Genomic DNA, 230686 nt, shown 5'->3' with positions numbered 1-230686 from the left:
TTGATCGTGTCATTCATACGGCGGCGATGTCACACCCTGACTTGTCCATAGAACTTCCGATCACCACGGTGGCGGCGAATATCGACGGCACCATTCATTTGCTTGAAGCGATGCGCATGGCGGGGATCAAGAAGCTCGTTAATTTCTCTTCCGAGGCTGTCTATGGACATGTCGAGGGTGTGGTTAACGAACAAACCCCAGCCAATCCAACGACACCTTATGGTGTGACCAAGCTTGCCACCGAACATTTTGGCCGGGTCTATAACGATCTCTATGGTATGGAGGTGGTCTCGTTGCGGATTGCGGAAGTGTACGGCCCTGAAAATAAAATGCCACAAGTTCTCAGGGATATACTCAAAACGGTTCATCGTGGTGAAAAATTCACACTGCCCTCCGGTGGCGACCACCGTTTCCATTATATTCATGTAGAAGATGTTGTACGTGCTGTATTGATAGCGGCTGAAGCTAAAGATATCAAGGGCAGCGTGTTTAATATCGCCGGTGATCGTCCATGGAAGTTGCATGAAGCCGTCGATATCATCAGGAAACTGATGCCGGATGCCAATATTGAAATCGGTGGTGGCTATTGGCATCTGGATCGGCAGGGGGAGTGGGATCTCAGTGCTGCGGAACGCGAGTTGGGGTATCGGGCGCAATGGTCGCTTGAACAAGGAATGTCACATTATTCCGATTGGCTAATCGATCACGAATATTGATACCAGTCCTCGGCAACTTGTGGCATGGGCTTTTTTGGTGATTATTGCAGGCAGGAGTGATCAAGCATGATTAGCAACCCGATTGTTTGGCCAAATGGCGCGCGTTGTGCCGTAGCCTTTACATTTGATATGGATGCAGACAGCATTCTGCATGTGGCACACCCCAAAGACTCGGCGACACGGGTTGCCAGTATTTCCATGCTGCAGTACGGTCCTGACGTGGCGGTTCCAAGGATTGTGGAAACTTATCGACGTTTTGAGATCAAGCAGACGTTTTTTATTCCGGCCTGGTGCATCGAGCACTATCCCAAAGCCATTGAGGCCATCGTCGAAGGTGGTCATGAAATTGCCCATCATGGCTACATACATGAACATCCAAACGAACTGAGCCGAGAAGAGGAGGCTTATTGGCTTGATCGCGGCTGCGACACCATCAAGCGCTTCACTGGCCAGGCTCCGCGCGGATGGCGGGCACCGCTCTACAACATGTCAGAGCACTCTGCCGACTTGTTGATTGAACGAGGTTTCAGTTATGACGCTTCTTTGATGGGGGATGATGTTCCTTATCTGTTGCGTACCTCGGCTGGCGAACTGGTGGAACTGCCTTCAAGCTGGGCCCTGGATGACTGGCCGCAGTATATGCATAGCATCGACCTTGATTTTCAGATGCCGATTCAATCGCCTCAACGAGCTGTCGAGGTGTTCAAGGCCGAGTTTGATGCGGCGTGGGAGTATGGCGGTCTATTCATACCGGTTTGGCACCCGTTCCTTTCAGGTCGTCTGGCACGATGGCGTGAGGTGACCAAACTGATCGAATACATGAGGTCAAAAGGCGATGTCTGGTTTGCTCGTCTTGATGAAATCGCGGCTCATGTTCAGAAAAGTGTCGCTGAGGGGGTCTACACACCGCGCATTGACCAGTTGCCTTACTATCAAGGGCTGGTGAGGGCAAGTAGATAGCCTGTTCCAGGATTAGGTTGTTGTGTATTGAAAGCGGCCATCCATGGATGGCCGCCACTCTTGTTGAGAGACTCGAAAAGCGCTGGTCATCTCCGACGTTGACATCGCTATCCACCGGCGCGGTCAAATTGATCAGGCGTTCGCGGCGCAGCAGGGTGTTGGGATGTTCGCTTTAACTCAACCTGCCAGCACGTCCCGAAAAACATCAGGACGAAGTGCTGCGATATGCAGCAATGATCTGGCGGCACCAGACGGAGAGCGTCGCCCTTGCTCCCACTCCTGCAGCGTTCGCACCGATACGCCCAACAGTTCGGCAAATTTGGGTTGTGACAGCCCTGTCTTGCTACGTGCTTCGGCGGCCTCGGTCACTTCTACATGGTGGGCGTCGCCATGACGGCCAGCCTTTACATCGATGATGGCGGCCAGCAATTCCTCGCCGAGGTTGCGCTTGGCATCACGTGCCAAGAGCTCTTTTTCAGTCAGGACCATGATTCATCTCCTTTGCGATTGTGCGCAGGATATGCGCTGGTATGTTCTCGGTAGCGCCTTTGCCGTAGCAGCAGGGCAACCAATGCTCCGCTAGCGAGTTGCGCGGTGTAGATAACCCTCACGGCACCGCTTTGCCACGGCCATCCATGCTCCTGCGCACTTTGCGGCAACCCTCGGAGCCGGGTATCACCGCTCCCGCATCCGGGTTGTTGGCCAAGTAGGACATGAAGGCACCACACTCTTCTTCTGTCCAGTAGTCAGGCCAAAGTTTGCTAAACAGCGGAGATTCGATAATTGTGAGCATGGGCGAATCATACGTCTTTGACGTATATTGCAAGCACCTCCCTTGTGAGTCAGTCAGTAGTGCTTGTTTGAAAATTACTACATAAGGTTTTTTAAAGAGAGCAATACCCGATGAATATCGGGCATAAAATGACTAGTCCGCCCAATCCAACGGCCCGGAAAGGAACAGTATTTTGTCCGCAGGCCAAGACGGTCACCCTGGAGCAACCGCCGCGCAACGCTACTTGAAACGTGCTTGAAACTCAGGAACCTGTCCAGGCGTGATCAGCTCATAGGGCACCCATATTTCCGATTCCACGGGCTGGCCCTTGATCATCTTGAGAGCAGTCTGGAGGGCGCTCGTGGCTTGTTCATGGGGGTTCTGGAAAACCGAGGCGGCCAATAGTCCGCGCTTGATGGCTGCCAGGCCATCCGGCAGGCCGTCCACGCCCACCACCGGAATCTCCCCCTTGGTCTTGCCAGCCTGTTGCAGCGCCATGGCTGCGCCGATGGCCATCTCGTCGTTATTTCCGATCCTGGTTCCGCGAGCACCAGCCGGGTTATCAAGTACTGGACCCGGTGCTGACCCTGGAGTGCGTCGATCGCGCCCGCGAAGTCACCCAATCGCTGCTTGAGGCTCACAGCGACCTGGTCGGGCTGTATGTGAGTGGCGGCGGGGTAGAGGGGGTCATCGAGGCGCTTCGGCATAGCGAAAGGAAAAAAGACATCGTGGTGGTGTGCACCGATCTGACCGAGGTGACTCGCGCAGCCCTGGTCGACGAGGTCGTCGACGTCGTGCTTTCGCATCCCCGCGAGGTGCTCGCCCGGGCAATGATCGAAGCGATGGCGGAGCATCTTCACTGCGGGTCAGGCGGCGGTACTCAGGTGCACCTGCTGCCCTTTGAGATAGTGACCATTGAAAGTCTCTGAGGTCCCCGGGATTTAGCGGCCTGCGGATGCACTGCAGAGACTAAACGCTTTCAGGTACATCAATCTGAAGTGCAAGCATGACTTTCGTGGCGATATCCGCCGAGGGATCGATCGCCGCATCCACCATGACTTTGACGGTAGTCTGCGCCAGTGCCACGACTGGATGTGAAAGCACGCATTGAACAACGCCGTCACGCAAGGCTGCCTGGGTGATCGGTGTCAGGTCGTGGCACACCACGATGGGCAGCGCGGTCTTGCGGGCTTTCAGTTCACGCAGGGCGTTGATGACGCCCTCGATGCCGCCGCCTGCCACGTACAGACCGACAAGGTCGGGCTGACTGCTCAGCAGGTCGAGCGTGCCGGCATAGGCAAATTCCTGGTCCTCCAGGGTGAGGCGCGTCGCCAGTAATTCCCAGTCCTGGGATTGCTCCGAAAGGAAGGAGCGGAAACTCATTTCGCAGAGTTCCTGACACTGAAAACGCTGGGTCCCCAGCATCACTGCCACAGGTCCCGCCCGGGGCGCCAGGTTCTTGATGAACCAGCCGGCAGTGCGGCCCATTGACCTATTGTCGACACCGACATAGCTGGCGCCGGCCGACGCACTCAGTTCGGATACCAGGGCGACAACGGGAATGCCGGCAGCACGCAGCTCAGCCATCGCATTGCGCACGGCCGGATGGTCTGCCGCCACCACAGCCAGCGCGTCGACCTCGCCTTGTAGCTTGAGGATGCGTTGTGCGGTGGCGTCCGGGGCGAGGTCATCGATGTAATGGATCATCACCCGAACCTGGGCACGGACGCTGGACGCTGCAGCCTCGGCCAGGGCTTTGGCCAGGCCCTGATAAAACGCCACGCCACGCTTTTGCAACAGAAATCCCAAACGCACGGTAGGGCGCTGCTGAAGCAGGCGCTGCTCGATCACATTGCGACCGTAGAAACCCAGTCGCGCAGCGGCCTCGGCAATGCGCCGCGCAGTATCGCCGCGCACGTTGGCACGCAGATTCATCACCCGATCCACGGTGGACAGGCTGACTCCCGCGGCCTCGGCGACATCCTCCATGGTTGAACGGCGGCCGGGCGGCTGGCTTTGCTCTGACATGAAATGAAAGGCTCTCTAAGGTATTTGACGGGTTCTGACAGATATGACGCAAGGACTATAGCAGCCGAGGACCTCGGCAACTTAGGCTTTCTGCGAGCGAACAGTGCCACTCACAACAACAATCATCGGAGCCTGAAATGACCCTCCATATCTCTACCGCGCCTTGTTGCTGGGGCGTAGACGATGTCAACAACCCTCATTTACCGGCTTGGCGGCAGGTGCTCAGTGAAGCCGCGCAAGCGGGCTATCGCGGCATTGAACTGGGGCCTTACGGTTACCTCCCGCTCGACGCCCAGGAGCTAGGCCAGGTGCTGGCTGAACACCAGTTGAATGTCGTAGCCGGAACCATTTTTGACAATCTGGTCGATCCCGCCAACCTGCCGAATCTGCTGGAACAAACCCGAAATATCTGTGCCTTGCTCAAGCAACTGCCAGAGGTGCCGCAGGAGCCGGGGCAACGTTTCGCCATGCCCTGTCTGGTGGTCATCGATTGGGGACATGAAGAGCGTGACTATGCAGCCGGACACTCCGAGCGCGCACCCCGTCTGACGTCCGATGCCTGGCTGGGCATGATGAGCCACATCCGAGCCATCGCTGATCTGGCCTGGTCGGAGTTCGGCGTGCGCACGGTGATTCATCCCCATGCCGGGGGGCACCTCGAATTCGCCGACGAACTGGCGCAATTGGTCGCAGATATTCCCTACGAAGTGGCCGGCCTGTGCCTCGACACCGGCCATCTCCACTACGCCGGCATGGACCCGGTTCAGACCCTGCGCCAGTACGCGGATCGCCTGGATTACCTGCATTTCAAAGACATCGATCAGGCGGTGTTTGATCAGGTGCTGGGTGAACACATCAGCTTTTTCGCAGCCTGCGCCAAGGGCGTGATGTGCCCGATCGGCCAGGGTGTCATCGACTATCGCGCCTTGCGTGAACTGATCACCGAGCTCGGTTACCAGGGCTACATCACGGTCGAGCAGGAACGTGATCCACGTAACGCCCATGGCAGTCTGCGCGACGTTGCAGCCAGCCGCACCTACCTCGCTAAGGCAGGTTTCTGATTTCTCTCACGCGAAAGGACTTACTGATGATCAACGGCAGCAAGCGTATTCCAAAACCACTTCGTTGGGCCATGGTGGGGGCGGACGCGACAGTCAGATCGGCTACATCCATCGCTGCGCGGCGTTGCGTGACCAGTCGTTTGTGCTGGTCGCCGGCGCCTTCGACCTGAACCCGGAGCGCGGCCGGGCCTTCGGCGTGGAACTGGGGGTTGATCCCGAACGCTGCTATGCAGACTATCGCAGCCTGTTTGCCGGGGAGGCCGAACGCCCGGATGGCATCCAGGCCGTTTCCGTGGCAACGCCCAATGGCACCCATTTCGCAATCACCAAGGCCGCCCTGGAAGCGGGGCTGCATGTCGTCTGTGAAAAGCCGTTGTGCTTCACCCTCGAGGAGGCGCGAACCCTGCGGGAAATTGCCTTGTCCAGAAACAGAGTGGTGGGGGTTACCTACGGCTACGCCGGGCATCAACTGATCGAGCAGGCCCGGCAAATGATTGCCCAGGGTGAATTGGGCGACATTCGCATGGTGCACATGCAGTTTGCCCACGGTTTCCACTGCGAGCCGGTGGAGGCGCAGAGTGAGGCGACCAAATGGCGAGTCGATCCGCGCCTCGCCGGCCCCAGTTATGTACTGGGAGATGTCGGCACTCATCCGCTGTACCTGTCGGAAGTCATGCTGCCCGAGCTCAAGATCAAGCGGTTGATGTGCAGTCGGCAAAGCTTCGTCGCAAGCCGCGCGCCGCTGGAGGATAACGCCTACACCTTGATGGAATACGAGGGCGGAGCGATGGGCATGGTTTGGTCGAGTGCGGTCAATGCAGGCTCCATGCACGGCCAGAAGATTCGCGTGATCGGCTCCAGGGCCAGTCTTGAATGGTGGGATGAACGACCGAACCAACTGTCATTCGAAGTCCAGGACAAACCCGCCCAGGTGCTGGAGCGCGGGATGGGCTATTTGCACCCCCATGCCTTGCTCGACGACCGGATTGGCGCAGGACACCCGGAAGGACTCTTCGAGGCCTGGTCGAACCTTTACTACCGTTTCGCCCTGGCCATGGATGCGGCAGACCGTGGCGACGTCGAGGCCTTGGCATCGGTGCGCTATCCAGACATTCATGCGGGCGTCGCAGGCGTACGGTGGGTGGAACGTTGCGTGCAGTCAGCAGATCTGGGTGGCGTCTGGATCGAGTATTGAGGCTCTGGACTATTGCTCTACAGGGAGCCTGGGGCCCTAACGACAGAGCGCTGACCGCCATGACCGTAGTCATGGCGTGCGCATTGTCGTCAATCCCTCATAGCGACGCCCGGACCACCAATGGACAGTCAACTGGCTGGGCTCCCGATATTTCGAGGGCCTCGATCAGGTGCCGGGTAGCATTGCGACCGATCTCGTAGTACGGCAGCTGCACTGTGGTCAGCGGCGGGATGAACAGTTCGGCGATGCCGATCATGTTGTCGTAACCGAGCACGGCGACATCGTCAGGAATTTTCAGACCACGGCCCAACAACACCTGATAGGCACAAAAAGCAATGCGGTCGTTACCACAGATCAGAACGTCGAATTGGGGGCGACCATCAATGATGTGCCGGTCGAGGATGGTTGCGGTTTCACCATAGGCATCGTGATCGGAAAGGTCGTATTGCAGGAGTGCATCAGGGGCCAGCCCGAATGACTGACAGGCGCGTTGCAGGCCTTTTTGTCGCAGACCCCAGGCCAGACTCTGTTTGGGCAGATTGATAAACAGAGGGCGCCGATAGCCTTGGTTCAATGCGTAATGTACGGCTCGATACTGCCCCGTTTCGTCGTCCGGTACATAACTGACGAGGCGACTGTCATCTGCCAGGCAATTGGCAAGCACCAGGGGTTTGCTCTTCAAACGCTCGGGAATGCTCACCTGGCGTAACCCCATGGCGCTGAAGATCAACCCGTCGGGACGGTGGGATAACATCAGGTCGATGTTCTGGTCGGTGGGCGGGTTGCTTAACAGGTTGAGGATAAATACATTCCAGCCGGCTTGCTGCGCGGTCTGTTCGATGGACAGCAGCAGCTCGACGGCGAACGGTGTGGTCGCGGTGTCCAGAGCGAACACACCGATGGTTCGCGTCTGGAGGTTGTCGCCGCGAATCCTGCGCGCCGACAGGCTCGGCACGAATTGCAGTTCGTCAATGGCGCGACGCACCCGCTGATAGGTTTCGGGGCTCAGTTTTTCCGGATTGTTGAGCGCTCGAGAAACCGTCATCAGGGACACGCCGGCCAGCTGTGCAACGTCTTTCACTGAAGTCATGCGAGGCGAGGCCGGTCAGGTTGACGCAGAATCATGACACATGGCCCGGGCTTCTCGCGACTCGAATGATGCAGCTCACAGCCATCCCGAGGCGAGAGGCCATGCCTTGGGAATGGAGACACGCCCGCCACTCCCGCTTGCAAGGAGCTTAACGCCCAGGCTGTCGGACTGCGGATAGAGGCGACTGCTGAGGCTGAAGCGCCCGTTTTCGTCGAACACCTCGATGGACGAGCGATCGAGAAACACGCGCAGTTCCAGTCGCTCTTGCTTTCGGTCTATCGGAACGCTGCGTTGACCTGTGACTTGCGCACCCGAGCGGCTACGGTCAAGCACCAGACGCTGCAGCGACGCATCGTAGTAGAGCAGGGTTTCTTCGTGGCCATCGTCGCTGCAACGCAAGGCGATTCCCACTTGGCCGCCAGTGCAGCCGCGCAGATCCAGATGCACATGGATTTCGAGCATATCGCCATTCACTTCCGGCACCCACCGGGTTCCCGACTCATCCCACCAAGGCGTGCTCGGCAATGGTGCCTTGCGCAGTGCGGCGAGCTCCCGTGCCGGATACACGCAAAGGCGATCTGCGCACAGTTCAAGTTCGCGCGGCAAACCGAGCATGCCGCACCAGTGATGGGCCTTGCTCGGCGACGGGCTGTCCCACATGTCGAGCCACGCCCACACAAGGCGCCGACCATCGGCGGCCAATAGCGTTTGCGCTGCATAGAAATCGTGGCCGTTATCCAGCTCGATAAAAGGTCCGCCAGTGAAGTGCCATTTGCTGTCGAGTTGGCCCACTCGATAACCGGTCTGGTACTTGTTGAGTCGTTCGTAACCCTGGGGTTGCATGCCCTGGGGGGAGTACAGCAGCACATCGCATCCGTTCAGTCGGAACAGATCCGGGCACTCCCACATATATCCATCGCCCTCGCTACCGCTGGACACATAATCGACGAACTCCCAGGCGTGCAGATCCGTGGAGCGGTACAGCGGGAGCAATGGCACATCGCCCAGACGTGCGGCGGCAATCAGGTACCAACAGTCATCCTCCTTCCATACCTTGGGGTCACGGAAGTGCATGATGGTGTCTTGCGGCGCGGTCTCGATGACGGCGCCATGCTTGACGAACCGGATGCCGTCGATGCTGGTGGCCAGGCACTGGACTTGACGGATCGAGCGTTCGTCACCCACTTCCCCCAGCCAGGTGTGCCCGGTGTAGATTAGTGCCAGGGTATCTCCACACACCACTGCGCTACCGGAAAAACAACCGTCACGGTCGAAGTCATCGCCGGGCGCCAGCGCAATGGGCAGATACTGCCAATGCACCAGATCGGCACTCTTGGCATGCCCCCAGTACATCGGGCCCCATTTCGCTTCGAAGGGATAGTGTTGATAGAAAACGTGATATTCGCCACGAAAGTACACCACCCCGTTAGGGTCGTTCATCCAGCCCGCTTGGGGGGCAAGATGGTAACCGGGTCGATAATCGTGGATGACGCGAGACAGACCGTCACTCAGCGCACGCTGCGCGAGGTCAAGGGAGGAAGGCATTGGATCGCTCATGGAATTCAAAGGCAAGGTCATAGGGCGCGTGCTCGTACCGAGCGCAGAGAGGCGCCATCCGGCAGGGTTTCAATGGCTTGTGGGTGGCGTTTCAAGGCCGTGCCATCGGCGTCGAACACATGCAGATTGCCGATCTCCAGTTGCAGTTCGACCCGATCGCCCACCTGCCATCCGGCGTTGACCTCACAACGACAGATCAGTGGCTCGTCCTGACCTGTGTCGAGGTGCACATAGGTTTCGCTGCCCAGGTATTCGACCCCGGTCACGACGACGCCGGCGGTACCATTGGCAATCTTGAGTGACAGGTGTTCCGGGCGAATCCCCAGGCTCAGCAGCGTGTCCGCCGCGAGGTTCGAGCTGTCGAAGGGCAGGGACGTCATACCCAATACGGGGCTATCGACCAGGCTGTTTTCGCCTGGGGCATGCAAGCGCGCCGGCAGAAAGTTCATTCTGGGCGAACCCAGAAAGCCGGCGACAAAGCGGCTGGCCGGGCGCTCATAGAGTTCGCGCGGTGAGCCGACCTGCTCTACGCGACCGCCATTGAGCACGACAATTTTGTCGGCCAGGGTCATCGCTTCCACCTGATCGTGAGTGACGTAGATCATGGTCGAGCCCAGTCGAGCATGCAGCCGGGCGATTTCGTTGCGCATCTGCACCCGCAAGGATGCATCCAGGTTGGAGAGCGGCTCATCGAACAACAAAATGTCCGGTTCCCGCGCCATGGCTCTGCCCATTGCCACACGCTGACGCTGCCCTCCGGACAGTTCCTTTGGCTTGCGTTGCAGCAGTTTGTCCAATTGCAGGATTTGCGCCGTTTTCAGCACGCGCTCGCGCAGGCTGCTTTTTTCAGTCTTGGCCAGTTTGAGACCAAAACTGATGTTGTCGTAGACGCTCATGTGCGGGTACAGCGCATAAGACTGAAACACCATGCCGACGCCACGCTCGCGCGGCTCCAGGTCGTTGACCCGTCGCCCGTCGATCAGCAGATCGCCGCCGCAGATCGAATCCAGTCCGGCGATCAGTCGCAGCAGGGTCGACTTTCCGCAGCCCGAAGGGCCAACGAACACCACGAATTCACCCGCAGCGATCTCCAGGTTGACGTCGCGAAGAATCCGCATGCCGCCCAATTGTTTGTTCACGTTGTCTAGCTTCAACTTGATCACGATGCTGTTCCTTGTAGTTGTTGGGCATCAACCCTTTAACGCGCCAGTAGTGAGACCGGAAACGATTCGGCGCTGGAAGATCAGCACCAGAATCACCAGTGGGACGGTGACCAGCACCGATGCAGCCATTAACAGCCCCCAGGGCAGCTCATGGGGACTCCCGCCGGAAATCAACGCGATGGCGACCGGCACCGTACGTTGCGTGTCTGTCAGGGTGAAAGTCAGGGCAAACAGGAACTCATTCCAGGCGGCGATGAAGGCCAATAAGCCAGTGGTGACCAGTGCGGGCCAGAGCAACGGCAACAGCACCTTGGTAAGCGTGACCCAGGGCGAAGCGCCATCCATGATTGCCGCTTCTTCCAGCTCATGGGGCAGTTGCCCCATGAACGTGGTCAGCACCCAGACAGTGAAGGGCAGGGTGAAAATGGTGTAGCTCAGGATCAACGCCCAGGAAGTGTTGTAGAGACCCAGGGCGCGGATCACCTCGAACAGCCCCGACAGCACAGCGACCTGGGGAAACATCGACACGCCAAGGACCATCATCAATACCGTGCCACGCCCGCGGAATTTCACCCTGCCCAAGGCATAGGCGGCGGTCACGCTGAGGAACAACGCCAGCGTCACCACGCTAAGCGCAACTACCAGCGAGTTACCGATAGCCCGCAGGAATGAGGATTGGTGGAGCACCGCCGCATAGTTGGAGAAATCGACGCTATCGATCCAGTAGCTCACCTCGAACAATTCGCTGGACGGCTTCAACGAAGTCACGATGGCGTAGTAGAAAGGGAAGACCGCATACAGCAGCAAAACCCCGATCAGGCACCAGAATCCGAGGCGCAACAGTGCTTTTTTCAGTAGTCGCGGGCTCATGACCGGACCTCCAGTTGACGGCGTCCGAGGTAGAGATAAAGCATGGCGATCACCGCCACGACCAGAAACAGCAGAGTCGAGGCCGCGCTGCCGTAGCCAACGTCCTGGAACTCCACCAGGTGCTGGCGGGCATAGACCGACATACTCATGGTGCTCGAAGAGTTCGAGGTCAGCACATAGATGACGTCGAATACCCGCAGCGAGTCGAGGATGCGGAAGATCGCCGCCACCAGCAATGCAGGCATCAACAGGGGAAGCGTGACACGCCAGAACACCTTCAGCGGGTGAATGCCATCGACCCTGGCGGCTTCGTAACAATCGCTCGGCAACATCTGCAAGGCAGCCAGCATCAGCAGCGTGACAAAAGGGACGGTCTTCCAGACGTCGACGATGATCACCGCCCACATCGACAGGTCCGCATCTGCCGTCCAGGCCAGGGGCGCGTCAATCAGGCCGAGGCTCAGCATCATGTGATTGATGATGCCGAACTGGTCGTTAAGCATCCATGACCAGATCTTCGCTGAGACAATGGTAGGAATCGCCCAGGGAATCAGAATCAACGCACGTACCAGGGAGCGTCCGGTGAACTTGATGTTCAACAGTAACGCCACCAGCAGTCCCAGTACGACTTCCAGTCCCACCGAAACCACAGTGAAATGCAAGGTGTTGCGCACAGCATTCCACCATTGTGGATCGACCAGGATGCCCGACCAGTTGGTACCGTCGTGGAACAGATAATTGCTCAAGCCTACGAAGGAACCGCCACTCGTGTCTGCGAGGCTGGCGTCGGTCAGGCTGAACCAGAATGTACGCAGTAGCGGCCAGGCGGCCACCAGAGCCAGACACACCAGCATCGGTGTCAAAAACAGCCACGCGGCGCGTACTCGGCGACGCTGTACAGGTGTTTCCCTGGCGAGGAGGTGCTCGTCACAGGGGGCATGGGTAGAAGAGACAGACATGGTGATTTCCTTCCTTGTGGCTTACCAGTTCCGGCGTTTGATGCGCGTGAGTTCGCTTTCCAGCTCGGCCAGTGCCTGATCGACGGGCAGCTCGCCCGCCAGCACGCCATGCACTCGATCAAAGAACGCATTGGAGACCCGTGGATAGCGATCGGCGGTTATTGATGCGGGGCGCATGACCCCATCGCTGAGAATGCTATGAAGCTGACTGTAATAAGGCATTGCCGCGAGCAGTTCGGGATCTTGATAGAGCGACTCGATAACCGGGTTATAGGCGCTTGCCAGAGCACGATGTTTCTGCTGCCGGGCACTGCTCAGATAGCTCACCAGCTCTGCGGCAAGTTTTGGATTGGCGCTGTAACGCGAAACCGCCAGGCCCCAACCGCCGAGGGTGGATGCGTGGGTGCCGGCCTCGCCGCCTCGGGGCAGGGGAGCGACCCCGACCTTGTCTTTTACGGCACTGTCCTGGCTTTGCACCAGAGCCCAGACATAAGGCCAGTTACGCATGAACAGCGCATTTCCCGACTGGAATACGCCACGTCCTTCCTCCTCGGTGTAATTGAGTACGCCACGCGGGGAGATGTCTCCCACCCAGCTTTTCGCCAGGGTCAAAGCAGTTCTTGAGGCTTGGCTGTTGACCACGATTTCTCCTCGTGGATTGACCAGTCCGCCGTCCGGTTGGCTGCTGATCCACTCCAGTGCATTACACGTCAGGCCCTCGTAGGCGCGCCCCTGAAATATGTAGCCCCACACATTGGGGTTTCCGGCGTTGCGCTCGGCCTGTTGAACATCCCTGGCGGTGGAGGTCATTTCCTCCCAGGTCTGAGGGACCTGCTTGTTGTACTTCTCGAGCAAGTCCTTGCGGTAATACAGCAGACCCGAGTCGGTGAACCACGGCATCGTCACCAGTCGCCCATTCACTGTGGCGTTATCCACCTGTGACTGGAAGTAGCCTTGGGTCGCGTTGGCTGGAAGCACCTCGCGCAGATCGATCAGATGATTGGCCAGCATCCCCGGCCACACCATATCGATTTGAATGATGTCGATGTCGGCGGACTGCGCGCTGAGGATCTGTTGGTAGAAGGACAACCTCTCGGTCGCCGAGTTAGGCGTGGAAACCACCTCGACGTTATTGCCGGTCTGTTTCGACCACGCCTCGACAGCCTCCTTGCAGAGCTGTAACTCCGCGCCCACCGCACCGCACGAGATCGTCAAATCGGCCGCGGTCGAGAGGGATGGAAGTCCGACACAGATGGTGAGTAGCGCTGCTGGAAGGAGAGATTTCAGCTGTTTCATAAAGCCCTCTTTATTTTTGTTTTTAGAAAAGTTAACGTTAACATCGCCAATGTAGCAGCGTATTTGCGATGAGGCATCCTTTATTTTGTCGATTCGGACAATTCACGAATGACGAAAAAAGGTCTGCCGCGGGAACAAAACAATAAAAACAAAACAGGAAATCCACATGCACAAAGCATCAAGCTGGCTACTCGCAGGCGTGCTCAGCACATCGGCGGCAACCTCTCAGGCCGCCACTCTGGAAGAACGCATGGCCGCGTTTGAAGCCCGCGCAAGCGCAGCGGAGAAGCGTGCGGCCGCAGCCGAACAGCAAACTCAGGCGCTCGCCAGGGAATTGCAGCAGATCAAACTCGCCACTCCCGCCTTGCAGCCCGCGGCGTCTACTGCGGCAGCAATTTCAGCGCCTGCTTTGGACACCCGGCTGGCAAAACTCGAAGCCCGTCAGCAAAGCATGGAGAAAGAGGGCAGTACCGGACACCTTACTGACGGGTTCAGCTTCAAAGGCTACGCCCGCTCCGGATTGTTGATTGGTGATGGGCTTGGGGGTGGCCGTGGAGGCCCTTATACAACTCCTGCCGGTTCAGTCGGTGGTGCAGTCGGGCGACTGGGTAACGAAGACGACACCTACATGCGCATAGACCTGTCGAAAGAAGCCTATGCGCAGAACGGCACCCGTTCCAAATTCACGGTTTCCATCGCCGACGGCGTGGAAAGTTCCAATGACTGGACGGCCGACGAAAGCAACTTGAACGTGCGTCAGGTATTTACCGAACTCGATCATCTCGCCGCGTTCAAGGGCAATTCAGTGTTCGAGAACTCCACCCTGTGGGCAGGCAAGCGATTCGATAGAGATAATTTCGATATCCACTGGCTTGACTCGGACGTCGTCTTTCTGGCCGGCACCGGGGGTGGTATCTACGATGTGCAAATGAACAAGGATTGGCGCTCGAATTACTCCTTGATCGGGCGTAACTATGGGGATTTCAGTGAAGGCGGTATCAATGCCGATGTGGAAAGCTACATCCTGACCTCCAACCAGTTCTTCGATAGTGGTCAGTGGCAGTGGATGTTCAATGGTATTGGCTCAAAGAAAAACGACATCGGTACCCGCAGCAATGAAGCGGGTCTGACGCCTGCGGATTCCGGCTTGCACAGCATGCTGGCCAATCACCAGAAAGACTTTTTCGGCAGGGAAGGCTTCTTCAAAACGGTGCTGCTCTATGGGCAAGGTCTGGGGGCAGAGGTCAAGAATATTGGCTCGGATGGCGAACTGATCGACGACGCCCGCGCTCTGCGTCTGGCGCTTTACGGCGAGACGCCCCTTGCGCCTGGCTGGCGCATCGGCCCCAGTTTGCTGGCCGAACAGAGCAAGAATCGATACGTTAATGGTGACGACTACCGCTGGCTGACCCTGAACGTGCGTCTGGCCAACGAAATCAACAGCAATTTCGAGATGGCTTACGAAGTGAGCTGGCAAACCATGAACCTCGACCCCAAGGGCTACCTGCAACGTAATGCGGTCGACGGTAACTTCTGGAAATTCACGGTCGCCCCGACATTCAAACCCGACTTTGGAGACCTTCTCACACGTCCCGAATTGCGAGTGTTCGCAAGCCTCATGAACTGGTCTTCGGACCTGGACAGATACAGCACCTCAGACAACTTCGGCAAGACGGACTTCAACGCCGGGGGTGTATGGCAGTACGGCATACAGATGGAAACCTGGTTCTGATATCCGCTTCATCTGCGACAATCAGTCTTCGGGCAAGTGCAGCTGGACCTCCATGGCGTCATGCAGGAGTCTGACGCAATGCGGTGAGGATCAATGCCTGGTATCACTGCCGAAATCCACCCCTCAACCCAACCCTCTCCCCACGGGGGAGAGGGAGCAAAATGTGGGTTTCTGAGGATGTGCTGCGACCTGAACGTCATACGTTGAATCCATAGTCGACTCGGTTTCACAGGTCGCAGCAGCTCGGCGGATACCAGAGATCAGTTCCCTCTCCCCCGTGGGGAATCCCTACAGTGAGGGGTGGTTCCTGAGCCTGGTGAACAATCTGAAGCGCTCTTCGCAAAAAATCCGCTTAACTGACCGGCATTACGGCAAGGGGTATCTGTAAATGATGAGTTGCATCCGGTTAGGGGGCGTTGCTATGAACAGGGGTATGGGACTTGAAACTTATAAGCGTTCACTATGTATGAGTAATCAACCAAATATCGAAGCGGTGTCTCGGGTTGAAATACCCGACGTTTTAAATTTTGTCATCCAGGCACGCTCCGAGCTCTTCCCCAACCTGGACACTGCCGGCTTGCCCGCCGACCTGGCAAATTTTGACGAGATTTACCTTCGGGGCGAAGGACGGTTTCTGGTAGCCCGTGATAAAGGACGGATCATCGCCTCGATCGGATATCTTGCATATGACTATCGCTTTCCACAAATTGATTATCGTGGGTTCAAGGTAGTAGAGGTCGTGCGGTTGTTCGTCCTGCCCGAGTTCCGTCGCTCGGGTGTGGCTGGCGAGCTTTACAGATCATTGAAGGGGTTGGCGATGGAGGCCCGGGTCGAAGTGATCTATCTGCACACCCATCCGTTCCTGCCCGGTGCAATAGACTTCTGGCGTAAGCAAGATTTTGAGGTGATCAATGTAGAGGCCGAACCGGTTTGGCAAACGACCCATATGGAGTGCCGTCTGCCAGTGGCTTGAGGGGTGAGAACCCCCCTGTAAGCGGGTACTCGACGGCCAGGCGTATCAATACCCATGATCAAGTATCCGTAAACAAATCAAGCAGAACGAAAGCGCAGAATCCGCGCACCGTCGAAAGGGTCGACAAGGTAATGCGCCTGCACGCCGAAGGTGTCCTGCAGGCGTTTGGGCGTCAGCACCTCAAGCGGCTTGCCGAGGGCGACTAATCGCCCCCGTTCCAGTACCGCTAAACGATCACAGGTCAGCGCCTGGTTGAGGTCGTGCAGAGCTATCAGCGTCGTCACAGGCAGGGCCTGCACAACCTGTAGAATTGCCAGCTGATGCTGGATATCCAAGTGATTGGTCGGCTCGTCCAGCAACAGGATTTTAGGGCGCTGGGCCAAGGCACGAGCGATGTGCACGCGTTGACGTTCGCCACCGGAGAGACTGCGCCAGGAGCGGCTGCAAAGGTGAACCGCATCGACGTCACACAAGGCCTGCTGGACGATGTCATGGTCCTTGCTCGACCAAGGGCTTAACGCTGACAACCAAGGTGTTCGACCCAAGGCGACGGCATCGAACACACTGATCCCATCATCGGTGTCGGCCTGTTGTTCGACCACCGCCAGCGTCTGCGCGATAGTTCGGCGAGGCAGTTCCTTGAGGCGCTGTCCGTCCAGGCGAGCTTCGCCTCGGGTGGGTACCCGCAACCCGGCCAGCAGTTTGAGCAGCGTCGATTTTCCCGAACCATTCGGCCCAACGATGCCGAGGGTCTCGCCGCGACGAATGTCCAGGTTGATGTCATGCAGCAGTTCAACGTCGCGGACATGGAAACCAAGGCCGGAACAACTCAGCACGGATTCACCGATAACAGGCGTGGCAGCATTCATCGGGCATTCCTCCGGCCGATCAGGATCAAAGCGAACACCGGAGCACCGACCAATGCAGTGATGACGCCGACAGGGATCACCTGTCCTTTGATCAGAGTCCGGGAAAGGACGTCAGCGGCGATCAGGAACAGTGCCCCGCCCAGCGCACTGGCCGGCAGCAGACGCGCATGCCGGGTACCCAGCAACAGGCGCACGGCATGGGGAATGACCAGCCCGACGAAACCGATGGAGCCGACAATCGACACCATCACCGCGGTCACCAGTGCGGCGCAACTGATCAGCAGAAATTGCACCCGGCGCACCGCAATGCCGAGCGAGGCGGCCGAGTCGGCGCCAAAGGCGAAGGCATCCAGCGCCCGGCGGTGCCACAGGCAAACCGCGAGACCGGTCAATGCCACGGGCACCGCCAGCCACACCGATGGCCAGCGCACGCCACTGAGATTGCCCAGCAACCAGAACATGATGCCGCGGGCCTGTTCGGAACTGGCCGACTTAGTGATCAGAAACGCAGTGAGCGCATTGAACAATTGCGAACCGGCAATCCCGGCCAGGATGATCTGCCCGGTGCCGCCGGGTGAGCCGCTGGCACGGGCCAGCAAAACAACCACGGCGAAGGCGGCAACGGCCCCGGCAAACGCGCCGACCGACAGCGAAATAAGCCCCGCCCCCAGGCCCAGCAACGCCACCAGCACCGCGCCCGTCGAGGCGCCGGCGGAGATGCCGAGCAGGTAAGGATCGGCCAGCGGGTTACGCAACAGCGATTGCAGGATCACCCCGCAGGTCGCCAGACCCGCACCGCAGGCCGCGGCCACCAGAGCGCGGGTCAGGCGGTAATTCCAGACGATGCCTTCGTCGATCGGGTCGAGGACATAACCGGCAGCCCACAGTTTGTTGGCCAGCACCTGGAACACCACGCCCGGCTCGATCGGCGTCTCACCGATGGCCACACCGGCAATCACGGCAAGAAACAGTGTCACCAATGCCAGCAGAGTACGAATCAGCGTCACGGTCATTTCGGCAGGTCGTAGCCGTTGATGGCCGTTGCCAGTGTTTCAAGACCGTCGAACATTCTCACGCTGGCCTGCATGGCCATTGCGTCGAGGATGATGATGCGATTGTTTTTCACCGCGTCCATGTTGCGGGTCACCGGGTCGCTGCGCAGGAATTCCAGTTTCTTTTGATGGTCGTCAGCGGGGAAGCGACGGCGATCCATACGCGCGATGACCAGGAAAGTCGGGTTGGCCTTAGCGATGGTTTCCCAGCCGACGGTTGGCCATTCCTCGTCGGACTCCACCACGTTACGCACACCCAAAGTGTTGAGCATGAAGTCGGGAATGCCCTTGTGCCCGGCGACATAGGGGTCGATATCCAGACTGGCACTGGAGAACCAGAACAGCGCGCTGGTGTGCTGCAGATCCTTGTTCTGCACGGTGGCAATGGACGTTGCCAGGCTGGCCTTGAGTGTGGCGTTCAGCTGCTGGCCACGTTCCTGCACATCGAAGATTTCAGCCAGTTGGCTGATGCTTTTGTAGAGGCTGTCAATGCGAAACGCCTCCAGACGTGTGCCGTCGGCACCGACCAGGTTGTCCTTGGCTTCACAGTCGGAGGGCATCAGGTAGGTCGGGATCTGCAGCTCGTGGAACTGCTCGCGGGTACCGACCACGCCTTGCGGGCCGACCATCCATTCCAGTTCCACCGCCACCAGTTCCGGACGCTTGCCGATCACCGCCTCGAAACTCGGCTCGTTATTGGCCAGGCGCTCGATCTTGTCGTTCCCTGCCTTGTACTTGGCCAGTACATCGTTGAACCACAGCGAAGTGCCGACCACCCTGTCGTCGAGGCCCATGGCGTAGAGCATTTCGGTGCCGGCCTGGCCGATCGTCACGGCGCGGCCAGGTGCCTGCTCAAAGGTCAGCGTGCTGCCGCAGTTCTCGACAGTCAGGGGGTAATGGGTAGGGGCCGCATGGGCGAGGGCGCAAAAACTCAAGCCCGTGATGAGGGTGGCAAAGCGGGGCAGCAGCATGACGCAATCTCCATTTGAATCGTACACGGAGCAGAGGTGTACGGTCTGGAAACACATCATCGAACGCTGCCAAAAAAGAGCAGTGCAAGGCCGATCACTCAAGTGACCCACGCGGCAAGGATGTCCTTCCCGGACACCCCGCCGGTTAGTGATTTTGCTTGGCCGGCAGGTCTCCTGACTGATGCGTCATCGCCTGGCTCCAGCCTTCCCGGGAGTGATCCCAGTGGCAGTTCAGGAGCAGGCTCAGCACCTACAGTTGCGGGGGCAGTTCCGTTTGATGCTGAGTCAGCACCACGGATTCCCTATTAATCCCATGTGGAAACCGGCGGCGGCATGGTAGTCGATCATGCCGCTCAGCGCGATCCTATGTCTCGAAAGCTGCAAGTCCGGCGAGGTCTCTGCATCGGGATCGAAGATCCGGGACCTGAGCCAGTTCAGCGCTTACGATCAGACGGAACAACTTGTCCGCGCTCTTGCAGACGGGAAAATCCCTGCTTAACTCTGATTCTATGGTCAGTTAGTGACTCTATGGTCACGATAGCCATCCAGGCACCCTCGCATTGTCGTTGCTTGTACTTGCTGCCAGGTTAAACCGGCGCAGGGGTCTGTGTTGACGCATGAAAATCGCCTTAAGTTATTAATGTGTTTGCCTGGCACTTCACTGTCAGGTCCACGTGTCCTGCTTTCTGCGATATGGCCTTGTGGGCAGTTGCTCACGCTGTGCGTTTAGTCCAATTTGTTCCAGGAAGATAATGACATGATGCCCGAAACTGCCATCGTCGAGGTTTGCAAGAAATACAAGGTTTATACCGAGCACTATCTCAACGCCGCCGCTGACAAGACCATCATTCTGGTCAACGGCTCGCTGACAACCACCGCATCCTTTGCCCAAACGGTGCGTTATCTGCAGCCGCGATTCAATGTGGTTCTCTACGACCAGCCCTACGCCGGTCAGTCGAGACTACATAACCTCCAGGACCAACCGATCCATAAGGAAGACGAGGCACAGATACTGCTGGAACTGATCGAACACTTTTGTGTGCACCATGTGCTGTCCTTTTCCTGGGGCGGGGCGGCTACCTTGCTGGCGCTGGCTCAGCGGCCGCGACGAATCGAGAAGGCGGTGATCAATTCATTCGCGGCGCGGATCAGTACACCGATGCGCGATTATCTGGAGAGCGGCCTGAACTTTCTCCATGCCTCTGATCGCGCCAATGTCGGGCGCTTGATCAACAGCACTATTGGCAAGCACCTGCCATCGCTGTTCAAACGCTTTAATCACCGCCATGTCAGCAGCCTGGCCGAGCACGAATACAGGCAGATGCATTTCCACGTCAATGAGGTGCTGACCCACGACATCCACTGCTACATCGCCTGTGCCGATGCCATCGAAATCCCGCTGCTGTTTGTCAACGGCGAATGGGATGAGTACACCTCGGTGGAGGACGCCCGGCTGTTTGCCGATCATGCCCCTCAGTCCCGGTTCCATACCATCAAGAACGCCGGGCACTTCCTCGATATGGAACACCAGGCGGCCTTGCATGACACCCAGCAGGCCTTGCTCGACTTTCTGCAGCCGGCTTCCAGGATCGCGCTGGCGCAGGAGAGCGGGCAACACTGCGCCGCAGGTCAGCTGATACTCCAGTGAGTCTATGGGATCGCACTGATAAGAGGCGGTCAATAGCCCTCGCTCGTGAACGATGGAGACAAGACCATCACGCTGTGCACGATTGGCGGGTACGACTAGCCGATTCCACCATTCGAAGGACCCGCGTCTGCAACGGGGGGTTTGGAGGAGGTAAAGCATGGCACTTTCGCAGAATCATATTTCCCCGACTACCCCGATGGGCGCGAACCTGACCGCGGGCGGAGCGACGTTTCGCGTGTGGGCTCCGCGCGCCCGGGAAGTCCATGTATGTGGCGATTTCAACGGTTGGGTCAGGAACGACTCCACGCAGTTGATGCGCCAGACTGATGGACGTTGGACGGGCTTTGTCACCGGCGCGACTGACGGGAACAAGTACAAGTTCTATATCGTGGGTGAAGGCTCGGAGGGCTTCAAACGCGATCCCTATGCTCGCGAGCTGACAGCGGAATGGCCGAATCCTTCCTGCATAATCCGCTCGGCGCTCAGCTTCCCCTGGCAGGACTGGAACTGGCAAATGCCGGAGTTCAGCGACCTCATCATCTATCAGTTACATGTAGGTACCTGGTACGGCCCTGGGCTGCCGAACCGCGTCGCAACTTTCCTCGACGTGCTTGCCCGGATCGAATACCTGGCCGATTTAGGCATCAACGCTATCGAACCGCTACCGATCGGTGAGTACAGCACGCCGCGCAGCATGGGCTATAACGGATCGGATCTGTTCTCGCCGGAAATGGACTACTTTGTCAGCGCAGCAGAACTGGATCCGTACCTGGCACTCGCAAATCGCCTGCTTGTTCAGAAGGGGAAGTCTCCCCTGACGCGAGGGATACTTGAGGTCGGTATCAATCAGCTGAAAGTACTGATCGATATCTGTCATCACTACAACATCGCTGTGATTTTTGACCTGGTTTACAACCACGCGTCCGGGGATATCCGCGGCCAGGCTGAGTCCATTTACTTCTTCGATCGCGCCGCCGGCATGAACCCGAACGACAGCCTTTACTTCTCTGACCGCGACCACACGGGGCCGGTATTCGCGATGTGGAGCAGTGATGTCAGACAGTTCCTGATCGATAATGCGGCATTCTTTGCCGATGAATACCATGTCGACGGCTTTCGCTACGATCAGGTGACGGTGATCGACCAGGAAAATATCGGCAGCGGATGGCTGTTCTGCCAGCATCTCAACCAGACAATCCGCAGCCGCGATCCTGCGGTAATCAACATCGCAGAGTATTGGGGGCCGGATCCCGCTGTTGTACGGCCTATGGAACACGCTGGCGCTGACTTCGATGCAAGCTGGCATAACGGCCTGCGACTCGCGATTCGTGACCTTATCAAGCAAGCAGCGGCGGGAAGGAACGCACCGCTGGACTGGCAGGGGGTAGTTGATCAAATTCGTGCGCCGGGCTTTCGTGATGCGTGGCGAGCGGTACAGTGCGTGGAAAACCACGATGAGGTCTATCGTGACAGGTCCGAGCGAATCCCATTGCTCGCTGCGGGCGGTGGGAATACGCGAACCTGGCATGCCACGAGCCGTTCCCGCGTCGCGACCGGATTGCTTCTGACCATGCCGGGTATCCCGATGATCTTCATGGGCCAGGAGTTTTATGAGGACAAAAAATGGGCTGATGATCCCGTCAATCATCCGGACACCCTTATATTCTGGGGTGGCCTGGATTCAGACCGGACCATGCGCGATTTCCATCGCTTCACCAGGGAGCTCATAGGGTTGAGGCGAAAGCAGCCTGCTCTTCGCGGTGAGCAGACTAACGTCCTGATGATGGACAATTTCCAACGCGTCCTGGTGTTTCATCGGTGGCTGGAACGAGTTGGCAGAGACGTAGTAGTCATCGCAAGCCTGAATGAGCAGACGATGAACAATTTTCGCGTACCTATGCCTGGCGCGGGCCCCTGGTTGGAAATCTTCAACAGCGATGCATACGAGAGCTGGATCAACCCTGCCATCGCGGGCAATGGAGGCATGGTTTCAGCGACAGAAGAACCGATGAACGACATGTCCTGCTCCGCAACTATTACCATTCCGGCCAATGGGATATTGGTATTTTCTCGTGATTATGGTGACTAGTTTCTTTGGTTCTGGTGGCCGTGCGTTGCTGGTTTCACTGCCGGGGACTTCCCGTTCACGCACGCCTTCATCACGCAGACCAGTGCCGTCGACGATGCAAAAGGCGACGATATCTTGAATAGAATTCAGCGCGCGCGTGAGGCAATGGCCTCACAGGCTGATGGGCAGATTATGTCGAGAACAGCACACTAGCGCGGTATAGAACGCCGTAGTGAGACAGCCATAGGAACCAGTTTCGGATCAGTCGCCGCCAAACCGCCAGCCACTCCGCTGGTTGTACCCATCAATCCACCGAAAATCACCCCGCTACGTGGATTACTGAGGCCGATAATCGGTGTCATGAACGGCGTCATCACCATCACCAGAATCGCCTTGATCAAGCCTGCGGCAATGGAGAAGGCCATGACCTAATATCCCGTTGCGTCATGTCCTGTTTGAGGGAAGGGCGAGGTCGGTCGTTATTCTCACCATAGATAACGTTTAAATGTTGCTTATGGATTCGCTGAATAATGGCGTTGAACTTCGCAGGAGGCGTACTGCAATTAGTAAGTGATGGGGAGTAATTGGTTGGGTTGTAGGAATAGGCTTACAGATCCTTAGGATGAGTATTGCCATTTCTTGGGGTAGGTGTTTGAAACTTCCGTAAGTAGCTTCTGGTTTTTTTTTGAATTCTTGACGAATTATCTCAGTTCGAACTAGGTTTGTAGCGTCACCGCTCTTGGTAACAGAATGTCTCATCGCGCTTCTAGGTTCCGAACGTTAAGTCTCAGTGAACTTGCTAGTGTCCTGAGCGGTTAGTTTGATATCTAAAGGCAGCCAGGAGCAGCCAGAACAGGAATAGGCGTCTATAAAGTTGTAATTAATAAACTAATTAGCCAATGAGGCCATTAAATGGATATTTTTGAGCTTTCTGGGGGGGGCCGGTTCGGGATGGTCGTCACCAAGGCGTGATGCGACGGTTAAATGATTCCGGGTATTCTTTAGTCGTGGGGCTTGGTGGGCAGAGCAAAGCGATTTCGCTTAGGGCTGAGGTGATGTGCTGAATGGCTAATACTCCGTTTAACCGTCCAATATTGATCGGGTTTCTGTTGGCCGTCATTTCAGCCGTTTGCTTTGGCAGCGCGGGGCCTGTGACCAAGGCCTTAGCCATGGCAGGACTCTCTGCATTGCAGATCACGCAGGCGCGCATGACCCTTGCCGCGCTTATCATGTTGCTGGTGGCTTTGTCTAGAAATCCCAGGCACTTGCTAGTGAAAATGTCGGAGTGGCCACTGATTGTTGGCTTTGGCGTGCTTGCCTTCTGCATGAATCAAAGTTTGTACACGGTCGCTGTATCGAGGCTACCTGTGGGCGTCGCTCTGCTGCTCGAGTATTTAGCACCGGTAATGATTGTGCTTTGGATAAGGCTGGTGCGCAGGGCACCGCTTCCTCCCGCGATTTGGTTAGGGTGCGTCGCGGTACTCGTGGGTTTGGCTTTAGTGGGTGAGGTGTGGGCAGCGTTCAGCTTCGATGTGCTTGGAGTCATCGCAGGTGTGGGAACGGCAGTCGCGCTGGCCGCACGCTTTTTGCTCACTGAACGGGGTCTTCTCACTCGTGATCCAATAGCCTTGTCTGCGTTGGGAGCAACGATCGGCGCAATTGCGCTTAGCGTCCTTGCACCACCAAGCGAATTCCCCTGGCGTAATGCAATGGTCGAAACTGCTCAACTTGGAAGTACAGAGATACCGTTGTGGGTATTGATCGCCTGGCTATCCGTAGTGTCTACCGTTGTCGCCTATTTTACAGGGGTCTCCGCCCAGCGCTCCTTGCCTTCGTCAACGATGAGCCAATTGGCGACGCTCGAAGTTCTCTTTGCTGCCGCTTTCGCATCTTTGCTACTCGGCGAGCGTCTGACAGCCATTCAAGTAACGGGAGGGCTGATTATGCTGGCAGGTATCATCACAGCGCAGGTTATGATCGCTAGATATAAATTACGACGCAGCCTCACTGACTCCATATCCGTAACGGATACGTCAAAAGCCTCGACAAGTGAGTTCATTACCACCAGACATTAAGAAGCAATTTGCCCACGATTCAGGCTGCTCCATATTCGTTCTCCATCATTTACTAAGTATAGGGTGGGGTTTGTGGCGCGGTTTCTTTAGTCGAGTCCAGACGCTCCTACCAACACAACTCGAAGGCACTTTTCGCGCCCGGCCGGATGCTGCTGCCCAAGCGTGCGCACTCGCGAGAAAGGGTGTCGTGCAGCCATTGACGATCATCCGCTTCGGCGCGACAGAGGCGAAAGCGACGCAGGCGGGTGGGTATCAGGTCCAGCGACTGCAGGTGCCCGCTTGGGGTCAACGAGGCAAAGTATAAAAGCCCCAGGTCGCCGCGAAAGGCTGCGTGGCCCTCGATGCCTTCGTAATCGTTCAGCAGATCGCCGCAGCCATAGAGAATCAGGCGTTCGCGGTACACCTCGATGCCCTTGACGTGGTGCGAGGAATGCCCGTGCACCAGGTCAACTCCGGCCTCGTCGATCAAGGCATGGGCGAACCGGACCTGCTCTTGCGGGATATCGAACCCCCAGTTGCCGCCCCAGTGAATGGAAGCGACCACCAGATCCCCAGGATTTTTGCCCTCCAGAATCCGTTTGGCCACAGGGCGCAGGGTTTGCATCGACAGATTCTCCAGCCGCGCGACGCCCGCGCGGCTATCCGTGGCGGCCCAGTCCGGCGCGATGCCGCTGTCGGGTGCGCCGAGGCCAAACACCAGCAAGCGCCGTCCGCCAGGCTGCGGCAGCACCGCGGGCGCTTCGGCGGATTGCCGGTTGTGCCCGGCGCCGGCGCTGCACATACCATTGCTCGATAGGGTATCCAGCGTATCGGCCAGGCCGGCTGCCCCCCAGTCCAGCACATGGTTGTTGGCCAGCACGCAACAGTCGATGCCGGCTGCGCTGATGACCGGGAAGTTCTCCGGGTTCATGCGGTAATTGATGCCCTTTGGCTCCGGTCGTCCGCGGCGGGACACCGCGGTTTCCAGATTGATGATGCGTGCGTGGGGCTGGCGAAGTTCGAACTCATCCAGCGCAGCGCCCCAGACATAGGTGAAATCGACTGGGCGGGGAATCGAGCCATTGAGTCTTTCAGCCAGCCGGACGTAATCGCCGGCATCCTTGACGTAAGCTTCGTAAAGCCGCGGATCGCCAGGATGCGGCAGTACTGAGTCGATGCCACGGGCGGTCATGACGTCGCCGGCGAGAAACAGCTTCAGCGTATCGGTAACAACTGCCATGGCACCCTCCCGAATAACCTGAACCGGGGACAGCCCGCTTAGCTCACCCCATTTATCGTCACCCCGTCAACAGCGGCTCATCTGCTACCCCAAAAAGACGGCGAGGGTAATGGACGACGATACCGGCAGCAAATGAGCACACCCCCTGGCGACTCCAAGTGATCAATGTTGCAGGATCTTGGAGAGGAAGTCCTTGGCGCGGGGGGAGCGTGCTTCGGGGGTGCCGAAGAACTCTTCCTTTTTACAATCTTCAATGATTTTCCCCTGGTCCATGAAAATCACCCGATCACTGACCTTCCTGGCAAAGCCCATTTCGTGGGTGACGCACATCATGGTCATGCCCTCGTTTGCCAGCTTTATCATGACGTCCAGAACCTCTCCGACCATCTCCGGGTCCAGGGCCGAGGTGGGTTCGTCAAACAGCATCACGATCGGGTCCATTGATAACGCACGAGCAATCGCCACACGCTGCTGCTGGCCACCGGAGAGTTCTTTTTTGTATAGCGGTAGTGCCGTCGCTCAGCACCTGAAAATTGCCGTACCACTTGGAAACATTTTCTATGTTGATCACGGTGGTTGTCCTGATGTGGCGCTTGAACCCTTTCAGAAAGGCGAGATTGTCGTCGACGGCATCAGCCTCTAGGAGCGAGCTTGCTCGCGATGGACGTTAACGATACCGCGTGTTCTCTGAATAAACGCGCCGCCTTTGAGTCCATCGCGAGCAAGCTCGCTCCTACAGTATTAGTCCTTATTTGGACTTCAACACCTTCGGATTCGAGTTGCCCCAGATTGTGTAGAGGTCCGCCAACAACGCGCCGTTAATGGTCTCAAGCTCAGTCTGGGTAATCTCTTCATCGCCCTGTTTGCCATACAGAACCACTTCATCTCCCGCCTGCACGCCCTTGATACCACTGACGTCGACCATCAGCGTATTCATGGTGACCTTGCCGATCACCGGTGCGCGTTGACCGCGAATCAGCACCGAGGCCTTGTTGGAGAATGCTCTTCGATAGCCGTCGGAGTAACCGGCCGGGATGTTGGCGATCAACGAGTCTTTGCTCAGGGTAAAGGTGCGGTCGTAGCTGATGGTGCTGCCCGCCGGGTAGGCGCTGACCGCCGCGACTCGTGACTTGAACTGCATCACCCGTTGAAACTCGTTATGCCCGCCTACCGGATAACCGTAGAGCGCAGCCCCCGGGCGAACCATGTCCAGCCAAGCCTCAGGCACCTCAAGGGTGGTGAAGGTATTGGCGCAGTGCAGGGTGATCTTGCTGCGGTCCAGTTTTGCGTGTTCGATCAGCCAGCCGGACTGCTCCTTGAATCTGGCCAGCCCCTGGAGAACATCCTCGCGTTCTTCAACGGGGAAGTGAGTCATGATCCCGACGATATTCAGGTGCTCCAGCCGGGTCAGATCCACCGCCTGTTGTTGCCCCTGGGCCGTGCTCATTTCCAGGCCATTGCGGCTCATGCCTGCCGAATTCAATGCCAGGTGAACGGGCAGTTTCACACCCTTGCGGGTCGCCAGTTCATTGAGCTGGCGGGCAACCTCCAGGTTACCGACCAGTTCTTCGATGTTGTAGCGCAGCGCATTCTCGACTTCATCAACGGTCGTGCTGCGCAAACGCATCAGGCGGCCCTTGAAGCCTTTTGCCCGTGCAACACGCGCCTCCTCGTTGCTCGCCACGCCGATACAGGTGATGCCCATCCTGATGGCGGAAGGGATCAGTAAAGCAATGCCGTTGCCATAAGCGTCGGCTTTCATCACGGCGCAGATCTGGCTTTTGCCCGCCACTCGTTGCTGGATCCTGGTGATGTTCCCTTCGAAGGCGGCCTGATCAATCTCCAGCCAGGTGTTGGCCTGGCCTGATCGATTGTCGGCGCGCGGGTGTTCTGGTGTGGGATCGAGCAGGGGGGCGGCATTGACCACGGGCATCATTGCCGTAAAAGCCAGTGCGAGTGTCAGCGTGCTGAGCATAAAACGTGGCATATCTAGTCTTCCATACTGGATGAGGAAAGGCCCCATGCGCGCGTGGATTTGGCATCAGCCAGGTCCATATGGCATCGAGCGAACAGCCATGGAATTTTTAAGGAAAGTCGTCGTTTGTTTATGTGGAGTGACAGGCCTGGAGCAGCGGATGACGCTGTAAAACGAGGCTAAACAACCGAGAATCGATTTGCACACTGGCAAGAGCGGAATCGGCTGCCGAGGTGAAGCTTTCAGCATTCTGAGTCGAGAGCCAATTGGATAACAGCCGAGTCGGTCGCTTGAGTGGGGGGAGAATAACCGCACTCACTTCCCTGTCTTGAAAGGCTCCCATGCAAACGACTAATACGGTGTTGATGATTCGTCCTTCGCGGTTCTCCTTCAACCTTGATACCGCCGCGAATAATCGGTTTCAGACGTGTTCATTGCCGCAGGATCAGGCACAGGCTCATGCCCTTGTGGAGTTTGATGGCTATGTAGCTGCATTGCGCGAGCAGGGGGTCGAAGTGCTGGTGGCCCAGGACAGTGCGTCCCCGCATACACCAGACTCGATTTTTCCTAACAACTGGTGGAGCAGCCATGCCGATGGCACGCTTGTGCTGTATCCCATGCAGGGACAGAACCGTCGCCTGGAGCGTGAGAAGGGTGTACTGGAAGGGTTGCTGCAGGACTATTCGATTGAACAGGTGCTCGACTTTACCGAACTGGAACAGCAGGAGCTTTTCCTCGAAGGCACCGGCAGTATGGTGCTCGATCGCGTTCAGCGAATCTGTTACGCAGGTTATTCGGCTCGCACTCATGTCGATGCACTGCGCAAGTTTGTCGAGAATCTTGGGTACCGTTTGTGTGCCTTTAGTGCCGTTGACCGTGAAGGGGTGGCGATCTATCACACCAACGTGATGATGAGCGTCGGCACTCGTCTTGCGGTGGTCTGCCTGGAAGCACTCAGTGATCATCGGGAGCGCGCCGAGCTTGAGGCTCAGCTGCGATACAGTGGCAAGGAAATTCTGGCACTGACCTGGGAGCAGCTCGAGTCGTTTGCAGGCAACATGCTCGAAGTTCATAACCGCAAGGGCGAGCCGATCCTGGTGATGTCGCGGACCGCCTGGTTCTCCCTGGATACCGAGCAACGCCAACTTATCGAGCGACATGCCAAGCCATTGCCGGTGAACATCGACACGATCGAACTGATCGGCGGCGGTAGTGCGCGCTGCATGTTGGCCGAAGTGCATCTGCCAAAACAAACCAGGCAGGAGGGCATTCAAGCTCGCACGACGGGTCGCTCATGACCGTTACGGCGAGGAAAAATATGAAATCATCGCCGCATTGAACAGTTCCATGGCAGAACACTATTCACCGTGTGTGTTGGTGGCCAACCTAAATACTCCGACGGCTTCGGCCCGAGAATCGAAGGGATCAGCCATGTACCGTTCAATGATCTGGCTGCACTGCAGAACGCGATCTCGGATAGAACCAGCGCGGTAGTCCTTGAGCCGATACAGGGCGAGGGCGGTGTAGTGCCCGCCGACCGTTCTTACCTGGAAGGTGCCCGCAAGTCTGTTGCAGGCCGGTCCCGATGTACTGCGCTTCGCCCCGAGTTTGATTGTGTCCGAGGCGGATAGGGTCGAAGGGCTGGCCCGGTTCGAGCGCACGCTGGTGCTTCTGACCCGGGCTGCAGATTAACGATGCTGCCCTTGAAGCCGCCCGCGCCGGCGAGGTCGGGCGCAGTTTTGCAGTGGTCGCCGATGAGGTCCAAGAATGCCCGCCAGGCCCGAGGACTTGAGTAAGCGGCTTTTCCTGATCAAGCCATGCTCTGGTCCCGCGAGCGCTGGATTTCGAGGCGCCATTTCAACACATCATCTGCTGCCTCGGCGGCGCGTACGTGATGTTGATCTCGGGTTATTGGCGTTCCGGTATGAGCATCGGTTAGCGTCAACTCGACAGGCTCGCCGCTGGCATCGTCGGCAAGTACAACGCTTATGCCTTCAGGGGAGAAGTTTTTATTGCCCCAATCCATGAGCGTCAACAGGACGGGTCTGAAGCTTCGTCCGCGTTCAGTGAGTACGTAATCATGGCGTGGCGGTTTTTCGCAATATAAGCGACGTTCGAGCAACCCGGCGTCGATAAGGCCATTGAGTCTGCGGGTCAGTGTACTGGCGGAAATTCCCAGGCTTTTTTCGAACTCGTCGAAACGACTCAAGTTGTAAAACGCATCGCGCAATATCAGGATGTTCCACCAGTCACCGACGTGCTCGAGGCTGCGAGCAATGGGGCAGCGCATGTCCTTAAAACTGGTTCTATTCAAGGAAGGATCTCCAGCGGTTTGACTAGGGGTTGAACGCCTCGATATTGCGGCGGATGAATTCGCTCACTTTCATCGGCTGGGCACCTGTGAGTTTATGGAAGTCATCGGTCATTCGGGCATAACGTCCAGCCCGGTGCAGATCGGCCATCGTTGAGAGATGATTAAGCACATGATCGGACAAGCCAGCCTTGCTCATGCTTTCGCGCCAGGCAGGGACGGTGGTATCGACGTATTTGATGGTTCGTCCCAATGCCTGGGTAAACTCATTGGCATAAAACGCCATGTTTTGCGACTCGGGGCCGGTCAAATGGTAAGTCGAGCCGATATGCTGCGCCGGATCCAGCAAAATGGCGCTGACCGCTCTGGCCACATCTTGCGCTGCAATCGGTGAGGTTTCGCCCTCTCCAAATGGCACTCGAATTTCGTTCCGGGCCTTGATGGTGCTTGCAGTAAATTTAAGGAAAAAGCCGTCCATGAACACCGTCGGCCTGACATGAACCACCGGTAACCCAGACCAGTCGAGTACCTGCTCCGCGAGCCAGTGCAGCTTATGTTGCGGGCTGTCGGTGGTCTCGGTAATGCTCATTTGCGAGACGGTCATCTGGGACATATTGATGAATGCTTCGACGCCATGGTGCCTGGCCACCGCGGCCACATTCACGGTGGCTTCCAGGTAGGCGGGAGACACCGACATACCGAAATAAATGGATCCGCAACCCTCGATAATCCGGTGCATATCCTCAAGGTCCAGCAGGTCACCAATGACCACCTCGGCACCCATGCCACGCAACGCCTGAGCACGCTCATCCTCGCGGTGGACCATGGCGCGGACGGTTTTTCCGCCGGCCAGCAACAGTTCGGTCAGGGTTCTGCCGACGGCACCGATGTTGCCCGCGGCGCCAGTGACAAGAATTGGTTTTTCAATGGACATGATATGCACCTTTAATTGAAACCTTTCAGATGGAGCTGCGGCGAAAGATCAGTAATTTTGCGACTGAGCGTTGACGCAACTCACCGTGCTGGTTGAGCGTGTCGGTTTGGAAAGTAACGAGACCGCGATCAGGCCTGGACGTCGAAGGATTGATGGCCAGGACGGAGGTCTCGACCCGCAGCTCGTCTCCAGCTCGAGTAGCGGTGGGCCATTTCACCTCGCTGCCCGCGCCGATAAGACCGGCGTCCAAAGGCAGGCATGAGACAAGCAGACGCATGGTGATGGCCGCCGTGTGCCAGCCGCTTGCGGCGAGCCCGGCAAAAAAGCTGTGCTCGGCCGCCTGGTTATCCAGATGAAAAGGCTGGGGATCGAATTGCAGTGCAAAACTCTTTATTTGCTGTTCATCGACCAGGTACGTGCCGCTGCGGAACGTGTCGCCAACGGATAAGTCGTCAAGGAACAGCTTGTGAGGGGCGGCTGCATCATTCATGGGATCAACTCCGACTGGATGGCTTTTTTATGTATTATTACAGTCATAATATTGTCTTGCTGGTTGCATGATGCAAGTCGCTATTCCTGTAACGCTGAAAAAAGGGACGAATGGTGGAGGGGAGGGGAGGGGGCGCAGAATCGTCAGTGAGCCGTTACTTCAGGCAGTGCCTTTGTGCATAGGCTGCTTTTACAAAGCGCTGGGCGGCGTAGGTGTGTTATCTCGTTTTCACTCTCCGGGAATCTCGCCATGGCTGACAGCTGCCTGTCGCCCGCGTTCGAGATTGACGCCGGCCAGGATCAGCAGGCCGGCCACGAAATAGCTGCCGGTGATCAACATCGCCAGGCGGTGATCGCCGCCGGAGAGCCAGTTGGTCAGGCCGTAAGTCATGGGGCCGAGGATTGCCGACAGTTTGACCGCCAGCCCCCAGAGGCCGAAGAACTCCGCCAGGCGCGTCGGCGGCGCCAGCAGACCGACTATCGCGCGGCCGGCCGATTGGCTGGCGCCCATGCACAGACCGGCGAGGTTGGCCGCCAGCCAGAATAGCGCGGGGCCGCGCGCGACCCAGACCAGGCCGACCATGCCGAGCCAGCCCAGCAGGGTCAGCGCCAGCGTGGCGCGATGGCCGAGACGATCCTGCAACCAACCGAACAGCACGGCACCGATGGAGGCAGTGATATTCACCACGAAGATCAGCAGCAGCGTGTCCTGGGTACTGAAGCCCATGACCTGATTGGCATAGATGGCAGCCAGGGCGATCACCGCCGAGATACCGGCCTGGTAGCAGACGGTGCAAGCCAGGAAGCGCAACAGGTCGCGATAGCGGTCGGCTTCGCGCAGTGTTTGCACGAAGCGCGCTAGCGCCGCTTGCGCGATAGGCGTGTCGCCGCGCCCTGGCTGCGGCTGGCTGCGTTCGCGCAGGAACAGGAAGGTCGGCACGCTGGCTACGGCGAACAACGCCGCGGTGATCAGCATGCACACCGGCACGAACTGCGCCGCAGTCTGGCCCTGCGCCTGGGCCCAGCTGACGAAGGCCAGGCAGGCGCCCAGGCTGACCAGGCCACCGATATAGCCCAACCCCCAGCCCCAGCCGGACACCTTGCCCAAGGCATCTGCACGGGCAAGTTGGGGCAGGAAGGCGGCGATCAGGTTCTCGCCGCTGCCGAAGCAGAAGTTCGATAGCACGATGAACAGGATCGCGATACCGAGCTCCCCCGGCCCGGCCAGCGCGAGTCCCGAGGTAAAGACGACGCAACCGATCGTGCTGAACAGCAGCAGACGCTTCTTGCACGCGTAGGCGTCGGCGTAGGCACCGATCAGCGGCGCGGTCAGGATGATCAGGACATAGGAGATCGCGGTGGCGCTGGTCCAGGCCAGCGTACCCCAGGCTTCGCCATTGGCGACCACGGCGACGAAATAGGCGTTGAACACGGCGGTGATCACCACAGTCGTGTAGCCGGAGTTGGCGAAATCGAACATCGCCCAGGACCAGATTTCTCGACGTGTCACTCCGGGGGCAAGAATGGCGGGCATGGCGATCTCTCTGTAGACGCTGGGTCCTTAGGAGCCTAGCTGCAATGCCAGTAGGAGCGAGCTTGCTCGCGATATAGGTAACGATAACGCGTGTTTACTGGATAAACGCGGCGCCCTCGGGCTTATCGCGAGCAAGCTCGCTCCTACATAGAGCCCCCTGTGCCTCAGCCATCCAGCGAGCGATGGCATTCCCGGTCGCCGCCATAGGCGCATAATGGCAATTGGCAAGGATCTACACACTGCATGTCCTGTCATGAGGGGCCGCCGATGTCTCGTCCGCCTCCAGAAACCCGCGCCGTTCCCCATTCCGATGGGGACGCTGAAAAATTGCTCGAAATCGTTCGGCGTACCGTGGTCGAGTTGCGCCCGCAGGCGGTAGAAGGTTTGCACGTCACCTTGCACAGCGTGCTGGATCGGGACCTGGGCGTAGACAGCCTGGCCCGGGTCGAGCTCTGGTCACGCATCGAGCACGAATTCGCTGTGCGCTTACCGGAATCCCTGTTCGCCTCGGCGGACACCCCCGCCGATGTACTGCGCGTGTTGCGCAGCAGACACGGCGCCGAAGCGGTGCGCCCGCTGCCCTCCAGCGATTCCAGCGAGACCCTGACAGCAACGGAGCAGACGCCGGACGCCGCACGGACCTTGATCGAGGTGCTGGAATGGCATGTGCGCCATCAGCCGCAGTATCCCCACGTCCGGCTGCTGGGTGAAAATGACCAGCCGGAAGACATCAGCTATGGCGCCTTGCACCAGGGCGCCCAGGCCGTTGCCGCAGGGCTGCAACGCAGTGGCTTGCAGACCGGTCAGACCGTGGCTTTGATGCTGCCCACAGGGCGCGACTTTCTCTATGGCTTTTTCGGCATCCTGTTGGCCGGTGGTGTGCCGGTGCCCATCTACCCACCGCTGCGCCTGTCGCAGATAGAAGATCATCTGCGCCGCCAGGCCGGCATCCTGCGCAACGCCGAAGCCAAGGTGCTGATAACCGTGACGCAAGCGAAGCTGCTCGCCCGGCTGCTCCGGCCGCAGGTCCCGAGCCTGACGCGCATTGCCAGCGTGGCCGAGCTGACAGGCGAGGGGGACGAGTGCATCACACCGCCGCGGCAACCGGATGACATCGCCTTCCTGCAGTACACCTCGGGCAGCACTGGCCAGCCCAAGGGCGTGATGGTCAGCCACGCCAATCTGCTGGCCAATCTGCGCGCCATGGGTGGGGTGCTGAAAGTGGGACCGCAGGACGTGTTCGTCAGCTGGCTGCCCATGTACCACGACATGGGCCTGATCGGTGCATGGTTGGGCTGTCTGTATTACGGCTACAGCCTGGTGCTGATGTCGCCGCTGGCTTTCCTCGCGCGGCCGGCGCATTGGCTATGGGCTATAGACCGCTTTCACGGCACCTTGTCGGCGGCGCCCAATTTCGCCTACGAACTGTGCCTGAGCAAACTCGCTGACGACGACCTCGAGGGCCTGGACCTGAGCAGCTGGCGCGTGGCCTTCAACGGTGCCGAGCCGGTCAGCCCGGATACCTTGCAGCGCTTCGCCGAACGTTTCGTTCGCTACGGCTTTGCGCCCACCACACTGGCACCCGTCTATGGGTTGGCCGAGGCTACGTTAGGCGTGGCCTTTCCTCCCTTGGGCCGAGGACCGCTGATCGACCGGGTGCAGCGCGAGGCGTTCCAGGTGAGAGGCAATGCACTGCCCGCCGCAGCAGACGCCAGCGCAACGCTGCGCTTCGTCTCCAGCGGCCGGCCGCTGCCGGGCCATCAGATCCGCATCGTCGATGGCAGCGGGGTCGAACTCCCCGAGCGCAGCGAAGGTCACCTGCAATTTCGCGGGCCGTCCACTACCGGCGGCTACTACCGTAACCCCGAAGAGACCCGCCGGGTGCTGCGCGATGGCTGGTTCGACTCGCTCGACTTCGCCTACATGGCCGGCGGTGAGGTCTACCTGACCGGCCGCGCCAAGGACCTGATCATCCGTGCCGGGCGCAATATCTACCCCTACGATGTGGAAGCTGCGGTCGGCAATATGCCTGGCCTGCGCAAAGGCTGCATCGCGGTGTTCGGCAGCCTTGACCCGGTCACCGGTACCGAGCGCCTGGTGGTATTGGCGGAAAGCAACGAGAAGGAAGCCGCCGCGCGGCAACGCTTGCAGCAGGAGGTCAACCGCATTGTGGTCGACCTTACCGGTGTGGCGCCCGACGATATCGTATTGGCGCCACCCCATAGCGTACTGAAGACCTCCAGCGGCAAGATTCGCCGTGCCGCCAGCCGCGAACTGTATGAGCGCGGTGAAGTGGGGCGGCCGCACCTCGCCGTGTGGCGCCAATTACTGCGCCTGGTGCTGCAAGCCGTACGCGGGCATTTCGGCCGCAGCTGGCGGACCTGCCGCGCCGCGCTGTATGCCGCTTATGTCTGGCTGCTGTTCTGGCTGGTCACACCGCTGACCTGGCTGGGCGTCGCGCTCCTGCCGCGCCAGCGTTGGTGCCGCAGTTTTACCCGCGCGGCCGCACGGCTGTTCTTGCGCTTGGCAGGGGTGCCGTTCAGTGTTACGGGGCTGGAACGCCTGCCTGAGACAGGGGTGAGCGTGCTGGCTGTAAACCATGCCAGCTACCTCGACGGCGTCATTCTCTGCGCGGCCCTGCCGCCGCGGTTCAGCTTCGTTGCCAAGCACGAACTGGCTGACCAGCGGATCGCCGGGCTGTTCCTGCGCAAGCTCGGCGCCCGCTTCGTCGAACGCTTCGACCTGCAGCGCAGCGCCGCAGACACCGAGTCCCTGGCCGAGGCGCTCCAGGCTGGCCAGCCCCTGGTGTTCTTCCCCGAGGGGACCTTTAGCCGCGAGCCAGGCTTGCGCACCTTTCACATGGGCGCCTTCGTGCTCGCCGGCCGTGCCGGCGTGCCGCTGCTGCCGGTCGCAATCCGCGGCACACGCAGGGTGCTGCGCGACGGTCAGTGGTTCCCGCGCCACGGAGCAATCCACGTCAATGTCTGCTCCCCGCTGTTGGCGCAAGGACCGGGATGGATGGAGGCAATCAAGCTGCGGGATGCAACGATCGCGGCCCTGCTAGAGCACCTGGATGAATCGGAACGGGCCCAGCGCTCCGATTGATGGGTTGCCGAATACTGTGGCGAGGGGGCTTGCCCCCGCTGGGTCGCGAAGCGGCCCTAAAACCTGTATCCCCGGTATGTCAGGAAGAACGCATCAGCCGGTTTTACGACTGCTTCGCAGCCGAGCGGGGGCAAGCCCCCTCGCCACAAATGCCCTCCAGACTAGAGATTTACGTTAACTGACGGGCATTGGGGTCTGCTCGCGATGCTCTTTCAGGATTGAGCTGATGGACCCTCACCCTCAGTTCGGTCAGACGATTGCCCGGCCTGGCGAAAAAGTAGCTTCGCGTGGTCCGCAGTCCACTGCCTGTTCCGTCGCCTGTCGAGGGTTGCCAGGTCATTGCGCAGCAGCGCAGGTGACTCCCCGGTGACTTCGCACAGCAGCGCCGTGATCGCTTCCCCGTTGACCGTGCCGTGCTCTTGCAGAAGATCCGCCACAGCGATGACAGCGGGCCAGTAACGACGCACCAGACAGCTGGACCTGGCGATTGCCCGGGATTCGGCGTCGAGCAGCTTTCGTGCGGGCAGCAAGCTGATCAATTCGTAACCCCGGCGCCGGTCACCCAAGCCGCTGCCGCTGATGAATTTGTCAGATTTGGTGTGCCGGTAGACTGCTTCGGCCACGGGGCCGGCGAAGCAATCGAGAAGGTCGCGTTCGATAGACTCGACCATAGAGGGCAGGTATTCAGCAATTCCGCGGGCGTCACAGGCCGGGTGCGGGACAAAGTAATCAGCCTCTACCAGCCCCTCTACGTTTTGCAGGTTGCCGCGCAGGTCAATCATGGGGCCAGTGAAAGCTTCTGCCTTGGTGCGCACAGTGACGCGCGCTATGTGCTGACCATTCCACCAAAAGGCCAAGGCGTGACCAGCTTCGTGGACGGCCGTGCGGCGCGGGCGCTTACTCATGGTCTGGTCCTCTCCCGTGCATCTGGTCTTCAGCGAGAGTTACTCATATCATCTACTTCATCTCTGGGGCTCAGGTAATAGATTATGCCTATCGAGACCCAATACTCCGCCTATTTGCTGAGTTCTTTAGTGGGGTCTAGCCTTAGTCTAGCGCTGGCGCAAGCTGGCCGGGTGAGAGTTAGAAGTTTGCTAGGCCTGCCGTGGGTCACCGTGCTGGCAACTCGATTGCCGCTGTCCAGAATTCCCGTGTGGCCACAACGAATCAGTTGATCGAACTGTCGGCCCTGCAGCCTATGTCATTGATTTCGCTCGTTGCTATTCAGAGCCCGGACCGGGCCGGATAGCTGGATGAACTCGACCAAAGGTAGCTTACACATGGCAACTGAATCGAAATGCCCGTTCAATCACGCCGCTGGCGGTGGCACGACGAACCGCGACTGGTGGCCGAACCAACTGAACCTGAAGATCCTGCACCAGCACTCGTCCCTGACCGACCCCACGGACGAGGGCTTCAACTACGCCGAAGCATTCAAAAGCCTGGACTTTGCGGCGCTCAAGCAAGACCTGCACGCGCTGATGACCGACTCGCAAGACTGGTGGCCTGCGGACTTCGGTCACTATGGGCCGCTCTTTATTCGCATGTCCTGGCATGCCGCCGGCACCTACCGCACCGGTGATGGCCGTGGCGGCGCCGGCTCCGGTCAGCAGCGCTTTGCACCGCTCAACAGCTGGCCGGACAACGTCAGTCTCGACAAGGCGCGCCGGCTGCTCTGGCCGATCAAGCAAAAATATGGCCGTAAAATCTCCTGGGCTGACCTGATCGTCCTTACCGGCAATGTCGCGCTGGAGTCCATGGGCTTCAAGACCTTTGGCTTTTCCGGTGGTCGAAAAGACGTCTGGGAACCGGATGAAGACGTTTATTGGGGCTCGGAAAACAAGTGGCTGGGCGGCGACAACCGCTACGACAAAGATGATAAAGAGGAAATGCAAGAGCCCGGCGAAGGCCCACTCGTTGCTGAGCCAGGGGAAAATGAGGAGAGCCGTACCGACCAGGGACGCAATCTGGAAAACCCCCTCGCCGCGGTGCAAATGGGCCTGATCTACGTCAACCCGGAAGGCCCGGAAGGCAACCCGGATCCGCTGGCTGCGGCCAAGGATATCCGCGAAACCTTCGCGCGCATGGCAATGAATGACGAAGAAACCGTGGCACTGATCGCCGGCGGCCACGCCTTCGGCAAGACCCACGGCGCCGGGCCTGCCGACAATGTCGGGGCCGAGCCCGAAGCCGCTGGCCTCGAACAGCAGGGCCTGGGCTGGAAGAGCAGCTTCGGCTCTGGCAAAGGCGGCGACACCATCACCAGCGGCCTGGAAGTGACCTGGACCACCACGCCCACCAAATGGAGTAACAACTACCTGGAGAACCTGTTCGGCTTCGAGTGGGAACTGAGCAAAAGCCCGGCGGGTGCGAACCAGTGGATAGCAAAAAACGGCGCCGGTGCCGGGATCATTCCGGATGCTCACGACCCGTCCAAGCGGCGCAATCCAACCATGCTGACCACGGACCTGTCCCTGCGATTCGACCCGATCTATGAACCGATTTCACGGCGCTTCCTGGAGAATCCGGATCAGCTGGCCGACGCCTTCTCCCGTGCCTGGTTCAAACTGATCCACCGCGACATGGGCCCACTCTCGCGCTACCTCGGCCCGGAAATGCCGAACGAAGAGCTACTTTGGCAAGACCCTATCCCGGCAGCCGACCATGCCTTGGTCAATGACAGTGATGTCGCATCACTCAAGAGCAAACTGCTGGCCTCGGGCTTGTCAGTCTCGCAGCTTGTATCAACTGCCTGGGCGGCGGCTTCCATCTTCCGTGGCTCCGACAAGCGCGGCGGCGCCAACGGTGGGCGCCTGCGCCTTGCCCCGCAGAAATTCTGGCAGGCCAACCAGCCTGAGCAACTGACGAAGGTGCTGGAAACCCTCGAAGGTATCCAGGGCGAATTCAACAGCGCCCAGTCTGGCGGCACGAAGATCTCCCTGGCGGACCTGATCGTGCTGGCCGGCAGCGCCGGCGTCGAACAGGCGGCGAAAAATGCCGGTCACAGCGTAACGGTGCCTTTCACGCCGGGGCGCATGGACGCATCGCAAGATCAGACGGATGTAGAGTCTTTCGGGTTTCTCGAACCCATCGCCGATGGCTTCCGTAACTACCTCAAGAGCAAATACCGCGTACCGGCCGAGGCGTTACTGATCGACAAGGCGCAACAGCTGACACTCACCGCGCCAGAAATGACGGCGCTCATTGGCGGCATGCGCGTCCTGAATACCAATGTCGGACAAACCCCTCACGGGGTCTTCACGAAGCAGTCGGAGGCGTTGACCAACGACTTCTTCAAGAACCTGCTCGACATGGGCGTGGAATGGAAGCCGGTCTCGGATGCCAACGAGGAGTTTGAAGGACGCGATCGCAATACCGGCGAAGTGAAGTGGAAGGGCACCCGAGTCGATCTGGTCTTCGGCTCAAACGCGCAGTTGCGGGCCTTGGCCGAATTCTATGCCAGCGCCGACGCGCAGGAGAAATTTGTCAAAGACTTCGTAGCGGCCTGGACCAAGGTGATGAACCTTGATCGCTTCGACCTCAGGTGACATGAAAACCCACTGATGGTGGTTCCAGGCAAACGCCCCGGCTTGTTCGGGGCGTTTGCTTTTGTGCAGGCGCCCGATCGAGTTCGGTACCTGTGGGACGCCACTCCCGGCCTTATAAAAACGCGCGCCATGGACGTCTGCGGGAGGTCAGGAGGGGTCAAAGCATAATCACGACAAATATCATAATCAAACTATCTATCATAATCATTGACGGTATCATATTTACCCTCTACTCTCTGCTCATACACCTGATCTGGAGCGGAAATGATGAGCAATTTTTGGCGTGAGGCATTCGAACGCGACTATAGAGAACCTGAGAAGAAGCTCGGGCTGGAGGAAATCCTTCTCGAAGCGCAGGAAACCTATTTGGGCTGGATGGCTGCCTCTCTCACCGCTTTTCACGGCCACTTCGACGAAGCGCAACTGGACAGCCTGGATCGCATCTTCGAGGGAGAAAACCGGGTCCGTAGCGCCGCCACAGACTGCTACGAATACGCTCTAAATGGTCGGATAAATCTGGCCACCAATGAGCGTGAAGCAGAAGCGCTTTCTGATGATTGGCATTGTCTGGCCATCTTGGTGCTTTCCGCTCGTCCCGGCATCGAGGCTTTTTCCCCAAGTGTCAGGGGACGTTCCATCGGAGTCCCGACAAAAGTCGAACGCCTCCTGTTTCACGCGTGGATACGGGCTCGCCTTGATCTCGATACCCATCCGCAATTTAACGAAGACGCGCTGCCGTTTTTCCTCCGCCAAGACACTACGGGGTACCTGACGCTGAAAGAAATTGCCCTGCTAGGGCAGATGTCGGAGCGGGCCGTGCGAAACGCCGCTCAACCCACGGCAACGGACCAGCTGATGACCCGCAAGGAAAACCGTCACACCGTCGTCGATGCCACCGAAGCCCTGCGCTGGCTGAAAGGCCGTCGTGGCTTTAAGGCCACGCTAGTCGAATAAGCCCCGTCATCCGCTCACCAACCCCAGCACTCACTCGCCTACCGCAGAAGGACGCCACCATGAGTAATCTCGAACATTTCAGCAGCTTGCTTTCCGGCTCCAACCATAACTTTGCCCACGCGCTTCCCGAGGAGTTGTTGCTCAGCGTCGAAGACGATTTGCAGACCTTCTATGCCCCGTTTGATTACGTCAATGCAGGCGCCCGGGTCGTACTGTGCGGGATAACACCCGGCTTGCAGCAGGCAAGTCGGGCCCTGGATGAAGCGCGTAGGCAGCTACGCGCAGGGGCCTCAGTCGAACAGGCCAAGCGAGCCGCCAAGGAAACAGCCAGCTTCGCAGGAGCGATGCGCAACAACCTGGTCGCCATGCTTGATCACATCGGACTTCATAAACTGCTGGAGATTAATAGCTGCGCGCGCCTGTTCGATACTCATCGCCACCTGGTTCACTACACCTCGGCGCTGCGCTACCCGGTTTTCCTGGATGGTCAGAACTACAGCGGCAGCCCCTCCATCCTCAGCCGGGCCAGCCTGCGTCACCAGGTTGATACCCACCTGGTTGAAGAAGTCCGGGCGCTAGGTCCGCAGTGCATTTATGTCCCTCTCGGCCCAAAAGTCACGGCGGTTTTCGAGCACCTTCAAGCTCGAGGCCTGTTGAAAGTAGAGCAGCTGCTGGACGGCCTGCCTCATCCCTCGGGGGCTAACGCGGAGCGAATCAGCTACTTCCTCGGCAACAAGTCCCGAGAAAAACTATCGAGCAAAACCAACCCAGCCGTATTGGATGGCGCCAAAAACCGGCTTCTAGCCAAATTGGCCACGCTGCGCAGCGACGGCGTAATGGATTGAATACCACGAGGAGGTTGCCTGCTGTTGGTGGAACGCAGGAGCCAAGTCTCGTCAGAAATAGCACGTTGTAGTCACCGCCTAGGGTGGGGCGCAAGTACCCCCTCTCTCGTATAGCTGGGTTTGCCCAGCTTGACTGCCTGGCAGTCGTAGCGGTCCTGGTATTCAGTGACCGCTTTTTTTTGAGACGGATCTGCACCCAGATATATTATTTGAGTGAGGCAGTAGCCGCGATTTCTTACTGCACGAAAGAGATGCTCCCCTCCAGAAAAATTCTTGAACTTTCCTTGTAGTCGACTCAAGCTCATTTCCAGGCCGCGATAGCGGTCGGGCTCTCTTCCGATGCTATAAATCAGCTCTTCTTTGCTAATTATGCGTTCCTTTTTGAAGAGCATGTTTTTTACAATCAGGCTCTCTATTTTTGTTAGAAGTATTTGGCGGGGTCCGTTGAGTAGAAGGCGATGATTTATATCAAGTTGCCAGCTTCGATGGTGTTGAGATGATTTTTCTGTAAGGGTTGTCATGTAGTTGAAGGTGATGAGCTTTCATGGGCGCGCGATGCGAAAAAACAGATTGATTTGGCGGTTGCGGAGTCTGGGTTGGATTTTTCAGTAGATTATGAAAGTTACCAAGCATGCTATTAGGTAGCTAGCTAATAATATGTAATAGTTTGTTACTATTTCTGTAACAATGATTTGTGGGGTTATTTTGTTTTTTTTTAGGAGGGCCTGCGTACACCCGTCATTCCCGGATGCACCCGGTCTGCGTACACCCGTTCATTCCCGGATGCGCCCGGTCGGCGTAGGAGCTGCCGCAGGCTGCGATCTTTTGACTTTGGCGTCTGTTCAGGCAACGAGTCGCCTGTTGGGAAGATCAAAAGATCGCAGCCTGCGGCAGCTCCTACAGGGGGGCATGGATCATTTCAGCGATACACAATGGGATCGGTGTAGGCCGACTGCAGGTCGCGCTCCGGGATTTCCCAGAGGATTAGTGTTGGTGGCGTTTCTTTAAAGGCCGGGTTGTTGAGGTAGCTGTTTGCGGCGCCGGAGAAGGCTCCGCCATCTTTGGCGAAGTTGCCTACGGGGGCGCTCAGTGCCTGTTGCAGGAACCCTGCAAAGTTTGAGTTGCGCGAGAATGAGGTCCCGATAAGAGCGGTGTTGGGCAGGTTGGCATTGCCAAAGAGGTCTCCCTCATTGTCCGGGCTATCGGCTGACACTACGGGCAGTTCGCGGGTGCTGGTCTGGGCGACCATTTCGGCTGCTGGCTGCCAGTTGAGCGGCAGCCAGTCGATGCCCGCCAGATGGACCAGATCGCCGGGCTGCACCGCGATCGGGGTCTGACTTTCGTTGAACGACCGGCGTGGCGTTGCGCTGATGCCCAGGGTTTTCAGGCGCTGGGCGATGGCATCGGCCGCAGCCTTCGCGCCGGATTCGCTCCAGTGCGTATCGGTACGCAACCAGGCACTGGCCCCCAGTGGTGTCAGCGCGTCGGTCAGGTCCAGATTCGACACCCCAGCCACATTCAGCTTCGAGGTCCAGCCCTGGATACGTCCTTCGAGAGAGGCTGGGCGGTGCAGTGCGCAGCGTTGTGCAGAAGCGATGCGGCTCTTGTCTGGAACGATGACCACCAGCAGGCTGATCCCGCGCCGGGAGAACTGCTGTTGCAGATCAATCACGGCCTGGGCTTTGGCATCGGCATTGCGCTGCGCTTGATGATTGACCTTGAGTTCATCGGCCAGAAACAGCCAGCCGGAACAGCCCGGACGAACCCTCGGCCCGGTGTCGCCGAGGAGCAGCCAACTGGCACCACGCTCCAGCTCGGCGAAGGTAGTGGGAAAGTGAGCCTTCGACATTTCCTTGGCAATCCGCTGGGTGATACCGCCTTCAAGCATCTGCTCGGCCGACCATGTTGTCGGCATCAGCTCGATCTGCCCTGAACCGATCAACCGGCCAGAGGACAGCAGCCCGACGAACAGGAATATCAGCAGCGCCACGCCCGCCAACGGACTACTGCGTGACGCCCCATCATTTGGTTGAGAGGGGGGAGGGGAGTGCTCTGGACTGGTCATCAGAATTGAAAGTACAGGAAGGGTACGGTTTCGCGACTGGCGATCAGTGCGAACGACAGCATGAAACCGGCAATGGGCCAAAGGGCGGCGACGCAGAGCGTTATGCCGCCCAGTCGTTTCTCACAGTAAGGGCGTAGCAGCGGTGCGACGACAGCGAATACACCCAGCACGCCGGCAAGGCTGTGTACCGGGCGCAGGGTCGCGGACAGTTCGTCACCGAGGGCGATGCCCTGCAGGCCGAACTGTCCGGCATACAGGTTCAGCGCGCCATGCAGGTCCGGGGCGCGGAACAGGGTCCAGGCCAGGCAGACGAACAGCAGTGTCAGGCCATGGGCAAGCACTGGCGGTACAGCGGGCAGGGTGGAACGATTCCAGGCCCGATCAGCGCATAACGCGAGGCCATGGGCGCAGCCCCAAAGCACATAGTTCCAGCTGTCGCCACCGTGCCAGAGGCCGGCGATGGCCATGATCAGGAACAGGTTGCGCCAGGTTTTCCAGATGCCGTTGCGATTGCCGCCCAACGGAATATAAAGATAGTCCCGCAGCCAGCTGGACAGCGACAGATGCCAGCGGCGCCAGAAATCCTGGATGCTGTTGGCCAGATAGGGGCGGTCGAAGTTCTCGGGGAAGTGGAAGCCCAGCATCAGCCCCAGACCAATGGCCATGGCGCTGTAGCCGGCGAAGTCGAAGAACAGTTGCAAGGAGTAGGCAAGGCAGCCAACCCAGGCGTCGGAGAAGCTGGGGTTCGGCAAACTGAACGCCACATCGACCACCGGTGACAGGGTGTCGGCCACCAGGACCTTCATGCACATCCCGACCATGAACCTGCGCGCTCCCAGCGAGAAATTCAGCAGGTTGAAATCACGCCGCTGCAGCTCGCGGCGGACCCAGTCATAGCGAATGATGGGCCCGGCGACCGAATGGCCGAACATCGAAATATAGGTCGCGTAATTGATGAAGCTGCGTTCGACCGGCACGCTGCGGCGATGCACATCGACCAGGTAGGAAATCGCCTGCAACACGACAAACGACAATCCGGCCGGCATGATGACCCCTTGCCAGGACAGGGGCATGGCGCCGTACCCGACAATGGTTTCGCTCAAGGTATTGGCGACGATATTGGCGTATTTGTACCAGCAGAGCACCGCCGTGTTGAGCACGATCAATGCGACGAGCATCCGCACGCGGCCTTTGCCATCTTCGCGCAAGGCGTCAATCAGCAGGCCGCCGACCCATGCGGTGATCGTCAGCAGCACATGCACGGCGAGGAACCGTGGGCTCAGCCAGCCATAGAACAGCCAGCTGCCGATCAGTAACGTGACGTTGCGCCCGGCGGCCGGGCTCAGTGCATAGGCGCACAGGAACAGCGGCAGGAACAACGTCAGAAACTCGAGAGAGGCAAAGACCATCCGGTCAGTGAGCCAGGACGTCAGTCGCGTGCAGCAGGAACGGGCCGTCTACGCCAGGCAGCAGCACAACGCTGTAGCGTTCGCCGGCCTTGAGCTGACCCAGGTCAAGCGGCGCACCGATGTCGGTTTTGGCGCAGACCAATTGCACCGAAAGTCTGACCGGGTTGATGGCGCGGCGTTGCACGCTACCGTCGGCCACATCCTTGAACAATACCGCGTTCAATCCCGCAGCGCGCAAACTGGCGTGGGTGCAACCTGGATCGGCGCTGATAAACGACAGCGAGGCTTTCAGACTATTGAAGTCGTCGGGTTGCTCATGGATGACGACCTGGCGGATACCATGAGCGCCGTCTGGCAATGCGATCACGCTGGCGAATTCGCCCGCCGCCACCTGGATGTCCAGCGGCTGGTTTTTCCCGCTGCGTTCCAGGGTGCCCTTGATCGGCTGGTTGGCCGGCACTGGCAGGTAGTCGGACACGGCATTCGAGCCTTCGAGACTCAGGCCTGCCCGAGAGCCTTCGGCCAGCAGTTGCAGCGGTCGGTGGTCGGCGTTGATAAAACGCAGGAAGGCCGAGTCCTGATCCGGACCCGTCGGGTACAGGGCAATGTCGGCGGCCTCGGCGTGCAGGCTCAGGATCAAGGGCGCGAAGAGGGCCCAGCCACGTGCGGAACGGGTCATTGGCCGGCTCCGTTGCTGCTGACGCGCTCGGTGGGCAGCTTGGCCAATGCACCGCCGATCGCAGTGCCCCATGCTTGATAACCAGCGACGGTGAAGTGCTGCCCATCGGTGGTAATCCACTGTCCGGGTCTGGAGAACGTCAGCGAATCGATGTAGGCGCAAGGCGCCACGTTCGCGGCCAGAAACTGCGACATCAACTGGGTGCGGGCATCATTCTTCTGGTACATGCCACCGACTTTGCCCCAGGCCGGTCCAACCCAGGCGCAACGGGTCCCGGTGGCGGCGATGGCCTTGGCCAGGCCGGTGACGCTTTGCCATGCCCAGGTCTTGGGGAAGACCGGTTTGTCATAGGACGCCATGGTGTCGCCGATAACCAATACCACCAGGTCGGGTTTGTCGGCGGCAATCAGATCCTGGATCGGGGTGGTGCTGGAGTCGCGTCCCTTGATCACGAGCTTGTCGTTGCCTTTGCGCTCGGCACCGCAGTCGACCTTTTTGCTGATCAGCCAGTCACCGGCACTGGCGCCACAGGCGCCGATGGAATGAACCTGGGCGCCTTGGCGGGTCAGGTTGTTGTGCAGTGGCTCCAGCAAGCTGTCGGGGAGGCTCATGTGGCTTTCCCCAAGGACAAGCAGCGTCAGGCCGGCAAGGGCGGAAGTGGGCATCGAAAACTCCAGAATGATCAGTTGGAATAAGGCGAGGTGTACGGGCTGACCGGCAGGCTCATAGGGCCGCTGATGTCCTCGAACTGGTAACGCAAGGACAGGGCGCCGCTGAGCTGCTTGTAGTCGCGGGCGTTGTCCAGGCCCAGATTGGCGCCCAGCAAGAAGTTCGCAGCGACCTTGTATTCAGCCGCACCGGCGAGGCTGTAGCCGATCCCGGTTTTGTTTTCCCCGGCGTAACGCAGACCCGAGGCCGCCTGCAGGTTTTTGTCGTTAGGGAAATAGTCGGCGCTGTCCTGCTCGAAATGCTGCACGCCGATCGACCCCTTGACTTGATACGTCAAGCGTCCGCTGCGTTGTGCCCAGGTCACCGGAACGCCCAGGGCGAAGAAAGTCTGCGGGCTGAAATAGCCGCCGTGGCCGTAGGTGAAGTAGTCCTGGTTGTTGGCATAGCTCATGCCGCTCATGCTCAGGCCGACGGTCAGCTTGCTGTCCGTCGCGTTTTGCAGGTACCAGTAGACGCCGCTGCCCAGTTCGCCGCGGCTGTTGGACTCGACATGGTTGCCCAGCAGTTTGTGCCAGGAGGCATAGCCGTAGACGCCGACTTCGTTGTCGTCATAGCTCAACTGGCCACGCCCGCCGTTGGCGCTCACGCCGCCCCAGGACTGCCCGCTGCGCTTGTCCGTGGTCCCGGCGAAGGAGGTGACGCTGTCGGTCACCGGACGCCTGGAAATGCTCACGCCGTAGCGGACATTGGAGCTGTCGCTGACGGGGCGATCGATGCTGATACCGCCCGTCGCGGTGCTGTATTTGAAGCCGAGCGGAGTGCTGCCGAGATCGGCCTTGAGCCCATCGGCGGGCCGTTCAATGGCCACGGCAAGCCCGACACCCTCGGCTTTTTGCGAGCCGGCGCCGTCGCCCTGGGCAGCGCTGCCGAAACGCTGCAGTGCCTCGCTGCTGGCACTGCCGGCATTCAGCGAGACGGGCGTCACGCGCAGGGCCACGCGGCTTTCATCCAGCGGGATATTGATTTCCAGCGGCGTTTCAATATCGGTCAGCTTGCTCAGTCCCGACTCACTGTTGTTGCTGCGAATGCTCAGGCCTTGAGTGACGTAGCCACTGCGTTCCTGAAGGATCTTATTCAGGGCCAGTTGCGCGGGACTGAGGTCCTCGCTCGCCAGTGTCGTGCCTGGCAGCCGCGACTCGAATGGATTGCTCGCCTGCTGCAGCCTTGGGGCGGCGTCGATGCCATGGGGGAGGTAATAATTCACCGCGACCGGCATCTCCTGAGCCGGTGGCGGGATCGCTGCCAGCAAGCTGTCGCGACTGGCCTCGCGACCTTGACCTGATACCCCCGCAAAAGGGTTGGGCGCCACCGTCGAACCTGCCAGTTGGCCGCCGCCCTGGCTTCGGCGTTTCTCGCTCTGTTCGATGGCCACTGCTTTGCGCAGCAGATCGGCCGCCATACCAGTCTGGCCCATATTCTGGTAGAGGCGTGCGGCCTCTGTCAGCGTTTTAGGGTTACCGGATTCGGTCTTGAGCAGCTGTTGCAGTGCCTGTTCGGCAAATCCATTGTCATGTGCCAGCAGCGCCGCGTCGGCGGCACCCAGCAGCAGTTGCGGGTCGTTCGGTCGCTGCCGTAACAGTGGCTTGTAGAGTTCGAGGGCTTTTGCCGTATCACCGTTGGCCGAGTACATCCGCGCCAGGGCCGAGACGCCAGCGCTGTCACCGGGACGTTGCGCCAGTGCCGGCGCCAGCGTGTCATAGGCGCTGGCCAGATCGCCTCGCTCACGCAGCTGGTCAGCCTGGCGGATGCGATAGCGATAGAGCAGGTCGTCGAAACGCTTGCGAGTCGGCGCGCTCAAGGGCCGGTTCTGCAGGTCGCGCAGAATCCCGTTGACCTCCAGGTCCTCACCCGAGTCGAGCAGGGCCGTGGCGTATTGCAGGATGAAGTCCGCCGAGGGCGCAGTGGCTTGTTGCAGCTGGCCGCGCATCAGGGCCAGCGCGCGGCTTGGGTCGCCGATGTCGGCATAGGCCGAGGCCAGGCTCGCCGTGCGGTCTGGACTGTTGTTGGCCATCGGCGCAATGCGCTCGAGCAATGTCATGGCTTCCAGGCGCTGTCCGCGCTTGCCCAGCTCGATCGCCTTTCTGAGTTGCAGGTTGAAGGTGACATCCACGGCCAGCGCTTCAATGTCCGGAGTGCGCTGGTTAGGGCGCAAGCGTCCCAAGGTTGCCTGGGCTGCTTCCCACTCACCCAGCTGCACCGACAGCAAGGCGCTGACGTAAAGCGCATCGCTATTGTCGGGGTGAGCCTCAAGCATCGAGCTGATGAGGTCTCGCGCCTTTTGCGGTTCGCCCATGGCCAGATTCAGGCGGGCCAGGGCGAAGCGGGTCCAGATGTTGTCCGGTTCGTAGCGCAGCGCGTCTTGCAGGGCGTTGCGCGCAGCGGGCAGGTCGTTGCGTTGTTCGGCGAGCGCGGCCAGTTGCGTTGCGCGCAAGGCTTGCAGGCGTGCGGACTGGCCGATCTTTGCCTGTCCGGTGGCGGGCAGGGTGTTGATCAGTTGCAGGGCTTCATCACCCTTACCACTCTTGAGCAGTACGTTGACCAGCCCCTCCAGTGCCTGAGGGTCGTCACGGCGCTGGCTCAGCACCTGGCGATAGTTGCGCTGCGCGTCATCGTGCTGGCCCGCGCTGGCCTGAATATTGGCGAGGGCAAGGCGAGCGTCCAGCCCGTTCGGGGTCAGGCGCAGCGCCTGGTTGACCAGGGCCTGTGCCTGGGCTGTCTGGCCTTTGGCCTGGGCATCCCGGGCCTGCTCCAGCGCAAACCAGTAGCGAACATCGTCCAGGGCCGCTTGCCACTGGCTGCCGCCAGGTTGTCCCGTGGCCTGGGTCAGGAGCTTTTGCGCTTCGGCCAGTCGGTGTTGCTGCTGGCGGATAACCCCAAGGCCACCCAGCGCGTCAGCATCATCGGGGCGAGTGCGCAAGCGCGCTTGAAAGGCCTGTTCGGCGGTAGCCTGGTCGCCTTCTTTCAGCGCCTTCAAGCCGCGCGCGACTTCGGCTGGCGGTTTCCATTCCTGGCTACCGGTGGTTGCCAGTTGTTGCTTGCCCTTGTTCATCTGCGTCCGTATCTCCTCATCCTCCGGATGAGCCTTGAGGTACGTCTCGAACAAAGGCAGTTGCGTGGCATCGGGCGCGCCGATCCAGGTCAGCGCCAGGCGCCAGCTTTGGTCGGCATCACCGGCGATGTCGGCACGTTGAGTCAGCGCGGCCAGGGCGCGGATGCCCTCGGCACGGCTGTCTTCATGACGGACCAGATGCTTGGCGTAAAACAGTGCGACCAGCGAGTCGTTGGGCATTTCCCGTTGCAGGCGCTGAAATCCGCTTCGGGCTTCAGGCCAGTCAGCCTGATTGAAGCCAAGGTTGTTGTAATACTCGCGGCCAATCGTGCCTTGAGCTGGATGGCCCTCGAACAGCGAGCGAAACATCGCGGTCGCCTGGTCGCGCTCACCGGCATCGACAAGGCGCCGGGCTTCTTCCAGACGCTGCTGGCTCTGCGGTTGGGCCAGGGTAATGTCCTGGGCCAATTGCAGTGCCTGCCGAGGCGCTGGCTGGATGGCCTGCAGGCGGGCGAGGTATTGCTGCGCCTGTTGCGGCTTGCCCGCCTGCACGCCGATCAGGCCAAGGCCATACAGGGCGTCAACCTGGACCGGGTCCAGCAGCAGGACTTTCAGCCAGACTTCCGCCGCCCGTTGCGGGTTTTGGTGCAACTGCCAGTACTGCCCTTGCTCGATGAGTAAGGTCTGTGGAGTCGGACTTTGAGCGTGGGCAGCAGAGGCCGTCCAAACGCTGATAACGGCGATGGCTAGCGTGCGGTGGTGCGCGTGCATGGGGTCTCCCAGGAAAGTTTCAGCGTTCCGTCTTCCCGGAATCGATAATGTTTATCTGCCCAGCCGAGTGCGAACAGGCTAAGCATGAAGTTGTAGTAACGCGGCGGACCCGCGTTGGCATCAGGCCCGGACAGCGCCTCGCCCAAGGCCTGTTCCACCCGCAGTCGTTGCTGATCAGCCAGGCCGGGCTGGCCCTTGGCCTGAAGATAGGGAATCAGTGCCGCCGAGAATCCGAACGGGCTTTGCCCCTGAACATTGCCGCGCAGAACCTCGATTGTTTCCGGAGGAACACCCGTCGCTCCGGTGCTGCGGGCCATGCCGTCCAGCCGTTTCAACAGGGGCGCCGCCAGCGGTTCGGTGGCGTTGGTCATGCCCAGCCAGAGGTACACGCGAATGGCGTCGTAGCTGCCCGTTTCGCCCTTGACCGGATCGGCCACGAAGTCACCTGATTGCGCTGAAGTGCCCTGATAACCGACCCAGTCAGCGATGAAGCCGCGGGGGCTTGATTGCTCAATCATCGTCGCGGTGTTGTCGGCAATCGCTTGCCAGGGCCCGGCGGGTGCTTCCTTGGCCAGCCGCCGCAACAGCGGCAGTGGCAGGTAGCTGGGGTTCAGGCGCCAGAGAGCATCCGGCTGGACGAAGCCCTGGGGTCCAGGCAAGACCATCGGACCGAGCCCCGGTAAGCGCACGACCAATTGCGTTTCGATCGTCGCCATCAGTTGCAGGGCGTCCTGGCGATAGTCCGGCCGATGCCACAGGCGTGCGGCTTCGAGCAGGGCGTAGGCGAACCACAGGTCGGCGTCGGCGGCCGAGTTGGCGTCCTGCAGGCGCCACTGACCGTCCGCGCCTTGCCCCCACAACCAGCCCGGCAGGCGAGTGGCGATGGCGGAGCCTGCAAGGTTGGCGGAGGTCCAGCGCCAGAGTTTGTCGAAGCGTGGCTGATCGTTGCCGATCAGTGCGAAGAGCATGCCGTAGGACTGTCCTTCAGAGGTGCTGTGATTGTTCTCCAGGCTGGATTCCAGAACCCGGCCGTCGGCCTGCACGAAGCGCGTGGCATAGCTTTGCCACAGTGGCCAGGCCGGCGGCCCACAGGGTTTTCCGGCCGCTATCGCAGGCGCCAGCAGGGCGAGCGCAAGCACTGCGCTCAACCTGCGGGCGTTACCGCGCAGGCACTGGCGAAGTGAAGCATCCCGGCGGCTCATGGACGACACAGGCATGGACGACACAGGCCTGCGCGGCTCAATGCCCAAGACGACGTTTGGCCCGTAGGCGCAAGGCCAGGTAGGCCATCGAGGCAAGCAGCAGGACCCCGATCAGGGTGAGCAGCATGAGCACCATCAGGTTCTGCGAGAGGTACCACTGCAGGTAGCGCAATGGGCCCAGGTGCCCGACGTAGTAATCCTGTTCGGCGACCAGGGATTCGACGTGCTTGCCCCTGACCACCACCAGACTGCCTTGCAGCTCGTGGTTGTTTTCTTCACGGCTGAGCAGGGCGTCGGTCACGTCGCTCAGGCCGCTGGGCCTTGTGCTGGCGATAAACACCACACTGCGCCCGCTGGTGAGCGGCGATTCAAATCCGGTCAGATAAGCACTGCCGTCCTCAGCGGCAAACCTGAAGCTGTTGCGCGCTTCACGCAGATTGGTTTTCGCATCCGGGCTGATCCAGTTGCGCACACGCAAGGGCAGATCAGACAGTTCAAAGTACTGCGCAGCGTCTTCGCCCTTGGCTGGCAGCAGGCTTTGCCATTGATCCTGCAGCGGCTGATTGGCGCCCGAGGCGAGTACCAGCAAATCTCTGTCGTGTTGCTCGACGAGCTGGGCGGCATGGACCACCTTCACCCCGGTGGCCGGATAGCCGGTGGAGTCGCCAAAGCGGCCCAGCAGGGTCAGATAGGCGCTCAGATCGGCCGGGCCTGGATCGTCGGGCAGGATCACCGAAGTCTCGGAAAGGTCGGCCATGCGGGTGAACGGGAAGCCACTGTCCTTGAACACCCCGAGGTTGGGCATGGCCATAAAGTGCTCGTATTGGCTGAGGTCCAGGGTCGAGTCCGGATCGATCACACTGCGCACGTTGTCGATGATGATGTCGCGGCATTCGCCCTGTTTGATGTAGTCATACATGAAGCGAAATTGCAGGCGCGATTGCAGCGCAACTGAATTGAGCGGCAACCGCATGCTCGAAGTGCGGGCCAGGCTGTCATCGGCTTTGAGCATCGCCAGCAGGCTGTTGCTGTTGCCGAGTTTCTCGGTCGAAGGCAGTTCGATCGACTTGATAAAAGTGTCGTTGAAACTGACCAGCAACGAGGAACTGGTGGAGACGGGTTGCGGCGTATAGCGGTATTTCAGGTCAAGTCGCGCGCCTGGCTCACGCCAGTTGAACAGGTCGGGTGGCAAGCGCAGCGCAACCGTCAGTTCTCCCGGGTTAAACCCCGACACATTGAGTTCAGTGGTCTTCGCCAGTTCACCCAGACGCACAGGGCGATCGGAGGGCAGCCAGTTGGGCGCATCGTACGGCTGGCGTGGCTTGAGCGAATCGATCCGGTCGATCACCACGCTCTGCCCGGAAAAGGCCGAGCCACCGAGCGCCAGCGCTGTCGCGGCGATTTTCAGATCGGCGCCATCGCGCCCGGAAACGATCAACAGTTTGCCCAGGGGATCATTCGGGTTGCTCATGAGTGTCAATGTCGGCCCCATGGCCTCTTTGATCGGTAAGCCACTCAAGATTGCTGATTCGCTGGCGCTGACAAAAACCACCGCGTTGCCTTTGGCCGGCAGGCTGCTGAGGCTGACGGGAAAGGTTGCGCCGCGGTAGCTGGCCAGGGCGCCAAACCAGGAGGACAGGATGCCGGCGGCCTCAAGTTCCGGAGCGCCAGGGCGAGTGGCGAACACGAAGGGCAATTTCAGGGGCAAGGCATCTCGACGATCGAACAAGGGCAGCGGCAGAGCGGACAGATCGTTGGGCTGTTTGATCGTCGTCACCTGGAGGCTCAGCTGGCTCTCGTTGCCGATTCGGGCCCAAAGGCTGGAGTGCAACGGATCCTCGCATTGCATCGTGTAGTGGCCGATGAACTGCAGGCTGAGCCGGTTGAATTCGGTAATCATCTGCGGCGGGATCTGCACCGTCCGGGTCTGCGCCTTGCCGGCCTCTTCCTTGGGCAGGGGCAGGCTGGCGGCCACCTGGTCGTTGACCAGCAGATTGATCTGCGAAAGATCGGCCAGCAGCGCCGGTGAATAGCTGTACTGCAGCGTGACTTGCGCAGCCGTGACGATTTCATCGGCGCGCACATCGAAATTCACACTGTCGGTTGCCTCTACGCCCTTGAGGTTCATCGAGTAGTTCTTGCCCAGCTCCTTGAGGGTGCGGGTGTAGCTGTTGCTCGGGGCATCAGTCATGGGCAAGGGTACGACCGGCATCAGCGCCGGGTCGGTGGCGCTGATTTGCGCGGCAGCACTCAAGGCCCAGCCGCTCCAGCCCAGTAGCGAGCAGGCGATCAGCATGAGTGAGCGACGAGGAATAAAGGTCCGGCGAGTGGAATGCTTCAAGATCGTTGCGTGTCCGCGGTGGAGTCGATAGGTGATGGAGCGTCCGGGCGTTTGCGCAGCAGCGCCTGGCCGTCCTTTAGGGTTGCAACGAACAACTGGAGGATGGCGCGCAAGCCGATGCTGCTGACTTCGCGCAACGCTGCTAATGGGGCGTCGAGGCGGCCGTTACCCCAGGTGTTGGCCCAGGTGCCGGCCCGTGAAAATGTCAGTCGCACCAGTTCGCTTTGCTGGCGCAGGGACAAGCCGTCGAACTGCACGCCCGCCACGCCGTCGTTGCTGAACATAGTGGTTGCGGGGAAGAGGCTTGAAGGAGGCGTGCGTAGAATGCACAGCCGCAGCTTCTCATTGGCACAAAGCTGAACCTGCGGCGGCAGCGTCAGGCCCACGCCGTTCTGTGAGAAATCCAGGGTTTTACAATCAAACGAGGTGCCGTCTTCGCGATAGATGCGCACGGGCAGATCAGCGGGCACCCTGGGTTCGGCGCGCACCTGCGCGGATTCACTGGCCACCGCCACGGCGGTGCTGACGATGACAATGTTGTACATGGTCCAGGTCAGGTTGATCAGCAGGGTCGTGGCCTCGGCCGAATCACTCCCTATCAGCTTCACCACGCCGATCACCAGACCGATCATGTTCAAGGTCAGCAGGACGATGTAAGGCCGCGCGAGTTTCCAGTTGAAATAGTCCTTTTCGATGGTGCCGCCCTTGTCGGTCACGTTGAATTTGCCCAGCGACGGGCTGATCAGCGCGGACAGGACCGGGCGCATGATGTACCAGGCCAAAACCGACTCATACACTTCGTTCCAGAAGGAATGGCGGAAGCGCCCCTGGATGCTGGAGTTGGTCAGGCTGGAATGGAAAATATGCGGCAGTACATAGACCATGACCATCAACGCCGAGGCATGGAAAATCTGCGCGTCGAACAGCAGGTAAGCCAAGGGCGCGGTCAGGAACACCATGCGCGGCAGGCTGTAGAAAAAGTGCATCATGGCGTTGAGGTAGCAGATGCGCTGCCCCAGGTTCAGCCCTTTGCCGAGCAGCGGATTATCGGTCCGAAAAATCTGCGCCATGCCCCGCGCCCAGCGTATGCGCTGGCTGATGTGTCGCGAAAGGCTTTCGGTGGCGAGCCCTGCCGCTTGTGGAATGGCGAGGTAGGCGGTATTGAAACCACGGCGATTGAGCTTGAGTGCCGTGTGCGCATCCTCCGTCACGGTTTCGGTGGCGATGCCGCCGACCTCCAGCAAGTGAGTACGGCGGATAACCGCGCAGGAGCCACAGAAGAATGCCGCGTTCCAGAGGTCGTTGCCGTCCTGCACCAGGCCGTAGAACAGCTCGCCTTCATTGGGTACCGAGCGAAAGGTATCGAGGTTTTTTTCGAACGGGTCGGGTGAATAGAAGAAGTGCGGCGTTTGCAGCAACGCCAGGTTCGGGTCCTTGATAAACCAGCCCATGGTGATCTGCAGAAAGGAGCGGGTGGGCACGTGGTCGGCGTCGAATATGGCGATGAATTCGCCATCGGTGACTTTCAGTGCCTCGTTGAGGTTGCCGGCCTTGGCATGCAGATTGTTGTCGCGGGTGATGTAGTTGACCCCGATCTGCTGGCAGAAATCCTTGAATTCCTCCCGACGTCCGTCATCCAGCACGTGCACCCGCAGCTTGCCCTCGGGCCAGTCGATGGCCTGGGCGGCGAGCACCACCAGTTTGACGATGCTCAATGTTTCGTTATAGGTAGGAATGAACACATCAACCGTTGGCCATTGCGCGGGCGGCTGTTGCAGAAACTGCGGTTTGCGCTGCAGCGGCCAGGCGGTCTGGACATAGCCGAACACTAGGATGAGCAAGGCATACAGCTCGGCCAGCACCAGCCCGTAGCCAAATAGCGCATCCTGCCAGTTGTCGAAGTCCAGGGTGTCGGACAGGCGCCAGAACATGTAGCGCAACGAAGCGATCAGCGAGAGGGTGATCAGGGTCAGAATCGCCAGGCGACCGGCTTGCCGGCGGATGACCAGGCTGGCGGCGAAACACACCGCGGCAAACGCTGCCTGGGAATACAGGTTCAGCGGCGCGATGAGGATACCCACTACCAACAACGCAGCAGTCAACCCCATCGAGATTTTCAGGGCTTGGCGCCCGCGCCGGGGCCATCGGCTGAAACGCGCCTGGCAAGCATCCAGTAGCACCTGCAACCGCCATGTCCGCACCGGTGCCTGATTGAGCTGGGCGGTCAAGACGCTACCTGCTCGCCGGTGATATTCGCAAGCAGCAGGGCACCGACCGCGCGCGCCAGCGAAAGAATATCCTGACAACCAAGGCTGTCGGGTGCGAACTGCAGGGGGTCGCGACTATAAGCCAGCGATTCGTTGAGCTGTTGATCGAGACGAATGGTCCTGATCAGATCAGCACCGAGCCGCCGTTGAAACAGCAGGCCCATGTCCCGGCTGAACGAGCGCGAACCATCCTGTTGGTTAAGCACGTACCGGTGCTGTTGCGCACGTCTGGTGCTGGTTTCCAGCCAGCGCATCATGTTGTCCAGCGCCAGGTAGGAGGCCGAGTCGCTCACAGTGACTACCAGCACCAAGTCGGCGGTATCGAGCGCCTGTTGCGAATAGACGGTCGCCCCCGAAGGGGTGTCGAGGATCACGGTATCGTTTTCACCGAGATTCATCGACACAAGGTGCCGATTCAACCAATCGGAATCTTCAAACATCAGCTGCTTGAGTGATCTGCGATCTTTCAGGTCGCCCGTGCCAAAGGGCAAGTATTCGCTGTCGCCATAACCCGGCAGGCAATGGGTACTCCAGTCTGCATTGGGCTGTTTCAGCTGGAGCAGTCCCGGAGTGCCTTTGGTAATACCCAAGTGGCTGGACAGCGCGTTCTGCGGATCCAGATCAATTGCGATGGTTCGCCCACCAGGGCGCCCCAGTGCTTTTGTCAGCCCGGCCGCGATGGTGCTTTTGCCCACGCCGCCGTTCGCCGAAACGATAGCAATGACCTTGGCCCTGGTCGTCATGCGAGGCTTATGCGCAAGGCCGTCTCGACGAACCTGGTTGAGTTCGCGCAACAGATCGCTCAATTGCTGGAGGTCAGCCGTTGCCGGGGCAGCAGGTGACTCGGTCAGGGCCGCAGACTTCGCTGAGGCTGGCGAAATGACAAGGTTATTCGCAGGTTCGACCGGCACGCCAAACAATAATAAGGGTGGCTTTGGCTCGCCAGGTAAAAACACTGGGATAGTGGGTACAAGGGGAGACGATGCCTCGGTTAATACTGTTTCCGCTATCGAAGCCGAAGGTGTAATCAAGTCATTTTTGAAGTTTTTATAGTTGGGTTGTATTTCCTGATAACTTATTGCGCTAGCGCCAAAACTTGTAAAAAGCTCTGTAATGTCATCTACGTATTTCATGTGTCGCACCAGCAATTAAGCAATTTAGAGACTCGGCATTCCGTTAACTAAACAAAGCTGATGTGTCGTTTGGGGGTTGCAGAGTGGCGCTAATTTCTGTTGTCTGGGTCTAAGTGTCAATAACTGTTATAAAACGTCAGGGAGGTTCGTGGGTGCTCGCCTGGTGTAATGGTATGAGGAGCCCTGACTCAGGGAGTTTGTGCTGATAAGGCGGGAAGGGTACCTGCCTGCTTTTGTTATAAATTGTCAGTCGCCTCGGCACTTCAAATGATATTATTGGCCGGATTTTCTATAGTGGTATTGTTGCAGCAATTGCAATGTGCAAAATGTTAACTTCGTTTGAAATTCAAAAAATTCGTTCTATGAACACTGCGTCCTCGCCCATGGAACTGTTGCGTCTACGCTGAAGGGAAAGGTTCGTGATTATAGCTCGGTGTTATGGAAATAGTGCTCTGGCTGCAGAGTCACAAGGGATGTAATGGTCGCCGACCTTAATCAGGGTAGATTTGCAATGAGTGAAGAAGAGAGTGGCAGCACCCAGCCCATCCAGGTTATCGCTATTGCGAGCGGTAAAGGCGGGGTAGGCAGGACCAGCATTTCGGTGAACCTGGCCCTGGCCTTTGCCAACTCAGGTAAACGAGTCGTGCTGTTCGATGCGGATTTCGGGCTGGCCAACGTTCATGTGCAACTCGGCTTTGCCCCCGAGCTCACTATTGCCGACGTGATAAAGGGCAATTGCGAACTCAAAGATATGCTGCACCTCGGGCCCAGGGGCGTTCGCATCGTTCCGGCCTCTTCCGGTTATAACGATATGGTCAAGTTCGATTCGGCCCTGTATGCGGGGGTGATTCAGTCCTTCAGTGAAATTGATAACAGTCTGGATGTATTGATAGTCGACACTGCAGCTGGCATTGGTGAATCGGTTATCAGCATGGTTCGAGCGGCTCAGGAAGTGGTGGTAGTACTGACTCCCGACCCGACGTCGATCTCTGATGCCTACGCACTGATCAGATTGTTACAGCTTGACCATGGAATGGATCGTTTCCGAGTACTCGCCAATATGGTGCACAGTACCCACGAAGGCCTTCGGCTGTTTAGAAAGCTGGCGACGATTACCGATAGATTTTTAGACGTCACCTTGCAGTTTGCAGGGTCAGTGCCTTATGACGAATTAATGCGTAATGCAGCACATCAACAGCGCGGAATATACGATGCGTTACCCCGCGCCGGGTTCTCCAGGGCAATGGATACCCTGGTACGAAAAATCAACCGCTGGCCGTTGCAGTCCGAACCGCGTGGTCATCTGGAGTTTTTCGTCGAAAAACTGATACGCATGCAAAGCCAGTACGCGATGATGTAACTGTGCCTTGGATCCTGTAGGAGCGAGCTTGCTCGCGATAAACTCAAGAACGACGCGATTATTCAGAAAACCCGCGTTATCGTTAAAGTCCATCGCGAGCAAGCTCGCTCCTACAATTGCGGCACAGAAAAAAATGCCGCTCAGTTAAGCGGCATTTTTGCGATGAGTGCTTCCGATTGGTCGCCAGGCTCAAGAACCACCCCTCACCCTAACCCTTGCCCCATGGGGCATAGGTATCTACACATCTTCTAAGGACTGCCGAATACTGTGGCGAGGGAGCTTGCTCCCGCTGGGGCGCGCAGCGGCCCCAATAAGGCTGCTGTGGTCTTTCAGACAAAACTCAGTGAGCTGTTTTAGGGCTGCTACGCAGCCCAGCGGGAGCAAGCTCCCTCGCCACAAGTTCGGTGTGTACTGCAGAGATGTGATACCTATGCCCACGGGGCCACAAAGCTTAGTAAATATCTTTAGATATCAACGTAAAAGGTGTCTTGATCAGAATCTTGATATCCAGCCACAGCGACCAGTTGTTAATGTAATCCAGATCTATCTCAACCCGTCTTTGCATCTTGTCGATGGTGTCGGTTTCCCCGCGGCATCCGCTTATCTGAGCAAGCCCGGTTATTCCTGGCTTGATTCGGTGACGGGCCATGTAGGCATGTATCTTGCCCGTATAGTAATCATTGTGCGCGACGGCGTGTGGCCGTGGGCCGACGAGTGCCATATGCCCTTGCAGCACATTGAACAATTGCGGCAGTTCATCGATCGAGGAGCGTCGTATAAAACGCCCCACTGCAGTCACCCGTGAATCCTGCCGACTCGCTTGCTGCACATGCTTATCGTCATGCACTTGCATGGAGCGGAATTTCCAGACCTTGATAACCTTGCCGTTCCAGCCATGGCGCTTCTGTTTGAACAGCACAGGACCAGGCGAGGACAATTTCACCGCGACAGCCACGGCGATCAGCAACGGGCTCAAGCAAATGAGGGCGCAGAGCGCGATAAAACGATCCACCAACGCTTTACTCAAGGCCGCGGTAGGGTAGCTGGTCAGCGGGCTTTCATTAAGGTGTATCGCGGCTAAACCACCGACCTCACTCACCGAATGATTAAGCAGCATCATGCTGTCCAGGTCGGGAACCCAGACCACATCGACATTCAGATCAAGAAGATCAATGTACAGGGCTTCAATATGCTGCGCCTCAGTGAGTGACAGGGCGATATACAAGCGCCGAATATCATGGGCTTTAATGAGTGTGCGCAGTTCTTTCAGTTCACCGACAATCAAATTCGATCTGGCGACGCTGTTGACGGGCATTGAGTTGACTAGACCGACCAATGGAAAGTGATTTTGCTTGGAAAAGGTGTCAGCCAATTTCAACGCAATTCCGTTGGAACCGATAATCAGGCTGTTGTAATGGTGGTTGAATTTTTGATGATAGTACTGGGAGAGGTGGTGCATTAGCAGGTAAGGCAGGATCTGCACGGCATAACCCAGTAATGCCCAGGTTATTATCACCTCTTGAGAAAACAAGTCGCTTGCATTGCTGATAAAGCCGATGGCGGCCAAGCCTGCCAGGGTGATCGTCCAGCCGAACAACAGTCGAACCAAGCCATTGAAATAATGATGTCTCTTGTAGTAAACCTGAAGCGCGGAGTACACAGGTACAGAGAGCAGCACAGTCAGAATGGCTAACATTCGATAGTGAAAGCCAACTTCACTCGATTGGTAATACGCCAGCATACATAACAGCGCGACGACGCAGCTCATCGCAACGAACCACTGGCCCCAAAAGGTGAGCCCTTTAGCTACAGCTTTTCGATCGATTCGAGTATGTATCAAGGTGCAAACCCTTTGAAGATGACTTTCCGTATCGAAGTTGCTAACGACGGGGAGTTGCATGTCGCTGCGCGCTTCGTGCGTATTTATCATTCAAAACTTCCAGGACGGAAGACTGTACGATTTGCTAATGATAATAGTTTGAGGAGAGGGGGTGTCCGACGTTTTATAACGCTGTTGACAGTAGGCGCCGCTTATTATTGTTGTAAACAGTCCTGCTCTGCAGGGCGGCGGTTGTTCGATTATTCCTGCCTGGCTTTGAGATGATCAGCCGTGAAGCAGCCTATGAACCGATTTTAAATCAGGCAGTAGCCTTCACTTCTTGAACCAGGCAATAACCCCGATTTCTCACCGACCGAAACAAGCGCTCTCCATATACGTTATTAAATTTGTCCTGTAGCCTGCTCAAGCACATTTCAAGACCGCTATACTGTGAAGGGTCTCTATTGATGCCTACTATCAGCTCTTCCTTGCTGCAAACCCGGCGGTCACCCAGTACCAATTGCTTGAGTATCAGCGACTCAATAGCGGTGAGCGGGATTTGTGCTTTGGCGCTGAACAGCTGTCGTTTGTTGAGGCTGAACGACCAGACTTCAGGAATGGTGCAAGGGTTCTTTGGGCGACTGGCCTCAGGGGTAGAAAACACATCACTTCCCAATGATATTTTTTCTTCAGAGGTAAAGCCGATATACCTTGGCTTCTGATTCGCCTGGATTTTTATAAATTGATCCGGCGTGGGAAATTCCTTGGCAGGAAAGGGAGTGATGGACGACTTTTTAACCCTGCGGTCAATGCCATGCATGGCGAGATATTTGGAGACTTCCTCCTCGCTCTGTACAGATAACCTTCTGTCGATTCTTTTGGTCAGAATGTCGTTGGTAAAAACCACACGGTTTTCGGCTCGGGCACTGTTAGCTATCACACTCATACTGATAGGTCTCTGATTCAATGAGATTTTCAGGTATGAATTATCGTCCCTGAAAAAATAAAACAGCAAGCCTCTTGCCTGCCGATGAATAACACTGCTACGTGGATCAAATCCGATGGTACTGCTGTTTTGTATCTAAAAACCGTTGGGGTCAACGGGTATGTCGAAGCTCACTGCATTTTGTTGTCACGAGATGACGCCCCGGCACAGCCGATAGCCAAAGCCGCGAACGCTGTGAATCAGTTCAATCTTGTAAGCGGTTCTGATCTTGGTGCGTAGCCGGCTGATGGTTTTTTCCAGGGCGCGCGGATCATAGAATATGACATTCGGGTCCAGAGCTTTGGCAATATTGTCCTGGCTCAACACGTGTTGCGGTGCATTGATCAGTGCGTCAAGAATCGTCATCTCGGTATAGGAGATTTCCAGTTTTCTGGCGTTCTCGGACAAAAGGAGTCGCGTGCGATCCAGGGTCAGTTGGATTCCTGGTTTCCAGACAGAGTCGTGGAATAGTGTTGAAAGTAAATTGACTCTTTCTGTCTGATCGCCTGACAATTTTACACAATGGTCAGCGCCGGCAAGATAACAGTTCACACCTGTAAACGACTTGGGGTGTGTGAATAACATGAAAACACTGGCTACTGGGTTTACCAGGCGGATATTCTCTACCAGATCAAGGCTTTCATTGACGGCTGCAGGACCATTGATCTCGATAAAAATAGCGTCCACGGAGCCAATATCACATAGCTGGTCCAGTGGCTCGAAAGGAATTGACGCGTCAATGTGTAAAGCTCCTGAAACAGTCAACTGCTTCAAGCTTTCGGCCAAGGCTGGCGTGCGCGTAAAGGTCAAAATGGCAGCGTCCTGCTTGTTGGAAGTGCATCCTGCGGTAACCATATCATCTAACTCAAATGCTTAGAGGCTCAATAATGTTGCCATATAAGCTTGGTATGCTATTCGACATTTTATAACATTTCGAGGCTAAAAATACGCCGGTAATCGCCCGATTCCTTTGGGGGATCGCGGGTAGTGTGCATGCCTCATCAATAAAAAATTGACGTCAAGTTACTTGCTCAAGGGGGTTCAGAATGATTCTGGATGAATGGACCCATTGATAGTGTGGATATATGGCAAAGTGATTTCATAGTCTAGCGAGTGCAAAGCGATATTGTCCAATGATTAATGGTTGATATATCTATGCAAGATAGACATAGCCAACTGATTGACCGGAATATTTTTCTAGCGGACGCCGGAAGTTGAGGGCCGTAGTTTCAAGCAATTCATTTGAATCGATTCCTGGCGGGCGATCTGAATCGAAGAGAGGATACGATGACGAGTAACGGTGTCTCTACGTCCATTTGAGTGATGTCGTCCCTGGCCTGCTGTGTCCTCCCCATCGCCTGAGTCAGGGGTGTCGTCGACTCATAGGCATGAACAGCGCGCTGCCGTACGCATTCATGCGCACATTTAGATGTCGTTAATTTCGTTGATTATACGTTTCAGCATCTGAACTTTATAAGAAAAATCTGCAAATTTCTACAAGCGTACGTTTGTTTCGCTCAGCCAGGGCGGCATTCAAGGTGGCGCTGACATGTCGCGAGGCCACCATTGCCCCTCGAATTTGCGGTTTAACGCTACAAACGTGCAGCTAACAAGCGGGATCTTCGCTCCGATTACTCCCGCGTCCAGCGCCACGCAAGCATCAAACCAATCAATACCCCGACGCCATTGGCCAAGGCGTCATAAGCCGATGCCGTGCGCAGCGGCAGCAATTCTTGCGCATATTCAATCAGGATCCCCGTCAGCAGACAACCCAAGACGATCCATCGCAGCTTGACCCGCAGGAAAGCCAGCCGGCAACTGAATGACAAAGCGAGAAAACCAAGCAAATGATGCAGCTTGTCTTCCTGGGCAAAGGCTTCGGGAATCGGCTGCGCACGCAATCCGGCATTCAGCAGTATCCCGCTGATACCGATGAAAAACAGTACGCGTACCCAGAAGGGCAGTTGTATGACACGCTGGAATAACAGACTCATTCGGTGATTTTCTCGAAGTTTCTATAGAACGCATCGCTGTTGCGGCCATCGGTCATGGTGTGCAGCGAATACTGGCGGTTAAGGCGCGCACCACCATCGCGGGTCAGCGGAGCCCAGACCAAACTGGCGCGGCGCATCGTCGAAACACTCATCAACTCGTCGAACGGGATGGAGATATAGATCCCTTTATCAAAGCTACCTTCGCCATATTCTTCTTTCGAGGCCGTAGTACGGGTGACCCAGCCACCGAACTTCACGCCGTTACTGAACTCATGGGACAGATCGATCGTGGTCCCCCAATCGCGGGCCAGATAACGTCCGACACTGACCGCTGCCTGCAACTCGAAGGGTAGTTCAGTATAGGTGGTGATGTGGCCCGTCAAAGTCTTGTACCCGCGCAGGCCAAAACCCTGGTCAAAGTCACGCTGCTGTACATAGTTCAAATCAGCACCCACGGCCCAGCGCTCGCCCATGGGGCGGTACAACAACTCACCGCCGACCCCGGCGAACATCGATTCCAGATAACCGCCATACACCATGCCATACAGGTCCTGGTCCAGCTGCCGGGCATGGTTGAGCTGAAAGGCCGGCATCGTCACGTCAGAGGTGATGATGTACTTGCGCAAATCACTGCGCACCCGGGGCATGTTGCTCGGCGCGTCGTAGGTAAAGTCGTCGAAGTTGTTCAGTAGATTGACGCTCAGGCCACCGCTGGTCCAGGTGCTGCGGGTGAAGCGGTATTCGGCCTCCACATCGGCGCTGAACTGGTACAGCACAAAACCGTCAGGGCCACCAATGTTTTGCTTGTAACCCAAACCGAAACCATAGGTAAACGGCTCCAGCGCCTGGGTGTACAGAGTGTTTTCCCGGTGTGGCGTGGCCCGGTTCAGCTCGGTGGTGCGGTGCAGGTCGGTCAGGTCTTGTTGGTTGTTTACCACGGCACGGAAGGTTTCCCTAGGTACGCTGACTTCTTCCACCGGCATGTCATAACGCTTGTTGACCAGGGTGAACCAGTCGATCTCGTCATTCGCGCTGTTGTCCAGAATCCGGCTGGCCCGGCCTACGCCCTTGGCCGAATAGAAATAACGCGACTGCTCGCCATACACCAGCAGCTCGGAATCGCGCTGAGTAATGCGTTCGACCTTATAACCGGCATTGCTTTCCAGGCGTTTGGAAACCCTGGCCCAGTCGACCTCGCTGAGCGGCATGCTCGGCGCCTGTGCCGGGAGCGCTTCGGCAGGGGCGTCGTAGCGTTTGACTGGTGCCTTGCGGCTGACAAAATTGGTATGCAGCGTGATGCCAAACAACGCGGTATTGCCGCGCTCCCAACCGGCCGTCAAATCGATAGAGTCGCTGAGCTTGTAGACCGCGCCGATGTTTATCGGTGAGTCCTGCTCTTGGTTGTTACCTTGAGGTTCATGCTGGTAGTCGTTGCCGTCAAATTCGAGTTTCAGGCTCAAGGGCGACCAGGGCGTTTGATAAGTCACGCCGCCAAACAACGAAGGCGAGCCGCGGAAATACGCGCTGGTGTTGACGTCGCCCGCAGTCGTGCTTTGCGGGCGTGTATCAAAGCGCTCATCGATGTACCCCAATGGATTGTCGAAATCCCCGCGGTTACCGATATAGCCCCAGGCAATCCCCAGGCTGAAATCCAGATTGTTGTAACGCTTGTTCGCTACAAAATATTCGCTGGAAAAAAAGCCGGTACCACCGATATCGCGAAAACCGAGCGCGACCTCGGGCAGCCAATGGCTTTCTTGCCAGAGGCGCGCTTTGGCATCGACCGCCTTGTCTTTATAGCTCTGGTCGCCACTGAGTGACTCTGGTCCGTATTTACGGTTGCTGATGGATGTATAACGAAAAGACCCTTCGAGCCACTCAAGGGGCTGCAATGAAAGGCTATAGCGAGAATAAGGGTCGGTGCGGTTGGCGTTCAGGCTCAATTCACCGGCCGGGGCCATTCGCGCGGTAGGGGTTTGCAACAACCCCACGCCACCGAAATCATTCTGGGTAAAACGCGGCTCGCCATGAGCCAGACTGTAGGGCAGCAACACTACGGCGGCAAAACGTAACTTCAAGGGGCCACCTCGGCCAGCGGTTGGGTGGCGAGAAACCGGGCCAGTTGCTCGTTCAAATCGGGAGTGGGCAGATCGGGATCATCGTTGCGTACCGGCACCAGGATCCTGCTGCCCGCGACGGCAAACACCCCATCCTCGCGGTTCCAGCCGGCGATGCCGACTCGCTTTACCTGGCCATCGGGATTTATCAACCACAGGTAATCAGCCTCTGCGTCGGTCACTGGCAGACAGCTTTCGAGATATTCACGGGCCTGCAGCGGGGCGCTATAGGGCAGTGTGCAGGACTGTTCCACTGCGCCCACTACAGTGACCGTGGTCGGGCGGGGCGGGTAAACCAGTTGGTCGCCATCGCTGAGCAGGTAGTTGCGAACAAAGCCAACCTCCAGCGCCACCGGGTCGAGTGCCGCGAATCTACGGCCAGTGACAGGCAATCGACTGACCTCTTCAAACAGCCGTCCAGAGAGGGCCGCAAGGTCGCTTTGCTCTTTGAGCAAGGCGCCCCGTTGCAGCATCTTCAGATCGAACAGCACGCCGGCTTTCAGGCGATTCTGCTGCTCCAACAACGGCTGGTGCAGCCAGGCGGCGGCCAGCCAATAACTTTCGGCGTTCGGCCGGGCCTGGCTGACCACATCCAGCAAGCGAGCACCCGGCACGAATGGGATGGATCCGTCGTTTAGTACATCACCCGTCACCGTGACAGCGGCCTGACTCAGTGCAGAACTGGCCAGCAACAGACAAGCCGACAGCGTTTTCGAATACCTCACCGGGCCGTCTCCCAGTCAGGACGCAAATGCACAATCTTCAAGAAAAGCTCCGGCGTCAGATGTTGTTCGCTCTGCAGGATCAAGCCGTCGTCCGGGCGGACCCAGAAACGGTTGGTGGCGTGAAATCCCAGCTCGGGGATGTCGATGCGTTCGTCTATGCGCTGCAGCGCATAATCCTGATCCAGAATGGTCACGGTCTCGATGTCTTGGCGACTGAACTGACTGTTGACCGCCAGTCCGATCCGCTGACCCTGATAGAGATCGATCCAGCGGGTGCTGCGGTAACCGTCGGGCAGTAGCTGCAAGCCGCGCTTGAACGGCGACTCGCCGTCGAAGACTGTGCCGTCCAGATTGATACCCAGCCCGACGCTGCGCACCGCCAAACCGTTGCGCATCAACAACACCTGCTTGCCGGAGGCGACCCAAAACTCCAGGTCGCCCTGCTGGCGAAGCCTGGCCATTACCCCTTCGCTGGCGTCGGTGGTGACCTTGATCTGCGCATAGGGCACTGCTTGCACCTGCGCCGGAGTCAGCTGCAGTGGCTCGACGCCCCGCGCAGTGGCTTTAAAGGTATCGAGGGAGGCCTGCATCAAGGGACTGCAGCCAGACAAGAGTAAAGCCAGCGCCAGGCATGAGCGGTTACGAAAAATTTTCAAAACGGCTCAAACCTTATCGGCTGCTGGCTTCACTGAGATTGTTTTGCGCCGCTGCTCCGGTACCCAGAATGCTCGCCGAAGGTACCAGCTGGCTGATCAAGCGGTTCCAGCGAGTCACCCCTGCCGGGCCGACGTAGACAATATCCTGGGGCTGCAAATCGAAGCGGCTGGCGAGGGCAAAAGCGGTGGGTGATTTGGCGTCCAGCTGAAAGACTTTGGCTGGCTCAGTTTCAAGGTTATCGGCGCCCCGAATCACATACAGCGCATTGCCATTGGAGGTGGTCTGGTTCATCCCGCCGACCGATCCGATCACATCCGCCAGATTCATCAGGCTGGTTTTGAACGTGAGCGCCCGTGGCTGGGTGACCTCGCCCATGACATAAATCTTTTTCCGGTCGTTGTAGGGCAGGTACAACTGATCGCCGTCTTTCAAATAGACGTTATGCAACTGCGAACCTTTGCTGTTGAGCGAATCCAGGTCCAGGTGATATTCACGTCCATCGCGGTTCAACGTCAGGCCGGACAGGTCCGCATTAAATGGGTCGACAGTGGCGGCACCGACAGCTTCGATCACACTGAGCGGTGAAGTGGTGATGGGCTGTTGACCGGCTTTCACGACAGCACCGGAAAGGATGATCTTCTGACTGGCGAAGCGCAGAACGCTCAAATCCACCTGAGGGCTGTCGATGAATTGCGCGAGGCGCTCGGCGATAAACCCGCGCAGCTCCTCGATGGTTTTACCCGCGGCTTGAATATTGCCGACATAAGGGTAAAACATAGTGCCATCCGGGCGTACCAGGCGACCGTTGGCATCAATTTGCTGTTGTGGTCCAGATGGGGCCGTCAACTCCGGGTGATCCCACACGGTGATGTACAGCACATCATTGGCACCAATCCGATAGGCCCCCGGCTTGAACCCCAATAACTCGGCCGGCACTGAAGCTTGCACTTTTGTCGCCGCGTTCTGGGCAATCAGTTTGGGCGTTATCGGAATCAACTCGACCCGACTGCTTTCCGGTGAGCCATCACGGCCGATCTCACTGGTATCCAGGTATTGACCGGGCGCGAACATACAACCTTGCAGGGCAACGCCTGCAAGCACAGCGAGCGACAAACTACGAATCATGATGGGGGACACTTGTGGAGGGAACACAACAAAACCAACCCCCCGGATTGCTCCGGGTGGTTGAGGGCGATCGACCTGACGGTGGGCTTAGCGGGTACCGGTGGTCCCGCTAGTGCCAGTGGTGCCACCGCCATTGTTGTTGTCACCGCCGCCCCCTTTACTGGCTGACAGCGCAGCGGCCCCAGCGGCAACAGCGACGCCAATACCGACGGCAGTCGCTGTGGCTACGCCGCCAAGCACACCTGTCGACGCGGCCAAAGAAGTACCTGTTGCAGACCCTGCCGGTGCGGCTGAAGCAGAAGATGGCGCAGAAGGCGCAGAAGAAGCAGGAGGCTCAGCGGCCAGGGCAGAGGCACTCAAGGCAAGCATTAGCGCGGAAACAAATAATTTGCTCATGGGAAATTCCTTTTGATTACATCGTCTGTATTGGCGTTGATACTTGAGCGCGTAAGTGCAAGGTTACGAACTTCGAGCATTCGTTATGCTTGAAGCATCGTGATGGCGTCGGGCGCGACCAACGTGACACTCGAGTGATTTCTTACCGGCATTCATTTTTGCAATATCACCTTTAGAATACCTGCGCAGGGCACCTGAAGTTGCTGACGTTTTCTAACATGCCCGCTGACCCGGCTCTGGTTATGGGGATGTGGTGCACAACTGATGACTTGCCTGATCTTTCACCATGGCAGAGTTCTATAGAAATTATCGGCCATAACCCTGTGGATTGCCTGCCTGCCAGCGCCAGGTATCGGCCATCATTTCCGGCAAGTCACGCTGGGCCTTCCAGTCCAGCTCATGGGCGGCTTTTTCCGGGTCTGCCCAGCACTCGGCAATATCCCCGGGGCGACGCTCAACCACTTGATAAGGTACTGCTCGACCACAGGCCTGCTCGAATGCCTGAATCATTTCCAGCACGCTGTAGCCAATACCGGTGCCCAGGTTCCAGATGTTCACACCGGTCTTTTGCGCAATAGCCCGTAGCGCACTCAAATGCCCATCAGCCAGATCCTGCACATGGATGTAGTCGCGCACCCCGGTCCCATCCTGCGTCGGGTAATCGGCACCGAACACCGATAGCTGCTTGAGTTTGCCGATGGCTACCTGGCTGACATAAGGCAGGAGATTGTTCGGCAGGCCATTAGGGTCCTCACCAATCATTCCGCTTTGGTGGGCGCCTACCGGATTAAAGTAGCGGAGCAGGGCAATGCTCCACCGCGGCTCCGATTTCGCCAGATCCTGCAACAGTTCCTCGACCATCAGCTTGGAGCGACCATAGGGATTGGTGGGCACGCCAGTAGGGAAATTCTCCCTGATTGGCATCTGCGTCGGCTCGCCATACACCGTGGCGGAAGAGCTGAACACCAGATTGAAAACTCCGGCGTGGGCCATCGCTTGGCACAGGGTGATACTGCCTGCGACATTGTTCTCATAATAGTCGAGCGGTTCGCGGACACTTTCCCCCACAGATTTCAAACCGGCGAAATGTAATACCGCGCTGATTTCATGGGAAGCGAACAGCTCATCCAGCAACGCACGATCGCGAATGTCCCCCTGAATAAATTCGGGCACTTTGTCACACAGAATCCCCACTCGGCGAAGCGACTCCACCGAACTATTACAGAGGTTATCCAACACTATTACGTTGTATCCCGCTTCGAGCAAAGCGAGTGTGGTGTGCGAACCGATGTAACCGGCACCGCCCGTCACCAGAATTTTTCCGGTCAAAGGAATGAGTCCTTTCAAATGAAGACTAAGAGAGGGAAAACTGAATCTGAACTTACGCGCGCCAAGAGCGCCGAGAGGACAACTAGGACCGCTTGAATTTTTCTTTGATGAGCAACCAGGCAAACTTGCTGTTCGTGGTCAAGTAACGCTTCCACATTCTGCCGGGCTCCTGGATGACACGGTAAAGCCATTCCAGCCCGTACTTCTGCATCCATTGCGGTGCGCGTTTTACCTTCCCAGCGACCACATCGAAGGTTCCTCCCACCCCCATGACGAAGGTGACACCCAACCGATCGCGCCAGCGGTTGATAAAGTTTTCTTTCATGGGCGAGGTAATGGCGACGAATAACAGTTGCGCACCTGAGGCGCGAACTTTCTCGACCAGTGCGGCTTCGTCGTCCCAAAAATACCCATGGTGATAACCGGCGACTTTCAGCCCGGGGTAAAGCGCCTTGACTTTACTGGCGGCGCTGGACACGACTTCGTCCCTGGCGCCCAACAAAAACACCGAAAATTGATTGGCCGCACTCATCTTCAGCAACTCATGAAACAGATCGACACCCGCGACCCGCTCAGGCACCGAGTGGCCGAGAAAGCGAGCCCCCAATACCACGCCCATACCGTCGATATTAATGATGTCGCACGAGCGAACGGATTCGCTCAGCTGAGGGTCGTCTCGCATGTTTACCAGCTTGGCGACATTCACTACCACATGCTGGGTGAAGTGGTCGGCAGTTATTGCGCTGCGAATGGTTTCGACGGTTTTATCCATGGACGCGACATCCATGGGGCAACCTAAAACTTCAATTCTTCGCATGATTAATCTCGGCACGGTATCGGTTGTAGAAAGCCAGCGAGTAATACGCCCAGGCCTGGGTCCAGCGGGTGTAGTTGATACGGTTGGTTAGCCAGCGGGTCTGCTGGTAAACGAATTGGCCTTTGTCAGGCAGATACAACAAGTGGATGGCGCGCCGAACCACCTTGTCGCACAACTGCAAGTCCTCGGCAGTGCCACCGACTTTGAGCAGCGTGAACACGGCTTGAGCAAAACTGTGCATGTCGATCGGGTACAAGCCGTTGTTGTAGTAACGGGCCGTGCCGTGTTCGGTGAAAAAGGTCTCCACGTAATAGGCATAACCCTTGCGAATGCAGTCATCGAACTCGCTGTCTGCCGTGGCCTCGCGCAGCAGGCACAGCGCTTCCAGGTTGTAGCCAGTATGGAAACCGTCGATAAACTGATGGTGGTGGCGGGCGCCATAGACCCAGGAGCCATCAACGGCTTGTTCCTGTATCGATTGACGGGCAGCCCGCAGCGCTTGAGCAACAAGCTCTTCGTCACCGAGCTGTTTTCCGGCAAAGGCACACCAGGCCGCGCCCCACAGGCTGGCGTTATGCACAAAAGCCTGTTCGCCGGGAATGTACGCATAAAAGCAGCGACCTCCCGCTTCGGTATACAGCTCTGTCGAGATAAAGCGTGCGGCGTCCAGGGCTATATCAATCAAGGACTGGTCTGCCATGACCGTCCCCAACTCGTGCAGCGCCCGAGCCACATAACAGGTAGTGATGATATTTGGCTTGCCCGCGGGAACGTAGAAAGCGCGGGCTTGCCAATCGAAGTGATAACCCCAGCAGCTGTGGGACCACTGTTGTGGATCGCTACGCTGAGTCAACAGCCACGCAGCCAGCTCGCGTGCCTGCTGCAGATAGTCGGCCGTACCGGTGCGGCGGTAGTCCTGCAGCAAACCAGAGATGAATAAGCCGACACCTTTCGGATTGCGCTTTTTCGGTACCCGCAGCAACGGGCGCAAATTGATCGGTGAGCGTTTACCGAGCTGCAGCCATGCCAGGCGCACCCATTCATTGCGATAGAGGGGGGTGGCTTGCAGCAGAGTGCTATTGAGTGAGTCGAAGGGGTCGTAGCCGGCGAAGTGGTCGGCTCGAATAGAGTGGAGAAGCTTTGAGTTCAGAGCAATCAGGTCATCCATATCGACTACAGGGACATTGCTGTCCCTTGATCCATGTTAATCAGCGGTCAGAACGGCGGTATCCACAGCCAGCAGCACGCCCAGCGCGAGGGATTCCACCGCCATCACCGTCGCGAGACTGGTTGCCATCAGGCAGTTGTAATCGACACAGGGATTGCCGGTTTTCAGACCTTCAAGCCACGCAGCGATCATGCTTTTCTGGCCCTTGTCCTGAACGCCCAGTTTGAGGTTCTTAACATTGCTATCGCCACTGAACAGGGTGACTTCTTTGAAGTCGTTGATCTGTGCGCTATAGCCGCCACCGAAGACTTCGACATATTCCTTTGCCATTGCCTTGGAACCGTCTGCGGTGTAGGTGATGTTGGCGATGCTGCCATTATCAAAAGTCAGAGACAGGCAGAGATTGTCATTCAGCAAGGCAGATTTTTCCGCCTTGCTGGTGCCCACCGCATACACGGTTTTTACGTTGCTCCCGACCAGCGCCGACGCCAGATCAATGAAGTGGCAACCTTCGCCAATCATGCGTCCACCGCCCACTTGAGGGTCCTGAATCCAATGATTGGTCGGAATGGCACCCGCGTTGATGCGGATGTTGACCACTAACGGGCTTTTTACCGACGCGAAGTGCTCGATCACGCGTTGGGTGGCCGGTGCGAAGCGGCGATTGAATCCGACCATCACCTGGCTTTTACCCGAGCGACCATAAGCCGAGTGGATTTCGCTGAGTTGCTCCACCGACAAGGCCAGTGGTTTTTCTACATACACATGTTTGCCGGCATCCAGAGCATCGCGTACCGCCGCCCCGTGAGTGTCGTGGCGGGTGGTGACAACGATGGCATCCGTATCGCCCTGCAGCAACTCGGCATAACTGCCCGCACAGAAGGCAAAGCCGAATTGTTTGGCAACGCCTTGTGCTGATCGTCCACTGGCAGTGACCAGCCCGCTAAATGCCACCTGATTGCTCGACTGCAGGGGTGGCAACAGGCTGGCAGTGGCGTAATTGCCTGCGCCGTAGAAGGAGAGTTTTACCTTTTCGCCGTTGACAGTTTCAGGCTTGACGCTGATCCGGGACGACTCGTTCAACTTGAGCGCTACGGGATTGTATTGCAGCAGAATGCCCAGATAGGGCTCGGTCTTGTTGCCTTCGATCAACTGGTAGGCATGGGCCGCTTCATCCACTGAAAAGCGGTGAGTGATGAGCCCCTTGATATCCAGCCTGCCCTGAGAAACCAGCGTCAGGAAGGTTTCCATATTGCGCTGCTCGGTAAAGCGCACGTAGCCATAGGGGTAGTCGTTTCCGCTCTCTTCATAGAAAGGGTCATAACGCCCAGGGCCATAGGAACGGGAAATAACGACGCTGATTTCCTTCTTGAAATAGTCCTCGCGCGGAATATCCATACGTACTGCACCCACCACCACCACCCGGCCTTTTTCACGGGTAACGGCACCACACATTTCAATAACCGCATTGCTGGAAGTGCCTGCGCAAACAAGCACGCCGTCCACTCCGTGTCCGGCTGTGAGCGCATGACAAATACCCGCCACATCCCCACCAGGAGGAACGGCTACGGCGCCATAACTTTCGGCCCGCGCCACTAGTGCCGAATCGAGGTCGGTGCCAATCACGTTGCAGCCATTGGCCTTGAGTAGCTGCACGGCGATCTGCCCTAGCAAGCCCAAGCCCACTACCAGGAAGGTTTCACCCAGTAGAGGCTCCGCCAAACGCACGCCTTGCAGGGCAATCGAACCCACGGTAGTGAATGCCGCTTCTTCGTCAGAGACGTTATCAGGAATCTTCACCACCAGATTCTTGGGAACGGCCACAAACTCGGCATGGTTCGCGTAATCCGCACCACCGCAGGCTACGCGATCACCTGGCTGAATGCCTTCGACTAACCCACCGGCCGCAACCACCGTCCCTGCGCAGCTATAGCCAAGCGGGGAAGGGGAGTCGAGGCGCGAATTGACCGTCTGCAGGGTTTTCTTCAGCCCTTCGGTACGGATCTTGCCGATCACTTGTTTCACCAAGTCCGGGCGAGCCTTTGCTTTTTGAAGCAGGCTTTTCTTACCCATATCGATTTTGGTTTTTTCAGTGCCCGCGCTGATAACCGAAGTACTATTGCGCACTAACACGAACTTGTCCGTAAGCGCCGGAACTGGAACTTCGTTGATTTCGACAACGCCCGTGCGTAGGGTTTGGGTGACTTGTTTCATTCTGGCCTCAATAACAGTTGAACTTTCCCTCGCGGGGTTCGAATAGGGGAATCAATTTGTGAGAATCTAACCTCAAAAAACGCGTTGGCGAAGTCAAACAGTTCCGCCCAATTGGTGCGGGTTTCTTTAGAAGAAATTAGGATTTCAATCTTGCCGGGAGATAACTGCCTGACCTGAACATGTTCGCTATGGTCGAAAGCCTTGTGGTGGCGACCAAAAATAAGACCTGTGAGCGAAATACTCCTCCCCTTAAGATCTATGACACTTTCGCTGTTACGACCCTCCTTAATTCGAAAGCTTTCCAATAAACCATCTCTAAAAGTCGGGTCGATCAAATCTCCGGTGTCGTAGCGAATCAGGGGCGTCGCGAAATTATGTGTCGAGGTGGCGATTAATCGATGTGAGTCGCCCTCAGGCACGGCTTCGGCAAAACCATAACTATGGAAGGGGTAGTAGACACCGGAACCAGGTTCTCGCTCAGGTGCGAGTACTGCCATTTCAGAGTGACCATACCAGGATATTGATTTAAGACCGCAATGTTGCTCGATATAATTACGGTACTGAGGGGCGGGGTACTCGGATCCGAGAAACACCCCTTGAACCTTGCTGAGCAGAATCTCGAATAGTAATGAGTCAACACTCTCAAGCTCGCGAAGAAAACTGAAAACCGAACTTGGATAACCATGGATCCACTTAATGTTTCGTTTTGTAATTAACTTTTGGCAAGCAGCAAGATTTTCTTGTAATGGTGCATAAGCATTAATCAAGAACTCGTTCTGATTAAAGTTATACTTGTAATAATGATTCCCGATATTTTTACCACGGATGGTGATTTTTTCATCGGTATAGCGATACCCCAGCGTTTCCCATATGGAATGCATATGTGCCCATTCTCTGGCATAGGCTGCTTTTTCCAAGTAGAAATTCAGTGGCTGGCCAGTCGTACCGCCCGTATTGCTTTCTTTTAAAGCAAGACTGGGAATGCTGCGGTCAGTCAATGAGAATTTTTGTAGGTTTGCTTTTGTAACTATTGGGACTAACGCTATATCTTCGATGGTTTTGAATCGCTTAGGCTCGAATCGCATTTCTTCATAGAAATTTTGATAAAACATTACGTTAAGTTGAGCATGTGAAAGTATTTTTTTAATGTTTGTGTAATGTTCTTTTTTTTGAGTATCAACCGTAGTTAAGACTTTTGAGTTTTTACTAAAGAAATTATATGCGCCTCCTAGCCTGAGGTTCATTGGAATTTTCCCTAGGGTTCGCCCAATAGGGTAAGGGATATGGTCTGCAAATTTCTTCAAATTTTCTATCATGGTATTATGATCGCTCTAATATTTGCTCTAAAGTTAAAGCGAGTTTTTTCTCAAAAATATCCTGAGTATATGTTGACAAGAATTTTTCACGGCCGGATTGAGCGCATGCTTCGGAGTATTCTTTGTTTGTTATGTGTTTAATCATGGCATCAGCCAAGGCTGCTGGTGAAGCATCAGAAAGTATCTCGCCCGTTACCCCGTGATCAATAATTTCAGCTATGGCTCCTTCGTTGGTAGAAATAACAGTCAAGCCAGCGGCCATAGCCTCAAGAATTGATAATGGAAAACATTCATTTTTAAATCGGGTAGGTAAAGTGAAAACGTGTGCCGAGCACAGTTCCTGTATTTTGTCTTTTCCATAACGAGGCCCCAGTAGCTTTATGTTCTGGTGCGTCCCTTGTATTATAAGTTCCTCCAGTTCACGAAAATAAACTTCGTCATTGTGTTTGCCAACTATTTTCACCTGGAAATAATTCTGATATTTCGTATCAATTAATTGAGTGGCGCGAATAACAATATCGGCCCCTTTGGAGCGAATAAGATTTGAAAGATAAACAAAGGTGAAAATGGGGTCTTTCTGTATTGTTGCTGTAAACTCGATCGAGTCTATGCCGTTAGCGATTGCTGTGACCGTTCTAGAGTGATCTCGTACTTTTGCTATATCCATAAACAAACTTTCAGCAAGATGAATTATATCGACTTCTTTAAATACCCATCGATAAAGCTTTTGCTTGAAAAATGATTTTTTAATTTCATTTCCGATTCCCTTGCCGTGTAGGTGATACACAAGTTTCCCGCCGAGGACCTTTATGATAACCGCTATAAGCCCGTCTTTGTAGAAAGCTAAGCCATGTGGGCTGAGGGTAAGGTAAACGAGATCAGGCTTAAATTTTAGATAGAAATAAACTGAGCGAAAAAATATTGCAAAGAAAGAAAGCACCTTCCTACAGCTAAACTGGCCAATATCCGCAAGGTCTTTCGCTGGTGAAATATTTACATAATGCGTTTTGAATTTTGTATTGATGAGGTTGCTGTCCTGGATGCTTTTATTTACAACGGATGCTCCATGAACTGGGGGGGGTAATTGCATAAGGAAAAGGATTTTTGATATGGCCATATACACCGCGAGCAATGGAATGTTATATATTGATAGTTAAAGTTTGTGTCATTTCGGTGTTGAATAGCCTCGCCTGAACTGTTTTTATCTTGTCAGGTCTTCATCTGGGTCTACGGTGTTATTAATCTGTCCTCATCAGATTTGTATCTGCTTTACTAGTTGTGATGCGTGTTTTATAAGTTTTCACGAGTCGGTTGAGGTTTCGTAATGACGATGTTTTACAGTTTGTGGTGGCCGATTTCCACTATTTCTTTGAGCGGTTTCGGTCTTTGGAATAAAGAGCATAACCACCATAAGTATAATAACAGGGGAGTGTACGGAGATAGAGTTGTAGGACGATACCATTACAAATGTGCTGCTTAACAGAATTATGTGGGGTTTCCAGATTTTGTAATGCTTTAAGTTTGCAATTACTAACAAGAAAGAAGCCGCCAATCCAATTACGCCAAGCTCAATAACTAGAGCGACCCATGGTATTTCTATCGCGTTATAGAAACCTATTTCTCCAGCATAGGCGCCTGAGGCTCCAATTCCATGCCCCAGTAAGTTTTCTCGAATAATTCCGGGGATATATTCAAATAATGCCGTTCTGACTACATTTGAACCTTCGCCATTCATAAATCTGCTTAGGATTTGATCAAATAAACCTACGATATAGCCAACTAAAGTCGCGAAGCTCATTACACCCAGACCGATAGCATCTCGCGCGGATAATCGAAGTCCAACGTGTTTAAATAACAATATTAAAATCGTTATAGCAATGCCGGCTCTACTTCCTGCGCTCAGTACTCCTAAAGTTAGGATGCAGGTATAGATCCAGTACCTTTTGTTGGCTCGTTCTAACGAGGCTAGACCCATTATATATATTGTTGCTCCTATAAGTGGGTGTCCGATTGTAGATGTACTTCGGTGAAACGAACTATTCCACTGTGTTGAAATCCATTCCATTTGAGAGAAGACAGAGTTGAGGAGTATGTTTTTTTGTAATAAAAACTCTACAATCCCGTAAATTGCTGCGATGGAAACTAGGCCTATCAGTTTTTTGCTGGAACTGGCTCTTATGCGATGACTTTCATTGGTTACAATGTATAGGGCCATTGCAGGAGCAATATAGTTGTCAAAGATGGTTCCTAGGCCTACATATCCATTCCTGAATATGGTTAAGCAAAGTATGGCTAATATATATGCTATGGTCATTCCGTAAGTCAAAGTTATAAGCGGTTTTTTTCCGAAGGAAATTCTTGCAGATAGATAGATAACAAAAACAAAAAAAGTATAAAGGGCAAATGGAGATACTTTGGATATGAAGTATCCTGGAAATGAGGTTGTGAGGAACTCAAGAGGGAAAAATAAAATCATAATCCCCATCCCAACGATAAATCGATTACCTACATTCTTGAGGAGTGTCCATATGGCGAGAGCAAATGAAAAGATAAGTGAAACTAACCCTAATAACATATGGCTTACTCAGTTGAAAATTACAAGGTGCTATTCGGATTGTTCTAGTGATTTTTGATAATGTATAGATACGTCGCCCCAAGTGGGGATGCATGATCTAATTGAGGGGTCGAACATGTCTTTGGAGTCTATAGCCTTTAATAGGGCTGCATATAAGCATGTTGGAGTTTGCTCGTCGTACTTAAATACTGTTGCATCCTCGCCTATTAAGTCCAGAACTCCGGCCTTTTTATAAGACACCACCTTGCATCCCCTCGAATATGCTTCCAGTATCGCTATCCCGTAAGTTTCATATAGTGACGTGGATAAAATTATGTCGCAGTCATTATATTTTTCGATTATTTCCGAGTGGGCCAGTGTTGGGTAGTAATAAACTGCGATGTTTTGTTGTACTATAATGTCGTCAGTTTCACTGATCCCTATAAGATGAATTTTTATTTTCTTACCCTTGAACTCAAACGGATGTTGAAGAAACTCTCGCATGAGTGCGTAACCTTTTTCTAGACGTTTGCCTCCGACATAAATTATATCGATTGTTAGCTTTTTCGTCCGATCAGGAACGGCTAAGTGCTTGACAGATTCCACTACACCATTAGGGATCACTATTGATTTTTCCCTTTGATGATAATGATTTAAGTTCGAATAAAAAAAATCTCTCATGAACATAGTTGATACAAATACGATGCTACTACTTTGCTGTAATAAGAAATTCTGAAGATGTTGCAATAGCTTCTTTTTTATTGGGCTTGTTACTTCTTTCCCCATTTCGCCGTGAAGAACGAAAAATATTTTTTTCCCTGTTTTTTTATAGATAATTATTTGGGCGAAATAAATAATAGGCAAGAGATTTGCACTGTTTATTATTACGGAGTCATACTTTTTAAATGATTTTAATAAGTGGTTCTTGAAGTTTAATTTTGAGATGTAAGTTATATGGGTGCTGCTACTTTCGAGTTTGTTAGTGAGGTTTTCTGAGAATACAGACGGCCCGTTGTTTTGATTTATGTCTGGTCCGAGAAATAAAATATTTTTCATTATTTATACCCTGTTTTACTATGTTCGACTTCTTTTGCTAGCGATTGAGGCTGATGAAGGTTTTTAGGCATATCCCGGATGGCTCTTGAAATTATGAAAAGCTTTGCGGCAACTAATGTGCCGCTCTGTAATATAAAGGCGAATATTACGGCGTCAATTGAATAGTGGGCAGCAAGGAGATAGATAGTTGTCAAATAGACAGTATTTGAAGCTATAAGAATATAAGCAGTTTGTCTCATTTTTCCGAGAGATACACATAGTGGATGGACCCAGATAAAGCATAGTGCTAATGATTGAACTGTGAGGTAGGTAATTAATTCGTGCTTGTATGCAGAAAGCTCATTTGAAAAGGCATATTTGTTTATTGGCGTAAAACCTACAAATATGGAAGTTACGAGAACTGCTCCACATGAAAAAATTGCGACTGATAAAATGGTTGATAGCTTAATTAGTTCTGTGATTTTCTTTTCGTATAAAAGTTTTGAATATTCAGGAAATATAACCTGATAAATTGGTGCGGCAAATTGACCGGCTACTTGGCTTAGTTTTTTGATAATGTCAAGCACGCCGGTCACTTCCAGACCTATAAGTGAAGATACTAGTAGTTTATCTAGTTGGGTGACAGGAAGGTCAAGAACGGCATGAATTGTTCCCCAATAAGAGAATTTTACAAGCTCAAAAAAGGGCGGAGTAGCGTTAATGCTGTACTCTTTTTTAGTACTCAGTGCTTTGGATTTTTTTATTACGCATAGTATGATTGTGCTCCAAAGAATCACATCAAATAAAACTGTTGCTATAAAGTAAGTCTGTATGTTGTCCGGTATGATTAAGCTCGCAGCCACTTTAAAGCTTGCAGATAATACTTGTATATATGCGATCGCTGAAAAATTCCTGTTTACTCGTAAGTATCCTAGTGTGGTTCCATTGTTGACTACTAGTGAACCAAGCAGGATGGCTAAGGTCACATTTATATATTCGGTAGCCCATGTGTTATATAGTGCTATAGGCGTGAAGATAAGTGCGAATATGGTGAGTGAGGCAAGAATCCCTATAAGTTCTATTTTTAAAGATGTCTTTGTAAGCGTTGTTATGTTTGTGTTTGGGGCAAATTTTACGATTGTTTGCCAAGTTACCGGTTTACTTGCGGTTGTCCAAATAAAGTAGCAGGACTGGAAAATCACAAAAAGTCCATAATTTTCTAGCCCTGTTTTTGATATTAGTATCCCCGCAATGAGAAAGTTAGAAATTGATGTAGATAGATTTCCGCTTAGTACCGCAAATGCACGTTTTAGAAATTGTATCAAAGTTATCCTTGAGTTCTGGTTTGACTTGGTTTTTTCAATTTTGGTTAAGGGTTATTTTGCGTCTTGCTGGTTTTGGATTTTTGTTTCGAACTCAGCATGGCTAGTTTTTTATTTTTTCGATTGTTTGAGTTGTTTGGTTTTTACTTATTAGGAAGAGTCCAAATTCCGCGGCTGTCGATTATTTTTTTATCCATTAAGTTTTCTCTTTCAATCATGTTGAATTCCTTGTGATCTACTAGTAGTACAATTACATCCGCTTCAGGTAGTGCTCTTTCTATGCTCAATAGTTCGAGTTTTCTTTGTAGGCTGATTGGAAGCGCTTCAATATTTGGATCTACCGCTACGATTCGACCTGGATGAGTAATAGCAATTTCATGAGTAATCGCAACCGCAGGACTTTCACGCAAATCATCAATGTCCGGTTTAAACGCCAACCCAAAACATGCAATGGTTACGTCCCGTGCTGTCTTATACGGGTTGGCTTGCAAGAATTCGGCTACCGCCAGTTTGACCTTGTCGATCACCCATTGTGGCTTGCTGTCGTTCACTTCGCGGGCGGTACGAATCAGTCTTGCCTGTTCCGGCGTTTTACTGACGATAAACCAGGGATCAACTGCAATGCAGTGTCCGCCGACGCCTGGGCCGGGTTGCAAGATATTAACCCTTGGGTGGCGGTTGGCGAGGCGAATCAGTTCCCAGACGTTGATATCCAGCTTGTCGCAAATCATCGACAGCTCGTTGGCAAAGGCGATGTTGACGTCGCGAAAGCTGTTTTCGGTTAGTTTGCACATTTCCGCAGTGCGGGCATTGGTGACGATGCATTCGCCCTGGACGAAGATCTTGTAAAGGCTGATGGCTAATTCGGAGCACTTTGGAGTCATGCCACCGATAACGCGGTCGTTCTGTACCAGTTCACGCAGCACATGGCCTGGCAGTACGCGTTCTGGGCAGTGAGCAATGCGGATGTCGGAGCTTTCGCCATGGGTTTGCGGAAAACTCAGGTCTGGACGAGCTGCGGCGAGCCAGACGGCCATCTGTTCGGTGGCACCGACCGGGGAGGTGGATTCAAGAATGACCAGGTCGCCTTTCTTCAACACCGGAGCAATGCTTTTACTGGCGGATTCAATGTAGCTCAGGTCCGGTTCATAATCGCCCTTGAACGGCGTGGGCACGGCAATCAGAAAAGCATCGGCGGGTTCCGGCTGGGTGGTGGCGCGTAAGTAGCCTTCAGTCACGGCCGCATGCACAACCATGTCCAGGTCTGGTTCAACGATATGAATCTGCCCGCGGTTGATGATATCGACGGCGTTTTGATTAACGTCGACGCCGATCACTTGTTTTTTACGCGAAGCGAAGACAGCCGCGGTGGGCAATCCGATATAGCCGAGACCAATGACGGAGATGGTTGCGAAAGGCATGGAACGTCCTTGATTGATATTTGTTAAATGTGTTTTAAAGCGAGGTAACAGCCGAGCAAAGCAACGGCTGCTGAGTTAAGCAGTGTGATGATCGAGCAGCGCTTCAAGAATGCGCTGGCAGGCGTGACCGTCGCCGTAAGGGTTATGGGCGTAGCTCATGGTGCGGTAGGCGACCGTATCGGTCAGTAGACGATTCAACTCGCGGACGATATCGGCGGTTTTGGTGCCGATCAGTTTCACCGTGCCTGCGGCAACGGCCTCTGGCCGTTCTGTTGTATCGCGCATCACCAGCACTGGCTTGCCCAGTGACGGAGCTTCCTCCTGGATGCCTCCGGAATCGGTCAAGATGATATGCGCACGGCTCATCATGTGGACGAAAGGCAGATAGTCCAGGGGCTCGATCAGGTAGATGTTGCCAATGCCGGTCAGTAGTCGATTGACCGGCTCGCGCACATTGGGATTGAGGTGCACGGGATAGACGATATCAACCTCTGGATGTTGCTGGGCAACCTCCATCAACGCCTGACAGATGCGTTCGAAGCCGTCACCGAAACTTTCCCGACGGTGGCCGGTAACCAGGATCAATTTTCGCGCTGGGTCCAGAAAGGCTGCCGGTGCAGAGGCTTGGGCAAGCAGTTCCCTATCCTGATCGAGGCGTTTGACGACATCCAGCAGGGCGTCAATCACCGTGTTGCCAGTGACCACGATATTCTCTGGAAGGATGCCCTCGCGCAGCAGGTTGGCCCGCGAGGTTTCGGTCGGAGCGAAGTTCAGCTTGGCTAACGCACCCGTGAGTTTACGATTGCCTTCTTCCGGCCACGGAGAGTAAAGGTTGCCTGTACGTAAGCCGGCTTCCACATGCGCGACCGGAATCTGCTGGTAATAGGCTGCGAGGCTGGTGGCAAAGGTAGTGGCGGTATCTCCGTGAACCAACACAATGTCGGGTTTGAAATCTGCCAGGACTTTTTTTAGCCCCTGCAAGATTGCGCTGGTCACATCGGTCAGGTCCTGGCCGGGTTTCATGATGTTCAGGTCGAAATCAGGTTCTATGGCAAACAAGCTCAACACTTGATCGAGCATTTCACGGTGCTGGCCGGTGACACAGACTTTCGCCTCAAAGCGTTCATCGGCCTCCAGCGCCAGCGCCAGTGGAGCCATTTTAATGGCTTCAGGACGAGTACCAAAAATGCACAGGGTCTTCATAGAACGGTCCATTAGTATGTTCGTAAGCGAGGATTTGGGGATGTTTGACTTGAGGGATAAGCCACCTGAGATATAGGTCGCTCAAAAGGCTGTGTAATGGCATCAGCAAGAAGTTGGTTGCTCTGGGAGTGCGCGAACCAACATGCTGATTAATTAACTCGGGGTATTGATCAGGCATGCTACCGCCCCAGGATTACATGCTAGTCCCTGAAAGCGGCTTGATTTATTGAGAGGTCTGAATCTTATGTTGCAGATGCAGTAAATGAGCGCGCTTATAGCCTCAGGCACGCTCGGCTATCATTAAAAACAGTGCCGTAATTAAACGCTGTCCGACTTGTATTCGTAGTTGTAATAACCATAAGCGCCATAGCCATATTTGGCGGACGCGCGTTTTTCCACGCCGTTGAAGATGGCGCCTTTGAGTTCAATGCCATTTTGTGCAAAGCGACGCATGGTTAATTCAATTTCACGGGCCGGGTTTAGATCGAATCGGGTCACGATCAAGCTGGTGCCGGACTGGCGACCGACAATGGCGGCATCGGTCACGGCCAGGAACGGCGGCGTATCGAGAATAACCAGGTCGTACAGGGCACTGACTTGTTCCAGGAATGCACTGAAGTTGCTGTGCATCAGCAGTTCTGACGGATTAGGTGGTATCTGGCCGCGACCGACAACATCGAGGTTTTCGATGTCTGTTTTGTGAATGGCGGTGGTGAGGTCGCAGCGTTTGGCCAGAAGGTCAGACAGCCCGTTTTCAACCGGGATTCCCAACACTTTATGCAGATAGCCTTTGCGCATATCCACATCGACCAGCAGCACGCGCTGGCCGGTTTGCGCGACGACCGCCGCGAGGTTGGCCGAGACGAAGGTTTTACCGACCTTAGGGCTTGGGCCGGAAATCATCAGGCGGTTATTCTCAGCCTCAAGCATGGCGAAATGCAGGCTGGTGCGCAGGCTGCGCAGTCCTTCAATGGCCAGGTCAGTGGGATGACTGGCAGCCAGCAACGGCGCTGCTTTGTTCGCCCGGCCGCGACCGCCGGCGATTTTGTCTTCTTCAACTTTCTGCAGCGAGCTGAATGGAATGGCGGCATACACCGGTAAACCGAGTTTTTCGATTTCATCCGGATTTTCCACGCCGCGGTTAAGGGCTTTGCGGAACAGTACCAATGCCACAGCCAGGAAAGCTCCTAGCAGGGTAGCAATAAGTACGATCAGGGCTTTTTTCGGTTTGACCGGATTGCGCAGGTCCACATCCGCGGTGTCGATTAGGCGCACGTTGCCCACGGTACCAGCACGCATGACGTCCAGTTCCTGGGCTTTGTTCAGGAGCTGGGTATAAATTTCGGTGCTTACTTTTAAATCGCGGGTGAGGCTTAGCAGCTCCTGCTGGGTTGAGGGAAGGCCCTCAACTTTCTTGGCTAGGCCATTCTGCTTGCCGGTCAACTCGCCTAACTGGCTCAGCAAGGCCCGATAGGCTGGATGCTGACGGGTGAATTTGCGATCCATTTCAGCTTGCTGCAGTTTCAGTACCGAGATATTGGTATCGAGGGCCACGATCTGGTCGAGAATGGCCTTGGCTTCCAGGCTGATATCAATGGATTTGCTACGAATCTGAAACTGATTCAGGGCAGTTTCAGCTTTTTCCAGATCTTTACGGACCTGAGGCAGTTGATCGTTTAGAAACTCAAGGCTTTTAGCGGCTTCGGCCGAGGTCCGCTCAATGTTTTGCCGCACATAGAGCCTGGCGATTTCATTGAGGATCTGAATGGCTTTTTCGGGGATGGTGCTTTCCAGCGCCAACCCAATCATGCCGGACTCTTTACCGCGTTCTGCTACATCCAGTACTTTCTGATAATTCAAGATACTGGTCAGGCGCCGGACACGGACAATGCTGAAGGTCGTACCAGGGTTGGCCTGCAGAGTTTCAACCTGCAACTTGATGCCGTCCTGGTCATAGGCTTGGCCCACTTGGCTTTTGACTAAAAGGTTGTCGTCTTCATCGAGCAGGGTAAAGCTGCCAGCTTCACCGCTGACCAAGGTCAGTTCCTTGCCCAGCAGCTCTTGTGGCAGCTCGAGTTCGGAGACCGTCAGTATTTCGCCACCCCAAGCGAAACTGTTCATGCCAAACCAGGGACTGGCGACAGTGTTCTCCGGATCTCCTTTAAACCGACGGGCGATGAAATCGCCGATCAGGGGAAAGCGATTCGGCTCGACTTCTAGGTCTAGTTTCAGATTGTCGACAGCGGTGCCGATGTTGATGCGCGACTTGATCAGTTCGATTTCTGTGGCTGACGGGGATTCCTTGCCCAGCATGCTGCTCACATCGGAGAAACCCAGCATGTCGTTTTTCTTGGCTTCGACCTGGATCAAGGCTGTTGCCTGGTACACAGGGGTGGCCAACACTGCATAGGCAACCCCGGCGGCCATAAAGACCACGGTAATCCCGGCAATCAACCATTTATGATCGAGCAGCGTGCCGACTAGCCCCATCAGGTCAATTTCATCATCATCATCATTGTCATGGGGCGTTAACGCGGGTAATTGCTGCATAGGTCAGTTCTATTTTCTTCGCGGGTATTCTGGGAGTGGCTCAGCGTGCAAGACGCTTGGCCCATGCGTGTACGGCTGTTTCAATCAACGCATAAGCATGCAAAAAAGCAGGTCTGCCTTGACGGTATGGATCTTTGATTTCACGGTCGTCCTGCCACTTGCCCAGCAGGAAGATTTTCCCTCGGGCGGCAGGTGCCATGTGGAGGATCGCGTTGATGTGCTGGTGTTCCATCACCAAGATCAGATCGGATTCATTGATGGAGGCCGAGGTCAGCTGAGTGGCGCTATGCTCTTTGGTGACATGACCATGCTCTTCAAGGACACTCAGTGCAGTCGCTTCGATGGGACTGCCCTTGAGCGCGTGAAGGCCCGCGGAACTGACGACGATGTCGGACGCTTCCAGGGCTTTGCGCAACAGATTTTCTGCGGTGGGGCTTCTGCAGATATTGCCAATGCAGACAACCAGAATTTTCTTAAACAAGACAACTTCCTTTATGCCGTCAATGCTCGCCCAGATAAAACACTTGGCCACTTATCCGGGTTGATGTTGTTTGTCGATGAACAACAATTTTCCAAGGGTAATGGGCAAGTTGTTTCTTTTTCATGACATGACCGTGCTGGAATGACCGCTCTGTGACAGAGTCCCTGGTCAGACGGGGTTCAGCTTGCGAAATGACATGTGAAGTTACGATGGCGAAAAATTCTAACTGCGAATCTAGCGCAATATCAACCTTTAAATCGGAGGAAGCTTTATTCTCATGGCTTTCAAAAGATATCAATTATTAACAGCCGACAAAAAATAACATTATTGTTTTGTTGCTGACGAAAGATAACGTTTTCGATTGCTTTGGTGCTGGCAGGCGGGGACTGTGATAAATATTAGAAGCATATAGTTCAGCTGCAAGTCTGATAACGTTTTCTGGGTGCGCGAGTGCTTTCTGCTGGTTGAGCATGCTGGGTGTTTACCCGAATGCGTTGTAAAAACGCGATTTTTTTCAAGGCGCCGATCGAAGCAGTATCGGGCCTGTTTTTTTGTCTGGACGAAACCGCGATGAGCAATTCGAAGTTTGTAGGCGGTGAGTTCCAGAGTCGGCTGGATGCTGAATTGACTAACAGTACAGGGTGCCGTCCTGCTCGGATTTATGCCGACGGGCTCAAGGCCGGTGCGTTGAAGCTCGGGACGATACCTCAGGATTCCGAGTCGGGCCGTAGCGGCTTGATGACGTGGTTGCATGCCTCCGAGAGGGGACATCGTCGCGATAAAGCGCAGCCGTTATTGATGATCGAGCGCATGGGCCTGTTCCCGTCCTCAGGCGAAATCTCTCGCAAGGTTAATGATCCGGTTGCGGTGCTTGAACGTATCAAAACGCTGCATGCTGACCTGGCTCTGGAGATTGATGAAGCAGAAGGGCTGAGGCTGGTTTTAACCGATTGGCGCTGCAAATTGCGAGTCTCGCCCATGGAATCGGTGATTTCGCTGCGGGTAGAAAGTCGCGGGGATATTGCGCTGATGCAGGCGAAAACCGACGAACTGCTGGAACAGATAGACGGAAAAAGGACTGAACGTGCAGGCCTCTAATGGAGTAGTCGCTGAAATGAACATGACGGAACGTCTTCCCGCGAGGGCTTGGTATCTGGTCCAGTGCAAGGCCAGTCAAGACGAACGTGCAGAGATCAATCTGCTTAATCAGGGCTATACCTGTTTTCGTCCCACCCATAGGCGCGAGCGGGTTTTACGTGGGCGGCGAAGGGTGGTCTGCGAATCGCTGTTTCCGAGTTATTTGTTTATTCAGATCGGTTCGGATGACAGTTGGGCACCGTTGCGTTCTACCCGCGGCGTATCGCGGGTGGTCAGCTTCGGGGGCAAGCCGCTACCGGTGCGTGATGAGTTGATTGCTCAATTTCATGAGCACGATGGCGTCGCCCCGGTGGACGTGCAGTTTACCTGTGGGGAGCGGGTACGGATCAATGAAGGGCCGTTTGTCGAACTGGAAGCCATTTTCCTGGCGATGGAGGGGGAGGAGCGAGTAGTGCTGTTGATGAACTTCCTGCAACGAGAACAACGCATCAGTATGCCGTTGACGGGTGTCAGTAAACATTGAGACGCCGTTCGCGAGGCTTGTATATGGAATTACATACTGAACGGAGTGTAGTTGAGTGAGGATCATTAACGAGTTGCTGCTGAGGCGGGCGCTGGAGCAACTTAGCGAGGTCTATGAAGAACTCGCGATGACTTGCGGGAAGACTTCAGGTGGTGAGTTCGACATTAAGTTGATGTCTGCACCAAGACAGCGCGAGATCGAAAAGCGGCTCCCCGACCGGGTGCGCCGATTGAAAAGGAGTTCCAGGCGCCGGGTCACTCAGTTGCTGATAAAGGCTATGTGGGAAGCTCGACAAGATAACCGGGTCTTTCGGGTCAAGGGGCTGACGGTGCTCTTTGACAGGCTGGTTAAGGAAGATGCGGCCATGGATATCGTAAAGTATTGCGCTTCAAGAGCAAGTTGACGGTAAGCGGGCAGTGGCAGGGCTTGAAGTAGTCTCTGGGAGCAACCTTGAAAATAATAATGATGCAGTTTCTTTGTGCCCTGGGGAATTTTGCCTTGCTGTTGTGCAGGGTATTTACCGTGCTTTCATTGATGACTTTAGCTTGGTGCCTGCTGGCTTGGGAGCAGATCCCGGTGTGGCCGGTGGTACTGGCTGTGACCCTGGCGATAGGGTTCGGGGGGCCGGGGTTTTACTATGACCAGCTCATGGCAAGTTTGAAGCGACAAAGCTGCGGTAAGTGCAGGGAGCCGTTGGCGTTTAATGGTGATGCTTCGGTCGGTCGAAATTGCGGGCATCCTTAGGGTGTAATCAGAGGCTTCGGTTTAATGCCGGGCAGTTAGGACGCATTTTTGCGAGGGGTGCTGCAGGTTGTGCGCCAGGCTCAGGAACCACACCTCCATGCCTTCAAAAGCCCGATGCTCGAGAAAGGCCGCCACCGAGACCTTCAGCCCTTGGCGATCTTGCACAGCACCTTGATCGACGGCACGCTGCGCCCGGACTCGATCTGCGCCAGCATCGCCCGACTGACGCCGCACTGGCGGGCCAGGGCGTCGAGGGACAGATGGCGCTTGCCGCGCAGACGTTGCAGGTTCTGCGCGACCCGGTCGCAGATAGGGTCTTCTTCCACGTCCAGATGACTCAGGTCCAGTACGGGTTCGTCGGCGCTCGCCAGAAAGCGTGAGGGAGTCCGAACGTTCACGCGTGACGCGTCTCGGCCTGTTTGACCGCCTGAACCCATTGCAACGCCTGGTACCCGGCGTTGCGCGCATAAATTTCCCACATGGCCCGTGCCCGCTGCTGCGCCTGTTTGCGTTTGCGCAAGCGGGTGAAGTCAATAACGTTGTCAGTTGGTTTCATAAAGGACTCACTGTCGTGACCAAGGGACGGGGATGAACTGAGATTACGGGGATATTGTTTATAACAATAAACGCTGATTGTTTATTTATTAATATCTTTTTGGTCTTAGCAGTTGTCGGCTGAGCCCGCTGCCAGGTTGATAGCGCTCGGTAGGGGTCCAGGCTAACGCTGGACAAATCCTGGTGCGCGACGCAGCAAATGCTCTGGATGCCCGTCAGACCCTGCTGTTCGATTGCCAAGGCAGCCTCACCCCGGCGCCCATGCCACGCTCGGAACGCAGACCTGCGCGTGAGCGGAATAACCAACAGACACTGGAAATGCTGGCGAGCAGTCTGCCGACAAGCATCGTCTGATCACTCGCCCTGGCTGTTGCTGTAATAGCTAAAGTATTACTGTGTTTCGGTTTGGTAGTGCTGGCAGTTGTTCGACATTAAACGGAGGTTTTCACTGGAGAGCGTGAAAAGCCAAGTATTTGTTAAGTTGCTGAAACAGAGTTTGTAACATACTTGAATCAATACAGACATTGGTGGATATGCGGGATTTTAGTTTTACCAGTTTCTTTACTTTTCATGAATTCGTTTTCTGTCCTCTGTTACACCCTGCTGCAACTCGACTCAATGAGTTAGATGAACGGTAAGGGACGGATGGTGGACAGAATGATGGCGCCGTACTAGCTTTATTTCTATCTCTACTGCATAAAGGTCACGTTATCGAGAAATTTAACAAGCCCTTGATTGACGATTAAAATCCGCTGCTGCCTCCTCGCTACCGCCTTTAGATGCGAAAGGAGTTGAGTGTGGGCTGGAAGTTTGAAACTGATAAGTGGCCATTCTTGATCGCAAAGTCTTTTAGTATTACTGACAGTATTTTCAGATCGAACCTGCTTTCGAAATGGACTTGAGCCAGAAAGTGATAAAAGCGTGCCCAGACTTTTATTAGGTGTGCTGGGATCTGTTTGACTCTTCACCGGCGTAATGGCCACAGGAGATCGCGATGAAAGTGGTTGATTTTTCACTCGAGGAAGGCAACAAGTATTATGGAAAAATTGATGGGGCGCGTTTCTATATTGGCAGCCGTGTTTCCTATGAGGGAAACAAGGGTTTGATGAATGTCAGCGGGACGTCCCAGCAAAAATATGATCGTACTGCCTATAAGAGTTATGGTTTCTGGGCGGATTTTATTCACCCCACAGCCATGGCTGAAGGCGCTTTGTTTCATACCTTGAATACCTACGATCGCGCGCATTTCACCTTTTCCTTTCTGCAGTATGCGGCGCACGTTCCCAATGGCGACTTTGTAAAATACCTGCGTTTACTCCTGGCATTGCCGTTGGCCAAGTCCTATTTCCCGGACCTGGTACTTCATGACAACAGAATTTGCCGAGTGACAGATGACGGAATAGTTGAACTTGAATCCGATACGTCGACTGCACCGTTGTTGGATTACCTCAATCCATCGATACGTGAAGTCGAAGATACCGAAGTCATTCAAGCGGCAAAATTCGTGCACTGGGCACAGAATGATCCAGAGAATCAAAAAATTCAGGTCGACATGGGAATCAGGCACTTCAAGGAAAAAATGGCCAGTTACTCCAAGCAGTACGGGCTGGACGGTGCAGATGATGCGGTGTGCATGGTTGTTGCCGACATTCGCCATCAAGGGCGTGCCAAAAGTCCGGTGATAGCAAGTGCCCTGCAAAGTGACAAACCACTTGAGGCGCTATTGAATATCGGAGAGCCGAAATACCATGAACGTCTGAATACGCTACGGCGGGAGTTCAAGGTACTTACCAGTAAAGAGATTCTTGGCCGGTTCAAGTATGACGCCAACAAACGTGACTTTGTCCAGAAGTGATGCGCGAGAGCGGTTCAGCGGTGGCATTGTGTGCCTGGAGAGTGTGGCATCTGGAATGTAAGCGATGCGTTTTCAAAGGCACTTAACAAAAGAATATAAATAGCCCGTATTGGTCATCTAAGGGTGGATTACAGCTCAGTTGCATTCCAAAAGGACACATGAAGATGGCCATTAACTTTATTATTCCAGGGCAAGAGCAACTGATGCGCTCCAGCGGAGCGCCGCTTGCTCTACCGGCAGGCCTCACCCAGGGTACGGTCAAACATTCAGTGCAGGTTGCGGTACAGCGGGGCGCCATCGGCGAGGTGTCAGTCAGTGCTGAGCCAGGCCTGGACATTGTCGCCGTTCATATTGCAAACGGCCCGGTGCTTTTGCTTCATCCTGAAACCGCTCGAGACTTGTTTCGCGCGCAGAGCGGTGCGGCTCAGCGTGGGTCGGCGAATGGCGTACATGTGTTCGCCGAACTGCAATGGGACGGGCTTGAAAATCAAAATCTTCCGACTCTCGGGGCCACCCGTGGGGTTGTCGGCAAGGTGTTTGTCGGCCTGATCCAGATCATCACCGGTGCTGGCAGCGATGCGGCCGCGGACGTGGCGACCGACCTGATCGTCAAGAGGGTCGACAAGCAGGTTGACCCCGGTCTCTATCGGCTCGACGCCAAAGTGTTGAACAGGCTCAAGGGCACCCAGCCGGTGCAGACCAAGGATATTGTCGTCGGCGCCAAGCCGATGCTGGTGCTGTTGCACGGCACATTCTCCAATACCCACAGTGGCTTCGGCGAATTGTGGAGCAAGCACCCGGCGAAGGTTGCCAGCCTGTTCCAGTCCTACAGCGGAGTCTATGGGCTTGAGCACTCAACCCTGGGTGCGAGTCCCATCCAGAATGCCCTGGAGCTGGCGAACATATTGCCCCCAGGCGCGGATGTACATCTGTTGTCTCATTCGCGAGGCGGACTGGTGGGCGAGGTGCTTGCCAAGGTCTGTGGCGACCCCGATCCAGGGCTGGATGATTTCGCCAAGCTGGCTTCCGGTGATGACTATCAGCAGCAGCGCGAAGACTTGCAGCGGCTGAAAGAAATCGTCCAGGAAAAGCGCATCACTGTCGGACGGTTCGTCAGGGTTGCCTGCCCGGCACGCGGTACGCTGCTGGCGTCCAACCGGCTCGATGCTTACCTGTCAGTGTTCAAATGGGGTATGGATCTGGCCGGGCTGCCGGTGTTGCCGGAAATGGTCGGCTTTCTCGCCGATGTGGCGAAGCACCGCACCGATCCCGCAACCATCCCTGGCCTTGCTGCGCAGATGCCCCTGAGTCCTCTGGTGCAATGGCTGCACAAAATCGACGGACCTGCCGCTGGCCAGTTGAGAGTCATCGCCGGGGATATGGAAGGCGACTCGGTTGTCAGTTGGTTGAAAACCCTGCTCTCCGATACGTACTTCTGGACTGACAACGACCTCGTGGTGCAAACCAGCTCTATGTACGGCGGTGCACCGCGCAATCAGGCCTCGACCTTTCTACTCAGTCGCGGCGGTGGTGTGTCGCACTTCTCTTACTTCAGCAACCCCACTACTGCCGAGGCGGTTGTCAATGGCCTGATGCTGGATAATCCCCAAGGGTTTAGTACTATCGGGCCACAGTCATGGGCAGGGAAATCGGCGTCGGGCTCTCGCGGTCGCGCAAGCGATAAACCGATGAGCGAGAAGCCGGCGGTGTTTATTTTGCCAGGTATCCTGGGCAGTAACCTCAAAGTGGGCGACCGCAGAATCTGGATCAGCCCTTGGTTGATCAATGGCCTGGACCGGCTCGCTTATCAGGAGGGTATCGCGGATGAGGTGAGCCCCGACGGGGCGGTGAACATGGTCTACGAGGACTTGGCGGAGTTTCTTGGCGATACCCACCAAGTGATCGAATTCGGTTACGACTGGCGCTTGCCGCTCGAAGACGAGGCCAGACGTTTGGCAGATGCCGTACAGACGCAGCTTGACGCGCGTCAGTCCAGCGGGCAACCGGTTCGCCTGTTGGCCCACTCGATGGGCGGGTTACTCGCGCGTACGTTTTTACTGGAACGTCCATTGATCTGGAAACGGATGATGGATCACCCGCGCGCCTGCCTGTTGATGCTCGGCACTCCCAATGCGGGCTCATGGGCGCCTATGCAAGTACTGTCCGGCGACGATTCCTTCGGCAATGGACTGGCCTTCGCCGGCGCACCATTTCGGGCTAACGAGTCCCGCAAGTTGATGGCTAGCTTCCCCGGTTTTATTCAACTGCAGGCGAGTCTGTGCGATCCCTTGTTCAATCTGGCTGATGTAAAAACCTGGCAGACATTGGCCGACAAGGATCGAGTCTGGCTGGAGGAACGGAGCATATGGCACAAACTGGGTATTCAAAAAGATTATTACGCTTGGGGCGTGCCCACACCCAGCGCGCTGAAAAGAGCAGTGGAGCTGCGCGGGCGGCTTGATAAACAGGATTTGTCTCCCTACCGCAACAAGATGCTGTTAGTGGTCGGGAATGCAAAGTCTACTCCGGATGGGTTCAGCCTCGACCCTGAAAAAGGATTCAACTACAAGGATGCCCAGGACGGCGGTGATGGGCGGGTGACCTTGGACAGCGCAACACTGCCGGGCGTACGGACCTGGACCCTGGATTGTGCTCATGGCGACTTGCCCAGGCAGGAATCTGCATTCACCGACTTCCTGTCGTTGCTTGAAAGTTCACGTGCCAGCGAATTGAAAGAGCTGGGCACCAGCACCAACACCAGCATTAGCCGGGGAATGCCTCAGGTCAGGATGGAACCGACGCGCTATGTGCTCAACCGGCCAGCGTGGTGGGGCAGGGTGACCCCCCTGAGCTTCGATCAGGTGTTCGATGTCGCCTCAGGTGTCGACACCCGTAGAGTGCAGTCGGAGTTGCCAGCGTTGAGCATTACGGTAGCCAACTGCAACCTGAAGTTTACCCGCGATCCGTTGATCATCGGTCACTACGCCAGTGCCGGCCTGACTGGCAGTGAGCGAGTGGTTGACGAGATGGTCGGGGGCTTGCTGGGCGATGCCTTGAAGATGGGCCTTTACCCACAGGAACCCTGCTCCAACCAGATCTTCATGAACATCGCCATCAACGGCGAGAATCCCTTGCAGCTACCCCGTCCCGAAGCGGCAATCGTCGTAGGTCTGGGGCCGGAAGGTAAACTGCGCTCCAGTGACCTGATGCACACAGTCCGCCAGGGAGTTCTAGCCTGGGCGCAACGGCTGGCCGAACAACACCATGGCATCCCCGTGCATTTCGAGATTGCTTCTGCCTTGATTGGCAGCGGTGGTACTGGAATGTCACCGGGTCAGTCGGCAGCCTTGATCGCTCAAGGCGTCCGGGAAGCCAACCAACGCTTGCAGCAAAAGAGTTGGCCGATGGTAAGTCGTCTTCACCTGACCGAGTTGTACCTGGACCGCGCAACCGAAGCCTGGCGCGCGGTACAGGTATTGGGTGTTTCCAGACCCGATGAATATATGGTCACCCCCCTCATCCAGAGTGGAACCGGTTGGTTACGCCGGCCACTGGAGGGCGGCTATCGCGGCACCAGTTACGATTTCATATCGGCTATCACCGAGTATGACCACAATGGCTTGCCGCTTATTGCCTACACCCTGGATACCAAGCGCGCACGGGCCGAGGTCCGTGCCCAGGCCACCCAGGGTGCCTTGCTGCGAGAGTTGATCAGTTCATCGTCCAACCAGCGATCCGCACACTCAAATATTGGCCAGACCCTGTTCAAGCTTTTGATTCCAATAGAAATGGATGCGTACCTGAGTGGCAGTGCGGAAATCCAGATGGAGCTGGACAGTTCCACCGCCGGGATTCCCTGGGAGCTGCTGGACACCAGGCGTGAGCGCAATCCAAGCGCCTATGATTCGGTGGTGCCCTGGGCCGTTCGCGCCAAGCTGCTGCGAAAGCTGCGTACCGATACCTTCAGAGCGCAGGTGACCGACGCTACGCCCGAAGCGGACGTGCTGATCATTGGCGAGCCCTCCACCGACACAAAGATTTACCCGAGGTTACCGGGGGCACGCGCCGAGGCTAGAAACATTGCTGCCTTATTCAAGGGGAGGCTCGACAACGACCGTATCCACGAGCTGATCGCAGAGGATACCGATCCCTGCCTCAAGGTGAATGCCTTGGCCGTAACCGGCGCATTGCTCGAACGTGACTGGCGTATCGTGCATATCGCCGGTCACGGCGAGCCGCCGGTATATGAGGGCGAGCTACCGAAAAAAGCCGGTGATCCGCTACCCAAAATGGTCGACCCCAGAGGGGTGGTGATGTCCGACGGAATCTTCCTGGGTCCACGGGAAATGAAGAGCATGCGGGTGGTGCCGCAACTTGTGTTTATCAACTGCTGCCATCTCGCTGCAGGTAACCCTGATGACCTGCAGAAGCTGCCACATCTGCGTTACGATCGCGCCCGCTTCGCCGCCACCGTCGCTGGAGAGCTCATCAGCATTGGCGTGCGCTGTGTGGTCGCTGCCGGCTGGGCAGTTGAAGACGGTCCCGCTAGCGTATTCGCGACACGTTTTTATACGGAACTGTTGGCCGGAAGGCGCTTTATCGACGCAGTCGGTGCGGCCCGAGAAGCGGCGTGGGGGGAGTCGAACTCGGGTAATACCTGGGCCGCCTACCAGTGTTATGGCGATCCTGATTGGGTATTTGTTTCTGGTAATGAAGACGCCAATCAACCGGCACCGAGCGATGAACGGGTTCTGGACAGCATTGGTTCCGCCCAGGCCCTGATCGTGGCACTGGAAATGGCGGTTGACGACAGTCGTTATAAAAAAGTCGACCGCGCTCGTGTGCAGAGCATGATCGAGTCCCTGGACGCGCGCTTTGGCCAACAATGGAGCGACATCGGCGAAGTCGGCGAGGCCTTCGGGCAGGCGTGGGCAGAGGCCGGTGATACCGACAAAGCTATTGTTTGGTTCGAGCGAGCCATTGGTGCCAACGACGGCAGTGCCAGCCTCAAGGCCAGCGAGCAACTGGGAGAGCTACGGGCACGCAAAGCCTGGTCCGAAGTCGCGGGGGCTGTCGACCACGACGGCGAGGAAGGGCGCAAGGCTCTGCGCCGCGCCCGTAAAGAAACGGCAGATGCCATCGAAGTGCTCTCCCGTGTGTGCAAGTTGCGGCCCACCCTGGGCCGCACCAGCCTGTGCGGCGCCGCGTACAAACGCTTGGCGATGATCGAGTTCCTGGCCAACGATACCGACGCCGAAGATAAAGCCCTGGAGCAAATGCAGGCGTACTACGCAGAGGCTGAAGCCTGCGCCCGTATCCGCGGCGCAGAGCATACCTACCGACCGACGCTTGAGCGGATTAGCGCAGCGCTTTTCAGCGGTGGGGCCGCGGGTCTCATTGTCGAGTTGGACACTCTTAAAGCGCTACTGAGCCCTTTGGTCAAGACCAACCCGGATTTCGAAAGCGTAGCGGGGCTGATTCTGGTCAATCTTTATCAGACATTGGTTGGCAAGAAGTTGGCGAAAAATCTGCCAGTGCTACTTAGCGAACTGGACAATCTACACAGCCGCGTGCCGGCCCCCCTGAAATGGACTGAGGTACAGAGCCAGGCAGAGTTCGTTCTGCAACGCTATGCCAGGAAGGCTAAAAAACAGGAAAGCGACGCAGCGCAAACATTGCGCGAGCGATTGAAGGAGTGGCTGCAGCCCCTATCGGTCGATGACAGGTGAAACGGGCGGCCAAGTAGTTTCATCGATGCTGTAACCAGGGATTTTATTTGCGTGCAACACCCGACATTCATAACGACCTATAAGGTTGCCAACATCACCTGAGGAAAATCATGAACAAAACTATCGTGTCATTACTGTTTTCCATGCTTTTGCTCAGTGGGTGCGGTGGCTTTAAATTAGTGAGTGACTACGACCCGGTCATTGATCAAGGCGCTACGGAATTTGCTGAGCAGTTTAATACCCATATGAAAAATATGAGCGATTTGGGCGGTACCCCTGAAGGCACTTACCAGGCTAACTTCCGAACCTATAATGCGCTGGACGCCAAACTGGACGTGCTGATAGCCCGTGCTTCGGCCACGTCAGACGGTCGAGGTTGCAAACTGCAAAAGAAACAACTCAGCCGTTTGCGGCAAGTCATGAATGGCAGCATTCCCCCAGGCTTGCAAACCGGCGACCGCGCGGCCGAGGGTACGGCAAGCTATTGTAACGTGATCCTGCTGACGGTGGTCAAAGACCAACTTGCCTCGATTAAAGAAATTCACAAAAACTCGGACTCCTGCGGTAAGCAGAAACTCGGCTGCCTGAGGCCCGCTACCGTGAAAGACGCACTGAGTATCGCCAACCAATCGATCAACGCGGTGTCCGTCGTTGAAGTCGCCAAAAAAGAATAGGGAGAGCGCCATGAGTATCGATACCGATAAACTCTATAACGACATACTTGCCGCAGCCGAAGGCGCCTTCAAGGATGGTTGGCAAGCGGTGAGAACCTACGCGCCTGCGGAGTTCAAGAAAATGGCAATCCAGCTTGCCGAAATCGCCGAGAACATGACGCTATACCAGGCGGATGAAACCCGGGGTTATTCGGCTCAAACTGGAAAGATCCTGTTCAACATGCAAAAAAACGCATGTGAGTCAGTGCTGGTCGCTATTACCCAGCTAACGTTGATCGCCGTTCAAAAAGCCATGAAGGCGATAGTTGCGGTACTGAAAAATACATTGGGTGCGCTTATCTCCGGAGTGTTTTAACTGATGTTTCATGGAGTGGGCCGATGTTGGTACTGGCCGTTGAGGCATTGGGTTTTGGCCTCTTTTTTCGTTTCGGAGAATTCCACCTCGGCACCACTTCAGCCATTGCTGCCGTTCAATGGCGATCCTTCCGTCAATCGAAAGATCAGACAATCCCGGTCAGGTAATACACGCCGATCACGAAGAACGCGGCCAGTATCTTGAAAATGGTCATGCCGAAAATGTCCTTATAGGCTTGGCGATGGGTCAAGCCGGTGACCGCCAGCAACGTAATGACCGCGCCGTTGTGGGGCAGGGTGTCCATACCGCCAGCGGCCATGGCCGCCACTCGATGCATGACTTCCAGTGGTATCTGGGCAGCGTTGGCTGAAGCGATAAATGTCTCCGACATGGCGGCGAGCGCGATGCTCATACCGCCTGAAGACGAACCCGTGATGCCCGCCAGCAAATTGATGGTGATGGCCTGGTTGACCAGGGGGTTGGGTATGACCTTGAGCGCCTCGACGACTGCGATAAAACCAGGCAGTGCCGCGATGACTGCGCCGAATCCATATTCCGAAGCGGTATTGAGGGTTGCGAGCATCGCGCCGCTCACTGCTGTGCGGCTGCCGTCGGCCAATTTGCCTGCGATAGTTCGGAAGCTGAAGATAAAGACCGTGACGATCCCCACCAGCAATGCGGCCTGAACCGACCAGATGGCTATCATTTTTGATACTTGCGTCTGGAGCGGAGCCTTGAGCCCTGGCAAATCTATTTCGTAAACACTGCCATACCAGTGTGGAATCCAATGAGTAAATGCCAGGTTCATCACGCCGACCATGAGCAACGGCAGCAATGCCACCAATGGGTGGGGCAGGGCGATGTCCTGTGGCGTTTCCGGTTCATTGCGCAGATCGCTGCCGTATCCTTCTCCGGCTCGTTGGGCTTTGCGCCGTTGACGCTCGAGGTAGAGCATCCCGCCGATCAGCACGAATAAAGAGCCCAGCACCCCCAGCCAGGGCGCGGCCCAGGAAGTGGTTCCGAAGAACGTCGTAGGAATGATGTTCTGGATCTGTGGCGAGCCGGGCATCGCATCCATGGTAAAAGTGAACGCGCCCAAGGCGATGGTGGCCGGCATGAGTCGTTTGGGGATATCGCTCTGACGGAACATCTCCGCGGCAAACGGATAGACGGCGAACACCACCACGAACAGGGACACACCGCCATAGGTCAGAACAGCGCATACCAGGACGATGACCAGCATGGCCTGACTGCTTCCCAGCAGCTGAATGACCGCCTTGACAATCGAACGTGAAAAACCGGATAGCTCGATCAGCTTGCCGAAGATTGCACCCAGCATAAATACCGGGAAGTAGAGCTTGATGAAGCCCACCATCTTGTCCATGAAAATATCACTGAACGCGGGCGCTACAGCGCTGGGATCAGTGAGCAGAACCGCTGCGAGCGCCGCGAGAGGGGCGAAGATAATGACGCTATATCCCCGATAAGCAGCAAGCATTAAGGCGAACAGCGCCAACAAGGCGATGATTACACTCATGGGATGTCCTTCGAAGCTGAGCCTGTAGCGCAGGGCGTCGAGCGACGCGCTGCGCATTGGCAATGATTTTTTGTTGTTGGGCCGCTTATGGGGTGCGACCCTTTTTGGTCAGGCTTCTCTTACTCTGCGATACCCGCGTAAGGCACATCTTTTTTGCCGTAGCGACGGACTCGGATATTGGCTTGCTCACCGTGCCCGGCGAATCCTTCCAGCGCGCACAAGCGTGAGCAGTATTCACCGATAAGCGCGGATGCTTCATCGGTCATGACCTTCTGATAGGTGCAGGTCTTGAGGAACTTGCCGACCCACAGACCGCCGGTGTAGCGCGCGGCCTTTTTGGTGGGCAGGGTATGGTTGGTGCCAATCGTCTTGTCGCCATAAGCAACGTTGGTACGTGGACCGAGGAACAGCGCGCCGTAATTGCGCATGTTTTTCAGGAAGAAATCCGGATCATGGGTCATGACCTGAACATGCTCGAAAGCCAGTTCGTTGGCAATTTCCAGCATTTCCTGATCGTCTTCAGCCAGGATCACTTCGCCGAAACTTTCCCAGGCTTGGCGGGCAATTCCGGCGGTCGGCAGGATCTGCAACAAGCGCTCGATTTCAGCCATTGTCTCGCGGGCCAGCTTTTCCGAGGTCGTCAGTAGAATTGCAGGCGAATCCGGGCCGTGTTCGGCTTGACCCAGCAGGTCGGTGGCGCAGATTTCGCCGTCAACTGTTTCGTCTGCGATCACCAGTGTTTCGGTGGGACCGGCGAACAAGTCGATGCCGACTCGACCGAACAATTGGCGTTTTGCTTCAGCGACGAAAGCATTGCCCGGGCCTACTAACATATCGACCGGAGCAATGGACTTGGTGCCCAGGGCCATGGCCCCAATCGCCTGAATCCCGCCCAGGCAATAAATTTCATTGGCACCCGCCATGTGCTGCGCGGCAACGATGGCCGGTGCCGGCTTGCCATGAAACGGCGGGGCACAGGTGATGATGCGTGGAACGCCGGCCACCTTGGCGGTGATCACCGACATGTGGGCCGAGGCCAGCAGTGGGTACTTGCCGCCCGGGACATAGCAACCCGCGGCATTTACCGGAATGTTCTTGTGACCCAGGACGACGCCGGGCAGCGTTTCGACTTCCAGATCACGCACGCTATTACGTTGATGCTGAGCGAAATTGCGTACCTGGGTTTGCGCAAATTCGATATCGGCGATATCGCGTTTGGTCAACTGAGCCATACAGGCATCGATTTCGGCGCTGGTCAGTCGATAGTCCTCGCGGTCAAGGTTGTCGAAACGAATGGACAGTTCTCGAATCGCGACATCTCCGCGTTCCTCGATATCGGCCAGGGTCTTTTCGACCGTATCGCGAACTTCACGGGCTGCCGATTTGATGACGGCTGCTTCCGCGCCTTTTTTGAGCCAAGTGGCCATTTTGGGTATTCCTCAGTTTGTTGTTTTTGGATTTGCATACGTATGCAATGCGCTGCAATCCTAAGGCATTCAGTTGCCGCTTGAAAAGGGGCAAGGAAAAAGAACCGCGGTAATTTGACGAATGGCTGCTCAGGAACTCTCACGTAGAGAGGGCAGGCTGCACACCTGGCAGGTATGATCGCCATTTGGAAATTGGACTGAGACGCAATGGTTGATATCAAGGACCAAACCCGGCATCCGATCACAGCCCACGATGTGGCCCGATTGGCCGGGGTCTCACAATCTGCGGTCTCGAGAACCTTTACCAAGGGTGCCAGCGTTTCTTCGAAGACTCGAAAAAAAGTCGAGGAAGCGGCCGCCGCATTGGGCTATCGCCCCAATCAGTGGGCGCGTTCGTTGATAAAGCGCCGATCAAATTTGATCGGCGTCGTCGCCCCCAGTATGGAAAACCCCTTTTATTCAGCCGTGTTGGAGGCGTTATCGGCAGCCTTCGAAGAGCTGGGTTATCGAGTGTTGCTGTTTTCCACCGCTAACCACGAAGACTCCGATCCGGTTCTCGAGGAAGTACTCGGCTACCGCGTTGAAGCGCTGGTTCTGGTCTCGGCGAGCCTCTCCTCGCATATTGCGCAAGAGTGCAAACAGATAGGTTTACCCGTGGTGTTGCTGAACCGTCGAAATGACAGCAGCAGCATTTCCAGTGTGACGAGCGACAATGCCCAGGGCAGTATGGAGATCGCGGAGTTCCTCGTTGCCGGCGGCCATCGTCACCTGGCCTTCATCGCAGGGAAGGAAAGCTCCTCGACCAGCCGCGATCGGGAAATAAGCTTTATGGCTGCGTTGCAAAGTCTGGGATGTCCGGCGCCACAGCGCGAAGTGGGTCATTACACCTTCGACGGTGCCATGGACGCCACTCGCCGCCTGCTTTCGAGCGGTAATCCACCTGATGGGATTTTCTGCGCCAATGACATTATGGCGTTGGGCGCCATCAATGTAGCCCGCGAGGAATTCGGGCTGAAACCGGGCAAGGATATTTCCATTGTCGGGTTCGATGACATCGCCCTGGCATCCTGGCCCGTGTTCTCGCTGACAACCTACGTTCAACCGGTTGCCGCTATGGTGAGTCGTGCCGTCGGCATCATTTGTGCTCAGTTGGACGATCCTGGTACATCGGCGATTCAGGAAGTACTTCGAGGGCAGTTGATCGTCCGCGCAAGCGCAAAAATACCTGATGCTGGAGTGGTGCAAGGCGTTGATTGCCGGGTATGGCAACCGCATGGGTAGCTATCCACCATGTCCCCGGTACAAACATTCCAATGGGGCATAGGTACAACACATCTCGTAGGCATTGGGCTTTTCCTTCAGTCAATCGTAATTGCGGGCATCTTCAGCGTGAAATCAGAGGCTACGGACTCAGCCCTACGCCTATGCGACTGTATGTCTCTCTGCGACCCCATAGTCTTCGGTGTAAAGTCGCCGCCATGAAACTGATCTCCGCAGATCGCTCGCTGATTGCCTGGACCTTGTATTTTTGCGTCCTGTTCAATGTGTTTGCCTGCGGTTTGGGTCACGGGCAGATGATGGGTCTTGAGCTCAATGGCGTCGGCGGTCAGTTCTGTTCGGCGCTGGGCCACAAGGAGCCAACTCTGGACACGGATTTGAGTGACCAGTCGGCCAGCAGCTGGGCCAGCCTCTTTTCCTGTCCGGTCTGTTCCTCGGTGGCCTTGAGCATCGCGTTGCTGTTTTGCCTGGCCTGGCTGCTGCGGGTTGGACAACAGCCGCGCCCCAGCCGCGAACTACGCTGCAAGGCGCCTCCCCGATATTCCTGGCCATCGGCCAACCCTCGCGCTTCCCCTTTGAGTTGACGCCTGCAAGTGGACGGCTTTGTTAGCCGGCCGCTGCTTGTTTTTTCGTCGTCCGTTTTCTGCCTTGCTCTCTGCTGCGATGGCGGGCGGACGCAGGCCATGGGTCGGGTTGCCGATCCGGTCAACTCAGGAATGCACAGTTATGAAACGTTATCTCTATCTCTGGCATCGCTGGCTGGGTATTTTCATCGGCCTGTTCATGGCGCTGTGGTTTATGTCCGGCGTGGTGATGATGTATGTCGGCTACCCCAAACTCACGCCTCGCGAGCACCTGGCGCATTTGCCGGAACTGCAACTGGAACGCTGCTGCGTGGACCTGGCGCAGGTGCTGCAGGCCGTCGGGCCTGGCAAGGAGCCGCAGAGTATCCGTCTGAGCATGGTGGTCGGCGAGCCTCGCTACCTGTTGAGTTATCCGGGCCAGGCCAATGTCGCGGTCGATGCCCGTACCGGCGTGCGGGTGTCGGCGGTCTCGCAGGCACACGCCCTGGCAGCCGCTCGGCAGTTTGATCCGTCGGCTGCGGTGCAGGGCCGTGGTCCGGTGCAGGAGGATGTCTGGAGCCTGTCCCGTGGACTGGATGCTGACCGGCCGCTGCAGCGAGTCGAACTGGCGGACGCCGAGCAGCGCTTGCTGTACGTCTCCAGCCAGACCGGTGAAGTGGTGCGTGACGCCACCGCCCAGGAGAGGGCCTGGAACTGGGTCGGTACCTGGCTGCATTGGTTGTACCCGTTGCGTGGCATCGGCCTAGACGGTGTATGGACCCAGATTGTGATTTACCTGTCGCTGGCGGCGACGCTGATGACGGCGTTCGGCCTTACGGTCGGTGTGCTGCGCTGGCGTTTTCAGCGGCCTTATCGAAGTGGCTCGCGCTCGCCCTACAAGGGCTTCGCCCGCTGGCATCACTTGGGCGGTCTGTTATTCGGTGTGTTGGCCATTACCTGGATCTTCAGCGGGCTGATGTCGATGAACCCCTGGAAGATCTTCAGCAGCGCGCAACCGTTGTCGGTGGCTGCCTATCAAGGCGCGGCCCTCAGCGCCGAGGCTTTTCCCATTGCGGCCGGCGACGCGCTGCAGCGCTTCGAGCGAGACGGCCTCAAGGTTCGTGAATTGGAGTGGCGGTTGGTCGCGGGCAAGGGTTACCTGATTGCTTATGACGGGGCAGGGCACACGCGGGTGCTGTCCATGAGTGACGGGCGGGTCAGTGATCAGTTCAGCCAGAACGTCCTCGAGCAAGCGGCCCGGGCCGTCCTGCCCCAAGGGCAAATGACCGTCGAACGCCTGCAAGCCTACGACTTCTATTACTACGGGCGTGACGAACAAAGCATGCTCGGCCACCTGGAAAAACGCCTGCCCGTGCTGCGGGTGCGCTTCGATGACCCCGCTCAGACCTGGCTGCACCTGGACCTCTATACCGGCGCCATTGTCGGCCAACTCGACCAGCCACGGCGTGCATCGCGCTGGTTGTTCTCCTTGTTGCACAGCTGGGACTGGCTGCCGCTGTTGGCGAGCCGCCCGTTATGGGATGCCTGGATGATCCTGCTGAGCGCAGGTGGGTTGCTGATCAGCCTCACCGGCGTGGTACTGGGCTGGAGACGTATTCGGCGTTCGTTGCGCAGCAAAGCGGTAGTGTCTGTGACGGCGTCACAAGGATCGTAGCAGCTGCCGAGCGGGCGAGGCTGCGTTCGACTGCGAAGCGGTCGTTAAACCAGGCAACGGATTTTTTCAGGCAAACCGCGGACGCAGGCTTTGCGAGGACTCCGTCCTCGAACGCAGCCTCGCAGGCTCGGCAGCTGCTACGGACTCAGCTCTGCGCCGTATTTCAATGTTGTGTATCTACACCTCTTTTAAGGGCTGCCGAATACTGTGGCGAGGGGCTAGCCCCAGTCAGTTAAGGAAATGAGGTCTCTATTGTAGGAGCGAGCTTGCTCGCGATGGACTTAAGGGCGGCGTGTTTTTTCAGGAAACACGCGTTATCGTTAACGTCCATCGCGAGCAAGCTCGCTCCTACAGGGATCAGCAGCAGTTTTACATCCGCCATTCCAGCCCGACGAACAGGCTTCGGCCATCGCCGGGCAGGAACTGTGCGCTGTCCTGGCCCTTGGCGTCGGCGATTACTCCGGTGGTGGCGGTGTAGTTTTTGTCGGAGAGGTTGCGGCCTTCAACAAAGAAGCCGAAGCCCTGGGCCGGTCGGTAGCCACCTTTCAGACCCCAAAGCGCATAGCCATCGGCATACAGGGTTGCAGCCTGATCGACATTGTAGTGGTTGGGTACCCACTCGAAGGTTGGCCCCGCGTACCAGCCGTTCTGCTGCCACAGGGCTTCGCCCTTAATGAATTGCCGTGGTGTGCCTGCCAGGCGGTTATCGCCGTAGACTTTGTCGCCATCGAAGCGGAAGTCATTGAACAGGTACTGACCGCGCAGCACGAACTGATCGAAGGTCAACGAACCGCCCAGTTCGATGCCTTGGTGAATTGTGTGATCGGCATTCACTGTTCCCAGCGGCTGGCCATTGTTGTCGTTGAGCGCGAGCAGTTCGTCGCGGATCTCGCTGCGGTACACCGCCAGGTCCAGATCGAGGTTTTCCCGGGTCCAGCGCATGCCGGCTTCCAGGGTATTGGCTTTCTGTTCTTTGTTTTTGGTCAGCACCTGGCCGCCGGTGAGTTCGGAGAAGGTGGGTGGCTCGAGACTTTGACTCAGGTTGGCGAACACCTGCAGCCCTTCGGCCAGGTCATGACGAATGCCGATGCGGCCGATATGGCCCTGGTAGGTTTGGTTGAACGATTCATCCTGGGGCAGGCAGAACGCCGAGACGAATGAGCTGCACTTGAGACGGTCGTCGACGTCGCGCTGCTGATGCAGCCAGGCGACACCGCCAATTAGCGCCCAGCGTTCGGCCACCGGGATCTCCAGTTCGCCAAAGGCATTGAGGTTGCGCGCGGTCTGGTGCAGTTCGTTGACCTTGCGCCCCTTGTGCCCGGCAAGGTTGACGTAGCGCGAGTCCCAATTGCGTCCCTGGCTGGCTTCTATGCCGACGGTGGAACGCCAGCCTTGTTCGTTCTGCCATTTATGCGCCAGCCGTGCGCCATAGTCCTCACTATTGATATCCAGTGCCTGGAAAATCGGGTGGGACAACGACTTCTCGCTGTAGTACGTGGACAGCTCCAGGCTGTGGTCATTGTCCAACTGCAAGGTACTGATGTTGCCGATCCGATTGAGGGTGAAGTCGCGCTTCTGATCATTGCTGATGCTGCCCGCGGACGCTTGCCTCGGGTCGCTGCGCATCTGCGCCTTGGTCAGGCTGCCGGGTAACTCTGAGTCGGTTTCGACATGGGTCAGGTAGAAACGGGTCGCCAGGCGTTCGCCGATGCGGCCGCCGAGGTTGGCGAAATAGCGCTGGTTATTCTGTTTGGAATGGTCGCGGTAGCCGTCCAGGTTGGAGTCGGAAATGCTCAGGAAGCCATCCCAATCGCCGAAGTCCTCGGCAAAAGCAGCGTATTTGCGCTGATAGCCAAAGCTGCCTCCCTCATAGCGCAGGTCTAGCGGCGGCGCGGTCTTGCCGGTGGGGGTGACGAAATTGATCGCTCCCCCGAGGTTGGCTGCACCATAGCGCCAGGCATTGGCGCCACGTAGTACCTCGATATGGTCGGCGGCCAGTGGCTCGATGGTCTGGAAGTCGAAGCTACCATCGGCCAGGTTGACGGGAGCGCCGTCCTGCATCAACAACAGGCCACGTCCGTGGAAAGTGCGCTGCAGGCCCGAGCCACGGATCGACAGGCGCGCTTCCTCGGCGCCGAAACGTGGCTGGATGAGTACGCCGGTAGCCAGGCCCAGGGCATCCTGCAAGGTACTGCTGCGCCCGGTCTTGTAGGTCTCGGCATCGATGACGGCGGCCGCGCCGGGAATGTGCGAGAAATCCGCGCGCGTCTCGGAAATAGTGGGGGCGGTCGGGTCCTTGCGGTATTCGCTCTTGATCAGGGTTTCTTCGAGTTCAAGGTGTTGGGCTTGGGCGAAAGGAATCAGGCCCAGGCTCAACGCCAGGCTCAGCAACGGGATATGGCGCATGGTGCGCTCCTCACATTTTATTTTTTTGGCGTGCGAATTGGCGGACCGCCTTTTCAGACCGGGCTGCCGTTCAGACAGACGCACTCAGGTGTCCGCAGGAAGGTGCGGATGTGGGTGCGGCGAGCGGCTTTACGGAGCGCGGGGGTTGGCGGGGGGCCAAGTACAACGAGGGGAGCTGTGTTCACGTAGCTCTCGATACGAGAACCTGGTGCCTGCAGGAAGCATCAGCCAGCTGAGGCACAACAGCATGGCAATGCTTAATGTGAATGCGCTACACAGTGGACAACCCAGGGAGGGCATCAGGTCCGGGGTTTTCGAGTCGCCGGAGTCTGCGTCCAGTCCAGCGGCGGAATGGTGGTCGACCGAGCAGAAGAGGCCGCCGCTACCATTGAGTTCCAACCCGCTCATTTGCCCGTGATGAATCCCGCAGGCGACCAGACTGAACAGGATGCTGGCGTACAGTACCCATGCAGTCAGTGAGCGGTCATTGCGGGCGAGTTTCATGGGCGGCGACTCTAGCACCGAATTTCTTCCGGGGAACGGTTGATGCAAGTGGCCGATTGCCGCAGGGGCTGCTCCTACATGGGGATTGTATATATCCCCAGCATCGCGGATGTCCTCGATCGGCGTAGGAGCTGCCGATAGGCTGCGATCTTTCGGGGGCGCCGCAAATGCAAGATCAAAAGATCGCAGCCTGCGGCAGCTCCTACAAGAGCCCATAAGGCCAGTCCCCGCAGCCAATCCTTATCAGAAATCCAGGGTCACGCCGGTATAGAGCGCACGCCCATCGCCCGGGGAATGCAGGGAAGCACCGGCACCATCGGGGTCGTACCAGACGTATTCATGGTAGCGGTTGGTGAGGTTTTTCAGCTGTAGATCGACACTCACCGATTCGGTCACCTGGTAGGTGGCACCGAGGTTCATCAGCACGTAACCGCCGTAGCTGCCTTTGCTGTTTTCCCGCTCCAGGTAGTAGTCGGTCTGGCCGTTCATCCACGCCGTCAATTGCAGGGCAGGGGTGGACTGGTAGCTGACCCCGGCGTTGTACAGGTGATTGGGGATGTGGTCGATTTCCTGGCCTTTGCTGTTGGGCAGGCTTGAGCTGGGTTGGAGGATCTTCGAGTACTGCCAGGAGTAAGCCAGCCAGATCTCGGTGCGCTCGTTGGGGTGCAGGTTCATCTGCAGGTCATAACCCCAACGTCGGGTTTCGCCGACGTTATCCGACTCGCCGCCGGGATCGTTGAGTCGGCGGCTGACTTCTCCAGTGGCTTCCTGCTGCCAGTAGGCGACCCGGCCATCGACCCAGTCGGCGGGGGTGAACTTGACTCCGGTTTCCCAGCCTTCGTTGATCGACGGCGCCAGGTCGGTGTTCCGTGGCGGGATTTTGTAGGCTGCCGCACCGCTGCCGACCTGGAAGGTGCGCCCCCAGTTGGCATAGAGGCTGGCCACCTCCCAAGGCGAATAGACCACGCTGAGCTTGGGTTGCTTGATCAGCCCGTAGTTGTTGATGTCGTAGTCCATGCCGGTCATTTCATTGGTGAAATCACCCTGGATCTTGTCGACCCGATAGGCCGGGACGATCTTCAACGACTCGAAGGGTTTGATCTCGGCCTGTATATAAGCGCCGTAGGTGTCGAAGTCGAATTGCTGATCGCGGGTTTGCGCCTGGCGAATGCGATTTATTGTTTTGTAGCGCTCGCTTTTGTTCTGCTGCCTTTGCACGTCCGCGCCGCCCTCCAGCGCGAAGTCGTACAGCCCGCTGACCACCGGGCGCCAGGTCAGCGAGGTGAGGGCGCCGTACTGGGTTTCGTAGGCATCGCGTTCCTGTTGGGAGCTGGTGCGCCAGTACTGGGTCCAGCGCCGGTCATCGAAGGTGTTGACGTAGCTCTTCGCCGACCAGGCCAGGGTCTCGGTCAGGTCGGTGTCGAAATGCAGGCTGAGCTGATTCATGCGCCGCGTGCCTTGGTCGGTGGCGTTGTATGAATTGCTCATGGTCGGGTGATGGTGTGCGTCGTCTCGGGTGAGGTACCCGGGCTCCCGGGCCTCGGCTTCGTAATGGCGGGCGATCAGACCGATGCGGTAGCTGTCGTCGTCGGGGGTGTAGAACCACTTGCCGGACATCGAGTAGCGGTCGGCTTCGGCGTGGTCGCGATAGCCAGCGGATTTCTGATAGGCAAGGAAGTAGTTCTGGGTCCAGTTGCTGCTTTCAATGCCTTTGGCAAATTGGGTTTCCCGGGTATTGAAGCTGCCGTAACGGATACGCGCCTTGCTGTAGTCGCCGCCGGTACGGGTCAGCATGTTGACGTTGCCGGCGATGTTGTGCAGCCCGTAACGTGGATCGCTGGTGCCGCGCACCACCTCGATGCTGTCGAGTTCGAGGGGGAAGATCATGTCCATGAACGGCATGTTGCCGTCGTTGCTGTTGCTCGGAATGCCGTCGATCAGCAACTTGACGGCGTTCACCTCACCCTCGCCATTGAAACCGCGAAAGGAGATCTTGCCGGAGGTAGTGCCCTGGTTGAACTCGGTGAGCATCACCCCGGGCGCGCGACTGAACAGTTCCCAGCTGTAGTTGACCGGCATTTTCTCGAGGATGTCGCCACCCAGGATATCCACCGAGCTGAGCACGCTACTGGTGCTCAGGGGGCCGCTGGTATTGCCCTGCACATTCACGGTGCCGAGGGTCAGGACCGAGTCTTCGATCTTGCCGGCTTCGGCCAGCGCCGCTGACAGCGGGGTCAGCGCGAACAGGCCGCAGGTCAGAAGGGAGCAGATGGAACGGGATACAGACAAAGGCGTTGCGCGGGGCAAAGCAGATGGAGCAGGCATGACGCACACTTCCTGAAGACCAAGAGATTTCAACGGCGATTGGACGGCCACGATGGGGGCCGGGGGCGAACATCACACCTGTGGCGAGGGCGCTTGCTCCCGCTGGGGCGCGCAGCGGCCCTAAAATCTGCAATCCGGTTGTGTCAGGCACACCGCATTGTCTGGTTTTACGACTGCTGCGCAGCCGAGCGGGAGCAAGCTCCCTCGCCACAGGTGATCGTCCGACCATAGATTTCTGTGACCGGCATTGGCCCAAAGCCAGGCAATCGAGCCTCGGCGGACAGGGCCAGGGTTTTGGTCAGGCCAAGGGGGAAGCGCGCGGGGTCAGGTTGGGCCAGCGAACCCTGTGGGGCAGTGTTGGCAGCTCAGGATTGTTGAGGGCGATATCGGGGGTGTGTTGCGGTAGAAAATGCCGATAGTAATTCGACGGCAACGCCGCCAGGCCGCTATGGCCGCAGCAGCAATCACTGTGTTGCATGGTGGTTTTCGAGGGGGCCGGCGCCAAGGTGTCGAGCAGTTTGCCAAGGGCCGCAGGCATTACTTGTGAATTATTCGCCGAACAGAACCCACCCCAGAGCAACAGCTGCGCATCCGGCGTCTGCATGGCGCGGCTCAGCGGCATGGCCAGCATGTTGAGCAACACGGCCAGGCAGGCGATCCAGGGGCTGATGGGTTTCAACGAGGCCATGGGCGGGCTCAGGGCAAGAAGGCGTCCATTTAGCAGCAGTCAGCGACGGATGTAAAAGTTTCCGGGTGCGCTATATAGCCGCATAGAGTGGTGCGCTGGCCATGCGACAATGCCTGTAGGAGCGAGCTTGCTCGCGATGGACTCAAAGAAGACGCGTTTATTCAGATAACACGCGTTATCGTTAACGTCCATCGCGAGCAAGCTCGCTCCTACATAGGCATTTTCCATGGTATTTATGACCACGGCAGGGTTTCATTTACCGCAGGTGGCGGGGTTTAAATGACCCGACTAATTTCAGCTCTTTGAAAATAGCCAATTAGCGGTTGGCATGATTAATGGATTGCATAAGATCCAAGTTCCATCAGCAATTATCAATTGTCTTGCGCTGATGGCCCAATCCAGCCTCGAAATTTCTGGCGGTTGAGCATTCTGTATGGTTGAAGTCACTCCAGTTGCCCGCGTGCAACACACCCTGCTGGAAGATGTTCTGGCGGTGCTCGTCGGCACGCTGATGGTCTCGTTCGGCATCATGCTGCTACGCCAGGCCGGTGCGCTCACCGGTGGTACTGCAGGGGTGGCTTTCCTGATCCATTACGCCTCGCATGTTTCATTCGGTACGGCGTTTTTCCTGATCAATCTGCCGTTCTATTACCTCGCGATCCGGCGCATGGGCTGGGCGTTCACCCTCAAGACCTTTTGTGCCGTCGCACTGGTTTCGCTGTTCACTGACCTGCATTTGCGATTTATCCATATCGATCACCTCCAGCCAATCTATGCCGTGTTGTTCGGCAACCTGATCATGGGGCTGGGCTTCATTGTGCTGTTCAGGCACAAGGCGAGCCTGGGAGGGGTCAACATCCTCGCGCTCTATCTGCAGGACCGATTGGGCATACGTGCCGGCAAACTGCAAATGGCCGTCGACGTTGTGGTCATGCTGGCTTCGCTGTACGTGGTGAGTGTGCCAGCGCTCATCGTCTCGATAGCGGGTGCGGTGGTGTTGAATCTGATCATTGCAATGAATCATCGGCCTCACCGTTACACTGCCTAGTCGAAATGGTACTTATAACCTTTGTGTCAGGGTTTAATTAACCATTTATTCAGGGTTTAAATAACCCTGATAATTCCAATACGTTGATAAATAGCCAGTTAATCATTGGCATGATTAATGGATTACATAAGATTGATTACCATCAGCAACTGACGGGACAACTCTTATGTTTGATGTCAACGGCAGCAACCTTGAGCAATGTACCGAACGTTTTGCGGCACATCTTGCCAATCCCGATCGCCCGGTTGCCGCGGGCGAGGCACCCTCAGGGTTGAGCAGTCGTTGGTCAATGGCCGGCCTGCTGTGGGCGGGCCTGGTGGCTTGCTTGCTGGTTCAGTAGCTAGCGAGTCGCCGCAGTACACACCGAACTTGTGGCGAGGGAGCAAGCCCGCTCCCACACCAGGCCGCAGTCGTACACAGATTTCGTGTTTATTGAAGATCAACAAGGAGCTGCCGCAGGCTGCGATCTTTTGATCTTGGCGATGGTGGTGCCTGCAGAAAAGATCGCAGGCTTCGCCAGCTCCTACGCCGACCGTCACACCTCCAAATGAATGCATTATCCGCAGTTTTTCCGAGGGCTATATCCGTTTCGATCCACATATGCGCTGCTTACTAGCGGGTCATTCAATTTCGAACAAATTGATCTAGGTTTCAGATTCCTGCGGTGGGTACTCGCAGCTTCGTTGTGGGTCCAATGATCAGGAGCGGTGAAATCTGCTGCTCGACCACTTTCGACGAGTTCGGACGTCCAGCAAAGGAGGTGGGATATGAGTTGTCCGGTGTGCGGAAACAATGGCGCTCGGGAGGATCTTTCGTTCGGCGGTGGAATGCGCTTCTATTGCGAGCCCTGCGGTGGCTTCTTTCGAATTTCATCAACCCTGATCAATCTGGCTGAAGGAAAGACCTTTGACTCGGAGCGTGCCCGCCAGCGCCTGAAAGACCAGCATGAAGCCCACGACCCCAACAGCCTGCAGGATCCGGAGCCGACTTTAGGGCCGGAGGACGCCGATCTGCTGGTTGATCCGGACTGAACTGCCACGATTAGTCTGGGTGAGCATGCCCGGCATGGAGCCGGGCTTCCTCACAGCAATCAAGCCCGGCCACCAAACAGGGTTTTCAGCCTTTCAGGATTCGCATTCTTTTGCAGCGTCTACTCCTGAAGCAGTCAATTTAATCGGATAGGTTACCGACGGTTCATGACCTTCGATGGACACGCTTCCACCCTGGATCAAGCCCTTGTCCTGCAACAGCTTGAGTGCTCCGGCAACCACCTTTTCTCCGCGAAAATTATCAAGGACTTCCTTGCCAAGGCCTTGAGGGTGCGCGTGCAATAAGCGCGTGAGGATTTCTTTCTCAAGTTCTTTATTGCTCATGACTTGCCTCGCTTCAATGTGATTGATTTCTCGGTTGCGCTTCAGTTCTATGTTTGACAGGGAGCTGAGAACGGCATTCAAAAAAAATCGGAAGAGTGTGTGGCCGGCATTCGAGGTTCTGATGCCGCCAGGATCGCCCGAACGCGGGCCGAACCTGCGCCGACCGCAAAGATCAAAAGATCGCAGGCTTCGCCAGCTCCTACTCGCGTTTCACCACCAGGGTCAGGATGTCATAACTGGCCACCAGTTCACCCAGCTGATTGGTGACTTCCACGTCCCAGGCCACCACACCTTGCGGGATGCCTTGTGGGCTCTTCTTGCCCTGGTCGATCTTGCGTTTGCAGGTCAGGCGGGCCTGGATGGTGTCGCCGATGCCCACCGGGTTGATGAAGCGCAGGGTGTCGAGGCCATAGTTGGCCAGCACCGGGCCAGGCGCCGGGGAAACGAACAGGCCGGCCGCCGCCGACAGCACGAAGTAACCGTGGGCGATGCGTTTGCCGAATTGCGATTCCTTGGCGGCGATGTCGTCGAAGTGCATGTAGAAGTGATCGCCGGACAGGCAGCCGAAGTTCACCAGATCGGCCTCGGTCACGGTGCGCCGATGAGTCAGCAGCGATTCGCCGATCTGCAGGTCCTGGAAGAACCGGCGGAACGGGTGGACTTCGGTTTCAATGACCTTGGCGCCGCGCACGTGTTCACCGGTCACCGCCGCAAGCATGGTCGGTGAGCCTTGTACCGCTGCGCGTTGCAGGTAGTGCTTCACCGCGCGCAGGCCGCCGAGTTCTTCACCGCCACCGGCGCGCCCCGGGCCGCCGTGTTTCAGTTGCGGCAGTGGCGAGCCGTGGCCGGTGGATTCGGCGGCGGACTCGCGGTCGAGCACCAGCAAGCGCCCGTGCCAGGCGGCAGCCACCGGAATGGCCTTGGCGGCGATCTGCGGATCCTTGGTGATCAAGCTCGCCACCAGGCTGCCTTTGCCGCGAGCGGCCAGGACCAGGGCTTCATCAAGGTCGTCGTAGGCCATCAGGGTGCTGACCGGCCCGAAGGCTTCGATATCGTGGGCGCCACCTTCGGCGTGGGGATCGCGGGCCCGCAGCAGGGTCGGCGCAAAGAACGCGCCCTGGCTGACGTTTTCACCGCGAGGTTCGAAACCGTCGCGGGCGCCGAACAACAGGTCGCTGCTCTGCAACAGGCTTTCCAGGCGTTCAGCGACGTCTGTTTGCTGATCGTGGGAGGCCAGCGGGCCCATGCGCACGCCTTCCACCGACGGGTCGCCGACCACGACTTTCGCCAGGCGATTGCGCAGGCGGGTGGCTACGGCATCAATGTGTTTGGCCGGAACGATGGCGCGGCGGATGGCGGTGCATTTCTGCCCGGCCTTGGTGGTCATCTCGCGGGCGACTTCCTTGATGAACAGCTCGAACTCTTCGTCGTCCGGGCTGACGTCCGGGGCGAGGATCGCGCAGTTCAGTGAGTCGGCTTCGGCGTTGAACGGTACCGAGTTGCGGATCAGGTTCGGGTTGACCCGCAGTTTGGCCGCAGTGTCGGCGGAGCCAGTAAAGGTCACCACGTCCTGGCCTTGCAGGCGATCGAGCAGATCGCCGGTGCCGCCGATGATCAGTTGCAGGCTACCGGCCGGGAGCAGGCCGGACTGGTCCATCAGGCGCACCACGGCTTCGGTCAGGTAGCTGGTGGCGCTGGCCGGTTTGACGATGCACGGCATGCCGGCGAGGAAGCTCGGGGCGAATTTTTCCAGCATGCCCCAGATCGGGAAGTTGAAGGCGTTGATGTGCACCGCCAGGCCGCCACGGGGCACCAGGATGTGCGTGCCGGCAAAACTGCCGAGCTTGCTCAGGGACATCGCTGGACCTTCATGGACGATGTTGCCCGATGGCAGTTCCCGGGAGCCGAGGCTGGCGTAGGTGAACAGCGTGCTGTTGCCGCCTTCGATATCGATCCAGCTGTCGGCACGGGTGGCGCCGCTGTGGTGCGAGATCGCGTAGAGCTGCTCCTTGCGCTCGCTCAGGTACAGGGCCAAGGCCTTGAGACGCTGGGCTCGTTGCTGGAAGTCCAGCGCCATCAGCCCACTGACACCCTGGCGACGGCCGTGCTCGATGGCTTCGGCGAAATCCGGGCGCTCTTCGTGGGTGCGGAAAATCTCGTGGCCGTCAATGGCGCTGCGCAGCACTTGGGCGCCGTGTTGACCGATCCAGCGACCGGCGATGAAACTTTGCAGGGTAGGGGCGTGATACATCACGGTTCCTCCGGTTTATGAAGTGTGCCGGCGCGGTGGTATCCGCGCCGATCAGGGATTACCAAAGCGCCAGGGTGTAACCGAGGATCAGTCGGTTTTCATCGACGGCGGTCGTCAAGCCATTGCCGGAGCGGAACGTCACGTTGCGCCAGCGAAGGCTGACGTCCTTGAAGGCGCCGCTCTGGATCACGTAGGTGATATCGGTGTCGCGTTCCCACTCGGTGCCGTTGTCGACGTTGGCAGCCTTGACGTGGCGTCCGTCGGTGTAGCGGGTCATGAAGGTCAGGCCGGGCACGCCCACGGCGACGAAGTCGTAGTCGTAACGCAGTTGCCAGGAGTCTTCGTCGGCGCGGGTGTAGGTGTTGAAGGTGACCAGGTTGACCACGTACGGGTCGCCGCCGTTGAGGAACGGAAACGCGCTGTCGCCGGACAGTTGCTGGTAGCTGGCGCTGACTTTGTGGGCGCCGTGGGCCAGGGTGAACATGCCGTTGAGGTTGCGGTTGTCGACCCGCCCGGCACGTTCGGCGCCGTCGCCGCGGCTGTCGAAGTAACGCAGGTCGCTGCGCAGGCTGAAACCCGCACCCAGCGGCTGGGTATGCACCAGACCGGCGAACTGCTGGCGATAGACCTGCTCGAGCTCGCCGTAGTAGTAGCTCAGGCTCAGCTGTGGGCTGAAGGCGTAACTGCCGCCAGCGAAGTCAAAGCCATCACTGCTGGCGGCGCCGTAGCCGATATCGTCACGGCTGGAGGAATCCCGCAGATTGGCCTTGGTCAGGCGCCCGGCGTTCAGCGTCAGGCCGCTGATTTCCTGGCTGCTCAGCAAGCCACCCTGGAAGGTCGAGCCGAGCAGGCGGGTGTCGTTGTAGACCACCACCGGCAGCAGCGGTTGCAGGGTGCCGAGCTTCAGAACGCTTTTCGAGACCCGCAGCTTGCCGGTCAATCCCAGCTCGCTGTACTCGTCAGCCGGCTCATGGCTTTGCGGGCCATAAGGCAGCAGGCCGGTGCCGCGACGGTCGGGGCTGGAATCAAGCTTCAGACCCAGTTCGCCCAAGGCATCGAGACCCAAACCGAACATACCGTCGGTGTAGCCGGACTCGATGCGCGCGGTGAAGCCCTGGGCCCATTCTTCGGCCTTGGATTGCGCGGCGTTGTCCTGACGGAAGTCGCGGTTCATGTAGTGATTGCGCATTTCAATCCGGGCCTTGCTGTCGCTGATGAAGTCGGCCATGGCGCTGGGCGCGACCATCGGCAGACTCAATAGCGCCATTAACGACAACAGCGATTTCTGTGGTGCGATACGAGCGGGGTTCATTGTTTTTATTCCCTGACATCAGATCGAGCATTGCTTAGTGTTTGCTGGCGCCGGAGGCACCAATCCCGGTCATCGAACGGATGAACTGCGCCAGGTACCGGCCGCGCTCCATTGCCGCGCGGGGCGATGTATCGGTGACGGAAAACACCCAGGCGCTGAAGAAGGCCAGGCTCATGGAGAACAGCGCCGGGTTGGAGTAGGGGAATAGCGCCTTGTCGTGATGCAGCACGTTGACCCACACCGCCGGGCTGAGGATCAATAGGACAATCGCTGAACCCAGTCCGGCCAGGCTGCCGGTGACCGCGCCACGGGTGGTCAGGCCTTTCCAGTACATCGAGAGGAACAGCACCGGGAAATTCACCGAGGCGGCGATGGCCAGTACCAGTCCGGAGAGGAAGGCAATGTTCTGCGACTCGAACAACAGGCCGAGGATGATCGCCAATACCCCGATACACAGCGTGGCAATCCGCGATACGCGAATTTCCTGCTTCTCGGTGGCCTGACCCTTGCGCATCACACAGGCATACAGGTCGTGGGACACCGCCGAGGCACCGGACAGCGCCAACCCGGCGACCACCGCGAGAATGGTGGCGAAGGCCACGGCCGAGATGAAGCCGAGGAACAGGTTGCCGCCGACCGCCTGGGCCAGGTGCACGGCGATCATGTTGCCGCCGCCGATGATCGCGCCGTTGGCATCGCGGAACGCCGGATCGGTGCCGACCATGACAATCGCGCCGAAGCCTACGATGATCAGCAGCAAGTAGAAGTAGCCGATAAAGCCGGTGGCGTAGAACACGCTTTTGCGGGCTTCCTTGGCGTTGCTGACGGTAAAGAAGCGCATCAGGATGTGCGGCAGACCGGCAGTGCCGAACATCATGCCCAGCCCGAGAGAGATCGCATCGATCGGGTTCGACAGCAAGCCACCGGGTGCCATGATCGCGTTGCCCTTGGCATGCACGGCACTGGCGCCGGCGAACATCGCTTCAGTGCTGAAACCGAAATGCTTGAGCACCATGAAGGCCATGAAGGTGGTGCCGAACAGCAGCATAACGGCCTTGATGATCTGCACCCAGGTGGTCGCGAGCATGCCGCCGAAGGTCACGTAGAACACCATCAGCACGCCGACCAGCATTACCGCGTAGAGATAGTCGATGCCGAACAGCAACTCGATCAATTTGCCGGCACCGACCATCTGCGCCACCAGGTACATCAGTGCCACGGTCAAAGTGCCGAAAGCCGAGGTCAGGCGTACCGGGGTTTGCTCGAGGCGATAAGAGACCACATCGGCGAAGGTGTATTTACCCAGGTTGCGCAGGCGCTCGGCGATCAGGAACAGAATGATCGGCCAGCCAGCCAATACGCCCAGGGCGTAGAGCAAACCGTCGTAGCCATTCAAGAACATCATCGCCGAGATGCCCAGGAAGGACGCCGCGGAAATCATATCGCCGGCAATCGCCAGGCCGTTCTGGAAACCGGTCATGCCGCCGCCTGCGGTATAGAAATCACTGGCGGAACGGGTGCGCAACGATGCCCAGCGAGTGATCCCCAGGGTAAACAGCACGAACACCAGGAACATGCTGATCGCGGTCCAGTTCAACGGGCGGGAAGCACCCTCGGCGGCGACCGCGAAGTCGGCGACAAAGGCCAGGGGCAGCAGGAACAACGCCAGAAGCCGCTTCATTTGGCGCACTCCTGCTTGAGTTTCTCGTTGAGCGGGTCGATCACGTTATTGGCGCGATAGACATAGAAACCGGTCAGGGCGAAGGCGAGGAGAACGATCACCACACCGACCAGCATGCCCACGGTGGTTACCCCACCACTGAGGGACTGGCCCAGGGTGCTGGGAGAAAATGCCACCAGCAGTACGAAGCCGTAGTAGATCACCAGCATGGCCAGGCTCAGTGACCAGTACAGGTTCTGTTTACGGCGGACCAGCTGGATGAAGTCCGGGTGTTGGCTGATGTGCTCTATGTCTTGTGGGGTCATGGGGCGCTCGCTTTTGTTGTTTTTGTTGTGGGGTGAAACGGGTTTTTCTGTTGGGGCTGAAAAGATCGCAGCCTGCGGCAGCTCCTACAGGGAGCTACGTGCACCTGGGAATAACCGGCGAACTCTGAATGTGTAGGAGCTGCCGCAGGCTGCGATCTTGGCGATCTGAAAATCAGAGCTGATCGAAGTCCAGCACCACCTTGTCGCTCACCGGAAATGCCTGGCACGACAGCACATAGCCGGCGGCCACTTCGTAGTCTTCCAGGGCGTGGTTGCTGTCCATTTCCACTTCGCCTTCGATGACCTTGCATTTACAGGTCGAGCAGACGCCGGCCTTGCACGAGTAGGGCAGTTCAGCGCCCTGGGCGTTGCCGGCATCGAGGATGCTCAGGCTGTTGCGTGGCAAGTCGAAGGCCAGGGCGCGGCCATCGCTGATCACGGTGATCTGGCTGACCGCCGCATCCACCTGCCGGGCCGCTTCGCGAGCCTGGCGTTTTTGCGGGCTGCCGGCGACGGCGAACAGTTCGAAGTGGATGCGCTCAGCCGGCATGCCCTTGGATTTGAGGCTGTCGCACACGGTTTCGGTCATCTCCTGCGGGCCGCAGATGAATGCCGCGTCGAGGGCTTTGACGTCGAGCCAGCGGGAGAACAGTTGCTCGCATTTTTCGGCGTTGATCCGGCCGTTGTACAGGTCGACATCCTGCTGCTCGCGGCTGAACACGAAGATCAGATTCAAGCGTTGCAGGTAACGGTTTTTCAGGTCTTCCAGCTGTTCGCGAAACAGCGCACCGGAGCTGGAACGGTTGCCATACAGCAGCGTGACCCGGCTGTGGGGCTCGTTTTCCAGGGTGGTCTTGATGATCGACAGAATCGGCGTGATGCCGCTGCCGGCGGCGACCGCCAGGTAATTGCCATGGCGGGCCGGGTCGAGTTCGACATGAAAGTGCCCGGCCGGCGGCATCACTTCAAGGCTATGCCCGGCCTGCAATTGTTCATTGGCAAACGCCGAAAAACGTCCGCCGGCCACGCGCTTGATGGCGATGCGCAGTTCACCGTCGTTGACCCCGGTGCAGATCGAGTAGGAGCGGCGGACTTCTTCGCCATCCAGCTGGGTGCGCATCACCAGGTGCTGGCCCTGGGTGAAATGAAAGCTGTCTTGCAGGTGCTGCGGAATCTCGAAAGCGATGGACACCGCGTCACGGGTTTCGCTGCGCACGTCCTTGATGGTCAGGCTATGGAATTTGCTCATTATTGTTCTCCAACCAAGTCGGCAGATGGCCGCTCAGATGCACTTGAAATAGTCGAACGGTTCCAGGCAGTCGCGACAGCGGTACAGCGCCTTGCACGCGGTGGAACCAAACTCGCTGAGCACTTCGGTGTGCGCGCTGCCGCATTGCGGGCAGACGATGCGGGTGCTTTCACCGAGCAGGCTGCGTTTGCTGCTACTGCCGTTGGGCGGGGCAATGCCGTAGGCACGCAGGCGTTCACGGCCGATGTCACTGATCCAGTCGGTGGTCCAGGCCGGGGTCAATTTGCGTTCCAGTAACGGCGCCTTGAAACCGGCGAGCTCCAGTGCCTCGCGGATATCGCTTTCGATCACTTCAGTGGCCGGGCAGCCGGAGTAAGTCGGGGTGACCACCACATGCAGATGCCCGGCCTGCCAATCGAGATCGCGGACGATACCCAGATCGACCACGCTGACCACCGGCACTTCCGGGTCCATAACGTGCGCCAATGTCGCCCAGGCGGCTTCCAGGTCGGTCGACTGAGCCGCCCGTGCGCCCCGGTCGCTGGCAATCAGCTCACCAGGTCGCATCGGGGTACGCTCGTGGCAGTGATTGCATTTCGGCCAGCAGAATACCCAGGTGTTCGGTATGCAAACCGCGGCGGGCATTCAGGTAGAAGTAGCTGGGCGTAGCTGGCAAGGGCAGGGTCGCGCTGGTGAAAATTTCGCTGACCTTGGCTTGCCAGGCAGCCGCTACTTGCGCGGCGTCCGGGGTGATACCGGCCGCGCACAAAGGTTCTTCGCTGTCATCGGCGCTGGTCAGTTCGACGGTGAAACGCCAGACCTCGGGGATAGCCGCGAGCATGCGCTGATGGCTTTCCTCGGTGCCGTCACCCAGGCGCTCGACCCACTCGCTGGAGCGGCGTAGGTGATAGGTCACTTCTTTGACCGCTTTGGCGGCAATCCCTGCGATGCGCTCGTCACTGGACTGGCTCAGGCCGCTGAGCACTTGCAGGTGCCAGGCGTCGTAGAGGAATTGCTTGAGGATGGTTACCGCATAATCACCGTTCGGTTGTTCCACCAGCAGCAGATTGCGATAGGCCCGCTCGTCACGGCGGAACGCCAGGTGATCGGCGTCGCGGCCGTCCTCCAGCAGTTCGGCGGCGTAATCCAGCCAGTTGCGCGCCTGGCCCACCAGGTCGAGGCCGACGTTCATCAGCGCCAGTTCTTCTTCCAGCGCCGGGGCATGGCCGCACCATTGGCACAGGCGCTGGCCCTGGATCAGGGCGCTGTCGCCCAGGCGCAGCAGGTATTCGATCAGATCAGTCTTATTATTATTCATGGTCGACCTCACATGTGCCCGACTTCGGCCGGCAGCTCGTAGAAGCTGGCGTGGCGATAAACCTTGTCGTCCGCCGGATCGAACAGCGGGTCTTTTTCATCCGGCGAAGAGGCGGTGATCAGTGCCGAGGGCACCACCCACAGGCTCACGCCTTCGCTGCGCCGGGTGTAGAGCTCGCGAGCGTTCTCGATGGCCATCGCGGTGTCGGCGGCATGCACGCTGCCGACATGCTTGTGGTTGAGGCCGTGCTTGCTGCGTACGAAAACTTCGAAGAGGGTCCAGTCGGACATAACATTTACTCCACATCAGTTAAGTGAGTGCTGGAGGGGCTGAAGATCAAAAGATCGCAGCCTTCGGCAGCTCCTACATGGGTTCACCGGCTCCCGTAGGAGCTGGCGCAGCCTGCGATCTTTTAGCGGTCGCGTGGGTTGTCGGGCCGATTCAGGCGGCGTTCTTGTTTTGTTTTTTGCGGGCGTGGGCGACCGCGGCTTCGCGGACCCAGGCGCCGTCTTCAATGGCTTTGCGGCGGGTAGATACACGTTCCTGGTTGCACGGGCCGTTGCCCTTGAGCACTTCGTAGAATTCGTTCCACTGGATCTCGCCGAAGTCGTAGTGGCCGCGTTCGGCGTTCCATTTCAGCTCCGGATCCGGGCAGGTGCAGCCCAGCAGTTCCAACTGTGGGATGGTCTGGTCGATGAAGCGCTGGCGCAGTTCGTCGTTGCTCTGGCGCTTGATTTTCCAGGCCATGGATTGGGCGCTGTTGGGTGAGTGTTCGTCGCTGGGACCGAACATCATCAGCGACGGCCACCACAGGCGGTTGATCGCGTCCTGGACCATGTCTTTCTGTGCCTGATTGCCGTGACGCATCATGGTCAAGAGGATTTCGTAGCCCTGGCGCTGGTGGAAGCTCTCTTCCTTGCAGATCCGCACCATGGCCCGGGAGTAGGGGCCATAGGAGGTACGCTGCAGCACCACCTGATTGACGATCGCCGCGCCATCCACCAGCCAGCCCACCGCGCCCATGTCGGCCCAGTTCAAGGTCGGGTAGTTGAAGATGCTCGAGTACTTGGCTTTGCCGCTGTGCAGCTTGGCGATTTCTTCATCGCGGTCGGCACCGAGGGTTTCCATGGCGCTGTACAGATACAGGCCATGACCGGCCTCGTCCTGGATCTTCGCCATCAGTTGCAGTTTGCGTTTGAGCGTTGGCGCACGGGTCACCCAGTTGCCTTCGGGCAGCATGCCGACGATTTCCGAGTGCGCATGCTGGGAGATTTGCCGAATCAAGGTTTGCCGATAGGCATCTGGCATCCAGTTCTTGGCTTCGATCTTGATTTCTGAATCGATTTTTTCCTGGAAGGAACGCTCCTGCTCGGACATCTCGTCGAGTGTTTTTATGCGTTTAACCCCAGTTTCTACTAGCTGCGCGTACATGCAGTGTCTCCTGCCGTGAATCATTGGGTGGCCATGACTAACTTTATAAGTGATACAAAAATAAATATCAAACACAAAATAACGTGTCGTATATTTTTGTGTATCGCTTTGGGCTTTTGTTGCCTGAGTTGCAGGCGTGGCAGGGCGCTCAAGCCTTCAGATAGGGAGTGCTTTTCTGATGAAATGCCGAATGTGGCGCGCAGTCGCCCGCCAAGACGCCGGGTTGCGTCCTGGATGGGTGTTTGCGGAGGAGTGCGAGGCCAGACCGGCCTGGAGGTGCGAGGAGGGCCCTTGTAGGAGCGAGCTTGCTCGCGATGGACGTTAACGATTACGTGTGTTTTCTGAATAAACGCGTCGCCCTTGAGTCCATCGCGAGCAAGCTCGCTCCTACAACGCTTTAACTGCGCTTATCAATCACATGACACGCCTTGCCTTCCGAGCGTTTGATCGAGAAGGGTGGTTGCAGCACGATCCTGGTGCTGATGCCGATGTGGTTCTTGATGTGCCGGCTGAGTTCCGCGCACACGGCTTTTTGCTGCGCATCGTTCATGTGCTGATGCTCGCCCTTGAGCTCGACATGCACGTCGACGCTGTCCATATTGCCGTTGCGGTACAGGTGGATCTCGTAGGATTCGCAGAGCTGTTTGACCTTCAGTACCTGCTCTTCGATCTGGGTCGGGAACACATTGACCCCACGAATGATCAGCATGTCGTCGCTGCGTCCGGTGATCTTGTCGATGCGCCGCATCGGCCGGGCGGTACCCGGCAGCAGGCGCGTCAGGTCGCGGGTGCGATAGCGGATCATCGGCAAGGCTTCCTTGCTCAGCGAGGTGAACACCAGTTCGCCCATCTGACCGTCCGGCAGGACTGCTCCGGTGATCGGGTCGATGATTTCCGGGTAGAAATGGTCTTCCCAGATGGTCGGTCCGTCCTTGCTTTCAGCGCACTCCATGGCGACGCCCGGGCCCATGATTTCCGAGAGGCCGTAGATGTCCAGGGCGGTAATGCCCAGGCGCGCCTCGATGGCGCTGCGCAGTTCGGCGGTCCAGGGTTCGGCGCCGAAGATACCCAGGCGCAGGGCGAGTTTGTGCGGGTCGATGCCCTGGCGCTCGATTTCATCGGCGATGTTGAGCATGTAGGACGGCGTGACCATGATGATGTCCGGCTGGAAATCCTTGATCAGCTGCACCTGCTTTTCGGTCTGGCCGCCGGACATCGGAATCACCGTGCAACCCAGGCGTTCGGCGCCGTAGTGGGCGCCGAGACCGCCGGTGAACAGGCCGTAGCCATAGGAAATATGCACTTTGTCGCCACGCCGGCCGCCTGCCGCGCGGATCGAGCGCGCGACCACATTGGCCCAGGTGTCGATGTCATTCTGGGTATAGCCAACCACCGTCGGCTTGCCGGTGGTGCCGCTGGAGGCGTGCAGGCGCACCACGTCATGCATCGGCACGGCGAACATGCCGTAGGGGTAGTTGTCACGCAGGTCGGATTTGGTGGTGAACGGGAAATTCGCCAGATCGTCCAGGGACTTGATGTCGTCCGGGTGCACGCCCAGTGAATCGAAGCGTTGCCGATACAGCGGCACGTTCAGGTAGGCGTGGTTCAGGCTCCAGCGCAGGCGTTCGAGCTGGTGCTGACGCAGTTCGTCGATGCTGGCGGTTTCCATTGGATCCAGCTGTGGATCAAGCACGGCTTTGGCAATTGGCATGTTCATGACTTCACTCGAATTGTTTTTATGTTTCAGCGCTTTTAATGAAGCGCTTAGAGTGCATGCCCCAAGGATACCTCTCGGCTCCCCGGGAATCGCGATTCTTTAGTGGGGTAGACGCTCGATGATTAATGCGATGCCCTGGCCGACGCCGATGCACATGGTGCACAAGGCGTAGCGGCCCTTCTGTTGTTCAAGCTCATGCAGGGCGGTGGTTACCAGCCGCGCGCCACTCATGCCCAGCGGATGACCGAGGGCGATGGCGCCACCGTTGGGATTGACCCGTGGATCGGTGTCGCTCAGGCCGAGTTCGCGCAACACCGCCAGGCCCTGGGCGGCAAAGGCCTCGTTGAGTTCGATCACGTCCATGTCGGCCAGGCTCAGGTTGGCCAGTTCCAGCACCTTGCGGGTCGCCGGGAGCGGACCGATGCCCATGATCCGTGGTTCGACCCCGGCAGTGGCCATGGCCACCACCCGGCCGCGCGCGGTCAGCCCGTGGCGTTTGGCGATTTCCGCGCTGGCCAGCAGCAGCGCGCAAGCGCCGTCATTGACCCCGGACGCATTGCCGGCGGTGATGCTGCCGCCTTCACGGAACGGCGTTGAGAGCTTTTGCAGCTGCTCAAGGGTGGTGTCGCCACGGGGATGCTCGTCGTGCTCGACGACTTTGGCCGGGCCTTTGCGCTGGGGGATTTCTACCGCAACGATTTCCCGGGCAAAACGACCGCTGGCCTGGGCTGCGGCGGCGCGCTGCTGGCTGCGCAGGGCGAAGGCGTCCTGATCGGCGCGAGAGATGTTGAACTGCTCGGCGACGTTCTCCGCGGTTTCCGGCATGGAGTCGACGCCGTAGGCTTTTTTCATCAGCGGATTGACGAAGCGCCAGCCGATGGTGGTGTCATGGATTTCTGCCTGACGGGAAAACGCTTGCTCGGCCTTGCCCATCACCAGCGGTGCGCGGGACATCGATTCCACGCCGCCCACCAGCATCAGCCCGGCCTCGCCACAGCGAATTGCCCGGGCCGCGCTGCCAATCGCATCCATCCCGGAACCGCAAAGACGGTTGAGGGTGGTGCCGGGCACGCTGACCGGCAGCCCGGCCAGCAATGCCGACATTCGCGCGACGTTGCGGTTGTCTTCGCCGGCCTGGTTGGCGCAGCCGTAGATCACATCATCGACCGTGCTCCAGTCGACCTGCGGGTGACGTCGCAGCAGTTCGCGCAGCGGCACCGCGCCGAGGTCGTCGGCGCGCACGCTGCTCAGGGCTCCGGCATAGCGGCCGATCGGGGTCCGCACCGCGTCGATGATCAGGGCGTCATTCATTCGGGTTCTCCTGCGCCAGCACAGAGCCGCGCACTTTGTAGGATTTGCCATGGAACAGGGCAATCAACTGGCCCTGCTGGTTTTCAATGCGTACGTCGTAGTTGCCGGTGCGACCGGAACGGCTTTGCTCGATGCAATCGGCGCTCAAGGTGTCGCCCAGGCGAGCCGGGGCGATGTAGTCGATGCTGCAGCCGATGCCCACCGTGGCTTCGTTGTGGCTGTTGCAGGCGAAGGCAAAGGCCGAGTCGGCCAGGGCGAACAGATAGCCGCCGTGGCAAGTGCCGTGGCCCTGGATCATGTCGGCGCGCACGCTCATGCCCACTCGTGCTGCGCCTGGCGCCACCGAGAGCAGGCGCATGCCCATCGCCTGGCTGGCGGTGTCGCGTTCGAACAGCGCTTGCGCGCAGCTGCTGGCCAGATTCATTGCTTCATGGTTAGTCATGGAAAGTCCTTCCTTCAGCGACCCGACGGCGCAGCAACAGCGCCGGCCGATAACGTTCTTCGCCGTAACTGGCTTGCAGGTTTTCCAGCACTGCAAGAATGCGTGGGAGCCCGATGGCATCTGCCCAAGCCAGCGGCCCTTGGGGATAGTTGACCCCGGCGCGCATCGCCAGATCGATGTCGCCGGCCGATGCCACGCCTTGCAGCAGGGCGTCGGCCGCTTCGTTGGCGAGCATTGCAACCGTGCGCAGGACCGCGAGTGCCGGGCTGTCGCTGAGCAGGCTGACCGTGAGCCCGGCCCGTTGCAGCAGCGCAACGCCTTGTTCGAGGGCGGACCTGGAAGTGTCTGCCGAGCAGCTGATGGCGATCCGGCTGGCCTTGCCGTAGTCGAACGCCAGATCCAGCAGGATCAGGTTGCGCAGCCCATCCTCCCTGGCGCGCTGACTGGCCATGCGCCCGTCGCTCAAGGCCAGCACGGCATCGCCGACTCGCAGCAGGCCCTGGCCATCGCGCTGGACAATCTCGACGCCATGCTCGCGCAGACGCGGAATCAGCGCCTGGGCGATGCCCAGATCACCTTCCACGACGCAGGATTCGATGGCAGCGTCGCTGCTGATGTGCGCGGGCTGTGGACGCTCGACACCTTCGGCGTAGCTGTAAAAGCCATGACCGCTCTTGCGCCCCAGGCGTCCAGCATCCACCAGCTCTTTCTGGATCAGCGAAGGCTGGAAACGGGTGTCGCCGTAATAAGCATCGAATACCGAACAGGTCACCGCATAGTTGACGTCATGGCCGATCAGGTCGGTCAGCTCGAAAGCGCCCATGGCAAACCCACCGGCATCACGCATCAGCGCATCCAGGGTCGGGCAATCGGCGGCGCCTTCCTGGAGCAGGCGCAGGCTCTCGGCGTAGAACGGCCGGGCCACGCGGTTGACGATAAAGCCCGGAGTGGAGCGGGTATGCACCGGTTTCTTGCCCCAGACCCTGGCGGTGTCGTAAAGGCATTCAGCCAGAACCGGATCGCTGGCCAGGCCCGAGACGACTTCAACCAGCGCCATGATCGGCGCCGGGTTGAAAAAGTGCAGGCCGAGCAGGCGTTGCGGGCGGTCCAGCTGTGCAGCGATGCTGGTAATCGACAACGAGGAGGTGTTGCTGGCCAGAATGCAGTGCTCATTGCAGATGCTTTCCAGCTGCCGGAACAGGGCGCGTTTGACCTCCAGGTTCTCGACTATGGCTTCGATGACCAGCTCGCAATCGGCCAGGGCTTCGATGGCTTCCACGGCCTGCAGACGGGCGATGGTTGCAGTTCGTGCCGCGGCCGACAGTTTGCCTTTCTCGACCCGTTTACCCAGCTGCCGGTCGATACCATCGATGGCCTGGGCGGCGGCGCCGGGGCGATTGTCCAGCAATAGCACGGGATGGCCGGCCTGGGCGGCGACCTGGGCAATACCTGCACCCATGGCGCCGGCGCCGATCACCGCGATGGGCGCATTGGTGTTCAGTGCGCTCATGACTCAGCGCCCCTTGAAGCTTGGGCTGCGTTTTTCCATGAAGGCGCTGACGCCCTCGCGGTAATCTTCGCTGCGTCCGGCCAGACGTTGGAGATCTCTCTCCAGCTCAAGCTGCTCGTCAAAACTGTTGCTCATGCTGGCGTTCAGGCTGCGCTTGATCAGCGCCAGACCGTAAGTCGGTTGGGTGGCCAGGTGGCGGGCAAGCTTCAAGGCTTCGTCGCGCAGCTCGGCGTCTTCCACGCAGCGGTAGATAAGCCCCCATTGCTCGGCTTGCTCGGCACTCAAGCGATTGCCCAGCAAGGCCAACGCTTTGGCGCGGGCCATGCCCACCAGGCGCGGCAAGGTCCAGGTGCCGCCGGAGTCGGGGATCAGGCCGATTTTGCAGAAGGCTTGAATAAAGCTGGCGGAGCGCGCCGCCAGCACCAGATCGCAGGCCAGCGGAATATTTGCTCCAGCCCCGGCCGCCACGCCATTGACCGCGCAGATCACCGGCATCGGCAGATCGCGCAGCTGGCGGATCAGCGGGTTGTAGAACTTTTCGATCGACTCTCCCAGGTCCGGCACGGCACTGCCCGGCGCGACATTGCGGTCGCTCAGGTCCTGGCCGGCACAGAAACCGCGACCTTCTCCGGTCAGCAGCAGGACACGGACGTCGGGATTGTGTCGGACCTGCTTCAGCGCTTCTTGCACTTCGCCGTGCATCTGCCCATTGAAGCTGTTGAGTTGGTCCGGCCGGTTGAGGCTGAGCAGGGCGACGCCGGCCTCGATGGAAAACAGGATGTGTTCGAAGTTCATGGTTATGGCGCTCTCTAAGAGGTCGTTCGAATTCGGTGGCGGATGGCCGGCTTCTTATTGCCCGGTGAAGGTCGGCGGGCGTTTTTCCTGGAAGGCCCGAATGCCCTCGTCGCGGTCGCGGGTACCGGCCAGGACGGTGAAGGCATGGCGTTCGAAACGCAGGCCGCTGGCCAGGTCGGTGTCCATCGCCTTGAGGAGCGCTTCCTTGGCCAGGCGCACCGCCAGTGGGGCTTTGCCGGCAATGCCGCGGGCAATCTGCAAGGCGCGATCGACGGTGAACTCCGGTTGGGTGACTTCGCTGACCAGGCCGGCGCGTTGGGCCTGGCGGGCGTCGATCGGCTCGCCGGTCAGGACCATTTGCATGGCCATGGATTTGCCGACGGCCCGCAGCAAGCGTTGAGTGCCACCGGCACCCGGCATGATCCCGAGATTGATTTCCGGCTGGCCGAAGCGGGCGTCAAGACCGGCAATGATGATGTCGGCGTGCATCGCCAGTTCGCAGCCACCGCCGAGGGCGAAGCCGTTGACCGCAGCGATCAGTGGTTTGCTGAAGCGGGTAATGCTCTGCCAGGAGGCCTGGCGCGGATCGTCGAGAATGCCGACCAGATCCCGTTCGGCCATTTCCTTGATGTCGGCGCCGGCCGCGAAGGCTTTGCGGCTGCCGGTCAGGACCACCACGCGGGTCTCGGGATCGGCTTGTGCGGTGCTCAGTTCGGCAGCCAGCTCACCCAGTAGCTGGGTAGTCAGGGCATTCAACGCTTGTGGGCGCTGCAGGGTAATCAGGCGGACGCCCGGTTCGAGGAACTCGACAGCAAGGGTCTGAGGCATGGCGGATGCCCTCGGTGCACGCTCGGCTGTAATGCCGGCTCATTATTGGATCGGCCAGGTAGGCCGGTTTTGTCCGAGTATACCTACAACGTGATACACAAATACAATAGTTAAATTGATTTAATGTGTCTTATTGCTGGGATTTTGTTTTTTGTGCTTTTGCTTTCAAGGACCTTCAAAAGGTGCTTGTTCGCCGTATTTATTGACTTTGGTTGTGGTTTTTCAGGGGGTGGCACGCTACCTTGAAAGGTTTTTTTCAAGTGATACGGTTTTTTGTACTTTGTGCCGATAAAGCGATGTGATACAAAATGAACCTATATTCGCATCACTTTGCGAAGTGCCCTTTGCACTGCTCATATAGGAACGCTCCATGACCTGCTACAGCCTTGATGGCCTGACCCCGGTGATTGACCCCAGTGCTTATGTTCATCCGTCGGCCGTGCTGATCGGCGACGTGATTATCGGCCCGCATTGTTACGTCGGGCCGCTGGCGAGCCTGCGCGGGGACTTTGGCCGGATCGTCCTGGAGGAGGGCGCCAACCTGCAGGACACCTGCGTGATGCACGGTTTCCCTGACAGCGACACGGTGGTCGAACGCAACGGCCATATTGGCCATGGCGCGGTGCTGCACGGTTGCCGGATCGGCGCCGATGCGCTGGTGGGGATGAATGCAGTAGTGATGGACAACGCGCGAATCGCCCCGCGCTCGTTCGTTTCGGCGGCGGCTTTCGTCAAGGCCGGTTTCGAATGCCCCGAGCAGTCCCTGGTGATGGGCGCGCCGGCCAGCGTCAAACGTACCCTGAGCGATGAGGAAGTGTCGTGGAAGCAGGCGGGGACTCGCGAGTATCAGCAACTGGCCAGGCGCTGCCTGGAGCAAATGCAAGTCTGCGAACCGCTGAGCGAACCGGAGCCCGACCGGCCACGCATCAGCGACAGCGGTCTGCGACCTAAAGGCAGCGGCCTGTGAACGCTGCCCCCAGAGATTCGGTATATTCCTTTTCTTTTTTTAGCTCGGTACGCCCATGTCGTCCCTGACACCCCTGAATCATCTGATTACCCGCTTTCAGGAGCAGACGCCGATCCGCGCCAGCTCCTTGATCATCACTTTGTACGGGGATGCCATCGAGCCCCATGGCGGTACGGTTTGGTTGGGCAGTCTGATTCAACTGCTTGAGCCGATCGGCATCAACGAACGGCTGATCCGCACCTCGATCTTTCGCCTGACCAAGGAAGGCTGGCTGACCTCCGAGAAAGTCGGGCGGCGCAGCTACTACAGCCTGACCGGCGCCGGTCGGCGGCGTTTCGACAAGGCCTTCAAGCGGGTCTACAGCTCCACTGTGCCGGCCTGGGATGGTTCCTGGTGCCTGGTGATGCTGACGCAACTGACCCAGGACAAGCGCAAACAGGTGCGTGAAGAACTGGAGTGGCAAGGTTTTGGTGCGATCTCGCCGGTAGTGCTGGCCTGCCCGCGCAGCGACCGGGCCGATGTCAACGCGACCTTGCTCGACCTCGGTGCCCAGGAAGAGACTATCGTCTTCGAAACCACCGCCCAGGATGTGCTGGCCTCCAAGGCCTTGCGCCTGCAGGTGCGCGAGAGCTGGAGCATTGAGGAGCTGGCAGCCCATTACAGCGAGTTCATCCAGCTGTTCCGACCGCTCTGGCAAGCGCTTCGCGAGCAGGAGAACCTACAGCCGTCCGACTGCTTCCTGGCACGGGTCCTGCTTATTCATGAATACCGCAAATTGCTGCTGCGTGACCCGCAATTGCCGGACGAGTTGTTGCCCGGTGATTGGGAAGGGCGAGCTGCCCGGCAGTTGTGCCGCAATATTTACCGGTTGATCTACGCCAAGGCCGAGGAGTGGCTGAACAGCGCGCTGGAAACCGCCGATGGGCCGTTGCCGGACGTGGGTGAAAGTTTTTATCGGCGGTTTGGCGGGCTTAAATAGCCCACCATCACTCAGGGAGTAATGGCTGTACAGGAGATCCTGAGCGTGCCGATTTATCGTAGATTGGCGTAGACAATAAAAATAAGCCTGCGTGAGGCCTGACATGATTTCTACAATTGCACAGCGCCGTGACGGGTTCGATCAGTGGATCCATCAGATCAATCAGATCTGCGGCGCCTTTAATGCGCAAACCCTGGGCTCCGAATTTTCCGGGCAGATCCGCGAATACCACAGCGGTGCGCTGAAGCTCAGCTTTGTCGATGCCTGCCAGGCACGGCTGTACCGCACGCCGCGGGAAGTCGCCGCTGGCGAAGGCGGTAAATACTTTGCAGTGTTCCAGCTCGACGGCACCGCCAGTATGGCCCAGGGCGACAATCGTGTGTCGCTGTCAGCCGGTGACATCACGCTGATTGACGCTTCGCACCCCAGCGATTTCACCTTCAGTGAGAACTCTCGCCAGTTGTCGCTGATTCTGCCGTACACCTTGGTTGAGCAGACCCTGCGCTTCAACCAGGTCAAGTGCGGTCACCGGATTGCCGCCACATCCCCCATCGCCATGCTGTCCCACCACCTGATACTGGATGCCACCCGGCAGAAAAACCTCAGCCAGCAAGAAAGCGAAGCGACCCTCGAGGCGGTTGTCAGCCTGCTGCGCCCGGCCATCAGCCATAGCGAAGACTGCAGTGATCTGCATGAGCGGATCTTCCGCAAGACCCTTGGCTACATTGATGAGCATATTGGTTCGGAAGACCTCTGCCCTGAAGTGCTGGCGCGGGAAGTTGGCGTGTCGATGCGCGGCCTGTATCGGATGTTTGCCAGGAAGGGGCTGGTGGTGGCGCGGTACATCAAGAATCGTCGTCTGGATCTGTGCGCTGAATCCCTGCGCCAGGCGGGGACGGAGCAGAAGCTCTCGGCACTGGGTTATTCGTGGGGGTTTTCCGATTCGAGTTACTTTTCTACGGCGTTCAAAGCGCGGTTCGGGATTTCGCCTGGGGAATATCGCAAGCGACACGCTTGATTGGGGGCTGAGCGATCACCCGTGAAACTGCGGCGACACGCGATTATGTAGGAGCTGCCGATAGGCTGCGATCTTTTGATCTTTCGCTTGGGACTCAAGTGGACCTGGAAAGATCAAAAGATCGCAGCCTCGTTTCACTCGACAGCTCCTACCCAGCTCCTACGCCGACCGGGTACGCCCTAACACCCTGGTTTACTCCGACACATTCAAATTCAACGTTGGCGTTTCATCGAAGAAGTTCCAGGGTTTAAGCAGCACATGCACCCACTCGGTCGGCATGATCGGCCACTCTTCGGCCCGGGCGATGTGGGTGGTGCCGGTGGTCAGCCAGACCACGTCATCGGTGTTTTCGATGGATTGGTCATCCTTGGTGAACTGCCCCAGGCCCGCGTCTTTGTCCGAGCGATTAGGGTATTTGCCTTCCGGGTATTTCTCCTCGGCGTTGTAGCGAGTCACCCAGAGTTGTTTGTCCATGAAGCTCAGGCGGTGATAGAGCCATTCGTCCTTGCCGAAGTTGGCGCCCTTGGCCACCGGATGAGTACCGCCGGCATACGGAATCAGCTGATAGGAAACCGGGTTGCCGACTTTGTTTTCCTTGCTGAAATTGCTCAGCAGGCGGACGGTCGAGGGATCGAATTTCTGTGCGGCCTGCTGTTCGTTGCCGACCACCTGTTGTTCGGTCTGCATGGTACTGGTCCGCGGCCCGCCACGGTCGTTGCGGGCAACCACCGGATTGATTTCAACCAGTGAGTTGTTCTCGCCATCGACATCCATATCCAGGCGGAAGTTGTAGATGTGCTGGTGGGTCGTGCCGACGATGTTGTGGTCCAGCAGGGTGCCGTAGCGCGTGTCTTCTTTCGCCGTGGCCTCATGCATGGTTTTCGATTTCACACCCTTGACCGCTTCGATACCGGTGGCGCCGGCGTCGATGCCGATGGTGCCGTTCTGCTGGAAGACCCAGTCGAAGATGTAGTCGTAGTTGCCGACGGTGCTGATCCAGCGGATGACCAGCTCGCGACGCTCGGTGCTGAGGTTGGTTTGGCCCATCTCCTGGTGCTTGTACTCCGGCCCGGCGTAGCGCTCGAATACCGCCATGGCGCGCGGGATCTTGGTCGGTGCGCCGGTGTAGTCGGCAATGGTGGCGTCCAGCAGCACGGCGTTTTCCGGAGCGTCTTTGCCGCGGGCGATTGGCGAGGTGAGGGTGCCCATGCCGTAATCGCCCGAATCCAGGTAGGCCTTGAAGTACCAGCCGCCGTCCGGATCGCCGTAAGGCACGATCATTCCGCCCAGCGAGCCCTCGTACATGATCTTGCGTTTTTTGCCCTTGTCGTCATAGGTGACCGTGGACAGGATCGGTCCGACCCGGGAATCGAGGCGAACATGGAAGTCCCAGTTCTGCCAATGGATGCTGTTGCCGCTAATGGTGTAGTTCTTCCCCTCCGGCTCGATGATCTCCAGTGGCTTGACCTGCGCGGCCTTGCGCCCGCGACCATCGTAGGGCGTCGGTTTCATCGGAACCGGGATCAGCGCCTCGTCTTCGATCTTGATCAGCTTCTTCTGTTCCAGATCGACGATCGCCACCAGGCCTTCGATCGGGTGCGCCCAATAGTTGCCGTCACCGGTATTGAGATAACTGACGATCTTCAGCAGTCTTTTGTCCTGCTCCAGGCCGTCCTTGCCGTCGAAGTACCCGACCGTCAATGGCGTTGCCACGACCTTTTTCACATCGGTGATGCCACGCTTGGCCAGCGCTTGGGCGTATTCGGGGCTGGATTCAATCGCCGACTGCACTGTCGCGAAGTCGTCCAGCAGCACCATGCCGTGAGCGCCTTCGACAGGTGTCCAGGACTTGAGTGTCTTGCTGTCGAGATCGACCAGGCCCTCAATGACATGCTTGCCATCCAGCACAACGATGCTGGCCTGGCGCGGCTGGGCGACGTTTTGCCCGGTGTAGACAAAGTTCCAGACCTGATCCTTGGGTGGCTCATGGATCGATACTTCGGTGAAGCGAAAGCCCGGCTTGTAGTTGGCGGATTTTTTGACGATATCGACCGCACTGTTGATTTCGTCCGCGCTCAGGGGGTTGAGCGGGTTAGGGCGGGTCTCGATGACAAAGGTCTTGTCGAGGCCGGACTGGAATACCTGGTTGATAAAGTCCTTGGACATGAACGCGGTCTTGCCTTTGAACACCACCGGCACCGACAACTCCATCCGTTTGCCGTTGAGCATGGCCACCTTACTGTCTGGCTTGACCTTGACGTAGGCGCCATCCTTGGCAATGACGAACAGGTTGGCATAGTTGTCCCATTTGACCGTGGCGCCAAACTCCTCAAGGGTCGATTGCAGCGGCACCATTTCCGCGGCGGCGCCATGGGCAGCGGCATTGGATATCCAGCAAGGCAGGCCGAGCGTGCCCAAGGAGATAGCCAGCGCGAGTCGAGCAAGGGGTTTTCTTTTTAGCAAAGCTACGGACGAGAACATTTCTGAGTTCCTTGAGAAGAGCCGGTGACAGGCACGCCTGCACTTTGCTACAGCTGGAGGGTGGCTTCTTTTGGATTCTTGCCAGAAAGCTTGTGCTCTGTGCCTAAATCACTTTTTACAGCCTGGCTGCGCGACCTGAATCCAGATTGGCATGCAGAGAAACCCGTCTGGCACGGGCGAAAAAGCCAGGCGCGCACAGGCTGATTTAGGCTCTGACGCAAAGCGCTGTCACTCATGACTTGTAGTCAGGGCGGTGCAGGCATTTCCAATCATCAGCCTGAGGCAAGGATCATGAACCACACTGGAATCGTGGCACTGGACAGTGTCATTGCTTTCTTGAAGCGAAGCCATGGCTTGTATATCGATGGCGGCTGGGTCAGCGCCCGCTCCACCAGCACCTTGCCGGTGTACGACCCCTCGACCGGTCTGCAGATCGCCACCACCGCCGACGCCAATGAGTACGATGTGGAGCGTGCGGTGACATCGGCCCATAAAGCCTTTCGCTCTGGCGTGTGGTCGCGCCGTCTGCCCGCAGAGCGCGAGCGTATTTTACTGCGCTATGCCGACTTGCTCGAACAACATGCCGAAGAGCTGGCTCAGCTGGAAACCCTCGAGCAAGGCAAATCGATTGTGGTGGCGCGGGCCTTTGAAGTGGGCTGCACCTTGAACTGGATGCGCTATACCGCAGGGCTGGCGACCAAGATCTCGGGGCGCACCCTGGACCTGTCGATTCCGGTTCCTGACGGGGCTCGATATACCGCGTATACGCGCAAGGAACCCATAGGTGTGGTCGCCGGGATTGTGCCCTGGAATTTCCCGCTGATGATTGGCATGTGGAAGGTGATGCCCGCGCTGGCGGCCGGTTGCTCGATTGTGATCAAACCCTCGGAGATCACTCCGTTGACGTTGATGCGCATGGCCGAACTCGCCACCGAAGCCGGCGTCCCGGCTGGGGTGTTTAATCTGGTGACCGGTAGCGGCTCCGTCTGCGGCCGATCCCTGACCAGTCACCCGCTGATCAGCAAAATCAGCTTTACCGGCTCGACCGCCACCGGTAAGGGCATCGCCCACAGCGCCGTCGACCGAATGACCCGAATTACCCTTGAGTTGGGCGGCAAAAACCCGGCCATCGTCCTCAAGGACGCCGACCCGAAGCAGGTGGTTGAAGGTTTGATGATGGGCAGCTTTCTGAATCAGGGTCAGGTGTGTGCCGCCAGTTCACGGATTTACGTAGAGGCTCCGCTGTTCGACCGACTGGCGGGGGATTTCGAGCTGGCGGTCAAGGGGCTTTCGGTAGGGCCGGGCATGGACCCGACCACGCAAATCAATCCGGTCGCCTCTAGAGCGCATCAACTGAAAATCGAGTCCTACCTGGCAGAGGCTCGCACCCACAAGGCCGAGCTGATCAGTGGCGCAATGGGGCCAAACGCTGAAGGCTTTTACGTTTCACCGACGCTGCTCATCAATCCCGACGACAGTCTCTCGCTGACCCGCGACGAAGTATTCGGCCCCGTAGTCACCCTGACGCGGGTTGCCGATGCCGAAGAGGCGCTGACCAGGGCTAACGATAGCGAATACGGGCTCACGGCCAGCTTGTGGACGACCAGTTTGTCGGCAGCCATGGACCTGACACCGCGTATCGAGGCCGGCACGGTATGGGTCAACAGCCACACGTTGATTGATGCGAACATGCCGTTCGGTGGTTTCAAGCAATCTGGGAATGGGCGGGATTTTGGGGTTGACTGGCTTGATGCTTTTACTGAGACCAAGTCGGTTTGTATACGGCATTGATTTGCATCGTCTCCTCTGTAGGAGCGAGCTTGCTCGCGATGGGCGTTAACGATAACGCGTGTTTTCTGAATAAACGCGTCGCCCTTGAGACCATCGCGAGCAAGCTCGCTCCTACGGGGGTATAAAAAAACTGGCACGTTTTGTGATGGACCTATAGCAAATAGTAAACCGCCAAAGGATGCCATCATGACTCGTTCAATCCCCCTCAGTTTCCAGATTGGCCGCTTCAGCTGCCGACACTCGGGTGACAGTGCTTCTTCGACCTTCGACGATAGAGTCCAGAGATCCGGGCAAAAAACAGGCTATCGTCGAACTGCGCGCGCTGGACATTGATCTGTTGCCCGGCGACCTCATTACCGACTCTATAGCGGATCTCAGCGGGCTGTTCAGGGGCTTCGATACCTTGGTCAGTTGCATTGGTTTCGCGGCCGGGAAGGGCACGCAAATAAAGCTCGCTCGCGCTGCAATCGACGCCAACGTGAAGCGTTATGTGCCTTGGCAGTTTGGCGTTGATTATGACGTCATAGGCAGAGGCAGCGCCCAGGATCTTTTCGACGAGCAGCTCGATGTGCGCGACCTTCTGCGTTCGCAAGATCGCACCGAATGGGTCATCGTCTCCACGGGAATGTTCACCAGCTTCCTGTTCGAGCCGGTTTTTGGGGTGGTCGATCTTGCGCAAAATGTCGTGCATGCGCTCGGCAGCTGGAAGACCGCCGTCACAGTGACCACGCCCGAGGATATTGGTCTTCTGACGGCAGAGATTCTGTTCGCGGAGCCGAGAATCAAGAATCAGGTGGTGTACACCGCCGGTGACACCCTGACCTACGGCGAGTTGGCGGACACAGTTGACCTTGTACTCGAGCGCAAGGTGCGCAGAGAGGAGTGGAGCGTCCCCGCATTGAAGGCCGATCTGGCACAGGATCCGGAAGATCCCATGAAAAAATACCGGGTGGTATTTGCCGAGGGGAAAGGGGTTGCCTGGAACAAGAACACGACCTTCAACAGTCAACAAAATATCAGCGTTACTGATGTCGAAAGTTGGATGCGGCTCAATCTGGGGTGAGGTCGTAGAGAGCAACAGCGCTAAAAGCCCCGTCCCGTTTTTTCGAGATCTTTATCTCGCCCCCCTGAATATTGTCAACATCTTGATACATGAGCAACTAGCCTTAATCACCATCACAGGAGGGATCGCGATGGACTTCGTCTTTCTAGGGCTCGGTGCGCTGTTCTTCGCCACCGTAGTGGGCTTGGCCTTCGGTTGTGCTGCACTGAACAGGAGGCGCTCATGAGTGGCCTCTACCTCTTGGGTGGCTTGCTGGCGGCCGGGCTGCTGATCTACCTCATCGCAGCGCTGCTGTTTCCGGAGGACTTCTCATGACGATCCAGGCCTGGATTCAGCTTGGCGTCTATCTCCTGGTGCTGGCTGCGTTGGCCTGGCCGCTCGCCAGTTGGCTCACCACGGTGATGGAGGGCCGATTCACCTTCGGCTCACGCATTGAGGCTCCGCTGTATCGCCTCGCTGGTGTCAAGGCTGACACCGAGATGGGTTGGCTTCAGTACGTGCTCGCGCTGCTGCTGTTCAATATTCTCGGGCTGCTGGTCGTCTATGCGCTGCAGCGGCTGCAAGGTGTCCTTCCGCTCAATCCGCAGGGTTTTGGCGCCATCAGCCCCGACTCGTCGTTCAACACGGCAGCCAGCTTCGTCACCAACACCAACTGGCAAGGCTATAGCGGCGAAGTGACGATGAGCTACCTGACCCAGATGCTCGCGCTGACGGTACAGAATTTTCTGTCGGCGGCCACTGGTGTTGTGGTGGTGATGGCCTTGATCCGTGGTTTCGCACGCCACAGCGTGGCCAGCATCGGCAATGTTTGGGCGGACCTCACCCGCGTCGTTTTGTGGGTCCTGCTGCCGCTGTCGCTGATATTCGGGCTGTTCTTCGTCAGCCAGGGCGTGATCCAGAATTTCGATCCGTACAAAGCAGTGACGACGCTTGAGGTGACACGGTACCAGTCACCCAAGCTCGATGCTTCCGGCCAGCCGGTGATGGACGCACAGGGCAAGGCCGTTATGCAGGACAACACCAGCAACACGCAAACACTTGCGATGGGGCCGGTGGCGTCACAAGAAGCGATCAAAATGCTCGGTACCAACGGTGGTGGCTTCTTCAATACCAACTCCGCACATCCCTACGAGAACCCGACCCCGCTAGCGAACTTTTTCCAGTTGATCGCGATCTTCCTGATCCCGACTGCGTTGTGTTTCGTGTTCGGCCGCGTTGTGGGTGATCAGCGCCAGGGTTGGGCAGTCTTGTCGGCGATGACGATAATTTTTGTCATCGCTGTCGTGGCGGTCACCCATTACGAACAGCTTGGCAATCCGCAGCTCTCTGCGCTGGGTGTCGACGCGACCGCGGGCAACATGGAAGGTAAGGAAGTGCGTTTCGGCATCGCTGCGTCGAGTTTGTTCGCCGCCGTCACCACTGCGGCTTCGTGCGGGGCGGTGAACGGCATGCACGACTCGTTCACACCGCTAGGTGGTGCCGTTCCACTGGTGCTGATGCAACTCGGCGAAGTGGTGTTCGGTGGTGTCGGCTCAGGGCTATATGGCATGCTGGTGTTTGCCATTCTCGCGGTCTTCATCTCCGGCCTGATGATCGGCCGTACCCCCGAGTATCTTGGCAAGAAGATCGAGGCCTATGAGATGAAGATGGTGGCCATCGCCATTCTTATGACCCCGCTGCTGGTGCTCTTCGGGACGGCCATTGCAGTGATGGCCGACGCGGGGCGGATCGGCGTCGCCAATCCCGCGGCTCATGGGTTCTCCGAAATCCTCTATGCCTTTACCTCGGCCGGCAACAATAACGGTAGCGCCTTCGCCGGCCTGTCGGCCAACACGCCTTTCTACAACACGATGCTCGCTTTCGCCGTCTGGTTTGGTCGCTTCGGTGTCATCGTACCGGTGCTCGCGATTGCCGGCAGTCTTGCGGCCAAGAAACGACTGGCCGTAACGGCAGGAACGATGCCCACGCATGGGATGCTGTTCGTCGTTCTGTTGATCGGCACTGTGCTGCTGGTCGGTTTGCTGAACTACGTGCCGGCGCTTGCGCTGGGTCCGGTCGTCGAACATCTGGTGCTGTTCAAGTGAGCCCGAGAAAATGACCCGAAAAACATTCACTTTGTTCGACCCTACCTTGATCAGACCCGCCATCGTCGAGTCCTTTCGCAAACTCAGCCCCAGGGTGCAGTGGCGCAACCCGGTGATGTTCGTCGTCTATGTCGGTGCGATCCTCACGACGGGCTTGTGGGTTCAAGGGCTCATTGGCAAGGGCGAGGCCAGCAGCGGTTTCATCCTCGCCGTGACCTTTTGGCTATGGTTCACCCTGCTGTTTGCCAATTTTGCCGAGGCCCTGGCGGAAGGCCGCAGCAAGGCTCAGGCTGCCTCGCTGCGTGATCTGAAAAAGGAAACCTGGGCCAAGAAGCTGCACGAACCCCACTACGGCGCTGAATGGCAACTGGCTCAGTCCGGCGATCTCTGCAAGGGTGACGTGGTACTGGTCGAAGCAGGCGATCTCGGGGGCTCTCTGATTCCCGCGGATGGCGATGTGATTGAGGGCGCAGCGTCAGTGGACGAGTCCGCAATCACTGGCGAATCAGCACCGGTGATACGAGAGGCTGGCGGCGACTTTTGCGCTGTGACCGGCGGGACACGGGTACTCTCTGACTGGATCGTCATACGCGTCACGACCAACCCCGGTGAAACCTTCGTCGACCGCATGATCGCGATGGTCGAGAACGCCAAGCGGCAGAAGACCCCGAACGAAATCGCCTTATCGATTTTGCTGGTGGCGCTGACCATCGTATTTCTCGGCGTCACGGTCACCCTGCTGCCGTACTCACTGTACGGCGTCGAGGTGGCGAAGTCCGGATCGCCGATCTCGATCACCGTACTGGTCGCGCTACTTGTCTGCCTGATTCCCACAACCATTGCCGGCCTGCTGTCGGCGGTAGGTGTAGCCGGCATGAGCCGTATGATGGAGGCCAACGTGATTGCCACCTCGGGTCGGGCGGTGGAGGCCGCAGGTGACGTCGACGTGTTGTTGCTCGACAAGACGGGCACCATCACCCTCGGGAATCGCCAGGCATCGGCCTTTCTACCGGCACCGGGAGTCAAGGAAGCGGAACTGGCCGACGTGGCGCAACTCGCCTCGCTTGCCGATGAAACCCCCGAGGGCCGCAGTATCGTAGTTTTGGCAAAACAGCGGTTCAAACTGCGCGAGCGCGACATTCACGCGCTGGGTGCGCACTTTGTCCACTTCTCGGCGCAGACACGTATGAGCGGCGTCGACATGGAATCCCGGCAGATACGCAAGGGGGCGGCCGAAGCGATCCACAAACATGTTGACGCCCTCGGCGGCAACTTTCCGGAAAAAGTGCAAGTCATCGTCGACGAAGTTGCCCGCCGTGGCAGTACGCCGCTCGTCGTGACAGATGGCACCAAGGTACTCGGTGTTATTGAACTTAAAGACATCGTCAAAGGTGGCATCAAGGAACGCTTTGCCGAGCTGCGCCGCATGGGCATCAAGACCATTATGGTCACAGGGGACAACCGGCTCACTGCTGCGGCGATCGCTGCCGAGGCGGGGGTTGATGACTTCCTGGCCGAGGCGACGCCCGAGGACAAGTTGCTGCTGATCCGCAGCCACCAAAGCGAAGGTCGGCTGGTCGCAATGACCGGCGACGGTACCAACGATGCGCCTGCGCTGGCTCAGGCCGACGTCGCGGTGGCGATGAACTCGGGCACCCAGGCCGCCAAAGAGGCTGGCAATATGGTCGACCTCGATAGCAACCCGACCAAGTTGATCGAGGTGGTGGAAACGGGCAAGCAGATGCTCATGACCCGTGGCTCACTCACCACTTTCTCGATCGCCAACGACATCGCGAAGTATTTCGCGATCATCCCGGCCGCCTTCGTCACCACCTACCCCCAGCTCTCCGCGCTCAACATCATGGGTCTCACCAGCCCGAACTCGGCGGTCCTGTCTGCGGTGATCTTCAATGCGCTGATCATCGTGTTCCTGATCCCGTTGGCGTTGAAAGGCGTCAAATATCGCCCGGTCGGTGCCGCGTTGCTGCTTCGTCGGAATCTGTTGATCTACGGTCTGGGCGGCGTGATTGTGCCGTTCATTGGTATAAAACTGATCGACATGACCTTGTCGGTTGTCGGTCTGACTTGAAGGAGCGCTCACATGTCATCCTTGCTCCGTCCCGCATTGATACTGCTCATCGTGCTCTCCCTGATTACCGGCGTGGCCTACCCGCTGGCCATGACCGGCATCGCCGGACTGGTCTTTCCCCGGCAGGCTGCCGGGAGTCTGATCGAGAAGGACGGCAAGCCGGTGGGCTCCATGTTGATCGGCCAGGCCTTCAGTGATCCCAAGTACTTCTGGAGCCGTCCTTCCGCCACGAGCCCTATGCCTTACAACGCTAGCGCTTCGAGCGGATCGAATCTGGGCCCGCTGAACCCGGCACTGGCCGACGCGGTCAAGAGCCGCATCGAAGCGCTGCATGCTGGCGACCCGGGCAACAGTGCGCCGGCACCCGCTGACCTGGTCTACAGTTCTGCCAGTGGACTTGACCCGCATATCAGTGTCGTTGCAGCCGACTACCAGGCCGGCCGGGTCGCGCGGGTCCGCAAGCTGCCGCTCGAGCGAGTGCGCGCACTGATTGTCGAACACTCCGAAGGTTCGCTGCTCGGATTCCTGGGCGAGCCGCGGGTCAACGTCCTGGCACTGAACCTGGCACTCGACGCCGCACGCTGAGTGCCGATTCATACACGGTGGTCCTGATGGACGGACAACGCCCCGATCCGGATCAATTGCTGGCGCAGATTCGCGAGGAGGAGTCGCAGGCAAAGCGCGGCCGACTGAAGATTTTTTTCGGTGCCAGCGCCGGTGTCGGCAAGACTTACGCGATGCTCGCCGCCGCCCGTGCGGCGCAAGAACTGCATGTCGATGTGCTGATTGGCGTGGTCGAAACCCATGGTCGCGCCGAGACCCAAGCTCTAGTCTCCGGGCTCGAACAGCTGGCACTCAAACAAGTCCTCTACAAGGATCGCACGCTGACTGAGTTCGATCTCGACGGCGCTCTTGAGCGCAAGCCAGAGCTGATCCTGATCGATGAGCTGGCGCATTCCAATCTCGCCGGCTGCAGGCACCCAAAGCGCTGGCAGGATGTGGAGGAGCTACTCAATGCCGGGATTGATGTCTGGTCTTCGATGAATGTTCAACACCTTGAGAGTCTGAACGACATTGTCGGCGGTATCACCGGGATCCGGGTCTGGGAGACAGTGCCCGACCATGTGTTCGACACCGCAGACGAAGTTGTCATCGTCGATTTGCCACCCGACGACCTGCTGCAGCGTTTGAAGGAAGGCAAAGTGTACCTGCCTCATCAGGCCGAACGCGCGGTGCACAATTTCTTCCGCAAGGGCAACCTCATAGCGCTGCGAGAACTGGCGCTGCGCCGAACTGCCGACCGGGTCGACAACGAGATGCTGCAGTACCGCCAGAGCGGTGCGGTACAGCCAGTCTGGGGCACACGAGATTCGCTGCTTGCCTGCGTCGGCCCAGGTGAGCGCACAGAGAAAACAGTGCGCTCGACCGCGCGTCTGGCGGCCCAACTCAACGTGCCGTGGCATGCCGTCTACGTCGAGACACCCGCATTGCAACGCCTGCCCGAGGTCGCACGAGGCCGTGTCCTGCGCACGTTGAAACTCGCACAAGAGATGGGAGCACAGATCTCGACCCTGGCCGGTCAAGACGTTGCCGAGACCCTGGTCAAGTACGCACGACAGCACAACCTCTCCAAGGTAGTGCTTGGTCGCGACGACAAACCGCGCCGCTGGTCTTGGCGACGTATTCTGGCGGACCGGATCGGTGAGCTCGGAACCGACCTCGATGTGGTGCAGATCGCACTCCCAGCGGTACAGCGTACACGACCCCAGGCAGCGGTCGCCGGAAGCGAGGGTCGCGTAGCCTGGCCTGCCTATGTCATAAGTGTTGCGATCTGTGCGGCTACCACTTTGCTCGCCACACCGCTGTTGCGGGTGTTCGAACTGGCAAACATCGTGATGTTGTTCCTGCTCGCGGTGGTTGGCATCGCAGTTCGCTACGGCCGCGGACCGGCTGTTCTCGCAGCATTCCTCTCGGTCGGTGCGTTCGACTTCTTCTTCGTGCCACCGCGCTTTTCGTTCGCCATCAGCGACGTCCAGTACCTGGTGACCTTCGGTGTAATGCTCGTTGTCGCACTGGTGATCGGTCAAATGACTGCCGGCCTGACCTACCAGGCACGGGTTGCGCAAAAACGCGAAGATCGCATTCGAGCGCTGTATGAGATGTCCCGACAGTTATCCGCAGCGCTAATGACCGAGCAAGTGGCCGAGATCGGGACGCGCTTCCTCGCAGACGAATTCAACGCACGCTCGGCATTGCTCGTCGCGGATGACAACGACAAGCTGCAAACGCCGATGACCACAGGCGATGCTCCTGAGGTCGACTCTGCCATTGCCCAATGGTCCTTCGATAAAGTCGAGGCAGCCGGACACGGAACCGATACGCTTCCGGCTAGCGCTACACTCTATCTGCCGTTGTCGGCGCCAATGCGCGTACGCGGTGTATTGGCCGTGCAGCCGCGGGACGCTACGCGATTGGGGGTTCCGGAGCAGCGACGCTTGCTCGACACGTGCGCGTCGCTATTGGCGATCTCGCTCGAAAGAATCCATTACGTCAATGTAGCTCAGGACACCACGGTTCAGATGGAGTCGGAGCGTCTGCGAAACTCGCTGCTCGCTGCGATCTCGCACGACCTGCGAACGCCCCTCACCGCGATGGTCGGGTTGGCGGAGACACTGACGCTGACCAAGCCCCCGTTGATCGGTGAGCCAGTCGAGATCGCCCATGCGATACGTGAATCAGCGCTGCGCATGAACATACTGGTTAACAATCTGCTCGATATGGCACGACTCGAGTCCGGCGCAGTTGCGCTAAACCTGCAATGGCAACCTTTGGAGGAAGTCGTGGGCAGCTCGCTGAGGGCCATTCGTCCAGCTTTAGGATCACGCCCGGTGCAGGTCGCGCTTCCTGAAGATCTGCCGTTGGTGAACATCGATGTGGTGCTGATCGAACGAATTCTGGTCAACTTGCTAGAGAACGCTGGCAAGTACACCCCGCCCGATACGCTCATCAGAATTGCTGCTGCTGCCACCGACGATACCGTGGAATTATGGGTCGACGACTATGGCCCCGGATTGCCGCGAGGGCATGAGGAAGCGATATTCAGCAAGTTCGAACGCGGCAAGAAGGAAAGCGCGATCCCGGGTGTAGGGCTGGGACTTGCCATCAGCCGTGCCATTGCCCAGGCTCATGGAGGAACGGTTCACGGAGTGACGCGTCCGGATGGCGGTGCACGTTTCACATTGCGTCTGCCACGCGGTGAACCACCGATTATCGAACTGTCGCCGGAGCCGACTGACGAGGGCCAGAATCATGAGTGAAACAGCGCTACGTGTCCTGATCGTTGAGGACGAAAGTGAAATCCGGCGCTTCGTACGCATGGCGCTTGAGGCCGAGGGGCTGCAGGTGTATGAGGCGGACTCGCTGCAGCGGGGTCTCATTGAAGCCGGGACACGACGTCCCGACCTCATAGTACTTGACCTCGGACTGCCTGATGGCGATGGCGTCGACCTCATCCGCGACCTGCGGACCTGGTCGCAGGTTCCGATCATCGTCTTGTCGGCGCGCAGTGCCGAGTCCGCCAAGATTATTGCGCTGGATACCGGTGCCGATGACTATCTGGTGAAGCCGTTCGGCACGGGTGAACTGCTCGCGCGAGTCCGGGCCCAGGTGCGCCGGAGCGTGAAGAGTATTGAAAGCACCCCGATCGTGACCTTTGGTGATGTCCGGATCGACATGGATCGGCGCATCGTGGAGCGCTCTGGCGTCCCCGTGCATCTGACCCCACTGGAATACCGCCTGCTGACCCACTTGTGCGCCCACCCGGACCGAGTGCTGACGCATCTCCAATTGCTCAAGGCGGTATGGGGGCCTACCCATCAAACCGACACCCAGTATCTACGAGTGTTCATGGGCGGCCTGCGCAAGAAGATCGAAGCTGACCCTTCGCAGCCGTGCCATCTCGTTACCGAAACAGGGGTGGGCTATCGTTTTGTTCCTTGAGCGGATCCTTGCTGAAGAGTTCAGTGGGGGCCGTTCATACTGGGCGAGCCGCGCGTCAGACGTTTGAGCACGATCACCATCAGGCCCCCGGTAACCAGCATGGCTGTGACAAAAAGCGGATAGGCAATCCACCAGGGTACGGCTGCGGTCATCATGCTGAACTCGGACATGCCGCCGATGCTGGCGATCAGATTGAGCGGCAGGAAGACCACGTTGATCAGCGTCAGTTTGCGCAGCAGGTTGTTCATGCTGTTGTTCATCAGATTGCCGCGCGCATCGATCAAACCGGAAAACACCCTTGAGTAGATTTCCGCCTGTTTGTTGCACTGGGTGTTCTCGATGATCAGATCATCGATAAGCGCGATCGCCTCGGCGCCGAAATGCTCTTTCTCGGCATGGTTGCGCAGCCGGATCAGGACTGCACCATTGCTGTGAATCGCGTTGATGTAGTAGATCAGGCTCTCGCTGAGGTTGAACATCTGGATCAGATGGCGGTTCTCCATTGAGGCGTTGAACTTCTGCTGCAGTTCGCGGGCGACCATCTTGATCACCTTGAGATGGCCCAGGTAGTGATGGAGGTTGTTGAATAGCATGTCCAGCAGCACATCCAGCGGTGTGTGCAAGGGGTGCCGCTCGCCCAGGCCATTCAACTGGGAATCGTCGCTGGCGATGACCAGCAAGCGTGTTTCAGAGAACAATAGACCGAAGGACGATACCTCGAAGGCCAGGCTGTCTCCACCCGAGTAACTTTCCGGGCGCTTCCAGATCAAGAACAGGTTATCCGGGTGAAACTCGATACGCGAGACCTCGTCGGGGTCCAGCGCCGAAGCCAGCGCGTGATCGTCCAGTTTGAAATCGCTGCGCAGCAGTTCCCGTTCGGCGTTATCGGGATTGTTGAACAACATCACCTCGGCATTGAGGTGTTCAACCGGTACCAACGCCCCATGGGCAAGTTTAAAACTCTTGATCATGTCTGCCCTCTAGCGTTATCGACAGCGAAAGTCAGGTGTCTTGCAAGATGAGCATGGAATCGACCGCTCACCAGGCCTGGCCGCGACGCTTGAGCTCCAGCCTGCGGACGAACTCTTCCAGCACCAGCGAATACAAATCGTCCTGCAGGTAGGCATCTTCGATACCAGCGTCCATGTTCGGGTTGTCGTTGACTTCGATCACCACCACTTTGTCGCCGGACTGCTTCAGGTCGACCCCGTAAAGACCATCGCCGATCAGGTTCGCGGTCTTCACCGCCAGCTCGACCACTGCGCGTGGCGCCTCGTGGACCGCCAGGGTGCGGCATTCTCCGTTTATGTCCTGGCCTTTGGCCTTGTGGTTGTAGATCTGCCAGTGACCTTTGGACATGAAGTACTGACAGGCGAAGATCGGCTTGCGGTTGAGCACGCCGATCCGCCAGTCGTATTCGGTGTAAAAGAACTCCTGAGCCAGCAACAACACCGAGTGTTCGAATAGCTCAGAGGTGGCCTCCAGCAGTGCCTGTTGGCTTTCGACCTTGATCACGCCACGGGAGAAACAACCATCGGGAATCTTCAGCACCAACGGAAAGCCCAGGCGTTCACCGACCCGCTCGAAGTCTTCCGGTCGCTCCTTGTAGAGAATCTCGGTCGCCGGCATGCCCAGTTGATGACTCTTGAGCAGATCGGTCAGGTACACCTTGTTGGTGCAGCGCAGGATTGAAGTGGGGTCGTCCATCACCACCAGACCTTCGCTTTCCGCTTTCTTGGCGAAGCGGTAGGTATGGTTATCCACGCTGGTGGTTTCGCGAATCAACAGGGCGTCATACTCGGCGATTCGTGAATAGTCTTTCTTCTCGATCAGTTCGACATCAATGCCCAGACCCTTGCCAACCCTTACAAAACTCGCCAGCGCCTTGGCATTGGAAGGCGGCAGCGCTTCTTGCGGGTCATGCAGTATCGCCAGGTCGTAGCGGGCCACTCGTGGTGAGCGCGGCATTCGCCAGATCTTGCGGCTGAAACTGTCCAGCGAGTTGGCAAACTGATCTTCCTGGTCTTCGCGTAACTTGTGCAAGGCGCCGGACTTTATTCCCTCAATGCGCCAACTATTACTCTTACGGAATTCGACCAAAAGGACCGGGCAAGGGAATATTTCAAATATTTGCCGAGCCAGTTCCTGCAAGGGTTCAAGGTTGGTCTTGCCAAAATACAGGGTTAGTGTGAATCCCTCGGTATTGCTGTAAATATGATTATTCAGTGCCTTGTCGAGCGCCTTGTCCAGATCGTCGAGCGCCAGGCCATACAGTGACTTACGTGTCAGCTCGCTGATGGTCCGCACCGACGGAATAACTTTGTGGTCACGCGCTTCTGCAAGTAATGAACAGTAGTACCCGTGACCCAGATACTTGTAGCTGCGGCACAAATTAATAACCTGTATACGCTTGCCAGCCTCGTTTTCAAGGGGTTGTTCGAGGTACTCCTGCGCACTCATCACATCCTCGGAGGGGAAGTAAGACGCCCAGTCTTCTTTGCGCTCGACAATAATAACCAGTTGACTGGAGCTTCGAGTTACATCAGATAAATAAGTAGGTCGAGATATTGCCGCCAACCGATTTTGCTCTGATACTTCACGCAAATCACCTTGTACCGCTGACATAAGAGGAGGTCCGTTTGAGAACAAGTCCTTATCTATTAAACACGAACATTTAAAAAAGTCTCGTTTCGTTACGCAACTTTTACGGCGGCTATATGAACCTGGTATTTCGCAACGCTACACAAGATGATCTGAAGTCCCTGCTGGAACTTGAAAACCAGTGCTTTACCTATGACCGGCTCACTCCACGCAGTTTTCAGTGGATGATCAGCCGCGCCCATGCCAGCCTGATCATCGCGCAGGCCGGGAGTCAGTTGATGGGTTACTGCCTGGTGCTGTTTCACCGCGGCACTTCGCTGGCGCGTCTGTACTCCATTGCCATTGCCACCCACAGTCGTGGTCTGGGCCTGGGAAAACAGTTATTGGACCAGGCGGAAAGTTGTGCCCGCGCGCACGAATGTGCCTACCTGCGTCTGGAAGTCCGACCGGATAATCCCGCCGCCATCAGTCTTTACGAACGCAATGGATACCGGCGCTTCGCCGTGGTCAACGACTACTACGAAGACCATGCGCATGCCCTGCGCCTGGAGAAGCGGATCCTGCAGCATCGTGAAAACCGTGAAATCCGGGTGCCCTATTACCAGCAGACCACCGATTTCACCTGCGGCCCGGCCTGCCTCTTGATGGCCATGAGTGCTCTGCAGCCGGATCGCTTCGCCGAGCGCAGGGAGGAACTGCAGATCTGGCGTGAAGCGACCACGGTGTTCATGACCTCGGGCCATGGCGGTTGCAGTCCCCAGGGGCTGGCACTGGCGGCCTGGCGCCGAGGGTTTCGTGTCCGGCTGCAAGTCAGCATCGCCGGCCCACTGTTTCTCAATGGCGTGCGCGATGAACATAAAAAGGAGGTGATGCGCCTGGTACACCAAGAGTTCTGCACGGAACTACAGCACAGCGATGTGGAGCAGATCAGCAGCAGCCAACTGGATCTGGCACTCGCGCTCAAGGCTGGCGGTCAACCACTGGTGCTGATCAGCAGCTACAGCCTGACTCGCTCGAAAGCCCCGCACTGGGTAATCGTCACCGACTGCGATGAAGACTTCGTCTACCTGCATGACCCGGACATCGATCACAGCCAGCACCGTCAGGCCCTTGACTGCCAGCATCTGCCCGTTAGCCATAAGGCATTCGACAAGATGTGCGCGTTCGGCGGCAACAAGCTGCGCGCCTCGGTGATTCTTTACGCTCGCGAGCAGCCCGACAATCGAGTAGTGACTGCAGTATCTTAGGCATTGCAGGCAACGTACCGCGCTGCATTCGCTGGAGGTTGCGCGGTGGCTTGAATGCAAAAGCACGGGGCCAGGCTCGCGCAGGGTTACACGGCACACAGTCCGCCTACAGTTTTTTACGGTTTCTTTACGGCAGATGTTGTGCACTGCAATGATACTGTCAGAGGCAGTTCAGGCACAGCTATCCGCCCCCGCAACACTTCGTCCTATCGGTTTTATCCTCGGCATTTTCCTGGGTACCTCGGGTCTATTCGCGCAAGCGCAAGACAGTGAGGTATTTTGTTTGTTACAACAGGTCCGAAGACAGCATGCATTTTTTCACCACCTCAATTTTCGAGAAACAATAAGTGAGCCAATCAGCGTCCCACGCAATCGAAGAACCTCATGCAAAAACCTCAGCGGCAGGCTTGCTAATGGCAGCGGTGGGAGTGGTGTACGGAGACATTGGTACCAGCCCGCTGTACACCCTCAAAGAGGTGTTTGCCGGTCACTACGGGGTGCAAGCCAACCACGATGGTGTACTAGGCATTCTTTCGTTGATCTTCTGGTCGCTGATCTGGGTGGTCTCGATCAAATATGTGCTGTTCATCCTTCGCGCCAACAACCAGGGCGAGGGCGGCATCATGGCCTTGACGGCGTTAGCCCGCCGCGCTGCCGCTCCCTATCCGCAGTTGAGTAAAGTGCTGGTCCTGCTCGGACTGTTCGGTGCAGCGCTGTTCTACGGTGACAGCATGATCACCCCGGCGATTTCGGTCCTTTCTGCTGTTGAGGGGCTACAGCTGGCGTTTGACGGGATCGAGCACTGGGTTGTCCCCTTGTCGGTGATCGTACTGGTGGCGCTGTTCTTGATTCAGAAACACGGTACGGCGCGGATTGGCACGCTCTTCGGGCCGGTAATGGTGCTGTGGTTTCTGGTACTCGGGGCTCTGGGGATCTACGGCATCTTGCAGCGCCCCGAAGTGTTGCAAGCGCTCAACCCGTACTGGGGAGCGCATTTTTTCATCGTTCATCCGGGTATCGGTGTGGCCATCCTGGGTGCAGTCGTGCTCGCGCTGACGGGCGCCGAAGCGCTGTATGCCGACATGGGCCACTTCGGTCGCAAACCGATTGCTCGTGCCTGGTTCATCCTGGTATTGCCAGGACTGGTGCTCAATTACTTCGGCCAAGGTGCCTTGATCCTGGAAAATCCGGAGGCTGTACGCAATCCTTTCTATCTCCTGGCGCCAGGCTGGGCGTTGTTGCCGATGGTCGGGCTCTCCACCCTGGCAACCATCATCGCCTCGCAAGCAGTGATTTCCGGGGCATTCTCCCTGACTCGACAGGCCATCCAGCTGGGCTATGTCCCACGCATGTTTATCCAGCATACCTCCAGCCAGGAGCAGGGGCAGATTTACATTGGCACGGTTAACTGGGCACTGATGGTGGGGGTGGTGCTACTGGTCATCGGCTTCGAATCTTCCAGTGCGTTGGCCGCGGCGTACGGGGTTGCCGTGACAGGTACCATGTTGGTCACCACAATCCTGTCCTCGGCGGTTGTCCTGCTCCTCTGGAAAACGCCGCGCTGGTTGGCCATCCCGATGCTTCTCGGTTTTCTGCTGGTGGACAGCCTGTACTTCGCGGCCAATGCGCCGAAGATTTTCCAGGGCGGGGCCTTTCCGGTCATCGCGGGCATCGGGCTGTTCATATTGATGACGACCTGGAAGCGCGGCCGCAAGATCATGGTGGAGCGGCTCGACGAAACGGCTCTGCCGCTACCGTTGTTCATCAGCAGTATCCGTTCGCAGCCGCCCCATCGAGTGCAAGGTACCGCGGTATTTCTTACCGCGAGGGCAGATGCCGTCCCTCATGCACTCTTGCACAATCTGCTGCACAACCAGGTGCTGCACGAACAGGTGGTGCTCCTCACGGTGGTCTCCGAAGACAGTCCGCGCGTGGGGGCGGATCGACGGTTCGAGGTTGAAGCTTATGGCGAGGGATTCTTCCGGGTAAGCCTGCACTTTGGCTTTATCGAGGAGCCGGATGTACCCGCAGCATTAAGTCTCTGTCACTTGAGTGATCTGGATTTCAGCCCGATGCGCACTACCTATTTCCTCAGCCGCGAGACGGTTATTGCGACCAGGCGTATTGGCATGGCACGTTGGCGAGAAAGCCTGTTCGCCTTTCTGCTGAAGAACGCCAACAGCAGCTTGAAGTACTTCAAGCTGCCGCTGAACCGGGTGATAGAGCTAGGTACACAGGTGGAAATGTGAGGGAGGGCGCCTGTCGCTGGAGGCCGCTGCTCGAGATTATTAAATCTAGCGCACTGTGTAGCCGCTATCGACAATCCAGTCCTGGCCATAGACGCCGCGGGCGCCGTTGCTTAGCTGGAACAGAATCACATCGGCAACCGCTCCAGGCTCCAGGAACTTGCCATCGAGCAGCCGCTGGTTGACCGCGTTGGCGACGTTGGTCAGCTCCTCATCGTTCAAGCCTAATGTTGACCAGATGGGCGTAGCGGTGGGACCGGGGGAAACCATGTTGATGCGTATTCCCAGAGGCGCCAGTTCGACCGCCAGGGTGCGGGCATGTGCCTGCAGTGCGGCTTTCGAGGCGATATAGGCCGCGAGTCCGGGGAAGGTTAGCTGGGCCAGGAAGGTGCCGATGAATACCACCGAAGCCGGTTTCGCCATTTGGCTGCGCAGGTTGGCCAGGGTGTTCAAGGCACCAGCGCCATTGACCGCCCATTGACGATCAAACGCCGATACGTTCAGGCCGTCCGCCAGTTGCGCAATGGTTGGAATGTTGATGGTCGTTATGACCATCGGATAATGAGGTCATAAAGACCGCATGCGGTCATTAAGACCCAATGGAGACAGCGGCCGCGAGCCTCCTGTAGGAGCGAGCTTGCTCGCGATGGACTCAAGAGCGGCGCGTTTATTCAGAAAACACGCGTTATCGTTAACGTCCTTCGCGAGCAAGCCCGCTCCCACAGGTCTTGCGCTGGCCTTGTAGGAGCGAGCTTGCTCGCGATGGACTCAAGGGCGGCGCGTTTATTCAGAAAGCACGCGTTATCGTTAACGTCCATCGAGCAAGCTCGCTCCTACAATAGAGACCATCATTGACTGGAGCGAATGGCTCCTCCGTCGATCAACAGGTTCTGTCCGGTGATGTAGCTGGCATGAGCGCTACAAACAAACGCACAAAAAGCGCCGAACTCTTCAGGTGTGCCAAAGCGCTTGGCCGGGATCTCTTGCCGGCATTCGTCCAGGAAGGCTTCGCTGTCCTGGCCAAGACCCTCGGCGGCTTCGACCAGGTTGTTGCGCAATCGATCGGTGTCGAACGAACCCGGTTGCAGGTTGTTGATGGTCACGTTGCAGCTGGCGATTTTCTCCTGCCGGGCCAGCCCTGCGATAAAACCGGTCAGCCCGCTGCGCGCTCCGTTGGACAGGCCAAGACTCTCGATGGGCGATTTGACCGCGCTCGAGGTGATGTTGACGATACGGCCGAAACCTCGTTCGGCCATGCCATCCACCGTGGCCTTGATCAGCTCGATGGGGGTGAGCATGTTGGCATCCAGGGCCTTGATCCAGGCATCCCGGTTCCAGTCGCGGAAGTCTCCCGGAGGCGGCCCGCCGGCGTTGTTGATGAGGATATCGAAATGCGAATGGGCTGCCAGCGCAGCGGCCCGGCCTGGCGCAGTGGAGATGTCGCCTGCAACGGCAATCACAGTTACGGCGGGGTTCAGCGCTTGTAACTGTTTGGCGGTTTCATTCAGAGTCTCTTCGCCCCGAGCGGTGATCACAACGTTGACGCCTTCGCTGACCAGCGCCTGGGCGCACGCCTTGCCAAGCCCTTTGCTGGCCGCACAAACCAGTGCCCAACGCCCCGCGATGCCGAGATTCATAGGTGGTCTCCTGAGTGATCTTGAAAAGGGAAAGTAAAATACCGTGGTCACGCGGCGCAGCATAATCCTCAAACTGCCGGGATCACACCCAGTCAGTTTTCTACGGCACTCAGGGCTGGTTGGCAGAGCTGTTGAAGGTGCAGATCTATTTTTATGTATGTGCATAATATTTGTATTAGGTTATGCATAAATTGAATTTTACAAGTGAGGTTCTTCTCGCTAGCTTATAAGCGTTCGTTTGGAAGAAAGAAAAATATATAACCAATCCTCTTTCTTCATGCTATCAAGGAGCCCACTCATGAGCGTTCAATTCATTGGCATGATCGGCCACCGGCTGTCATCGGAAACCCTGGACCCTGTAGGTCCTGTCTTCGACAAGTCGTACATCACCCGTTTTGCCCAGGTGCATGAGGAAGCCGGTTTCGACCGCATTCTGGTCGGCTATTGGTCGGACCAGCCGGATGGTTTCCTGGTCACCGCGCTGGCGGGACAGGCCACCTCGCGCATCCATTTCCTCCTGGCGCATCGCCCGGGATTCGTCGCACCCACCCTGGCCGCGCGCAAGCTGGCCACCCTCGAACACCTGCTCGATGGTCGTCTGGCGGTGCATGTCATCAGTGGCGGCAACGATGGCGAGCAACGCAAGGACGGTGACTACCTCGATCACGACCAGCGCTATGCCCGCACCGATGAATTCCTGCAGGTGGTACGGCAGGTCTGGACCCGCGAGCAGCCGTTCGACCATCAGGGCGAGTTCTATCAGGCCCAGGGCGCCTTTTCGGCGATCAAGCCGCTGCAGAAACCGCACATCCCGGTGTATTTCGGTGGCTCCTCGGCCGCGGCACTGGCAGTGGCGGGCAAGCATGCCGACGTGTTTGCGCTCTGGGGCGAGTCGCTGGAGCAGACCCGCGAAACCATCGAGGCGGTACGCGCCGAGGCGACCCGGCAGGGCCGCGAGATTCAGTTCAGCGTCTCGTTCCGACCGATCATTGCCGAGACCGAAGAAGCCGCCTGGGCCAAGGCCGAGAGTATCCTGCAGACCGCCCGCCAGCGCCTGGCGCGCTGCGGCCCGGTGCTGGCGAACAAGCCGCAGAGTGTGGGTGCCCAGCGCCTGCTTGACACCGTGGCCCAAGGCGAGCGTGTCGATGAGCGCCTGTGGACCGGAATCGCCGGACTGGTCGGCGGCGGTCACAACTCCACGGCACTGGTCGGCACGCCCGAGCAGGTGGCCGATGCGCTGCTGGCCTATTACGACCTGGGCGTGACCTCCTTCCTGATCCGCGGTTTCGACCCGGTCAACGATGCGCAGGACTACGGTCGCGAACTGATTCCGCTGACCCGCGCCAAGGTCGCTGCACGTCAGGCCCGACTGAGTGCCTGAGGCTTTTCCCCTTTCTTGAATTCAAGCTGTCACGAGACCGCGCGCGCGGATCGGGCTCTTTACTGTTTGCCTTGCAAGGCATCTGGAGACTTCCGTGCGAAACCTTCTACAACTGGCGGCCGGTGTACTGGCCACCTCCCTGAGTCTCACTGCGTCGGCCCTGACCCTCAATGTCGGCGATCAAAGTTACAACACCCGTTCGGTGATGGAAGCGGCGGGGGTGCTCGACGACTTGCCGTATACCCTGGAATGGAAGCAGTTCACTGCCGGTTCGCCGGTGGCCGAAGCGCTGAACGTCGGCAGTCTCGACCTGGGCCTGCTCGGCGATGCGCCGCCGCTGTTCCTTGGCGCCCTGGGCGCACCGATCAAAGTCATCGCGTTGACCCGGCAGAACCTCGACGGCGTAGCCATCCTGGTGAGCAAGGACTCCCCGATCAAGACCCTGGAGGACTTGCGCGGCAAACGTGCGGCGATCTGGAAAGGTTCCTGGAGCCAGCAGTTGCTGTTCAGTGCCCTGGACAAGGCTGGTGTGCCCCGCGACGCCCTGGACTTGCGCTACCTGAGTGCGCTGGATGCGTCCCACGCGCTGGATGGCGGTTCGGTGGACGTGATCGCCACCTGGGAACCCTACGTGACCGTGCAGGAACGCCAGGGTGCCCGGGTCCTGGCCACCGCCAAGGACCTGATCCCGGCCCAGAGCTTTGTGGTGGCGAGCAACAAGGCGGTGCTGGAAAAGCGTGCGGCAATCGCCGATTTCCTCCAGCGTTTGAAGCAGGCCCGTGACTGGACCCTGAGCGATCCGGCGCACACCGAGGCCTATGCCGATGCCTGGGCAGCACGTACCCGGGCCGACCGCGACATCGCCCGGGCCTGGTTCGCTCGAGCGAAAACCGATGTAGTGCCGGTCAGCAAACAGTCGATTGCCGATGCGCAGAAAACCATCGACTTCTTCAGTGGCCTGGGCCTGATCAAGTCCTACCCGGCACCGACCTTGTTCGACGAGTCTTTCGCAGGGGCGCTGCAACCGGCCGTGGCCAAGGCTGGAGTGCAACCCTGAGGCCGCAGGCCAGGGAGGCCTTCAGACACTGAATTTATCGATCTTTCGCGCCAGATAATCCCGGCACCCGGCAGGTCCGGGATTGTCGCTTGTCCGTCGATTACGATGAGAACCGGCTCATCACCAGTTACACATGGAAGTTCTGGTAGGCATAACGGCTTGAAGCCCCTGGCATACACTTGTGCTGTGATTCCACGGAGCAGGAACATGTCCAGGACAACCGCTACACGTAGCATCCCCGGCACGGTGTGGGCGTTAGGCTTTGTAAGTCTGTTCATGGACTTGTCTTCAGAGATGGTCCATAGCCTGCTGCCAGTATTTCTGGTGGGCACTCTCGGGGTCAGCATGATCACCTTGGGTCTGATCGAGGGTATTGCCGAGGCGACGGCCCTGATCGTTAAAGTCTTTTCAGGCGCCATCAGCGATTACTTCGGACGACGCAAAGGTTTGTTGTTGCTCGGTTACGGACTGGCTGCGCTCTCCAAGCCGCTATTCCCCTTGGCCCACACCGCGGAAATGGTGTTCACCGCGCGTTTTCTGGACCGGATTGGCAAAGGTATTCGCGGCGCCCCACGTGACGCTCTGGTCGCTGACGTATCGCCACCGCAGATCCGTGGAGCCTGCTTCGGCTTACGTCAATCCATGGACACCGTGGGTGCCTTTCTCGGGCCGGCAGTGGCGATCGCATTGATGTATGTGTTCCACGAAAATATCGCGCTGGTGCTTTGGATCGCCGTGATACCCGCCTTGGTGGCGGTCAGTCTGATTGTCGTGGGTATCAATGAACCGGAGCACGCCGGGCCAGGTCCGGCACAACGTTTTCGTTCACCCATTCGGCTGGGACTGCTTCACCGGTTTTCTCCAGCCTACTGGCAGGTGGTGATAGTCGGCGCGTTGTTCACCCTTGCGCGTTTCAGCGAGGCGTTCCTGGTCTTGCGCGCTCAACAAACAGGGCTGTCCGCGACTTGGGTGCCGCTAGTGATGGTGGTGATGGCCTTGTTCTACACGCTCTCGGCCTACCCGGTGGGTAAGCTCTCCGATCGTGTGAGCCGCACCCGTCTGCTCGGGGGCGGATTGATACTGCTAATCCTGGCCGATCTGGTGCTGGCTCACGCTGAGTCGATCAGCATGCTGATGCTCGGCGTCTCATTGTGGGGTCTTCATATGGGATTCAGTCAGGGGCTGCTGGCGACTCTGGTCGCTGACACGACTCCCGCCGGGTTGAAGGGCACTGCATTCGGGATTTTCAATCTGGTGAGTGGGGTTTCAATGCTCCTGGCAAGCGGGGTGGCGGGGCTACTGTGGCAAACCTATGGGTCAGCAATGACCTTCTATGCCGGGGCAGTGTTTTCCGCGGTCGCGTTCATGCTGCTACTGGTACGACCTAAAAGGTTGGGTATATGACATTGCGGTCGTAATATTTCGCTCGTAATATTTCCTCATTGACCGCCAAAGCTCATTCACTGAGGAACGCCATTATGACCATCATCAAAGCCGCCGCCGTCCAAATCAGCCCCGTGTTGCACAGCCGTGAAGGCACCGTGGATAAAGTCGTGCAGAAGATTCTCGAACTCGGTGAGAAGGGCGTGCAGTTCGCCGTCTTCCCGGAAACCGTTGTGCCGTACTACCCGTATTTCTCCTTTGTCCAGTCGCCTTTTCAAATGGGCGCGGAACATCTCAAGCTGCTGGACCAGGCGGTCACCGTACCTTCAGCCGCCACCGATGCCATCGGTGCCGCTGCCAGGCAAGCGGGGATGGTGGTGTCCATCGGCGTAAATGAACGCGATGGCGGCACCCTCTACAACAGCCAATTGCTGTTTGATGCTGACGGTACCCTGATCCAGCGCCGGCGCAAGATCTCCCCGACTTACCACGAACGGATGATCTGGGGCATGGGCGATGGCTCCGGGCTGAAAGCCGTCGACAGCGCGGTGGGCCGCATCGGTCAACCTCCGATCTGTCGGTGGAAGATTTGGCCGAGGCAGCCAATCTAAGCCCCCGGCAATTCAGTCGGGTATTTCACGCAGAGACCGGGCAATCACCGGCTAAAGCCATCGAAAATCTGCGGGTGGAGTCGGCGCGGTTGATGATGGAGTCCGGTCGACACTCCATCGATGTGGTGGCCACCACCACTGGATTTGGCGACCGGGAGCGTATGCGTCGGGCCTTTCTCAGGGCTTTTGGTCAGCCGCCACAGGTGATCCAGCGCGCGAACCGCTGCTGACACAATGGCCGGTTGTTCGGTGGGGAAAGCTCAATTCACAATCACATAAACCTTTCTGACATCAGTGAGGTTTTCCCAGGTGCCCTTGAAACCCGCAGCCACCACGAACGTGCTGCCTGCCTCGAACGTGCGGCTGTTGCCGTCTGCGTCGGTCAGGCGGACTTGTCCTTCCAGCAGATGGCAAAGTTCGTCGTAATCGCAGGCGCAGAACTCCTTGTGTGGGCCTGCTTCCCAGAAGCCGGCAGTCAGCTGTTTCTGGTCGTTGCTGAAATGGCGCCAGGTGGTGCTCTGGTAGGGTTTTTCGAGGATCTGTGGATCGCTGATTTCGCGGGTCAGGGCTTTTGTCGGTTGAGTGGCGAAGTCGGTGACGAACGCGGGCATTCTGCGCGGCATGAGGCGCTCCTTGGGGTGACGGTTCTTTTGGCTGAATCAGGAGTCGAAACCGACCCCGAAGACGTCGAGGGTTTTCAGCAGCAGGCTGCGCTCCCCGGTACGGTCTTCGTGGGCCAGGGCGCGCTGCGCAAGGCTGACGCCGATAAACCGCAGCGGTTCCGGTGGAAAACGCACCGGCGCCCGGCTGAGCATTTTCAGGCGGGTGCGTTGGGTGTCCTGGCCGTCCAGCAGATCAAGCATGGTCGCCGCGGCGAAGCGGCTGGCGGAGACGCCTTGGCCGGTAAAGCCCATGGCGTAAGCGATGCGTCGGTCGTCAGTGCTGCCGGTGAACATCGTCGTGCGAGCCGAAGAATCGATGATGCCGCCCCAGGCGTGGCTGAAGCTCACGTCGCGCAATGGCGCGAAGGTCTGCTGGAACTGCTCGGCCAGGCGCACGAAGGTTTCCGGGCGCTGGGTCAGGTTTTCATCCAGCTTGCTGGCAAAGGGGTAGATGGCATCGTAGCCGCCCCAGAGGATGCGGTTGTCGGCGGTCTTGCGCAGGTAGTGAAACTGATTGCCCGAATCGGCGATGCCGTAACGCTGGCTCCAGCCGATGGACTGCAGCTGTTGTTCCGTCAGCGGCTCGGTGGTCAGCGCGAAGTCATAGATCGGAATGACGGTCGATCGCAGCTGTGGCAGCAACGAAGGAAAAACATTGGTCGCCAGCGCCACCCGGTCCGCCTGAACGCTGCCGTAGCCTGTGCGCAACAAAACGCCATCGGCCTGTGGCTCGAGGCTTTCCACCGGGGAGTGCTCGTACAGTTCGATGCCCTGTTCGATACAGCTGCGCCGCAGTTCCCGGACCATTTTTGCCGGGTTGAGCAGCGCGTAGTTCGGTTCGAAGAGCCCGGCGCTATAGGTCGGCGAATCGAGATAAGGCTTGAGCGCCGAGCCTTCCAGATAGGTGCATTCAATGCCGGCTCGCTGATACTTTTTTTGCAGTGCGCGCAGCCCTTCGACTTGCCACTGCGTGGTGGCGACATTCAGTTTTCCCGTTCTTTCGAATTCGACCTCAAGACCAAGACGCCGGATATCCTGTTCCAGCTCGTCGAGATTCTCCCGGCCCAGGCGGATCAACTGGTCCGCTTCCTTCGGCCAGCGTTTCATCGCATTGGATACGCCGTGGGAAATGCTCGGTGCGCAGAAACCGCCACTCCTGCCGCTCGCCGCGGCGCCGCAAGTACGACCTTCCAGCACGACGATCCGCGCCGCAGGCTTGCGCTGGCGAGCCAGCAAAGCGGTCCAGAGGCCGGTAAAACCGCCGCCGACTATCACCAGCTCGGCGCTGATTTCACCGGTCTGCCGCGAGCAAGGCTGGGCAGGAGCATCGACGTCCAGCCAATAAGGCCTGGGGATCGCGTTCTTGAGGCTGTGCAAGGCTGAATGGGTCATCGCGGACTCTTGTTGTGGTGATATTGGCTAGGTGCTGGGCAACGCCAGGATCGCGCGCGCGGCGATCTCGGTGCCGCGGGTGGCTTGCATGCGGGCGCTCAGCGTCTTCAGGCGCTGCCGCATCGGCTGGTCGGCCAGCAGCTGTTCGAGGGCGGCGGGCAGGGCGGCCAACGGATCGGCGAAGCGCGGCAAATACCGACCGACGCCGACCTCCTCGGCGCGCGCGGCATTGTCGTGACCGTCCCAGCAATACGGAATGATCAGCGACGGCAGGCCGAAAAACAGCGCTTCGCAGAAACTGTTGTTGCCGCCGTGATGAATGAATAACTGGCACTCCTTGAGCACCGCTGGCTGCGCAAACCAACTGTCGAGGTAAACGTTATCCGGGACAGTGGTGTACATCTCGCGGTAGGCGCCCACATTGATCAGGAAGCGGTAGGGCAAATGTTCGATGGTGCTGATCAGGCGTTTCATCATGTCGGCATCGGCGGCGCCCAGGCTGCCGAAACTGACATAGATCAGCGGCGCCTCGTTGTGCCGGGGGAAATCGGGAACGATGTAAGGCGCCTCGCGGCGTACGCAGCCGTCGAGATAAACATACTTCTGCGGATCCAGCGGCTGTTCGCGTTCATAGCGCACTGGCGTCGGCGAAAGCAGCAGGTTGAGCCATGGCGAGTCGACCAGAAACTGCCCGGGCGGGCAGGGCGCGGTACCCGTGCTGGCGAGAAAGCGCGAGAAGCGCCCATGGGCCGCTGCGACTGCGATTTGGTAATGCTCGACAAAGCGCTCGCGACCCGCAACGTCAGTGCTGCGGCAGCCCGACAAATAAGGCGGTACGGCATTGTCCGGCAGTTCGGTTTCGGCGCAGGAGACCACTCTGACCCAGGGGCAGCCAGCGTTGGCGATAGCCGGGAACATCACCACGTTATCGAGGACGATGGCATCCGGCTTGAGCCTGGCGAGCAGTTGCTGCAGCGGTTTTTCCGCCTCGATGGCGGTATCGATGATCGCTTCCCAGGCCGGTGCGACATAGCTGTCAATCTGCTCCAGCGGCGTCTGGTCGAAGTAGGGAATATTGCGCTCGATGAAGCGCTCCCAGTAATGCTGATGTTCGGCCGCGGACAGCGGGCTGGTTTGCGGAATGGGGTATTCGGCGAAGCCGTACTCGGCGAAGATTCCTTGAAAATGCCCATGGCAAATGAACACCGGTTTAGCCCCCAGTTCGCGCAGCGACTGGGCGATACCGATGCAGTTCAATGCCGCGCCGAAACTGGCTTCGGGGAACAGGGCGATCAGTTTTTGTGTGCTCATGGCGAAGGAACGTCCGTAGCGGGTAAGCCCCGCCTTTCCTGAAGATGATTTAGATGCTGTCTTATTTTATAAAAAAAAGCACCAGAATTTTTTGAAGGCTCAACGGCGTCCGAACGGATGGCCTTGCGGGATGCCGCGGTTGGCGGTTTGCGGTCGCTGGGCGGCGGACAGGCGCAGGTGCAAGCGCATCAGGTCAGCGGCAATCTCCATCTGGCCGCGCTCGATCTGCGCGATGATTTGCAGGTGTTCACGCAGCGCCTCTTGCAGGCGGTGCACGCTGACGGTCGGCAGCAGGTTGGGCAGGCGTCGCAGGCGTTGATGCTGAAGCAGGGAGTCGCCGATAAAGCGGTTGCCGCAGCTCTGGGCGATGAGTTCGTGGAAGCTGATGTCCAGTTCGCGAAACTGCTGGATATCGAAGTCTTCCACGGGTCTTGCCAGCAGGGTTTCCATGCCGCCGCGCAGCAGCGACAGGCGTTGCGGGTCGGCGTTGAAGTTCGCGCCGAGCAGCGCTTCGGGCTCGAGTGTCAGGCGGAATCTCAGGCTTTCTTCGAGGGCCGCGAGGCTGTTCAGCGACGGGCGAAACAGCCAGGACTGGCCGGGGCCGCGCTCGATGGCCTGGCTTTCGCTGAGTTGGGTCAGGGCTTTTTGTGCGGCCGGACGGCCGATGTCATAGCGGCGCATCAGCTCGCTGATGCTGATGCTGTCGCCCAGTCGACCGGCCATGCGATCGCGCAAGACCGAGGTGGCCAGTTCTTCCTCCTCTGCCTGGGGCAGCGCGCTATTGAGCGTCTGGCCCGCGGGCGCGGCGACGAGTCGATAGCCTTTGCCGGGCTCAAAGCTCAGCAGGTTTTCTTCCAGTAGCACCTTCAATGCGCCGCGAACTAGGGTGCGCGATACCTGGAAGGTTCGGGCCAGGGCCTGTTCCGAGACAGGTTCGCCGACCGCCAGTCCGATTTCCTGAGTATGTTCAAGAATGCGGCGCGCCAGTTCCAGGTGGTTGGTGCGGGGTTTTTTCTCGGTTGTCGTGCTCAAGCGTGTGGTCTCTTCTCGGTCGCTTTGGACTCATGCGCCCATCTTATGCCATGCGCGGCGCGTCAGTCAGGCGCAAGAAAATGATTGACATCTTTCTGTGCTGGTCCTAATTTCTAAAAAAAAACACAGCAACACGTTTCTTTCTTTGCCGTACTGCCTTCGATCACAACAATAACAGTCGTCAGGTGAGCATTATGAGAAAGCTGAAAGACCTTCTGTGCGCAGGATTGGCCGTTTCCATAGGAATGGCCGCCTCGGCAGCAAGCGCCAAGGACATGGTGATTTCCATCTGGGACGGTTACATGGCCCCTGATGCACTGGACAAGTTCAAGGCGGCCAGTGGCGTTGAGGTCGACAAGGCCTTGCACGCGACCAACGAAGAAATCATGGGCAAGCTGATGGCGTCCGGCGGAGAAGGCTACGACGTTGTGTTCGTTTCATCGCCCTTCGCCGAAGTCCTGCACAAGCAGGGGCTGTTGGCAGACATCGATCCGGTCAAAGTCCCCAACCTGAAAAACCTCTACCCCGAAGCGACCCGCCTGGAATATGACCCCGGCAATCACTTCTCGGTCCCCTACACCTGGGGTACCACGGGCATCTGTTATCGCTCCGACAAGGTCAGTCCCGCCCCCCAAAGCTGGAACGAACTGCTCAACCCCAGTGACGCCCTCAACGGCAAGGTAACGATGCTGGCCACCGACCGCTGGATGCTCGGGGCGGGTTTCCTGGCCAAGGGCTGGTCGGTCAATGACGGTGACAGCAGCCATATCGCCGCCGTCCGTGATCAGCTGACCGCCACCAAGAAACGCATTCTCGCCTTCGACGACACTACCTTCTATTCCAAGCTCGCTTCCGGCGAATCGCTGATGGCGCATGCCTGGGATGGCTGGTGCAACTATGGAACCCAGGCCAACGCCGCCATCAAGTTCGTGGTGCCCAAGGAAGGTTCCGACCTGTGGGTGGATACCATGGTGGTACTCAAAAGCTCGAAGCATCAGGACCAGGCATTCAAGTTTGTCAACTTCATGCTGGCCAGGGAAAACCACGTCTGGGTGGCGGAAAACATCCTCTACAAAATACCGAACCAGGCCGCAATGGCCGGTTTGTCCGCCGACCTGCTCAAGCAATACCCGAACCTGACAATCGCCCCCAGCGACTTGTTGAAGATGGAGCAATTGCGCGATCTGGGCGGCACCACGCAGAAGGCCTACACCCGGGCCGTCACCGAGATCATGGCGGCACAGAACTAGCCACACGGGCCACCCGGCCCTCGTCCGGTTCTGAACGAGGCATGCCACTGCATGCCTCGCCACTCTTCGCAAGCCACCCTGTGTCCGGGGTTGGAGGATATTCGTAATGAGTGCATTGCATGCTGACAGGCGTCTGTCGGCCTGGCTGCTCACGCCTGGCTTGGGCTGGTTGCTGGTTTTTCTGGTAGTGCCGTGTGTGTTGGTGTTGGTCTACAGCTTCGTCGAGCGCGGTGCCTATGGCGGCATCGACTGGGTGTTCAGCTGGGAAAACTACCAGCGCGCCTTCGATCCGCTGTACCTCGGAATTTTGCTCAAGTCGGCGAAGATCGCCGGTCTGGCGACCCTGTTTGCGGTGCTGATCGGCTACCCGGCGGCCTATGCGATTGCCCGTGCGCCACGTCGGCGCCAGGCAGTGTTTCTGTTTCTGGTGATGTTGCCGTTCTGGAGCAACTACCTGATCCGCACCTACGCCTGGATCGTTCTGCTCAACCGCGAAGGCCTGATCAACCGCCTGCTGCAATTGCTGGGCTACAGCGGTGAGCCGATCAGCCTGCTGTACACCGAATCGTCGGTGGTGCTGGGGCTGGTCTACAACTACATCCCCTTCGTCATCCTGGCGATCTTCTCTTCGTTGTCACGCATCAACAGCGAGCTCTGGGACGCCTCCAAGGACCTCGGTGCGTCTGGCTGGATGACGTTCCGGCGAATCATCCTGCCCCTGAGCGTGCCCGGCATCGCCGCCGGCTCGGTGTTCGTCTTCGTCCTCAGTATCGGCAACTTTATCACCGCCGACCTGCTGGGCGGCAAGCAGGTGCAAATGGTCGGTAACCTGATCTATTCGCAATTCCTCACGGCGCGGGACTGGCCGTTCGGTGCGGCGCTGAGCTTCTTCCTGATCGCCATCATGCTGATCCTGTTGTTCATCCAGGCGTTGATCGCGCGCCGTGCCGAAGGAGGCCGCTCATGAGCCAGCCACGTTCCCCCGGCACTGCCGCCCTGAGTGCGCACCTGGGGCTGGTCTATGCCTTCCTCTATGTGCCGATCCTGGTGCTGATCCTGCTGTCGTTCAACAAATCGGGGTTGCCCACCGCGTGGGGCGGTATCTCGTTCAAGTGGTACGTTGCGCTGGCCCACAACACGGCGATTCTTTCCGCGGCACTCAATACCCTGATCGTGGCGCTGTCGGCGACCGTCATTGCCTGCGTGCTGGGGACTTTCCTCGCATTGGGCGTGGAGTTGCGGCGCAAGGGCAACGACAAGGGGCAGGTGGTGGATACCTTGCTGATGGCGCCGATGATCATTCCCGACATCGTGCTGGCCATTGCGCTGTTGAGCTTTTTCAATCTGCTCAAGGTCGGCCTGGGCCTGCATTCGATCATCGTCAGCCATGCGGTGTTCAACATCGCCTTCGTCTGTGCGGTGGTGCGCACCCGGCTCAAGCATTTCGACTACTCGATTCTCGAAGCCTCCATCGACCTCGGTGCGAGCTGGTTCACCACGTTCCGGCGGGTGTTGCTACCGGCGATTTTCCCCGGCGTGCTGGCGGGAGGGCTGCTGGCGTTCACCCTGTCGGTGGACGAATTCATCATCGCCTTCTTCAACTCCGGTTCCGGCCAGGCCTCGACCACATTGCCGATGCAGATCTACGCGATGATCCGCTTCGGCGTCACTCCGGAAATCAATGCCCTGGCGACGCTGGTGATGCTGGTCAGCATCACCGCGCTGCTGGCCTCGCAGCGTCTCAACAAGGCTCCTCGCACCCATGAATAATTCTTCTGCGGTACTGATCCTGGATAAGGTCAGCAAGTCCTATGGCAACGCACCGGCGGTCGACGAGGTGTCGTTGAATATCCGCGAGAACGAGTTTTTTGCACTGCTCGGACCCTCCGGCTGCGGCAAGACCACTTTGCTGCGCATGCTCGCCGGCTTCGAAACACCAAGCTCCGGCTGCATTTACCTGGATGGCCTGGACATCTCGCCGCTGCCGGCCAACAAGCGTCCGTTGAATCTGATGTTCCAGTCCTATGCACTGTTCCCCAACATGACGGTGCGCAAGAACATCGCTTATGGCCTGGAGATGGAGCGCCTGCCGGAGTCGGAAATTCGCCGGCGGGTCGACGAGGTGCTGAGCACTGCGCAACTCGGTGAACTGGCCGAGCGCAAGCCCGATCAGCTTTCCGGCGGTCAGCGCCAGCGGGTTGCCCTCGCTCGAGCATTGGTCAAGCGGCCGCGGGTGCTGCTGCTCGACGAACCCTTGGGCGCGCTGGATAAAAAGCTCCGGGAAAAGATGCAGCTGGAGCTCAAGCGCCTGCAACACGAGAGCGGCATCACCTTCATTATCGTCACCCACGATCAGGAAGAAGCGCTGGTGATGTCCGACCGCATGGCCGTGCTCGACGGTGGCAAGGTCTGCCAGTGCGGCAGCCCGACCGAACTCTACGAAAACCCCAACAGCCGCTTCGTCGCCAACTTTATCGGGGTCAGCAACCTGTTCGAAGGCCTGCGCTCGGGCGAGCAGCGAGTGCTGGTCAGGGGGCAGGAGTTGAAGGTCGAGGCGCAGCCGGGGGCGGTGCGAGGTGAAGCGGTGGCCGTGGTCGTGCGCCCCGAACGTCTGCAAGTGCTGGGAGAGCAGGCCAGCGACTGCGACAACCAGGTCGAGGGGCGGATCGTCGAAGTCGCCTACCACGGCCTGGACACCAACCTGCACGTACAAACGGCCCTCAGCGACAAGGCACTGATTGTCCGCGTGCCGTCCTCGCAGTTCGAGTTTTCGCACTTTTCCAGCGGCATGAACATCCGGCTGGGCTGGCTGGCCCGGCATGCCCGCGTACTGACTCACTAAACAATAAAAAGACCAGGCAGGAGTACCTCTCGATGAAACAGAAAGTGATCGCCTTCTTTCCGGAAGCCGCTTATGGCCCGGCCCTGAATTCGGTCGGCATCGCCCAGGCATGCGAGGCCCTCGGGCACAAGGCGGTGTTCCTCACCGACCCGGGCATGAGTGGTGTGTATGCCGGCTATGGCTTCGAAGAGCACATGGTGAACATGTCGGCGCCGATGCCGGCCGAGGAGATGGCGCGCTATTGGGTCGACTTCATCAACGGGCATATCCCGAACTTTCGCAAGTCGCCGCTGGAGCAGATCGACAACTATGTGAAGGAGTGCTGGGCCGCCATCGTCGACACGGCCAAATGGGCACAGAAGGACCTGCCGGCGGTGCTGGACAAGGTCAAGCCTGACTTGATTTGCGTCGACAACGTGATTCTGTTCCCGGCGATCAAGCAATACGGCAAGCCCTGGGTGCGGATCATTTCCTGCTCGGAGAATGAGATCGAAGACCCGGACATCCCGCCGCACCTGTCGGGCATGAGCATCGATGACAAGGCCGGGCATGCACAATTTCGTCAGCGCTTCGAAGAAGTGGTGGGGCCGATTCACCAGGACTTCAACCGGTTCCTCGAGGCCCATGGCGAGCAGCCGTATCCGTTGGGCACCTTCTTCGAAGCGTCGCCGTACATGAACCTGCTGCTGTATCCGGATGCGGTCAAGTTCGAGCGGCGTCATCCGCTGCCGGCCGAACGTTTCCATTACCTGCAAGGGTGCGTGCGCAACGACACTGCGTATGAGATCCCCGAGTTCCGCGCCAACAACGACAAACCGTTGCTCTACGCCAGTTTCGGCAGCCTCGGTTCTGGCGATGTCGAGCTGCTCAAGCGGCTGATCGCGGCCGTCGGCAAGCTGCCCTACCGGGCCTTGTTCAATGTCGGTGAACACCTCGACGAGTACCCGGATCTACCGGACAACGTGCAGATTTCCAACTGGTTCCCGCAGCCCTCGGTCATCGCCCAGGTCGACGCGGTGATCCATCACGGCGGCAACAACAGCTTCACCGAATGCCTGTTCTTCGGCAAACCGGCGATTGTCATGTCCTACGTCTGGGACGGTCACGACAACGCCATGCGCGCTGAAGAAAGTGGTCACGGCTTCAAGCTCGACCGTTACCAATGGACCGAGGCGCAGCTGGCGCAAAAGCTGGCGGCTTGCCTGGGCGACGAGTCGATGCGCCAGCGCTTGCAAACCACCAGCGCCCAGATGCAATCACGCAAGGGCCCGGAAGGCGCTGCGAAAATTCTTGATGAGGTACTCAAACGTGACTGAGCAAAACACCACGGCGGGCACCACGCCGTTCCTCGAAGCCGTGAGCAGCCGCACCGATCTGGTGGATTGGGGGGTGCAAAGCGACGCCGTCGAAGGCGTCTCGCATTCCAGCGGTCGCTTGCTGTTCAAGGGGCCGGACAACCGCCCGGAAACCGGGTTGTGGGTCTGCACCCCGGGGCGCTGGAGGCTGTCGATTCCCCGTGACGAGCTGTGCCATTTCATCAAAGGACGTGCCACCTACCGTAATGACGACGGTGAAGTGATCGAGGTCCACCCCAATACCCTGGTGCTGTTCCCGGCCGGCTGGACCGGCGAATGCCACGTCCGGGAAACCCTGCGCAATGTCTACATGCTGGCGTGAAGCCTGAACTTTTTGGAGAGTGACCAATGACTACCCCGTTTTTGTATGACCCGCTGAACATCACCGACACCAAGGATTGGGGGGTGATCCCGACCATGCTTGAAGGCGAGTCCAGGGTGTCTGGCGTGGTGCTGCACAAAGGCCCTGAAGGCCAGTCCGAATGCGGCCTGTGGATCTGCACCCCAGGCAAGTGGTTTTGCCATGTGACCAGTGACGAGTTCTGCCATTTTCTGGAGGGTCGTTGCACCTATGTGCATGAGTCCGGCGAGGTGATCGAGATCAAGCCCGACACCATTGCCTTCTTCCGCAAGGACTGGAAGGGCGTCTGCACCGTCCATGAGACGGTGAAAAAAGTCTACATGATCCGGTGAACGACATGACTGATGCAGTTCAATCGCTGACGTACGCGCCAGCGCCACGTGCCGCTGCGCGGGAGGCTTTTCTGGCCCGTGCCGGGTTCGCCGGCATAGCCCTCGAAGCCTTGCCGGCAGATGCGTCGAGCCGGTGTTATTTCCGTCTGGCTGATGGCGCAACCTTGCTGATGGATTCGCCGCCGGCCAGCGAACCCTTGGGTCCTTATCTGCAAGTCGCCCGTTACCTGCAGCGCCTGGGGCTGTCGGCGCCGAACATCCTCGCCGCCGATGAAGAGGCTGGCCTGGCGCTGATCGAAGATTTCGGTGAGGGCACTTATACCCGGCTGCTGGCGGCCGGCCATGGGGAAAGGGCGCTGTATCGGCTGGCCGTCGACACCCTGGTCGAACTGCATCGGGCACCTGCTATGGGTGCCGACGAGCTGCCGCCCTACGATGCGGCCCGGTTGGCTGACGAGTGCGTGTTGTTCATCGATTGGTATGCGCCGTTGCTGATCGGCAGCGAGGCGGCCAAGGCACTGCGCGAGCCGTATCTACAGCTGTTCGCCAATGCTTGCGCCGAGGTGGCAGGACGCCGTGAGGCGCTGGTGTTGCGCGATTTCCATGTCGACAACCTGATGCTGCTCGAAGGTCGCAGCGGCGTCGCCGCCTGCGGCTTGCTGGATTTCCAGGACGCGCTGTTCGGGGCCTCGGCCTACGATCTGATGTCGTTGCTCGAGGACGCGCGGCGCGATGTACCGGAAGCCTTGCGTATCGCCTTGTTGGCCCATTACCTGGTGCAGCGGCCGCAACTGGACACCCAGCGCTTTATCAACGACTACCGGATCCTGGCCGCACAACGGCATGCCAAGGTGCTGGGGATTTTTGTCCGGCTGGCCTGGCGCGACGGCAAGCGCGGCTATCTGGCACACCTGCCGCGAACCCTTGGGTTGTTTGCCCGGGCCCTCGATACCCAAGCGCTGCATCCGTTGCGCGAGTTCCTCGACCAGAACCTGCCGGGCTGGCGCGACGGATTGCCGCCAGCGGCGCTTGATCGACTTGCCGGATGCCGACCCCTTTCTTGACCAAGGAATTTCCCATGGCGACTTTTCACTGTGACACCGCGTTGCGCTTCATCAACCCCGAGTACCTGGCACCGGCCAGCCGCCGTTTGCGCGAGATCTTCGATCCAGCGACGCTGGAACGCGTCGGGCAGATCGGCCTGGGTGACGAAGTCGATGTGCAAGCGGCCGTCGACGCTGCCAACGCGGCGCAAAAGCAATGGCGCAAGATCGATGCGAAAAGCCGCGCGGCGCGCTTGCATCAGTTGGCCAACACCATCGAGCAGTCCATCGAACGTAACCGCGAAGTCGCCCGGCTGATGACCCTGGAAATGGGCAAACCTTTTCCCGAGTCCATGGGCGAACTGGCCAACTGCGCACCGATTTTTCGCTACTACGCCGAGATGGCCCGGGACGACGCCGGCAAGGTCGCCGGCACCACGCAGATCGGCTCGTTCCAGCATGTGCGCTACGAGCCTTATGGCGTCAGCGTGCACATCATGCCGTTCAACTTTCCGATCCTGCTGATGTGCTGGACCGTCGCCGCCTCACTGGCCGCGGGTAACGCCTGTATCGTCAAGCCGGCAGAAGCCACCACCCTCTGTACCCTCAAGTTCATGGAACACTTCACTTCGCTGCTGCCGGGGCTGATTTCCTGTGTGCCGGGCGATGCACTCACCGCGCAACTGCTGGTGCAGTCGGCGGGCACCCATGCGGTGGCCTTTACCGGCAGTGTTGCGGCTGGCAAGGCGGTGGCGGTGGCCTGCGCCGAACGGATGAAGCCCTGTGTAATCGAGGCCGGAGGCAGTGATCCGTTGATCATCTCCCGGCACGCGCCGCTGGACGTGGCGGCGGCGGGTGCGGTGACGGCTGCGTTCCACCTCAGCGGGCAGATCTGCACCTCGGCGGAACGCTTCTTCGTGGTCGACGAGATCCATGATCGCTTTGTCGCCCAATTTTCCGAGCGCACCCGGGCATTGCGTATCGGCCATGGTCTGGAGCGCTCGGAGATCGGTCCGATGGTCAGTGAGGCGGCGCGCGACAAAGTCATTCGTCTGGTGGACGACGCGCTGGCGAAGGGCGCAACTCTGGTGTGCGGCGGGCGGATTCCGCCGGACCGGCCCGTCGGCTGGTTCTATGAGCCGACCATCCTCACCGGCGTTACCGCCGAGATGGCGATTCTGCATGAGGAGTGCTTCGGGCCAGTGGCGGCGATTTGTCGGGTCAACGATTTCGACGAGGCCGTGCGCCTGGCCAACGATTCGCCCTTCGGGCTTGGCGCGTCGTTGTTCTCCACCGATCTGGCCGAAGCGATGGAGGCCGCCGAGCGACTGGAAGCCGGTATGGTCTGGGTCAACAATCCGCTGATCGATAACGACGCGCTGCCGTTTGGCGGCTGGAAAATGTCGGGCCTGGGGCGTGAACTGGGTCGTCAGGGCCTGGAAGCCTTCCGCCGTTCGAAGATGGTGATCATTGATCATCAGCCGCGCATCCAGGACTGGTGGTATCCCTATGCCGATGACGTGTTCTACCGCGAACCGGCCTGATCCGCTCCCTTGAACGAAACAGGAAGACAGCATGAGCGAAAATTATTCGTGGCCGTCCCTCGCGGTGATACTGGCCGCCGGGCAGGGCACCCGCATGTGTTCGGCGCTGCCGAAGGTCATGCACCCGGTGGGCAACCGGCCCTTGCTGGGGCATGTGCTGGCCGCCACTCAGGACGCCGGCATCGAGCGTCTGGCGGTGGTGTTGGGGGCGGGCAGTGACGAGGTTGCCGACTACGTTCATCAGGTGGCACCGGGCGCGCAGCTGTTCACCCAGCATGAGCGGCTCGGTACCGCCCATGCGCTGTTGGCGGCACGGCCGGCCCTGGCGTTGGAGCAGGGCTGCGTGCTGGTGCTGTTCGGCGATTCGCCGTTGATCAGCGCAGCGACCCTGGAGCGTTTGCGCCAGGCCCTGGTCGATGGCGCGGCGGTGGCCGTGGCCGGGTTTCATAGCGCCCGGCCAGGTCCTTATGGACGCCTGCTGATCGAGGATGGCCGGCTATTGGCGATCCGCGAGGCCAAGGACGCCAGCCCGCAAGAGCTTGAAGTGGATTTCTGCAATGGCGGAGTAATGGGGTTGCGCGCCGACAGCTGTCTCTGGCTGCTGGAAAGGATCGGCAACGACAACGCCCAGGGCGAGTACTACCTGACGGACGCCGTGGCGCTGGCCGTTACCGCCGGGCTGCAGGTGACGGCGGTGGAAGTGACCGAAGAGGAAGTGCTCGGGGTCAACGACCGCGAACAGTTGCACGCCGCAGAACAGGTGTTCCAGCAGCGTCGACGTCAGGAAATGCTGCAGGCCGGCGTCAGTCTGGTGGCGGCGGATACGGTGTTCTTCAGCGCCGATACGCAGTTGGCGGCCGATGTCCGGGTCGAGCCTTGCGTGGTGTTCGGTCCTGGAGTGAGCGTCGGCCAAGGGGTGCGTGTCGATGCCTTCAGCCGGCTGGAAAACGTCCGTCTCGAACGGGCACTGATCGAAGGAGTTTGCCATGGGTGACTATGAACGGCTCTATATCGGTGGCGAATGGGTCGCCCCGCTGCACAACGGTCGATTCGACACCCTCGATCCGAGCGACGAAAGCCTTCTGGCCCGAGTCGCGGCGGCCACCGCTGAAGACATCGACCGGGCCGTCGCGGCGGCGCGCAAGGCCTTTGACCAAGGTGACTGGCCACGCTGGTCGGGCGCGCAGCGCGCGGTGGTCTTGCGGCGGATCGCCGAGGGCATTCGGGAGCGTCAGGATGAGCTGGCAGCGCTTGAAGTGCGCGACAACGGCAAGCCATTGCCGGAAGCCCTGTGGGACATCGCCGATACGGCGGGCTGTTTCGAGTTCTATGCCGATCTGGCCGAAGCCTCGGACCAGCAATCGGAGCAGTCCATCGCGCTGGCGGACGAGCGTTTCAGTTGCGCGGTGATCAAGGAGCCGGTCGGGGTCGTGGCAGCGATCATTCCGTGGAATTTCCCGATGTTGATGGCGTCCTGGAAAGTCGCGCCGGCCCTGGCGGCCGGCTGCACCCTGATACTCAAACCCTCGGAACTGACGCCACTCACGGCCCTTGAACTGGCCTCCATCGCCCATCAGGCAGGCTTGCCAGCCGGTGTATTGAATGTCGTCAGTGGCCTGGGCGGCGATGCCGGAGCGCCACTGGCCGAGCACCCGGATGTGGACAAGATCGCCTTTACCGGCAGCGTGCCCACCGGCCGCCGGATCATGCAGGCGGCTGCTGCCGAGATCAAAAACATCAGCCTGGAGCTGGGCGGCAAATCGCCCCTGGTGATCTTTGCCGACAGCGACCTGGACGCGGCGGTGGAATGGATCATGTTCGGCATTTTCTGGAATCAGGGGCAGGTCTGTTCGGCCACCTCACGGGTGCTGGTGGAACGGGCGTTGTATCCGGCGTTGCTCGAGAGATTGATCGAAGCCAGCGCACGGATTCGTATCGGCCAGGGTTTCGAGGATGGCGTGCTGCTCGGGCCGCTGGTCAGCCAGGGGCAGCTGGACAAGGTGCTTGCGGCCATTGCCCAAGGCCAGGAGGAGGGTGCCCGACTGGTTTATGGAGGGACTCGCCCCGGGCATCTGCACAAGGGCTATTACCTGACCCCGGCGATCTTCGCCGACGTGCCGGAGCACAGTGCGGTATGGCGCGAGGAAATCTTCGGCCCGGTGGTTTGCCTGCGGGCCTTCGACAGCGAAGACGAAGCCTTGCGTCAGGCCAACGATTCACCGTTCGGCCTCGCTGCGGCCGTGATGTCGCAAGATCTTGTGCGCTGCCAGCGAGTCGCTCGGCGCTTGCGCGCGGGGATTGTCTGGGTCAACTGCTCGCAGCCGACATTCGTCGAGGCGCCCTGGGGCGGCTATAAACAGAGCGGTATTGGTCGCGAACTGGGTGAATGGGGCTACAACAATTACCTGGAGACCAAGCAGATCACGCAATATAACGGTGGCCCTTGGGGTTGGTACCTGAAATAGCGACTGCGCCTGGTCGTCGCGATAGCAAGGCTTATGAGGAAATGATCGATGGCTACTGGGTGCCAAAGGAGCTTTTTGCAACCACTAGCCTGATCGACAGACCCTCGCGCTTCCAGTCACGGGTAATTTCGCCGCCAAGCTGACCACGTACCGTCGCCTTGGCGAGCAGGCTGCCAAAACCGATACCAGCGGGCGCCTGGTCAATCACAGGCCCGTTTCTTTCGCTCCACTCGATGCTGAACAGATCCCCGATCTCGCTGCAGTAGATCTCCAAAAAACCTTCGGGTGAGGAGAGGGCTCCATATTTTGCGGCGTTTGTTGCGAACTCATGCAATAACAGTGCGAAGCTCGTTACTGCACTACCGGCAATCGAGATGTCCGGGCCGGTAACGAAAGCGCGTGATTGGCAGTTGTCGTCTCCATCTGCATAAGGCGCGACGATCGTTTGAATCAGCGTATGTAAGGTTGTTGGCTGCTCGCTGTTGAAACCATGGGCGATGGTCAGCGCGTGGGAGCGCGCCAATGCGTTCAGCCGCGCACAAACGGCGGAGGCGAGTTCCGCGGGCGTCGTGGCCGAACGGGCACTCAGCGATACAACGCTGTTAGCCAGCGCGAACAGATTCTTCACCCGGTGATCCATTTCCCTGATGAGCAGATTTTTCTGTTCTTCTGCCTGTCGGCGTTCAGTGATATCGCGGGCGATCTTGGCCGCGCCGATGATCCGGCCCTCGCGGTTTCTGATGGGTGAGATGGCCAGGGATATCTCGACAAGGCTGCCGTCCTTGCGGCGTCTGATGGTTTCATAATGTTCGATGCGCTCGCCTCGACGGATGCGTTCCAATATGCCCGGTTCTTCATCTTGTCGATCAGTGGGAATGAGCATGGCAACCGGTTTGCCGATGGCTTCTTCGGCCGTATAACCGAAGAGCCGCTGGGCTCCACTGTTCCAGTTGATAATCGTCCCGTTCAGGTCCTTGGCGATAATTGCATCGTCGGAGGATTCGACGATCGCATCATGTCTGCGTGCGGCTTCGTCGGCGATCACCTGGTCGCTGAGATCGACCAGCATGTTAACGGCGCCGATGAGGTTTCCAGTCGTATCGAAGATCGGCGAGGGGAACGCCCGAAAGCGAATACGCATGCCATCCGGGCGCTCTGCAATGGCCTCGAGCCCTCTGACCGGGCGCCGTTCCTTTAATGCTATGGCCATTGGGCATTCGGCGTGGGGCAGGGGACTGCCGTCAGGCCAATAGAGCTTCCAGGAACCGCAAAACTCGCTTTTCCCCAGATTGGGACTAACCCCCCATAGAGAAACCGCGGCTGTATTGAAAAAAGTTATCAGCCCGTTCGCGTCCGTGGTGTAAACGGCCTCGGGCAGGGCTTCAAGGATGTCTTGCACGCCCATTTCGTGAGTGGCTGGCAAACCCAGGCCCTTGTTTGTGAGGTTATAGGAAGCCTCGCAAGCGGTGTCGGGTTCATCAATCGGTATGTGGCTCATTCCAGACTCCGTTACGTGGCGGCACTCCTTGCTTGGGCTTACCCTGATCACCTGATTCAGCAGGAGACAACGCGCTGGGAAGTCATGGAATATGACAGTGCGCTTAAAAGAGAATTCAACAGTATCGCATAGTGAATCGGGACCCTGAATCCGGTTTGAATCAGCGCAGGTTTGTTCGAATGCGCACGGACGACCGGGCTGGCCAGTAGCGACGCGATAAATTTAATGTAGGTCAACTTATGGCGGATTGGCTTCTACTGAAAGAATTTTTTTCGAATGAGCCGCCTATGCCAGCGGCTCCACCGAGGTGCCCGTCCAGCGGTTGATATCCGGTAGGCTGGTGCAATCCCTGTAGCCGCTTGCGCAGCGGCTACAGGGGACTCGTCAGAAGTAGTAGCCAATATTGATATTGGTCCGGTAGTACCAATCATTGCTGCCGACCGAGCTGGTGCTGGTAAAACCAGTGCCGTTTTCCGCTCCGCCGTAGGGGTTGGCGTTTTTTGCCCAGGTCAGGTCGACCCCGGCGATGATCGGCATGGCCAGGAACTGCGCGCCGACGGTATACATCTGCGAATCGTCCCAGCCACTCTTGTCTTTCATCATGCGACATCACCCGCACTATCGGTGAACAGAGCCTGGCCAGTAATGAAATCGCCCATCAGGTGGAAATGATTGCCGGCATGTCCGAAGGCAACAGCCTGATCATCGGCCAGACAGTCGCGACCACCGATGAACTGTCCACTCTGGCGGGCAAGCTTTCGCTATCGGTAGACCGGTTTCGTCTCTGATCCATTGACAGGTGTTGATCATCGGATCGGCGCCCGTGCAGGAGCTGCCGCAGGCTGCGATCTTTTGATCTTGATCTTCGAGGGGTTTCAATATCGCCAAAAGATCGCAGGCTTCGCCAGCTCCTACGATGAATCTCATATTCTATAAAGATATAAACAAATCATTATTTATTCCTTTTGTTGTCGGCGCATAAGATGCACTTTAAAGACCTGCACATCAGTGCGGACTGCCCAACAACAGACAGGAAGCCTCATCATGACCATTAAAGCGATCAACGTCCGCAACCAGTTCAAGGGTATCGTCAGAGAAATACTGGAAGGCTCGGTGGTCTCTGAAATCGAGGTGCAGACGGCTTCTGGAATCGTCACCTCGGTCATCACCACCCGTTCAGTGCGCGATCTTGATTTGAAAGTCGGCAGCGAGGTCATCGCCTTCGTCAAATCCACCGAGGTCTCGATCGCCAAGCTCTGAAATTGTCGAGCCTCTGTAGGAGCAGCCGGTCGACGCTCGATTGCTCGCGATGGACGTTAACGATGACGCGGGTTTCCTGATTACACGCGGCGCTCTCAAGTCCATCGCGAGCAAACGGAACGCCGCCCGGCTGCTCCTACAAAGTAAAGGCGGGTGCCTTAAAAACTGAACCGCTTCAGAATAACTTCCAGTCCATTGGACATTGCCTTGAGCTCCTGGGTGGTTCGCACGATCCCGCCCTGGGCTGCGGCGTTCTCTTCGACACTTTGCGCCACTCTTTCCACGTTGCATGCGACCTGTTCACTGGCGGCACGCTGCTCCTGCAGCGATAAGGAAATGAAACTGACGGCGGCAAGGGATTCGTCCAGTGCGCTCTTGATCCTGCTCATGGACTCGCCTGCGCTTTCGACCAGTTTCTGGCCATTGGTCACTCGCTCGCAGCCGGCGGCCATGCTGCCTTTGGCTTTGAGCATGCCGTTTTGAATGGCATTGACCAAGGCGACGATTTGCGTGGTGGATTGGGCCGTGCGGGCGGCCAGGCCGCGAACTTCGTCGGCTACCACGGCAAAGCCACGGCCTTGTTCGCCCGCGCGTGCCGCTTCGATGGCGGCATTGAGCGCAAGGAGATTAGTCTGGTCGGCGATGCCCCGAATCACACCGACAATCAGGCTGATATCGTTCGACTGGATCGCCAATTGATCGATATCGGATGAGCTTTGCGCAACCAGATCGGCAATCTGCCCCATTTCCAGAATGGACTCGGTCATCACCGCCATGCCGTCACTGGTGATTTCGCCGGCCTTTTGCGCGGTGCTCTGGGCTTGTCGAGCGTTGTCGGCGATGTGGGTAATGCTCACGGAAAGTTGCTCAACCGTGGCGGCCATGGACGAGGCTGTCTCGCTTTGCAGGGCGGCACTGCTCAGTCCCTGTTCGGAGGACGCCGACAATTGCAGCGTGGCACCCTCGATCTGCTCGGAGGCCTGGCTGATCTTGCCAATCATATCGCGCAGGCTGTGGCGCATCGCCTGGACGGAGTGCAGAACACCCGTCGCCTGGTGTTGCTGATCAAGTTGGGTACCGGCCAGTTTTCCTTCGGCGATGTTCGAACTGATGGCGGCGAGTTCTGTGGGTTCAGCGCCGAGCTGGCGGCTCAACAGCCTGGAGAAAAACAACGTATAGGCCGCCCCCGCGATCAGCGCCAAGGCCAGAATCAGCAGGCTGAGTTGGAGATTGGAGGTGTAGGCGATCTGGTTCTGCTCGAACTGGTTCTTGGCCTCGACAAGCTGAACCTCGATCAAATCGGAAAACCTGGCTGACAAGGGATCGATCAGCGGATACAACTGATCGGTCGCGAAGCGCGCGAGACCCGCGTCGTCGTTCTGGCGCAGCATGCCCTGCAAATTCTGCAATGGCCCCAGGGTGGCTTCCATCAGCGGGTTGATTTGCGCGATAAGGCGCGTTTCTGCCGGGATCAGTTGCGTCGATTTATAGGCTTGCCACGTCTGATCGATTTCCCGCAGGGCCTGCTCGATCCGGGTCAGCGATTCAGCCTTGGTGAAGTTGCCAGTACGCGCCTTGTGGGTCGCGTCGACGATGTCCACGGCGTACAGGTCGGCGATTTTTTTCAAGTCCCGCAGTGGCACGACTCGATCGAGGTAGACAGTCTCCAGACTGCGTACCGCAGATTGCATTCCATAGAGTCCAAGCCCGCCGACACACAACAATCCCAGCAATAAAGCGCTGGTCAGCAGAAGCAGATGAGTCCTGATTTTCCAGCTTTCCATAGTCCGTAATTCCTGAATAAGCTTATCCATGGGTGATCGAGTAGTCAGAGCCTTTTGTGTATAGCGCATTAACGGCACTTTGCCATCATGGGCGGTGTCGACGAAAAAAACGCCAGGTTCACGGCGAGTATTTACGGAATTTCGACCATTGAAAGAGGGGCGCTGCCGTCGATGCGGGAGTAGCCTGATTCGGCATCGGCGAGATTGTGTGTGGCTGATCGGACGCTTTCGCGGGCAAGCTCCAATGTCCAGTCAGTTAAGCGGCATTTTTGCGAGGAGCGCTTCAGATTGTTGGCCAGGCTCACGAATCACCCCTCACCCCAACCCTCTCTCCAGGGGGGAGAGGGAGCTGATCTTCAGTGTCTGTTGAGTTGCTGCGACCTGTGAAACCGAGGCGATTATGGATTCAACAAATAACTTTCAGGTCGCAGCACATCCTCAGAAATCCACATTCTGCTCCCTCGCCCCCCTGGGGAGAGGGTTGGATTTCGGATCAGAACGCAGCATCCGGGTGCTGACTTCCCTTAACTGCCCGCGAATCGGTATTGGATTCACCCGAAAGCGTTGCAGGTGGGCCCTGGTCGCTTTGCCGACGCCTTGCAGAACGGCGAATGGCTAGTGGCCTGTGTGGCTAGTTCTGTTAGTCAACTTCGGCGCCAGAAGCCCATATCCTGCGTTGCTGTTCCTCGCCATAGCGGGCTATGACTCGTCACAGCGCCTTGGCTATGGACTTCTGGCATCCGAATTTGAGCTAACGAACTAGCCGTACAGGCCACTAGATGACGAAAAACCCATGGGTGCCATCGCGGGCGAGCTGGTCCACCAGCCCGTACTCCCAATCCAGATAGGCCTGCATGGCTTCGCGGGGGTTATCGGTGCCTTCATAAGGACGGCGATAGCGGTCGATACGTGGTGACGCCAGTTGGCTTTCGCCTTCTTCCAGCGGCAGTTGCACGGCAATCCAGCTGGCAGTCCCGCCTTTGAGCAGGAACACCGGTTTGCCGGTCAGGGCTTCTACGTCGGCGACGGCCAGCCGCGCCAACTGACTGCTGCCGCAGGTCAGGACATAGCGTTGCGCAGTGGGTACGCTGGCCAGGGCTTCGCGCAGCTGGCCACGCAGCGCCCACCATGCGCCGGGGATATGACGTTTGACATAGTTGGCGCTGCTGGTGAAGTCCAGTACCAGGCTGTCGCCATGGGTCAGCCATTCGGCCAGGGTCACGGGGCTAATTTCTTCAGCTTGCGGCGGTGTCGGTACAGGCGCCTGCCAAGGGCCTTTTTCGCTGAAGTCCGCCGCTTGCAGATCATCCAGCACATGCACTTCCCAGCCCAGTTGCGCAAGCCAGGAGGCTGACATGTTGGCGCGTACGCCATCGTCGTCGACCAGCACCAGGCGGCCACCGCACACGCTGGCGAAGTGGTCGGTTTCCTGCACCAGTTGTCCGCCTGGCGTCGAGCGGGCAGCGGGCAGGTGGCCGGCCTCGAATTCTTCCGGGGTGCGGACGTCGAACAGGTAAGTGCTGCGCGTCGGCGCTTGCTGCCAGCGCAACAGATCAGCCAGCGTCGCGCGCCCCACCAGGGCTTTCTCGGCTACCCGGCGAGCATCGCGGGCGGCGATCTGTCGATGCTCTTCACTGGTCGGCGCGAACCGGCGTGACTGTCCGTGCTGCAGGGTTTGTCCGGCCAGGGTCCAGCCAATCGTACCGTTGCGCAGGGCCGAGACCGGATTGGCGATACCGGCATTGATCAGCGACTGGGTGCCGATGATGCTGCGGGTACGTCCGGCACAATTGACGATGATCCGGGTAGCGGGATCCGGTGCCAGTTCACGGACTCGCAGCAGCAGTTCGGCTCCAGGAACACTGATGCCGGTGGGAATGCTCATGGTCTGGTATTCGTCGAAACGCCGGGCGTCGAGCACCACCACGTCGGCCTCGCTATCGAGCAGTGCCTGGACTTCCTCGGCCGCCAGCGACGGCGTATGGCGTTGGCTTTCCACCAGTTCGCCAAAGGCTTTGCTGGGCACGTTGACGTCAATGAACAGTTCACCACCGGCTTTGCGCCAACCGTCCAGACCGCCTTCAAGCAAGCTGACATGGGTGTAACCCAGCGCCTGCAAGCGCTGTGCGGCAATGCTCGCCAGGCCTTCGCCATTGTCATAGACAGTCAGGGCGGTATCGCGCCGGGGAATGCGCGAATACACCTCGAGCTCAAGCCTGGACAGCGGGATATTGGCGGCGAACAGCGGATGGGATTGGGCGAAGGGCGCTTCTTCGCGCACGTCGATCAGTGCCAGTTCTTCATGGGCCAGCAGCGCCTGGCGAATGTCAGTGAAAGAACGCGTCGGTAGGGTGCTCATAGGTCTTGGCTCTCTTTGGACAAATCCCAGATGTTCGGGAGAAAGGCGTTGGAATAACCGGAGATGAACAGTTTCTCGCTGCCATCGGCCTGGTACACCGCACGGCGCACGGCACCGATGTTGGCGCCATACACATGGATGCTGATCGAGACCTGATCGTCGTAGGCGTTGCTGACCTGATGAATATCGCCGATGCGCGGGGAAACCGCTTCGACCCGGCCCGGCTCCAGCCGCACCTTATGCTCTTGCGCGACCAACTGGCCGTCAGCGCCGCGCTCGAATCCCTGGGAGTACTCCGCGCCGCGCAGCATGCCGATCAAGCCCCAGATCCGGTGGTCATGGATCGGCGTGCTTTGGCCCGGGCCCCAGACAAAACTGACAATGCTGAAGCGCTGCCGTGAATCGGCATGCAGCAAATACTGTTGATAGCGCTGCGGGTCGGGTTGGGCAAAATCCTCAGGAAGCCAGTCGTCATGGCTGACCAACTGAGCGAGCAGTTTGCCACCGCGATGCAGCAGATCACCCTCGCGCGGGTTGCTGTCGATCAGTTCCGCCAGGGCGCCTATGAATGCTCTGAGTCTCTCCGGGTGTCGGACCTGGGTCATGGCGATTTCCATCGTTCGTTTCGAGAAGTGATGCTCCGATTTAAGCATAATGATATTTTTTAATATGCTGTTTATTAATGATTGGCTTATAGCTGAAAGGAATTAATAGATGGGGAAACCAACCTTGTAAGCATTACTCTGGAGGGCAAGGCGGTGCAGGGCTATCCAATGATCCTTATTGGAACTATGCTTTTCAGACATCTTATTTACTGTTCTCTATGTGCGGGCCAAATGAAAATTGATGATATCGATGCCTTTGTAGAGGTGATTCGTTGCCAATCGATCAGCCATGCCGCCGAGTCGTTGCAGTTGACTCAACCGGCGATCACCCGGCGCGTGCAAAACTTTGAACAGGCATTGGGTGTGGAGTTGTTCGACCGCAATACCAAGCCGCTGAAACCGACGGTGATCGGCATTCGAGTGTACGAACAATGCCGCCTGATCCTGCGGGAAATGGATGCATTGCGCGAACTGGTCGCCACCGACGCTGCACCCACTGGTGTGCTGCGCCTGGGTGTCCCGCAAACCATCGGCGATGTGGTGCTGCTCGACGCACTCAAGCATCTGCGCAATGAATACCCTGAATTGCGCGCCCAGGTCGCCACCGGCTGGGGCAGTCAATTGGTCGGCAAAATCGAGCGGGGCGAACTGGATGCGGCGGCTGCGCTGTTTCCGGCCGGGAAAATCTTTCCGGACAACATCGTCGGTGAATCCCTCGGCAAGATGGAATTGGTGGTGGTCTGCGCCAAGGACCAATTGCCCAAGCGCCCCTGCAAACTCGCCGACTGCTATCAGAGTGGCTGGATTCTCAACCCGGATGGTTGCGGCTTCCGTGCCGGATTGCAACGAACCCTGTCGGACCAGGGCCTGGCCTTGCGGGTCAATCTGGAAACCTTCGGCACCGAGTTGCAGTTGGGCCTGGTCGCCGATGGTCTGGGTCTTGGGCTGGTGCCGCGTCCCTTGATGGAGCGCAGTGCTCACCGCGACCGGTTGGCCGTCATGCCACTCAAGGATTTCAAGCCGGTGATGGACCTGTGGCTGATCTATCCGCATTTCCTCGGCAATCTGCAAGGACCGGTCGACGCCTTTGGCAAGCTGGTGGCAGGCTCATTGCAGAGGATCAAGGACGCTGCTTGATGGTTGAAGCAGGGGATTGCTGGCGCTGCTGATAATAAAATAAATTAATGATTAGCTTAGATTAAAATGTGATTTTTAATAACTTTGTGCTTCCCATAGGCTCGCTGGAGATTTTTAAGGCCATCCAGGGAGTTTTGCCATGAGCAGCGTCAGTCCGTTATCCAACCCCTCCAAAAACCTTCGCCAGCGTGTCAGCCCGCAAGAATGGGAGGTGCGTGTAAAACTGGCGGCGGCCTATCGATTGGCAGCGCTGTTCAAATGGACAGACCACATCTACACGCATTTTTCCGCACGGGTGCCGGGGCCCGATGAGCACTTCCTGATTAATGCCTTTGGCCTGTTGTTCGATGAAATCACTGCGTCGAATCTGGTCAAGGTGGACATCGACGGGACCCTCGTCGACGACCCCACCGGCCTTGGCATCAACTACGCCGGTTACGTGATCCACAGCGCGATCCACGGTGCGCGGCCGGATCTGCAGGCGGTGTTGCATACCCATACCCGCGATGGCATTGCCGTGTCAGCCCAGCGCGGCGGGCTGCTGCCGATTTCCCAGCATTCCATCGGTTTCTCGGGGCGGGTGGCATATCACGGTTACGAAGGCATCGCCCTGGATCTGGACGAACGCGAGCGTCTGGTCGCCGACCTCGGCGACAAAAGTGTGTTGATCCTGCGCAATCATGGCCTGCTGACGGCGGGGATCAGCGTCGAACACGCCTTCCAGCAACTGCATGTACTGGAGCGAGCCTGCACTATTCAGATTGCGGCTCAGGCGGCTGGCAACGCTGAATTGATCTTCCCGCCCGTGGAGGTCGTGGCCAAGGTCGAGAAACAGGCAGAGGTGTTCAAAAGTGGCGACGGACCGCGCGTTGCGCGGCACTGGGACGCGCTGATTCGGCAGCTGGAGCGCAGTGATACGGCTTATAAGGAGTAGGGGGAGTGCCGGCCGGTTAACGAAAATCCATGGCTTGCTGATCACCCCTGTGGCGAGGGAGCTTGCTCCCGTTCGGCTGCGCAGCAGTCGTAAAACCGGCTAACGCGTTCTATCAGTTAAAACGCATCTGCCAATATTGGGACTGCTGCGCAGTCCAGCGGGAGCAAGCTCCCTCGCCACAGGGGTTTTGCGCTTTAGGTGAGATTGTCCGTATATCTATTTGAATTTATTGCATTTATACCCACAGATTCATTGCCATTTTTCACCCTCCCGCCAAACACTCCTTGCGCAATTCACTCACGGCTAAACCTCTTCAAAGAGCGGACCTCCAGGCATTCATCAGGATTTTCCGACTCGATATGGCCAATTGCTACACATGGTCGTTCGGCATGATCTAAGCTCCAGAAAAGAGGTGACATGCGTTCGCGTTTCTCTCCAACCTCCTGGCAGTCAGACTATGCGAAGCACACCTGAAAACAGCCTGCAAGAAGCGCTGAAAGCCTGTAAAGGCAGCTTCATTTCCGTTGGATTTTTCAGCTTTTTCATCAACGCGCTAATGCTTGTTCCTACCTTCTACATGCTTCAGGTGTATGGGCGAGTGATGACCAGCGGAAGTCTGACGACCTTGGCAATGCTGACGTTGATCATGACCGGGCTGGTGGTCACGCTTGGCTCCCTGGAGTGGATTCGGTCACGGATCATGGTTCGGGTCAGTACCCGGCTGGATGTGCTGCTGAGTCGCCAGGTCTATAAGGCAAGCTTCAAACGGGCTCTGGAAAGTGCCGGCATGGATGCCTCGGCCCAGTCGCTCAACGACTTGACGGGCTTGAGACAGTTTCTCTCCGGTAATGGATTGTTCGCCTTTTTCGATGCGCCCTGGCTGCCGATCTATATCGCGGTGATGTTCCTGTTTCATCCCTGGTTCGGCTGGGTGGCGACGGGCAGCGCGCTGTTGTTGCTGTTACTGGCGTTTATCAATGAGAAATTAACGGGGCCGGCGCTGGCCCAGGCCAACAAGGAGCATATCGGCGCGACGCTCTACACCACGAAGAATCTGCGCAACGCCGAAGTCATCGAGTCCATGGGCATGCTTGAAACCCTGATGGATCGTTGGAGGCGTCGGCAACGAAACGTTCTGTTGCTGCAGTCCCGGGCAAGCGATAGAGGTGCCATAGTCAGCACGCTTTCCCGCTCCTTCCGGATCCTCGTGCAATCACTGGTTCTGGGTCTGGGGGCTTACCTGGCGGTGGACCATCAGGTGGGGGCAGGCATGGTGTTTGCCGGGTCCGTGCTGCTGGGGCGCGCATTGGCTCCGATCGATCTGATCATCGGCAGCTGGAAGGGATTTATTGCGGCTCGCTCGCAATACACCCGTCTCAACGACATTTTCAACAAACAACAGGCTCAGCCCGAGCGGATGTCATTGCCGGCGCCCAAGGGGCACGTACAGGTCGAGAATTTGATAGTCGCGGCACCTGGCTCGAAAACTCCGATCATCAAAAACATCAGCTTCAGCGTGCCCGCCGGCTGCGTGGTGGGGATCATCGGTCCAAGTGCCGCGGGCAAGTCCACCCTGGCCAGGGCACTGATGGGGGTATGGGCGCCGCAGCATGGGGTGGTCCGGCTGGATGGTGCCGACATCAGCGCATGGGACAAAACCGAGCTTGGGCCGCATATCGGTTACCTGCCCCAGGACATTGAATTGTTCGAAGGCAGCATCAGCGAGAATATTGCCCGCTTCACCCAGGTCGATTCGGCGAAAGTCATTCTGGCTGCCAGGACGGCCGGCGTTCACGAAATGATTTTGCTGTTGCCCGATGGCTACGACACCGTCATCGGCAGCGAGGGCGTCACGCTGTCGGGAGGGCAGCGCCAGCGCATAGGACTGGCCCGCGCCCTGTATGGCAACCCGCGGCTGATTATCCTCGACGAACCCAACTCCAATCTCGACGAAGTCGGCGATCGCGCCCTGGCGGCGGCCCTCCAGCAGCTCAAGCTGACCGGTGCGACCCTGTTTGTGATTACCCATCGAACCAACATCGTGTCGCAACTTGACCGACTCATGGTGATGAGCGCTGGTGTTATCAGCCTCTATGGCCCTCGCGAGCAAGTGCTGGCCGAACTCAACGCACAGCAGCAGACGCAAAGGCACGCCACGCAAACAGGTGCAAGCATGGCTTCGGTCGCTACCTGCAAGGAAGATGTCGATGGACCCTACGATGCCCAGTCGTCAAATTGATAGCTTCGCCGACCTGCCAATATCCGATCGAAAAATACGGCGCCTGGGTTTTGGCATTGTAGGAGTGACCTTCGGCCTGTTCGGCACCTGGGCGGCGATCGCGCCGCTCGAGGGTGCCGCTTACGCGCCGGGGGTGGTCACCGTGCAGGCTTACCGCAAAACGGTCCAGCATCTTGAAGGGGGCATCGTCAAAGCGGTATTGGCCCATGACGGCGACATCGTCAAGCGTGATGACCCGCTGATCATTCTTGATGATGCCCAACTGCGGTTCGAATACGAGATGACCCGCAGCCAGCTCGTGGCGGCCCGAGCCATGGAGGCAAGGCTCAGAGCCGAGCGGGACAGGCTGTCGGCGATCGGCTTTGGCGATATAGCCGATCCCGCCAGTCTGCGAGGCGTAGAAGCGCGCCAGGGCGAGACCCAGGTATTCAATGCACGGCAGGGCTCGCGGCTGGGCCAGATAGCGGTGCTGCAGGAGCGCATTGGCCAGTTGAATCAACAGATCAAGGGCCTGGAGTCGATGATCGGCGCCAAGCGCCAACTGGAGAAATCCTACAGCGGTGAAATCGATGAATTGACCGACCTGCTGAAGCAAGGGTTCGTCGACAAACAACGGCTGCTCGAGCAGGAACGCAAGCTGGGGATGCTCGGTTCCGAAGTGGCCGATCACCGTTCCACTATTACCACGACCCGTCTGCAGATCAACGAAACGCAGCTGCAGATTCTACAAATCGATAAAGACTTCAATGCCGATGTCGTCAAACAGCTGGCCGAGGTGCAGACCAGGATGTACGACCTGCAAGAGAAAACCTCAGCCCTGGAAGACCGTCTCAGTCATATCGTCATCCGCGCACCCGACGCGGGCATGGTGATTGGCATGACCGTGCACACCATTGGTGGCGTGGTGCGCCCGGCGACGCCGCTGCTGGACATTGTGCCCTCGGTTTCCGAACTGGTCATAGAGGCCCAGGTGGCGCCGGTGGATATTGATCGTATCGCCATCGGCAAACGTGCCGATATCCGTTTCGGCGCGTTCAACAGCTCGACCACTCCGGTGATCGAAGGCGAAGTCAGCAGCGTATCGGCTGACCGGCTGACCAACGAAAAAACCGGGACGGCCTATTACCTGGCGCGGGTCCGGGTCACCGAAGCCGGTGCGCGGACCTTGGGTGAGCGCAAGTTGTTACCGGGGATGCCGGCGGACGTGTTGATCATCACCGGGCAACGCACGCTGTTGCAGTACTTGATGCAGCCGGCCCGCGATGCCCTCTCTCAATCGATGATCGAGGAATGACCGTGCGGGCGTCGGCCGTTCTGTCAGCCGCTGTATTCATGCTTGCAGCAAGTACCGATGCTGCCTTGGCGCAAACCACCGCACCACCGCCGACCGGGGTCAGTGCCTCGACCTTTTCCACTGACCTCATCCAGTTGTATCGCGAGGCCCGGCTGGAGGATCCGCGGGTATTGGCCTCCTATGCGCGAGCGCAGGCCGGCCAGGAACATCAGCGCGAGGCCATGGGTGCGCTATTGCCGCAGGTATCGCTCAACGCCGGATCGAACCGGATTCACCAGGAAAACGACCTGGTGCAGCAGAGTTACGATAGCGAAAACTACAGCCTGGTGCTGCGTCAGTACCTCTACAACAAGGCGGCGTGGGAGAACTACCAGAAATTCAAAAGCCTGGCCAGACAGTCCGAATCGCAAGCACTGGAAGCCCAGGCCGAGGCCACAGTGGAATTGGCTCGGCGTTACTTCAGCGCATTGGCGGCCGAGGATGAACTGGAGTTGGTGAGGGCTGAGCGTCGGACCACGCAAAAGAGTCTGGACAGAGTCAATGCCTTATACGAAAAGCAGCTGGCATTGATCACTGATCAGCTCGACCTCAAGGCCCGGGTGGATTTGCTGGCGGCGCAGGAACTGGATGCCCGGAACCAGGCCAGTATCAGTCGCGAGGCGCTGGCGGAGATCGTCGGCCGACCGGTCAAGGAGAAGCTCAGTCGGATTCGCGACGATGTGCAACTGCGGGTTTCGGCGCAGAGTCTTGAAACCTGGGTCCGCGAGGGTATAGCGCAAAACCCGGCGCTCAAGGCCAACGAAAGCGGGGTCGAGGCGGCGAGCGCTGCGTTGCGCAGCGGCAAGGGCGGGCACTATCCAACCCTGAGTCTGAACCTGAGCGCACAAGAGACCAACGAGGGCTACAACAATACCTTGACGCCGCGCACCGACAGTTATGTGGCCGGCATCGGCGTACAAGTGCCGCTGTACAGCGGCGGCGCGACCTCGGCGCGAGTCCGTGGGCTCTACCAGGATCGCCTTGCCGCCGAGCAGCAACTGGAAGCGATCCGGCGCCAGGTGGTCAAGGAGATCACTAGCGCTTACCTGACCGCCAATTCGAACGGCGAAAAGATCAGTGCGAGCCGGCTGGCCCTGGCCTCGGCCCAGCTGTCCAGGGTGGGGGCAGAGAAAGCGCTGAGCTATGGAATGGTCAATGCCGTCGATGTCCTGACCAGCGTACGCAACGAGTTCCGCGCTCGTCGTGACCTGCTCAAGACGCAATACGAGTTCGTCACCAATGTGTTCGCGCTCAATCGCTGGGCGGGAAGAGCGCCTGTCGAGAGTGTCGAAAGTGTCAATGGCTGGTTGAATCCCGGCAGCTCCGGCCAGGACTTTCTGCGCCCCTGATCCCGCCAGGTATTGGGGGATGGATCCAAGTATTAGACGAAAGGTTGCCTGGTCATTCAAACGGATGAAGGCCATTCAATGGCCGCGGTCTACAGTCCTAGAGAAGGAAAAAACTACGTACTCATAAAGGGTTAGGTCATGGCCACGATCAACGGTAATGAGAGCGCCAATATTCTGACAGGTGGCGCCGCAGCCGACACCCTCAATGGTCTGGGCGGTAACGACACCCTCTACGGCAACGCGGGTAACGATACCCTGGACGGCGGCACCGGCAATGACCGGCTGCTGGGGGGAACTGGCAACGATACTTACCGTTTCGGCCAGGGCTATGGCAATGATGTGATCGACAACGCCGGGAGTGCCAGCGGCGACTTCGACACCCTGCGGTTGACCAACCTCAACGCCAACCAGATCCGCTTGACCCGCATCGGCAACGACCTGGTGCTCTCCGTGTTGGCCACTGGCGAGACCATCACCGTGAGCCAGTGTTTTCTCGATGCGGTCCATGCGATCGACCGCATCCAGTTCGCTGACGGCAGTGTTTGGGGTGTCACCGAGGCGCTGGCCAATCTCTATTACCCGCCGGTGGTGCCGACCAATGGCGCCAACGTGATCAACGGCAATCCCGGCGATGACACGCTCCTGGGCCTGGGCGGCAACGACACGCTGTATGGCAACAGCGGCAATGACACACTCGACGGCGGCATCGGCAATGACCGCATGGACGGAGGCTTGGGCAATGACACCTTTGTGGTGGATGCCGCCGGTGATGTGGTGGTGGAGGCCAGCAACGCCGGCGATGATCTGGTCCAGTCGAGCATCAGCTACACCCTGGGCAGCAACGTCGAGCGCCTGACCCTGACCGGCAGCGGCAACATCAATGGCACCGGCAACGGGTTGGCCAATACCCTGATCGGCAATGCCGGAAACAACCTGCTTGACGGCGGTGCCGGTAACGACCTGATCCAGGGCGGCGACGGCAATGACACGCTGCAAGGCGGCACCGGCAACGACAGCATGGCCGGCGGCAGCGGCGACGATCTCTACTTCGTCGATCAGAGTGGCGACAGCCTGTCCGAACTGCCAGGTGGCGGCACCGATACGGTCCGTTCTTCGCTGAGCTACAGCCTTGGCGCCAACCTGGAAAATCTCGAACTCACCGGCAGCAGCAATATCAACGGCACCGGCAATACCCTGGCCAACAGCCTGACCGGCAACACCGGCAATAACCTCCTCGATGGGGGGACCGGCGATGACTTTATGGCGGGTCGCCGCGGTAACGATACCTACCGCTACGGCACCAACTATGGCAATGACGTGATCGACAACAGTGGCGGTGTCAGCGCCGACATCGATACCGTGCAACTGGTGGGGCTCAACAGTAACAACGTGCGCTTCGTGCACACCGGCAACGACCTGCAGATGGTGGTGCTGGCGACCTCACAGACCCTGACCCTGAAAAACTTTTATCTGGGCGCTCTTTACGAAATCGACCAGGTTCGTTTCGCCAACAATGTGGTCTGGAACACTGCCGCCCTCAAGGCCGCGGCAACCAGCCCGGTCAACGTCGCGCCGACCTCCACCAACGACACTCAGACCACCCTGGAAGACACGCCGGTCATCCTCGGCAGCGCCGACTTCGGCACCTACAGCGACCCGGAAAACACCCCGCTGGCCGCGGTGAAAATCACCAGCCTGCCGCTGCTCGGCAGCCTGCAGTACCACAACGGCAGCGTCTGGATCGCGGTGGTTCAGGACCAGGTCATCAGCAAGGCCGACCTCGACGCCGGCAAACTGCAATTCGTCCCGGCCCTCAATGGCAATGGCAGTGGCTACGCCAGCATCGGCTTCAAGGTCAGCGACGGCACGGCCTTCGCGGTCAACGCCAACACCCTGAGTATCAATGTCACCGCGGTCAATGATGGGCCGATCGTATCCGGGCCGGTTAGTTTGCCGGACGGCGTGGAAGACAGCGCCTATACGATCACTGCCGCCCAGTTGCTGGCCAACGCCAGCGACGTCGATGTCGGCGACAACCTGAGCGTGCAGAGTGTCAGCGTCGACCCGGCCGACGGCTCGATCACGGCCAACCCCGACGGTAGCTGGACCTTCACCCCGGCGCTGGATCGCAACGGCCTGGTGAGTTTTGCGCTGGTGATAGCCGACAGCGCTGGCGCGACGGTTGCAACTTCGGCCAACCTCAGTCTCGCGCCGCTTGACGATGCACCCGCCGCAGTGGCCACGGTGACGGCGCTGAGCGATGACAGCGGCATCGCCGGCGACTTCATCACCAACGTCGAAACCCAGACCGTGAGCGGCACTTACACCGGCACCCTGAACTCCGGCGAGACCATTCAGATCTCCGCCGATGGTGGCACCACCTGGATAGATGCGGCGGCCGATAGCGCCACCCATAGTTGGAGCGCCGGCGGCGTCACCTTGATCAGCAGCGGCACCGACGTGCTGGTCCAGACCATCAATGCCACCGGCAACAGCCGCGCCGGCACCGGCCACAGCTACACCGTCGATACCAGCGCCGATATCGGTAACGACCTGAAGGTCATACTCGCCGACAGCCTGATCAACAACGCCGAGAAGACCGCGGTCGCCTACAGCGTGACTGGCCTCGACGCGGACGCCAGCGCCACCGTCACCTTCAGCGACGCGACCAATCACCACGTGGTCGGCGTCAACGGCAGCGCCGACCTGTCCAGCCTGAGCGATGGCCCGATCAGCGTGTCGATCGTCGCTACCGATGTCGCCGGCAACAGCGTCAGTCGGACTAATAGTGTGACTAACAATCTGACGTTCGATAACCTTCCACCTGGTAGTCCGGTGGGGGCACATTACGCGAATCTTGGCGTAACCGCGTCTCAGGCCATGACTATTAGTTCTTCGCCTTCATTGCCTTCTCACTCAGGTACGAGCCTCGCCTTTTCTCCGATCGGTTTTATGACCTTCACGTTCAATTTGGCCATTACCGGCAATATCCAAACGGTGTCGGCTTATGTTTCGGGTGAGGCGGGTACCGGCCTCTTTGCTTACAACGCCGCGGGCGCGCTGATAGGGCAGGCGGTGTTGGCGTCTGGGGCAGTTAATACCCTGCTGACCGTGACCTCCTCGGTCGACCCGATCGCGCGGCTGGAGATCCACGACGATGGCTCGGCCCTCGGGGTGGATGACCTTACCTTCAGCACCACCGGCAGCCTGACGCTGGACACCAGTGCCGACAGGGGCGGCGACCTGACGGTTACGCTGGCCGATTCCCTTATTAGCAACGCCGAGAAAACGGCGGTCGCCTACATGGTTGCCGGCCTCGATGCGGATGCCAGCGCCACCGTCAGTTTCAGCGATGGCAGCCACAGCGTCGTCGGCGTCAACGGCAGCGCCGACCTGTCCAGCCTGAGCGATGGCCCGATCAGTGTGTCGGTAACGGCCAGCGACACGGCCGGCAACACCGCCAGCGGCACCGGCAGCACAATCACCCTCGATACCACCGCGCCGCTGGTGAGCGGCCCGGTGACCCTGGCCGATGGCAGTGAAGACTCCGCCTATACCTTCAGCGCCGCGCAACTGTTGGCCAACACCAGCGACATCGGCAACACGCCGAGCGTGAAGAGCGTCAACGTCAGTCCGAGCGATGGCACGCTCACCGACCATGGCACCGGCAGCTGGACCTTTACCCCGGCAGCCAACCGCAATGGTGCAGTGACGTTCAATGTGCTGGTCACCGACGGCGGCAACGACGCGGCGACTTCTGCCAACCTCAACCTTGCACCGGTCAACGACGCGCCGACCCTGGCCAACCCGCTCATCGATCAGAATGCCAGCCAGGACAGCTCCTTCAGCTTCAGCGTCCCGGCCGATACCTTCGTCGATGTCGATGGCGAGACACTCGGCTACAGCGCCAGCCTGGCCAACGGTGACCCGTTGCCGAGCTGGCTGAGCTTCGACCCGGTCAGCCGTAGCTTCAGCGGTACGCCGGGGAATGGCGATGTGGGCAACCTGAGTGTGAGAGTGACGGCGACCGATGGCAGCAATGCCACGGCCAGCAGCAGCTTCAGCCTGAGCATCGGCAACACCAACGATGTGCCCATTGTCAGCGCCCCGAGCGCTTTGCCTTCTGGTACAGAAGACACGGTCTATGGCATTACCGTCGCGCAGTTGCTGGCCAACGCCAGTGATCCGGACGGAGATACCTTGGCCGTCGCCAACCTCAGCGCCAACCATGGGACGTTGCTCGACAATGGCGACGGCAGCTGGACCTTCACGCCGGATGCCAACTACAACGGCGCGGTGACGCTCAACTACCAGGTCATCGATGGCCACGGCGGCTCGGTCGCCGCTACCCAGGGCTTCAACCTGCTGGCGGTGAATGATGCACCGACCGTGGCCACAGCACTGCTTGCGCAAAATGCCAGCGAAGACTCAGCCTTCAGCTACACCGTGCCGCTCGCCACCTTCGCCGATGTGGATGCCGGCGATACCCTCGGCTACAGCGCCAGCCTGGCCAACGGCGACCCATTGCCGAGCTGGCTGAGCTTCGATCCGGTCAATCGAAGCTTCAGTGGTACGCCGGGGAATGCTGATGTGGGCAACCTGAGTGTGAAAGTTACGGCCACCGATGGCAGCAATGCGACGGTGAGTAGCAGTTTCACCCTGAGCATCGGCAACACCAACGATGTGCCAGTTGTCAGCACCCCGAGCGCTTTGCCCTCTGGCACGGAAGACACGGCCTATGGCATTACCGCCGCGCAGTTGCTGGCCAACGCCAGTGACCCGGACGGTGACACCTTGTCTGTCACCAACCTCAGCGCCAATCACGGGACGCTTGTCGATAACGGCAATGGCAGCTGGACCTTCACGCCGGATGCCAACTACAACGGCGCGGTCACGCTCAATTACCAGGTGATCGATGGCCACGGCGGCTCGGTCGCCGCTACCCAGGGCTTCAACCTGCTGGCGGTGAATGATGCACCGCTCGTGGCCACGGCACTGCTCGCGCAGAACGCCAGCGAAGACTCGCTCTTCAACTACACAGTGCCGCTCGCCACCTTCGCCGATGTGGATGCCGGCGATACCCTCGGCTACAGCGCCAGCCTGGCCAACGGTGACCCGTTGCCGAACTGGCTGAGCTTCGATCCGGTCAGCCGCAGCTTCAGTGGTACGCCGGGCAATGCTGATGTCGGCAACCTGAGTGTGAAAGTCACGGCCACCGATGGCAGCAATGCCACCGCGAGCAGCAGTTTCACCCTAAGCATCAGCAACACCAACGATGCGCCCATCCTCAGCGCCCCTAGCGCTTTGCCTTCCGGTACGGAAGACACGGTCTATAGCATTACCTCTGCGCAGTTGCTGGCCAATGCCAGCGATCCGGACGGTGACACCTTGTCCGTCGCCAATCTCAGCGCCAATCACGGCACGCTTGTCGATAACGGCGACGGCAGCTGGACCTTCACGCCGGATGCCCACTACAACGGCGCGGTCGCGCTGAACTACCAGGTCATCGATGGCCACGGTGGTTCGGTCGCCGCTACCCAGGGCTTCAACCTGGCGCCGGTCAACGATGCGCCGCAGGCCATCCCCGACACCCTGGTCGCCATTGAGGGCACGCCAGTGACCTACACGGCGGCGCAGTTGCTGGGCAACGACACGGATGTCGAAAATGCCAGCCTGGTGATCGCCTCGGTCACCAGCGGCACCGGTGGTACGGTCGTGCTCAACGCTGACGGCAGCGTCAGCTTCACGCCCAATGCCAACTTCAACGGCGCGGCCAGCTTCAGCTACGTGGCCAGCGACGGCGGTGTCAGCAGCAACAGCGCAAGCGTGACGGTCAACGTCGCGGCTTTGAGGAGCGTCAAGCTGTTCGCCACCGACGATGGCGTCCACGGCCAGGAACTCTGGATCACCGATGGGACGGCCGCCGGCACCACGCTGCTCAAGGACATCAATCCAGGTGCGAGCGGTTCGAGCCCTGTCCTGTTGACCACCCTGGGCAACGGCCAGGTCCTGTTCCGAGCGAGTGACGCCACCAACGGCTTAGAACTTTGGGTGACCGATGGCACGATCAACGGCACCACGCTGCTCAAGGATATCTTTGTGGGGTCGAACAGTTCGAGCCCCGGGATGTTGACCACCCTGAGCAATGGCCAGGTCCTGTTCAGTGCGAACGATGCCACGAATGGCCAGGAGCTCTGGGTCACCGACGGCACGGCCGCCGGCACCACGCTGCTCAAGGACATCAATCCTGGTGCGAACAGTTCGAGCCCCGGGCTGTTGACCACCCTGGGCAACGGCCAGGTTTTGTTCCGCGCGTTCGATGCCGCCAATGGCCAGGAACTCTGGGTCACCGACGGTACGGCCGCCGGTACTACCCTGCTCAAGGACATCTTTGTGGGAGCGGTCAGTTCGGGCACCAGTCTGTTGACCACCCTGAGCAATGGCCAGGTCCTGTTCAGCGCGAGTGATGCCAGCAACGGCAGAGAACTTTGGCTGACCGATGGCACGACCACGGGCACCTTGCTGCTCAAGGACATCAGGCCGGGTGCGGGCAGTTCGTCCCCCAGCCTATTGACCACTTTGAGCGATGGCCAGGTCTTGTTCAGCGCGTTCGATGCCACTAATGGCCAGGAACTTTGGGTGACCGATGGCACGGCCGCCGGTACTACCCTGCTCAAGGACATCTTTGTGGGGCTGAACAATTCGTTCCCCGCTCTGTTCGCCACCCTGGGCAACGGCAAGGTCCTGTTCCGCGCACAGGATTTTAACGGCCAGGAGCTTTGGGTGACCGATGGCACGACCACGGGCACCTTGCTGCTCAAGGACATCAGTCCGGGTGCGGGCGATTCGAACCTTACCCTGCTGACCACCCTGAGCAATGGCCAGGTCCTGTTCAGTGCGTTCGATGCCACCAAAGGCCAGGAACTCTGGCTGACCGATGGCACGACCACGGGCACCTCGTTGCTCAAGGACATCAGTGCGGGGGCGGGCGGTTCGAATCCCGCCCTGTTGACCACTTTGAGCAATGGCCAGGTCCTGTTCAGCGCGAGCGATGCCAGCAACGGCAGAGAACTTTGGGTCACCGATGGCACGGCCGCCGGCACCTCACTGCTCAAGGACATCTATGTGGGAGCGGGCAGTTCGTCGCCTACAGGCGCCCAGCACCTGTCCGATGGACGGATTCTGTTTTGGGCCACAGATGCCACGCATGGCGCAGAACCCTGGGTAACCGACGGGACGCCAGCGGGCACCATGCTGCTGAAGGATATTGCGAGTGCCAGAACGCAGGATTCAGCCCCGAACGCCCTCATCAGACTGAGCAATGGCCAGGTTCTGTTCAGTGCGTTCGATGCCACCAATGGCCAGGAACTCTGGGTGACCGATGGCACGGCCGCCGGCACCTCACTGCTCAAGGACATCTTTGTGGGAGCGGCCAGTTCGTCCCCCAACCTATTGACTACCCTGGGCAACGGCAAGGTCCTGGTCCGCGCGTTCGATGCCACCCACGGCCAGGAACTCTGGGTGACCGATGGCACGGCCGCCGGCACCTCACTGCTCAAGGACATCTTTGTGGGAGCGACCAGTTCGGGCTCCAGCCTGTTGGCCACCCTGGGCAACGGCCAGGTTTTGTTCAACGCGAGCGATGCCAGCAACGGCAGAGAACTTTGGGTCACCGATGGTACAACCACCGGAACCACGCTGCTCAAGGACATCCATCCGGGTGCGGGCGGTTCGTTTCCGGCTCTGTTGACCACCTTGGGCAACGGCAAGGTCCTGTTCACTGCGCTCAATGGTCCTAGCGATCAAGAGCTCTGGGTGACCGATGGCACGGCCGTCGGTACCACGCTGCTCAGGGACATCAATCCGGGTCCGAACGGTTCGAACCTTAGCCTGCTGACCACCCTGGGCAACGGCAAGGTCTTGTTCAGCGCGTTCGATGTCACGAATGGCCAGGAACTCTGGGTGACCGACGGTACGACCGCCGGTACTACCCTGGTCAAAAACATCTTTGTGGGTTCGAGCAATTCGAATCCCAGCCTGTTGACCACCCTGAGCAACGGCAAGGTCTTGTTCATCGCCACGGACGCCGCCAACGGCCGGGAGCTATGGAGCACCGATGGCACGACAGCTGGCACGGTACTGCTCAAGGACATCTTCGCAGGTGCCAGTAGCGCTATCGACCCCGTGTTTGTAACCACGCTGGTCAATGGCAAGGTTTTGTTTCGGGGCAACGATACCACCCACGGTCAGGAACTGTGGATCACCGACGGCACGACGGTGGGCACGGTACTGCTCAAGGACATCTTTGTTGGGGCGAACAGTTCGAGTCCCGGGATGTTGACCACCCTGAGCAACGGTAAGGTCCTGTTCCGAGCGGACGACGCCACGAATGGCCAGGAGCTCTGGGTCACCGACGGCACGGCCTCCGGCACCATGCTGTTCAAGGACATCCATCCGGGAGCGGGCGGTTCGTTTCCGGCTCTGTTGACCACCCTGGGCAACGGCCAGGTTTTGTTCAACGCGTTCGATGCCGCCAACGGCCAGGAACTCTGGGTCACCGACGGCACGGCCGCCGGCACCATGCGGCTCAAGGACATCAACCCAGGTGCCAACGGTTCGAGTCCCGTGCCGTTGACCACCCTGGGCAACGGCCAGCTTTTGTTCAGCGCGGTCGATGCCGCCAACGGCTCTGAACTCTGGGTCACCGACGGCACGGTCGCCGGCACCACGCTGCTCAAGGACGATTCTGGAGGTTCGACCCCAGCCCTGTTAGCGACCCTGAGCAACGGCCAAGTCTTGTTCCGAGCCACTGACATCGCCAACGGTTCTGAACTCTGGATCACCGACGGCACGACCGCCGGCACCATGCTGGTCAAAGACATCAACGACGCCACCCTCTCATCGCAAGTGGCGACGGTGATGTTCGATCTGCGCATCGTCAACGCTGCGCCCACCAGTGCGCCGGTGACGCTGACCGCCATCGACGAGGACAGCGGCATACGCCTGATCACCCAGGCCGAGCTGCTGGCCGGCGCCAGCGACCCGGATGGTGATGGCCTGACGGCCACGGGACTGGGCATCGTCACGGGACTGGGCAGCCTGGTAGACAACGGCGATGGCAGCTGGAACTACATCCCGGCGCCCGACGATGACAGCGCCGTGAGCTTCAGCTACACGGTCAGTGACGGCAACCTCCCGGCCGCCGGCAGCGCCACGCTGGACCTCACGCCGGTCAACGATGCGCTGCTGGCCAACCGCGACACCCTGGCCGCCACCGAGGATACGCAGCTGGTCAATCTGTTCGAGGGTGACGCCAGCAACAATGTGATCGACGGCGGTGACGGCGACGACACGCTGAACGGTTTGGCCGGCAATGACGACATCGACGGGCGTAACGGCAACGACATACTGACCGGTGGCGTGGGCGACGACATCTTCCGCTTCTCCACCGCGCCAGCGGCCGACAATATCGACTCCGTGACCGACTTCACCCAGGGCAGCGACGCACTGGCGCTCAACAGCGGGCTGTTCAATCTGCAAGGCCAGACCGTCGCCGATACCCTGGTCAACGTCAGCGGGGCTCAAAACGAAGTGGCAGGGGCGCACCTGGTGTTCAACCAGAATGACCACACGCTCTATTACGATGCCGACGGCAACGCGGTCGCGGTGGTGACCCTGACTGGTGTGGCAACTCTGACGGCGAGTGATGTGCAACTGTACGTCTAAGGTGCCGGGGCCGACCGAGTACACCTGCGTTGTGGTGGGTGTCCGCAATCCCCCTGTAGGAGCTGCCGCAGGCTGCGATCTTTTGATCCGGCATTTGCGGCGCCGCCGAAAAGATCGCAGCCTGGCGGCAGCTCCTACGCCGACCGGGTACACCTGCAATGTGGTGGGTATCCGCAATCCCCCTGTAGGAGCTGCCGCAGGCTGCGATCTTTTGATCCTGCATTTGCGGCGCCGCCGAAAAGATCGCAGCCTGGCGGCAGCTCCTACGCCGACCGAGTACACCTGCGTTGTGGTGGGTGTCCGCAATCCCCCTGTAGGAGCTGCCGCAGGCTGCGATCTTTTGGGGGCATCCAGTGCTTAACTGACTGGTATTGGGACAAGCCCGTCCTCAACCCCCAATCAACCGTGTAAAGAGGTTGATCAGCTGCGCCTGGCGGGTGGTGCCGGTTTTGCGAAACAGTGCGCGCAGCTGAGTCCTCACAGTATTGATGGAGACATTCAGGCGCACGGCGCAGCCTTCCAAAGTCAGCCCCTGAGCCAGCAGTTCGGCCAGTCGGTGTTCGGCCGGGCTGAGCTGGAAAAGCTCGGCCAGCAACGGGCTGGGCAAGCGGTGTTCCAGAAGTGCCAGCAGCACCAATGGCTGGTTGAAGTGACGGTTGTAGCCGGCGTTGGCGGGAACCGGAGTGACCAGCAGTTCTTGCGATTCACTGGTGTCAAGGCGCAGCCAGCCAGCCTGGCGCTTGCCGTCTTTGCCCGCGGCACGGCGGATAAGTGTCCGCAGGCGAGTGTCTTGAGTGGTGCTGTGCAGGTGGGCGAATTTTTCAAACAGCGGTGAACCACTCAGGCTCATGTGCCGTGCGGCCTGATTGCAGTGCAGCACCTGCCCCTCGCCATCGAGCAGCCAGAGCGGGGCCGTGTGATGGTCCAGCAGCAGGTCGCGCTTGGCCAGATCCAGTTCCAGGCAGTTGATCCTGGCAGACAGTTTGACCGCCTTGAGCAGGTGCGGGGTGATTCGCTCCAGCAGCGCAAAATGCCGGGCAGAGGGAGAGGGGGCACCGACCTCGTGGAGTGCGGTCAGGTAGATGCCCGAGTCGGCCTGCTCATCGAGCCTCACGCTGGCGACATTGTGCAGCCCATGGGGCAGGCGGGACGCCTGATCATCCGGGTCTTGCAGGGCATGCTCGGCGCCGAAATCGATGAGTTCGTTGTACCAGCAACCCAAGGTGCGGGAATCCCTGAAATCAAGACCAGGGGCCAGCTGCCAGGACTGCTTCTGGAAGCCGTTCAATCCTGCAGAAGTGCAGAAGTTTATGGTCGTCGCCGCTTGAGCTTCGCGTTTCTGGTAACTGGCCTGGAACAAACAAATCTGCTGATGACCACTGGCCTCGACCAGTCGTTCCAGCAAGGGCTGCCAGGTTGTCGTGTCCAGCGCACACTCGTAGCACAGGTCGACGAGTTCGTCGTACAACTGCTGTTCGCGTACTTGAGTCACCATGTCTGAGTGAGCCTGCCGCCTTAAAGGAACACACTTCAACAATGATGGCCTATTGCTTTCTATGCATCAAGGTCGGTTGCATTTGCAACGCAGGGGCTTGCACTGAGCGCGTGGTCAGTCGCCAGCTCTGTGTCTTGCACTGCTTTTTCCGCGCTGCTAGGGTGCGCTCACAATAATTAACACTGACCCTGTCCTCGCGTGTCTGCGCAGGGATACAAGGAAGGAACATCCCATGCAGATTCAATCCCACGACACTGCGGATGTGGATCAGCAACTGGTCATCGCCGGTTGGCAAGAGCATTACCAACAGATGTCACCCGGTTATTTCCAGGGCAAGGTCGTGCACATGGAGCTGGGTGGGGTTGAGGTGTATGAAGAGCGGATGAACACGCGAATCGAGCAGCATTTCCATGCGCCCGCGGATTCACTGGTCTTCAGTTTCGATACTCGCAATGGCTCGCTGTACTTACTCAACGAAGAAACCCAGAACACCTGGATCACCCCGGAAAACTACAAGGAAGTGGCAGTGGTGATCGGTCCGCAGTACCTGAAACAACTCGACTGCCTGAATCTGAGCCGCCTTGATGGTTTGTTTCTGACTCCACTGGTTTCCCAGCAGAGCCAGGTCTTCGGCCGCTGGTTGAGCAGCACCCTGCAACAGCTGGTCTCGGCGCAGCCGCCGGTGGCCGAGGAGGGGCTGGCACAGCAACTGGTCGACGATTGCCTGTATATCCTCGACTGTCCGAGCCGGACCCTGGATCGCGCCAGCCAGAAACACTTGGCCCATGATCGGCGGTTGATTCAGCGGGTGTTCGATCTGGTTATGGCCTGCCCGCAAGAGCATTTCAATGTGCTGCAACTGGCCAATGGCGCCGGGGTATCGGTGCGGCAATTGCAGCAGAGCTTTACCTCCTTTACCGGAGTGTCTCCCAGCCAGTGGCAGCGGTTGCGTCGATTGAACTTCGCGCGCCGCGATCTGCTGCGCACCTGCGCGGGTGAAACCACCGTGGCGGAAATCGCCATGCGCTGGTCATTCTGGCACCTGGGGCGTTTCTCCGAGGCCTATCGCGGGCTATTCGGCGAGCTGCCCAGCTGCACCCTGATGCGCCGCCGCTGAGTGCTTTGTTTGTGCCCCAAAATGAGGCATTAACAAAGCCGCAAATCGGATAGAAGCCGACACCCTCCCGATTGCACTATCACCTCGAAGCATGGAACCGGGCAGCCATGGGGCGCCCGGGCATTTCCCTGTACGAGGCGTTATGAAAGGCAATCTGGACCGACTGAGCCATTGGCTCAAAGAAAACAAAATCACTGAAGTCGAGTGCCTGATCTCTGATCTGAGCGGCATTGCCCGGGGCAAAATATCCCCGACCAACAAGTTCCTCAACGAGCAGGGCATGCGCCTGCCGGAGAGTGTTCTGTTGCAGACAGTCACCGGCGACTATGTCGAAGACGATATCTACTATGAGCTGCTCGACGCGGCGGATATCGACATGCACTGCCGCCCCGACCAGGACGCGGTATTCCTGGTGCCATGGGCCCTGGAGCCCACCGCTCAGGTGATCCACGACACCTATGACAAGCAGGGCAATCCGATTGAACTGTCGCCGCGCAATATCCTGAAGAAGGTCTTGCGGCTCTATACCGAGCGCGGCTGGAAGCCGATCATCGCGCCGGAAATGGAGTTCTACCTGACTCAGCGCAGCCCTGATCCGGACTACCCGCTGAAACCGCCGATCGGCCGTTCCGGTCGCCAGGAAACAGGACGTCAGTCTTACTCGATCGAAGCGACCAACGAGTTCGATCCGCTGTTCGAAGACATGTATGACTGGTGCGAAGCCCAGGGGCTGGATCTGGATACCCTGATTCACGAAGAAGGCACCGCGCAGATGGAGATCAACTTCCGTCACGGTGACCCGTTGCACCTGGCCGATCAGATCATCGTCTTCAAGCGCACCCTGCGCGAGGCCGCCCTGAAACACGATGTCAGCGCCACCTTCATGGCCAAGCCGATGACCGGCGAGCCGGGCAGCGCCATGCATTTGCACCAGAGCGTGGTGGACCTGGAAACCGGCGTATCGGTGTTCTCCAATGCCGATGGCAGCATGAGTGAGTTGTTCATGCAGCACATTGGCGGGTTGCAGCAATACATTCCCGAAACCCTGCCGCTGTTCGCGCCCAATGTGAATTCGTTCCGGCGGTTTCTGCCCGATACCTCGGCGCCGGTCAACGTCGAGTGGGGCGAGGAGAACCGTACGGTGGGCCTGCGGGTGCCGGATTCGGACCCGCAGAATCGTCGGGTGGAAAACCGCCTGGCCGGTGCGGATGCCAACCCGTATCTGGCCGTGGCAGCGAGCCTGTTGTGCGGTTACGTGGGCATGGTCGAGGGCATCGAGCCCAGCCCTGCAGTGGTCGGCCGTGGTTATGAGCGGCGCAATCTGCGCCTGCCGCTGACCCTGGAGGCGGCACTGGAGCGCATGGAGCAGTCGAGCATGACCAAAGAGTACTTGGGCCAGCGTTTCACCAAAGGCTTTGTCGCGGTCAAGCGGGTCGAGCACGAGAACTACAAGCAGGTCATCAGCTCCTGGGAGCGGGAGTTCCTGTTGCTTAGCGTCTAGCTCGATGCGTTGAACACATTCTCGAATGTACCCACAGTAAGGACATCTGAATGAGACCTTTCGCCCTGAAACTCCTGCTCACGGCACTCTGCGCTCTGGCCGGCCCGGCCTCGGCGCAACAGCTGGTGAATATCTATAACTGGACCGATTACATCGCTGAAACCACCCTCGTGGACTTCCAGCGGGACACCGCAATCAAGCCGGTGTATGACGTTTTCGACTCCAATGAAACCCTCGAAGGCAAGTTGCTGGCCGGGCATACCGGCTATGACGTGGTGGTGCCAAGCAATCACTTCCTTGGGCGGCAGATCAAGGCCGGCGCCTTCCAAAAACTCGACAGGGCGCAGCTGCCCAACTGGAAGAATCTCGATCCGGTGTTGATGCAGCGCCTGCAAGCCAACGATCCGGGCAATCAGTACTCGGTGCCGTATTTGTGGGGCACCAATGGCATTGGCTACAACGTCGAGAAGATCAAACAGGTGCTGGGGGTCGAGACCATCGATTCCTGGAGCACGCTGTTCGAAGTCGAGAACCTGAAGAAGCTGCAAGCCTGTGGCGTGGCCTTTATGGACTCGGCGGACGAAGCCTTGCCGGCGATGCTCAATTACCTGGGGCTCGATCCCAACAGCACGCGGATCGAGGATTACAAGGTCGCCGAGCGCAAGCTGATGACCTTGCGTCCTTACATCACCTATTTCCATTCCTCCAAATATGTCTCGGATCTGGCCAACGGCAACATCTGCATCGCCTTCGGCTATTCGGGTGATGTGTACCAGGCCATCCAGCGCGCCGAGGAGGCCGGGAACGGGGTGAAGATTGCTTATGCCGTGCCGAAGGAGGGCGGCAACCTCTGGTTCGATATGTTGGCGATTCCGGCCGATGCCAAGAACCCCGAACAAGCCCTGGCGTTTATCAACTACCTGCTCAAGCCCGAAGTGATTACCAAGGTCAGCGAGTATGTCGGCTATGCCAATGCCAACACCCAGGCCACGGCGCTGATGACTGAAGACATCACCGCCAATCCATCGATCTACCCGCCCGAATCGGTGCAGGCCAAGCTCTACGTTTCGACGGAGCTGCCTCCCGACGTCATGCGCTGGATGAATCGCTCCTGGAGCAAGCTCAAGTCCGGTCGTTAACCCCTGCGCCGGGTATCGACTTGCGCCCGGCAATTGATAGGCAGTACCCCTTATGACGTCCATGTTTTCTGCACCGCAGACGTATTACAGCGCCACCCGCAATCGTCAGCTCGACTGCCCGCCCCTTGAAGGCCAGGCACATGCTGATGTGTGCATCGTCGGTGGCGGTTTTACCGGGTTGAATACGGCAATCGAACTGGCTGAGCGCGGTCACTCGGTGATCGTTCTGGAAGCGCACCAGATTGCCTGGGGCGCCACCGGGCGCAATGGCGGTCAGTTGATTCGTGGCATTGGTCACGACCTTGGTGCCCACGAAAAATCCATTGGCAGCGAAGGCGTAAAGATTCTCGAGCAATTGGGCCTGGACGCGGTTGATCTGGTCCGCCAGCGCGTGCAGCAGCATGGCATCGAATGCGATTTGCGCTGGGGGCACTGTGAGCTGGCCAACACCCCGCGGCATTTCCAGAGCCTGCTGGCGGAGCAGGAGGCGCTCACAAGGCAGGGATATCCACACAAGGTCGAGCTGGTGGAACAGCGCGACATGCATCGGGTAGTCAGCTCCGATCGTTATGTCGGCGGCTTGATCGACGAAGGCTCGGGGCATCTGCATCCGCTCAACCTGGCGTTGGGCGAGGCCGCTCTGGCCCAATGTCTGGGGGTGCGCTTGTGCGAGAACAGCGCGGCCATTCGAATCGAATATGGCAAGTGCATTCGAGTGCACACGGCCAAGGGTGTGGTGCATGCCAAGACCCTGGTACTGGCCGGCAATGCGCATCTGGGTGACCTGGAACCGGCACTCAGCGGCAAGGTGCTGGCGGCCGGCAGCTATGTCGTCGCGACTGAACCCTTGAGCGCGGCCCTGGCCGAGACCCTGATACCGGCTAACCGGGCGCTGTGCGATCAGCGTGTGGGTCTCGATTATTATCGCTTGTCGGCGGATCGCCGACTGTTGTTTGGCGGCGCCTGTCACTACTCCGGGCGGACCCCAAAGGATATCGCCGGTTACATGGGGCCGAGAATGCTCGAGGTGTTTCCGCAGCTGGCGGCTAAACGCATCGACTTTCAATGGAGCGGAATGATTGGCATCGGTGCCAACCGCTTGCCGCAGATCGGTCGCTTGAAGGAGCAGCCGAATGTGTTCTATGCCCAGGCTTACGCCGGACACGGAATCAACACCACGCACATGGCGGCAAAGTTGGTGGCTGAAGCCATCAACCTCGAACACAGCCAGGGTTTCGATCTGTTCGCCCGCGTACCGCACATGACCTTTCCCGGCGGAAAATTGCTGCGTTCGCCGTTGTTGGCACTGGGTATGTTCTGGTACCGGCTCAAGGAAATCGCCGGCCACTGATGGGTTCAGGGGCCAATAGCAACACCAGGATAAAAACAATAAGAGGATGATCAGATGAAGCGATTTACCCCGTGCCTGTTGGCGGCGATGTTAACGCTGCCCTCGTTGCAGGCCATGGCCGCGGCTGACCTGGTACTGACCAATGGCAAGGTGTTTACCGGGATTCCCGGTCAATCCCTGGCCAAGGCGGTGGCGGTCGAACACGGCAAAATCCTCAGGGTCGGCAGCGATGCAGAGATCAATGCCCTGGCCGATGGGCAGACCCAGCGCATTGACCTGGCGGGCAAGGTGCTGATGCCTGGAATGATTGATACCCATAGTCACCCGGTAGTTGCCGCCTTCGACAGCCTGGGTGCCAACCTGCTGGACGAAGTAAAGCCGCTGCCGGAGCTTGAGCAATGGATCATCGAGCAGGATCAGGCGGGGCGCGCGCGTGCCGGTGACGTGATCAGCATTGCCGGGGTCAGCTCGGCCTATTGGGAGCAAAGCCGAGAACTGGGCAAACGCTTCAATCAAGGGCGTTGGGCCGAGCAGCCGATGGTCCTGAGCGGAATTGACGGTCATACCGGCTGGGCCAACAACGCCATGCTCAAGCGGCTGAAGATCGACGCCGCGCTGGTCAAAAGCCTGCCGGAGAATGAACTCGGTTATGTCGGCCACGAAGCGGACTTCACGCCCACCGGGTTTTTTACCGAGTCTCGCTGGGATCAGATTCGCAGCCAGCTTCCCGCGCCCAGCAACGAGGTGATGCTCAAGGCTGCCCGCGAGGCTGTGAAGGTCAACAATCAGTATGGCGTCACCGCCTGGATGGACGCGGCGGCGAATGCCGGCAGTGGCGATTCGTTGTTCGATTTCAAAGCAACCGAGCAGAGTTACGGCGTGCTACCGCTCTACCGCACGCTGGCAGAGCAGGGCGAGCTCAGCGCCCACGTCGCTGCTCTGCTGCTGGCCAATCCCAAAAGCCGGCCGGCCGATCTGGAGGTGCTGGCCAAGGTGATGAAGCAATTCGAGGGCGTGCCCAACTTGAGCTTCCCGGGCATCAAGGTGTTTGCCGATGGCGTCCTGGAGTATCCGGGGCAGACCGCGGCGGTCATCGTTCCCTTCAACAACAGTCATAAAAACGGACAGCTGTTGATCGACCCCGCGCACTTTGGTGAGCTGGTGGTGGCGGCGGAAAAACGCGACTGGATCGTGCACATGCATGCGGTCGGCGACCGTGCGGTGCGTGAGTCGCTTAATGGCTTTGAATATGCGCGCAAGCTCAATCCGGCGCCGGTGGCCCATAGCATCAGCCATCTGCAAATGGTCAACCCCAAGGAGTTTCCACGCTTCAAGCAGCTTGGGGTGATCGCCTCGATGCAACTGCTGTGGGCCACCGGCGAGAGTTACACCGTGGAGCTGGTCAAACCTTATATCAGCGCCTTTGCCTATGGGTACCAGTATCCAGCCAGGTCCTTGCACAGCGCTGGAGCGGTCATCGCCGGTGGCAGTGACTGGCCGGTGTCCGGTCCCAATCCGTGGAACGCCATTGCCCAGGCCAGTACCCGCAAAGGTCCCTTGGGTGTGCTGAATGCCAAGGAAAGCATCGATCGACTGAGCATGTTCTACGCCTACACCATCAACGCCGCCAAAGCCCTGCGCCTGGACCGGCAGATCGGTTCGCTGGCGCCCGGTAAACAGGCCGATCTGATCATCCTCGACCGTGATGTGTTCAAGGTCAGCGACGATGAGTTGTTCGAGACCAAGGTCCTGAAGACCTTTTTTGCCGGTAAGCAGGTTTACGCCCCCGACGCCTGACCACCATGCCATACACCTGACGCCGCGATCCCTGTGGGAGCGAGCTTGCTCGCGATGAACGTTAACGATAACGCGTACTTCCTGGATAAACGCGCTGCCCTTGAATCCATCGCGAGCAAGCTCGCTCCTACAAAAAAACCGAAAACCTGCACATCCATAAAAACAAGAGAACCGATATGAACGCATTATCTGCCTTCGTGCTTGCCGGCCTTGCATTGTCGCCACTGATCAACGCCCAGGCGCTGGAACTCAGCGACAACTTCACCCTGACCATCGCGCCAGTGCTGGTCAGTGATTATCGCAGTAGCGGCATTTCGCAAACCCAGGGCGATCCTGCCGCGCAATTGGCGATCACCCTCAGCCACTCCAGCGGCCTGTATGCCGGCGTCTGGACTTCGAATGTCGATTTTGGCTACGACTCCAGCACCCGCCAGGAGCTTGAGTACTACGGCGGTTATTTCTGGCAAATCAGCGACGACATCAGCCTGGATACCTTCTACACGAAGTACGACTTCCCCCGTGAAAGCCAGTACAACCAGAGCGACATCCAGTCCACCCTGGATGTGTACGGTGTTCTACTCGGCGGCAAGTACGCCAACAACATGAAAGGCCCGGACTACGAGGATGAGCAGGGCAATTTCCAGAAGGGCAAAAAAGACGAGGACTTTGCTTCGGTGTTTATCGGCTACCGCACGGTGCTGCCTGCTGAAATCGGCCTGGAAGCGCGCTATGAATTCGTCGACTACAAGGACGAGGTGTTCTTCAGCGCCAATGGCGACAGCCGCGCCGACTACCGCGATTGGGAGATCAAGCTCAGCCGTGACTTGGTCGGCATCACCTGGGGGCTGAGCTATATCGATACCGACCTGTCGAAAGTCGAGTGTCTGAGCTTTACCGGTTTCGACGACCTGTGTGGCGCAACGCTAGTGGCGAGTGCTGGCAAGACGTTCTAAGGGATACACCCACAAGATCGCAGGTGCACACGGTCGGCGTAGGAGCTGGCGAAGCCTGCGATCTTTTAGCGGTTCTGCAGATTGCCGAGAATCAAGATCAAAAGATCGCAGCCTGCGGCAGCTCCTACGGGGGATTGTGTGTATTCGGCAGATCTATGCCAAACACGGTCGGCGTAGGAGCTGGCGCAGCCTGCGATCTTTTGGCGGTTCTGCAGATTGCCGAGAATCAAGATCAAAAGATCGCAGCCTGCGGCAGCTCCTACGGGGGATTGTGTGTATTCGGCAGATCTATGCCAAACACGGTCGGCGTAGGAGCTGGCGCAGCCTGCGATCTTTTGGCGGTTCTGCAGATTGCCGAGAATCAAGATCAAAAGATCGCAGCCTGCGGCAGCTCCTACGGGGGATTGTGTGTATTCGGCAGATCTATGCCAAACACGGTCGGCGTAGGAGCTGGCGAAGCCTGCGATCTTTTGGCGGTTCTGCAGATTGCCGAGAATCAAGATCAAAAGATCGCAGCCTGCGGCAGCTCCTACGGGGGATTGTGTTTATTCGGCAGATCTATGCCAAACACGGTCGGAGTAGGAGCTGGCGAAGCCTGCGATCTTTTGGCGGTTCTGCAGATTGCCGAGAATCAAGGTCAAAAGATCGCAGCCTGCGGCAGCTCCTACAGGGGATTGCGGACACCCAGGACATTGCAGGTGTACGCAACCGGCGAGGGAAACCCACGACATTGCAGGTGCACACAGGCGGTGTGGGGTTGGCAGGCACCCACGATACTGCAGGTGCACACGGTCGGCGTAGGAGCTGGCGCAGCCTGCGATCTTTTCTGCGGACACCACAATCGCCAAGATCAAAAGATCGCAGCCTGCGGCAGCTCCTACGCACCACCAGCCTCGAAGGACCAGTGCTTTCAGGGGAAAAGGCTTAACCCCCGCTCAGACCTTGCGACCCATCCCGGCCAATGAATGCATAAAAGAGCTTGGTTTGTTGTACTGTTACTAATTAGAATGAATCTCATTTAAATTATTCCTTGGCCCAGGTTTCCATACATGAGTAATACCGCGATGCCAACGGCACAAACCCTCCACGACCTGTACCGCGACCATCGTGGCTGGCTGGAGGGCTGGTTGAGGCAACGCATGGGAAATGGCTGTGATGCGGCGGACCTGAGCCAGGATACGTTCATGCGGGTCCTCGCCAGCTCCCAGCGGATTGCCGACTTGCATGAACCACGGGCGTATTTGCTGACAGTGGGCAAGCGGCTGCTGAGCAATTTCTACCAGCGTCGCAGCCTGGAGCAGGCTTACCTGAATGCTCTGGCGCTTTTGCCTGAGGACAGTGCACCGTCTCCCGAGGAACGCTGGCTGCTGCTGGAAACCCTGCAAGTACTGGACGAATTGCTCGACGGGCTGCCGACGGCGGTACGCCGGGCGTTTCTCTGGAGCCAACTGGAAGGCCTGGGGTATCAACAGATCGCCGAGCGTTTGCGGGTGTCGGAACGCACCATCAAGCGCTATATGGCGCAAGCCTACGAGCATTGTCTATTGGTAGAGCTGTGATCAATCCGGCGCCCTCGGCCGAAGCCCGCCAAGTGGCGCGGGCCGCCGCGCAGTGGCTGGCATTGATGGAGTCCGGCGGCGCGAATGAACAGGATCGAGCCGCGCTGCAGCACTGGCGCGACAGCTGTGCCAGTCACGAACAGGCCTGGCAGAAGGCTCAACTCTTACGCCAGCGCTTTGCCGCACTGCCTTCGGCACTGGCCATGGGCAGCCTGGACCGCCCGGATTCGGGCCGGCGCAAGGTGCTTAAACGCGCCTTGGGCGCGGCGGTGCTGGTGCCGTCTGCCTGGATGCTCAGTCGGCAACTGCCCCTGGATGTCTGGCGCGCCGACCTGCACACCGCCACCGGGGAGCGCAAGCAGGTAGTGCTGGCCGATGGCAGCACCCTGCATCTCAATACCGCCACTGCCGTCAATGTCGATCTGCCGAGCCGGCGCCTGACGCTGGTGGCCGGCGAAATGGCGCTAAAGGTGTCAGGGGCTTCACTACTAACGATCCAGACCCACTACGGACAGGTCATCGTCAGTCAAAGCGAGATCTGTGTTCGCCAGAATTCGCTCGGCTGCCGGGTGTCGGTGCTCAACGGCAAGGTGCAATTGCGGCCCTTGCAAGGGCCGGCATTGACGTTGCGCGGCAGTCAGCAGGTCAACCTGCTGGCCACGGGCGTGGGCGCGGTGGAGCCATTCGATGTGCTTGCGCCGGGTTGGCGCGAGGGCGTGTTGATGGCGCAGAACCAGCCGCTGGGGGATTTTTTGCGCGAGCTGAGCAGTTATCGGCCGGGCGTGCTGCGCTGGGAACCGGAGCTTGAGTCGCTGCGGGTCACCGGCAGTTTCCGCCTCGAGGACACCGATCGCATTCTCTCGTTGCTGGCCGCCAGCCTGCCGCTGGAGGTGCATTCGCGTACTCGTTATTGGGTCACGCTGCTGCCGCGAAAAAATACTGTGTAAAGCCTGTCCCCTTTTTTCGCTTCGCTTGTCATTAAGGCAAGTGAAACGAAATCAGAGAGATTCTCAATGCCACCATCGATGCCCTGCAGTACGCGTCTGGCTTCTTCCAGGTTGCGCCCGTTGTTGCACCTGAGTCTGCTGTTGAGTCTGAGTGCCTGCCCTTTGTTTGTCTCGGTCAGTTCGGCCGAAGACGGCCCTCGGCGCAGCTACCAGGTGCCCGCAGGTAGCCTCAGCGCCGCGTTGACCCGCTTCGCCGGCCTGGCCGGAGTGAACCTTTCGGTGGACCCCGCGCTGGTCAGCGGTCGCAACAGTCCCGGGCTTTCCGGGGAGTACGCGGTCGAGGAGGGCTTTGCCCGGTTGCTGCAGGGTTCCGGTCTGCAACTGCAGCCGGCGGGCGAGCAGGCGTACACCCTGACCCCGGCGCCAGAAGGCAGCAGCCTGCAACTGGCCCCCACCTCGATTCTCGGTGCCACTGACTCGGCGGGCGGCGATCCGTATGCCGGCGGCCAGGTCGCGCGCCGCGGTTCGCAAGGCTTGCTGGGCTCGCGAGACTTTATGGAAACGCCGTTCAGCATGACCACCTACACCAGCGAGGCGGTCAAAAACCTGCAGGCTCGTACCTTGGGCGATCTGATCGCCAGCGATCCCTCGGTTCGCGCCACCAACCCGGCGGGTGGGCGTTATGAGCAGTTCACCATTCGCGGGTTGAGCCTGTTCAACAGTGACGTCGCCTACAACGGTCTCTACGGCATCCTGCCGACCTATACGATCGACATGGAGATGGCCGATCGCGTCGACGTCATCAAAGGCCCGACCCAGCTCATCAACGGCATCTCGCCGCGGGGCAGCGTGGGTGGCGGGATCAACGTGGTGCCCAAGCGCGCGACCGACAAGCCCATCACTTCGTTTACCGGTATGTACGCTTCCGACAGCCAGGTCGGTGGTGCCGTGGATGTGGGCCGGCGCTTCGGTGAAGACAACAAATTCGGTATTCGTTTCAACGGCGTGAAGCAGTCCGGTGACACCGAATGGGATCATCAGAACATCGACCGCGAGATGGCCGTGCTGGGCCTGGATTTTCGCGGTGAACGCCTGCGGCTCTCGACGGATATCGGGCGCACCGAGCGTGATACCGACGCGCCGCAGGAACGCGTGCAGGTCGGCCCCAACGCGCGGGTTCCGCATGCCAGCGATGTGCGCCGCAACTATGCGCAGCCCTGGAGCAAGGCGAGTACCAACGACACTTTCGGCACGGTGAACGGCGAATTCGATGTCAGCGATTCCGTCATGCTGTACGGCGGCGTGGGCGCGCGCAAAAGTAATCATGACTTTCTCCGGCATGCCGTTGCGGTCACCAACAACGCTGGCGATTTCAGCGTTCAGCCGCGTGACTTCACCCGTGACGAAAATGTCCGGACGGCCACGGCAGGGGTGCGCAACTGGTTCCATACCGGCCCGGTGAGCCATGAAGTCAACCTGGCTGCCAGCTATTTCTACATGGACTTCGAAAATGGCGGCGCCCGTTATGGGTCGGCCCCCAGCAACATCTATGACCCGGTGGTAACACCGACCCCGAACATTGCCACGCGATCGGATGACAAGGTCTACACCGAGAACCGCTCTAGCGGCGTGGCGTTGTCCGACACCCTGGGTTTCTTCGATGACCGGCTGCTGCTGACCCTCGGCGCCCGCTGGCAGCGGGTGAAGGTTGACGACTGGAAGAATAACGTTAAAGGCGCCACCGCCTACGATGAGGAAAAGGTTTCGCCGTCGGGCGGCATCCTGTTCAAGGCCACCGATAAGCTGTCGCTGTATGCCAACTACATGGAAGGCCTGAGCCAGGGCAAGATCGCGCCGACGACCTCGGTGAACAGCGACGAGATCTTCCCGCCGTTCATCAGCCGCCAGGTCGAGGTGGGCGCCAAGTATGACGCGGGTCCGTTCGCCGTGACTGCTGCGGTGTTCCGGATCAAGCAGCCGGCCTACGAGACCAACGCCACGACGCGCGTCTTCGGCCCGAACGGCAAGCGTGAAAACACCGGTGTGGAACTGAGTGTGTTCGGTGAGCCGCTCAAAGGTTTCCGTCTGCTCGGCGGTGTCATGTACATGGACAGCGAGTTGAACGACACCACCAATGGCACCTTCGACGGCAACCGGGCGCCTGCCACGCCGAAATACAACGTCAACCTGGGCGCCGAGTGGGACGTGCCGAGCGTCCAGGGCCTGACCCTGACCAGCCGCGGCCTTTATTCCAGCTCGCAGTTTCTGGACCAGTCCAACAACAAGGAAATCGATTCCTGGGAGCGTTTCGACGTGGGCGCACGCTACGGGTTCAAGGTCGACGAAAAGAACATCACCCTGCGTGCCAATGTCGAGAACGTGGCGAACAAGGCCTACTGGAGTTCTGCCGGGGCCTCGGATGACAGCGAGCCTGGCTTGACGCTGGCGACCCCGCGCACCTTACTCCTTTCGGCGACCGTGGACTTCTGATTCGACCATACCGAGTCGCAAACTTGCTGCCCGCGGGTCGCCTTATGGCGATCCGCAGGGCATGCATAACCGACAGAGTTCAATGATGTTACTTTGCAATCATCCGTTTGTTTAAGTTGTAATGATCATCATGAAATAAGGAATTATTACTGTAGGTAATTTCTTATTTGATTATGAACTTTTCATCGAATACCAAGTCAGCGACTTGGTTTTATCTGTGCCCGGATTATTCTCGGGATGCCACTAATTGTGTTGAAACATGCAGTTAGTTCGGAAATATCTTGCCATATGCAATTGATAATGATAATAATTCCGTTATGGATCTTATCAGGAGTCGACATATGTTTAGTGAAAGCTTATTGCAGTCTGCTCAACTTCATCGAAGTAACGCCGACTATCTGGTGCGTCAAGGCAAGTTCGAATCCAATGTCCGCAGCTATCCGCGCAAACTGCCTTTGGCTATTGCCAAGGCGCAGGGCGTATGGGTAACGGATGTTGAAGGGAAGACCTACCTTGATTGCCTGGCTGGAGCTGGCACTTTGGCATTGGGGCACAATCATGATGAAGTTGTCGGCAGTATCAAAAACTTCCTGGCGTCGGGAATGCCCATGCATACCCTCGACCTCACGACTCCGCTGAAAGATGCCTTCAGTGAAGCACTGCTGGCCTTGCTGCCGGGCAATGGGCGCGACTACTGCCTGCAGTTCTGCGGGCCCTCCGGCGCCGACGCCGTAGAAGCGGCCCTCAAGCTGGCGAAAACCGTCACCGGGCGCAGCAACATCATCAGCTTCTCGGGCGGCTACCATGGCATGACCCATGGTGCGCTGGCGGTGACCGGCAATACCGGGCCGAAGAACGCCATCCACACGCTGATGGCGGGCGTCCAGTTCCTGCCGTATCCCCATGAATACCGTTGCCCGCTGGGCATTGGCGGAGACGCCGGGGTGCAGGCCCTCAGCTACTACTTCAGGCAATTTATCGAAGACGTCGAAAGCGGTGTCTCCTTGCCGGCAGCGGTGATCCTCGAGGCCATCCAGGGCGAGGGTGGAGTGAATCCCGCGCCAATCGCCTGGTTGCGCAAGATCCGCGAAGTGACCCAAAAGCACGGCATTGTGCTGATCGTCGATGAAGTACAGACCGGTTTTGCCCGTACCGGCGACATGTTTGCTTATGAGCAGGCCGGCATCGAGCCCGATATCATCGTGATGTCGAAGGCCATTGGTGGCGGATTGCCCCTGGCGCTGCTGGGCATCAAGCACCAGTTTGACGCCTGGGCGCCGGGCAACCACAGCGGCACCTTCCGTGGCAATCAGATGGCCATGGCCACCGGCATGGCGACCCTCAGGGTCCTGCAGGAACAGGATCTGCCGGCTCAGGCTGCGCAGCGCGGCGGCTGGCTGAAACAGCAGCTGATGCTGTTGCAGCAACGCTATCCGGCACTCGGCCAGGTACGGGGTCGCGGGCTGATGCTGGGGATCGAAATTGTCGACGAGCGCCAGACGCCGGATGCGCTGAACAGCTTCCCGATGGATGCAGCGCTGGCCGTAGCCATTCAACAACACTGCTTCAAGCAAGGCTTGTTGCTCGAACGCGGCGGACGCAACGGCAACGTGGTGCGCCTGCTGCCTCCTTTGATTATTGACGACGAGCAGTGTGGCCTGGTTATCGCCCGATTCGAGAAAGGGCTGACTTCGGCACTGGCACAACTGCGGGCGTGATGATTGTTACTGCACATCCAGCTTAACTAATTGATTGTCGAGACGAACCGCTTATATCCAGTGAAATCCGGCTATTTGCCGACGCTTTGCTGCGCGCCGAATCTCTTCAATAAAGATGACATGACGTATTACTTCCGGCGTGTGCGGGTCGAGCCGAAGTTGAATTACTCCGGTCGCGATAGAAGTTAGCGCTGGGATGGCACATTGATTTTCGATGGTGTTAAAAGGCCACTTAGACTTCATCGCTAAATAGCGTACCGGTGTCCTCAAATGCTACTGCGGAGCAGAAATGAATAATCCCGATCGAGCAATTTTATCCAGGATAGTCAGTGAGTCGGCGACCGCCCATGCCTTGCTTAATTGTCTGATAAAAGAGTTCGCACTACCCGAAGACTGCCTGAGTTATGCCTGGCCGCAAGACATGAATGGCATTGCGCCAGGAAGTTATTTCGACGGTGCCGACTTGAAGGGCATCCCGCTGACCATCAGCCTGCCCAACCAGCAGCAATTTTTTGTGCTGGTCGATCGTCGTGACCTGCTCGGCAGTCATCGTTATCTGTCCGATGTCTATGCCCGGCAGGAAAATGACTCATGGCTGTGCCCGGATTTCCCGGCTTTCGCCGAACAGTTGCTGACAGCCTGCGAGTACATGACCAGCGCAAGTAACGATGAGCTGATGAATCAGATCCTGCAGAGCCAGGGCCTGACGGCAGACATAGTCCGGCACAATCTGGCAGCCAAGTGCCCGGATCCGCTGAGCAGTTATCTGGCCAGTGAACAGGGTCTGTGGTTTGGTCACCCGAACCACCCGGCACCCAAGGCCCGGCTGTGGCCGGAGCATCTGGCACAGGAAACCTATGCCCCGGAATTCCAGGCCCGCACCCCGTTGCACCTGTTCGAAGTGCCGCTGGAAGGGCTGAGCATCGGCGCCAATGGCCTGAGCGATGCGCAAGTGCTGGCCGGTTTTGCCGATCAGAGCCCGGCGCGGGCAGGGCACGCCATCATCTGCATGCATCCGGTGCAGGCAGAGCTGTTCATGCAGGATGACCGGGTGCAGCATCTGTTGCAGTCCGGCGCTATCGTCGATCGCGGCGCCACGGGGCTGATGGCCAATCCCACTGCTTCGATTCGCACCTGGTATATCGAGGGTCATGAGTACTTCATCAAGGGCTCGCTGAATGTCCGTATCACCAACTGCGTGAGGAAAAACGCCTGGTACGAACTGGAAAGCTCACTGATTATCGACCGGCTATTCCGCACATTGCAGCGAAGGCAACCCGAGACCCTGGGCGGGCTTTCGGTGGTGGCCGAACCGGGCCTGTTGAGTTGGGCTCCAGAGCTCGCCAGCGAGGTTGATGGCAACTGGTTCCGCGAGCAAACCGGGGCGATCCTGCGGGAGAACTTCTGCCTCGATACCGGTACCGACTGCAGCATCATGGCCGGCACCTTGTTCGCCCGCGGGCTGCATTTGCGGCCGCTGGTGCATGAATTCCTGCAGCGCTTCAACGGTAATGACATCAGCGACAAGCAGCTGTTGAGCTGGTTCAGCGACTACCAGGCGCTATTGCTGCGCCCGGTGCTGGCGCTGTTCTTCAATCATGGCATCGTGATGGAACCGCATTTGCAGAACAGCGTGCTGAACCATGACAACGGTCGTCCGCAACAGCTGCTGCTGCGGGATTTCGAGGGGGTCAAACTCACCGATGAGCTGGGTATCTCGCGGATTGATTCCGAGATTCACCCGCGGGTTCGCCAATCGCTGCTCTATTCCCGCGAGCAGGGCTGGAACCGCATCGTCTACTGCCTGTTCGTCAACAACCTTTCCGAAGCCGTGCTGGCCCTGAGTTGGGAACGCCCGCACCTGGCGCCGTTGATGTGGCAGCGCGTCGAGCAGCAACTGGTGAGCATTCGCGGCGAGTTGAAGGGTGCCGCGCCAGAGCTGGACGCACTGATCGCCGGCCAGCCGATCGCCTGCAAAACCAACCTGAAAGTCCGTCTGGCAGCCAAGGCCGATCGCCAGGCCAGCTACGTCAGTCTGGTGTCCCCGTGGGGCAAGGCGGCCAATCATGGATAAGCTACCCGCAGCGGTGCTGGCCGCGATTGATCAGGCGCGAGTGCAGCATGAAGACCCACTGGCACTGTTCATCTACGATCTGGACGCGCTGAAACAGCACGTCACTCAGGTGATGGCGGCCTTGCCCGCAGGCGTCGAGCTGTATTACGCCATCAAGGCCAACAGCGAAGCGCAAATCCTCTGCGCTCTGGCACCGCTGGTGGACGGGTTCGAGATCTCCTCCGGTGGTGAAATCGATCGCCTCAAGGACTGTCCGACGCCCAAGCCTTTTGTCTTCTCCGGCCCCGGCAAACTGAATTCCGACCTGCGTGCGGCATTGCAGCAGCAGGTCGAAGCCATTCACATCGAAAGCCTGAATGAAATCGCTCGTCTGCAGCGCCTGGCGCAACAGGCCGGACGGGTCCAGGCGGTCTATCTGCGGGTCAACCCTGAACTGCCGCCGCCGCTTTCCAGCAAACTGGCGATGGCCGGCGTGGCGACTCCGTTCGGGATCGATGAGTCGGAATTGGCGCTGGCGGTACATCAGGTCGACAAGGCCAGCCATTTGTTGCTCAAAGGTTTCCATGTCCATGCGATGTCCCATCAGCCGCTGGTGGAACGCCATGAACAGTTGCTCGATCTCTACCTGCAGCGCTGGCCGCAATGGAAAGCCCTGTCGGCAAACCCTGAGCAGATCACCCATCTCAATGTCGGCGGTGGCATCGGCGTCAATTATCTCGGCGCGCAGCAGTTTGATTGGCAGCGGTTGTGTGCGCACTTGGGGCAGAGCCTGGCGGCCTGTACCGATGCGCCGATCGTGCGCTTTGAACCCGGTCGTTTCATCAGCGCCTTCTGCGGTTACTACGCCATTGAAGTGCTGGATATGAAAGTCAGCCACGGCAAGCACTTCCTGGTATGTCGTGGCGGTACCCACCAGTTCCGCCTGCCGGTCGCCCAGGGGCATGATCACCCGGTCATTCATCTGCCCAGGCTAGCCCGGACGGCGGCCATGGTGGCGCAGGCCTGGACCATCGTCGGCCAGCTCTGCACGCCCAAGGATGTACTGAGTCGCGATTGCCCGCTCAGGGGCGTCAGTATCGGCGACATGCTGGTGCTGCCGCTGGCGGGTGCCTATGGTTACAACATCTCCCATGCCGATTTCCTCTGTCATCCACGACCGCCGCAACTGTTCCTCGGAGCAACGCCAGACACGGGAGTCACGCAGTGCGATTGACGGTGACAGCGCCGCGCTGGTTGGTAGTGGTCAATGTGCTGCTGGGCACGCTGACGGTGAGCCTGAACAACAGTTCGCTCAACCCGGCGCTGCCGGCGTTCATGAGCGCCTTCGATATCGGTCCGCTGCTGGCGACCTGGATCGTTGCCGCATTCATGGTGAGTATGGGTATGACCATGCCCCTGACCAGCTTTCTCGCCCAGCGGGTGGGGCGCAAGCGCCTTTACCTGTGGGGCGTGGCGCTGTTTGTCTGCGGGTCGCTCCTAGGGGCAATGGCCAACTCCATCGCGCTGGTGATTGCCGCCCGCGTGGTGCAGGGCATTGCCAGCGGGCTGATGATCCCGCTGTCGCTGGCGATCATCTTCTCGGTCTATGCCAAGGGCGAGCGGGGCAGGGTTACCGGTTTGTGGGGCGCGGCGGTGATGCTGGCGCCGGCGCTGGGGCCCTTGTGCGGCAGCCTGATGCTGGAGTGGTTCAGCTGGCGTTCGTTGTTCCTGATGAATGTACCCATAGGCGTCATAGCGCTAGTTCTCGGTATCGGTGTGCTTCCCGCCTCCGAAGCGAGCGAGCGCAAGCCTTTCGACCTGGCAGGCTATCTGCTGATCGCCACAGGCATCGGCCTGCTGATGGTCGCCATCGGCCGCCTGCGCCATGCCCAAGCGCTGCTCGATCCGCTCAACCTTGGCATGTTGCTCGTGGCCATCCTGTGTCTGGTGGCCTTTGTGCGGCTGGAACTGCGCCGGCCGGCACCGCTGCTTAACCTGCGGATCTTTGCCCTGCGCGGTTATCGCCTGAGCGTGATTATCGCCGTGGTGCAGTCGGTCGGCATGTTCGAGTGCCTGGTCTTGCTGCCGCTGCTGATTCAGCTGGTGTTGGGCTACAGCGCCATCTGGACCGGCCTGGCACTGCTGTGTACGGCGGTGTTCGCCAGCCTGTTCGGGCATATCGGCGGCAGGCTGCTGGACCGCCATGGTCCCCGCGGCGTGGTGTTCTGGGGCCTGCTGCTGACCGGCGCCTCCACGCTGGCCATGGGCATGCTCGGTAGCGAGGCGACGATCGGGATGATCTTTGTCCTGATGATGGTCCGAGGCGCCGGGCTGGGGCTGTCTTACATCCCCGTTACCACCGCCGGGCTCAATGCCCTGCCTGAAGCGATGGTCACCCAGGGCGCGGCGATGAACAACATCTCGCGGCGCCTGGTGGCATCGCTGGCCATCGTGATCGCCTCGCTCTGGTTGGAGTTTCGTCTGGCCGCCGAGGCGGGAGGCGCGACTTCTCAGGCAGGCACCCTCGCGGCCATCAGCGAGGTTTTCATCGCGACCGGCATTTTGATTCTGCTGGCCTTGCCCTGTGCCTGGCGTTTTCCGGTTCGCGCATCCGACGAGCCGACGCAAGCGCTGCCAAAGGCCATCGAACAACCCTGAATTTTTGACTTGTAAGGTATCAATATGACCACTTCTTCACCGGCAACACAGCAGTCCCCAGGTTCTGCGTCAGGCTTCTGGTTGGCAAATGCCGACGCCCGGCACTCTCAGCAAGTAGAGCAGCGCGTAGTGGGGCAACTGCTGCAAACCCTGCTGTACGAAAATGTGCTGCCATACCGCCATTCGCCATTGGCGGACAACCAGCAGCACTTTATCGTCAACGGTATCGATGCACAGCAGCAGGGCGTGGAGTACCACTGCAACGGCTTGCTCAGTGCCAGCTTTGAGCTGATCCGCCTCGATTGCGCCAGCCTGGAGCGTGTGGATGCCGCGGGTGTACGCAGCAAGCCGCAGCTGCATCAGGCGTTGGCCGAGTTGTTGAGCGAACTTCAGGACAGCCCGCATCTGCCGCGTTTCACCCATGAACTGGAGCAGACCTTGCTCAAGGATTTGCAGTCGCGCAGCCAGCATTACCGCGCGGCGAAACCGGCTCATGAACTGGATGTCGATGCGCTGGAACAGCATTTCATGGACGCCCATAGCTATCACCCCTGCTACAAATCGCGCATCGGCTTCTCGCTGGCGGATAACGCTCGTTTCGGTCCGGAGTTCGCCGCGCCGATTGCCATTGTCTGGCTGGCGGTGGCCAAGTCCAGCGGGGTGATGAACCATTCGCGGCACCTGAGTTTCGACGCCTTTATCCAGCAGGAGTTTGGCCCTCAGCGCTGGCAGCAGCTGTCCACGACACTCACCAGCCAGGGCAAGGCACTGGATGATTACTGGCTGATCCCGGTACATCCATGGCAGTGGGAAAATATCATTACGCCGACCTTCTACCCGGAGTTGCTCAGCGGCGAGCTGGTCTATCTGGGAGCGTCGGATGATCGCTATCAGGCGCAGCAGTCGATCCGTACCCTGGCCAATGTCAGCGAAAAACAGCGGCCCTATGTGAAGCTGGCGCTGAGCATTACCAACACCTCGAGCACGCGCATCCTGGCCCGGCACACGGTCATGAACGGGCCGATCATCACCGACTGGTTGCAGCAGTTGATTGCCAGCGACAGCACGGCTCGGGACCTCGGCTTCGTGATCCTCGGTGAAGTGGTCGGCGTCAGCTTCGATTATCAGCACCTGCCCACCACCCGGATGGCCCAGGCCTACGGCACCCTGGGAACCCTGTGGCGCGAAAGCATTCACCAGTATCTGCAGGATGATGAGCAGGCGGTGCCTTTCAACGGTTTGAGCTCGGTGGAAAATCGTTATGCGCAGGCTGAGCAGGCACCCTTCATCGGCGCCTGGATTGCCCAATACGGCCTGCAAGCCTGGACCCGACAACTGTTGCAGGTCACGGTCCCGCCGATCATTCACATGCTATATGCCGAAGGCATCGGCATGGAGTCCCATGGACAGAACATCGTCCTGATCGTCAAGCAGGGATGGCCGCAACGCATTGCGCTGAAAGACTTCCATGACGGCGTACGTTATTCGCCGCAGCATCTGGCGCGCCCGGAACTGTGCCCGACCCTGGTGCCGCTGCCCGCCAGCCACGCCAAGCTCAACCGCAACTCGTTCATCCTCACCGACGATGTGAATGCGGTTCGCGACTTCTCTTGTGATTCGTTCTTCTTCATCTGCCTGGCCGAGCTGGCGATCTTTCTGCATCAGCAGTACCAGCTTGAGGAAGCCACGTTCTGGCAGATGACGGCTGAGGTGATCATCGGTTATCAGGCCGAGCACCCGCAGCACCAGGCGCGTTACGCGCTGTTTGATGTGTTCGCGCCTTTCTATGAAGTGGAAGAGCTGACCAAGCGCCGGTTGTTGGGCGATGGCGAAAGTCGGATCAAAGCCGTGCCTAATCCGCTGCATGCTTTCCGGCCGCAAGCATGCTGAGGACCAATCAGCTCAAGGTGAAGCTCGGCGCGGGTGAGCCGGCTTACGGCCTGATCAGTTCGATTCCTTCGCCGGCGGCCATTGAGCTGATTGCCGAAGCCGGATTCGATTTCGTGATCATCGATATGGAACACGTGCTGATCAATCCCGAAACCGTCGAGAACATGATCCGCACCGCGGAGAGCTACGCCATCACGCCACTGGTGCGGGTGGCGGATCTCAATCCGAAAACCATGCTGCGCCTGCTCGATGGCGGGGCCCAGGGCATCGTCCTGCCGATGATTGAATCGCCCGAGCAGCTCGCCGAGAGCATTCGCGCCTGCAAATACCATCCGCTGGGCAGCCGCAGTTTGAATGCCGGACGCCCCGGGACATTCGGCAAGCACAGCCTGGCTGAGTACATCAGCTTGGCCAACGACCAGATCATGCTGGTGGCGATGATCGAAAGTGCCGAAGGGGTGCGACGCGCGGCTGAGATTGCCGCTGTGCCAGGCCTGGACCTGATCCTGGAAGGTGCTGCCGATTTATCGCAGTCGCTGGGCATGCCCTGGCAGATCGACCGGCCAGAAGTGCAGCAAGCGCTGCTCGCCAGTTGGCAGGCAGCCACTGCTGCGGGCGTGCCGTACTGCGCCATTCCACGCCAGCCTGGCGACCATGAACGCTGGTTGGCTCGGGGCGTAAATAGCTTTGTTTTGGGGGACGAACGCGGCATCGCCTTTCGCGCCCTTCAGGCCAGATTGGCCACCATTTCAGTAGAAGGAAAGTAATCGAATGAACCTCAGCACAATGGCCGCCGATAAGGTGATGCAGGATCTGCTTGATTGCTTGCTGGCAGAACATTTTTTCGGCACCGAGCCGCTGCAACTGGTTACGCCTGCGCAATGGCAATCAGCTCAGCAACAGACACCGCCCTTTACCGGCCTGAGCGCCGGGCAAGGTATTTGGGAATGGTGTTGCGAAGCGGATGAGCAGCGTTTCATCGTCGTGGCACTGCGTCCGGGCATCACCCAGCAATGGGAGAAAGTACCGGGGACGCCGGTTTTGACCCGTCATGGCGACACACTGACGGAGCTGTCACCGGAAGACTTCATGACGCTGGTGTTGGCCGGGATGACCGATCGTTACCCGGGTAATGAGAAGGGCTTTGCGCTGTTTCAGGATGTCCTGCGCACCAGCGTTCAGCAAACCGAGTTGTCTCTGAGCCATAAGGTCGACACCGAGCGCTTGCTGGAAAAGAACAATTGGGATTTCTTCCTGACGATGGAGCAGTGGGCTTCCCTGCGCGATCGTCCCTATCATCCCTTGGCCAAAGCCAAGCAGGGGTTGAGCGAGACCGAGTATCTGCACTATCAGGCGGAGTTTGCCCGTCCGGTGGCGCTTAACTGGGTCGCGGTAGCCAACACACTGCTGCAATGCGGTGACGGCGTTACGGACTTGCAGCAGAGCTATCCTGCGCACTACCTGTTGCCGCAGGCGCTGCAGGCCAGTCTGCAGCAAGAAATGCAGAAGCGTGGCATTGCCGACAGCCATATCGCGTTGCCGGTTCATCCGTGGCAGTTTGAACACGTGTTGCAAGCCCAGCTCGGTGCCGCCTTCGCCAAGGGTGACTGCCAGCGCCTGGACTTCACTGAAGGCGATTTTTTCGCCACCTCGTCGTTGCGCTCGATGACCCCTTGCTTCAACAGCGCCGACTATCTCAAATTGCCGATGGCCATCTATTCACTGGGTGCCTCGCGGTATTTGCCCGCGGTGAAAATGATCAATGGCGGTCTGAGCGAGACGCTGCTGCGCCAGGCACTGGGCAAGGATCAAACCCTGCAACAGTCGCTGCACCTGTGCGACGAGAGCAAATGGTGGGCGTTCATGCCGCCCGACGCCACACTGTTCGATGAAGCGCCGCGGCATCTGGCGGCCATGGTGCGCGGCTATCCGCCAGCGCTGCTGGAGGATGCCGATTGTCGTCTGATACCCATGGCCGCGCTGGCAACGCCGTTGCCCGACAGCAACCGGCACTTCTTCGATGACTGGATGCATTACCGCAACCTGACAGCCGATGCCACGTCAGTGATGACGCTGTTCCGCGAACTCTGCCACAGCTTCTTCGACATCAACCTGCGGATGTTCCGTCTCGGCATGCTCGGTGAAGTTCACGGGCAGAATGCGCTGCTGGTGTGGAAGGCCGGTTATGCCCAGGGCCTGCTGCTGCGCGATCACGATTCATTGCGCATCTACGTGCCATGGCTGGAACGCAACGGCATGGCCGATCCGGTTTACCGGCTGAAGAAAGGCCACACCAACACGCTGTATCACGAACGCCCGGAAGATTTGCTGTTCTGGTTGCAGACGCTGGGAATTCAGGTCAATCTCCGCGCGATTATCGATACGCTCGCGCAGATCTACTCTATCCCTGCCACAAAGTTGTGGACAGCAATGGGCGAGGTGCTGAACGAGCTGATCGACACCATTGATTTTGACGCTGACGCCCGGACCATGCTCAAACAACAGTTGTTCGAGTCGCCTCATTGGCCACAGAAGTTATTGCTGACGCCAATGATTGAACGTGCCGGCGGCCCGGGCAGCATGCCGTTTGGCAAAGGCGAAGTGGTAAACCCCTTTCACAGGCTGACTCGTGAAGCATGAAAACCCGCTAAAACCCTCCAGGCGCACACTGTTGCGCCTGTCCCTGGGCCTGCTCGCATTCAGGTCGCTCACTCCAAAGTTCGCGCAGGCGAGTGCTGCCCCTTTGCGGGTGATCACCCTGTTTCAGGGGGCTACCGACAGTGCCGTGGCGCTCGGGGTAATCCCCTGCGGCATCGTCGACTCCTGGAGCGAGAAACCGACTTATCGCTATTTGCGCTCCGCGTTGGAGCATGTCCCCCATGTCGGGCTGGAGACCCAGCCCAGCCTGGAGGACATCGTCCTGCTGAAACCAGAGGTGATCATCGCCTCGAGTTTTCGTCACCAACGTATTGCACCGCTACTCAACCAGATCGCCCCGGTGGTGATGCTGGAGGAAGTATTTGAATTCAAAAAGACCCTGGCGCTGATGGGCGCTGCACTGCACCGCCAGCAAGCGGCCATGGATATTCTGGCGCAATGGCAGCAACGAGTTGCGCAATTGCGCCAGCAGCTGCAGGCCAAATTTGCCGGACGCTGGCCACTCACGGTGTCGATTCTGGATATTCGTGAAGACCACATCCGCAGTTATCTACCCGTCAGCTTCGCCGGCTCCGTGCTCAGCGAACTGGGCTTCAACTGGAGCGAGGCCAGCCGCGAGGCGAAAGGGGTGTCGCTGAAACTCACCAACAAGGAGAGTCTTCCAGTGGTGAATGCCGAGCTGTTTTTTGTTTTCATGCACGGGTCGAGCGCGGCGGTGCAGCGCAACTATGAAAGCCTGGTGCAGCACCCGTTGTGGAAGCAAATGCGCGCGCCGCAGCAGCATCAGGTCTGGCAAGTCGACGGTGTAGCCTGGAGCCTGTCGGGCGGGATGCTCGGGGCGAACCTGATGCTCGACGATATTGCGCGCATGGCAGCAACGGATACTGCCTCATGAGCAAGAGTTTGAAACTGGGGGTCGCGGCGATAGCGCTGCTGGTGTGCAGTGTCTTGAGCCTGGCCGTCGGCGCAACCTGGATTCCGCTGTCGCAGGTGGCCGCGGCCTTTGTCCATCCGGATGCCTTGAGCGACAGCCATACACTGGTGACCACCACGCGCCTGTCCCGGACCTTGATGGCCATCGCCGTGGGTGCCAGCCTGGCGGTGGCCGGGGCATTGATGCAGGCGCTGACCCGCAACCCGCTGGCCTCTCCCGGGCTGTTTGGAGTCAATGCCGGGGCGACCTTCTTTATCATCCTGTTTTCCTCGATCTTCTCTTTGTCATCACCGGATGCCTGGTTGTGGTGCGCGTTCCTCGGTGCCGCGGTTGCCGGTTGTCTGGTGTGGCTGATTGGCAACATGGGGCAGGGCAGTCTGAGCCCGCTGCGCATCGTGCTGGCCGGCGCTGCGATTGCCGCGCTGTTTTCCGCCTTCAGCCAGGCGCTGCTGGTGGTCAATCAGGATGGACTGGACACCGTGTTGTTCTGGATGGCTGGCTCGCTGACCGAACGCAGCCTGTCGATCGCCGCGCCGCTGCTGATGTGCAGCTTGCTTGCATTGCTGGGATCACTGTTGGTGGCGGGGCAGGTCAATGTGTTGAACGCCGGGGAGGAAATCGCCACCAGTCTCGGGCAGCGCACCGGCTTGATTCGTCTGCTGCTGAGCGTGCTGATCGTCTGTCTGGCGGGCAGTGCCGTGGCGTTGGCCGGCAGCATCGGCTTCATTGGCCTGTTGGTGCCGCATATGGTGCGCAAAGGGTTGTCCATCGATCATCGCTGGCTGCTGCCGGGCTCCGCGTTGCTCGGCGCGATCCTGCTGCTGCTGGCCGATACTCTGTCGCGGGTGTTGATTCTGCCTCAGGAGGTGCCGGTGGGCGTGATGACCGCACTGTTTGGCGCACCGTTCTTTATTCTCCTTGCCCGTCGTGGAGGCCGTTATGGATAAGGTGCTGACCTGGCGCCGTGGCGGATTTTCCCGGCGGATCAATCTATCTACCTTGTCGCGGCTGGGGCTGGCACTGGCGATTACCTTGCTGGTGGTCCTCGGCTCGCTCTCCTTGGGAAAAGTCACGTTGTCGCCCCTGGCGGTGCTGCGGATTCTGTTTTCCAGCGAGGACCCGAGCCTGACGTTTATCGTCGAGCAACTGCGTTTTCCGCGCATTGTCCTGGCCGCGCTGGTCGGTGCCGCGCTGGCGATCTCCGGGCTGATCCTGCAAGGCATCATCCGCAATCCGCTGGCGTCGCCTGATCTGCTGGGGATTACCAGCGGTGCCAGTGCCGCGGCGGTGCTTTACCTGTCGTTTTTTTCCGTGGCCCTGGGCCAACAGTTCCTGCCCCTGGCGGCGATGCTCGGTGCGGGGCTGGCTACGCTGGCGATCTATCTGCTGGCCTGGAAGCAGGGCGCATCGCCGCTGCGGCTGGTGTTGATCGGGGTGGGCGTCTCGGCGATGTTGACGGCTGCCACCACCTTCATCCTGGTGTTCAGTCCGCTGACCACCACGCTGTCGGCCTACGTCTGGCTGACAGGCAGCGTCTACGGCGCCAGCTGGCCCGAACCCCTGGCGCTGGCTGGCTGGTTGTTGGGGATTTTCCCGCTGTTGGTGCTGCTTGCCCGTCAGGTAATGGTGCAACAACTGGATGACAGCCTGGCCCAGGGCATCGGCGTTCGCGTTCAGTGGCTGCGGGCCGGGTTGTTGCTGGTAAGTGTGGCGTTGGCCGGTGCGGCCATTGCCTGGGGCGGGGCGATTGCCTTTGTCGGCTTGATTGCCCCGCACATTGCCAAACGCCTGGTCGGGCCCGGTTTCGCCGGTCAGGCAGTGATGGCGGCATTGACCGGGGCGATCCTGGTGATGCTGGCGGATCTGGCCGGACGCACGCTGTTTTTGCCACTGGATTTGCCGGCGGGAATTTTTGTTGCGGTGCTCGGCACACCGTTTTTTCTTTATCTGTTGATCAAGCAGCGTCATTAAGGAATTCAACGCATGACGTCGATTGCAAGTCGCGGCCTGACCCTGAGTTATCAGCGCCAGGTAATTATAAATGAGCTGGACCTGCAACTGCCCCAGGGCAAGGTCACGGTGCTGATTGGCAGTAACGGGTGTGGCAAAAGCACCTTGCTCAAATCCTTTGCCCGATTGCTCAAACCGACTCAAGGCTCGGTGATTCTCAACGGCGTGGATATCCAGCACAAATCCACCGCAACCGTGGCCCGGGAATTGGCGATTTTGCCGCAGACGCCCACGGCACCGGAGGGCATCAGCGTCCGCCAGTTGGTGGCCCTGGGTCGTTACCCGTATCAGAGCTGGATGCAGCAGTGGTCGGCTGAAGACGAAGCCATGGTCAAGCGTGCGCTGAGCCAGACTGGCCTGGAGGCGCTGGCCGATCGGCCGGTGGATGCGCTTTCCGGCGGGCAACGCCAGCGTGCGTGGATTGCCATGACGCTGGCCCAGGATACCGGCATCGTGCTGCTGGATGAGCCGACGACCTTTCTCGATCTGGCGCACCAGATTGAAGTGCTGGATTTGCTGCGCGACCTTAACCGGCGCGAGAACAAAACCATCGTCATGGTGTTGCACGACCTCAATCTGGCCTGTCGCTACGCCGACCATATGGTCGCGGTGCATAACCGCGGCGCCTTTGCCCAGGGGCGGCCCGAGGAAGTCTTGACCGAAGCGTTGGTCAAGACGGTGTTCGACCTCAATTGCCGGATTATCCCCGATCCATTCTTCGGTACGCCGATGTGCATTCCGTTTGGCCGGGAACTGCCGCAATGAGTCTGGCCCGGCATTTCACTGCGCCAGAGTGGGCAGTGCTTGGCGCAGGGCTGCGCCTGAAGGAATCGGCAGAGCGCGATCCGCTACGTTCGCTGATGGCACGGGCCTTGTTGCAAGAGGATGTCTGCGAGCGTCTGCTGGACGAGCTGACGCCGGTTATCGGCTCACCCTCGCGCAAGGTCACCGCCTCGTTGCTGGGCAAACGGTTGTCATTTCTGGCAACCGGCGCGTGTTTGTACGCCATGTCGGTGTACGACAAAGGGCTGCTGCTGTCGCTGGACAACACGGTGATCGAATACGGGCACGACGAGGGGCTTTGGACTTCTTCGATGCCGCTCCATCAAGAGCTGCCGTTTGCCTATGCGGCCGGTGAACGGGATGCCTGGCGCGAAGCCATTGTGCACTCACTGTTTGCCGGATTGCTGCAACCGCTCTGGCAAACCTTCTACAGCGTCAGCGGCGTTTCCCGGCGTATTTTATGGGACAACACCGCCGTGCGGGTGTATTCGCTGTATGAAAAGCGCATGGCAAAGATCGAGGAGCCGCAGATACGCGAACGTCATGAAGCGGATTTCAGCTGGCTGTTGACCCAGGCAGAACCTGCCTTGTTTGGCCTTGATTACAATCCGCTGAGCCATTTTCGCCTTCCGCCCACGCTGGTGGATGATGGCCAGCGGAGCATTCGCTTTCGTCGAACCTGTTGCTTCTACTATCAAGCCAGCGAGCCGGTTGAATACTGTTCGACCTGCCCATTGTTACGCCCGAGGAAATGCCGTTGAATGACCGGATAGCGCCGCGCCGCCAGCTTGTCAGCGATGAGTTGCTGGGCGAGTACCGCAAGATCGCTTCATCGACCATCGGCCATCTGACCGGCAGTGGTTACCTGCGGGGCATCAAACCGTTGTTCAACGACATCCGCATGGTCGGCAATGTGGTCACGGTTAAAGTCTTTACCCCCGACGGCAGCGTCCTGCGTGAGGCACTGTTGCTCAGTCAGCCGGGTGACGTTCTGGTCATCGAGTGCGTTGGCGATGCTGAATGTGCCTGTTGGGGCGAATTGCGCACCCTGGCCGGATTGATCAAAGGGCTGGCCGGGGTGGTGGTGTCGGGTGCCGTCACCGATGTCAGTGCATTGCGTCTGCATAAACTGCCGGTGTTTTGCCGCGGGGTCAGCGCCTTCACCACCCGCAGCCTGGGCTTGCAGGGAGAGGTCAACCAATCGATCAGCGTCGGTGAAATCCAGGTGCAGCCAGGGGACATTGCCATCGGTGACGATGACGGGGTGTTTATCCTTGATGCACAAACGGCCCAGGCCTTACTTCCCGATTTGTTGGCCAAAGAGCAGATGGACCAGGTGCGCCGGAAGGAGTTTTTGCAGCGGCTGAATGCGACAGCCGGGAGACAAGGCTGAACGGCTGGCAATCCTCGGCCCGGATTCAGAGCAGCCCTCTCTTGATCGCCTGTATCACCGCCGCCATTTTGTTTTTAACGCCCATCTTGCTTATCGCGCTCTGAATATGGAAATTCACGGTGCGTTCCGATAGTTCGACAATAAAGGCGATTTCCGCTGCGGTTTTGCCTTCGGCCGACCATCTGAGAACTTCTCTCTCCCGTGGCGTCAACCGACTCCGTTGACGCCACGTGGTCAACAGGCTTTCCACCAACAGCGCGTGGGTTCGATAGGTGAGCCACAACATCGATCCGGCTTTTTCATAAAACTCATGGGGAGTGATCACCTGGCTTCGGACGAAGCAGAAAATGCTGGTGATGCCGCGGGGATCGTGTACGGCTTGCGAGAAGCCATGCTGCATTCCAAAGTCGCAAAGATCGTTCCAAAGCGCCGGAAGGGGAGAGAACAACGACCTTGACCACAACACGGGTAGCACCGAGTGCAGGCAGTGCTCAATCACCGGATTGCCCTGGTGGTCGTAGTTCGATTTGAAGTGTTGGTTCCAGGTTTCAGGAAAGCTGTTCCTCTCAAGCGGCGCAGCTGAAGAGGGATCGTCCGGAATCACGACCAGCATCGAGCAGTATTCAAATCCGAACTCCGCGACACATGACTGAAAATCTTCGAAAATAGCATTTTCATTGTGCCCTGAATCCCTGTGTGGCACTTGATCGGTTGCCCAACATCCCATGGTTATCACCCTTGTTTCGGAATATTCCTACGGATTGAATCCATTTCGATAGTAGGAAAAAACAGGGCTTTATGGAAGGTTGTTACAAAAAATAATACTCGAGACCTGTCAAACTTGACAGTAGACAACCACCATTTGTTCCGGGAACACTACAAGTGCGAACGGCGCGATTAATCAGCTTCGTTATCAGTTTTGCGCCAGTGCAAACAGGCCGCAGCCAATAGGGAAGGTCGGATAAGTGAGGGAGTGAGGAATGGTTGTGGATGATATTTTGGCGATGGGCGACATGATGCGGGCTTGTTTTGTGTTCAAGCGATTTATTGATGACTCTGTTACCGCAGCTCAGTCATATAGCCCGCTGCTGATCAGCAAGCAACGCGCGCAAGAAATACAGGCCGCTGCCGAACTGTTGCGTCAGGCGCTGGGGGTGCTTGAGCCTAAAATACAAGCGTTACTGGAGCGAGCTCAGCAGGCTGAGGCGCCGCAGAGCAGGTCATGAGTGGGGCGCTTTTCTACCCGGCCAGGCTCGAGCATAAGTCGCTGCGCGTTTTTATCGCTGGGGCGGACAAAGCAAAACCGTGTTGAAGGGCGTGTAGCAGGTTCTTGGTGATGATAGGGCTCACGGGTAAGTTTTGGAATGCTGGGTTTGCAAGTAGAAAAAACCCGAAAATTTCTCGGAAATAACAATAAATCAATATATGGCTGCTCCTGAAATTGACAGGGCATGCAAGTCGCTAGTGTGATCTTCGATAAAGCCAACATCGAACGTACTCACGGCAGTAGATACGAGGTTGGCATTGAATGAAGCAGGTTCCGGATGTGCAACGATGAGGTAGATATTCATTATCGATGATGATCTCCAAGGCCTTGGGGCCTAATGTTGAAACATCGGATTTGTATGCCAATGGTTTCGATGCATGCGAATACCCTAGACACTTCCAGAAGCGCAAGAACGAACACCGATTCGACGTACAGGCGGAGCAGCGCTTCGGTTACGAAAATTCAGGGCTGGCAATGGAGGTGAATCGCGAACTTGCGGCCATTCACTGGGCCGACCTCTGATTGTCTATTTTTCGCTGTGGGTGGCGTAAAACCGAAATGGCGTGAGCGGCCTGAATCCCTGTGGGAGCGGGCTTGCCCGCGAAGGACGCAAGCCCCATGTCAGCGGAGGTCGCAGATTCGGTAGGTGGCTGTCGCCGTTGCCAGGACCTGGCCGGCTTCGTTGATCAGCCGACCCGAGGTGAAGCAGATCGCGCCCTTTGCATGATCGACCCGGCCCCATCCGATAATTCGACCTGGCGATGCGGGGCTGACGAAATTGGTTTTCGATTCGATCGTCACCGCGATTTGGTTGGTCGGCAAGTTTGCGTATACGGCAGGTCCCATGCAGTCGTCCAGCATGGCCGAGAGCATTCCGCCCTGAATATTGCCCATTGGATTGGTTAACGAAACCGCGGCGTCAAACTCGATATGCGCTTCGCATTGGTCATCATCGTAATCGACGAATTTCCAACCCAGCAAGATGGCGGCATTCGGCAACGGAAGTTCACCAGTGACTACTTTCCAAAATAACGCGTCGCGATTCATGGTTGGCTACCTTCGACTGTGGAGCAATTGGGATGTCTTACACCGGTGCTATACGTACCGACCTGAAAGCACTGCAAACGTGAATCCAAGTAAAGACAGAATCACTAGCAAAACACTGCTTCGGATAGGCGTCGGTGCATTGGTTTTCTTTCGCACATAGCTGGCCACCGTTACGGGAGGGGAGAGGGCAATCAGGCAGAACAACTGAAATACGATCAGTTGGACAAACGCCCCATTGGCGGAGAACAACCAGTACAGGAGGAAAAATCCCGCCAGCGCCAGCGCCAACCAAGCCGCCCCGGTGACCTTGATCAGCGCCAGGAGCAGCACCTGAGTACGTGGTTCGACTTCGCTCCAACGACGGCCAATAGCGATGCCGTGGTAGGGCATGAAGTCAGACCGCTTCAAGTAAGCAATTGAGAAAGCTAAAACGATCAGAAAAGCCAGCGAGTAGCTGACGAGCGCGAGCCAGGCAAACATGTTCATAACAAGGTCTCCAATCAGTCTGACAGGGGACACGATTGACTATCGTGCAACGCCTGTTTGAAAGACTGCGTCCTGACTGAAGTTTTCATATCGGTCACCTCGTTCGAAAGCCTGTCTGGCCCGAGCACGATCTAACCTAATTTGTGGTTTGACGGTTGTCTACTGTCAGAAATAACAGGTGTGCATCCTCGCACTCGCTCCGCAGACCATGTTTTTTTGCATAACGGATCGTGTTTTTTTACGCGGTATTATTTTGCCAGCACCCACCTATACTCGGGGTCGTC

176 protein-coding genes, 13 pseudogenes and 1 riboswitch (1 of these 190 only partly in view) are annotated in these 230686 nt (G+C 58.3%); of the genes and pseudogenes, 93 read left to right on the top strand and 96 right to left on the bottom strand.

The features are described 5' to 3' along the window. Positions 1-716, top strand: partial view of an NAD-dependent epimerase/dehydratase family protein gene (locus ACA064_RS18025; protein ID WP_497669344.1) — the 3' portion only. 193 nt of this gene lie to the left of the window's left edge; only the last 716 of its 909 coding nucleotides appear in the window; the start codon falls outside the window, past its left edge; it ends in the stop codon at positions 714-716. Between the two features lie 66 nt (positions 717-782). Continuing rightward, positions 783-1676, top strand: a complete 894-nt coding sequence (locus ACA064_RS18020; RefSeq protein WP_497669343.1) for a polysaccharide deacetylase family protein — start codon at positions 783-785, stop codon at positions 1674-1676. Between the two features lie 177 nt (positions 1677-1853). Here the strand turns inward: ACA064_RS18020 and ACA064_RS18015 are convergent, their stop codons facing one another. Together ACA064_RS18015 and ACA064_RS18010 are read right to left on the bottom strand one after the other, a co-directional pair. Continuing rightward, entirely contained in the window at positions 1854-2165 is a 312-nt protein-coding gene (locus tag ACA064_RS18015) for a helix-turn-helix domain-containing protein (RefSeq protein WP_497669342.1), read from the bottom strand. A 523-nt stretch (positions 2166-2688) separates the two neighbouring features. After that, a pseudogene (locus tag ACA064_RS18010) lies at positions 2689-2982 on the bottom strand (substrate-binding domain-containing protein); the annotation flags it as partial. Between the two features lie 44 nt (positions 2983-3026). On the opposite strand from ACA064_RS18010, the gene ACA064_RS18005 reads away from it, so the two are divergent. After that, positions 3027-3377 (top strand): substrate-binding domain-containing protein, encoded by a 351-nt coding sequence (locus ACA064_RS18005; protein ID WP_497669341.1) that lies wholly within the window; start codon positions 3027-3029, stop codon positions 3375-3377. Between the two features lie 40 nt (positions 3378-3417). Here ACA064_RS18005 and ACA064_RS18000 read toward each other — a convergent pair whose 3' ends face one another. Next, a complete protein-coding gene (locus tag ACA064_RS18000; RefSeq protein WP_497669340.1) occupies positions 3418-4476 on the bottom strand; it encodes a LacI family DNA-binding transcriptional regulator in 1059 nt (352 codons plus the stop codon). 137 nt (positions 4477-4613) lie between these two features. Here ACA064_RS18000 and ACA064_RS17995 point away from each other — a divergent pair, with 137 nt between their 5' ends. Then, on the top strand, positions 4614-5537 hold the full coding sequence (locus ACA064_RS17995) for a TIM barrel protein (protein ID WP_497669339.1): 924 nt from the start codon (positions 4614-4616) through the stop codon (positions 5535-5537). A 26-nt stretch (positions 5538-5563) separates the two neighbouring features. After that, positions 5564-6732: pseudogene (locus tag ACA064_RS17990) on the top strand (Gfo/Idh/MocA family protein). 97 nt (positions 6733-6829) lie between these two features. Here ACA064_RS17990 and ACA064_RS17985 read toward each other — a convergent pair. The 6 genes from ACA064_RS17985 to ACA064_RS17960 all read right to left on the bottom strand — a co-directional run bounded on the left by ACA064_RS17985 (position 6830) and on the right by ACA064_RS17960 (position 13667). Beyond that, entirely contained in the window at positions 6830-7822 is a 993-nt protein-coding gene (locus ACA064_RS17985; RefSeq protein ID WP_497669338.1) for a LacI family DNA-binding transcriptional regulator, read from the bottom strand. Positions 7823-7897: 75 nt separating this feature from the next. Beyond that, on the bottom strand, positions 7898-9400 hold the full coding sequence (locus ACA064_RS17980) for a glycoside hydrolase family 32 protein (protein ID WP_497669337.1): 1503 nt from the start codon (positions 9398-9400) through the stop codon (positions 7898-7900). Further along, complete coding sequence (locus ACA064_RS17975) at positions 9397-10542, bottom strand: ABC transporter ATP-binding protein (RefSeq protein ID WP_497669336.1); 1146 nt, start codon at positions 10540-10542, stop codon at positions 9397-9399. Before ACA064_RS17975 ends, ACA064_RS17980 begins: the two co-directional genes overlap by 4 nt. 27 nt (positions 10543-10569) lie before the next feature. Further along, complete coding sequence (locus ACA064_RS17970) at positions 10570-11412, bottom strand: carbohydrate ABC transporter permease (protein ID WP_497669335.1); 843 nt, start codon at positions 11410-11412, stop codon at positions 10570-10572. Further along, on the bottom strand, positions 11409-12371 hold the full coding sequence (locus tag ACA064_RS17965; protein WP_497669334.1) for a carbohydrate ABC transporter permease: 963 nt from the start codon (positions 12369-12371) through the stop codon (positions 11409-11411). Before ACA064_RS17965 ends, ACA064_RS17970 begins: the two co-directional genes overlap by 4 nt. A 21-nt stretch (positions 12372-12392) precedes the next feature. Then, entirely contained in the window at positions 12393-13667 is a 1275-nt protein-coding gene (locus ACA064_RS17960; RefSeq protein ID WP_497669333.1) for an ABC transporter substrate-binding protein, read from the bottom strand. A gap of 166 nt (positions 13668-13833) precedes the next feature. On the opposite strand from ACA064_RS17960, the gene ACA064_RS17955 reads away from it, so the two are divergent. Both ACA064_RS17955 and ACA064_RS17950 read left to right on the top strand, forming a co-directional pair. Continuing rightward, a complete protein-coding gene (locus tag ACA064_RS17955; protein ID WP_497669332.1) occupies positions 13834-15399 on the top strand; it encodes a carbohydrate porin in 1566 nt (521 codons plus the stop codon). A 466-nt stretch (positions 15400-15865) separates the two neighbouring features. After that, positions 15866-16372 carry a GNAT family N-acetyltransferase gene (locus ACA064_RS17950; protein ID WP_497669331.1) on the top strand — a complete coding sequence of 169 codons (507 nt, stop codon included), beginning with the start codon at positions 15866-15868 and terminating at the stop codon, positions 16370-16372. 77 nt (positions 16373-16449) lie between these two features. Here ACA064_RS17950 and ACA064_RS17945 read toward each other — a convergent pair whose 3' ends face one another. From ACA064_RS17945 to ACA064_RS17935, 3 genes are read right to left on the bottom strand one after another with little or no spacing between them, the layout of a single operon-like run. Then, positions 16450-17241 (bottom strand): ABC transporter ATP-binding protein, encoded by a 792-nt coding sequence (locus ACA064_RS17945; protein WP_497669330.1) that lies wholly within the window; start codon positions 17239-17241, stop codon positions 16450-16452. After that, positions 17238-18254 (bottom strand): FecCD family ABC transporter permease, encoded by a 1017-nt coding sequence (locus ACA064_RS17940; RefSeq protein WP_497669329.1) that lies wholly within the window; start codon positions 18252-18254, stop codon positions 17238-17240. The genes ACA064_RS17945 and ACA064_RS17940 overlap by 4 nt, the downstream gene beginning before the upstream one ends. Next, entirely contained in the window at positions 18251-19264 is a 1014-nt protein-coding gene (locus ACA064_RS17935; RefSeq protein ID WP_497669328.1) for an ABC transporter substrate-binding protein, read from the bottom strand. The genes ACA064_RS17940 and ACA064_RS17935 overlap by 4 nt, the downstream gene beginning before the upstream one ends. Positions 19265-19411: 147 nt before the next feature. Further along, positions 19412-19606, bottom strand: a riboswitch (cobalamin riboswitch). Between the two features lie 415 nt (positions 19607-20021). On the opposite strand from ACA064_RS17935, the gene ACA064_RS17930 reads away from it, so the two are divergent. Together ACA064_RS17930 and ACA064_RS17925 are read left to right on the top strand one after the other, a co-directional pair. Beyond that, positions 20022-20912 carry an alpha/beta fold hydrolase gene (locus ACA064_RS17930; RefSeq protein WP_497669327.1) on the top strand — a complete coding sequence of 297 codons (891 nt, stop codon included), beginning with the start codon at positions 20022-20024 and terminating at the stop codon, positions 20910-20912. 157 nt (positions 20913-21069) lie between these two features. Beyond that, positions 21070-23001: an alpha amylase C-terminal domain-containing protein gene (locus tag ACA064_RS17925; RefSeq protein ID WP_497669326.1), complete on the top strand. Its 1932-nt coding sequence runs from the start codon at positions 21070-21072 to the stop codon at positions 22999-23001. Positions 23002-23151: 150 nt separating this feature from the next. Here ACA064_RS17925 and ACA064_RS17920 read toward each other — a convergent pair. After that, positions 23152-23408 (bottom strand): annotated as a pseudogene (locus tag ACA064_RS17920) (hypothetical protein); the annotation flags it as partial. Between the two features lie 636 nt (positions 23409-24044). On the opposite strand from ACA064_RS17920, the gene ACA064_RS17915 reads away from it, so the two are divergent. Then, complete coding sequence (locus ACA064_RS17915; protein WP_497669325.1) at positions 24045-25055, top strand: EamA family transporter; 1011 nt, start codon at positions 24045-24047, stop codon at positions 25053-25055. Positions 25056-25161: 106 nt separating this feature from the next. On the opposite strand, the gene ACA064_RS17910 is transcribed toward ACA064_RS17915, so the two are convergent. From ACA064_RS17910 to alr, 3 genes and pseudogenes are all read right to left on the bottom strand, one after another. After that, entirely contained in the window at positions 25162-26274 is a 1113-nt protein-coding gene (locus ACA064_RS17910; protein ID WP_497669324.1) for a CapA family protein, read from the bottom strand. Between the two features lie 162 nt (positions 26275-26436). Beyond that, positions 26437-26766: pseudogene (locus ACA064_RS17905) on the bottom strand (ATP-binding cassette domain-containing protein); the annotation flags it as partial. Between the two features lie 256 nt (positions 26767-27022). Then, positions 27023-28261: an alanine racemase gene (gene alr / locus ACA064_RS17900; RefSeq protein WP_497669323.1), complete on the bottom strand. Its 1239-nt coding sequence runs from the start codon at positions 28259-28261 to the stop codon at positions 27023-27025. Positions 28262-28590: 329 nt separating this feature from the next. Between alr and ctlX the strand changes: the two genes are divergently transcribed. The 3 genes and pseudogenes from ctlX (at position 28591) to ACA064_RS17885 (ending at position 30041) form a co-directional block, all read left to right on the top strand. Beyond that, positions 28591-29547, top strand: a complete 957-nt coding sequence (ctlX, locus tag ACA064_RS17895) for a citrulline utilization hydrolase CtlX (RefSeq protein WP_497669322.1) — start codon at positions 28591-28593, stop codon at positions 29545-29547. Further along, positions 29516-29814: pseudogene (locus ACA064_RS17890) on the top strand (aminotransferase class III-fold pyridoxal phosphate-dependent enzyme); the annotation flags it as partial. The gene ctlX and the pseudogene ACA064_RS17890, both read left to right, overlap by 32 nt. 116 nt (positions 29815-29930) lie before the next feature. After that, positions 29931-30041, top strand: a complete 111-nt coding sequence (locus tag ACA064_RS17885; RefSeq protein ID WP_497674272.1) for a methyl-accepting chemotaxis protein — start codon at positions 29931-29933, stop codon at positions 30039-30041. An 18-nt stretch (positions 30042-30059) separates the two neighbouring features. On the opposite strand, the gene ACA064_RS17880 is transcribed toward ACA064_RS17885, so the two are convergent. The 4 genes from ACA064_RS17880 to ACA064_RS17865 all read right to left on the bottom strand — a co-directional run bounded on the left by ACA064_RS17880 (position 30060) and on the right by ACA064_RS17865 (position 33517). Further along, positions 30060-30563 (bottom strand): winged helix-turn-helix transcriptional regulator, encoded by a 504-nt coding sequence (locus ACA064_RS17880; RefSeq protein ID WP_497669321.1) that lies wholly within the window; start codon positions 30561-30563, stop codon positions 30060-30062. Between the two features lie 22 nt (positions 30564-30585). Next, entirely contained in the window at positions 30586-31494 is a 909-nt protein-coding gene (locus ACA064_RS17875; RefSeq protein ID WP_497669320.1) for an NAD(P)H-binding protein, read from the bottom strand. Between the two features lie 25 nt (positions 31495-31519). Next, positions 31520-31984: a MaoC family dehydratase gene (locus ACA064_RS17870; protein WP_497669319.1), complete on the bottom strand. Its 465-nt coding sequence runs from the start codon at positions 31982-31984 to the stop codon at positions 31520-31522. Between the two features lie 228 nt (positions 31985-32212). Beyond that, positions 32213-33517, bottom strand: coding sequence for an MFS transporter (locus ACA064_RS17865; protein WP_497669318.1), 1305 nt, complete (start codon positions 33515-33517; stop codon positions 32213-32215). A 267-nt stretch (positions 33518-33784) separates the two neighbouring features. Here ACA064_RS17865 and ACA064_RS17860 point away from each other — a divergent pair, with 267 nt between their 5' ends. Then, positions 33785-36622, top strand: coding sequence for an AMP-binding protein (locus ACA064_RS17860; protein ID WP_497669317.1), 2838 nt, complete (start codon positions 33785-33787; stop codon positions 36620-36622). A gap of 212 nt (positions 36623-36834) precedes the next feature. Here ACA064_RS17860 and ACA064_RS17855 read toward each other — a convergent pair whose 3' ends face one another. Continuing rightward, positions 36835-37527 (bottom strand): hypothetical protein, encoded by a 693-nt coding sequence (locus ACA064_RS17855; protein WP_497669316.1) that lies wholly within the window; start codon positions 37525-37527, stop codon positions 36835-36837. Between the two features lie 375 nt (positions 37528-37902). On the opposite strand from ACA064_RS17855, the gene katG reads away from it, so the two are divergent. The 3 genes from katG to ACA064_RS17840 all read left to right on the top strand — a co-directional run bounded on the left by katG (position 37903) and on the right by ACA064_RS17840 (position 41969). Further along, entirely contained in the window at positions 37903-40170 is a 2268-nt protein-coding gene (gene katG, locus ACA064_RS17850) for a catalase/peroxidase HPI (protein ID WP_497669315.1), read from the top strand. A gap of 264 nt (positions 40171-40434) precedes the next feature. Continuing rightward, positions 40435-41124, top strand: coding sequence for a hypothetical protein (locus tag ACA064_RS17845; protein ID WP_497669314.1), 690 nt, complete (start codon positions 40435-40437; stop codon positions 41122-41124). Between the two features lie 59 nt (positions 41125-41183). Continuing rightward, positions 41184-41969 (top strand): hypothetical protein, encoded by a 786-nt coding sequence (locus ACA064_RS17840; protein WP_497669313.1) that lies wholly within the window; start codon positions 41184-41186, stop codon positions 41967-41969. 919 nt (positions 41970-42888) lie between these two features. Here ACA064_RS17840 and ACA064_RS17835 read toward each other — a convergent pair. From ACA064_RS17835 to bcsQ, 9 genes are read right to left on the bottom strand one after another with little or no spacing between them, the layout of a single operon-like run. Next, positions 42889-44034 carry an alginate O-acetyltransferase AlgX-related protein gene (locus tag ACA064_RS17835; RefSeq protein ID WP_497669312.1) on the bottom strand — a complete coding sequence of 382 codons (1146 nt, stop codon included), beginning with the start codon at positions 44032-44034 and terminating at the stop codon, positions 42889-42891. Further along, on the bottom strand, positions 44034-45443 hold the full coding sequence (locus tag ACA064_RS17830) for an MBOAT family O-acyltransferase (RefSeq protein ID WP_497669311.1): 1410 nt from the start codon (positions 45441-45443) through the stop codon (positions 44034-44036). The genes ACA064_RS17835 and ACA064_RS17830 overlap by 1 nt, the downstream gene beginning before the upstream one ends. A gap of 4 nt (positions 45444-45447) precedes the next feature. Further along, a complete protein-coding gene (locus tag ACA064_RS17825) occupies positions 45448-46122 on the bottom strand; it encodes a cell division protein FtsQ (RefSeq protein WP_497669310.1) in 675 nt (224 codons plus the stop codon). Beyond that, positions 46119-46787 (bottom strand): SGNH/GDSL hydrolase family protein, encoded by a 669-nt coding sequence (locus tag ACA064_RS17820; RefSeq protein WP_497669309.1) that lies wholly within the window; start codon positions 46785-46787, stop codon positions 46119-46121. The genes ACA064_RS17825 and ACA064_RS17820 overlap by 4 nt, the downstream gene beginning before the upstream one ends. Positions 46788-46804: 17 nt before the next feature. Further along, a complete protein-coding gene (locus ACA064_RS17815) occupies positions 46805-50671 on the bottom strand; it encodes a cellulose synthase subunit BcsC-related outer membrane protein (RefSeq protein WP_497669308.1) in 3867 nt (1288 codons plus the stop codon). Then, positions 50647-51888 (bottom strand): cellulose synthase complex periplasmic endoglucanase BcsZ, encoded by a 1242-nt coding sequence (gene bcsZ / locus ACA064_RS17810; RefSeq protein WP_497669307.1) that lies wholly within the window; start codon positions 51886-51888, stop codon positions 50647-50649. The genes ACA064_RS17815 and bcsZ overlap by 25 nt, the downstream gene beginning before the upstream one ends. A gap of 22 nt (positions 51889-51910) precedes the next feature. Further along, positions 51911-54214 carry a cellulose biosynthesis cyclic di-GMP-binding regulatory protein BcsB gene (gene bcsB / locus ACA064_RS17805; RefSeq protein ID WP_497669306.1) on the bottom strand — a complete coding sequence of 768 codons (2304 nt, stop codon included), beginning with the start codon at positions 54212-54214 and terminating at the stop codon, positions 51911-51913. Further along, positions 54211-56442 carry a UDP-forming cellulose synthase catalytic subunit gene (gene bcsA / locus ACA064_RS17800; protein ID WP_497669305.1) on the bottom strand — a complete coding sequence of 744 codons (2232 nt, stop codon included), beginning with the start codon at positions 56440-56442 and terminating at the stop codon, positions 54211-54213. Before bcsA ends, bcsB begins: the two co-directional genes overlap by 4 nt. Then, on the bottom strand, positions 56439-57614 hold the full coding sequence (gene bcsQ, locus ACA064_RS17795; protein ID WP_497669304.1) for a cellulose biosynthesis protein BcsQ: 1176 nt from the start codon (positions 57612-57614) through the stop codon (positions 56439-56441). Before bcsQ ends, bcsA begins: the two co-directional genes overlap by 4 nt. A gap of 511 nt (positions 57615-58125) precedes the next feature. Between bcsQ and ACA064_RS17790 the strand changes: the two genes are divergently transcribed. Beyond that, a complete protein-coding gene (locus ACA064_RS17790) occupies positions 58126-58974 on the top strand; it encodes a MinD/ParA family protein (protein WP_497669303.1) in 849 nt (282 codons plus the stop codon). A gap of 451 nt (positions 58975-59425) precedes the next feature. On the opposite strand, the gene ACA064_RS17785 is transcribed toward ACA064_RS17790, so the two are convergent. From ACA064_RS17785 to ACA064_RS17680, 22 genes are all read right to left on the bottom strand, one after another. Next, a complete protein-coding gene (locus tag ACA064_RS17785) occupies positions 59426-60814 on the bottom strand; it encodes an undecaprenyl-phosphate glucose phosphotransferase (RefSeq protein ID WP_497674271.1) in 1389 nt (462 codons plus the stop codon). Between the two features lie 298 nt (positions 60815-61112). Beyond that, positions 61113-61739 carry a hypothetical protein gene (locus ACA064_RS17780; protein WP_497669302.1) on the bottom strand — a complete coding sequence of 209 codons (627 nt, stop codon included), beginning with the start codon at positions 61737-61739 and terminating at the stop codon, positions 61113-61115. A 186-nt stretch (positions 61740-61925) separates the two neighbouring features. Next, positions 61926-62633 (bottom strand): helix-turn-helix domain-containing protein, encoded by a 708-nt coding sequence (locus ACA064_RS17775; protein WP_497669301.1) that lies wholly within the window; start codon positions 62631-62633, stop codon positions 61926-61928. 776 nt (positions 62634-63409) lie between these two features. Further along, positions 63410-63772: a VanZ family protein gene (locus ACA064_RS17770; protein ID WP_497669300.1), complete on the bottom strand. Its 363-nt coding sequence runs from the start codon at positions 63770-63772 to the stop codon at positions 63410-63412. Continuing rightward, entirely contained in the window at positions 63769-65850 is a 2082-nt protein-coding gene (locus tag ACA064_RS17765; protein WP_497669299.1) for a YjbH domain-containing protein, read from the bottom strand. Before ACA064_RS17765 ends, ACA064_RS17770 begins: the two co-directional genes overlap by 4 nt. Next, complete coding sequence (locus ACA064_RS17760) at positions 65847-66614, bottom strand: capsule biosynthesis GfcC family protein (protein WP_497669298.1); 768 nt, start codon at positions 66612-66614, stop codon at positions 65847-65849. The genes ACA064_RS17765 and ACA064_RS17760 overlap by 4 nt, the downstream gene beginning before the upstream one ends. Beyond that, positions 66611-67204, bottom strand: a complete 594-nt coding sequence (locus ACA064_RS17755) for a YjbF family lipoprotein (RefSeq protein WP_497669297.1) — start codon at positions 67202-67204, stop codon at positions 66611-66613. Before ACA064_RS17755 ends, ACA064_RS17760 begins: the two co-directional genes overlap by 4 nt. A gap of 79 nt (positions 67205-67283) precedes the next feature. Next, positions 67284-68396 carry a polysaccharide biosynthesis/export family protein gene (locus tag ACA064_RS17750; RefSeq protein ID WP_497669296.1) on the bottom strand — a complete coding sequence of 371 codons (1113 nt, stop codon included), beginning with the start codon at positions 68394-68396 and terminating at the stop codon, positions 67284-67286. A gap of 87 nt (positions 68397-68483) precedes the next feature. After that, complete coding sequence (locus ACA064_RS17745; RefSeq protein ID WP_497669295.1) at positions 68484-68792, bottom strand: hypothetical protein; 309 nt, start codon at positions 68790-68792, stop codon at positions 68484-68486. 306 nt (positions 68793-69098) lie between these two features. Further along, on the bottom strand, positions 69099-70121 hold the full coding sequence (galE, locus tag ACA064_RS17740; protein ID WP_497669294.1) for a UDP-glucose 4-epimerase GalE: 1023 nt from the start codon (positions 70119-70121) through the stop codon (positions 69099-69101). Positions 70122-70203: 82 nt separating this feature from the next. Beyond that, positions 70204-70893, bottom strand: a complete 690-nt coding sequence (locus ACA064_RS17735; RefSeq protein WP_497669293.1) for a WecB/TagA/CpsF family glycosyltransferase — start codon at positions 70891-70893, stop codon at positions 70204-70206. 31 nt (positions 70894-70924) lie between these two features. Further along, positions 70925-72106, bottom strand: a complete 1182-nt coding sequence (locus ACA064_RS17730) for a hypothetical protein (RefSeq protein WP_497669292.1) — start codon at positions 72104-72106, stop codon at positions 70925-70927. Positions 72107-72142: 36 nt separating this feature from the next. Continuing rightward, positions 72143-74320 (bottom strand): bi-domain-containing oxidoreductase, encoded by a 2178-nt coding sequence (locus tag ACA064_RS17725; RefSeq protein WP_497669291.1) that lies wholly within the window; start codon positions 74318-74320, stop codon positions 72143-72145. Further along, positions 74317-75636 carry a phenylacetate--CoA ligase family protein gene (locus ACA064_RS17720; protein WP_497669290.1) on the bottom strand — a complete coding sequence of 440 codons (1320 nt, stop codon included), beginning with the start codon at positions 75634-75636 and terminating at the stop codon, positions 74317-74319. The genes ACA064_RS17725 and ACA064_RS17720 overlap by 4 nt, the downstream gene beginning before the upstream one ends. A 4-nt stretch (positions 75637-75640) precedes the next feature. Further along, positions 75641-76753: a glycosyltransferase family 4 protein gene (locus ACA064_RS17715; protein ID WP_497669289.1), complete on the bottom strand. Its 1113-nt coding sequence runs from the start codon at positions 76751-76753 to the stop codon at positions 75641-75643. Positions 76754-76936: 183 nt separating this feature from the next. Further along, positions 76937-78112, bottom strand: a complete 1176-nt coding sequence (locus ACA064_RS17710) for a hypothetical protein (protein WP_497669288.1) — start codon at positions 78110-78112, stop codon at positions 76937-76939. A gap of 129 nt (positions 78113-78241) precedes the next feature. Further along, on the bottom strand, positions 78242-79246 hold the full coding sequence (locus ACA064_RS17705; RefSeq protein WP_497669287.1) for a glycosyltransferase family 4 protein: 1005 nt from the start codon (positions 79244-79246) through the stop codon (positions 78242-78244). Then, positions 79246-80550, bottom strand: coding sequence for a lipopolysaccharide biosynthesis protein (locus tag ACA064_RS17700; protein ID WP_497669286.1), 1305 nt, complete (start codon positions 80548-80550; stop codon positions 79246-79248). Before ACA064_RS17700 ends, ACA064_RS17705 begins: the two co-directional genes overlap by 1 nt. A 140-nt stretch (positions 80551-80690) precedes the next feature. Then, positions 80691-81968, bottom strand: a complete 1278-nt coding sequence (wecC, locus tag ACA064_RS17695; protein WP_497669285.1) for a UDP-N-acetyl-D-mannosamine dehydrogenase — start codon at positions 81966-81968, stop codon at positions 80691-80693. Between the two features lie 75 nt (positions 81969-82043). Then, positions 82044-83171, bottom strand: a complete 1128-nt coding sequence (gene wecB / locus ACA064_RS17690; RefSeq protein ID WP_497674270.1) for a non-hydrolyzing UDP-N-acetylglucosamine 2-epimerase — start codon at positions 83169-83171, stop codon at positions 82044-82046. Between the two features lie 318 nt (positions 83172-83489). Then, positions 83490-85721 (bottom strand): polysaccharide biosynthesis tyrosine autokinase, encoded by a 2232-nt coding sequence (locus ACA064_RS17685; RefSeq protein ID WP_497669284.1) that lies wholly within the window; start codon positions 85719-85721, stop codon positions 83490-83492. A 40-nt stretch (positions 85722-85761) separates the two neighbouring features. Beyond that, complete coding sequence (locus ACA064_RS17680; RefSeq protein WP_497669283.1) at positions 85762-86202, bottom strand: low molecular weight protein-tyrosine-phosphatase; 441 nt, start codon at positions 86200-86202, stop codon at positions 85762-85764. Between the two features lie 489 nt (positions 86203-86691). Between ACA064_RS17680 and ACA064_RS17675 the strand changes: the two genes are divergently transcribed. Genes ACA064_RS17675 through ACA064_RS17665 form a run of 3 tightly spaced genes read left to right on the top strand, consistent with a single transcriptional unit; the run spans position 86692 to position 88226 of the window. Then, positions 86692-87300, top strand: coding sequence for a hypothetical protein (locus tag ACA064_RS17675; protein ID WP_497669282.1), 609 nt, complete (start codon positions 86692-86694; stop codon positions 87298-87300). Between the two features lie 16 nt (positions 87301-87316). Continuing rightward, positions 87317-87823: a transcription/translation regulatory transformer protein RfaH gene (gene rfaH, locus ACA064_RS17670; RefSeq protein ID WP_497669281.1), complete on the top strand. Its 507-nt coding sequence runs from the start codon at positions 87317-87319 to the stop codon at positions 87821-87823. Between the two features lie 55 nt (positions 87824-87878). Further along, on the top strand, positions 87879-88226 hold the full coding sequence (locus ACA064_RS17665; RefSeq protein WP_497669280.1) for a hypothetical protein: 348 nt from the start codon (positions 87879-87881) through the stop codon (positions 88224-88226). Positions 88227-88657: 431 nt separating this feature from the next. Here the strand turns inward: ACA064_RS17665 and ACA064_RS17660 are convergent. Together ACA064_RS17660 and ACA064_RS17655 are read right to left on the bottom strand one after the other, a co-directional pair. Further along, positions 88658-88965: pseudogene (locus tag ACA064_RS17660) on the bottom strand (helix-turn-helix domain-containing protein); the annotation flags it as partial. Continuing rightward, positions 88962-89123 (bottom strand): hypothetical protein, encoded by a 162-nt coding sequence (locus tag ACA064_RS17655; protein WP_497669279.1) that lies wholly within the window; start codon positions 89121-89123, stop codon positions 88962-88964. The gene ACA064_RS17655 and the pseudogene ACA064_RS17660, both read right to left, overlap by 4 nt. Positions 89124-89305: 182 nt before the next feature. Here ACA064_RS17655 and ACA064_RS17650 point away from each other — a divergent pair, with 182 nt between their 5' ends. The 5 genes from ACA064_RS17650 (at position 89306) to ACA064_RS17630 (ending at position 97735) form a co-directional block, all read left to right on the top strand. Then, positions 89306-89476 (top strand): hypothetical protein, encoded by a 171-nt coding sequence (locus ACA064_RS17650; RefSeq protein WP_497669278.1) that lies wholly within the window; start codon positions 89306-89308, stop codon positions 89474-89476. 640 nt (positions 89477-90116) lie between these two features. Further along, a complete protein-coding gene (locus tag ACA064_RS17645; protein WP_497669277.1) occupies positions 90117-90977 on the top strand; it encodes a hypothetical protein in 861 nt (286 codons plus the stop codon). A 164-nt stretch (positions 90978-91141) separates the two neighbouring features. Then, positions 91142-96706, top strand: a complete 5565-nt coding sequence (locus ACA064_RS17640; protein ID WP_497669276.1) for a DUF7379 domain-containing protein — start codon at positions 91142-91144, stop codon at positions 96704-96706. Positions 96707-96816: 110 nt separating this feature from the next. After that, on the top strand, positions 96817-97380 hold the full coding sequence (locus ACA064_RS17635) for a hypothetical protein (RefSeq protein WP_497669275.1): 564 nt from the start codon (positions 96817-96819) through the stop codon (positions 97378-97380). Between the two features lie 10 nt (positions 97381-97390). Further along, positions 97391-97735, top strand: coding sequence for a hypothetical protein (locus ACA064_RS17630; protein ID WP_497669274.1), 345 nt, complete (start codon positions 97391-97393; stop codon positions 97733-97735). Positions 97736-97880: 145 nt separating this feature from the next. On the opposite strand, the gene ACA064_RS17625 is transcribed toward ACA064_RS17630, so the two are convergent. Both ACA064_RS17625 and hisD read right to left on the bottom strand, forming a co-directional pair. After that, positions 97881-99272 (bottom strand): GntP family permease, encoded by a 1392-nt coding sequence (locus tag ACA064_RS17625; RefSeq protein WP_497669273.1) that lies wholly within the window; start codon positions 99270-99272, stop codon positions 97881-97883. 119 nt (positions 99273-99391) lie between these two features. Then, positions 99392-100699: a histidinol dehydrogenase gene (gene hisD / locus ACA064_RS17620; protein WP_497669272.1), complete on the bottom strand. Its 1308-nt coding sequence runs from the start codon at positions 100697-100699 to the stop codon at positions 99392-99394. 207 nt (positions 100700-100906) lie between these two features. On the opposite strand from hisD, the gene ACA064_RS17615 reads away from it, so the two are divergent. The 3 genes from ACA064_RS17615 to ACA064_RS17605 all read left to right on the top strand — a co-directional run bounded on the left by ACA064_RS17615 (position 100907) and on the right by ACA064_RS17605 (position 104215). Further along, positions 100907-101980: a LacI family DNA-binding transcriptional regulator gene (locus ACA064_RS17615; protein WP_497669271.1), complete on the top strand. Its 1074-nt coding sequence runs from the start codon at positions 100907-100909 to the stop codon at positions 101978-101980. Between the two features lie 197 nt (positions 101981-102177). Beyond that, the gene (locus ACA064_RS17610) at positions 102178-102561 is read left to right on the top strand and encodes a DUF2946 domain-containing protein (RefSeq protein WP_497669270.1); all 384 of its coding nucleotides are present in this window, start codon (positions 102178-102180) and stop codon (positions 102559-102561) included. Positions 102562-102703: 142 nt separating this feature from the next. Then, on the top strand, positions 102704-104215 hold the full coding sequence (locus ACA064_RS17605; protein WP_497669269.1) for a PepSY domain-containing protein: 1512 nt from the start codon (positions 102704-102706) through the stop codon (positions 104213-104215). Positions 104216-104584: 369 nt separating this feature from the next. On the opposite strand, the gene ACA064_RS17600 is transcribed toward ACA064_RS17605, so the two are convergent. The 4 genes from ACA064_RS17600 to ACA064_RS17585 form a co-directional block, all read right to left on the bottom strand. After that, complete coding sequence (locus ACA064_RS17600; RefSeq protein WP_497669268.1) at positions 104585-106621, bottom strand: TonB-dependent receptor family protein; 2037 nt, start codon at positions 106619-106621, stop codon at positions 104585-104587. Between the two features lie 129 nt (positions 106622-106750). Continuing rightward, a complete protein-coding gene (locus ACA064_RS17595; protein ID WP_497669267.1) occupies positions 106751-107125 on the bottom strand; it encodes a DUF2946 domain-containing protein in 375 nt (124 codons plus the stop codon). Positions 107126-107368: 243 nt separating this feature from the next. Beyond that, positions 107369-109450, bottom strand: a complete 2082-nt coding sequence (locus ACA064_RS17590) for a TonB-dependent receptor (protein WP_497669266.1) — start codon at positions 109448-109450, stop codon at positions 107369-107371. A gap of 298 nt (positions 109451-109748) precedes the next feature. Next, positions 109749-110138, bottom strand: a complete 390-nt coding sequence (locus ACA064_RS17585; protein ID WP_497669265.1) for a DUF2946 domain-containing protein — start codon at positions 110136-110138, stop codon at positions 109749-109751. A gap of 433 nt (positions 110139-110571) precedes the next feature. Here ACA064_RS17585 and ACA064_RS17580 point away from each other — a divergent pair, with 433 nt between their 5' ends. The 3 genes from ACA064_RS17580 to ACA064_RS17570 all read left to right on the top strand — a co-directional run bounded on the left by ACA064_RS17580 (position 110572) and on the right by ACA064_RS17570 (position 112217). Then, positions 110572-111186 carry a YitT family protein gene (locus ACA064_RS17580; RefSeq protein ID WP_497669264.1) on the top strand — a complete coding sequence of 205 codons (615 nt, stop codon included), beginning with the start codon at positions 110572-110574 and terminating at the stop codon, positions 111184-111186. 166 nt (positions 111187-111352) lie between these two features. Further along, on the top strand, positions 111353-111526 hold the full coding sequence (locus tag ACA064_RS17575) for a hypothetical protein (protein ID WP_497669263.1): 174 nt from the start codon (positions 111353-111355) through the stop codon (positions 111524-111526). A 427-nt stretch (positions 111527-111953) separates the two neighbouring features. After that, a complete protein-coding gene (locus ACA064_RS17570; protein WP_497669262.1) occupies positions 111954-112217 on the top strand; it encodes a hypothetical protein in 264 nt (87 codons plus the stop codon). Positions 112218-112310: 93 nt separating this feature from the next. On the opposite strand, the gene ACA064_RS17565 is transcribed toward ACA064_RS17570, so the two are convergent. The 16 genes from ACA064_RS17565 to paaF form a co-directional block, all read right to left on the bottom strand. Beyond that, positions 112311-112559, bottom strand: a complete 249-nt coding sequence (locus ACA064_RS17565) for a hypothetical protein (protein ID WP_497669261.1) — start codon at positions 112557-112559, stop codon at positions 112311-112313. Between the two features lie 199 nt (positions 112560-112758). Beyond that, positions 112759-114810 carry a phenylacetic acid degradation bifunctional protein PaaZ gene (gene paaZ, locus ACA064_RS17560; protein WP_497669260.1) on the bottom strand — a complete coding sequence of 684 codons (2052 nt, stop codon included), beginning with the start codon at positions 114808-114810 and terminating at the stop codon, positions 112759-112761. Positions 114811-114868: 58 nt separating this feature from the next. Next, complete coding sequence (locus tag ACA064_RS17555; RefSeq protein WP_497669259.1) at positions 114869-116122, bottom strand: OprD family porin; 1254 nt, start codon at positions 116120-116122, stop codon at positions 114869-114871. 34 nt (positions 116123-116156) lie between these two features. Next, entirely contained in the window at positions 116157-117803 is a 1647-nt protein-coding gene (locus tag ACA064_RS17550; protein WP_497669258.1) for a cation acetate symporter, read from the bottom strand. Continuing rightward, positions 117800-118108, bottom strand: a complete 309-nt coding sequence (locus ACA064_RS17545; protein ID WP_497669257.1) for a DUF485 domain-containing protein — start codon at positions 118106-118108, stop codon at positions 117800-117802. Before ACA064_RS17545 ends, ACA064_RS17550 begins: the two co-directional genes overlap by 4 nt. 172 nt (positions 118109-118280) lie before the next feature. Continuing rightward, positions 118281-119357, bottom strand: coding sequence for a 1,2-phenylacetyl-CoA epoxidase subunit PaaE (paaE, locus tag ACA064_RS17540; protein ID WP_497669256.1), 1077 nt, complete (start codon positions 119355-119357; stop codon positions 118281-118283). 33 nt (positions 119358-119390) lie between these two features. Beyond that, entirely contained in the window at positions 119391-119924 is a 534-nt protein-coding gene (paaD, locus tag ACA064_RS17535) for a 1,2-phenylacetyl-CoA epoxidase subunit PaaD (RefSeq protein WP_497669255.1), read from the bottom strand. Then, entirely contained in the window at positions 119911-120675 is a 765-nt protein-coding gene (gene paaC, locus ACA064_RS17530) for a 1,2-phenylacetyl-CoA epoxidase subunit PaaC (protein ID WP_497669254.1), read from the bottom strand. The genes paaD and paaC overlap by 14 nt, the downstream gene beginning before the upstream one ends. Before the next feature lie 8 nt (positions 120676-120683). Continuing rightward, complete coding sequence (gene paaB, locus ACA064_RS17525; RefSeq protein WP_497669253.1) at positions 120684-120965, bottom strand: 1,2-phenylacetyl-CoA epoxidase subunit PaaB; 282 nt, start codon at positions 120963-120965, stop codon at positions 120684-120686. Between the two features lie 151 nt (positions 120966-121116). Further along, positions 121117-122106: a 1,2-phenylacetyl-CoA epoxidase subunit PaaA gene (gene paaA, locus ACA064_RS17520; protein ID WP_497669252.1), complete on the bottom strand. Its 990-nt coding sequence runs from the start codon at positions 122104-122106 to the stop codon at positions 121117-121119. A gap of 397 nt (positions 122107-122503) precedes the next feature. Continuing rightward, complete coding sequence (gene paaK / locus ACA064_RS17515; protein ID WP_497669251.1) at positions 122504-123823, bottom strand: phenylacetate--CoA ligase PaaK; 1320 nt, start codon at positions 123821-123823, stop codon at positions 122504-122506. Between the two features lie 99 nt (positions 123824-123922). Continuing rightward, complete coding sequence (pcaF, locus tag ACA064_RS17510; RefSeq protein ID WP_497669250.1) at positions 123923-125134, bottom strand: 3-oxoadipyl-CoA thiolase; 1212 nt, start codon at positions 125132-125134, stop codon at positions 123923-123925. Next, positions 125127-125576: a hydroxyphenylacetyl-CoA thioesterase PaaI gene (paaI, locus tag ACA064_RS17505; RefSeq protein WP_497669249.1), complete on the bottom strand. Its 450-nt coding sequence runs from the start codon at positions 125574-125576 to the stop codon at positions 125127-125129. The genes pcaF and paaI overlap by 8 nt, the downstream gene beginning before the upstream one ends. Beyond that, on the bottom strand, positions 125569-127086 hold the full coding sequence (gene paaH, locus ACA064_RS17500; protein ID WP_497669248.1) for a 3-hydroxyacyl-CoA dehydrogenase PaaH: 1518 nt from the start codon (positions 127084-127086) through the stop codon (positions 125569-125571). Before paaH ends, paaI begins: the two co-directional genes overlap by 8 nt. A gap of 3 nt (positions 127087-127089) precedes the next feature. After that, positions 127090-127881, bottom strand: coding sequence for a 2-(1,2-epoxy-1,2-dihydrophenyl)acetyl-CoA isomerase PaaG (paaG, locus tag ACA064_RS17495; RefSeq protein ID WP_497669247.1), 792 nt, complete (start codon positions 127879-127881; stop codon positions 127090-127092). Between the two features lie 54 nt (positions 127882-127935). Continuing rightward, positions 127936-128709: a 2,3-dehydroadipyl-CoA hydratase PaaF gene (gene paaF, locus ACA064_RS17490; RefSeq protein ID WP_497669246.1), complete on the bottom strand. Its 774-nt coding sequence runs from the start codon at positions 128707-128709 to the stop codon at positions 127936-127938. Positions 128710-129079: 370 nt separating this feature from the next. On the opposite strand from paaF, the gene paaY reads away from it, so the two are divergent. The 3 genes from paaY to feaR all read left to right on the top strand — a co-directional run bounded on the left by paaY (position 129080) and on the right by feaR (position 131673). Then, complete coding sequence (gene paaY / locus ACA064_RS17485; RefSeq protein WP_497669245.1) at positions 129080-129676, top strand: phenylacetic acid degradation protein PaaY; 597 nt, start codon at positions 129080-129082, stop codon at positions 129674-129676. A 55-nt stretch (positions 129677-129731) separates the two neighbouring features. After that, positions 129732-130655 (top strand): phenylacetic acid degradation operon negative regulatory protein PaaX, encoded by a 924-nt coding sequence (gene paaX, locus ACA064_RS17480; RefSeq protein ID WP_497669244.1) that lies wholly within the window; start codon positions 129732-129734, stop codon positions 130653-130655. Between the two features lie 103 nt (positions 130656-130758). Then, positions 130759-131673 carry a transcriptional regulator FeaR gene (gene feaR, locus ACA064_RS17475; RefSeq protein ID WP_497669243.1) on the top strand — a complete coding sequence of 305 codons (915 nt, stop codon included), beginning with the start codon at positions 130759-130761 and terminating at the stop codon, positions 131671-131673. A gap of 192 nt (positions 131674-131865) precedes the next feature. Here feaR and tynA read toward each other — a convergent pair whose 3' ends face one another. Then, positions 131866-134154 carry a primary-amine oxidase gene (tynA, locus tag ACA064_RS17470; protein ID WP_497669242.1) on the bottom strand — a complete coding sequence of 763 codons (2289 nt, stop codon included), beginning with the start codon at positions 134152-134154 and terminating at the stop codon, positions 131866-131868. 291 nt (positions 134155-134445) lie between these two features. Here tynA and ACA064_RS17465 point away from each other — a divergent pair, with 291 nt between their 5' ends. The 8 genes and pseudogenes from ACA064_RS17465 to kdpE all read left to right on the top strand — a co-directional run bounded on the left by ACA064_RS17465 (position 134446) and on the right by kdpE (position 145180). Then, positions 134446-135945 carry an aldehyde dehydrogenase family protein gene (locus ACA064_RS17465; RefSeq protein WP_497669241.1) on the top strand — a complete coding sequence of 500 codons (1500 nt, stop codon included), beginning with the start codon at positions 134446-134448 and terminating at the stop codon, positions 135943-135945. A 208-nt stretch (positions 135946-136153) separates the two neighbouring features. Then, positions 136154-137008, top strand: a pseudogene (locus ACA064_RS17460) (aromatic alcohol reductase); the annotation flags it as partial. 222 nt (positions 137009-137230) lie between these two features. Then, on the top strand, positions 137231-137323 hold the full coding sequence (gene kdpF / locus ACA064_RS17455; RefSeq protein WP_497669240.1) for a K(+)-transporting ATPase subunit F: 93 nt from the start codon (positions 137231-137233) through the stop codon (positions 137321-137323). Continuing rightward, a complete protein-coding gene (kdpA, locus tag ACA064_RS17450; protein WP_497669239.1) occupies positions 137320-139092 on the top strand; it encodes a potassium-transporting ATPase subunit KdpA in 1773 nt (590 codons plus the stop codon). Before kdpF ends, kdpA begins: the two co-directional genes overlap by 4 nt. A 10-nt stretch (positions 139093-139102) precedes the next feature. Further along, on the top strand, positions 139103-141181 hold the full coding sequence (gene kdpB, locus ACA064_RS17445) for a potassium-transporting ATPase subunit KdpB (RefSeq protein ID WP_497669238.1): 2079 nt from the start codon (positions 139103-139105) through the stop codon (positions 141179-141181). A 12-nt stretch (positions 141182-141193) separates the two neighbouring features. Beyond that, entirely contained in the window at positions 141194-141766 is a 573-nt protein-coding gene (gene kdpC / locus ACA064_RS17440; RefSeq protein ID WP_497669237.1) for a potassium-transporting ATPase subunit KdpC, read from the top strand. 26 nt (positions 141767-141792) lie between these two features. Next, positions 141793-144498, top strand: a complete 2706-nt coding sequence (gene kdpD, locus ACA064_RS17435; protein WP_497669236.1) for a two-component system sensor histidine kinase KdpD — start codon at positions 141793-141795, stop codon at positions 144496-144498. Next, entirely contained in the window at positions 144491-145180 is a 690-nt protein-coding gene (gene kdpE / locus ACA064_RS17430; RefSeq protein ID WP_497669235.1) for a two-component system response regulator KdpE, read from the top strand. Before kdpD ends, kdpE begins: the two co-directional genes overlap by 8 nt. Before the next feature lie 20 nt (positions 145181-145200). Here the strand turns inward: kdpE and ACA064_RS17425 are convergent, their stop codons facing one another. Further along, positions 145201-146151 carry a magnesium transporter CorA family protein gene (locus ACA064_RS17425; RefSeq protein ID WP_497669234.1) on the bottom strand — a complete coding sequence of 317 codons (951 nt, stop codon included), beginning with the start codon at positions 146149-146151 and terminating at the stop codon, positions 145201-145203. Between the two features lie 67 nt (positions 146152-146218). Further along, a complete protein-coding gene (locus ACA064_RS17420) occupies positions 146219-147805 on the bottom strand; it encodes a RimK family ATP-grasp domain-containing protein (protein WP_497669233.1) in 1587 nt (528 codons plus the stop codon). Between the two features lie 92 nt (positions 147806-147897). Between ACA064_RS17420 and ACA064_RS17415 the strand changes: the two genes are divergently transcribed. Both ACA064_RS17415 and ACA064_RS17410 read left to right on the top strand, forming a co-directional pair. Then, positions 147898-149028: a peptidase C39 family protein gene (locus tag ACA064_RS17415; protein WP_497669232.1), complete on the top strand. Its 1131-nt coding sequence runs from the start codon at positions 147898-147900 to the stop codon at positions 149026-149028. A 347-nt stretch (positions 149029-149375) separates the two neighbouring features. Then, positions 149376-151277, top strand: a complete 1902-nt coding sequence (locus ACA064_RS17410; protein WP_497669231.1) for a potassium transporter Kup — start codon at positions 149376-149378, stop codon at positions 151275-151277. Positions 151278-151322: 45 nt separating this feature from the next. Here ACA064_RS17410 and ACA064_RS17405 read toward each other — a convergent pair. Then, a pseudogene (locus ACA064_RS17405) lies at positions 151323-151799 on the bottom strand (SDR family oxidoreductase); the annotation flags it as partial. A gap of 323 nt (positions 151800-152122) precedes the next feature. Then, the gene (locus ACA064_RS17400) at positions 152123-152911 is read right to left on the bottom strand and encodes an SDR family oxidoreductase (RefSeq protein ID WP_497669230.1); all 789 of its coding nucleotides are present in this window, start codon (positions 152909-152911) and stop codon (positions 152123-152125) included. A 298-nt stretch (positions 152912-153209) separates the two neighbouring features. Between ACA064_RS17400 and ACA064_RS17395 the strand changes: the two genes are divergently transcribed. The 5 genes and pseudogenes from ACA064_RS17395 to ACA064_RS17375 all read left to right on the top strand — a co-directional run. Then, on the top strand, positions 153210-154292 hold the full coding sequence (locus tag ACA064_RS17395; RefSeq protein WP_497669229.1) for an LLM class flavin-dependent oxidoreductase: 1083 nt from the start codon (positions 153210-153212) through the stop codon (positions 154290-154292). Positions 154293-154386: 94 nt separating this feature from the next. Further along, positions 154387-155349 carry an ABC transporter substrate-binding protein gene (locus ACA064_RS17390; protein WP_497669228.1) on the top strand — a complete coding sequence of 321 codons (963 nt, stop codon included), beginning with the start codon at positions 154387-154389 and terminating at the stop codon, positions 155347-155349. Between the two features lie 207 nt (positions 155350-155556). Further along, entirely contained in the window at positions 155557-156753 is a 1197-nt protein-coding gene (locus ACA064_RS17385) for an MFS transporter (RefSeq protein WP_497669227.1), read from the top strand. 74 nt (positions 156754-156827) lie between these two features. Next, a pseudogene (locus tag ACA064_RS17380) lies at positions 156828-157298 on the top strand (nitrilase-related carbon-nitrogen hydrolase); the annotation flags it as partial. Positions 157299-157300: 2 nt separating this feature from the next. Further along, positions 157301-157573: pseudogene (locus ACA064_RS17375) on the top strand (helix-turn-helix domain-containing protein); the annotation flags it as partial. A gap of 30 nt (positions 157574-157603) precedes the next feature. Here ACA064_RS17375 and ACA064_RS17370 read toward each other — a convergent pair. The 4 genes from ACA064_RS17370 to ACA064_RS17355 form a co-directional block, all read right to left on the bottom strand. Then, on the bottom strand, positions 157604-157966 hold the full coding sequence (locus ACA064_RS17370) for a cupin domain-containing protein (RefSeq protein ID WP_497669226.1): 363 nt from the start codon (positions 157964-157966) through the stop codon (positions 157604-157606). A gap of 36 nt (positions 157967-158002) precedes the next feature. Continuing rightward, the gene (locus tag ACA064_RS17365; protein ID WP_497669225.1) at positions 158003-159397 is read right to left on the bottom strand and encodes an NAD(P)/FAD-dependent oxidoreductase; all 1395 of its coding nucleotides are present in this window, start codon (positions 159395-159397) and stop codon (positions 158003-158005) included. A 27-nt stretch (positions 159398-159424) separates the two neighbouring features. Beyond that, positions 159425-160708 carry a glycosyltransferase gene (locus ACA064_RS17360; protein WP_497669224.1) on the bottom strand — a complete coding sequence of 428 codons (1284 nt, stop codon included), beginning with the start codon at positions 160706-160708 and terminating at the stop codon, positions 159425-159427. A gap of 99 nt (positions 160709-160807) precedes the next feature. Then, positions 160808-161740 carry a GntR family transcriptional regulator gene (locus ACA064_RS17355; protein WP_497669223.1) on the bottom strand — a complete coding sequence of 311 codons (933 nt, stop codon included), beginning with the start codon at positions 161738-161740 and terminating at the stop codon, positions 160808-160810. Positions 161741-161934: 194 nt separating this feature from the next. Between ACA064_RS17355 and ACA064_RS17350 the strand changes: the two genes are divergently transcribed. The 11 genes from ACA064_RS17350 (at position 161935) to ACA064_RS17300 (ending at position 172932) form a co-directional block, all read left to right on the top strand. Next, entirely contained in the window at positions 161935-162990 is a 1056-nt protein-coding gene (locus ACA064_RS17350; protein ID WP_497669222.1) for a polyamine ABC transporter substrate-binding protein, read from the top strand. 106 nt (positions 162991-163096) lie between these two features. Beyond that, positions 163097-163957: an ABC transporter permease gene (locus ACA064_RS17345; protein WP_497669221.1), complete on the top strand. Its 861-nt coding sequence runs from the start codon at positions 163097-163099 to the stop codon at positions 163955-163957. Further along, a complete protein-coding gene (locus ACA064_RS17340; RefSeq protein ID WP_497669220.1) occupies positions 163954-164760 on the top strand; it encodes an ABC transporter permease in 807 nt (268 codons plus the stop codon). The genes ACA064_RS17345 and ACA064_RS17340 overlap by 4 nt, the downstream gene beginning before the upstream one ends. Further along, on the top strand, positions 164753-165832 hold the full coding sequence (locus ACA064_RS17335) for an ABC transporter ATP-binding protein (RefSeq protein ID WP_497669219.1): 1080 nt from the start codon (positions 164753-164755) through the stop codon (positions 165830-165832). The genes ACA064_RS17340 and ACA064_RS17335 overlap by 8 nt, the downstream gene beginning before the upstream one ends. A 32-nt stretch (positions 165833-165864) precedes the next feature. Further along, entirely contained in the window at positions 165865-167148 is a 1284-nt protein-coding gene (locus ACA064_RS17330) for a nucleotide disphospho-sugar-binding domain-containing protein (RefSeq protein ID WP_497669218.1), read from the top strand. Then, on the top strand, positions 167141-167509 hold the full coding sequence (locus tag ACA064_RS17325; RefSeq protein WP_497669217.1) for a cupin domain-containing protein: 369 nt from the start codon (positions 167141-167143) through the stop codon (positions 167507-167509). Before ACA064_RS17330 ends, ACA064_RS17325 begins: the two co-directional genes overlap by 8 nt. Before the next feature lie 26 nt (positions 167510-167535). Then, positions 167536-167880 (top strand): cupin domain-containing protein, encoded by a 345-nt coding sequence (locus ACA064_RS17320; protein ID WP_497669216.1) that lies wholly within the window; start codon positions 167536-167538, stop codon positions 167878-167880. A 5-nt stretch (positions 167881-167885) separates the two neighbouring features. Beyond that, positions 167886-168944: an aminoglycoside phosphotransferase family protein gene (locus ACA064_RS17315; RefSeq protein WP_497669215.1), complete on the top strand. Its 1059-nt coding sequence runs from the start codon at positions 167886-167888 to the stop codon at positions 168942-168944. Between the two features lie 14 nt (positions 168945-168958). After that, a complete protein-coding gene (locus tag ACA064_RS17310) occupies positions 168959-170467 on the top strand; it encodes an aldehyde dehydrogenase family protein (protein WP_497669214.1) in 1509 nt (502 codons plus the stop codon). 31 nt (positions 170468-170498) lie between these two features. After that, positions 170499-171461: an NTP transferase domain-containing protein gene (locus tag ACA064_RS17305; protein ID WP_497669213.1), complete on the top strand. Its 963-nt coding sequence runs from the start codon at positions 170499-170501 to the stop codon at positions 171459-171461. After that, on the top strand, positions 171454-172932 hold the full coding sequence (locus ACA064_RS17300; RefSeq protein ID WP_497669212.1) for an aldehyde dehydrogenase family protein: 1479 nt from the start codon (positions 171454-171456) through the stop codon (positions 172930-172932). The genes ACA064_RS17305 and ACA064_RS17300 overlap by 8 nt, the downstream gene beginning before the upstream one ends. A 52-nt stretch (positions 172933-172984) precedes the next feature. Here ACA064_RS17300 and ACA064_RS17295 read toward each other — a convergent pair whose 3' ends face one another. After that, complete coding sequence (locus ACA064_RS17295; RefSeq protein ID WP_497669211.1) at positions 172985-174430, bottom strand: PAS domain-containing HWE histidine kinase family protein; 1446 nt, start codon at positions 174428-174430, stop codon at positions 172985-172987. A 384-nt stretch (positions 174431-174814) separates the two neighbouring features. After that, positions 174815-175036, bottom strand: a pseudogene (locus ACA064_RS17290) (hypothetical protein); the annotation flags it as partial. On the opposite strand from ACA064_RS17290, the pseudogene ACA064_RS17285 reads away from it, so the two are divergent. Together ACA064_RS17285 and ACA064_RS17280 are read left to right on the top strand one after the other, a co-directional pair. Further along, positions 175036-175218, top strand: a pseudogene (locus ACA064_RS17285) (methyl-accepting chemotaxis protein); the annotation flags it as partial. The pseudogenes ACA064_RS17290 and ACA064_RS17285 overlap by 1 nt on opposite strands. 256 nt (positions 175219-175474) lie before the next feature. Next, positions 175475-175690, top strand: coding sequence for a TOBE domain-containing protein (locus tag ACA064_RS17280; protein ID WP_497669210.1), 216 nt, complete (start codon positions 175475-175477; stop codon positions 175688-175690). 158 nt (positions 175691-175848) lie between these two features. On the opposite strand, the gene ACA064_RS17275 is transcribed toward ACA064_RS17280, so the two are convergent. The 4 genes from ACA064_RS17275 to ACA064_RS17260 form a co-directional block, all read right to left on the bottom strand. Continuing rightward, complete coding sequence (locus tag ACA064_RS17275) at positions 175849-177474, bottom strand: methyl-accepting chemotaxis protein (protein ID WP_497674269.1); 1626 nt, start codon at positions 177472-177474, stop codon at positions 175849-175851. A 131-nt stretch (positions 177475-177605) separates the two neighbouring features. Further along, positions 177606-177779 carry a hypothetical protein gene (locus ACA064_RS17270; protein ID WP_497669209.1) on the bottom strand — a complete coding sequence of 58 codons (174 nt, stop codon included), beginning with the start codon at positions 177777-177779 and terminating at the stop codon, positions 177606-177608. A gap of 470 nt (positions 177780-178249) precedes the next feature. After that, entirely contained in the window at positions 178250-179833 is a 1584-nt protein-coding gene (locus ACA064_RS17265; protein WP_497669208.1) for a rhodanese-related sulfurtransferase, read from the bottom strand. After that, positions 179830-180438, bottom strand: a complete 609-nt coding sequence (locus ACA064_RS17260; RefSeq protein WP_497669207.1) for a cysteine dioxygenase family protein — start codon at positions 180436-180438, stop codon at positions 179830-179832. The genes ACA064_RS17265 and ACA064_RS17260 overlap by 4 nt, the downstream gene beginning before the upstream one ends. Before the next feature lie 231 nt (positions 180439-180669). Between ACA064_RS17260 and ACA064_RS17255 the strand changes: the two genes are divergently transcribed. The 6 genes and pseudogenes from ACA064_RS17255 to ACA064_RS17230 all read left to right on the top strand — a co-directional run. Then, positions 180670-181575 carry a LysR family transcriptional regulator gene (locus ACA064_RS17255; RefSeq protein WP_497669206.1) on the top strand — a complete coding sequence of 302 codons (906 nt, stop codon included), beginning with the start codon at positions 180670-180672 and terminating at the stop codon, positions 181573-181575. 139 nt (positions 181576-181714) lie between these two features. Continuing rightward, positions 181715-182509, top strand: coding sequence for a class II aldolase/adducin family protein (locus ACA064_RS17250; protein WP_497669205.1), 795 nt, complete (start codon positions 181715-181717; stop codon positions 182507-182509). Positions 182510-182966: 457 nt separating this feature from the next. After that, on the top strand, positions 182967-184748 hold the full coding sequence (locus ACA064_RS17245) for a type I secretion system permease/ATPase (RefSeq protein ID WP_497669204.1): 1782 nt from the start codon (positions 182967-182969) through the stop codon (positions 184746-184748). Beyond that, complete coding sequence (locus ACA064_RS17240; protein WP_497669203.1) at positions 184729-186042, top strand: HlyD family type I secretion periplasmic adaptor subunit; 1314 nt, start codon at positions 184729-184731, stop codon at positions 186040-186042. Before ACA064_RS17245 ends, ACA064_RS17240 begins: the two co-directional genes overlap by 20 nt. 2 nt (positions 186043-186044) lie before the next feature. After that, on the top strand, positions 186045-187430 hold the full coding sequence (locus ACA064_RS17235) for a TolC family outer membrane protein (RefSeq protein ID WP_497674268.1): 1386 nt from the start codon (positions 186045-186047) through the stop codon (positions 187428-187430). A gap of 138 nt (positions 187431-187568) precedes the next feature. Then, a pseudogene (locus ACA064_RS17230) lies at positions 187569-197156 on the top strand (ELWxxDGT repeat protein); the annotation flags it as partial. Between the two features lie 388 nt (positions 197157-197544). On the opposite strand, the gene ACA064_RS17225 reads toward ACA064_RS17230, so the two are convergent. Next, a complete protein-coding gene (locus tag ACA064_RS17225; protein WP_497669202.1) occupies positions 197545-198651 on the bottom strand; it encodes a helix-turn-helix transcriptional regulator in 1107 nt (368 codons plus the stop codon). Positions 198652-198883: 232 nt separating this feature from the next. Here ACA064_RS17225 and ACA064_RS17220 point away from each other — a divergent pair, with 232 nt between their 5' ends. From ACA064_RS17220 to ACA064_RS17195, 6 genes are all read left to right on the top strand, one after another. Then, positions 198884-199768: a helix-turn-helix domain-containing protein gene (locus ACA064_RS17220; RefSeq protein WP_497669201.1), complete on the top strand. Its 885-nt coding sequence runs from the start codon at positions 198884-198886 to the stop codon at positions 199766-199768. 142 nt (positions 199769-199910) lie between these two features. Then, positions 199911-201269, top strand: a complete 1359-nt coding sequence (locus ACA064_RS17215; protein ID WP_497669200.1) for a glutamine synthetase family protein — start codon at positions 199911-199913, stop codon at positions 201267-201269. Positions 201270-201319: 50 nt separating this feature from the next. Then, a complete protein-coding gene (locus tag ACA064_RS17210; RefSeq protein WP_497669199.1) occupies positions 201320-202408 on the top strand; it encodes a polyamine ABC transporter substrate-binding protein in 1089 nt (362 codons plus the stop codon). Positions 202409-202460: 52 nt separating this feature from the next. After that, positions 202461-203759, top strand: a complete 1299-nt coding sequence (locus ACA064_RS17205) for an NAD(P)/FAD-dependent oxidoreductase (protein WP_497669198.1) — start codon at positions 202461-202463, stop codon at positions 203757-203759. 54 nt (positions 203760-203813) lie between these two features. Further along, positions 203814-205556 (top strand): amidohydrolase, encoded by a 1743-nt coding sequence (locus ACA064_RS17200; protein ID WP_497669197.1) that lies wholly within the window; start codon positions 203814-203816, stop codon positions 205554-205556. 176 nt (positions 205557-205732) lie between these two features. Next, positions 205733-206509 carry a TorF family putative porin gene (locus tag ACA064_RS17195; RefSeq protein WP_497669196.1) on the top strand — a complete coding sequence of 259 codons (777 nt, stop codon included), beginning with the start codon at positions 205733-205735 and terminating at the stop codon, positions 206507-206509. A 65-nt stretch (positions 206510-206574) separates the two neighbouring features. Here ACA064_RS17195 and ACA064_RS17190 read toward each other — a convergent pair whose 3' ends face one another. After that, positions 206575-207015, bottom strand: coding sequence for a hypothetical protein (locus ACA064_RS17190; RefSeq protein ID WP_497669195.1), 441 nt, complete (start codon positions 207013-207015; stop codon positions 206575-206577). Between the two features lie 543 nt (positions 207016-207558). On the opposite strand from ACA064_RS17190, the gene ACA064_RS17185 reads away from it, so the two are divergent. The 16 genes from ACA064_RS17185 (at position 207559) to ACA064_RS17110 (ending at position 227602) form a co-directional block, all read left to right on the top strand. Further along, complete coding sequence (locus tag ACA064_RS17185; protein WP_497669194.1) at positions 207559-208068, top strand: sigma-70 family RNA polymerase sigma factor; 510 nt, start codon at positions 207559-207561, stop codon at positions 208066-208068. After that, positions 208065-209015 (top strand): FecR domain-containing protein, encoded by a 951-nt coding sequence (locus tag ACA064_RS17180; RefSeq protein ID WP_497669193.1) that lies wholly within the window; start codon positions 208065-208067, stop codon positions 209013-209015. The genes ACA064_RS17185 and ACA064_RS17180 overlap by 4 nt, the downstream gene beginning before the upstream one ends. A 66-nt stretch (positions 209016-209081) precedes the next feature. Beyond that, positions 209082-211505: a TonB-dependent siderophore receptor gene (locus tag ACA064_RS17175; protein WP_497669192.1), complete on the top strand. Its 2424-nt coding sequence runs from the start codon at positions 209082-209084 to the stop codon at positions 211503-211505. Positions 211506-211846: 341 nt separating this feature from the next. Beyond that, positions 211847-213223: a diaminobutyrate--2-oxoglutarate transaminase gene (locus ACA064_RS17170; protein ID WP_497669191.1), complete on the top strand. Its 1377-nt coding sequence runs from the start codon at positions 211847-211849 to the stop codon at positions 213221-213223. 289 nt (positions 213224-213512) lie between these two features. Further along, positions 213513-215297: an IucA/IucC family protein gene (locus tag ACA064_RS17165; RefSeq protein ID WP_497669190.1), complete on the top strand. Its 1785-nt coding sequence runs from the start codon at positions 213513-213515 to the stop codon at positions 215295-215297. Then, the gene (locus ACA064_RS17160; protein ID WP_497669189.1) at positions 215290-216510 is read left to right on the top strand and encodes a type III PLP-dependent enzyme; all 1221 of its coding nucleotides are present in this window, start codon (positions 215290-215292) and stop codon (positions 216508-216510) included. Before ACA064_RS17165 ends, ACA064_RS17160 begins: the two co-directional genes overlap by 8 nt. Beyond that, positions 216507-217934, top strand: coding sequence for a DHA2 family efflux MFS transporter permease subunit (locus ACA064_RS17155; protein WP_497674267.1), 1428 nt, complete (start codon positions 216507-216509; stop codon positions 217932-217934). The genes ACA064_RS17160 and ACA064_RS17155 overlap by 4 nt, the downstream gene beginning before the upstream one ends. Positions 217935-217958: 24 nt before the next feature. Further along, positions 217959-219824 carry an IucA/IucC family protein gene (locus ACA064_RS17150; protein WP_497669188.1) on the top strand — a complete coding sequence of 622 codons (1866 nt, stop codon included), beginning with the start codon at positions 217959-217961 and terminating at the stop codon, positions 219822-219824. Then, positions 219818-220591, top strand: a complete 774-nt coding sequence (locus tag ACA064_RS17145; RefSeq protein ID WP_497669187.1) for an HpcH/HpaI aldolase family protein — start codon at positions 219818-219820, stop codon at positions 220589-220591. The genes ACA064_RS17150 and ACA064_RS17145 overlap by 7 nt, the downstream gene beginning before the upstream one ends. A gap of 4 nt (positions 220592-220595) precedes the next feature. After that, positions 220596-222464: an IucA/IucC family protein gene (locus tag ACA064_RS17140; protein WP_497669186.1), complete on the top strand. Its 1869-nt coding sequence runs from the start codon at positions 220596-220598 to the stop codon at positions 222462-222464. Further along, positions 222454-223377 carry an ABC transporter substrate-binding protein gene (locus ACA064_RS17135; RefSeq protein ID WP_497669185.1) on the top strand — a complete coding sequence of 308 codons (924 nt, stop codon included), beginning with the start codon at positions 222454-222456 and terminating at the stop codon, positions 223375-223377. Before ACA064_RS17140 ends, ACA064_RS17135 begins: the two co-directional genes overlap by 11 nt. Next, complete coding sequence (locus tag ACA064_RS17130) at positions 223374-224363, top strand: FecCD family ABC transporter permease (RefSeq protein ID WP_497669184.1); 990 nt, start codon at positions 223374-223376, stop codon at positions 224361-224363. Before ACA064_RS17135 ends, ACA064_RS17130 begins: the two co-directional genes overlap by 4 nt. Further along, on the top strand, positions 224356-225387 hold the full coding sequence (locus ACA064_RS17125) for a FecCD family ABC transporter permease (protein WP_497669183.1): 1032 nt from the start codon (positions 224356-224358) through the stop codon (positions 225385-225387). The genes ACA064_RS17130 and ACA064_RS17125 overlap by 8 nt, the downstream gene beginning before the upstream one ends. A gap of 12 nt (positions 225388-225399) precedes the next feature. Then, a complete protein-coding gene (locus ACA064_RS17120; RefSeq protein ID WP_497669182.1) occupies positions 225400-226191 on the top strand; it encodes an ABC transporter ATP-binding protein in 792 nt (263 codons plus the stop codon). Beyond that, on the top strand, positions 226188-226970 hold the full coding sequence (locus ACA064_RS17115; protein WP_497669181.1) for an IucA/IucC family C-terminal-domain containing protein: 783 nt from the start codon (positions 226188-226190) through the stop codon (positions 226968-226970). The genes ACA064_RS17120 and ACA064_RS17115 overlap by 4 nt, the downstream gene beginning before the upstream one ends. Next, entirely contained in the window at positions 226961-227602 is a 642-nt protein-coding gene (locus ACA064_RS17110) for an RraA family protein (RefSeq protein WP_497669180.1), read from the top strand. Before ACA064_RS17115 ends, ACA064_RS17110 begins: the two co-directional genes overlap by 10 nt. 25 nt (positions 227603-227627) lie before the next feature. On the opposite strand, the gene ACA064_RS17105 is transcribed toward ACA064_RS17110, so the two are convergent. After that, positions 227628-228329 (bottom strand): autoinducer binding domain-containing protein, encoded by a 702-nt coding sequence (locus ACA064_RS17105; RefSeq protein ID WP_497669179.1) that lies wholly within the window; start codon positions 228327-228329, stop codon positions 227628-227630. A gap of 253 nt (positions 228330-228582) precedes the next feature. Between ACA064_RS17105 and ACA064_RS17100 the strand changes: the two genes are divergently transcribed. Beyond that, on the top strand, positions 228583-228828 hold the full coding sequence (locus tag ACA064_RS17100) for a hypothetical protein (protein WP_497669178.1): 246 nt from the start codon (positions 228583-228585) through the stop codon (positions 228826-228828). A gap of 350 nt (positions 228829-229178) precedes the next feature. Next, entirely contained in the window at positions 229179-229391 is a 213-nt protein-coding gene (locus tag ACA064_RS17095; RefSeq protein ID WP_497669177.1) for a hypothetical protein, read from the top strand. 99 nt (positions 229392-229490) lie between these two features. On the opposite strand, the gene ACA064_RS17090 is transcribed toward ACA064_RS17095, so the two are convergent. Next, positions 229491-229916 (bottom strand): PaaI family thioesterase, encoded by a 426-nt coding sequence (locus ACA064_RS17090; RefSeq protein ID WP_497669176.1) that lies wholly within the window; start codon positions 229914-229916, stop codon positions 229491-229493. Between the two features lie 48 nt (positions 229917-229964). Continuing rightward, positions 229965-230402, bottom strand: a complete 438-nt coding sequence (locus tag ACA064_RS17085) for a hypothetical protein (protein WP_497669175.1) — start codon at positions 230400-230402, stop codon at positions 229965-229967. Positions 230403-230686 lie beyond the last annotated feature (284 nt).

Source organism: Pseudomonas sp. LBUM1658 (assembly GCF_059716055.1).
This window is presented reverse-complemented; position numbering and strand designations above follow the sequence as displayed.

Bases quoted from the DNA above. Each gene is read 5' to 3' on its own strand.
- ACA064_RS18020 (WP_497669343.1), top strand. From the start codon at position 783: ATGATTAGCAACCCGATTGTTTGGCCAAATGGCGCGCGTTGTGCCGTA.
- ACA064_RS18015 (WP_497669342.1), bottom strand. From the start codon at position 2,165: ATGGTCCTGACTGAAAAAGAGCTCTTGGCACGTGATGCCAAGCGCAAC.
- ACA064_RS18000 (WP_497669340.1), bottom strand. From the start codon at position 4,476: ATGTCAGAGCAAAGCCAGCCGCCCGGCCGCCGTTCAACCATGGAGGAT.
- ACA064_RS17995 (WP_497669339.1), top strand. From the start codon at position 4,614: ATGACCCTCCATATCTCTACCGCGCCTTGTTGCTGGGGCGTAGACGAT.
- ACA064_RS17985 (WP_497669338.1), bottom strand. From the start codon at position 7,822: ATGACTTCAGTGAAAGACGTTGCACAGCTGGCCGGCGTGTCCCTGATG.
- ACA064_RS17980 (WP_497669337.1), bottom strand. From the start codon at position 9,400: ATGACCTTGCCTTTGAATTCCATGAGCGATCCAATGCCTTCCTCCCTT.
- ACA064_RS17970 (WP_497669335.1), bottom strand. From the start codon at position 11,412: ATGAGCCCGCGACTACTGAAAAAAGCACTGTTGCGCCTCGGATTCTGG.
- ACA064_RS17965 (WP_497669334.1), bottom strand. From the start codon at position 12,371: ATGTCTGTCTCTTCTACCCATGCCCCCTGTGACGAGCACCTCCTCGCC.
- ACA064_RS17960 (WP_497669333.1), bottom strand. From the start codon at position 13,667: ATGAAACAGCTGAAATCTCTCCTTCCAGCAGCGCTACTCACCATCTGT.
- ACA064_RS17955 (WP_497669332.1), top strand. From the start codon at position 13,834: ATGCACAAAGCATCAAGCTGGCTACTCGCAGGCGTGCTCAGCACATCG.
- ACA064_RS17950 (WP_497669331.1), top strand. From the start codon at position 15,866: ATGAGTAATCAACCAAATATCGAAGCGGTGTCTCGGGTTGAAATACCC.
- ACA064_RS17945 (WP_497669330.1), bottom strand. From the start codon at position 17,241: ATGAATGCTGCCACGCCTGTTATCGGTGAATCCGTGCTGAGTTGTTCC.
- ACA064_RS17940 (WP_497669329.1), bottom strand. From the start codon at position 18,254: ATGACCGTGACGCTGATTCGTACTCTGCTGGCATTGGTGACACTGTTT.
- ACA064_RS17935 (WP_497669328.1), bottom strand. From the start codon at position 19,264: ATGCTGCTGCCCCGCTTTGCCACCCTCATCACGGGCTTGAGTTTTTGC.
- ACA064_RS17930 (WP_497669327.1), top strand. From the start codon at position 20,022: ATGATGCCCGAAACTGCCATCGTCGAGGTTTGCAAGAAATACAAGGTT.
- ACA064_RS17925 (WP_497669326.1), top strand. From the start codon at position 21,070: ATGGCACTTTCGCAGAATCATATTTCCCCGACTACCCCGATGGGCGCG.
- ACA064_RS17915 (WP_497669325.1), top strand. From the start codon at position 24,045: ATGGCTAATACTCCGTTTAACCGTCCAATATTGATCGGGTTTCTGTTG.
- ACA064_RS17910 (WP_497669324.1), bottom strand. From the start codon at position 26,274: ATGGCAGTTGTTACCGATACGCTGAAGCTGTTTCTCGCCGGCGACGTC.
- alr (WP_497669323.1), bottom strand. From the start codon at position 28,261: ATGCCACGTTTTATGCTCAGCACGCTGACACTCGCACTGGCTTTTACG.
- ctlX (WP_497669322.1), top strand. From the start codon at position 28,591: ATGCAAACGACTAATACGGTGTTGATGATTCGTCCTTCGCGGTTCTCC.
- ACA064_RS17875 (WP_497669320.1), bottom strand. From the start codon at position 31,494: ATGTCCATTGAAAAACCAATTCTTGTCACTGGCGCCGCGGGCAACATC.
- ACA064_RS17870 (WP_497669319.1), bottom strand. From the start codon at position 31,984: ATGAATGATGCAGCCGCCCCTCACAAGCTGTTCCTTGACGACTTATCC.
- ACA064_RS17865 (WP_497669318.1), bottom strand. From the start codon at position 33,517: ATGCCCGCCATTCTTGCCCCCGGAGTGACACGTCGAGAAATCTGGTCC.
- ACA064_RS17860 (WP_497669317.1), top strand. From the start codon at position 33,785: ATGTCTCGTCCGCCTCCAGAAACCCGCGCCGTTCCCCATTCCGATGGG.
- ACA064_RS17855 (WP_497669316.1), bottom strand. From the start codon at position 37,527: ATGAGTAAGCGCCCGCGCCGCACGGCCGTCCACGAAGCTGGTCACGCC.
- katG (WP_497669315.1), top strand. From the start codon at position 37,903: ATGGCAACTGAATCGAAATGCCCGTTCAATCACGCCGCTGGCGGTGGC.
- ACA064_RS17845 (WP_497669314.1), top strand. From the start codon at position 40,435: ATGATGAGCAATTTTTGGCGTGAGGCATTCGAACGCGACTATAGAGAA.
- ACA064_RS17840 (WP_497669313.1), top strand. From the start codon at position 41,184: ATGAGTAATCTCGAACATTTCAGCAGCTTGCTTTCCGGCTCCAACCAT.
- ACA064_RS17835 (WP_497669312.1), bottom strand. From the start codon at position 44,034: ATGACCAGTCCAGAGCACTCCCCTCCCCCCTCTCAACCAAATGATGGG.
- ACA064_RS17830 (WP_497669311.1), bottom strand. From the start codon at position 45,443: ATGGTCTTTGCCTCTCTCGAGTTTCTGACGTTGTTCCTGCCGCTGTTC.
- ACA064_RS17825 (WP_497669310.1), bottom strand. From the start codon at position 46,122: ATGACCCGTTCCGCACGTGGCTGGGCCCTCTTCGCGCCCTTGATCCTG.
- ACA064_RS17820 (WP_497669309.1), bottom strand. From the start codon at position 46,787: ATGCCCACTTCCGCCCTTGCCGGCCTGACGCTGCTTGTCCTTGGGGAA.
- ACA064_RS17815 (WP_497669308.1), bottom strand. From the start codon at position 50,671: ATGCACGCGCACCACCGCACGCTAGCCATCGCCGTTATCAGCGTTTGG.
- bcsZ (WP_497669307.1), bottom strand. From the start codon at position 51,888: ATGCCTGTGTCGTCCATGAGCCGCCGGGATGCTTCACTTCGCCAGTGC.
- bcsQ (WP_497669304.1), bottom strand. From the start codon at position 57,614: ATGAAATACGTAGATGACATTACAGAGCTTTTTACAAGTTTTGGCGCT.
- ACA064_RS17790 (WP_497669303.1), top strand. From the start codon at position 58,126: ATGAGTGAAGAAGAGAGTGGCAGCACCCAGCCCATCCAGGTTATCGCT.
- ACA064_RS17780 (WP_497669302.1), bottom strand. From the start codon at position 61,739: ATGAGTGTGATAGCTAACAGTGCCCGAGCCGAAAACCGTGTGGTTTTT.
- ACA064_RS17775 (WP_497669301.1), bottom strand. From the start codon at position 62,633: ATGGTTACCGCAGGATGCACTTCCAACAAGCAGGACGCTGCCATTTTG.
- ACA064_RS17770 (WP_497669300.1), bottom strand. From the start codon at position 63,772: ATGAGTCTGTTATTCCAGCGTGTCATACAACTGCCCTTCTGGGTACGC.
- ACA064_RS17755 (WP_497669297.1), bottom strand. From the start codon at position 67,204: ATGCAGGCCTCCCTCGATACCTTTAAAGCCACTGCGCGGGGCGTCGAG.
- ACA064_RS17750 (WP_497669296.1), bottom strand. From the start codon at position 68,396: ATGATTCGTAGTTTGTCGCTCGCTGTGCTTGCAGGCGTTGCCCTGCAA.
- ACA064_RS17745 (WP_497669295.1), bottom strand. From the start codon at position 68,792: ATGAGCAAATTATTTGTTTCCGCGCTAATGCTTGCCTTGAGTGCCTCT.
- ACA064_RS17735 (WP_497669293.1), bottom strand. From the start codon at position 70,893: ATGGATAAAACCGTCGAAACCATTCGCAGCGCAATAACTGCCGACCAC.
- ACA064_RS17730 (WP_497669292.1), bottom strand. From the start codon at position 72,106: ATGGATGACCTGATTGCTCTGAACTCAAAGCTTCTCCACTCTATTCGA.
- ACA064_RS17725 (WP_497669291.1), bottom strand. From the start codon at position 74,320: ATGAAACAAGTCACCCAAACCCTACGCACGGGCGTTGTCGAAATCAAC.
- ACA064_RS17720 (WP_497669290.1), bottom strand. From the start codon at position 75,636: ATGATAGAAAATTTGAAGAAATTTGCAGACCATATCCCTTACCCTATT.
- ACA064_RS17715 (WP_497669289.1), bottom strand. From the start codon at position 76,753: ATGGCCATATCAAAAATCCTTTTCCTTATGCAATTACCCCCCCCAGTT.
- ACA064_RS17710 (WP_497669288.1), bottom strand. From the start codon at position 78,112: ATGATTTTATTTTTCCCTCTTGAGTTCCTCACAACCTCATTTCCAGGA.
- ACA064_RS17705 (WP_497669287.1), bottom strand. From the start codon at position 79,246: ATGAAAAATATTTTATTTCTCGGACCAGACATAAATCAAAACAACGGG.
- wecC (WP_497669285.1), bottom strand. From the start codon at position 81,968: ATGCCTTTCGCAACCATCTCCGTCATTGGTCTCGGCTATATCGGATTG.
- wecB (WP_497674270.1), bottom strand. From the start codon at position 83,171: ATGAAGACCCTGTGCATTTTTGGTACTCGTCCTGAAGCCATTAAAATG.
- ACA064_RS17685 (WP_497669284.1), bottom strand. From the start codon at position 85,721: ATGCAGCAATTACCCGCGTTAACGCCCCATGACAATGATGATGATGAT.
- ACA064_RS17675 (WP_497669282.1), top strand. From the start codon at position 86,692: ATGCGTTGTAAAAACGCGATTTTTTTCAAGGCGCCGATCGAAGCAGTA.
- rfaH (WP_497669281.1), top strand. From the start codon at position 87,317: ATGAACATGACGGAACGTCTTCCCGCGAGGGCTTGGTATCTGGTCCAG.
- ACA064_RS17655 (WP_497669279.1), bottom strand. From the start codon at position 89,123: ATGAAACCAACTGACAACGTTATTGACTTCACCCGCTTGCGCAAACGC.
- ACA064_RS17645 (WP_497669277.1), top strand. From the start codon at position 90,117: ATGAAAGTGGTTGATTTTTCACTCGAGGAAGGCAACAAGTATTATGGA.
- ACA064_RS17640 (WP_497669276.1), top strand. From the start codon at position 91,142: ATGGCCATTAACTTTATTATTCCAGGGCAAGAGCAACTGATGCGCTCC.
- ACA064_RS17635 (WP_497669275.1), top strand. From the start codon at position 96,817: ATGAACAAAACTATCGTGTCATTACTGTTTTCCATGCTTTTGCTCAGT.
- ACA064_RS17630 (WP_497669274.1), top strand. From the start codon at position 97,391: ATGAGTATCGATACCGATAAACTCTATAACGACATACTTGCCGCAGCC.
- ACA064_RS17625 (WP_497669273.1), bottom strand. From the start codon at position 99,272: ATGAGTGTAATCATCGCCTTGTTGGCGCTGTTCGCCTTAATGCTTGCT.
- hisD (WP_497669272.1), bottom strand. From the start codon at position 100,699: ATGGCCACTTGGCTCAAAAAAGGCGCGGAAGCAGCCGTCATCAAATCG.
- ACA064_RS17615 (WP_497669271.1), top strand. From the start codon at position 100,907: ATGGTTGATATCAAGGACCAAACCCGGCATCCGATCACAGCCCACGAT.
- ACA064_RS17610 (WP_497669270.1), top strand. From the start codon at position 102,178: ATGAAACTGATCTCCGCAGATCGCTCGCTGATTGCCTGGACCTTGTAT.
- ACA064_RS17605 (WP_497669269.1), top strand. From the start codon at position 102,704: ATGAAACGTTATCTCTATCTCTGGCATCGCTGGCTGGGTATTTTCATC.
- ACA064_RS17600 (WP_497669268.1), bottom strand. From the start codon at position 106,621: ATGCGCCATATCCCGTTGCTGAGCCTGGCGTTGAGCCTGGGCCTGATT.
- ACA064_RS17595 (WP_497669267.1), bottom strand. From the start codon at position 107,125: ATGAAACTCGCCCGCAATGACCGCTCACTGACTGCATGGGTACTGTAC.
- ACA064_RS17590 (WP_497669266.1), bottom strand. From the start codon at position 109,450: ATGCCTGCTCCATCTGCTTTGCCCCGCGCAACGCCTTTGTCTGTATCC.
- ACA064_RS17585 (WP_497669265.1), bottom strand. From the start codon at position 110,138: ATGGCCTCGTTGAAACCCATCAGCCCCTGGATCGCCTGCCTGGCCGTG.
- ACA064_RS17580 (WP_497669264.1), top strand. From the start codon at position 110,572: ATGGTTGAAGTCACTCCAGTTGCCCGCGTGCAACACACCCTGCTGGAA.
- ACA064_RS17575 (WP_497669263.1), top strand. From the start codon at position 111,353: ATGTTTGATGTCAACGGCAGCAACCTTGAGCAATGTACCGAACGTTTT.
- ACA064_RS17570 (WP_497669262.1), top strand. From the start codon at position 111,954: ATGAGTTGTCCGGTGTGCGGAAACAATGGCGCTCGGGAGGATCTTTCG.
- ACA064_RS17565 (WP_497669261.1), bottom strand. From the start codon at position 112,559: ATGAGCAATAAAGAACTTGAGAAAGAAATCCTCACGCGCTTATTGCAC.
- paaZ (WP_497669260.1), bottom strand. From the start codon at position 114,810: ATGTATCACGCCCCTACCCTGCAAAGTTTCATCGCCGGTCGCTGGATC.
- ACA064_RS17555 (WP_497669259.1), bottom strand. From the start codon at position 116,122: ATGAACCCCGCTCGTATCGCACCACAGAAATCGCTGTTGTCGTTAATG.
- ACA064_RS17550 (WP_497669258.1), bottom strand. From the start codon at position 117,803: ATGAAGCGGCTTCTGGCGTTGTTCCTGCTGCCCCTGGCCTTTGTCGCC.
- ACA064_RS17545 (WP_497669257.1), bottom strand. From the start codon at position 118,108: ATGACCCCACAAGACATAGAGCACATCAGCCAACACCCGGACTTCATC.
- paaE (WP_497669256.1), bottom strand. From the start codon at position 119,357: ATGAGCAAATTCCATAGCCTGACCATCAAGGACGTGCGCAGCGAAACC.
- paaD (WP_497669255.1), bottom strand. From the start codon at position 119,924: ATGCGACCTGGTGAGCTGATTGCCAGCGACCGGGGCGCACGGGCGGCT.
- paaC (WP_497669254.1), bottom strand. From the start codon at position 120,675: ATGAATAATAATAAGACTGATCTGATCGAATACCTGCTGCGCCTGGGC.
- paaB (WP_497669253.1), bottom strand. From the start codon at position 120,965: ATGTCCGACTGGACCCTCTTCGAAGTTTTCGTACGCAGCAAGCACGGC.
- paaA (WP_497669252.1), bottom strand. From the start codon at position 122,106: ATGTACGCGCAGCTAGTAGAAACTGGGGTTAAACGCATAAAAACACTC.
- paaK (WP_497669251.1), bottom strand. From the start codon at position 123,823: ATGAACATGCCAATTGCCAAAGCCGTGCTTGATCCACAGCTGGATCCA.
- pcaF (WP_497669250.1), bottom strand. From the start codon at position 125,134: ATGAATGACGCCCTGATCATCGACGCGGTGCGGACCCCGATCGGCCGC.
- paaI (WP_497669249.1), bottom strand. From the start codon at position 125,576: ATGACTAACCATGAAGCAATGAATCTGGCCAGCAGCTGCGCGCAAGCG.
- paaH (WP_497669248.1), bottom strand. From the start codon at position 127,086: ATGAGCGCACTGAACACCAATGCGCCCATCGCGGTGATCGGCGCCGGC.
- paaG (WP_497669247.1), bottom strand. From the start codon at position 127,881: ATGAACTTCGAACACATCCTGTTTTCCATCGAGGCCGGCGTCGCCCTG.
- paaF (WP_497669246.1), bottom strand. From the start codon at position 128,709: ATGCCTCAGACCCTTGCTGTCGAGTTCCTCGAACCGGGCGTCCGCCTG.
- paaY (WP_497669245.1), top strand. From the start codon at position 129,080: ATGACCTGCTACAGCCTTGATGGCCTGACCCCGGTGATTGACCCCAGT.
- paaX (WP_497669244.1), top strand. From the start codon at position 129,732: ATGTCGTCCCTGACACCCCTGAATCATCTGATTACCCGCTTTCAGGAG.
- feaR (WP_497669243.1), top strand. From the start codon at position 130,759: ATGATTTCTACAATTGCACAGCGCCGTGACGGGTTCGATCAGTGGATC.
- tynA (WP_497669242.1), bottom strand. From the start codon at position 134,154: ATGTTCTCGTCCGTAGCTTTGCTAAAAAGAAAACCCCTTGCTCGACTC.
- ACA064_RS17465 (WP_497669241.1), top strand. From the start codon at position 134,446: ATGAACCACACTGGAATCGTGGCACTGGACAGTGTCATTGCTTTCTTG.
- kdpF (WP_497669240.1), top strand. From the start codon at position 137,231: ATGAGTGGCCTCTACCTCTTGGGTGGCTTGCTGGCGGCCGGGCTGCTG.
- kdpA (WP_497669239.1), top strand. From the start codon at position 137,320: ATGACGATCCAGGCCTGGATTCAGCTTGGCGTCTATCTCCTGGTGCTG.
- kdpB (WP_497669238.1), top strand. From the start codon at position 139,103: ATGACCCGAAAAACATTCACTTTGTTCGACCCTACCTTGATCAGACCC.
- kdpC (WP_497669237.1), top strand. From the start codon at position 141,194: ATGTCATCCTTGCTCCGTCCCGCATTGATACTGCTCATCGTGCTCTCC.
- kdpD (WP_497669236.1), top strand. From the start codon at position 141,793: ATGGACGGACAACGCCCCGATCCGGATCAATTGCTGGCGCAGATTCGC.
- kdpE (WP_497669235.1), top strand. From the start codon at position 144,491: ATGAGTGAAACAGCGCTACGTGTCCTGATCGTTGAGGACGAAAGTGAA.
- ACA064_RS17425 (WP_497669234.1), bottom strand. From the start codon at position 146,151: ATGATCAAGAGTTTTAAACTTGCCCATGGGGCGTTGGTACCGGTTGAA.
- ACA064_RS17420 (WP_497669233.1), bottom strand. From the start codon at position 147,805: ATGTCAGCGGTACAAGGTGATTTGCGTGAAGTATCAGAGCAAAATCGG.
- ACA064_RS17415 (WP_497669232.1), top strand. From the start codon at position 147,898: ATGAACCTGGTATTTCGCAACGCTACACAAGATGATCTGAAGTCCCTG.
- ACA064_RS17400 (WP_497669230.1), bottom strand. From the start codon at position 152,911: ATGAATCTCGGCATCGCGGGGCGTTGGGCACTGGTTTGTGCGGCCAGC.
- ACA064_RS17395 (WP_497669229.1), top strand. From the start codon at position 153,210: ATGAGCGTTCAATTCATTGGCATGATCGGCCACCGGCTGTCATCGGAA.
- ACA064_RS17385 (WP_497669227.1), top strand. From the start codon at position 155,557: ATGTCCAGGACAACCGCTACACGTAGCATCCCCGGCACGGTGTGGGCG.
- ACA064_RS17370 (WP_497669226.1), bottom strand. From the start codon at position 157,966: ATGCCGCGCAGAATGCCCGCGTTCGTCACCGACTTCGCCACTCAACCG.
- ACA064_RS17365 (WP_497669225.1), bottom strand. From the start codon at position 159,397: ATGACCCATTCAGCCTTGCACAGCCTCAAGAACGCGATCCCCAGGCCT.
- ACA064_RS17360 (WP_497669224.1), bottom strand. From the start codon at position 160,708: ATGAGCACACAAAAACTGATCGCCCTGTTCCCCGAAGCCAGTTTCGGC.
- ACA064_RS17350 (WP_497669222.1), top strand. From the start codon at position 161,935: ATGAGAAAGCTGAAAGACCTTCTGTGCGCAGGATTGGCCGTTTCCATA.
- ACA064_RS17345 (WP_497669221.1), top strand. From the start codon at position 163,097: ATGAGTGCATTGCATGCTGACAGGCGTCTGTCGGCCTGGCTGCTCACG.
- ACA064_RS17340 (WP_497669220.1), top strand. From the start codon at position 163,954: ATGAGCCAGCCACGTTCCCCCGGCACTGCCGCCCTGAGTGCGCACCTG.
- ACA064_RS17335 (WP_497669219.1), top strand. From the start codon at position 164,753: ATGAATAATTCTTCTGCGGTACTGATCCTGGATAAGGTCAGCAAGTCC.
- ACA064_RS17330 (WP_497669218.1), top strand. From the start codon at position 165,865: ATGAAACAGAAAGTGATCGCCTTCTTTCCGGAAGCCGCTTATGGCCCG.
- ACA064_RS17320 (WP_497669216.1), top strand. From the start codon at position 167,536: ATGACTACCCCGTTTTTGTATGACCCGCTGAACATCACCGACACCAAG.
- ACA064_RS17315 (WP_497669215.1), top strand. From the start codon at position 167,886: ATGACTGATGCAGTTCAATCGCTGACGTACGCGCCAGCGCCACGTGCC.
- ACA064_RS17310 (WP_497669214.1), top strand. From the start codon at position 168,959: ATGGCGACTTTTCACTGTGACACCGCGTTGCGCTTCATCAACCCCGAG.
- ACA064_RS17305 (WP_497669213.1), top strand. From the start codon at position 170,499: ATGAGCGAAAATTATTCGTGGCCGTCCCTCGCGGTGATACTGGCCGCC.
- ACA064_RS17300 (WP_497669212.1), top strand. From the start codon at position 171,454: ATGGGTGACTATGAACGGCTCTATATCGGTGGCGAATGGGTCGCCCCG.
- ACA064_RS17295 (WP_497669211.1), bottom strand. From the start codon at position 174,430: ATGAGCCACATACCGATTGATGAACCCGACACCGCTTGCGAGGCTTCC.
- ACA064_RS17280 (WP_497669210.1), top strand. From the start codon at position 175,475: ATGACCATTAAAGCGATCAACGTCCGCAACCAGTTCAAGGGTATCGTC.
- ACA064_RS17275 (WP_497674269.1), bottom strand. From the start codon at position 177,474: ATGGAAAGCTGGAAAATCAGGACTCATCTGCTTCTGCTGACCAGCGCT.
- ACA064_RS17265 (WP_497669208.1), bottom strand. From the start codon at position 179,833: ATGAGCACCCTACCGACGCGTTCTTTCACTGACATTCGCCAGGCGCTG.
- ACA064_RS17260 (WP_497669207.1), bottom strand. From the start codon at position 180,438: ATGACCCAGGTCCGACACCCGGAGAGACTCAGAGCATTCATAGGCGCC.
- ACA064_RS17255 (WP_497669206.1), top strand. From the start codon at position 180,670: ATGAAAATTGATGATATCGATGCCTTTGTAGAGGTGATTCGTTGCCAA.
- ACA064_RS17250 (WP_497669205.1), top strand. From the start codon at position 181,715: ATGAGCAGCGTCAGTCCGTTATCCAACCCCTCCAAAAACCTTCGCCAG.
- ACA064_RS17245 (WP_497669204.1), top strand. From the start codon at position 182,967: ATGCGAAGCACACCTGAAAACAGCCTGCAAGAAGCGCTGAAAGCCTGT.
- ACA064_RS17240 (WP_497669203.1), top strand. From the start codon at position 184,729: ATGCCCAGTCGTCAAATTGATAGCTTCGCCGACCTGCCAATATCCGAT.
- ACA064_RS17225 (WP_497669202.1), bottom strand. From the start codon at position 198,651: ATGGTGACTCAAGTACGCGAACAGCAGTTGTACGACGAACTCGTCGAC.
- ACA064_RS17220 (WP_497669201.1), top strand. From the start codon at position 198,884: ATGCAGATTCAATCCCACGACACTGCGGATGTGGATCAGCAACTGGTC.
- ACA064_RS17215 (WP_497669200.1), top strand. From the start codon at position 199,911: ATGAAAGGCAATCTGGACCGACTGAGCCATTGGCTCAAAGAAAACAAA.
- ACA064_RS17210 (WP_497669199.1), top strand. From the start codon at position 201,320: ATGAGACCTTTCGCCCTGAAACTCCTGCTCACGGCACTCTGCGCTCTG.
- ACA064_RS17205 (WP_497669198.1), top strand. From the start codon at position 202,461: ATGACGTCCATGTTTTCTGCACCGCAGACGTATTACAGCGCCACCCGC.
- ACA064_RS17200 (WP_497669197.1), top strand. From the start codon at position 203,814: ATGAAGCGATTTACCCCGTGCCTGTTGGCGGCGATGTTAACGCTGCCC.
- ACA064_RS17195 (WP_497669196.1), top strand. From the start codon at position 205,733: ATGAACGCATTATCTGCCTTCGTGCTTGCCGGCCTTGCATTGTCGCCA.
- ACA064_RS17185 (WP_497669194.1), top strand. From the start codon at position 207,559: ATGAGTAATACCGCGATGCCAACGGCACAAACCCTCCACGACCTGTAC.
- ACA064_RS17175 (WP_497669192.1), top strand. From the start codon at position 209,082: ATGCCACCATCGATGCCCTGCAGTACGCGTCTGGCTTCTTCCAGGTTG.
- ACA064_RS17170 (WP_497669191.1), top strand. From the start codon at position 211,847: ATGTTTAGTGAAAGCTTATTGCAGTCTGCTCAACTTCATCGAAGTAAC.
- ACA064_RS17165 (WP_497669190.1), top strand. From the start codon at position 213,513: ATGAATAATCCCGATCGAGCAATTTTATCCAGGATAGTCAGTGAGTCG.
- ACA064_RS17160 (WP_497669189.1), top strand. From the start codon at position 215,290: ATGGATAAGCTACCCGCAGCGGTGCTGGCCGCGATTGATCAGGCGCGA.
- ACA064_RS17150 (WP_497669188.1), top strand. From the start codon at position 217,959: ATGACCACTTCTTCACCGGCAACACAGCAGTCCCCAGGTTCTGCGTCA.
- ACA064_RS17145 (WP_497669187.1), top strand. From the start codon at position 219,818: ATGCTGAGGACCAATCAGCTCAAGGTGAAGCTCGGCGCGGGTGAGCCG.
- ACA064_RS17140 (WP_497669186.1), top strand. From the start codon at position 220,596: ATGAACCTCAGCACAATGGCCGCCGATAAGGTGATGCAGGATCTGCTT.
- ACA064_RS17130 (WP_497669184.1), top strand. From the start codon at position 223,374: ATGAGCAAGAGTTTGAAACTGGGGGTCGCGGCGATAGCGCTGCTGGTG.
- ACA064_RS17125 (WP_497669183.1), top strand. From the start codon at position 224,356: ATGGATAAGGTGCTGACCTGGCGCCGTGGCGGATTTTCCCGGCGGATC.
- ACA064_RS17120 (WP_497669182.1), top strand. From the start codon at position 225,400: ATGACGTCGATTGCAAGTCGCGGCCTGACCCTGAGTTATCAGCGCCAG.
- ACA064_RS17115 (WP_497669181.1), top strand. From the start codon at position 226,188: ATGAGTCTGGCCCGGCATTTCACTGCGCCAGAGTGGGCAGTGCTTGGC.
- ACA064_RS17110 (WP_497669180.1), top strand. From the start codon at position 226,961: ATGCCGTTGAATGACCGGATAGCGCCGCGCCGCCAGCTTGTCAGCGAT.
- ACA064_RS17105 (WP_497669179.1), bottom strand. From the start codon at position 228,329: ATGGGATGTTGGGCAACCGATCAAGTGCCACACAGGGATTCAGGGCAC.
- ACA064_RS17100 (WP_497669178.1), top strand. From the start codon at position 228,583: ATGGTTGTGGATGATATTTTGGCGATGGGCGACATGATGCGGGCTTGT.
- ACA064_RS17095 (WP_497669177.1), top strand. From the start codon at position 229,179: ATGATGATCTCCAAGGCCTTGGGGCCTAATGTTGAAACATCGGATTTG.
- ACA064_RS17090 (WP_497669176.1), bottom strand. From the start codon at position 229,916: ATGAATCGCGACGCGTTATTTTGGAAAGTAGTCACTGGTGAACTTCCG.
- ACA064_RS17085 (WP_497669175.1), bottom strand. From the start codon at position 230,402: ATGAACATGTTTGCCTGGCTCGCGCTCGTCAGCTACTCGCTGGCTTTT.